This window comes from Bifidobacterium crudilactis (assembly GCF_000738005.1).
In the GTDB taxonomy this organism is placed as follows: domain Bacteria; phylum Actinomycetota; class Actinomycetes; order Actinomycetales; family Bifidobacteriaceae; genus Bombiscardovia; species Bombiscardovia crudilactis.
The window spans coordinates 692,059-922,744 of sequence record NZ_JHAL01000002.1 but is presented as its reverse complement, the minus strand read 5'-3'; the positions used below and the strand labels follow the sequence as shown (position 1 = coordinate 922,744).

The 230,686-nt window shown below is 57.0% G+C and carries 177 protein-coding genes, 7 tRNA genes, 3 pseudogenes and 1 riboswitch (2 of these 188 running past the window's edge); of the genes and pseudogenes, 131 read left to right on the top strand and 56 right to left on the bottom strand.

Going from position 1 to position 230,686, the window contains the following annotated elements:
• On the top strand, positions 1 to 767 hold the 3' portion of the coding sequence (gene glgX / locus DB51_RS06125) for a glycogen debranching protein GlgX (RefSeq protein WP_034252596.1). 1,348 nt of this gene lie to the left of the window's left edge; the window shows 767 of its 2,115 coding nt (coding positions 1,349-2,115); the start codon falls outside the window, past its left edge; the stop codon is at positions 765 to 767.
• Positions 768 to 838: 71 nt separating this feature from the next.
• Here the strand turns inward: glgX and DB51_RS06120 are convergent, their stop codons facing one another.
• The gene (locus tag DB51_RS06120; RefSeq protein WP_034252594.1) at positions 839 to 1,231 is read right to left on the bottom strand and encodes an iron chaperone; all 393 of its coding nucleotides are present in this window, start codon (positions 1,229 to 1,231) and stop codon (positions 839 to 841) included.
• Between the two features lie 282 nt (positions 1,232 to 1,513).
• On the opposite strand from DB51_RS06120, the gene DB51_RS06115 reads away from it, so the two are divergent.
• The 8 genes from DB51_RS06115 to DB51_RS06080 all read left to right on the top strand — a co-directional run bounded on the left by DB51_RS06115 (position 1,514) and on the right by DB51_RS06080 (position 14,221).
• Positions 1,514 to 2,143 (top strand): response regulator transcription factor, encoded by a 630-nt coding sequence (locus DB51_RS06115; protein ID WP_034252591.1) that lies wholly within the window; start codon positions 1,514 to 1,516, stop codon positions 2,141 to 2,143.
• A gap of 6 nt (positions 2,144 to 2,149) precedes the next feature.
• Positions 2,150 to 3,511 carry a hypothetical protein gene (locus DB51_RS06110; RefSeq protein WP_156958257.1) on the top strand — a complete coding sequence of 454 codons (1,362 nt, stop codon included), beginning with the start codon at positions 2,150 to 2,152 and terminating at the stop codon, positions 3,509 to 3,511.
• A gap of 375 nt (positions 3,512 to 3,886) precedes the next feature.
• The gene (locus DB51_RS06105) at positions 3,887 to 4,465 is read left to right on the top strand and encodes a DUF805 domain-containing protein (RefSeq protein ID WP_034252585.1); all 579 of its coding nucleotides are present in this window, start codon (positions 3,887 to 3,889) and stop codon (positions 4,463 to 4,465) included.
• A gap of 1,517 nt (positions 4,466 to 5,982) precedes the next feature.
• Positions 5,983 to 7,995 (top strand): isopeptide-forming domain-containing fimbrial protein, encoded by a 2,013-nt coding sequence (locus DB51_RS10200; protein ID WP_034252582.1) that lies wholly within the window; start codon positions 5,983 to 5,985, stop codon positions 7,993 to 7,995.
• A 125-nt stretch (positions 7,996 to 8,120) separates the two neighbouring features.
• A complete protein-coding gene (locus DB51_RS10195; protein WP_156958256.1) occupies positions 8,121 to 8,588 on the top strand; it encodes a COG3415 family protein in 468 nt (155 codons plus the stop codon).
• An 813-nt stretch (positions 8,589 to 9,401) separates the two neighbouring features.
• Positions 9,402 to 10,739: a DEAD/DEAH box helicase family protein gene (locus DB51_RS06090; protein WP_162174625.1), complete on the top strand. Its 1,338-nt coding sequence runs from the start codon at positions 9,402 to 9,404 to the stop codon at positions 10,737 to 10,739.
• A 16-nt stretch (positions 10,740 to 10,755) separates the two neighbouring features.
• Positions 10,756 to 11,928, top strand: coding sequence for a hypothetical protein (locus DB51_RS06085; protein ID WP_156958255.1), 1,173 nt, complete (start codon positions 10,756 to 10,758; stop codon positions 11,926 to 11,928).
• 64 nt (positions 11,929 to 11,992) lie between these two features.
• Positions 11,993 to 14,221 (top strand): AAA family ATPase, encoded by a 2,229-nt coding sequence (locus DB51_RS06080; RefSeq protein WP_034252569.1) that lies wholly within the window; start codon positions 11,993 to 11,995, stop codon positions 14,219 to 14,221.
• A 323-nt stretch (positions 14,222 to 14,544) separates the two neighbouring features.
• Here the strand turns inward: DB51_RS06080 and DB51_RS10615 are convergent.
• Positions 14,545 to 15,812, bottom strand: a pseudogene (locus tag DB51_RS10615) (IS3 family transposase).
• Positions 15,813 to 16,276: 464 nt separating this feature from the next.
• Between DB51_RS10615 and DB51_RS09810 the strand changes: the two are divergent.
• Complete coding sequence (locus DB51_RS09810; protein ID WP_084674586.1) at positions 16,277 to 16,531, top strand: recombinase family protein; 255 nt, start codon at positions 16,277 to 16,279, stop codon at positions 16,529 to 16,531.
• Positions 16,528 to 17,526: a recombinase family protein gene (locus DB51_RS06065; protein WP_051867328.1), complete on the top strand. Its 999-nt coding sequence runs from the start codon at positions 16,528 to 16,530 to the stop codon at positions 17,524 to 17,526. The genes DB51_RS09810 and DB51_RS06065 overlap by 4 nt, the downstream gene beginning before the upstream one ends.
• A gap of 318 nt (positions 17,527 to 17,844) precedes the next feature.
• On the opposite strand, the gene DB51_RS06060 is transcribed toward DB51_RS06065, so the two are convergent.
• Positions 17,845 to 17,921, bottom strand: a tRNA-Pro gene (locus DB51_RS06060).
• Between the two features lie 140 nt (positions 17,922 to 18,061).
• Between DB51_RS06060 and DB51_RS06055 the strand changes: the two genes are divergently transcribed.
• The 3 genes from DB51_RS06055 (at position 18,062) to hisN (ending at position 21,543) form a co-directional block, all read left to right on the top strand.
• Positions 18,062 to 19,243, top strand: coding sequence for a hypothetical protein (locus tag DB51_RS06055; protein WP_034252566.1), 1,182 nt, complete (start codon positions 18,062 to 18,064; stop codon positions 19,241 to 19,243).
• 108 nt (positions 19,244 to 19,351) lie between these two features.
• Positions 19,352 to 20,695: a 3-phosphoshikimate 1-carboxyvinyltransferase gene (gene aroA / locus DB51_RS06050; RefSeq protein WP_034253986.1), complete on the top strand. Its 1,344-nt coding sequence runs from the start codon at positions 19,352 to 19,354 to the stop codon at positions 20,693 to 20,695.
• Between the two features lie 14 nt (positions 20,696 to 20,709).
• Complete coding sequence (gene hisN / locus DB51_RS06045) at positions 20,710 to 21,543, top strand: histidinol-phosphatase (RefSeq protein WP_051867327.1); 834 nt, start codon at positions 20,710 to 20,712, stop codon at positions 21,541 to 21,543.
• Positions 21,544 to 21,747: 204 nt separating this feature from the next.
• Here hisN and DB51_RS06040 read toward each other — a convergent pair whose 3' ends face one another.
• The 3 genes from DB51_RS06040 to DB51_RS06030 form a co-directional block, all read right to left on the bottom strand.
• Positions 21,748 to 22,974 carry an acetate/propionate family kinase gene (locus DB51_RS06040; protein WP_034252564.1) on the bottom strand — a complete coding sequence of 409 codons (1,227 nt, stop codon included), beginning with the start codon at positions 22,972 to 22,974 and terminating at the stop codon, positions 21,748 to 21,750.
• A 98-nt stretch (positions 22,975 to 23,072) separates the two neighbouring features.
• Positions 23,073 to 24,761, bottom strand: coding sequence for a phosphate acetyltransferase (pta, locus tag DB51_RS06035; protein WP_034252561.1), 1,689 nt, complete (start codon positions 24,759 to 24,761; stop codon positions 23,073 to 23,075).
• Between the two features lie 240 nt (positions 24,762 to 25,001).
• On the bottom strand, positions 25,002 to 27,479 hold the full coding sequence (locus DB51_RS06030; protein ID WP_034252558.1) for a phosphoketolase: 2,478 nt from the start codon (positions 27,477 to 27,479) through the stop codon (positions 25,002 to 25,004).
• Positions 27,480 to 28,136: 657 nt separating this feature from the next.
• On the opposite strand from DB51_RS06030, the gene guaA reads away from it, so the two are divergent.
• The 3 genes from guaA (at position 28,137) to rpsD (ending at position 33,338) form a co-directional block, all read left to right on the top strand.
• Complete coding sequence (gene guaA, locus DB51_RS06025; protein WP_034252555.1) at positions 28,137 to 29,699, top strand: glutamine-hydrolyzing GMP synthase; 1,563 nt, start codon at positions 28,137 to 28,139, stop codon at positions 29,697 to 29,699.
• A gap of 77 nt (positions 29,700 to 29,776) precedes the next feature.
• Positions 29,777 to 32,389 carry a UvrD-helicase domain-containing protein gene (locus DB51_RS06020; protein ID WP_034252553.1) on the top strand — a complete coding sequence of 871 codons (2,613 nt, stop codon included), beginning with the start codon at positions 29,777 to 29,779 and terminating at the stop codon, positions 32,387 to 32,389.
• Positions 32,390 to 32,711: 322 nt separating this feature from the next.
• Entirely contained in the window at positions 32,712 to 33,338 is a 627-nt protein-coding gene (gene rpsD, locus DB51_RS06015) for a 30S ribosomal protein S4 (protein WP_034252550.1), read from the top strand.
• Positions 33,339 to 33,506: 168 nt separating this feature from the next.
• On the opposite strand, the gene DB51_RS06010 is transcribed toward rpsD, so the two are convergent.
• A complete protein-coding gene (locus DB51_RS06010) occupies positions 33,507 to 33,872 on the bottom strand; it encodes a phage holin family protein (protein WP_034252548.1) in 366 nt (121 codons plus the stop codon).
• Positions 33,873 to 33,920: 48 nt separating this feature from the next.
• On the opposite strand from DB51_RS06010, the gene DB51_RS06005 reads away from it, so the two are divergent.
• The 6 genes from DB51_RS06005 to mltG all read left to right on the top strand — a co-directional run bounded on the left by DB51_RS06005 (position 33,921) and on the right by mltG (position 39,859).
• Positions 33,921 to 34,604, top strand: coding sequence for a histidine phosphatase family protein (locus DB51_RS06005; RefSeq protein WP_034253981.1), 684 nt, complete (start codon positions 33,921 to 33,923; stop codon positions 34,602 to 34,604).
• 102 nt (positions 34,605 to 34,706) lie between these two features.
• Positions 34,707 to 35,141: a DUF948 domain-containing protein gene (locus DB51_RS06000; protein WP_051867326.1), complete on the top strand. Its 435-nt coding sequence runs from the start codon at positions 34,707 to 34,709 to the stop codon at positions 35,139 to 35,141.
• Entirely contained in the window at positions 35,141 to 35,377 is a 237-nt protein-coding gene (locus DB51_RS05995) for a hypothetical protein (protein WP_034252546.1), read from the top strand. Before DB51_RS06000 ends, DB51_RS05995 begins: the two co-directional genes overlap by 1 nt.
• Positions 35,378 to 35,492: 115 nt before the next feature.
• On the top strand, positions 35,493 to 38,183 hold the full coding sequence (alaS, locus tag DB51_RS05990) for an alanine--tRNA ligase (RefSeq protein WP_034252545.1): 2,691 nt from the start codon (positions 35,493 to 35,495) through the stop codon (positions 38,181 to 38,183).
• A gap of 8 nt (positions 38,184 to 38,191) precedes the next feature.
• Entirely contained in the window at positions 38,192 to 38,662 is a 471-nt protein-coding gene (ruvX, locus tag DB51_RS05985) for a Holliday junction resolvase RuvX (RefSeq protein ID WP_034252543.1), read from the top strand.
• A gap of 3 nt (positions 38,663 to 38,665) precedes the next feature.
• A complete protein-coding gene (gene mltG, locus DB51_RS05980; protein WP_034253975.1) occupies positions 38,666 to 39,859 on the top strand; it encodes an endolytic transglycosylase MltG in 1,194 nt (397 codons plus the stop codon).
• On the opposite strand, the gene DB51_RS05975 is transcribed toward mltG, so the two are convergent.
• Positions 39,842 to 40,330 (bottom strand): prepilin peptidase, encoded by a 489-nt coding sequence (locus DB51_RS05975; RefSeq protein WP_034253973.1) that lies wholly within the window; start codon positions 40,328 to 40,330, stop codon positions 39,842 to 39,844. The two genes, mltG and DB51_RS05975, sit on opposite strands and share 18 nt — an antisense overlap.
• 57 nt (positions 40,331 to 40,387) lie before the next feature.
• Here DB51_RS05975 and aroC point away from each other — a divergent pair, with 57 nt between their 5' ends.
• The 10 genes from aroC to DB51_RS05925 all read left to right on the top strand — a co-directional run bounded on the left by aroC (position 40,388) and on the right by DB51_RS05925 (position 52,038).
• On the top strand, positions 40,388 to 41,581 hold the full coding sequence (gene aroC, locus DB51_RS05970) for a chorismate synthase (RefSeq protein ID WP_034252542.1): 1,194 nt from the start codon (positions 40,388 to 40,390) through the stop codon (positions 41,579 to 41,581).
• Between the two features lie 166 nt (positions 41,582 to 41,747).
• Positions 41,748 to 43,331, top strand: a complete 1,584-nt coding sequence (locus DB51_RS05965) for a bifunctional shikimate kinase/3-dehydroquinate synthase (RefSeq protein WP_034253970.1) — start codon at positions 41,748 to 41,750, stop codon at positions 43,329 to 43,331.
• A gap of 64 nt (positions 43,332 to 43,395) precedes the next feature.
• Positions 43,396 to 43,842 carry a type II 3-dehydroquinate dehydratase gene (locus DB51_RS05960; protein ID WP_034252540.1) on the top strand — a complete coding sequence of 149 codons (447 nt, stop codon included), beginning with the start codon at positions 43,396 to 43,398 and terminating at the stop codon, positions 43,840 to 43,842.
• A 295-nt stretch (positions 43,843 to 44,137) separates the two neighbouring features.
• Positions 44,138 to 45,796 carry a CTP synthase gene (gene pyrG / locus DB51_RS05955; RefSeq protein WP_034252537.1) on the top strand — a complete coding sequence of 553 codons (1,659 nt, stop codon included), beginning with the start codon at positions 44,138 to 44,140 and terminating at the stop codon, positions 45,794 to 45,796.
• 279 nt (positions 45,797 to 46,075) lie between these two features.
• The gene (sufB, locus tag DB51_RS05950; RefSeq protein ID WP_193786476.1) at positions 46,076 to 47,530 is read left to right on the top strand and encodes a Fe-S cluster assembly protein SufB; all 1,455 of its coding nucleotides are present in this window, start codon (positions 46,076 to 46,078) and stop codon (positions 47,528 to 47,530) included.
• 17 nt (positions 47,531 to 47,547) lie between these two features.
• Positions 47,548 to 48,771 carry a Fe-S cluster assembly protein SufD gene (gene sufD, locus DB51_RS05945; protein ID WP_034252535.1) on the top strand — a complete coding sequence of 408 codons (1,224 nt, stop codon included), beginning with the start codon at positions 47,548 to 47,550 and terminating at the stop codon, positions 48,769 to 48,771.
• 1 nt (position 48,772) lies between these two features.
• A complete protein-coding gene (sufC, locus tag DB51_RS05940; protein WP_034252533.1) occupies positions 48,773 to 49,552 on the top strand; it encodes a Fe-S cluster assembly ATPase SufC in 780 nt (259 codons plus the stop codon).
• An 8-nt stretch (positions 49,553 to 49,560) separates the two neighbouring features.
• Positions 49,561 to 50,835, top strand: coding sequence for a cysteine desulfurase (locus DB51_RS05935; protein ID WP_034253965.1), 1,275 nt, complete (start codon positions 49,561 to 49,563; stop codon positions 50,833 to 50,835).
• Positions 50,836 to 50,879: 44 nt separating this feature from the next.
• Positions 50,880 to 51,464 (top strand): Fe-S cluster assembly sulfur transfer protein SufU, encoded by a 585-nt coding sequence (gene sufU, locus DB51_RS05930; RefSeq protein ID WP_034252531.1) that lies wholly within the window; start codon positions 50,880 to 50,882, stop codon positions 51,462 to 51,464.
• Position 51,465: 1 nt separating this feature from the next.
• Positions 51,466 to 52,038 (top strand): metal-sulfur cluster assembly factor, encoded by a 573-nt coding sequence (locus DB51_RS05925; RefSeq protein ID WP_034252529.1) that lies wholly within the window; start codon positions 51,466 to 51,468, stop codon positions 52,036 to 52,038.
• 105 nt (positions 52,039 to 52,143) lie between these two features.
• Here DB51_RS05925 and glgC read toward each other — a convergent pair whose 3' ends face one another.
• On the bottom strand, positions 52,144 to 53,388 hold the full coding sequence (gene glgC / locus DB51_RS05920) for a glucose-1-phosphate adenylyltransferase (RefSeq protein ID WP_034252527.1): 1,245 nt from the start codon (positions 53,386 to 53,388) through the stop codon (positions 52,144 to 52,146).
• Positions 53,389 to 53,590: 202 nt separating this feature from the next.
• Here glgC and DB51_RS05915 point away from each other — a divergent pair, with 202 nt between their 5' ends.
• Positions 53,591 to 54,919, top strand: coding sequence for a uracil-xanthine permease family protein (locus DB51_RS05915; RefSeq protein ID WP_051867323.1), 1,329 nt, complete (start codon positions 53,591 to 53,593; stop codon positions 54,917 to 54,919).
• 5 nt (positions 54,920 to 54,924) lie between these two features.
• Here DB51_RS05915 and DB51_RS05910 read toward each other — a convergent pair whose 3' ends face one another.
• Together DB51_RS05910 and DB51_RS05905 are read right to left on the bottom strand one after the other, a co-directional pair.
• Positions 54,925 to 55,800, bottom strand: a complete 876-nt coding sequence (locus DB51_RS05910) for a TrmH family RNA methyltransferase (RefSeq protein ID WP_034252525.1) — start codon at positions 55,798 to 55,800, stop codon at positions 54,925 to 54,927.
• Positions 55,801 to 55,878: 78 nt separating this feature from the next.
• A tRNA-Leu gene (locus tag DB51_RS05905) sits at positions 55,879 to 55,965 on the bottom strand.
• A 169-nt stretch (positions 55,966 to 56,134) separates the two neighbouring features.
• On the opposite strand from DB51_RS05905, the gene DB51_RS05900 reads away from it, so the two are divergent.
• From DB51_RS05900 to DB51_RS05870, 7 genes are all read left to right on the top strand, one after another.
• Complete coding sequence (locus DB51_RS05900; protein ID WP_034252524.1) at positions 56,135 to 56,932, top strand: 16S rRNA (uracil(1498)-N(3))-methyltransferase; 798 nt, start codon at positions 56,135 to 56,137, stop codon at positions 56,930 to 56,932.
• A gap of 103 nt (positions 56,933 to 57,035) precedes the next feature.
• A complete protein-coding gene (locus tag DB51_RS05895; protein ID WP_034252522.1) occupies positions 57,036 to 57,374 on the top strand; it encodes a histidine triad nucleotide-binding protein in 339 nt (112 codons plus the stop codon).
• 37 nt (positions 57,375 to 57,411) lie between these two features.
• Entirely contained in the window at positions 57,412 to 58,518 is a 1,107-nt protein-coding gene (locus DB51_RS05890; protein ID WP_034252520.1) for a PhoH family protein, read from the top strand.
• The gene (ybeY, locus tag DB51_RS05885; protein ID WP_084674583.1) at positions 58,515 to 59,090 is read left to right on the top strand and encodes an rRNA maturation RNase YbeY; all 576 of its coding nucleotides are present in this window, start codon (positions 58,515 to 58,517) and stop codon (positions 59,088 to 59,090) included. Before DB51_RS05890 ends, ybeY begins: the two co-directional genes overlap by 4 nt.
• A gap of 2 nt (positions 59,091 to 59,092) precedes the next feature.
• Entirely contained in the window at positions 59,093 to 60,487 is a 1,395-nt protein-coding gene (locus DB51_RS05880) for a hemolysin family protein (protein ID WP_034252517.1), read from the top strand.
• 3 nt (positions 60,488 to 60,490) lie between these two features.
• Positions 60,491 to 61,537, top strand: a complete 1,047-nt coding sequence (era, locus tag DB51_RS05875) for a GTPase Era (protein WP_051867322.1) — start codon at positions 60,491 to 60,493, stop codon at positions 61,535 to 61,537.
• Between the two features lie 286 nt (positions 61,538 to 61,823).
• The gene (locus DB51_RS05870) at positions 61,824 to 64,934 is read left to right on the top strand and encodes a SpaA isopeptide-forming pilin-related protein (RefSeq protein ID WP_034252515.1); all 3,111 of its coding nucleotides are present in this window, start codon (positions 61,824 to 61,826) and stop codon (positions 64,932 to 64,934) included.
• Between the two features lie 393 nt (positions 64,935 to 65,327).
• Here DB51_RS05870 and DB51_RS05865 read toward each other — a convergent pair whose 3' ends face one another.
• Positions 65,328 to 67,343 carry an AMP-dependent synthetase/ligase gene (locus tag DB51_RS05865; protein ID WP_034252514.1) on the bottom strand — a complete coding sequence of 672 codons (2,016 nt, stop codon included), beginning with the start codon at positions 67,341 to 67,343 and terminating at the stop codon, positions 65,328 to 65,330.
• A 151-nt stretch (positions 67,344 to 67,494) separates the two neighbouring features.
• Here DB51_RS05865 and DB51_RS05860 point away from each other — a divergent pair, with 151 nt between their 5' ends.
• From DB51_RS05860 to DB51_RS05830, 7 genes are all read left to right on the top strand, one after another.
• Complete coding sequence (locus DB51_RS05860; protein ID WP_034252513.1) at positions 67,495 to 68,631, top strand: NAD(P) transhydrogenase subunit alpha; 1,137 nt, start codon at positions 67,495 to 67,497, stop codon at positions 68,629 to 68,631.
• Between the two features lie 2 nt (positions 68,632 to 68,633).
• Positions 68,634 to 68,987 (top strand): NAD(P) transhydrogenase subunit alpha part 2, encoded by a 354-nt coding sequence (locus tag DB51_RS05855; protein ID WP_034252512.1) that lies wholly within the window; start codon positions 68,634 to 68,636, stop codon positions 68,985 to 68,987.
• Positions 68,984 to 70,390, top strand: a complete 1,407-nt coding sequence (locus DB51_RS05850) for an NAD(P)(+) transhydrogenase (Re/Si-specific) subunit beta (RefSeq protein ID WP_034252510.1) — start codon at positions 68,984 to 68,986, stop codon at positions 70,388 to 70,390. Before DB51_RS05855 ends, DB51_RS05850 begins: the two co-directional genes overlap by 4 nt.
• Before the next feature lie 230 nt (positions 70,391 to 70,620).
• Entirely contained in the window at positions 70,621 to 71,253 is a 633-nt protein-coding gene (locus tag DB51_RS05845) for a 50S ribosomal protein L25/general stress protein Ctc (protein ID WP_034253957.1), read from the top strand.
• Positions 71,254 to 71,440: 187 nt separating this feature from the next.
• On the top strand, positions 71,441 to 72,568 hold the full coding sequence (locus DB51_RS05840; protein WP_034252508.1) for a branched-chain amino acid aminotransferase: 1,128 nt from the start codon (positions 71,441 to 71,443) through the stop codon (positions 72,566 to 72,568).
• A gap of 214 nt (positions 72,569 to 72,782) precedes the next feature.
• On the top strand, positions 72,783 to 73,823 hold the full coding sequence (locus tag DB51_RS05835; protein WP_272866985.1) for an NAD(P)-dependent alcohol dehydrogenase: 1,041 nt from the start codon (positions 72,783 to 72,785) through the stop codon (positions 73,821 to 73,823).
• Between the two features lie 95 nt (positions 73,824 to 73,918).
• A complete protein-coding gene (locus DB51_RS05830) occupies positions 73,919 to 74,695 on the top strand; it encodes a trimeric intracellular cation channel family protein (protein ID WP_034253954.1) in 777 nt (258 codons plus the stop codon).
• Between the two features lie 209 nt (positions 74,696 to 74,904).
• On the opposite strand, the gene rpsT is transcribed toward DB51_RS05830, so the two are convergent.
• Complete coding sequence (gene rpsT / locus DB51_RS05825; protein WP_034252503.1) at positions 74,905 to 75,165, bottom strand: 30S ribosomal protein S20; 261 nt, start codon at positions 75,163 to 75,165, stop codon at positions 74,905 to 74,907.
• A 180-nt stretch (positions 75,166 to 75,345) separates the two neighbouring features.
• Between rpsT and DB51_RS05820 the strand changes: the two genes are divergently transcribed.
• The 23 genes and pseudogenes from DB51_RS05820 (at position 75,346) to pyrE (ending at position 115,102) form a co-directional block, all read left to right on the top strand.
• Positions 75,346 to 77,745 carry a hypothetical protein gene (locus DB51_RS05820; protein ID WP_156958251.1) on the top strand — a complete coding sequence of 800 codons (2,400 nt, stop codon included), beginning with the start codon at positions 75,346 to 75,348 and terminating at the stop codon, positions 77,743 to 77,745.
• The gene (locus tag DB51_RS05815) at positions 77,742 to 83,393 is read left to right on the top strand and encodes a SpaA isopeptide-forming pilin-related protein (protein WP_034252498.1); all 5,652 of its coding nucleotides are present in this window, start codon (positions 77,742 to 77,744) and stop codon (positions 83,391 to 83,393) included. The genes DB51_RS05820 and DB51_RS05815 overlap by 4 nt, the downstream gene beginning before the upstream one ends.
• Before the next feature lie 178 nt (positions 83,394 to 83,571).
• The gene (gene lepA / locus DB51_RS05810) at positions 83,572 to 85,449 is read left to right on the top strand and encodes a translation elongation factor 4 (protein WP_034252496.1); all 1,878 of its coding nucleotides are present in this window, start codon (positions 83,572 to 83,574) and stop codon (positions 85,447 to 85,449) included.
• A gap of 238 nt (positions 85,450 to 85,687) precedes the next feature.
• On the top strand, positions 85,688 to 86,911 hold the full coding sequence (gene hemW, locus DB51_RS05805) for a radical SAM family heme chaperone HemW (RefSeq protein ID WP_034252494.1): 1,224 nt from the start codon (positions 85,688 to 85,690) through the stop codon (positions 86,909 to 86,911).
• Between the two features lie 263 nt (positions 86,912 to 87,174).
• Positions 87,175 to 91,746 carry a glutamate synthase large subunit gene (gltB, locus tag DB51_RS05800; RefSeq protein WP_034253951.1) on the top strand — a complete coding sequence of 1,524 codons (4,572 nt, stop codon included), beginning with the start codon at positions 87,175 to 87,177 and terminating at the stop codon, positions 91,744 to 91,746.
• Between the two features lies 1 nt (position 91,747).
• Positions 91,748 to 93,280, top strand: coding sequence for a glutamate synthase subunit beta (locus DB51_RS05795; RefSeq protein WP_034252492.1), 1,533 nt, complete (start codon positions 91,748 to 91,750; stop codon positions 93,278 to 93,280).
• 93 nt (positions 93,281 to 93,373) lie between these two features.
• Positions 93,374 to 93,823 (top strand): DUF2975 domain-containing protein, encoded by a 450-nt coding sequence (locus tag DB51_RS05790; RefSeq protein WP_034252490.1) that lies wholly within the window; start codon positions 93,374 to 93,376, stop codon positions 93,821 to 93,823.
• A gap of 23 nt (positions 93,824 to 93,846) precedes the next feature.
• The gene (gene glgA, locus DB51_RS05785) at positions 93,847 to 95,082 is read left to right on the top strand and encodes a glycogen synthase (protein ID WP_034252487.1); all 1,236 of its coding nucleotides are present in this window, start codon (positions 93,847 to 93,849) and stop codon (positions 95,080 to 95,082) included.
• A gap of 61 nt (positions 95,083 to 95,143) precedes the next feature.
• A complete protein-coding gene (locus tag DB51_RS05780) occupies positions 95,144 to 96,028 on the top strand; it encodes an ABC transporter ATP-binding protein (RefSeq protein ID WP_051867321.1) in 885 nt (294 codons plus the stop codon).
• A gap of 366 nt (positions 96,029 to 96,394) precedes the next feature.
• Positions 96,395 to 98,155: an ABC transporter ATP-binding protein gene (locus tag DB51_RS05775; RefSeq protein WP_034252484.1), complete on the top strand. Its 1,761-nt coding sequence runs from the start codon at positions 96,395 to 96,397 to the stop codon at positions 98,153 to 98,155.
• A gap of 29 nt (positions 98,156 to 98,184) precedes the next feature.
• Complete coding sequence (locus DB51_RS05770) at positions 98,185 to 100,098, top strand: ABC transporter ATP-binding protein (RefSeq protein ID WP_034252481.1); 1,914 nt, start codon at positions 98,185 to 98,187, stop codon at positions 100,096 to 100,098.
• A 79-nt stretch (positions 100,099 to 100,177) separates the two neighbouring features.
• Entirely contained in the window at positions 100,178 to 101,221 is a 1,044-nt protein-coding gene (locus DB51_RS05765; protein ID WP_034252478.1) for a tRNA (adenine-N1)-methyltransferase, read from the top strand.
• Positions 101,222 to 101,320: 99 nt separating this feature from the next.
• On the top strand, positions 101,321 to 101,875 hold the full coding sequence (locus DB51_RS05760; protein WP_034252475.1) for a SixA phosphatase family protein: 555 nt from the start codon (positions 101,321 to 101,323) through the stop codon (positions 101,873 to 101,875).
• Positions 101,876 to 102,049: 174 nt separating this feature from the next.
• Positions 102,050 to 104,362 carry a 5-methyltetrahydropteroyltriglutamate--homocysteine S-methyltransferase gene (metE, locus tag DB51_RS05755; RefSeq protein WP_034252471.1) on the top strand — a complete coding sequence of 771 codons (2,313 nt, stop codon included), beginning with the start codon at positions 102,050 to 102,052 and terminating at the stop codon, positions 104,360 to 104,362.
• A gap of 1 nt (position 104,363) precedes the next feature.
• Complete coding sequence (gene metF, locus DB51_RS05750; protein ID WP_034252468.1) at positions 104,364 to 105,209, top strand: methylenetetrahydrofolate reductase [NAD(P)H]; 846 nt, start codon at positions 104,364 to 104,366, stop codon at positions 105,207 to 105,209.
• A gap of 135 nt (positions 105,210 to 105,344) precedes the next feature.
• Positions 105,345 to 108,437, top strand: a complete 3,093-nt coding sequence (locus tag DB51_RS05745; RefSeq protein WP_034253945.1) for a bifunctional [glutamine synthetase] adenylyltransferase/[glutamine synthetase]-adenylyl-L-tyrosine phosphorylase — start codon at positions 105,345 to 105,347, stop codon at positions 108,435 to 108,437.
• A gap of 199 nt (positions 108,438 to 108,636) precedes the next feature.
• On the top strand, positions 108,637 to 109,617 hold the full coding sequence (gene pyrB / locus DB51_RS05740; RefSeq protein WP_034253942.1) for an aspartate carbamoyltransferase: 981 nt from the start codon (positions 108,637 to 108,639) through the stop codon (positions 109,615 to 109,617).
• On the top strand, positions 109,617 to 110,036 hold the full coding sequence (locus DB51_RS05735) for an aspartate carbamoyltransferase regulatory subunit (RefSeq protein ID WP_034252466.1): 420 nt from the start codon (positions 109,617 to 109,619) through the stop codon (positions 110,034 to 110,036). Before pyrB ends, DB51_RS05735 begins: the two co-directional genes overlap by 1 nt.
• Positions 110,017 to 111,609, top strand: a complete 1,593-nt coding sequence (locus DB51_RS05730; protein ID WP_432762348.1) for a dihydroorotase — start codon at positions 110,017 to 110,019, stop codon at positions 111,607 to 111,609. The genes DB51_RS05735 and DB51_RS05730 overlap by 20 nt, the downstream gene beginning before the upstream one ends.
• A gap of 2 nt (positions 111,610 to 111,611) precedes the next feature.
• Positions 111,612 to 112,589 (top strand): orotidine-5'-phosphate decarboxylase, encoded by a 978-nt coding sequence (gene pyrF / locus DB51_RS05725; RefSeq protein WP_034253939.1) that lies wholly within the window; start codon positions 111,612 to 111,614, stop codon positions 112,587 to 112,589.
• Positions 112,586 to 113,395, top strand: coding sequence for a dihydroorotate dehydrogenase electron transfer subunit (locus DB51_RS05720; RefSeq protein WP_051867320.1), 810 nt, complete (start codon positions 112,586 to 112,588; stop codon positions 113,393 to 113,395). The genes pyrF and DB51_RS05720 overlap by 4 nt, the downstream gene beginning before the upstream one ends.
• Positions 113,383 to 114,389 (top strand): annotated as a pseudogene (locus tag DB51_RS10035) (dihydroorotate dehydrogenase). Before DB51_RS05720 ends, DB51_RS10035 begins: the two are co-directional and overlap by 13 nt.
• Positions 114,383 to 115,102 (top strand): orotate phosphoribosyltransferase, encoded by a 720-nt coding sequence (pyrE, locus tag DB51_RS05710; protein WP_034252460.1) that lies wholly within the window; start codon positions 114,383 to 114,385, stop codon positions 115,100 to 115,102. The pseudogene DB51_RS10035 and the gene pyrE overlap by 7 nt, the downstream one beginning before the upstream one ends.
• A 220-nt stretch (positions 115,103 to 115,322) precedes the next feature.
• Here pyrE and DB51_RS05705 read toward each other — a convergent pair whose 3' ends face one another.
• The 4 genes from DB51_RS05705 to DB51_RS05690 form a co-directional block, all read right to left on the bottom strand.
• Complete coding sequence (locus DB51_RS05705; protein ID WP_034252457.1) at positions 115,323 to 116,246, bottom strand: LysR family transcriptional regulator; 924 nt, start codon at positions 116,244 to 116,246, stop codon at positions 115,323 to 115,325.
• A 106-nt stretch (positions 116,247 to 116,352) separates the two neighbouring features.
• A complete protein-coding gene (locus DB51_RS05700) occupies positions 116,353 to 117,180 on the bottom strand; it encodes a 2,3-bisphosphoglycerate-dependent phosphoglycerate mutase (RefSeq protein ID WP_051867319.1) in 828 nt (275 codons plus the stop codon).
• 39 nt (positions 117,181 to 117,219) lie between these two features.
• A complete protein-coding gene (locus tag DB51_RS05695; RefSeq protein WP_051867318.1) occupies positions 117,220 to 119,136 on the bottom strand; it encodes a bifunctional ADP-dependent NAD(P)H-hydrate dehydratase/NAD(P)H-hydrate epimerase in 1,917 nt (638 codons plus the stop codon).
• A 273-nt stretch (positions 119,137 to 119,409) separates the two neighbouring features.
• Positions 119,410 to 121,011 (bottom strand): ABC-F family ATP-binding cassette domain-containing protein, encoded by a 1,602-nt coding sequence (locus DB51_RS05690; protein ID WP_034252454.1) that lies wholly within the window; start codon positions 121,009 to 121,011, stop codon positions 119,410 to 119,412.
• 176 nt (positions 121,012 to 121,187) lie between these two features.
• Here DB51_RS05690 and DB51_RS05685 point away from each other — a divergent pair, with 176 nt between their 5' ends.
• From DB51_RS05685 to DB51_RS05640, 10 genes are all read left to right on the top strand, one after another.
• A complete protein-coding gene (locus DB51_RS05685; RefSeq protein WP_034253928.1) occupies positions 121,188 to 121,559 on the top strand; it encodes a metallopeptidase family protein in 372 nt (123 codons plus the stop codon).
• Positions 121,560 to 121,868: 309 nt separating this feature from the next.
• Positions 121,869 to 124,763, top strand: coding sequence for an excinuclease ABC subunit UvrA (uvrA, locus tag DB51_RS05680; protein ID WP_084674580.1), 2,895 nt, complete (start codon positions 121,869 to 121,871; stop codon positions 124,761 to 124,763).
• A 150-nt stretch (positions 124,764 to 124,913) separates the two neighbouring features.
• Positions 124,914 to 127,331, top strand: coding sequence for an excinuclease ABC subunit UvrC (uvrC, locus tag DB51_RS05675; protein WP_423773408.1), 2,418 nt, complete (start codon positions 124,914 to 124,916; stop codon positions 127,329 to 127,331).
• A 77-nt stretch (positions 127,332 to 127,408) separates the two neighbouring features.
• A complete protein-coding gene (locus DB51_RS05670) occupies positions 127,409 to 128,338 on the top strand; it encodes a shikimate dehydrogenase family protein (RefSeq protein WP_034252448.1) in 930 nt (309 codons plus the stop codon).
• Positions 128,338 to 129,267, top strand: coding sequence for an RNase adapter RapZ (gene rapZ, locus DB51_RS05665; protein WP_034252446.1), 930 nt, complete (start codon positions 128,338 to 128,340; stop codon positions 129,265 to 129,267). The genes DB51_RS05670 and rapZ overlap by 1 nt, the downstream gene beginning before the upstream one ends.
• A gap of 223 nt (positions 129,268 to 129,490) precedes the next feature.
• On the top strand, positions 129,491 to 130,435 hold the full coding sequence (gene whiA / locus DB51_RS05660) for a DNA-binding protein WhiA (protein WP_034252444.1): 945 nt from the start codon (positions 129,491 to 129,493) through the stop codon (positions 130,433 to 130,435).
• A gap of 238 nt (positions 130,436 to 130,673) precedes the next feature.
• On the top strand, positions 130,674 to 131,870 hold the full coding sequence (locus tag DB51_RS05655; RefSeq protein ID WP_034252442.1) for a phosphoglycerate kinase: 1,197 nt from the start codon (positions 130,674 to 130,676) through the stop codon (positions 131,868 to 131,870).
• A 319-nt stretch (positions 131,871 to 132,189) separates the two neighbouring features.
• The gene (gene tpiA, locus DB51_RS05650) at positions 132,190 to 132,990 is read left to right on the top strand and encodes a triose-phosphate isomerase (protein WP_162174646.1); all 801 of its coding nucleotides are present in this window, start codon (positions 132,190 to 132,192) and stop codon (positions 132,988 to 132,990) included.
• A 61-nt stretch (positions 132,991 to 133,051) separates the two neighbouring features.
• On the top strand, positions 133,052 to 133,300 hold the full coding sequence (gene secG / locus DB51_RS05645; protein ID WP_034253925.1) for a preprotein translocase subunit SecG: 249 nt from the start codon (positions 133,052 to 133,054) through the stop codon (positions 133,298 to 133,300).
• Between the two features lie 137 nt (positions 133,301 to 133,437).
• A complete protein-coding gene (locus tag DB51_RS05640; RefSeq protein WP_034252439.1) occupies positions 133,438 to 134,283 on the top strand; it encodes an HAD family hydrolase in 846 nt (281 codons plus the stop codon).
• Positions 134,284 to 134,506: 223 nt separating this feature from the next.
• On the opposite strand, the gene tal is transcribed toward DB51_RS05640, so the two are convergent.
• The gene (gene tal, locus DB51_RS05635) at positions 134,507 to 135,616 is read right to left on the bottom strand and encodes a transaldolase (RefSeq protein ID WP_034252437.1); all 1,110 of its coding nucleotides are present in this window, start codon (positions 135,614 to 135,616) and stop codon (positions 134,507 to 134,509) included.
• Between the two features lie 104 nt (positions 135,617 to 135,720).
• Positions 135,721 to 137,823, bottom strand: a complete 2,103-nt coding sequence (tkt, locus tag DB51_RS05630) for a transketolase (RefSeq protein WP_034252436.1) — start codon at positions 137,821 to 137,823, stop codon at positions 135,721 to 135,723.
• A 433-nt stretch (positions 137,824 to 138,256) separates the two neighbouring features.
• Here tkt and hrcA point away from each other — a divergent pair, with 433 nt between their 5' ends.
• A complete protein-coding gene (hrcA, locus tag DB51_RS05625; protein ID WP_034252434.1) occupies positions 138,257 to 139,402 on the top strand; it encodes a heat-inducible transcriptional repressor HrcA in 1,146 nt (381 codons plus the stop codon).
• A 156-nt stretch (positions 139,403 to 139,558) separates the two neighbouring features.
• Positions 139,559 to 140,701 carry a molecular chaperone DnaJ gene (dnaJ, locus tag DB51_RS05620; RefSeq protein ID WP_034252433.1) on the top strand — a complete coding sequence of 381 codons (1,143 nt, stop codon included), beginning with the start codon at positions 139,559 to 139,561 and terminating at the stop codon, positions 140,699 to 140,701.
• Positions 140,702 to 140,945: 244 nt separating this feature from the next.
• On the opposite strand, the gene DB51_RS05615 is transcribed toward dnaJ, so the two are convergent.
• Complete coding sequence (locus DB51_RS05615; RefSeq protein ID WP_034253923.1) at positions 140,946 to 141,740, bottom strand: fructosamine kinase family protein; 795 nt, start codon at positions 141,738 to 141,740, stop codon at positions 140,946 to 140,948.
• A gap of 184 nt (positions 141,741 to 141,924) precedes the next feature.
• Here DB51_RS05615 and uppP point away from each other — a divergent pair, with 184 nt between their 5' ends.
• Positions 141,925 to 142,797, top strand: coding sequence for an undecaprenyl-diphosphatase UppP (gene uppP / locus DB51_RS05610; RefSeq protein WP_034252432.1), 873 nt, complete (start codon positions 141,925 to 141,927; stop codon positions 142,795 to 142,797).
• A gap of 232 nt (positions 142,798 to 143,029) precedes the next feature.
• Here the strand turns inward: uppP and DB51_RS05605 are convergent, their stop codons facing one another.
• Positions 143,030 to 143,884, bottom strand: coding sequence for a PAC2 family protein (locus tag DB51_RS05605; protein WP_034253921.1), 855 nt, complete (start codon positions 143,882 to 143,884; stop codon positions 143,030 to 143,032).
• Between the two features lie 204 nt (positions 143,885 to 144,088).
• Here DB51_RS05605 and DB51_RS05600 point away from each other — a divergent pair.
• The 4 genes from DB51_RS05600 (at position 144,089) to DB51_RS05585 (ending at position 144,451) form a co-directional block, all read left to right on the top strand.
• Positions 144,089 to 144,161: transfer RNA gene (locus DB51_RS05600), tRNA-Gly, on the top strand.
• Between the two features lie 27 nt (positions 144,162 to 144,188).
• Positions 144,189 to 144,259: transfer RNA gene (locus DB51_RS05595), tRNA-Cys, on the top strand.
• A gap of 19 nt (positions 144,260 to 144,278) precedes the next feature.
• Positions 144,279 to 144,350 (top strand) — tRNA-Val (locus tag DB51_RS05590).
• 28 nt (positions 144,351 to 144,378) lie between these two features.
• Positions 144,379 to 144,451: transfer RNA gene (locus DB51_RS05585), tRNA-Val, on the top strand.
• Positions 144,452 to 144,578: 127 nt separating this feature from the next.
• Here DB51_RS05585 and DB51_RS05580 read toward each other — a convergent pair.
• A complete protein-coding gene (locus DB51_RS05580) occupies positions 144,579 to 145,904 on the bottom strand; it encodes a metal-dependent hydrolase family protein (protein WP_034252431.1) in 1,326 nt (441 codons plus the stop codon).
• A 234-nt stretch (positions 145,905 to 146,138) separates the two neighbouring features.
• Positions 146,139 to 146,819 (bottom strand): TenA family protein, encoded by a 681-nt coding sequence (locus DB51_RS05575; protein WP_034252430.1) that lies wholly within the window; start codon positions 146,817 to 146,819, stop codon positions 146,139 to 146,141.
• A 106-nt stretch (positions 146,820 to 146,925) separates the two neighbouring features.
• Positions 146,926 to 147,016, bottom strand: a riboswitch (TPP riboswitch).
• 356 nt (positions 147,017 to 147,372) lie between these two features.
• On the opposite strand from DB51_RS05575, the gene DB51_RS05570 reads away from it, so the two are divergent.
• The 24 genes from DB51_RS05570 (at position 147,373) to DB51_RS10435 (ending at position 174,140) form a co-directional block, all read left to right on the top strand.
• Entirely contained in the window at positions 147,373 to 148,986 is a 1,614-nt protein-coding gene (locus tag DB51_RS05570; protein WP_034252428.1) for an extracellular solute-binding protein, read from the top strand.
• A gap of 180 nt (positions 148,987 to 149,166) precedes the next feature.
• The gene (locus DB51_RS05565) at positions 149,167 to 150,078 is read left to right on the top strand and encodes an ABC transporter permease (protein WP_238548354.1); all 912 of its coding nucleotides are present in this window, start codon (positions 149,167 to 149,169) and stop codon (positions 150,076 to 150,078) included.
• An 11-nt stretch (positions 150,079 to 150,089) separates the two neighbouring features.
• Positions 150,090 to 151,055, top strand: a complete 966-nt coding sequence (locus DB51_RS05560) for a carbohydrate ABC transporter permease (RefSeq protein WP_034252424.1) — start codon at positions 150,090 to 150,092, stop codon at positions 151,053 to 151,055.
• Positions 151,056 to 151,169: 114 nt separating this feature from the next.
• Positions 151,170 to 151,853 (top strand): YesL family protein, encoded by a 684-nt coding sequence (locus DB51_RS05555; protein ID WP_034252421.1) that lies wholly within the window; start codon positions 151,170 to 151,172, stop codon positions 151,851 to 151,853.
• A 2-nt stretch (positions 151,854 to 151,855) separates the two neighbouring features.
• A complete protein-coding gene (locus DB51_RS05550; protein WP_051867315.1) occupies positions 151,856 to 153,889 on the top strand; it encodes a glycoside hydrolase family protein in 2,034 nt (677 codons plus the stop codon).
• A gap of 596 nt (positions 153,890 to 154,485) precedes the next feature.
• The gene (locus DB51_RS05545; protein WP_156958249.1) at positions 154,486 to 155,220 is read left to right on the top strand and encodes a DUF6574 domain-containing protein; all 735 of its coding nucleotides are present in this window, start codon (positions 154,486 to 154,488) and stop codon (positions 155,218 to 155,220) included.
• Positions 155,221 to 155,431: 211 nt separating this feature from the next.
• Positions 155,432 to 156,733 carry a serine hydrolase gene (locus DB51_RS05540; RefSeq protein ID WP_034252415.1) on the top strand — a complete coding sequence of 434 codons (1,302 nt, stop codon included), beginning with the start codon at positions 155,432 to 155,434 and terminating at the stop codon, positions 156,731 to 156,733.
• Positions 156,734 to 156,736: 3 nt separating this feature from the next.
• The gene (locus DB51_RS05535; RefSeq protein WP_051867314.1) at positions 156,737 to 157,741 is read left to right on the top strand and encodes a serine hydrolase; all 1,005 of its coding nucleotides are present in this window, start codon (positions 156,737 to 156,739) and stop codon (positions 157,739 to 157,741) included.
• 186 nt (positions 157,742 to 157,927) lie between these two features.
• A complete protein-coding gene (thrS, locus tag DB51_RS05530; RefSeq protein WP_034252411.1) occupies positions 157,928 to 159,979 on the top strand; it encodes a threonine--tRNA ligase in 2,052 nt (683 codons plus the stop codon).
• Positions 159,980 to 159,984: 5 nt separating this feature from the next.
• Positions 159,985 to 160,704 carry an HIT family protein gene (locus DB51_RS05525; protein WP_084674578.1) on the top strand — a complete coding sequence of 240 codons (720 nt, stop codon included), beginning with the start codon at positions 159,985 to 159,987 and terminating at the stop codon, positions 160,702 to 160,704.
• Positions 160,704 to 161,366 (top strand): phosphatidylinositol phosphate synthase, encoded by a 663-nt coding sequence (gene pgsA, locus DB51_RS05520; protein ID WP_034252407.1) that lies wholly within the window; start codon positions 160,704 to 160,706, stop codon positions 161,364 to 161,366. Before DB51_RS05525 ends, pgsA begins: the two co-directional genes overlap by 1 nt.
• 9 nt (positions 161,367 to 161,375) lie before the next feature.
• On the top strand, positions 161,376 to 162,386 hold the full coding sequence (locus tag DB51_RS05515) for a phosphatidylinositol mannoside acyltransferase (protein ID WP_034252405.1): 1,011 nt from the start codon (positions 161,376 to 161,378) through the stop codon (positions 162,384 to 162,386).
• Between the two features lie 3 nt (positions 162,387 to 162,389).
• A complete protein-coding gene (locus DB51_RS05510; protein ID WP_051867313.1) occupies positions 162,390 to 163,586 on the top strand; it encodes a glycosyltransferase family 4 protein in 1,197 nt (398 codons plus the stop codon).
• Positions 163,587 to 163,689: 103 nt separating this feature from the next.
• Positions 163,690 to 164,445: a YebC/PmpR family DNA-binding transcriptional regulator gene (locus DB51_RS05505; protein ID WP_034252402.1), complete on the top strand. Its 756-nt coding sequence runs from the start codon at positions 163,690 to 163,692 to the stop codon at positions 164,443 to 164,445.
• A gap of 6 nt (positions 164,446 to 164,451) precedes the next feature.
• Positions 164,452 to 165,033: a crossover junction endodeoxyribonuclease RuvC gene (gene ruvC, locus DB51_RS05500; protein ID WP_034252400.1), complete on the top strand. Its 582-nt coding sequence runs from the start codon at positions 164,452 to 164,454 to the stop codon at positions 165,031 to 165,033.
• A 273-nt stretch (positions 165,034 to 165,306) separates the two neighbouring features.
• The gene (ruvA, locus tag DB51_RS05495) at positions 165,307 to 165,918 is read left to right on the top strand and encodes a Holliday junction branch migration protein RuvA (RefSeq protein ID WP_034252398.1); all 612 of its coding nucleotides are present in this window, start codon (positions 165,307 to 165,309) and stop codon (positions 165,916 to 165,918) included.
• A 1-nt stretch (position 165,919) separates the two neighbouring features.
• Positions 165,920 to 166,987 (top strand): Holliday junction branch migration DNA helicase RuvB, encoded by a 1,068-nt coding sequence (ruvB, locus tag DB51_RS05490; protein WP_034252396.1) that lies wholly within the window; start codon positions 165,920 to 165,922, stop codon positions 166,985 to 166,987.
• A gap of 75 nt (positions 166,988 to 167,062) precedes the next feature.
• A complete protein-coding gene (locus DB51_RS05485; protein WP_034252395.1) occupies positions 167,063 to 167,491 on the top strand; it encodes a preprotein translocase subunit YajC in 429 nt (142 codons plus the stop codon).
• A 46-nt stretch (positions 167,492 to 167,537) separates the two neighbouring features.
• On the top strand, positions 167,538 to 168,119 hold the full coding sequence (locus DB51_RS05480) for an adenine phosphoribosyltransferase (RefSeq protein ID WP_034252394.1): 582 nt from the start codon (positions 167,538 to 167,540) through the stop codon (positions 168,117 to 168,119).
• A gap of 99 nt (positions 168,120 to 168,218) precedes the next feature.
• The gene (gene sucC / locus DB51_RS05475) at positions 168,219 to 169,466 is read left to right on the top strand and encodes an ADP-forming succinate--CoA ligase subunit beta (protein ID WP_084674577.1); all 1,248 of its coding nucleotides are present in this window, start codon (positions 168,219 to 168,221) and stop codon (positions 169,464 to 169,466) included.
• Entirely contained in the window at positions 169,466 to 170,386 is a 921-nt protein-coding gene (gene sucD, locus DB51_RS05470; RefSeq protein ID WP_034252391.1) for a succinate--CoA ligase subunit alpha, read from the top strand. Before sucC ends, sucD begins: the two co-directional genes overlap by 1 nt.
• Positions 170,386 to 171,873, top strand: a complete 1,488-nt coding sequence (locus DB51_RS05465) for a cell division protein PerM (protein ID WP_034252388.1) — start codon at positions 170,386 to 170,388, stop codon at positions 171,871 to 171,873. Before sucD ends, DB51_RS05465 begins: the two co-directional genes overlap by 1 nt.
• A complete protein-coding gene (gene purH, locus DB51_RS05460; RefSeq protein WP_034252387.1) occupies positions 171,873 to 173,480 on the top strand; it encodes a bifunctional phosphoribosylaminoimidazolecarboxamide formyltransferase/IMP cyclohydrolase in 1,608 nt (535 codons plus the stop codon). Before DB51_RS05465 ends, purH begins: the two co-directional genes overlap by 1 nt.
• Positions 173,481 to 173,819: 339 nt before the next feature.
• Positions 173,820 to 174,140: a DUF3017 domain-containing protein gene (locus tag DB51_RS10435; protein ID WP_238548315.1), complete on the top strand. Its 321-nt coding sequence runs from the start codon at positions 173,820 to 173,822 to the stop codon at positions 174,138 to 174,140.
• Here DB51_RS10435 and DB51_RS05455 read toward each other — a convergent pair.
• Positions 174,057 to 175,073 carry an MIP/aquaporin family protein gene (locus DB51_RS05455; protein WP_084674576.1) on the bottom strand — a complete coding sequence of 339 codons (1,017 nt, stop codon included), beginning with the start codon at positions 175,071 to 175,073 and terminating at the stop codon, positions 174,057 to 174,059. The two genes, DB51_RS10435 and DB51_RS05455, sit on opposite strands and share 84 nt — an antisense overlap.
• Positions 175,074 to 175,219: 146 nt before the next feature.
• On the opposite strand from DB51_RS05455, the gene DB51_RS05450 reads away from it, so the two are divergent.
• The 10 genes from DB51_RS05450 to DB51_RS05405 all read left to right on the top strand — a co-directional run bounded on the left by DB51_RS05450 (position 175,220) and on the right by DB51_RS05405 (position 188,237).
• Positions 175,220 to 175,993: a pseudouridine synthase gene (locus tag DB51_RS05450; protein ID WP_034252385.1), complete on the top strand. Its 774-nt coding sequence runs from the start codon at positions 175,220 to 175,222 to the stop codon at positions 175,991 to 175,993.
• Positions 175,990 to 178,119 carry a bifunctional cytidylate kinase/GTPase Der gene (gene der / locus DB51_RS05445; protein WP_034252383.1) on the top strand — a complete coding sequence of 710 codons (2,130 nt, stop codon included), beginning with the start codon at positions 175,990 to 175,992 and terminating at the stop codon, positions 178,117 to 178,119. Before DB51_RS05450 ends, der begins: the two co-directional genes overlap by 4 nt.
• 256 nt (positions 178,120 to 178,375) lie before the next feature.
• Positions 178,376 to 179,602: a cobalamin-independent methionine synthase II family protein gene (locus tag DB51_RS05440; RefSeq protein WP_034253902.1), complete on the top strand. Its 1,227-nt coding sequence runs from the start codon at positions 178,376 to 178,378 to the stop codon at positions 179,600 to 179,602.
• A 245-nt stretch (positions 179,603 to 179,847) separates the two neighbouring features.
• Positions 179,848 to 179,921 (top strand) — tRNA-Pro (locus tag DB51_RS05435).
• A 411-nt stretch (positions 179,922 to 180,332) separates the two neighbouring features.
• Positions 180,333 to 181,763 carry a UTP--glucose-1-phosphate uridylyltransferase gene (locus DB51_RS05430; protein WP_034252381.1) on the top strand — a complete coding sequence of 477 codons (1,431 nt, stop codon included), beginning with the start codon at positions 180,333 to 180,335 and terminating at the stop codon, positions 181,761 to 181,763.
• Positions 181,764 to 181,913: 150 nt separating this feature from the next.
• Positions 181,914 to 183,851: a helix-turn-helix transcriptional regulator gene (locus DB51_RS05425; RefSeq protein WP_034252380.1), complete on the top strand. Its 1,938-nt coding sequence runs from the start codon at positions 181,914 to 181,916 to the stop codon at positions 183,849 to 183,851.
• A 12-nt stretch (positions 183,852 to 183,863) separates the two neighbouring features.
• A complete protein-coding gene (locus DB51_RS05420) occupies positions 183,864 to 184,181 on the top strand; it encodes a hypothetical protein (protein WP_034252378.1) in 318 nt (105 codons plus the stop codon).
• Positions 184,182 to 184,249: 68 nt separating this feature from the next.
• Positions 184,250 to 186,925 (top strand): DEAD/DEAH box helicase, encoded by a 2,676-nt coding sequence (locus DB51_RS05415; protein WP_034253899.1) that lies wholly within the window; start codon positions 184,250 to 184,252, stop codon positions 186,923 to 186,925.
• Between the two features lie 121 nt (positions 186,926 to 187,046).
• Positions 187,047 to 187,394 (top strand): RNA polymerase-binding protein RbpA, encoded by a 348-nt coding sequence (locus DB51_RS05410; protein ID WP_034252376.1) that lies wholly within the window; start codon positions 187,047 to 187,049, stop codon positions 187,392 to 187,394.
• Between the two features lie 120 nt (positions 187,395 to 187,514).
• The gene (locus DB51_RS05405) at positions 187,515 to 188,237 is read left to right on the top strand and encodes an HAD hydrolase-like protein (protein ID WP_034252375.1); all 723 of its coding nucleotides are present in this window, start codon (positions 187,515 to 187,517) and stop codon (positions 188,235 to 188,237) included.
• A 454-nt stretch (positions 188,238 to 188,691) separates the two neighbouring features.
• Here DB51_RS05405 and DB51_RS05400 read toward each other — a convergent pair whose 3' ends face one another.
• The 25 genes and pseudogenes from DB51_RS05400 to DB51_RS05280 form a co-directional block, all read right to left on the bottom strand.
• A complete protein-coding gene (locus DB51_RS05400) occupies positions 188,692 to 189,357 on the bottom strand; it encodes a MerR family transcriptional regulator (protein ID WP_034252373.1) in 666 nt (221 codons plus the stop codon).
• A 92-nt stretch (positions 189,358 to 189,449) separates the two neighbouring features.
• Entirely contained in the window at positions 189,450 to 189,893 is a 444-nt protein-coding gene (locus DB51_RS05395) for an FHA domain-containing protein (RefSeq protein ID WP_034252370.1), read from the bottom strand.
• Positions 189,894 to 189,898: 5 nt separating this feature from the next.
• The gene (locus DB51_RS05390; RefSeq protein ID WP_084674575.1) at positions 189,899 to 190,795 is read right to left on the bottom strand and encodes a DUF881 domain-containing protein; all 897 of its coding nucleotides are present in this window, start codon (positions 190,793 to 190,795) and stop codon (positions 189,899 to 189,901) included.
• Positions 190,796 to 190,804: 9 nt separating this feature from the next.
• Positions 190,805 to 191,137 (bottom strand): small basic family protein, encoded by a 333-nt coding sequence (locus tag DB51_RS05385; RefSeq protein ID WP_034252368.1) that lies wholly within the window; start codon positions 191,135 to 191,137, stop codon positions 190,805 to 190,807.
• A gap of 2 nt (positions 191,138 to 191,139) precedes the next feature.
• Positions 191,140 to 192,123 (bottom strand): DUF881 domain-containing protein, encoded by a 984-nt coding sequence (locus DB51_RS05380; RefSeq protein WP_034252366.1) that lies wholly within the window; start codon positions 192,121 to 192,123, stop codon positions 191,140 to 191,142.
• Positions 192,116 to 192,730 (bottom strand): CDP-alcohol phosphatidyltransferase family protein, encoded by a 615-nt coding sequence (locus tag DB51_RS05375; protein ID WP_034252363.1) that lies wholly within the window; start codon positions 192,728 to 192,730, stop codon positions 192,116 to 192,118. Before DB51_RS05375 ends, DB51_RS05380 begins: the two co-directional genes overlap by 8 nt.
• 4 nt (positions 192,731 to 192,734) lie before the next feature.
• The gene (hisG, locus tag DB51_RS05370) at positions 192,735 to 193,586 is read right to left on the bottom strand and encodes an ATP phosphoribosyltransferase (protein ID WP_034252361.1); all 852 of its coding nucleotides are present in this window, start codon (positions 193,584 to 193,586) and stop codon (positions 192,735 to 192,737) included.
• A gap of 29 nt (positions 193,587 to 193,615) precedes the next feature.
• Entirely contained in the window at positions 193,616 to 193,879 is a 264-nt protein-coding gene (locus DB51_RS05365) for a phosphoribosyl-ATP diphosphatase (protein WP_034252358.1), read from the bottom strand.
• Positions 193,880 to 193,898: 19 nt separating this feature from the next.
• Positions 193,899 to 194,564, bottom strand: coding sequence for a ribulose-phosphate 3-epimerase (gene rpe / locus DB51_RS05360; RefSeq protein WP_034252356.1), 666 nt, complete (start codon positions 194,562 to 194,564; stop codon positions 193,899 to 193,901).
• 40 nt (positions 194,565 to 194,604) lie between these two features.
• Positions 194,605 to 195,624 carry a prolipoprotein diacylglyceryl transferase gene (gene lgt, locus DB51_RS05355; RefSeq protein WP_034252354.1) on the bottom strand — a complete coding sequence of 340 codons (1,020 nt, stop codon included), beginning with the start codon at positions 195,622 to 195,624 and terminating at the stop codon, positions 194,605 to 194,607.
• Between the two features lie 87 nt (positions 195,625 to 195,711).
• Entirely contained in the window at positions 195,712 to 196,611 is a 900-nt protein-coding gene (gene trpA, locus DB51_RS05350) for a tryptophan synthase subunit alpha (RefSeq protein WP_051867312.1), read from the bottom strand.
• Between the two features lie 4 nt (positions 196,612 to 196,615).
• Positions 196,616 to 198,712, bottom strand: a complete 2,097-nt coding sequence (trpB, locus tag DB51_RS05345; protein WP_034252353.1) for a tryptophan synthase subunit beta — start codon at positions 198,710 to 198,712, stop codon at positions 196,616 to 196,618.
• 143 nt (positions 198,713 to 198,855) lie between these two features.
• On the bottom strand, positions 198,856 to 200,430 hold the full coding sequence (locus tag DB51_RS05340; protein WP_034252352.1) for a chorismate-binding protein: 1,575 nt from the start codon (positions 200,428 to 200,430) through the stop codon (positions 198,856 to 198,858).
• Complete coding sequence (gene hisI / locus DB51_RS05335) at positions 200,430 to 200,858, bottom strand: phosphoribosyl-AMP cyclohydrolase (RefSeq protein WP_051867458.1); 429 nt, start codon at positions 200,856 to 200,858, stop codon at positions 200,430 to 200,432. The genes DB51_RS05340 and hisI overlap by 1 nt, the downstream gene beginning before the upstream one ends.
• Before the next feature lie 122 nt (positions 200,859 to 200,980).
• Positions 200,981 to 201,751: an imidazole glycerol phosphate synthase subunit HisF gene (hisF, locus tag DB51_RS05330; RefSeq protein WP_034252351.1), complete on the bottom strand. Its 771-nt coding sequence runs from the start codon at positions 201,749 to 201,751 to the stop codon at positions 200,981 to 200,983.
• Between the two features lie 287 nt (positions 201,752 to 202,038).
• Entirely contained in the window at positions 202,039 to 203,259 is a 1,221-nt protein-coding gene (gene rlmN, locus DB51_RS05325) for a dual-specificity RNA methyltransferase RlmN (protein WP_034253888.1), read from the bottom strand.
• A 41-nt stretch (positions 203,260 to 203,300) separates the two neighbouring features.
• Complete coding sequence (locus DB51_RS05320) at positions 203,301 to 204,293, bottom strand: phosphatidate cytidylyltransferase (protein WP_034252350.1); 993 nt, start codon at positions 204,291 to 204,293, stop codon at positions 203,301 to 203,303.
• 41 nt (positions 204,294 to 204,334) lie between these two features.
• Entirely contained in the window at positions 204,335 to 204,889 is a 555-nt protein-coding gene (gene frr, locus DB51_RS05315; RefSeq protein WP_034252349.1) for a ribosome recycling factor, read from the bottom strand.
• Positions 204,890 to 205,165: 276 nt separating this feature from the next.
• Entirely contained in the window at positions 205,166 to 205,912 is a 747-nt protein-coding gene (gene pyrH / locus DB51_RS05310; RefSeq protein WP_034252346.1) for a UMP kinase, read from the bottom strand.
• A gap of 378 nt (positions 205,913 to 206,290) precedes the next feature.
• Positions 206,291 to 207,139 (bottom strand): translation elongation factor Ts, encoded by an 849-nt coding sequence (tsf, locus tag DB51_RS05305; protein WP_034252344.1) that lies wholly within the window; start codon positions 207,137 to 207,139, stop codon positions 206,291 to 206,293.
• Between the two features lie 55 nt (positions 207,140 to 207,194).
• Positions 207,195 to 208,073 carry a 30S ribosomal protein S2 gene (gene rpsB, locus DB51_RS05300; protein ID WP_034252343.1) on the bottom strand — a complete coding sequence of 293 codons (879 nt, stop codon included), beginning with the start codon at positions 208,071 to 208,073 and terminating at the stop codon, positions 207,195 to 207,197.
• A gap of 212 nt (positions 208,074 to 208,285) precedes the next feature.
• On the bottom strand, positions 208,286 to 208,771 hold the full coding sequence (gene def / locus DB51_RS05295) for a peptide deformylase (RefSeq protein ID WP_034252341.1): 486 nt from the start codon (positions 208,769 to 208,771) through the stop codon (positions 208,286 to 208,288).
• A gap of 2 nt (positions 208,772 to 208,773) precedes the next feature.
• Positions 208,774 to 210,882, bottom strand: a complete 2,109-nt coding sequence (locus tag DB51_RS05290; RefSeq protein WP_034252339.1) for an AMP-dependent synthetase/ligase — start codon at positions 210,880 to 210,882, stop codon at positions 208,774 to 208,776.
• A 41-nt stretch (positions 210,883 to 210,923) separates the two neighbouring features.
• Positions 210,924 to 211,406 (bottom strand): Rv3235 family protein, encoded by a 483-nt coding sequence (locus DB51_RS05285; RefSeq protein WP_034252338.1) that lies wholly within the window; start codon positions 211,404 to 211,406, stop codon positions 210,924 to 210,926.
• A 145-nt stretch (positions 211,407 to 211,551) separates the two neighbouring features.
• Positions 211,552 to 212,675: pseudogene (locus tag DB51_RS05280) on the bottom strand (GuaB3 family IMP dehydrogenase-related protein).
• A 105-nt stretch (positions 212,676 to 212,780) separates the two neighbouring features.
• Here DB51_RS05280 and DB51_RS05275 point away from each other — a divergent pair.
• Positions 212,781 to 213,998: an NADP-dependent isocitrate dehydrogenase gene (locus DB51_RS05275; protein WP_034252336.1), complete on the top strand. Its 1,218-nt coding sequence runs from the start codon at positions 212,781 to 212,783 to the stop codon at positions 213,996 to 213,998.
• A gap of 172 nt (positions 213,999 to 214,170) precedes the next feature.
• Positions 214,171 to 215,922 (top strand): type 1 periplasmic-binding domain-containing protein, encoded by a 1,752-nt coding sequence (locus DB51_RS05270; RefSeq protein ID WP_238548314.1) that lies wholly within the window; start codon positions 214,171 to 214,173, stop codon positions 215,920 to 215,922.
• Positions 215,923 to 216,025: 103 nt separating this feature from the next.
• On the opposite strand, the gene DB51_RS05265 is transcribed toward DB51_RS05270, so the two are convergent.
• Positions 216,026 to 217,843 (bottom strand): AMP-dependent synthetase/ligase, encoded by a 1,818-nt coding sequence (locus DB51_RS05265; protein WP_034252334.1) that lies wholly within the window; start codon positions 217,841 to 217,843, stop codon positions 216,026 to 216,028.
• A 243-nt stretch (positions 217,844 to 218,086) separates the two neighbouring features.
• Positions 218,087 to 218,773 (bottom strand): M23 family metallopeptidase, encoded by a 687-nt coding sequence (locus DB51_RS09805; protein ID WP_051867310.1) that lies wholly within the window; start codon positions 218,771 to 218,773, stop codon positions 218,087 to 218,089.
• Positions 218,774 to 219,421: 648 nt separating this feature from the next.
• On the opposite strand from DB51_RS09805, the gene DB51_RS05255 reads away from it, so the two are divergent.
• From DB51_RS05255 to DB51_RS05230, 6 genes are all read left to right on the top strand, one after another.
• Positions 219,422 to 220,072 (top strand): TetR/AcrR family transcriptional regulator, encoded by a 651-nt coding sequence (locus DB51_RS05255; protein WP_051867309.1) that lies wholly within the window; start codon positions 219,422 to 219,424, stop codon positions 220,070 to 220,072.
• A gap of 283 nt (positions 220,073 to 220,355) precedes the next feature.
• Positions 220,356 to 221,069 (top strand): SDR family NAD(P)-dependent oxidoreductase, encoded by a 714-nt coding sequence (locus DB51_RS05250; protein ID WP_034252332.1) that lies wholly within the window; start codon positions 220,356 to 220,358, stop codon positions 221,067 to 221,069.
• Positions 221,070 to 221,097: 28 nt separating this feature from the next.
• Positions 221,098 to 221,535 carry a hypothetical protein gene (locus DB51_RS05245; protein WP_156958248.1) on the top strand — a complete coding sequence of 146 codons (438 nt, stop codon included), beginning with the start codon at positions 221,098 to 221,100 and terminating at the stop codon, positions 221,533 to 221,535.
• 179 nt (positions 221,536 to 221,714) lie between these two features.
• Positions 221,715 to 221,942 (top strand): FeoA family protein, encoded by a 228-nt coding sequence (locus tag DB51_RS05240; RefSeq protein ID WP_084674709.1) that lies wholly within the window; start codon positions 221,715 to 221,717, stop codon positions 221,940 to 221,942.
• Positions 221,943 to 222,084: 142 nt separating this feature from the next.
• Positions 222,085 to 224,319 carry a ferrous iron transport protein B gene (feoB, locus tag DB51_RS05235; RefSeq protein WP_084674574.1) on the top strand — a complete coding sequence of 745 codons (2,235 nt, stop codon included), beginning with the start codon at positions 222,085 to 222,087 and terminating at the stop codon, positions 224,317 to 224,319.
• Positions 224,320 to 224,342: 23 nt separating this feature from the next.
• Positions 224,343 to 224,618 (top strand): hypothetical protein, encoded by a 276-nt coding sequence (locus DB51_RS05230; protein ID WP_156958247.1) that lies wholly within the window; start codon positions 224,343 to 224,345, stop codon positions 224,616 to 224,618.
• A gap of 87 nt (positions 224,619 to 224,705) precedes the next feature.
• On the opposite strand, the gene DB51_RS05225 is transcribed toward DB51_RS05230, so the two are convergent.
• From DB51_RS05225 to DB51_RS05210, 4 genes are read right to left on the bottom strand one after another with little or no spacing between them, the layout of a single operon-like run.
• Positions 224,706 to 225,371, bottom strand: coding sequence for a GNAT family N-acetyltransferase (locus tag DB51_RS05225; protein ID WP_034252325.1), 666 nt, complete (start codon positions 225,369 to 225,371; stop codon positions 224,706 to 224,708).
• Between the two features lie 9 nt (positions 225,372 to 225,380).
• Entirely contained in the window at positions 225,381 to 226,835 is a 1,455-nt protein-coding gene (locus tag DB51_RS05220) for a DUF92 domain-containing protein (protein WP_034252323.1), read from the bottom strand.
• A 25-nt stretch (positions 226,836 to 226,860) separates the two neighbouring features.
• The gene (locus DB51_RS05215; protein ID WP_156958246.1) at positions 226,861 to 227,838 is read right to left on the bottom strand and encodes a phytoene/squalene synthase family protein; all 978 of its coding nucleotides are present in this window, start codon (positions 227,836 to 227,838) and stop codon (positions 226,861 to 226,863) included.
• Positions 227,839 to 227,861: 23 nt separating this feature from the next.
• The gene (locus tag DB51_RS05210; protein ID WP_034253872.1) at positions 227,862 to 229,367 is read right to left on the bottom strand and encodes a phytoene desaturase family protein; all 1,506 of its coding nucleotides are present in this window, start codon (positions 229,365 to 229,367) and stop codon (positions 227,862 to 227,864) included.
• A 533-nt stretch (positions 229,368 to 229,900) separates the two neighbouring features.
• On the opposite strand from DB51_RS05210, the gene DB51_RS05205 reads away from it, so the two are divergent.
• Positions 229,901 to 230,311 carry a phytoene desaturase family protein gene (locus DB51_RS05205; RefSeq protein ID WP_034252318.1) on the top strand — a complete coding sequence of 137 codons (411 nt, stop codon included), beginning with the start codon at positions 229,901 to 229,903 and terminating at the stop codon, positions 230,309 to 230,311.
• On the opposite strand, the gene DB51_RS09800 is transcribed toward DB51_RS05205, so the two are convergent.
• A protein-coding gene (locus DB51_RS09800) for a polyprenyl synthetase family protein (protein WP_051867307.1) crosses the window boundary here: on the bottom strand, positions 230,270 to 230,686 show its 3' end. 687 nt of this gene lie beyond the right edge of the window; 417 of the gene's 1,104 nt are visible here — the last part of the coding sequence; its start codon lies beyond the right edge, outside the window; its stop codon occupies positions 230,270 to 230,272. The genes DB51_RS05205 and DB51_RS09800 overlap by 42 nt on opposite strands.

Below are 230,686 nucleotides of genomic sequence, written 5' to 3'. Positions count from 1 at the left end.
CGCTGCGCGATCTGGTGAGTTACAACGAGAAGCACAACGAGGCCAACCTTGAAGGCAATCGTGACGGTGAGAACAACAACCGCTCATGGAATTGCGGGGTCGAAGGCCCCACTTCGATACGAGACATCAACGAGCTCAGGGCACGACAATGCAGGAATTTCATGTCGACACTGCTCTTCAGCCAGGGGATTCCGATGATCTGCGGCGGTGACGAGGTCGGACGCACGCAGAACGGCAATAACAACGCCTACTGTCAGGACAACGAAATCTCCTGGACGAACTGGGACCTGAAGGATGACCAGCAGGATATGCTCGACTTCTCGACGAAGCTGATTCACCTGCGTCTCGAACATCCTGTGCTTCACCGTCGCCGATTCTTTACGGGCAGGGAAGCAGGGGATACCTCCGACAACATTCCCCAGGTGGAATGGTTCGACCACACCGGCTCGATTATGGATCGCACGGATTGGAACAATACCCATGCCTTTTCGGTGATGGTGTTCGTCAACGGCGCCGATATACCCGAAAAGGACTGGTTCGGCTCCAAGATGTCGGACAATGATTTCATCTGTCTGTTCAATGCCTTTTACGAGCCCATCGTGTTCACGTTGCCCGATGAGCGCTACGGCAATAAATGGCAATTGGTCGTGGACACCTTCAACCCGAAAGGGCCCGAGCTGGTCTACGAGGCGGGATTCACCATAACCGCCCAACCTCGAAGCTTCATCATGCTGATGAGCGCTACGAAGCCGGAATTCGTCAGATAGCTTTCGTCCGATGGCTGTTGCCATACGAGGGTTAACCGGAGACAGGGGCGGCTTCGTGCGCCCTTTCGAGGCTATTTTCCGTATGCCGAAAGACACCATACGGCCATCTCAGTCAGGAGTTCAAGAGGCAGGTCCTGTTCGTCGTCGATGACGATGCTTCCTTTGCCTGTTCTGAACTCCTGCAGCTGTGCTGCAAAATGCGTGACGGCCTTGTCTCCGGGATAGATGCCGATATGATGCTGGAATGACGCGAAATGAATGATGTTTCGTCCTTGCCAGTAGGTCGGCATCCTCCAGGATATCCGCTCCTGTGCGTCGGGCAGGGCTTGTGCGAATGCGCTGCGTATCAGTCGTAGTCGTTCCTGGGCGGGCGTCCTCTGCGCCGCAATGTATTCGTCAATCGAGGCTTCTCCCGTCGTGTGCGTGTTGGCGGGTGTGCCTTCCCTGCCTATTGCCTTGTTCATGTGCCGCTCCTGATGGTAAAGGATGTTGACCCTGGATATCCCTGGCATTCGAGTGAACACGAATATCTGGTACCACGAGGTACGGTATGGGTGATGTGAAGCTCGCAGTATTGCAATGTGCTTCGTATGATACCGGAAAACGCGGTCCTGACGCCGCCGAGCTCATGTATCGGCCGAGAGAGATATGACCTGCCGCTGTCCTCAGATGCAGGAAAACTGAATCCGGATAATTTTTCATCAGTTGGAATTGACACCAAGTTTCCTTGGGGAGGGAGTGCGCCGGTGGATGAAGCGTCGAATCAGGTCGCTGAGGAACTGAGCATTGGCATCGTTGACAACGACCCCTATGCCGTTGACTATCTGGAGATTCTGTTTCATCGTAGCAATGCTCCATTGCGGGTGCTGTGGACGACCACCGACCCGGAGAATGCCCTGCACCTGTGCGAAATCGACAGCGGTCTCCCGCAGGTCGTGCTGACGGATATGTCCATGCCGGGAATGATGGGAGTCGAGTTTTCCCGAAAACTCACCATGCTTCACCCCGAAATCCATGTGGTGGGTATCACGGCCCTGCCGACGGGGGAGGCGGATACCAGTCTGAGGCAGCATGGCATCAGCGCACTGCTGAATAAAGACGACAGTGTGACGGAAATCGTCAGGACTTTGGGGAAGGTCGCGGATTGCTGCGCTGCCATGTACTGGCAGGGACCGGGAAGCATCATCTCCTTGAACGACACCGAATGCGAGATTTTCCGCTTGTTCTCGCAAGGTCGAACTCTTGACTCCATTGCGGTGCGACTGAGCATGAGCCCAGCCACAGTGAAGGTCCACATGAAAAGAGCGTACGCCAAGCTGAATGCGCACAGCCGGACGGAAGCCATAGCCATATGTATCAGGGATGGGCTGATTTGAATGCTGGTGAACAAGCATCGAAACGCTTCCGAAAAGGTTTTCAAATTCGCGTTGGCGGATGTCATAGGCTCGATTATCTGCCTGATGTTTATGGTCGTGGAACTTGCTGTCGCACCGACGCTCTCCACGTACGGAATCGTATTCGCCGCACTGTATGTGTTGCTGCTGATAGCCTTGCCCGCCAAACCGACCCTGTGCTGTGTGGCGCTCACGGTGCTCAATGCGGTGCTCACCATCATCCCGGTTCTCGTGGTCGTGCCGACGACATTCTGGGGTACATGGTTCGCCATGGGTCTGCTGGCCAGGAAGGAACGGCCGTGGGTGGTGTCGGTATGCGTCGGATTGAACGTCTGCGCGACGCTGGCTTCGTCGTTGGTGACGGGCGGCGGTATTACCACAGGACTCGTCGTGCTGTCCTGCAGCTACGTGGTCTCCGGACTGGTGGGCTTCGCCGTGCAGAAGCAGGCGGAGGCACTTCAGGCTCAGAAAGAGCACGAGCTGAGTCGCCAGCGGGTTCTTTTCCAGGAAGAGAGATTGGAGAATCTTCATGTGCTGCACGACCAGGTTGCCGGAGACCTGACCCATATAGTTCAACGTTGCAGACTGTGGTTGAGCGATCCGAAGGTTGGCGAGCAGGAGAAGCCCGAAATTGCTGAGATTGAGGTCATGACCAGCGAGGTGCTGCATCATTTGAGGACCAATGTGATTGAACCGGCACGAAAGTCGCTGGAACGCCATCACCAGACGCTGGCAACAGGAATGTCGCAGAGTGGTGGCGAGGAGCTTCCTGAGGATATTCACGATGACGGCAATCACGGTGCCGGACAAGCCGACCGGAATGCAGAGGCAATGAACGGTGGACGTCTGGCTGTTGCAACCGCAGAAAGAGAAGGCCTGCACCCACACGTCAATCGGGAAGATGCCTCCGGGGAAACCTCGGAGCATGAGTTGCATCGGGCTACTGCAAGGAATTCGCATCACGACCTGACGGCCAAAGCCTGCAAAGCGCAGAGACGGCTTGCCTCACTGGGATTTTCGGGGCATATCGACATCGTGGGTGACAGAAATCAGCTGTCCCACAAGCAGGTCAAGGCGGTTTCGCGTCTTCTCGACGAGTTGAGCAACAACATAGCTCGACATGGCAAACCCGGAGAATATCTGTTCCGTGTCGGTCTGGGTAACGGCAGCTTCGGTATTCTGGCGTCCAACCTGTGCAAGGACGAGCAGAAGCTTTCAGGAGAATCCCGCGGAGTCGGACTCAGACTCATTACCAGAACGGTGGAGCAGCTCGGCGGGGATATACAGACCAATACGGATGACGGGGAATGGACGATAGCCATTAGGGTAAGTACCGACGAAGGTGCCTGACGAGGACGTGGTGTCGTAGGTCTGCACAGGTGATGTCTGCTGTCGAAAACGAGCTTGTAAGGTCCGAGGAACATCTCCTCGCAGATTGTGGAACTTGGCAGTACTGTTGCTTCAGTTAGCTTTCAAGAATAATTCAGCTGTTTGTGGTACAGAAACTGAGAGGTCTGCTAGAGCGTCATCCGCATTTCTTAATTACACTCTGGATTCGAGGGGGTGCGCACTGGGATGGCGCATTCGCGGGCCGCTTTGTTCGGGTTGAGGAGCAAGGCGGTCTCTCCCTCAAGGACCAGGGGGATTGCCTGGTTGAGTGGTCTGCCAGAGAACACGTAAGGTTCAGCAAATCGGGGGATTATGCGGAATCGAAGGAAGAGGAACGTGCGCCGCCAAACGACGTTGTATGTATACACACCACGCCGTGCGACGCGATGGGGCGAGGCGGTCGCGTTGTTCTTCAGGCAATACACCGTATTCTCTGGCAGGTCGACTCGAAGCGAATTCTGGTGGTGGAGTCTCACGAATCTGCTGATTGTATCCTTGCTGTCATTCGGCAACGGTCCTGTCGCCGGATACGCCGGTCTGGTCTGGACCATGGTCACGTTGGTGCCCACACTGTCGTTGGGTGCCAGAAGGCTGACGGACAGCGGCTTGAGTCGTGTCTGGTGCGTCCTCCCGTATGTCGGTGGGTTGCTGACGCTGATGGTTGGTGCAGGGAGCTTCCTGTATGGTCTGGACGTCGGTTATGCGCCCGCCGCGTTCCCGAATTTCGGACATATCAGGATCGAGGCACATGTTCCCTTTGCAGACTCTGTCGGCTTGGCGTCGCTGGCATGCATATTCGCCTATGTGGTGTTGATGCTGAGACAAAGTCGCTCCGCTCTTCCCAACGCCAAAGTCGTCGGCCCGACCCTGCGTATCTCACCTGACACCGATGCGGATGCCTGCCTGCAGATATGAGCGTGTCGGAACTATCTGACGTTCCAATTCTGCAGTATTCCTTACCTTGATGCTCCTTGCCTAGGCGTTGTGTTTCATAATCTCCGGTGTTCCATGACCTCCGCGCAATGAGAGGGCATCACAGTGCTTCCGGCATGGTGTTTCGATGCGGTGGTATGCGTAATTGCGCAGGTAGGTTCCTGATTTGCGGCATGTGCCCGATTCGCGTGATATCGCGAAGGGTGCGGTCCCGGTTCCGCAGTAGATAGCGCATATGTTCCCTGGGTGAAGAGAGCTAATGAGCATTGGCCTGCAGAGAACAAATTATACGTATTGTATGATTAACGGCATCATGAATTTTGGCTTGTCCCCCCCGCGGTGTTGTGCGGTGCCGTGCCGTCGAAGTCCAGACGCATCGCATCTGTTTGATGGCGTTCTGTTTGCCGGAATTCCGGTCGCGGGGGGGGGTGCTGTTTTTTGACATCCCTAAGGTGGTGCTGAGTATGCGGTCGTTACGTTCTCATAGGTTTGTTCGTTCGGTTTCTGGTGGGCGGGTGTACGGAGGGATTCCCGTGTTTATCGCGTTCGTGCTCTCCATGTTCATGTTGTTGACTGGTGCGTTGGCGGTGGTGTCGGTTGAGCCGGCTGAGGCTGACACTGTGGAGTTGGGGCCTGACGGATATTTCAGCACGTTGAGTGAGGGTGCAACTCCTGTGAAGACCGGTGGTTGGTCTTCGACGCGTCGTATCGTGTTTGGCAAGCAGGGAAATGTGACATACCCGGACGACATTCCGGCGTCGATTAAGGGATCCGCGGTAAGTGTATCTGGTGGATATAAGCCTTTGGCGAAGGGTAATATTGGCAGTGAGACGGGTAAGACGTTTTTAGAGAGTAATAGCTCTTTTCCAGGAGAGTCGTCATCGACTTCAGTTGCTGCGGATGAGACGCTGTTATGGGCTGATGATGTGGTGACTGCTAATATTCAGTTTGATACGAATTATCCGAATCAGCATTCTTTCGATAGCGAGGATGGTCCGTATAAGTCGAATTTGGCTCTGGTATCTGATGCGGTCGGTTCGTGGAATTATTCTTCGTTCGAGCAGGGGTTATTGCGTTCTGCTCGGGTAGAGGGCGTGTGTACTGCCGCTCATTCGTCTGCATGCGATTCAGGTAGCGAGCCGTTGACTAATCCCGTTGGTTCTTTTTCAGTGAACGCGTATAAGGTGTTTCCGTTGTCTATTGGTGATGTGGACAGGTATTTTGGCCACACTTCTATTGATACGTCTGGTGATAATTTGCGTTGCAAAACTCATGTTGATGCAGGCAATGTTGGGGGCTGTGCAAATAGTACTTCTGGCACGTGGTTGCGTAGTCCTTTCTGGTGGAGCGGATGGTATGCGCTGGCTGCGTGGGGCTACGGTAACCCGGAAGGTGCCGGTACAGAGCACAACGACCTTTTTGGGTTTCGACCTGCGCTTCGTCTAAAGCTTGACACTCTTCTCCTATCGGCAGACAGCGGCAATCAAGGTCAGAGTGCTGTGGGTGATTTGCGGTTGACGTTTGTTGATGCGGCTGCGGGATCGTTGACGGGTGCTTCTGCGACGGCGAGGAACACAGGCTTGGTGTTGCAGGGTACGCACGGCAGTCTGACGGATGGTCTGGGGTTTAAGATTGTTGACCCTGATAACTCGACTGAGGTGGTGGCTTCGGGGTTGACGCAGTCGGGTGTGGTGGATGCTGCGTCGTTGCAGGCGCAGGGTGTGGTGTCGGGTAAGGCGTATGACGTGTATTGGTGGGGTCAGGAGAATGGCAGTGCGACTGAGGGTTGGTCGAACAGGGCCACGGTACCGAGTACGACTCAGTTGACGTTTGATTTCCTTTCCTTTGGTATTTCGCTGACCGGTCAGACTCAGGGTGAGTTAAAGGCGTACAAGATTGGTGAGTACGGGGAGACGATGTTTGACCAGACTGGTGCGCTCAGAAGCGTGCGTTTGGATACTCCTGAGGGTTTGGGCACGGTGTTGAAGACTACTGCCGGGACTGCTGGTGGTAGTGATGTGGATACTGGTAATCCCATTGGCTGGGTGGCCTCGCAGTGGCTGGGTTATCCGACTGACCCATTGTCGGATGATGTGACTTCGGCGTGCAGTCCGTATGCGGGCAAGCTCCAGTTGCTTGCTCAGGAGTTGGCTAAGGATACGGGTGTGTTGGGTGCTGCTGCGGGGAGTTTGCCGAAGCTGGATGGTGGTCCTGAGACCTTGAAGGTGTCTGGTCCGGGCTTGTATCTGATTGTGGATTCATCTCAGGATTCGGGTGGTTCTTTGCCGATTATCGTGGGCACGAAGGTCTTCAACGATGCTCTCGGTGATGACGGCGGTTTCGTGGACTTCGCGGATGCGGGTGTCAAAGGCAAGCCGCGTCTTGGTCAGGCGTCGTTGAAGACCACGGTGACGGATATCGCCAAGCGGATTGTCAACGATGCGGGTATGGATGGTTTCGACGTGGGTACCGAGGTGGAGTATGAGGTTACGCTTCGGGTGCCTGATTTGAGTGGGTTCACGGTGGATTATGACTCGTATGAATTCAATGTGGCTGATGAGGCGGCGTCTGGGTTGACGTTGCCTGCCGATGGGTCGGGGGTTGAGGTGTTCGTGGATGCGCTCTCGCCCACGGAGCCTCAGACCCTGCCGTCCTCGTCGATTACGGTGGCTGGCGACACCTTGAGTGTGTCGGGGTTGAAAGCCCTGTTCGTGAATGATAATGATACTAACCCGGTGACGGGTAAGACTGGTGAGGTGCCTGTGGGTTCGTTGATTCGACTCCGCTATACGGCGGTGTTGAATACGTCGGCTGCGGTTTCGGCTCCTGTTGAGGGGGACTCGTTGAAGCCGAATGTGAATACCGTGACCCTGACCCGCTCCTATACGGGCAGCGCGACTGCTGGTTGGACGGATAACAGCGATGGCACGGAGTCCAGGAGTGCTGTGGCGAACGCCTACACTTTCAAGCTGGACGTGGTGAAGCTGGACAAGGACGACCCGTCCAAGAGGCTTGGCGGTGCGGAGTTCGAGGTGAGTCGTGCGAAGCATGAGGGTGGCAGTGAGACCCTCGAGTTCGTGGGCTCTGATGGTGTGTATCGTCTGGCGGTCGCTGGTGAGACGGGCAGTAGTGTCACGGTGGTCACCAAGGCTGATGGCACGCTGTCTCTGCTGGGTGTGGAGGCTCGTGAGCTCTCCTTCAAGGAGACGAATGCTCCGTCCGGTTATTTCAAGGTGTCCGATTTCGGGGTGGACATCCGTCCCGTGTGGAATGAGGATGCCACACAGGTCACGAAGGTCACCTATGCCACGTCGGGCACGAATCTCGCCTACGTGTCCCAGAGCGGCAAGCAGGTCATGGTCCTCGACCCGGCGTGGAGTCTGGCAAACCTGCCCTATACGGGTGGTATGGGTATTCTCATCCTGTTGGTCGTCGGCGGCCTGATGCTGGTGTTCGCCGTCCGCCCCTATGTCCTGTCGAGGCGGGCCGAGCGTGACGCGAACCTGGTCTAGCTGTTCCGTCCAGGGGCTTAAACGAGATAGCTGCATCATAAGTACGGCTTTTGCGATGAATTATCGCCAAATTGCTGTCCTTATGATGCAGTTATCATCAAAATGATGCGATATTGTGCGAAGCGATGCGATATAACCATGCGCTGTCACCAGTAGTGCACTGCGCCAATCTAGTCGGGCTGAGCATCAGCGATGCAAATAAATGGGAGGCAGCGTATCAGCATGTTCAAGAAGTTATGAACAACCCATTCGTTCCAACGGTTCAAGATTCTGCAACTTCCCCAATGCGAAGAAAACACATGCGCTTGGAGATATTGCCTGAGGATGTCGCCGAGATCGTCCAGATGTACCAATCTGGCATGACCACCACGCAGATCGGCAAAAAACTTGGCTGCTGCCGGCAAAAAATCGGGGACTGCCTGAAACGGCAAGGGATCAATATCAAATCTCCTTACCAAGGAGATCCAATATGGAGAAAACGAATCATCGACACCTACGCTGAGGAACATACTTTTAAGGGAACAGCTCGACGGGTTGGAGCCAGTGTACGGACCGTGAAACGAGTGCTGCATGTCAGTCAGTCATCTGACTGACTCACACTCTACTAAGCATGTGAACCTGCAGTGAGATGAGAAGGTTCTAGTCCCTTGAACCACTCATTGAGACCAGTAATGTCAAGCTTCCAAAGCGTTGCTGTTAATACGCGCATGGCCGTTGCTATCGTTGAAAACGACTTCCTGGTCAGTATGCGACAAACAACGCGTTGCTGGTTCGTTTATTAGCATCTGATAACGGGTGTTCTTCGACTGCCAATTACGCAGATTGACAGTATGTTCTAAAGTCTTTGTCTACTGACCTGCATTGTAATACTAGGAAAATGAAGAATTGTTGGTGTTGTTAAGAGTGCTTGTATGTCTGACTTCGACTCCGAAAGCGACTCCTCCTGATCTCGTTTCTAAACATTGTTACTGGTATTTGAACACCTAGAAAAATTGAGTTCTTTGGATCTCAATGTGAGGTCGGCGTAAAACCAAGGAGATTTTCTACCGGTGGGTAATGAGCTGCAGGGCGACCACGAAACGATGAGGCAGCTAAGGATTAATAGGAAGTTTCAGACATCATTGGGACTATAAAACATTGGGTTATATTTGAACATAAGTCGTTTTCCCTGTGTCTTTGTGAAGTGATAAATGTGAGTAAGGATTATCTTTCTATTAATCTGAATACGGTAAGACCTTTCTCACCGTGAAAATGATGCGTGATTTCTTGCTGGATTATTGAAAGCATAATGTAAGTATCGATATTTATAGAAAGAAGTCAGTCGTGCCCTTCGTTTCAAAAAAAGTAAATCCTTCGCTTATTTGACACCGCAGGAAATGTATAAAGATAATAAACGGAAAAAGATAATGGGCACGCTTGATTATCAGTCTTCAATGCTCGAAGAGTATCGACAGAATATCGATAAAAAGACTGTCGCACTCGAAATGCCTACGGGTAGCGGTAAAACTCTCGTTGGACTTCTGGTCGGAGAGTTTCGGAGAAGGAAGAATAATGAAACAGTTCTGTTCTTATGTCCTACGAACCAGCTTGTGCACCAGGTCGTCGAGCAAGCAAACTCGAAATATGGTATTGATGCGATAGCTTTTACGGGTCGACAACGAGACTATTCGGCAAAGGACAGGCAAAAATATGTCTCGGCAAGTGCTATAGGCGTGACAACTTATAGTTCTTTCTTCTCGAATGGTCAGCTATTTAAGGATCCCGAAGTACTAATCCTTGACGATGTTCATGCAGCTGAGAACTATATCGTATCCAATTGGTCAATTAGACTTGATCGATCCCAAGTTCAATATAGTCAGCTCTGTGAGTTGTTTAAAGAGATTATGCCGGAATGGTTTTATCAACAGCTCTCCCAAAGCGAAGATGACATGGAACCATATAGTTCTTGCGATATGCTTCCATTTCCGCTCTTAGAACAAGTGATGGATCGCTACTCAGGAATACTCGCGTCACTTCAATCTGATACCTCCAATTACTATGCTTACAATCGGATACGAGAAAATCTTGATGAGTGCAATATCTTTCTAAATCGAAACGAAATACTAATTCGACCGTGGATCGCACCCACTGAAACATTCGCACCATTTGTAAATTCAAAGCAACGAGTACTAATGTCTGCCACCCTCGGGCGTGGAGGAGAACTCGAACGGGTCACCGGAATCGAAGATATTACACGGCTCCCAATTGCTCCAGAGTGGGAAAAAACTGGAATCGGACGTCGCTTCTTTCTATATCCGGAATTGGCGAATAACATTAGTATAGGTGAAGCATTTTCCAGTTTGCAATCCATATTTCGAAGAAGCGTCGTGCTGGTACCAAATAATGGCATGGCAACAAAACTCATAAAAACATTCAATGAAAGTATGCCAGAAGTTAAGGTATTTCAATCCCAAAATATTGAAACATCGAAAAATGAATTCATCAACAGCTCCGACGCTACTGTAATATTGGCGAATCGCTATGACGGTATCGACTTCCCCGAAGAAGAAAGCCGGCTCCTTTTTATTTTTTGCCCTTCCCAAGGTCACAAACTTACAGGAGCGTTTTCTCATAGAGAGGAGCTCATCAAATATATTGTATGGAGAGCGTTTACGGACTCGCGTGATTCAATCGGTTGGACGGTGTACACGTCGCCCAGGAGATTACTCTCTGATCTGTGTTTTCGATGGCAGGAACGTAAGTGATTTATCAAACCCTAAGGTGTTTCCACAGTATCCTCCAGAGCTTCGTGCCGAAATGCAATATGGCATAGAAAATTCTCAGGTAATCAACAACTTGCAGGATCTCATTGAACAATCTACATACTTTAGAGACCAAACGAATGAATGGCAGAGTGCCGAAGATACGATTATCAGCTACAGAGACGACTATTCACTCGTCAACAGTTCCAGCAACAATCAAGATCTAGATACTCTTCAAAAGTGCGCGCGCATTGAAGTCCGTTTCCAATATGCACTTTGGGCAAAAGATTATAAACGTGGCTATGAAGAGGGGCAGCAAATCATCTCGACACTTTCCAACTCGTCATCGCTAAAAGGTTATTACTCTTTCTGGAACATCATCCAAGGATGCGTCGCATATAAGGCAATATCAATGGATGGAAATTATTTCGTATCAGGATCTAAATGTCTCGAGCAGGCAAAACTTAATAACAACAGTATTCGTTGGATTCCCTTCCTTGCGAAGCAACTCTTTTCGAATATCATTGAGGATCCGGAAGCCAGAACTGACTATTTTGAAGAAGCCCTTCCAAGATTTGAAAGGGTGCTTACCAACTATCGTTCACTCGGACAATTACAAAATGATATTCAACGAATCTTGGCAAATTTGCAATCTCAGGATGGAACAGAATTCGAACAAGGTCATCGTGACCTTGGTAAACTATTAGGATATATCTCGGTAAATCCCAGTGAACATGGGGCTCCGGATCCATATTGGGTCCTTTCCCCAGGCGTGGTTCTTGTTTCCGAGGATAAGATATATTCAGAAGGCAAAGGCTCGGTCAAGAGTGTTCCATTAAGACATGTTCGCGAAGCGCTCACACATGAAAAATGGATTCGTCAGAATGTTCATCAAATTATTGAACCGGAAATTTATACAGTATTCATTACTACAAGTTCAACTATAAATGCTGACGCTCACGATCCTGCAGAAGGACTCTTTTACCTTAAACGCAGTGATCTCTATCAATGGGCGATCAAAGCAACTACAACGGTGCAGCGAGTGTACAGTTCGTTTACCGAATCAGGCAACGCTGAATGGCAGAATTCTACCCACACTGAATTCTTGAAGGCGCAAGTTCTCCCTTCGGACGCATTGAGGCTTTTCACTGGGAGACATTTGACAGACTTAACTGTAACTAAGGAAAGTTAGTGTCCTGTCTAATCAGTTATGTGATACTTCAAATTTGATGATGAAGCCAGAAAGACTGTGTGATATGTCAGATGTTGCTGTGCTGGAACTGTCAGAGTTTGCAGACCGTTTCGAATTGCCTGCTCGTATCGAAGGACTGAGCAAAGTTAACTTCATATACGGCAAAAACGGTACCGGCAAATCCACGATCTGCGATGCAGTACGAAATGCGTTCGGTGTCGATTATGATGTACGAATTTTTCAAGGATTCGACAAACTTCTTGCCGGAAGCGTCACACTTGATGCATTCGCGTTGGGCGTTGAAAATGTCGAGATTCAGGAGAAAGTCGACAGTCTGAGACGTGATATAGAGACTCTAACAGGGCAAATTGATACTGAAGCGGTTGATGAAAATATTGGGAAACAACTCAGTCGCGCAACAGATGCAGTCAGCACGGCTCGAGCTGCAATATCCTCTTTCGTAACGAGCCAGGCTAAGCACATCAAAAATCTCACAGACCCGCAGGTTGCCAAAACCTCATATGACAAGAACGATTTCCTCCGAGACATCCAGACGGCTTCACCGTTGGAACCATCAGCATATTCGGAAGCGGTCGGAATTCTGACCACAGGTCTGTTGTCCTCGCCCTCGTCGGTCACCTTTCCACGAGTTGATCTTGAAAGTGAAACACAGGTTGTTAATGAATTGCTCCAGCGATCCATCGGACGTGAGGTTGTGCTGGCTGAAATCGGTGACAATGTCGATAAGCAGCATTTTGCCAAACGCGGTATGCAGATTCATTCCAGGAAGACGGGGGAGCGTTGCGCCTTCTGTGGAAGCGAAATATCCGAGAATCGGTGGGAGCTTCTGGACGGGTATATCAGCAAGGCCGAAACTGCTCTGGAGTCAGCGTTGAGTAACGAAATCGCACAACTTACAGGGTTGAAGGAACAGATCGAACAGCTCGATCATGTTCCTCTTGATGGATTCTATCCACCATTTACAAGCCGAGTTGATGAGTTGAACCGTCAGATTGACGATAATAAACAGAACCTGCTGCCAACCCTAAGACAGCTGATCAAGGCATTGGAATCAAGACAACACGATATCTACAAGGTTAAAGAGCAGGTTTCACTCAATGCCAGCTCGGATTTTAGCGACATCGAAGCAGATCTCGCTGATCTTCTTCAAGAGAACGAGGAGTTTTCGACTGATATTGAGCGGCGGCGGGCCCAGGCTAAACGGCAGCTTCTCCTCCATGAGGTATGGAAGAGCTTGCAAGAGGGAACGTATTCTAATCTGCAGCAACAATTGAATGAGGCCGAAGCCAGTCAACAATCTGCTCAAGAGTCCGTAGATGCAATTACACAAAAAATACGCGACAAGCGGGCTCAACAATCGGAATTGCTGGAGCAGACACGCGACGAAACAAAAGCAGTTAAATCAATAAACCATTACCTGACAGGCATTGGAAATTCATCATTCACGCTTGTTCTCGAACAAACACCGGAACATGGACAGGGTTACTATTCCATACAAAGTACAAGTGGAAGGCGACGGCCGATAACTGAGTTAAGCACAGGAGAGAAAAATATCATCGCATTCCTCTACTTCATGCAAAAACTCCAATCAGATGATGGGACGAATAGCCCCAAGATGGTGGTCTTGGATGATCCGATGAACAGTAATGACGATACGGTCCAATTTCTGATGATGGGTGTCATCAAACAGTATTACGACCCGTCCCAACAGACACCATCCTCAACAATGGGTGCTGACGACATGCTGATTGTGCTAACTCACAACACGTACTTCTATCTGAATGTAAGGCCATATCAGACACGATATCGTGACATAATCCGGGCTGGTGGTAAACAAATAAACAATCCTTATCGATATTTTCATTTACGGAAAAACGGTGAAAAAACAAGCATTCAGCGGATATTTAAGGAGGACCAAGACATTAAGACTGCCTATGACTCGTTGTGGAGTGATCTTCGTTTTGCGTACGACAACGATCGGCCAGGCTTCATGTGGAACTCCATGCGACGAATCATCAGCACCTTTGCTGAGTTCAATGGCATGACATTCAATTCGTTCCTTGAAAAAACAGACAGCGTCATAGACAATACGCTCGGATGCGCTCTCCACAAAGGTCTTAATACCAACTCCCATGAATTGCTTGACCTGGAATTTGATTCAAGCTCGTGCACCAGAGAGCAGATGATCCAATTCTTGCATGATGCATTCGAGAAACTTGACTATGAGGCACACTTCAACAAGTACTGGCCGAATTACAATGCCAGAAACTAGTTCGAGCATGACACGTCGAATTATTGAAGGATGATTTCGTGGAAGTGCTGCCGGGATGCTGTACGAAATTATCTTGGAGATTAGGTTCATGAACCCGGATTCTTTGGATAAAGACGAATCCGGGCAGTGCATCCCGGCCCGAACCTATTTATGCATTAACCGTTGTGAAAAACAACCGCCGGTATCGTCCGGTATTCGGTGATCGACGGTAAGGTGCGACCGGCGGCATCACTTGCCTTCTCTGTGCGAGGAGGCAAGAAGGCTTCGCCTGATTGTTATGAATGTAATTGCACAAAACGAGCCGCTATGCCGCCAGCCTAGCCTCATTTACTCACAGTTGTGATGTGGACTGATTGTTGTTCTCTGTTGTTTATTGGGTGACTGGTGTCGCCTTGGTTTGATGATACCGTGCTTCTATCTCGGCTGGTGTCTGGTAGTTGAGGTGTTGGTGCAGGCGTTGGTTGTTCCACCATAAGACCCATTGGAAGGTTGCTGTTTCCAGTTCTTGCACGCTCTGGAACGGTGCGACGCGTGTGATCAGTTCGTTTTTGTACGCACCGTTGACGCTTTCGGCCAGCGCGTTGTCGTATGAGTCGCCCACGCTGCCGGTGGAGGCCAGGATATCGGCTTCCTTGAGGCGTGTGCCGTACAGACCACTGATGTACTGGGTGCCGTGATCACTGTGATGCACTAATCCCTGGGCGTCGCCATGCCGGACGGTCCAGGCGATGGACTGGTCCAACGCGACCAACGGCAACGCCCGGGTGTGTTGGCTCGCCGAGACCGCCCATCCGACGATCCTTCTGGCGTACGCGTCGGTGACGAACGCCACGTACGCGAACGAGCCGGACGCCAAGCGCACGTAGGTGATATCCGCGACATGGAGCATGCCCGGCGCATCAGAGCGAAACCGGCGGCGTACCAGATCCCCACGCCCCCGGTACTTCTCGCGGGTCGCGTGGTTACCGGTATCCGACCCCGGCGAACACCCCGGATACCCAGGGAACGCATCACACGCAATACCTGGTCACGACCGATACCACACCAACCCTGACGGATCAGCTGGGCGTCCATCTTCCTGTACCCATATACCGCCATGAACCGGTGCACATGAACCATCGCGATATCACGCGCCAAAGCCTCATGACGCGCCCGCATGCGCGAAACAGCACGCCGCTTGGCCTGCCAGTACGCGCGTGGCGTGAGAAACCCGCAAACCAACGAAACCCTGAGCGTCCTGCAGATAGGCCCGACCCCGAAACGACAACGATACACGTCAATATACGCGCTCATCAGCGCCGTGTGGGTCGAGCCTGGCCGCGAAAAAAGCCGACGCGGAACTCAAAATCTCATTCGCGCGACGCAGCTGCGCAACCTCGCAACGCAGCTTCTTCAACTCCTCTGACTCTCCCGGACCCGCAGTATTCGCCGCATCAGCACGTTCCTGCCAACGACGCAACGACTCCGCAGCAATCCCAAGACTCTTCGCCACACCCTCCAAAGCCTTGGTCTCAGACGAGTAATTAACACGCGAATCAGCCAACAGTCTGACCGCCCGCTCCCTGAACTCCTGTGAATATCTCCTAGCCATAATTCCATCATCTCCTATCTAGGGAAAATCAGGAACAAAAACCAGTCCATATCAATGACCTGATCGAAGTCCTGGCAGTCACATTCGACACCAATACCATGTGTACAAGTCAATATCGACCGCCACCCGACCGAACTACTGCAACACAATCGAGCAGACAACGCAACCTTCCCTGCCGTATAAAGCCCACTGCCTGTGGGAAAACCAGCCGAAACAATGGATAATCCGCTGGACTAATTCGCCGAAAGGAGCGGTAATAGACACATGAATACGACACAACAACAAGGCAACAAACAAACCAACGCTGGCGACCCGTTGGTGGACATATTCACTCCAAAAGGTGCAGTCATGTACCTGCGCGTTTCCACTCGGCAATAAGCCGAACGAGGAGGACGAGACGAAGGATTCAGTCTGCCAGCACAGCGTGAAGCGAACCAGGAAAAGCACAATCACTTGGTGCTTTCATCGTCAAAGAATTCATCGACCCCGGGGAATCAGGCACCAGCATCAACCGACCAGTCCTCAAAGAAATGATCGCCTACCTCAAAGACGAGAACACCGACATCGACTACCTCATCGTGCACCAAATCGACAGACTAGCACGCAACCGCGCCGACGATGTGGCAATCAACCAAATCCTCGACCAGCTAGGCATACAATTTCCACCTCCGAAAACATCGACCAAACCCCCTCAGGAGTACTCGTACACGGCATCATGAGCAGCATCGCCGAGTTCTACTCCAAAAACCTCAGCAACAAAGTCAAGAAAGGCATGAGCGAGAAAGTCAAAAACGGCGGATCTGTCGGACGAGCACCCATCGGATACCTCAACGTGCGCGAAATCGTCAACGGACGAGAAAACCGCACCGTAAGAAAAGACCCAGAACGCGCTCCACTCATCACCTGGGCATTCGAACAATACGCCACCGGACAATGGACACTCAAAACCTTAAGCGAAGAACTCACCAACCGAGGGTTGACAACCGTGAAAACCACACGACAAAACAGCAAAAACCTCACCCAGTCCAAACTCCAAGTAATTCTCCATAACCCGTACTACACAGGCATCGTCACCTATCAAGGTGTTGAATATCCGGGCACCCACACAGCGATTGTCAGCACCGCAACATTTAACAATGTCCAAACAATACTGAATTCACACCTTATCGGTGAACGCACCCGCGTACACCCACACTATCTGAAAAGCACCGCATACTGCGGACAATGCGGACACAGACTCCTCTTCATTCAAACCAAGAACAGCCAAGGCAACCACTACGATTACTTCATCTGTCTGGGAAGACACACCCGTAAAAACCATTGCAAATTCAAGGCAACCATGATCTACCGAATCGAAGAAGAAATCCAGAAACTCTACGACCACATCCAACTCAGCCCCGCATACCGCAAACGATTGGAACAATCATTGCGAGATGAGCTACACAAGCAACAATCTGAAACGCGGATTGAACATTCACAACTATCCGAAACCAAACGCAAAATCGAAGCCAAACAACGAAAACTACCTCGAAGCACATTACGAGAACGCCATACCCATCGAAATCATGCGAGAAGAACAGGAAAAACCCTACCACCGAACTCAACCACATCAAACAGCGCCTTGACGCTCTCACAACAGATCTCGGCGATCAAGAACTCCTCATTACGCAAGCACTGGATTTCGCTCAATATTGCGGCAAGGCATATCGCCTAGCAGACGACATGATTAAACGAACGCTCAACCAAATATTTTTCAACAAGATCTATGTGAACCCGGAAACCCTGCAAAACCCAGTACTCACCATTGGCAGCTACAACACCCCATTTGACATCATCTACCACGCATCATCAACCACACCAATACCCAAGCATTCCAGTACGCAAACGAAAAACAGCTCACAAATCCTTAAACCACCTGAACAACCACAAGGTGTTCAAGGAATCACAGACATGTCAGATAGAGAGAACGCGGACAGTGACAACGCCCCCAGTACGGGGTTTAATAATGTCATAAGCTTGAATAAGACCTCAATGGTCGGGCCGACAGGATTTGAACCTGCGACATCCTGCTCCCAAAGCAGGCGCGCTACCAAGCTGCGCTACGGCCCGATGTCCGAAGACCTCGGTGTCTCGCTGCGAGCTCCACGAAGAAGCTGCGCTGCAAGCACAAGATAATATTGTAACCCATAAATACCCGTAGCGTGTTGCGGCTAGAATCGGGGGAGCGGTGAACAATCGGAGGAGGGCATATGGGGCGGCATCAACGTGCCGAGACGTCCGGTTTGATTTCCTTCATACTTTGTCTGATGGTCGCTGCGGTTTCAATGACGCTCTATATGGATAATGCTCCGGCGATATGGCTGGTTACCAGACGTGTGTTCATCGTAGGTTCGGCGGCAGTGGCCATATGCGGGGTTCTGTCCTTTATCGTGGGGTATTCAAGACGTTCCCGTTCCCTCAGCGGGGGCAATGGGTGGTGGGTTCCCATCAGGCGTGTGTTTGAGATTATCGCCTTGTCCGTGGTGTATGCGGCGACGATATTCCTCTCGATTTACGCCATCCTCGCCATCATGAACGACATGATGGGCGTACGGATTTTCAGTGGATACATCCCATGGGTGTGCGGCATTTTCGCCGGAATCGCCGGGTACATCACTTTCGTGCAGGCCGACCTGATGGACGCGAAAACCATCGCGTCCTTGCTGCCGCTATTCGTCATGGCCGGTGTCTCCACGGCAGGGCTGACCACGGACGACCCGTATTGGTGGCACAATAATTTCTCGCAGCTGGGGGACCGCACCACCTTTGCGGCGAGAATGTTCAACTCCACATTGATTCTCGCAGGCGTGTGCATCATCATCATCAGTTACTTCGCGATTTCCGAGTTGAGAGCGACCCATAGGATGCGCCTGGCATGGTCGGCCTCCCACAGGCCCGCCCCTAAAATCGATGATCTTCCTCAAGCCTCTGGTGAAGTACATCATTTCAGGCTTCGCACCACACTGCTATCGGTGCTGCTGGTCTGTTCGGGGATTGCCTTCATCGGCATAGGCAGCTTCAGATATTCGCCCCATCCGATACTGCACAATGTCTTCGCCAGGGGGCTCCCAGGGCTGATGTGCATACTGCTGATAGGGTTGCCGTGGCTTGCTCCGCAATTGTCGAAGGCGATGTATGTGATATCCGACCTGGCGATAGTGCTATGCGCGGCAGCAGGAGTCATATGGCTTGAAGGCGCGAATACCCTGACCAATGTGGAGGCTCTGGCCGGACTGATGTTCCTCGGTTGGTTCATCGTGTTTTCCAGGCAGATCGCGGCAATCGAAGCAGACCGTGTTCAGGCCCAGCTGGTCTTCATACAGAGCGCGTCCGGTCATGTCGACGGCGACGACCCGGTTATGGTCGAATCGAGACTTTCGGCGGACCAGTAGCACGGGGAATGCACGCCATTCACAGCTGGCGTCAGGACAATGTTTCCTGAAATCTGTTTCCTGAAATCCGGCGACCCAAAATCGTGGAGAACGGATACCATGTCAGGTATGACAACAGACTCAAGCAACAGCGCAGCATGGCAGGCTCCGGAGCCCGTCGGTCCGCTGAACGCCAACGTCCCCATACCGGGCAGCAAGTCCTTGTCGAACCGATACCTCGTGCTCGCGGCAGCAGGCCGCAAAAGCGTCGAGTTGCGGGGACTGTTGCGCTCGCGCGACACCGAGTTGATGATCAGCGCTTTGGAAACCCTTGGTGTTCGAATCACTGCGAATCACTCCGACCCGACCACGGTCAGAGTCGAAGCTCCCAGTGATGGTCGTTACCAGGGAAATGTCACCATAGATTGCGGTCTTGCAGGAACCGTGATGCGGTTCGTCCCCGGGCTCGCCATGAGCGCGGACGGTCCGGTGACCTTCGACGGGGACAGCCAGGCATATCAACGGCCGATGGCCCCGTTGCTCGACGGTTTGCGACAGCTTGGTGCAGACATCGTCTTTCACGGGCAGCAGGGGTATCTGCCGTTCACACTTACACCTCCACAACACTGGAATTCAGGAAAAATCAGCATTGACGCCTCAGCCTCGTCGCAATTCATATCAGGATTGCTGCTGACAGCATCGACCTTTCCTCACGGCATTATTCTCAAACACACCGGAAAGAGACTTCCGAGCCTTCCGCACATCCGCATGACCGTCGATGACGTGAAACACGCCGGCGTGCAGATAAAAGCCCATGAATATCAGCGTGAATGGCTTGTCGAACCGGGGCCTGTCCAGTTGCCCTTCATCGTCGGCATTGAACCCGACCTGTCGAATGCGGCTCCTTTCCTCGGTGCCGCGCTTCTTGCCGGCGGCAGCGTGGAGGTTCCTCATTGGCCTGAGCACACCACCCAGCCCGGAGGTCTCCTTCCCGGATACCTGCAGTCTCTGGGGGCGAAGGTGGAAATGATTCCGGACCAGGGGCAGTTGCTGTGCAAGGTCACTTCCGACGGCACCATTCACGGGCTGGGAGATTTCGATTTGTCCGCAGCAGGGGAGATAGCCCCTTCGCTTGCAGCCTTGCTGGTGTTTGCCGATGCTCCCACACGTATGCTCGGCATCGGGCATCTCAGAGGCCACGAGACGAATCGCCTTGCAGCGCTGGTTGAGGAAATCAACCGTATCGGCGGTCATGCCGAAGAGCTGCCAGAGGGTATTGCGATTACGCCCGTGCCTCAGGAGAGTCTGCATCCTGCCGAGCTTCGGAGCTATGCGGACCACCGCATGGCGACCTTTGCGGCGATGCTGGGTCTACGAGTCCATGGCATCACCGTGGACGATATCGGCACGACAAGCAAAACCCTTCCGGAGTTCGTGGATATGTGGCATTCCCTGCTGGATGTCAAGAATTGAAAGGCGGCGCCTCAATGGTGGCGAAAACGGTTTACGACGAGCAATCCTTCACGCAGGAATTGAAGGGCAACCCGCACTATGACGATCTGCTGCTCGCATTGGAGATGGCCGATGCAGCCGACCAGCTCACCTCCCATCGTTTCGGAGCCATGGACCTGCGGGTACAGGACAAGCCCGACCATACGCCGGTCACGGACGCTGACAGGGCGACGGAGGGCCTGATACGTACGATGCTGGGAGAGAGCAGGCCGGATGACAGTATCTATGGCGAAGAGCTCGGGAAGGCCGAATCAACGGGCAGGCGTTGGATAATTGACCCCATCGACGGCACCAAGAACTTTGTTCGCGGTGTACCGGTGTGGGCCACGCTGATTGGTCTTCAAGACGGTGACGACATCGTGGTCGGCGTGGTGTCGTCTCCGATGCTGCACAATCGCTGGTTCGCCGTCAAAGATGGCGGCGCATACATGGGGGAGAACCCGGAGCATGCGGTCCGTCTGCACGTCTCCGGTGTTGCGGATATCGCCGATGCCTCCATGTCGCTGTCATCGTTGACGGGGTGGAAAGAGCGAGGCGACAGGGATAGTCTGATAACTCTGACGGATGGTATGTGGCGGCTGCGTGGTTTCGGTGATTTCTGGCAGTATATGCTGGTCGCCCAAGGAGCTGTGGATGTCGCCGCAGAGCCTGAACTCGACTTGTACGATATGGCAGCCCTGGTGCCGGTGGTTGTCGAAGCAGGCGGCAGATTCACGGATTTGAACGGCAATCCCGGGCCCTGGGGTGGCAACGGCCTGGCCAGCAACGGCTTGATTCATCAGACCGTCCTTGATGCGCTGAACAGTTAAGCCCCGAATACGATACCTGCATCACAAGGCCAGCTCTTCCGAAGAATTACGTGGATTCTGTCCTTGTGATGCAGGTATCTTTTTCCTGAATGGCCACTGTTCGGAGTACCGCCAAGCAGAATACGTTTCGGCCTCCCGCTCATCTCATAAGAGCGGGAGGCCGAAACGATGACCGCTTATCTGCAGGTCATAGGCGTTGCGTCACTACTTGGCGAACACGTTGCCGTATGAGTCGCCTTCTCGGGCGATGACCTCTGATTGACGGGCGATGGAAAGCTCCTCGTTCGTCGGAATGATGCAGATGGCGATGCTGCTGTCAGGCGTCGAGATGATGCGCGGCTCCTTGGAGCGGATGTCGTTCTTCTCAAGGTCAATCTTCACACCGAATGGAGCAAGCTTCTTGGCGACCTCTCTGCGCACGACTTCGTCGTTCTCGCCAACACCTGCGGTGAAGGTGATAACGTCCACGCCGCCCATCTGAGCGACATAGTTGCCGATATAGCCGACAATGCGATGCACATAGATGTCCAGCGCGAGCTTGGCGTTCTCGTCGCCCTCCGCAATCATGCGGTGAATCTCGCGCATATCGCCGTGACCGGTCAGGCCGGTCAGACCGGAACGCTTGTTGAACAGCGTGTCCAGCTCGTCCACGTTCATGTGGGCGTTGCGAATCAGATGGAAGACGACGGCGGGATCGATGTCTCCGGTGCGTCCGCCCATGACCAGACCTTCGAGCGGCGTGAGGCCCATCGAGGTCTCCACCGGCTTGCCAGAGATCTGGGCGGAGGCCGATGCGCCGTTGCCGATGTGCAGAACGATTTGCTTGAGGCCTTCGGCCGGCTTGCCGATCAGTTCAGGAACCAATGAGCCGACGTACTGGTGGCTGGTGCCGTGGGCTCCGTAGCGTCGGATGTGGTATTCGTCCGCGATGTCCTTGTTCAGAGCATAGGTGCTGACTGCCTTGGGCAAATCGAAGAAGAAGGAGCTGTCGAATACGAAGACCTGTGGCGTGTCGGGCAGCAGCGAGCGCATGACTTCGGCGCCGACTGCCTCGGGGCCGTTGTGCAGAGGTGCGAGCACTGCAAGGTTCTTGACCTGTGCGATGGTTTTATCGGTTACCAGAGCTGGCTTGGGGAAGACCGAACCTCCCTGGACCACACGGTGGCCAACGGCGACGATGCCCGCCTCCTGGATGCTTGGCCCGTACTCTTCGAAGAATTCCAGAACTCGTTTGAGACCGACTTCATGGTCGGGAATCGGCTCCTCAAGCTCATGCTTTTCGCCGTTGTATTCATGCTTGTAATGGCCGTCTGACGGTTCGCCGATTTTTTCGACAAGACCGGAAGCGAGACCTTCGCCTGATTCAAGATCGACGAGTTGATACTTGATTGAGCTAGAGCCCGAATTGATGACTAGGACGGTTTTCGCCATTATGGCTTCCTCCTGTTGATATGACACTGGAGCGAACGCTCCCTACTGTTGCGAGATTACTCTCGGGGGCTTACAAAACAGTGCTGTGGAATGCGGTATCAGTCTGCCTGAGCGGCTGTGAGAGCAACGGTATTGATGATGTCCTGCACCATTGCGCCACGTGACAGATCGTTGACCGGTTTGTTCAGTCCTTGCAGCACGGGTCCGACCGCAAGCGCCCCTGATGAGCGTTGGACGGCCTTGTATGCGATGTTCCCGGCGGAGAGGTCGGGGAATACGAAGACATTGACTCTGCCGGCAACGGGGTCTCCCTGGGCCTTGCTTGCGGCGACCTGTGGCGACCATGCGGCATCGAATTGGATCGGACCAACCACCTGGAGTTCGGGTGCCTGCTCACGCAGCAGTTTGGTGGCTTCCTCGACGAGTTCCACATCCGGGCCCTTGCCCGAACCGAGCGTCGAATACGACAGCATTCCGATACGGGGTTCGATGTCGAATGATTGCGCCGTCTGCGCGGACTGGATGGCGATTTCGGCAAGGCACTGGGCGTTGGGATTCGGATTGATGGCGCAGTCGGCGAACAGTGCGACGTGGGTGTCGAAGCACATCAGGAAGGCCCCTGAAACCAATGACGAGCCGGGTTTGGTCTTGATTGCCTGCAAAGCCGGGCGAACGGTGTTTGCGGTGGAGTTTATCGAGCCAGAGACCAGGCCGTCCGCCTTGCCCAGCACCACCAGCATGGTGCCGAAATACGAGGCGTCCTGGAGCGTCTTGCGTGCCTGCTCTTCGGTCATGCCTTTCTTGCTGCGCAGTCTGCATAGTTCTGTAGTCATCTGGGCGAGCAGCTCCTCCTCGTGCGGTGATTGGAAGCTCGCCTTGTGCAGCTGCGTCAGACCGAGAGCGTCACCTCTTTCGAGTATCGACTCGCGTTCCCCGACGATGATGAGATCGACGATGTCGCGGGCAAGCAGGAAGTCCGCCGCCTGGATGATGCGGTCCTCCTCGCCTTCGGGCAGAACGATGGTCTTATGATGGGCCTTTGCCTGGTGCAATAGAGAATATTGGAACTGCAGAGGTGTGACCGGGATGTTCCAGTCCTCTTCGCTTGCCTGAATCAGTTCGTCTGCAGGCACCTGTTGCCTGAAACTTTCCAGTGACTGCCGAATCGTGTCTTCGCTCTGCGGGTCGACCGTTTGCGGAGGTACCGTCCATACCTGATAGGGGAGTTCGCGCAAACCGTTCAGTGTGTCTTCGCGCCGTTCAGGTGAGCATCCTGTCACGAACAGTCCCAGAACCTTCGAACCTGCTTCGTCAACGGCCTCCTCGCAGGCATGTACGGTTGCGAGCAGCTCGGCGGGATTGCGGTGAAGCGTGCATACGGCCAGAAAAACCGGGGATTGGAGGTCGGCGGCGATTTTGGCGTTGAGACTGAACTCCTCGGGGTCCGTGATGGGCGACTTGTCGGTGCCGACGATCACCGTGCTGTCAAGCGTTCTCGCATCGATGATGTGGTGATACCTCGCGACGATGTCCGCACGCATGGACATCTCGTGCGAGCGGAAGACTTCGGGGCTGACGCCTATGGAGTCGTCAAGTGGAATGGCTGAATCGGCGGTGTCCAGCAGAATCCGCGTGAAAGGATCCTTACTTGCTGCTGAAGGGCGGAATATCGTGGTCGAACCGTGACGCGCGAAGGCATCGGCGACTCCCAAGGCGACGACATTGCGACCATTGGCCGATTCTGGACTGAGTATGGATACACTGCGGAAACTCAATGATCTCTCCATTCGGACGACATGCTGCTACGACTGTGTAGCGGCAACGAATATCTGCAACCGCAAGGTATTGACCAGGCGTTACATCTGCACTGCGGTGAATTCATCGCTGCTTGGACAGCTCTGTGGTTAGCAACTCATATTGTAGTGCGCCTGTGTGATACGAATCACCATTCAGGCGAATATAACAAAGGGTTCCGAACGGAAATCCGTTCGGAACCCTCAATCAACTCGGAGAGTCAGCGATTCACATCACTCGTTGTCGCCCGCGGTTGCAGCAGTAGCCGTGACGGCTCCTGGGATTTCGGTCTTGACGCCAGGCCACACCCAATCGGTGTAATCCGGGTGATCGAAGCCCTTGTCCACTGCGTACTGGAACGCCTCGGTACGGAACTTCTCGAGTTCATCGATCTTCGAAGCGAACTTCTCCGCGTCGACTGCACGCAGTGCTTCGGCGGTGAGTTCGTAACGATCGATGTTGTTGACGCGAACCATGTCGTACGGAGTAGTGGTCGAGCCCTGCTCTTCGTAGCCATGGACGTTGAAGTTGTCGTGGTTCGGACGGTCCCAGATGAGTCCGCGAATCTCGCGTGCATAGGAGTGGTACGCGAAGAGGACGGGCTTGTCGGCGCTGAAGAGTTCGGTGAACTCGGCATCGCTGAGGGCCTGGTCGTTCTCGGAGGCGTTCTGGATCTTGAGCAGGTCAAGAACGTTCACGAACCTGAACTTCACACCAAGCTGGTTCAGCTTGTCAGCTGCAGCAAGGAGCTCCTGAGTAGGAACATCGCCTGCGGCTGCGAGCACGATATCGACGTCCTCGCCGTCCTTGACGTTGGAAGCCCACTTCCACTCGGCTGCCCCCTTCTCGAGCTCTGCGCGAGCTTCATCGAGGGAGACCCAAGTAGCTGCTGGCTGCTTGCCGGCGATGATGGCGTTGATCTTGTTCGTGGACTTGTATGCACGCTCGGAAACGGCGAGCAGCAAGTTCGAATCAGCTGGGAAGTAGATCTCCACAACGTGGTCGTTGTTGAAGTTCTTGTTCAGCAGGATGTCGATCACGCCTGGATCCTGATGGCTGAAGCCATTGTGATCCTGACGCCATACGTGCGAGCTGACCAGGAGGTTCACCGAGGAGATCGGCTTGCGCCAAGGAATCTCACGCACGGTGGCCTCAAGCCACTTCGCATGCTGGTTGAGCATGGAGTCGATGACGTGCACGAAGGACTCGTAGGAGCTCCAGATGCCGTGGCGGCCGGTGAGGAGGTAGCCCTCGAGGAAGCCTTCCATTTGGTGCTCGGAGAGCTGTTCGGTGACCTGACCGGTGACCTTCATGTTCTCGTCGACCTGCTCGGAGATATAACCTGCATCCCACTGCTTGCTGGTGACCTCGTATGCGGCGGAGAGACGGTTCGAAGCGGTTTCGTCAGGCCCGAAGATACGGAATGAATCCGGGTTGAGCTTGATGATGTCGCGGGTGTAGACGCCGAGACGACGAGTCGCCTCGAGCTGTCCCCAGCCGTGCCCGTACTCTTCGACCTCGCGTACTGCGTAGTCGTCAAGGTCGGGGAGCTTCAGGTCTTCGCGGATGCGACCGCCGTTGGCGTTCGGGTTCTCGCCGATACGCAGCTCGCCTTCAGGCATGAAGGACAGCACGTCGGAACGAACGGTGCCGTTCTCGTCGAAGAGCTCTTCAGGCTTGTAGGATTCCAGCCAGTTCTTGAGGACCTCGAAGTGAGCCTCGGTATCGCGGGCGGAAGCCAGCGGCACCTGATGGGCGCGCCATGAGCCTTCGGTCTTCTTGCCGTCGATGAACTTCGGGCAGGTCCAGCCCTTGGGAGTGCGGAAGATGATCATCGGGTAGAACGGACGAGTCATGTCGTCGGTCTGCGCGGTGGCCTTGATCTCGCAGATTTCGTCGAACACGGTCTCGAAGAGATCGGAGAAGCGACGGTGGATGGAGAGGCTGTCCTCGTCATCGAATCCTGCGACGAACTCATATGGTTCGTATCCCATGCCGTGGAAGAACTCGTGAAGCTCTTCGTCGGAGATGCGGGAAAGAATGGTCGGGTTGGCGATCTTGTAGCCGTTGAGATGCAGGATCGGCAGCACGATGCCGTCGGTACGCGGGTTGACCAGCTTGTTGGACTGCCAGCCGGTGGCCAGAGGGCCGGTTTCGGCTTCGCCGTCACCGACGATGGCAGGAACGAACAGGCTCGGGTTGTTCATCACGGCGCCGTAGGCGTGTGACAAGGCGTAACCCAGCTCTCCACCTTCGTGGATGGAGCCTGGTGTCTCGGGTGCGAAATGGGAAGGAATGCCGCCCGGGTAGGAGAACTGACGGAAGAACTTCTGAAGACCGGCTTCGTCTTTGGTGATCTTCGGGAAGTACTCGGTGTAGGTTCCATCCAGGTAGGACTGGGAGGTGCCGGCAGGACCGCCGTGGCCCGGGCCCATGATGATAACCGTGTTCTGCTGGTGGTCGGCGATAAGACGGTTGATATGGCCGATCAAGAAGTTCAGACCCGGGGTGGTTCCCCAGTGCCCGACCAGACGATGCTTAACGTCCTCGCGGGTGAACGGTTCCTTCATCAGTGGATTACTACGAAGGTAAATCTGGCCAATGGAGAGGTAATTGGCTGCACGCCAATACTTATCGACGGCTTCCAGGGTCTCGTCGGAGACTGGGGCATCCAGCTTCTTCCAAGGGGTGCCAATAACAGGACTCGTCATATATACTCCTGTACTCCTGCACTGTGTTGTGCGATTGATTATTTTCGTTCGGTTGTGAGTGTTCCGCCTAACGTTTCCGATTCTTGGAACCCTCATCACCAGTCGTTAAACATGCTACTTTGACTAGCAGACTTATGGAGTCTTTTTTGCGTGTCTGTTCGATGTTGTTAAGGAAACTGTAGATTCTGTTACCTTTTGCATCGGCTTGATTTGGCCCGAGATGCCCGATATTGCAGCTGCGACAGCGAATTTGCGAAATTCTGAGGATTTGACTCTGAATGAAATTGTCTAGGGGAATGACACTATAAAGTTCGAATGAACATTTTCGTTGTTCTGATGCGGTGTCAAAAGAAGGGCATCGAGCGTGTCGGATGAGGGAATACCGCACTGCACGGGTTGCATGAGCTCCTCAGTGCAGCGGCAGGGGGAAAGATGCGCAAGAGTCCCGGCATGGACCGATTCGGGGGAGCCGCTGACTCGCGGCATAGCGGAATGTCTAAAACAGCAGACATAATCGACGTATTCAGAAAAGCCTCGATCCGACCTTTCATTGCCGGCGGCCTTGCTGCCGGTTGCCGGGCCTCGCAGTGCGGTATCCGACGCATATGCGGCCGCTGTGGACGATTCGTCGTGACTCATAGGAAAGCGAGAGAATATATGGCACAAGGTCCCGTACTTGTGGTCGATTTCGGTGCGCAGTATGCGCAGTTGATTGCACGCCGGGTGCGTGAAGCTCATGTGTATTCGGAGTTGGTTCCGCACTCGATGCCTGTCGACGAGATACTCGCCAAGGACCCCAAGGCGATTATCCTGTCGGGAGGACCGGCTTCGGTGTTCGAGCCGGGAGCTCCCGGCATAGATGCCAAGATATTCGATGCAGGGATTCCCGTGCTGGGCATCTGCTACGGATTCCAGGTAATGGCGCATGAACTGGGCGGCACCGTGGACCGCGCCGCTCTGGGAGAATACGGAAAGACGCCCGCGGCCGTAGACCATGCTGAAGGCATTCTCGAAGGATCACCCGAGGAACAGAGCACCTGGATGAGCCATGGCGTCGCCGTTGAAAGCGCGCCTGAAGGCTTTGAGGTGCTCGCCCATACGCAGGGTGCGCCGGTAGCCGCCATGCAGGATACCGAGCGAGGTCTCTACGGAGTGCAGTGGCACCCGGAGGTCCGTCATACTCCGCTTGGCCAGAACCTCATCGAGACCTTCCTGCATGACTGTGCGGGTATTGAGGCCCATTGGGATGCTTCCAGCATCATCGAAGAGCAGGTTACGAAGATTCGCGCTCAGATAGGCAATCACCAGGTCATCTGCGGGTTGTCGGGGGGAGTCGACTCGGCTGTTGCTGCGGCGTTGGTGCACAAGGCGGTCGGAGACCAGCTGACATGTGTGTTCGTCGACCATGGTCTGTTGCGTAAGGGCGAGGTGGAACAGGTTCGCAAGGACTTCGTCGAAGCCACAGGGATTCGTCTTGTGGCGGTCGACGCCTCTGCGGATTTTCTTCAGGCTCTGGACGGCGTGAGCGAACCCGAGCGCAAACGGAAAATCATCGGCGAACGCTTTATTCGCACCTTTGAGAAGGCGGCGCGCGACATCGTCAGCAAGGCTGGTGAACAGGGCGAAGAGGTCAAATTCCTCGTGCAAGGTACCTTGTACCCGGATGTCGTGGAATCCGGTGGCGGTGATGGTGCGGCGAATATCAAATCGCACCACAATGTCGGAGGACTGCCCGATGATCTGAAATTCTCGCTGGTCGAGCCCTTGCGCACACTGTTCAAGGATGAGGTCCGCGCCATAGGCACAGAATTGGGTCTGCCCGACGACATCGTCTGGCGGCAGCCGTTCCCCGGTCCGGGACTGGGTATTCGCATCATCGGTGCGATCACTCAGGAGCGGCTCGATCTGCTGCGCGAAGCGGACGCCATCGCCCGCGAGGAGCTCAGCAAGGCCGGTCTTGATCGTGACATCTGGCAGTGCCCGGTGGTGCTGCTCGCCGACGTTCATTCAGTGGGCGTTCAAGGCGACGAGCGGACTTATGGCTCGCCTATCGTTCTGCGTCCTGTGAGTTCGGAGGACGCGATGACCGCCGACTGGTCCAGAGTCCCTTACGATGTGCTCTCGGTGATTTCGACCCGCATCACCAACGAGTGCCGCGGCATCAACCGCGTTGCCCTTGACGTGACATCCAAGCCGCCGGCAACAATCGAGTGGGAGTAAGTGGAGCACTGCCAAGTGGTATCGCCAAATGGGCGTCGCATGGGCAACAACAGCCAAATCGAGGAGAACAACATACTGTGACGGTCGATCCAGATCTCATACAACGTAGCGCAGAGGATTTGATTGGCGATCTCAATCACCAGCAGGCGCAGGCAGTTCAGCACCGGGGACCGGCCCTGCTGATAGGGGCAGGGGCGGGATCGGGCAAAACCCGTGTGCTTACCCGGAGAATAGCGTGGATACTGAGCCAGTTCGGGGCCTGGCCAAGTCAGATACTGGCCATCACCTTCACCAACAAGGCCGCGGCGGAAATGCGGGAGCGGCTGTCCACGCTTATAGGGCCCGTCGCGCAACGCATGTGGGTGTCCACATTCCATTCGGCCTGCGTGCGCATTCTCAGGCGCGACGGCAAATCCATCGGCTTGCGTTCCGGTTTCTCCATCTACGACTCGGCGGACTCGGAACGTCTGGTGAAGATCATCGGCAGCGATCTGAATATTGACCTCAAGCGCTACACGCCTCGGGCGATACTGTCGCGCATTTCCGATTACAAGAACAATCTCCAGGATTGGCAGGGGCAGCTGAAGCAGTATGCCCCCGATTACAAACCAGGGCAGCGGGGTCAGCAGGTCGGACGCTTCGGGAACGTAGAGGAGCTCTACGCGGTGATCTACGCCGAGTACCAGCACCGGCTCGCTCAGGCCAATGCCGTCGACTTCGACGATCTCATCGGCCGAACCGTCGAGTTGCTGCGTTCGGACCCATTGGTTGCCGAGTATTACCGCCACAAGTTCCGCTACATTCTTGTCGATGAGTATCAGGACACGAATCACGCTCAATATGAACTGATTCGCGAGCTCGCAGGAATCGACGCGGATTCTCGACGGTCGGCCACTGCGGTTGCTTCCGGCATGAACGGCCCGGCCTGGATAACCGTCGTCGGCGATTCCGACCAGTCCATCTACGCCTTCCGTGGTGCGGATATCAGCAATATCCAGGATTTTGAAAAGGATTTCCCCAGTGCGACCACGATCATGCTGGAGCAGAACTACCGCTCCACGCAGACCATTCTCGATGCCGCCAATGCAGTGATCGCCAAGAACGAGGGACGTAAACCGAAGAAGCTTTGGACGGCGTTGGGCAAGGGGAGCCCAATCACCGCATTCGCGGCGGACAATGCCCAGCAGGAAGCCTCGTGGATTACGAACGAAATCGCCAGGCTTGCCGCCGAAGACGAGATTCACTACTCGGATATGGCAATCATGTACAGGGCGAATGCGCAGTCTCGTTCCCTCGAAGAGGCGCTGATCAACGCGGGCATCCCGTACCAGCTCATCGGTGGAACGAAATTCTACGAGCGCCGGGAAATCAAGGACGCCCTGGCCTATATGCAGGCCTTGGCCAATCCCGATGACGACGTCAACATGCGCAGGATACTCAATGTGCCGAAGCGAGGTCTGGGCGCCAGGGCTGAAGCGTTGGTGACGCAGTACGCGCAGGTGCAGGGTGTGAGTTTCTGGAGCGGCGTCAGCCATCTGGAATCCATAGAAGGCATGCCCACCCGCACCACGACGATGCTCAAGGCCTTCCGGGACCTGATGAACAGCCTCGCATCGTTTGCACAGGAGCATGATGCCAAGCCCTCCCTGATCGTTGCGCAGGTTCTCGAACAGACCGGTCTGTTGGAAGAGCTGCGCAAGTCCGACGACCCGCAGGATGCCTCCAGAGTCGAGAATCTCTCGCAGCTGCAGTCGGTCGCGGCCGAATTCGAGCAGAACACGCCGGATGCGTCGCTGTCGGCGTTCATGGAGACCACGGCCTTGGTCGCGGATTCCGACCAGCTGCCTGACTCGGGCGCGGACTTCGGCAAGGTAACGTTGATGACGCTGCATACCGCCAAAGGCCTGGAATACCCCGTGGTGTTCCTTACCGGCATGGAGCAGGGAACCTTCCCGCACTCCCGCAGTCTCGAGGACACCACCGAGCTTGCCGAAGAGCGCAGGCTCGCCTATGTGGGCATCACACGTGCCAAGCAGCGGCTGTATCTGACGCGAGCCGCCGTGCGTGCGCAATGGGGGCAGGCGAGTGAGATGCTGCCGAGTCAGTTCCTGGATGATATCCCTGACGGTCTTATCGACTGGAAACGCCGCGAATCCAGTGTGGAGCGCATGCGCAGCAACTGGACCGATGATGCCAATGAATTCGGAGGCTTCGAAGACGACGGCTTCGGCACCTCATTCGGATCGTCGGCGAGTCTGGGCGGCAATGCGGCAGGCTCAACGTCACGTTGGGGTTCTTCGCGTTCCTCGCATGAGGGAGGCTCGTACCGTCGCTCATCGTCATCCTCGTATTCTTCGGGTCACGGTGGAACGTATTCGGGGAAGTATTCGGGTTATGGTTCCGGGTCGGGGTATCGCAGTTCCGGTGGCGCCGGTGGCAGGGCTTCCAAGCATGCCGCGGTGACTACGCGTAGGGTGCCAGCCAAAAAGGCGTCCGCTCAGGTCCCGCCACCGCAAGAGCATCAGATTGCGGATTTCTCCGTCGGGGACAAGGTGTCCCATGACCGCTATGGCTTGGGCACTGTGGTGGAACTGCAGGACAAGGGGCGAAACTCGGTCATCACAGTGGACTTTGGTTCGGATGGCGTCAAACGACTGATGTTGCGGGTCGCTCCAATCGAAAAACTCTGAACCACAGCGCTTGCTGTAGGGATGTTTGGCTCTCTCCGCGTATCTGTGAGTGATTTCGGGGCTCATGCTCGCGTGATGGCCGAAATCCCTGCGCAGACGACAGAATCAGGGAAAATGTTCTCCGTGTCGGAAAGATACGGACCTTAGTGTAGGATTGAACGCTGGTGCCTGCACAAGTGGGCATCTTTCTGGAGTCTTAGCCCGTCAATGGGTCGGCGGTGGCAACATCGCTCGTGCATCGCACGGTGAAGCATTGGAGAGGCTGACTCGGTGGGTTGTACCACCTGCGTTCAGATAACGACAGCAATAAAGGAATGAATTTATGACTAAGGTTCAGCGTTCGCGCCGTCAGGTGCGCCTGTCCCGAGCACTGGGAATCGCTCTGACTCCCAAGGCTCAGCGCATCTTCGAGAAGCGCCCCTATGCTCCTGGTGAGCATGGCCGCACTCGTCGTCGCACCGAATCCGATTACGCCGTACGTCTGCGTGAAAAGCAGCGTTTGAGGGCTCAGTTCGGTCTTTCCGAGAAGCAGCTTCGCGCCGCTTACGAGAAGGGCACCCACGAGGCAGGCCAGACCGGCAACGCCATGCTGAGGGATCTCGAGGTTCGTCTCGACAACCTCGTGCTGCGTGCAGGCATCGCCCGTACCACGGCTCAGGCTCGTCAGTATGTCGTGCACCGTCACATCCTGGTCGACGGCAACATCGTCGATCGCCCGAGCTACCGCGTCCGTCCCGGACAGACCATCCAGGTCAAGCCGAAGAGCCAGACCACGGTACCTTTCCAGATCGCAGCCGAAGGCGTCCACCGCGACGTGCTCCCCGCGGTTCCCGGATACCTTGATGTGGATCTCGCTTCCTTGAAGGCCACTCTGACACGTAAGCCGGAACCGGAAGAGATTCCGGTGCAGGTCAACATCCAGTACGTGGTCGAGTACTACGCCCGCTGATTCGGATACTTTCGAAAGCTTTTCGATGCGCCGCACGGATTCCCGTGCGGCGCATCGCTGTTATCGAGCTCGAAGGACATAACTGCACTAAAAGGACAGCAATGTGGTGATAATTCCTCCGAAAAGCTGTCCTTTTAGTGCAGTTATCTCTCAGACAGTCGTGAACAATCAGTCGTGGATGATGGAGCCCACGATGCCGTCGACGACCATCATGATGAAGCTGCCGATCACCGCCCACCAGAACCCGGCGATGTAGATGCCTTCGTTGAACACGGTGATGGAAAGCCATGAAGCAAGTTGCATGAACATCACATTCAAAATCAGCGCGGCCAGGCCGAAGGTGATGACGGTCAACGGCAAGGCTAGAAGCTGTACCACCGGCTTGACCGAAGCATTGATCAGGGCCATGAAGAGTGCGAAACTCGCTATGGAGAAAAAGGTGTTCGAGCCTTGGACGATCATGCCGGGCAGCAGCCAGGTCATCACGCCTACCGCGATTGTCAATGTGAACCATCGTCCGAAGAATCTACCCATGGCACCATTATGGGGCATCCAGACGACGATGGTGCCATAATCGACGGTATGCTACTTCATCTTCACTTGGTACGTCATGGGCAAACGATGTTCAACAGATACAACCGACTCCAAGGATGGTCGAATTCTCCGCTCACCTCTCAGGGAATGCAGGATGCCCGGAGAGCAGGCGAAAAACTTGCCGACGTATCCTTTGCCGCGGCGTACTGTTCCGATACCACACGTGCGGAAATCACCGCGCGAACGATTCTCTCAGTCAACCTTGCGGGTGCAGGTGCAGCCAATGGTCAGCCCGAGGTCCATGCGGATATGCATTTTCGTGAACAGTGCTACGGCTACTTCGAAGGACAGGACATGGCTGCGTCCTGGTGGGCGGCTGGTGCACCTCATGGTGTGGGGACGTACAACGCCATCGTCGAGCGCTACGGTCTGTCGGCGAGCAGGGACTTCCTGCATGAGGCCGATCCTTTTCACGATGCGGAGTCCGATGCCGAGTATTGGCGTCGCATAGAAGGTGGTTTCGCCGTCATCGCAGCCAACGGACGATTGACGGACGGTGACGATGTGCTGGTGATTTCGCACGGCAATACCTTGTTGAGCCTGATGCACCGCTATGCACCCGATGGTTACGACCTCAGCGAACGGCCGCGCAACGGCAGCGTGACCACCTTGGAATTCGACACCGCACAGCAGATAGGCCAAGCGCTGACAGTCGTGGGATACAACGAGTAGTCATCGGCATAAGAACGGGGGATTTCGCCAGAGCCGTGACCCGGGCTCAGCGTGGTAGCCTTGAGCGGGTAACATGACTGGGGTTAGAAAGAGGTGTTGAAGATGGATATAGGCCAGATCGCGGGTCTTATCGCAGCTATCGCCTTCGCGGTGCTCGCCGGGTTCCTGATTTATCCGTTGATTCGTCTTGGACGGTTGTTCGATCAGTTGGCAGATACCGTCAAGGAGACCGGAGAGCATGCGATGCCTGCTCTTGATGAATCGACCACCACGGTTCAGCAGGTGAACAAGACCTTGGAGGATGTGAACCGCATATCCGCCGCCGCATCCACGACCGCAGGGAATGTGGGTGCACTCACAGACCTGTACGGTTCCATGCTCGGCAAGCCGATAATCAAACTTGCGTCGGCGTTCTTCGCCATCCGTTCAACGGCCACCTCCTTTTTCAAAGGGCGTAAATCCTCCACGGCGAATGCGGGGGTGCCGGACCCGGCCAATTTCACCACTCCGGATTCACATAAGGGCAAGGGGGAGTGATGTTCAAACGTCTGTTTTGGGTAGGGGTAGGATTTTCCATCGGTGTGGTCGCGGCCAGCAAGGCACGTTCGTATGCCAAGGCTCACACCCCGGCCGGTGCCAGGGAATTCGTGTTCGGCCGTGAGACCAATAACGTCGCGGTATCGACGGTGCTCGGACTGTATGACGAGTTTCAGACCACACGCAAGGCACGCGAAGCTGAATTGAACCAGCAGTACGTTGCGGCCTCGCGCTAATCGCAGGCCTGCGGCCCAGCGCCAGATGAGGTAATTGTCAGCATGTGAGCGTCGTCGTTGCAATCGGCGCTTCACAGCAAGAATCGAATGCACGCCATAAGGAGTTACTAGAGGAATGCGCACTTCAGAGATCGCCAAGCGCTATCTTGATTTTTTTGCCAAACAGGGCCATATGGTCGTGCCTTCGGCATCGTTGATTTCGCCGAACCCGACAACGCTGTTCACTATCGCCGGTATGGTTCCGTTCATCCCGTATCTTCTGGGGGAACAGACACCGCCCAGCAAGCGCATGGCCAGCAATCAGAAATGCGTTCGTACCCTCGACATCGACGAGGTTGGGAAAACAACGCGTCATGGCACCTTCTTCCAGATGCTCGGCAACTTCTCTTTCGGTGACTATTTCAAAAAGGAAGCCATTCATTTCGCGTGGACGCTGCTGACCACCCCTCAGGATGAGGGAGGCTATGGATTTGACCCGGAAAGCCTCTGGGTGACTACCTACACCGATGATGAGGAAGCGCGTGCGCTGTGGCGCAACGAGGGCATGGACCCGGCGCATATGCAGATCATGGGCATGGAAGATAATTTCTGGACCACCGGAGGCCCCGGACCCGGAGGGCCTTGCTCGGAAATCTACGTGGACAGAGGACCTGAATATGGTCTGGAAGGTGGCCCCGCTGCCGACGAAAGTCGATACATCGAGATTTGGGATCTGGTCTTCGAGAATTACGAGGTCGACAACGTCAAATCCAAAACCGACCTGCATATCGTTGGTGAACTGGAGCACAAGAACATCGACACCGGTGCCGGTCTTGAGCGTCTGGCCTATCTGCTTCAGCACAAGAACAACATCTACGAGACCGATGAGGTCTACCCGGTTATCGAGGCCGCAGAAGAGCTTTCAGGCCGTCGTTACGGGGAGAACGAGGACGACGACGTCCGCTTCCGCGTTGTGGCGGACCACATTCGCAGCGCGCTGATGATTATGAGCGACGGTGTGCGCCCCAGCAACGAAGGACGAGGCTACGTGCTCAGGAGGCTGTTGCGTCGGTCCGTTCGTTCGATGCGCATGCTCGGTGTGCAGGAGGATGTGCTGCCGCATCTGTTCCCTGTCTCCAAAGAGGCGATGTGCCCGAGCTACCCTGAACTGAATGAGCTGTTCCCGGATATCTCTGCCGCCGCCTATGGCGAGGAGGCATCATTCCGCAGGACCCTCGACAAGGGCACGAGCATCCTGGATGTTGCGGTGAAGAAAGCCCAGAAATCCGGCGTTGATGGTGGCGAGGGGATTGTCAGCGGTGACGAGGCCTTCACCTTGCACGACACCTACGGTTTCCCCATAGAGCTGACTCTGGAAATGGCCGAGGAGCAAGGCGTCGAGGTCGATGAGGCGAAATTCCGCGAACTGATGGCGGAGCAGAAGTCGCGGGCAAGAGCGGATGCGCTCAGCAAGCGGCATAACGTGGATCTCAGTGTCTACGACGACTTCAAGAAGACGCTCGACAAGCCCCTGGAATTCCTCGGATACACCGATTTTTCAAGTCGTTCCCGGGTTCTGGGCATCATCGAATCAGGCAAGGGAGCGGTTCCTGCGGTCTCGGCACCGGCTTTTGTCGAGGTAATTCTTGACCGTTCCCCCTTCTACGCTCAGGCTGGCGGTCAGCTGGCCGATCAGGGTGAGATTCTGTCGGACGAAGGCGCCGTATTGGATGTGGACGATGTCCAGCATCCCATCAAGGGCCTTACCGTGCATCAGTGCCGGATAACCGAAGGCACTTTGGTCGTCGGCTCAGAAGTCACCGCGACCATAGATGCGCAACGTCGAGGTGCCATCGCACGGTCGCACACCGCCACACATATGGTCCACAAAGCCCTTCGTGAGGAGCTTGGGCCTCAGGCGACCCAGCGTGGTTCCGAAGACGCCCCGAACCGTCTACGCTTCGATTTCCAATGGTCCGGAGCTCCGAGCGCCGATGCGATGAACACGGTCGAAGCCCGTGTGAACGATCGACTTCGCGACAATCTGTCGGTCACCACCAAGGAAATGAAGTTTGACGATGCTATCGCACTTGGCGCCATGCATCTCTTCGGCGAAAAGTACGGAGACATCGTCAGAGTCGTCACCATCGGTCAGGATGGCTGGAGCCGTGAACTCTGCGGTGGCACTCATGTCGACCACGTCGGCAAAATCGGTCAGGTGTCGATTCTTTCGGAGGCATCCGTCGGAACCGGAGTGCGTCGTGTGGATGCCGTGGTGGGCCAGGGGGCATACGAATTCAATGCCCGTGAACATGCCCTGGTCTCACAGCTTTCGGATAAGCTCAATGCGCGTCCCGACGAACTCGAATCACGAATCTCCGCGCTGCTTGGCCGGCTCAAAGAGTCGGACAGGCGTATCGCGGCGATGTACGAACAGCAGTTGTCTCAGTCGATTCCTGCAATCATCGAGCAGGCACAGTCAGGCAATGGCCATGTGACCGTTGCAGTGAAGAATGTCGGGCACTTCGGTTCCGTCGAAGCCCTGCGCAAAACGGTGAGTGAGCTACGAGCTCGCCTCGGTGATGAACAGCCGGTCGTCGTGGCTTTGGCAGGTGTCAGCGAGGAAGGACGTCCCGTCGTGCTCGCTGCCACGAACGAATCCGCACGCAAACTCGGCATCAAGGCAGGTGACCTCGTCCGAGGCGCATCCAAGATGCTCGGCGGCGGTGGCGGCGGCAAGGCCGATTTCGCCCAGGGTGGCGGTCGTGACGCGGACAGCATCGATTCGGCTCTCGCATCCTTGCGTGCCGAGGCGCAGAAGGGCTGAATGCTCGTATGCCAGCTCCCTGGTTAGGCGTTGATCTTGGCGATGCCCGGGTCGGACTCGCGTTGTCCGACCCGGAGTTGACTTTCGCACATCCTGCAGGCAATGTGGTTGTTGAAGGAGACAGCTTCCTAGCGCTTGATTCCGTGATTGACGTCATAGAACAGGAATCGGTGGCAGTGGTCGTTGTAGGGCTGCCTCTGCTTTTGGACGGTACTCGCGGACGCAGCGGAAAAAAGGCGGTTCGCTGGGTCAATGCGCTGAGCAATCGAATCAGAGTGTTGATGGCCGATGGCTCTCTTGAACTGAACGATATCCCCCAGCTTCGGTTGCTAGATGAACGGCTCACCACCGTGAGCGCCCACAGACAGTTGCGTGACGCCAAGGTCGCAGGTCGGGACCATCGGCCTTTTGTCGATCAGCAGTCCGCTGTGGTGCTGTTGCAGTCCGCCCTGGACAGTCGCCAGACATTGAAGGAGTAAGTGGTGGAGCAGGATCTTGATGACTTTTTCACCGATGCCTCCCATTTGGAGGATGAGCAGGGACGGCCTATAGCCTCCTCGGCGCCTCCATTGCCACCCAAATCCAGGCGTGACATGCGCCGCAAGCGCGTTTCGGTCCACAGAAAAAGACTTATCGCGGGATTGATAATTCTGCTCGTGGTCGCCTTGATCGGCGGAGGCGGATGGTTCGTAGCGAACAAACTTTCCGGCATGGCCTCTATCGTCACCGCCACCAAATCCGTGGCCGAGGACTACACCGGTTCGGGGGAGGGCGAAGTGGACTTCACCGTCGAAACCGGTCAGAGCGCCGATAAGATAGCCGATAACCTGGTGAAGGCGGATATCGTCAAATCCGCCGCCGCATTCACACAGGCCGTTGCGGCATCGGGTGTGCAGGACCAGCTGTTCCCGGGAGTGTTCGAACTCAAGCTGCATATGAAGGCGGCTGACGTGGTGAAGATTCTCACCGATTCCAGCAAGGCGGGAGGCTTCCTCGAGGTGAGGTCGGGTGACAAACTCGAGGATGTCATCACCAAGGCGGCTACATTGTCGGGCATCAAGAAATCGGCATTCGACGATATCGTCAACGCCAAAGGCACCGGGATTCTGCCCAGCGAGGCCAACGGAAGCTTCGAGGGCTGGCTGGAGCCGGGATCGTACAACGTGAAGAAGCAGGGCTCAGCCAGCGACATCCTCAAGGATCTGGTCAACAAACGCATCGCAAAGCTCGACTCGATGAACGTGCCGACGGGTGCGGAGCGGGAACGCATCCTCAACGTGGCTTCCATCGCGGAAGCGGAAGTGAACCAGCAGCAGTATTACAGCAAGGTGACGAGAGTCATCGACAATCGCATCGCCAAAGGCATGACACTGGGTATGGACACCACGGTGGCATACGGTGCCAAGGTGTCGGCGTCAGACCTGACGAATGCCCAGCTCAGCGATACCTCGAACCCATACAACACCCGTGTGCATACCGGACTGCCGCCCACGCCGATCAGCAATCCGGGAGACAACGCCATCAAGGCGGCGCTCAACCCGGAAGACGGTGATTGGCTGTACTTCGTGACCGTGAATCTGGAGACGGGCGAGACCAAGTTCACTGCGGATGCCTCCGAATTCGACACCTTCGTCAAGGAATACAAGCAGTGGGAATCGTCACACGGCCAGGAGTGACATCGCGTCGATGACGCAGGAGAGCACGGCGGCCGAAGCGATTACGGGCGCGAAGGGAATCTGCGTCTCGCGAGTGGTCCCAGGCGTGTTGTACCTCATACGCAGCACCGCCACACCAATTGCCGTCAAGCCTAGTATTCCCATGAAGCACCACCACATCAACACCGGTAGGAGTCCCAGCCACCCGACAGCCAGTCCGGTGGCGGCAGTGCACGTCACATCCCCGAATCCCAGCATTCCAGGTCTGATGACCGCCATGAGGAATTGAACGGCGGCGCTGAGCAAGGCCAGGACCAGACATAACGCCAGACGCCGGCCATCGGCGTTGATAAGAGACCAGCAGACGAATACAATCAGTTGCACCATCGCTCCGCTGAACACCCACAACCTCGGGATGCGTCTGCTGCGTATGTCTTCGATGGACAACGCCAGCATGCATATGAGACTCGGCAACAGCAAGAGGTATGGCATTACGTAAGATATACCGAAGTTGCACTTTGACATCAAATCGGATTTGAAGGAGAACGTATGTTGCGCTGGCAGACGGCAGGGGAATCCCATGGTGAGGCTCTTGTGGCAATGATCGAAGGTCTGCCTTCGGGCATCGAAATCACCACCGACGATATCGCCGACGCACTGGCACGTCGACGCCTGGGGCACGGCAGGGGTGCCAGGATGAAGTTCGAAAAGGACAAGGTTCGCCTGCTGACCGGGGTCCGTCATGGCCGCACCTTGGGTTCGCCAGTATCCGTCGAGATTGGCAATACCGAATGGCCCAAATGGGTGGAAGTGATGAGCGCGGATCCTTTGCCTGAGGGAGTCGAACTTCCGCAAACGGGCCGCAACGCCCCTCTCAGCAGGCCGCGCCCAGGTCACGCCGACCTGACAGGGATGCGCAAATACGGTTTTCTTGATTCAAGGCCGGTACTCGAGCGCTCCAGCGCCCGCGAAACGGCTTCGAGGGTCGCTCTGGGAGAGATTGCGGCACGCTTCCTTGAACAGACCGTAGGTATACGAGTGGTCTCGCATGTGCTCTCCATAGGCGGCGTCGGATGCGGTGAGGATTACGTCCTGCCCACCCCGGAAGATGCCCGACGACTCGACGAATCGCCGGTACGGTCCTTGGACCCCGAAGCCGAACGCCGGATGATAGAACGCATCGATACAGCGCAGAAAGCGGGCGATACCCTCGGGGGAGTGATCGAGGTCATCGCCTACGGCGTCCCGGCAGGCTTGGGTACCTATGTCGAATCCGACCGTCGCCTGGATGCGGCGTTGGCGTCGGCATTCATGGGGATTCAGGCCATCAAGGGCGTTGAGATCGGTGACGGTTTCCTTGAGGCCCAAAGGCCCGGCTCACAGGCCCATGACGAGATCGTTACCGATGCCGAGGGGCATATCGCCCGACAGAGCAACAGGGCAGGGGGCATCGAGGGCGGAATGTCCAATGGTGAGGCGATTCGTGTGCGTGCCGCCATGAAGCCGATCTCCTCGGTGCCACGCGCCTTGAAAACAGTCGATGTCCTGACAGGCGAAGCTGCGACGGCCATTCACCAACGCTCCGACATCACTGCGGTCCCGGCGGCTGGGGTTGTCGCCGAGGCGATGATGCGTCTGACCTTAGCGTCATTCGTGCTGGAGAAGTTCGGCGGGGACAGCGTCGATGAGACTTCACGCAACGCGCAGGCATACCTTGCGTCGTGGCCTGAGCACCTGCGGTAGGAGCATGATGACACAAGGCCATAACAACAATCAACGTGGTGAGACGCAGCAGCGTCATGGGAACAGGCGGTCTGACATGGGTGAGACATCCTCCGAGTCCGAACGCACTGGAGCACCGAGCAGGAGACGGTCCGAAGGCACAGGTCCTCAGGCCGTTCTCATCGGCATGCCCGGGGCAGGGAAAACCCGAGTCGGCAAAGAGGCGTCTTCGATGCTGTCCATATCGTTCAGGGATTCGGATGTGGTACTTGAGCGGCGTGAAGGCAGACGAATTTCGGAGATTTTCGAAGAAGACGGCGAGGATGAGTTCCGTCGGCTCGAATGCGAGCTGATTCTCGACGAACTCGAGAACTTCACCGGTGTACTGGCATTGGGCGGCGGAGCGCCGATGACCCCACGCACACGTCAGGCCCTCGAACAATATGTCGATGAAGGTGGCATGGTGGTCTACCTGGATGCGGACCCCGAGGAGATGATGGAACGTGCCGGCAGAAGCGGCAACAGGCCACTGCTCGCAGGAGACGCCCATGCTCGATGGATGAGTTTGTATAAGGAGCGCAAGCCTGTTTTTGAAGCTCTCTCCACCAGAGTCATCCGAACGCATGGAGCACCACCGTCGGTCGCTGCACAGAAGCTGGTCAGTGCCTTGCGGGAGCGAAGGGTGTCCGTGGGAGGGGTTGACCCATACACGGTATTCATCGGCGAGGGATGCATGGAGGGGCTGCGCGAGGTGCTGGGAAACGACACCGTGCGTGTCGCTCTGATTCATACCAGCACAGTGCAACGCCATAGCGACCATGCCAGGGCTCTGATGCGCTCCGCAGGATATCAGGTGCTGGATCTGGTGATTCCGGACGCGGAGGCGGGTAAAACCATCACCGTGGCGAACGGACTTTGGGAACGACTCGCCAAGGAAGGGTTCACACGCTCGGATGCGGTCGTCGGTCTGGGCGGCGGTGCAGCCACGGATCTGGCCGGTTTCGTGGCGGCCACATGGATGCGCGGTATCGCGTACGTCAACTGCCCGACGTCCCTGCTTGCCATGGTCGATGCCTCGACAGGCGGCAAAACGGGAATCAACACGCCTCAGGGAAAGAACCTCGTCGGCAGTTTCCACACCCCCAGAGGAGTGCTCGCCGATCTGCACACCCTGTCGACCCTGCCCAATGACATTTTCGTCGAGGGCCTTGGCGAAGTGGCGAAATCGGGCTTCATCATGGATGACGGCATCCTCGATATCCTTGATGACCACGCCGACGAGCTCCGACACTTCAGCGGGGACGCAATCGACGCGGATTTGCATGAAATCATCGCAGAACTGCTCGAGCGCACGGTCACGGTCAAGGCACGGCACGTCTCCGTTGACCTCAAGGAATCGGGCATGCGAGAGTTCCTGAATTACGGTCACACACTTGGTCATGCCATCGAGCAGCTCGAACACTTCACGTGGAGACATGGCCAGGCGGTCGCCGTGGGCATGGTGTATGCCGCCGAACTGTCCCACCTGCTCGGATACATCGATGAGGATCTGGTCGCGTATCATCGCGAACTGCTCAGTGCCCTGGGGTTGAGGACATCATGGAACGGCGGAAGCTTCGAGCAGGTGCTGGCTCTGATGCATCGTGACAAGAAGGCCAGAGGTAACACCCTGCGCTTCATCATTCTCGATCGCATAGGCCACCCCATACATCTGGACAACCCGCCGGATGATGCGGTTCGTGAGGCATTCAACCGCATTCGCAGGCCTTAGTCGGGGCCGGCCGGCGGTCGGGTGACGAGAATCAGACAGCAGAAGAGCAGTAGGAGGAGTGCCGATGGGTGCTGAGCGCGTGGTGGTGGTAAACGGACCGAATCTGGGAAGACTCGGTGTGCGTGACCCCGAAGTCTATGGACACGACGATTTGGAGAAGCTTCGCAGCCTATGCGATCAATGGGGAAACGAGCTCGGGCTTGATGTGGAGGTTCGGCAGAGCGACGATGAGGCCGAGGTCATTCACTGGATGCATCGGGCCGTGGATGAATCGACGCCTGTGGTGTTGAATCCTGCGGCCTTCACTCATTACAGCTATGGTCTGGCCGATGCGGCGTCACAGGTGACCGACGCGGGATTGATGCTGGTGGAGGTGCACATCTCCAACCCTGCTGCCCGAGAGGCATTCAGGAGACGTTCGGTGATTTCTCCGATTGCCACCGGCACCATCGCCGGTTTCGGCTTCACAGGCTATCGTCTGGCACTTGAGGCCATAGCCGCAAAGCGTTAGTGGCGCCAGTGGCAGACGCTGATGAGGCTATTGTGGCGTGGAAGTACCCTTCGAATAGATAACTGCATCACAAGGCCAGTTTTTCGAGAAATTGTTGACTAAAGCTGTCCTTTCAATGTAGTTATCTCACGTAACGTCTGCAGCGAAGCGTCAATCACGACGCAACTGTGCATCGAAGCACGCAAGGCACGCTGATGTGCCGTGTTCTCGTGCCTCGTCGCACGCTTTCAGACAGTCGTCCAATATTCATCCATGAAACACGCTGAGTCATCCTCGGGTGATAGGCTGAAGTCCCATGGCTAGACAACATGGAAACTCTCAGGAACATATCACTAAACACATTTTTGTGACCGGCGGCGTTGTCTCTTCTCTCGGTAAAGGACTCACTGCTTCATCACTCGGAAGATTGCTGCGAAGCCGCGGCATTCACGTGCTTCAGCAGAAACTCGATCCTTATATCAACGTCGATCCCGGTACGATGAACCCATTCCAGCATGGCGAGGTCTACGTGACCGAGGACGGTGCTGAAACCGATCTGGATATCGGGCATTACGAGCGTTTTCTCGATGTATTTCTCTCGCAGAAAGCGAATGTGACGACCGGGCAGATCTACCAGAGCGTATTGCGCAAGGAACGCGCCGGCGAATATCTCGGCGAGTGCGTGCAGGTCATCCCGCACATCACCAACGAAATCAAAAGCCGCATGCGTGCCCAGGCATCGGATGACGTCGACGTCATCATCACCGAAATCGGCGGCACCGTGGGAGACATCGAGTCCCAGCCATTCCTCGAGGCCGCCCGCGAGGTCCGCCGGGATATCGGCCCGGAAAACTGCATGTTCGTGCATGTCTCGTTGGTGCCGTATATCGCGGCGGCTCATGAGCTGAAAACGAAACCCACCCAGCACTCGGTGATGATGCTTCGTCAGTTGGGCATCGCGCCCGACGCCTTGGTGCTCCGCTCCGACCGTGAGCTCAGCCAGAGCATCAAGGACAAGATCTCCCTGATGTGCGATGTGGATGAGGAAGGCGTGGTCAACTGCGTCGACGCACCGAGTATCTACGATGTCCCGAAGATTCTCTTCGCCGAAGGGCTCGACGCCTATGTCGTGCGTGAACTCGGACTGCCGTTCCATGATGTGGACTGGAACGAGTGGGAGGATTTGCTCGAACGCGTGCATCATCCCAAGCATGAGGTGAATATCGCCATCGTCGGCAAATACATCGATTTGCCGGATGCATACCTCTCGGTGACAGAGGCCATCAAGGCAGGCGGTTTCGCAAACTACGCCAAGGCCAACGTGAAGTGGGTCGCCGCCGACGTGTGCGAGACGATGGAGGGAGCAGAGGCCGCCCTGTCCCGGATGGACGGCATCGTCATTCCCGGAGGCTTCGGCATCCGTGGCATCGAAGGCAAGATCGGCGCTCTGCGCTGGGCCCGTGAACGCAAGATTCCCGCTCTGGGACTTTGCCTGGGTCTGCAATCAATGGTGATCGAGTATTCCAGGCACGTGCTCGGACTCGAAGATGCGAATTCCTCGGAATTCGAACCTGGTTGCGAGAATCCCGTCATCGCGACGATGGAAGAGCAGAAAGACATCGTCGAAGGCAAGGGCGATATGGGGCACACCATGCGTCTGGGCGCCTATCCAGCGGTTCTTGACCCGGACTCCGTGGTGTCAGGGCTGTACGGCCTTACAGAGGTCAGTGAGCGCCATCGCCACCGCTACGAAGTCAATGTCGCTTACAAGGACCAACTCAATGAAGGCGGATTGCATATTTCCGGCACCAGCCCGGACGGCGAGCTGACCGAATTCGTGGAGCTCCCGCAGGATGTGCATCCCTTCTACGTCGGCACGCAGGCACACCCGGAGTTCAAGTCGCGCCCGACCCGCCCGCATCCTCTCTTCGCCGGTTTGGTCAAGGCTGCGATAGCGCATAACGAAGGGGAGTGACCACCCGACTTCAGGACGAGTCCGAAACGGTGCATGGCATGCGTTCCGGACTCGCCCTGCATTGATGGCAGGAACGCCATCGGGTATGAATCCCCGAGGACAGGGCCTTTCGCTGTTCATGAAGCGTACTGTTCAGGGGTTCCTTTTTATGACATGCTTCACTAGACTGGCAAAGCTGTCTTGACACGGTGCAGATGACTCCGGTCGAGCAGCAGATGAATGGGAGGACGCGAATTGACCGATCCTGAACGGAACGTGGATGCGTCACAGGATGTGGAGATGAGTCAGTACGTCGCTGACCGCGCACACGTGAATGAAGACAAGATTAAGCAGGATGACCAGCTGATCGCCGAATTCGGTGACTACGGCTATGGCTGGCATGATACCGACAGCGCCGGAGAGGCCGCCAAAAAAGGCATCAGCGAGGATGTGGTTCGCGCCATATCCGCCGACAAGGGCGAGCCGGACTGGATGCTGGACATCAGACTTCAGGGGTACAAGTCCTTCCTTGAGAAGCCCATGCCCGACTGGGGTGTAGATCTCACCGGTTTCAACGCCAACGACTTCAAGTACTATGTGAAGCCTCTGGAGAAGCAGGCGCAATCCTGGGAGGAACTGCCGGACGACATCCGGAATACCTATGACCGCCTGGGGATTCCTGAGGCGGAGAAGAAACGTCTGGTCTCCGGCGTGGCCGCCCAGTATGAGTCCGAGGTCATCTACAACTCCATTCGCGAGGATCTCAAGGAACAGGGCGTAATCTTCCTCGACACGGACACCGCGGTCAAAGAGCATCCCGAACTCGTGAAGAAATACTTCGGCAAGGTCATTCCGCCCGACGACAACAAATTCGGTGCGTTGAACACCGCAGCCTGGTCCGGCGGTTCCTTCGTGTATGTGCCCAAGGGCGTTCACGTCGATATACCTTTGCAGGCGTACTTCCGTATCAACACCCCGAATATGGGGCAGTTCGAACGGACGCTGATCATCGCCGACGAAGGGTCCTACGTGCATTACGTGGAGGGGTGCACCGCTCCGATCTATTCAACGGATTCCCTGCATGCCGCAATCGTGGAGATCTTCGTCGAACCACATGCCCGCGTGCGATACACCACCGTGCAGAACTGGTCGAACAACGTCTACAATCTGGTGACGCAGCGCGCATACGTGCGTGAGGGCGGCACGATGGAATGGGTGGACGGCAACATCGGGTCCAAGGCCACGATGAAGTATCCGGCGTGCATCCTTGCCGAGCCGTATGCCAAGGGCGAGACGATGTCTCTCGGCTTCGCAGGCCAGGGTCAGTATCAGGATACCGGTGCCAAGATGATTCACCTGGCTCCTCATACCAGCTCCACCATCGTCGCCAAATCGATTTCACGCGGCGGCGGCAGATCCGCCTACAGGGGTCTGGTGAAGATTCTCAAGGGTGCGGAGGGATCAAGCTCCTCCGTGGTGTGCGATGCCCTGCTGGTCGATGATTATTCACGCTCCGACACCTATCCCCATGTGGATGTGCGTGAAGACGACGTTTCGATGGCCCATGAAGCCACGGTCTCCAAAGTCTCCGAAGACCAGCTCTTCTATCTGATGAGCAGAGGACTGGAAGAAAAAGAGGCCATGGGCATGATCGTGCGCGGCTTCGTCGAGCCCATTTCGCGTCAGCTGCCCATGGAATACGCGCTTGAGCTGAACCGCTTGGTGGAATTGCAGATGGAGGGGTCGGTAGGCTGATGAGTGAATCAGAACGTATGACGGAACACGAAGTAAGGATGCCGCAGGCTGATCCACACGATCCCTATGCGGTTCCTGCCCTGATGCCATCGAGTGCGGATCGTTCGCCTCGCTCCTTCTCGCCGGATACCTATGAGATTCCGACTCGAAGGGATAACGACTGGCGTTTCACCCCTGTCGATCGCATCCAGGAATTCTTCCAGGTGTTCGACGCTTCGGGCAAAACCGAGGTCACGGTGAAATCCATTGACGGCACCCCTCTGGATGAGGCCGCAGTGCAGATACGCAGGGTCCCGAAGGACACCGCTCCGAGCGGTACGGTCTCCATGCCCAACGACCGCGTCTCTTCGGTGGAATGGGCCAGCGCCAAGGACGCCGTCCTGGTGCAGATTCATCAGGACACCGAATCACCCGTGCTGATCAATGTGACCGGAGGCGGGCTCGAATTGGATGCCCTGCACCTGGTCATCGCGGTCGACGATGGGATTCATGCCGACGTGGTGGTGGAGCATCAGGGACAGGCGAAGCTCGCCGAAGGAGTGGAGATCACCACGGGCGAACAATCGCATGTCAGCACCACATTCGTCCAGGAATGGACCCATGACTCGAAGCATGTGGGCAACCACCGCATCCATGTCGGCAAGGAGGCTTCCCTGCGGCATTCCGTGGTCACGCTCAGCGGTGATGTGATTCGACTTCGTATGGATCAGGATTTCGGTGGACCTCAGTCCGATCTCAACATGCTCGGCATCTACTTTGTCGATCCGGGCGAGCATATGGAGCATCGCACGATGGTGGTGCACAACCATCCTGAGTGCAAGTCTCGCGTGGTGTACAAGGGTGCACTCGAAGGCCAGGGAGCGCATTCGACCTGGGTGGGCAATGCGCTGATTCTGCCGACCGCTCCGGGAACCGATTCCTATGAGTTGAACAGGAATCTGGTACTGACGCCCGGTGCCGTCGCTGATTCCGAGCCAAACCTCGAAATCGAGAACGGCAACATCATCGGTGCAGGGCATGCCAGCTCGGTGGGCCGTTTCGACGACGAGGAGTTGTTCTACCTGCAGTCACGCGGCATTCCCGAAGCGGAGGCGCGCAAACTGGTGGTCAGAGGCTTCTTCGGAGAGCTGATCGACGAGATCGGCATTCCATCGATTTCGGGGCATCTCATGGGCACCATCGATCGCAGACTCGCCAAAGGGGAGTCAGAGGATATGCAACACGTTTTGGAGGAGAACTGATATGGCAACGCTGGAAATCAAGGATCTGTACGCTTCCGTAGAGACCAAGGAAGGCAAGAAGCAGATTCTCAAAGGGGTGAACCTTACGGTGAACTCCAATGAGACGCATGCCATCATGGGACCCAACGGCTCGGGAAAGTCCACGCTGGCCTACACCCTTGCAGGTCACCCGAAGTATGAGGTCGATTCCGGTGTGGCGCTGCTCGATGGTGTGGATATTCTTACCATGACTCCCGACGAGCGGGCCAAGGCAGGCCTGTTCCTGGCCATGCAGTACCCGGTCGAGGTCCCCGGTGTGTCGATGACCAACTTCCTCAGGACCGCGAAGACGGAGATCGACGGCAAGGCCCCCGCCATCAGGCAGTGGACCAAAGACCTGTCGGGTGCCATGCAGAAGTTGAGAATGGATCCGAAGTTCGCGCAGCGTTCGGTGAATGAAGGCTTCTCCGGCGGTGAGAAGAAACGTGCCGAGGTTCTGCAGCTGGAACTGCTCAAGCCCAAGTTCGCCGTGCTCGACGAAACGGATTCAGGTCTTGACGTCGATGCCTTGCGCATCGTTTCCGAAGGCGTGAATCGCGCCAAGGAGAATTCCGGACTCGGGATTCTCATGGTCACCCATTACACCCGCATCCTCAAGTACATCAAGCCAGACATCGTGCATGTATTCGCGGACGGTCACTTCGTGAAGACGGGCGGCCCTGAACTGGCTGACGAGCTTGAGGAATCAGGCTACGATCGCTATCTTCCCGAAGGCTCGAACTCGGAATCGGCGTTGGCCTGATGAGCGAGCTGGACGATTTCGAGGCGATACGACAGCAGTTCCCGATACTGCAGCAGGAGATTCACGGGCATCCTTTGGTGTATCTGGATTCTGCTGCAACGTCGCAAAAACCCGAAGCTGTGATTGACGCCGAGTCGACGTTCTACCGCACAATCAATGCCGGTGTGCATCGCGGAGCCCATGAGCTCGCCGCACGCAGCACGATGGCATTCGAGGAGGCTCGCGGCAAAATCGCGCGCCTGGTCAATGCCGATGCCGATGAAGGCGAGGAGGAAATCGTCTTCACGGCCGGGGCCACCGCTTCGCTCAATCTCCTGGCCACCGCTTTCGGCAATGCCTCTCTGGGGCAGGGTGGTGAAGCCGCAAAGCGCTTCGCTCTGCATCCGGGGGATGAGATCGTGGTGAGCAAGGCCGAACACCATTCCGTGCTGTTGCCTTTCCAGGAACTGGCTCAGCGCACGGGCGCGACGCTGAAGTACTTCGACCTGGATGATGAAGGTCGGGTGCTTGCCGATTCCGCCTCCGAAGTCATCACCGAACGATGCAGAATCGTGGCCATCACCCATGTTGGCAACACCACAGGAGCCATCACGGACATTGCGCCGATTGTGCGGCGTGCCCACGAGGTGGGGGCGATCGTAGTGCTCGATGCCTGCCAATCGGTACCGCATCTTGCCGTGGACTTTCATGCTCTGGATGTTGATTTCGCGGCTTGGAGCGCACACAAGATGTATGGCCCAACGGGTGTGGGATTCCTGTATGGCAAGCGTGAGCTGCTCGAAGCGTTGCCACCTGCGAGCTTCGGAGGTTCGATGGTCGAACTGGCCTTCATGGACAAGCCAGCCCAATACATGGCTCCGCCGGCACGTTTTGAAGCAGGAACCCAGCCGGTCGCCCAGATCGTGGCAGCCGGGGTGGCTGCAGATTGGCTGATGGGCATCGGCATGAAGCGCATCGAAGCCCACGAGGCGACGATAACGCGTGAGCTGCTCAAGCTCGGTGATGTCGAGGGTGTGCGTATTCTGGGGCCGCGCAGCGAGGAAGGCCGTATCGGCACGGTGGCATTCGAGGTCGAGGGTGTGCACCCGCATGATGTCGGGCAGTTCATCGACGCTCAGGGAATCGCCATACGTGTCGGTCATCATTGCGCTCAGCCGGTGCATCGTCATTTCGGTGTCTATGCTTCGAACCGCGCGTCGAGCGCTGTATACAACAGCCCTCGGGAGGCGCAGGCTCTGGTTGAAGTCGTCGGCGGAGTCCGTGGCTTCTTCCGCGTCAAGTGAAAGCATCTTCGCCAACAACACAGGAAACGAGTAATTTAGACCACATGGCGTTATATGGCATGACAGATGAGGATCTTGAACAGATGTACCAGGAGGTTATTCTGGATGCTGCAAGAGATCCCCATGGCAAACTGGATCTCGAAACAGACGGCATCGGATCGGATGATTCGGTGACGCTTGCGCAGTCGCACGAATACTGCATTCCCGCCCAGTCTCATCAGTTCAACCCGACCTGCGGCGACGAGGTGACCGTTCACGTTGAGGTTTCCGACGGTTCGGATGGCAGACCTGCGCGCATCGAACGTCTGGTGTGGGATGGTCAGGGCTGTTCGATTTCTCAGGCCAGCCTGTCGGTTATGGTCGATCTGATCGGGCACTCATCGGTCGCCGAAGCCATGCAGATGGCGGAGGATTTCCACAAGTTGATGGATTCCAGGGGCAAAGGCCTGCCGGAGGATGTCGACGACGAGCGATTGGGTGATGCCGTGGTGTTCCAGGGAGTGTCACGCTACCCGATGCGCATCAAATGCGCTTTGCTCGGATGGGAAGGCATGAAGGCTGCGGTCGCTCAGGCCCTCTCCAAGGTTGAAGGCACGACGTCGGCGGCAGTACAGACAAAGGAGCGGTGACATGACACAGTCAAGTTTGGTGCCGGAACCAACGGGTTCGATACTGGATTCCATAGAATCCGTCGTAGGCAGTGAAGATGCCGCACGTAAGGTGATGGCCAATCCGGAACGGGCCGCGCTGTACAACCGTTCCAACGAATCGCATGCCCACGGAGAGCATGACGGCTGCGCCTGCGGGGGTAGTTGCGGCTGCGGGGGAGACGAGGACGAGGCGCAGATTCCTATCAAGGCGCTCGACGACATCGGCAGGGCCACGGCACAGGACGTGATGGAAGCCCTGCATCAGGTCATTGACCCCGAACTCGGTATCGACGTGATTGATCTGGGCCTGGTCTACGGTATTGAAATCGACGAACTCGGCAGGGCGATTATCACGATGACGCTCACCACGCCTGCCTGCCCGCTGACGGATATGCTGGAGGACCAGTGCGCCAGCGTCCTTGCTGGGCTGGTGGAAGAGTTCCGTATTGATTGGACGTGGACGCCTCGGTGGACGATGGATATGATATCGCCGGAAGGTCGTGAGCAGCTGGCGGCTTTGGGCTTCAATTTCAGCGCCATGCCGCATACCTGAGTTTCGGCAAGATAACTGCGCTAAAAGGACAGCTATTCGAGGAACTTTTCTCCGAATAGCTGTCCTTTTAGCGCAGTTATCTCATATGGTATGAGTTCGTCCGTTTCAATCCTTGACCACTGTGCCCTTGGGTACCACGGTGATGCCCTCGGCGGTGACGGTGAAGCCGCGTTCGATATCGTGCTGCGTATCGATGCCGACCGTGGCATTCTCTTCAAGCACCACGTTCTTGTCGATGATGGCCTTGTAGATGCGTGCACGACGGTTGACGATGACGTTGTTGAAGAGAATCGAATCGACCACCTGAGCCCAGGAATGGATATGGACGTTCGGTGACAGCACCGAATGATGAACCTCACCACCAGAGACGATGACGCCGGGGGAGACGATGGAATCCGTGGCGTGGCCGACCCTGTCCTGACCGGAGTGCACGAACTTCGCAGGCGGCAAGGAACCGATATTGGTGTAGATGGGCCATTGCGAGTTGTACAGATTGAACTCCGGCACATAGGCGATGAGATCCATATGAGCGTCGTAGAACTGTTTGATGGTTCCCACATCACGCCAGTAGGCGTGGTCCTTGGTGTTCGAACCAGGTACCTCGTTCTTGTTGAAATCATAGACGCCTGCCTCGCCGCGGCTGGCGAAGTACGGAGCGATGTCACCGCCCATATCGTGCTTGGTGTCCGAAGCCTTCTCATCCAGAGCCAGCGCTTCGAACAGGGATTTGGTGTTCGCGACGTAGTTGCCCATGGAGGCGAGTATCTGGGTCGGGTCGTCAGGCAGGACGGAAGGCTCGTCCGGCTTCTCCTGGAAGCTGCGAATCATGTTCGGATGATCTGGATCGACGTCGATGACTCCGAACTGCTTGGCGTCTACCGCCGGCTGTCGGATGCCCGCTACCGTAAACTCGGCTCCGGAGTCGATATGCTGTTGCACCATCTGCTCGAAATCCATGCGATAGACGTGATCGGCCCCGAGAATCAGTACGATGTCGGGTTGAACATCCTCGATGATGTTGATGGTCTGATAAATGGCGTCGGCGGAGCCGAGATACCAATGCTTGCCCAGACGTTGTTGCGCCGGGACTGGGGAGACGTAGCTCCCCAGCATCGGCGAGAATCGCCACATCTGCGAGATATGCCGGTCAAGCGAATGCGATTTGTATTGGGTCAGGACGACGATTTGCCTATACCCCGAATTCACGAGATTGCTCAAAGGAAAATCAATCAACCTGAAAACGCCGCCGAAAGGAACCGCTGGTTTGGCACGGTCTCTGGTAAGCGGCATGAGCCGGGTTCCTTCTCCTCCTGCCAGGACAATGGACAGAATCTTAGGATTCTTACTCATCTCGCTCTCCTTCCGTCAGCTTGATGGCGTACGACCCGGTGAAGCAGCCGATTCGCGACATTGCGAAACTTCATCGCCTCCATCATTGCATAAATTCTTGATTAGGTCCCGAAATTTGTGACTTCAGCGCGTCACACTACTGGATTACTCTATGTCAGGGCGTTATGAAGGGCATGACGCACATATACGAGAGAGAGCAGTTATGGCACAGTCAATCGGTTGGAAGTTGCACGGTGACGGCAAGACGCTGGCACCGGGTGAGGTCGTGGAGCCCGACGAACGTCTGACATGGCCGAGGACCATCGGCATCGGCGCTCAGCATGTTATCGCCATGTTCGGCGCGACCTTCCTCGTCCCGATTCTTACTCATTTCGACCCATCAACCACGCTGTTCTTCACCGCTGTGGCGACCGCGCTGTTCCTGCTGATCAACAAGAACAAGCTGCCAAGCTATCTTGGTAGCTCCTTCGGATTCATCGCTCCCATCGCGGCGGTGGCGAGTGCGAATAAAGGCCTGGCCGTGGCGAGCTTCGGCATCCTCATCACCGGAGCGCTGCTAGCGGTCGTCGGACTGATCGTCCACTTTGCGGGAGCGAAGTGGATTGATATGCTGATGCCTCCTGTGGTAAATGGAGCGGTGGTGGCCATCATCGGCTTCAACCTTGCGCCATCCGCCTGGACGAACTTCAAGGGCGCTCCGATAACGGCCTTGGTGACGCTGCTCGCCGTCATGCTCATCGGCGTGTTATCTAAGGGAATGATTGGCAGGCTGAACATCCTGCTTGGGGTTTTGGTCGGTTACGCCTTCGCGTATTTCAGAGGCGAAGTGAAGCTGTCCGCCATCGAACAGGCCGCGTGGATAGGCCTGCCGAAGTTCCATCTTCCACAAGCCGACATGAGCATTCTGCCGATGTTCATACCAGTGGTCCTGGTGCTTATTGCCGAGAACATCGGACATGTGAAGTCCGTGTCGCTGATGACCGGGCGCAATTATGACAAGCAGATGGGCACAGCGCTGTTCTCGGACGGCCTGGGTACGATGCTGGCTGGATTCGGTGGCGGTTCGGGAACCACCACATACGCCGAGAACATCGGTGTGATGGCGGCCACCAAAGTCTATTCGACGGCTGCGTATTGGTGCGCCGCGGCTTTCGCCTTCATACTCGCGCTCTGCCCGAAGTTCGGGGCGGTCATCAACTCCATTCCGCAAGGCGTGCTCGGCGGCGTGACCACGCTGCTGTACGGCATGATCGGCATGCTTGGTGTGCGTATCTGGGTTGAGAACAAGGTTGATTTCGGGCAGAACGTCAACATGATGGTCGGAGCCGTCACGATGATTGTCGGCATCGCCAACTTCACCTTCGCCATCGGCGGCGTGAGCTTCAACGGCATCGCCATCGGTTCGGTCGCGGTCCTGGTGCTGTACCACGGATTGACAGCCATCGGGCGAGCCACAGGTGCAATCGCCAAAGACGAGACCACGGTTGCGACCACGGCGTCAGCCGAAGGCTCGAAAACCGTTCATGAGTGAGGGCCTTATTCGGTTTCCATTCCTGAGGTAGCCCAGAAGGCCACGGCGCTGGAGGCGGCGACATTCAAGCTGTCCACGCCGTGGCTCATTGCTATCTTGACGGTCAAATCGGCATGGGCGATGGTCCTGTGGGACAGTCCATCGCCTTCCGTGCCAAAGATCAGTGCCAGTTTCCCTATGTGCCGAGGGTCCTGTGGGTCGGCGTGCAGGCGGGAGACCAGTGCGCTCATTGAAATCGAATCGTGTTCCAAAGCCATGGCCGCGGTGGTGAATCCCAGGTCGTGCAGCTCTTCGACACCGTGTTCGGGCCATGCGGATTTGTCGTCGTCGCATATACGCGTCCAGGGAACCTGGAAAACGGTGCCCATCGACACGCGTGCCGCCCTGCGGTACAGCGGGTCCGCACACGAGGGCGTCAGAAGCACCGCATCGATGTTCAGAGCCGCTGCGGAACGCATGATGGCGCCGACATTGGTGTGGTCCACGATGTTCTCCATCACGGCGATGCGAGTGGCATCACGGCATAGTTCCCGTACCGATGGAAGCGTCCATCGTTTCATCGCGCTGAGCGCACCGCGGTGAAGCCTGTAGCCGGTGATGCGCTTGAGCTGTTCGGGTGTAGCGACATATACGGGTATATCCGGCCCCCAGTGTGCATCCACGAAGGCGAAGGTGTCGCTCATGCCGTCAAGCCAAGGTTCCTCGACGAGGAAGGATTTCACCTCGACGCCTGCATCGAGAGCGCGGGTGATGACTTTCGGGGATTCGGCGATGAATACACCCTTCTCGGGTTCGAGTCGGTTACGGAGTTGAAGCTCGGTGAGATGCGTGTATTCGGCGATCTGCATGTCCTCGATGCTGTCGATATGTACCAGATGCATGACATCCCACCATCCTGAGCCGTGAAGGCGAATACGTGAAAACAAAAAATCGGGAGTCATAAAGACTCCCGATATCTGTGTCCGGAGCGGGACTTGAACCCGCACGCCTGTATAAATAGGCACTAGCACCTCAAGCTAGCGCGTCTACCATTCCGCCACCCGGACATATGCTGTTTAGGCAACGGATGAAACTATAACACAAATTCTTTCCTGTGGTGACCCGTGTCGTGTCGGTGATGAAAGATGCTGCGATATCGACGTTGTTCGAAGCTGCTTGGAGCAACGATGTGCTCCTTCGCTATGCACTTTCGCCGGTCACGGTACTCTGGTGTCCATGACTGAAGCGCTGTTCCTGTTCGACCCCACAAGTGACGATGCCCATATCCAGAGCGATGAGCTGCATTCCGGGTGGAATATCACACTGCCGCAGAGTGTGAGAAGGCATGCCATCCAGGTGATGAGACTCGGCCGGGGTGACGAATTGGAACTGTCAGACGGCAAAGGTCTGCGCATCCAGGCTCGCATCGAGAACGAGCAGTCCGGCGTGGTGAAAATTATCTCCGTGGGCAAAGAGGACCGGCCGGTATTGCGATTGGCCCTGATACAGGCTCTGGCCAAGGGTGGCCATGACGAGCAGGCCATCGATATGGCCACGCAGATCGGAGCAGATGCGATTGTTCCCTGGCAAAGCGGTCGCTCCATCGCGCGATGGAAGGAAGGCCGTACCGACCGCAAGTGGGCGCAGACCCTGCAATCCGCAACCGAACAGTCGCGACGCTCATGGCTTCCCGAGCTCGCCGATCATGTGAGCAGCAAGCAGATTGTGGCGATATGCCAACGCGCCAACGTTCACGGGGATGTGGTGATTGTGCTTCATCAGGATGCAACAGAGACCTGGTCTCAGATTGAAGACGCCGTCAATGACATGGCGGCAAGGAGTCTTGCCGATGCACGGCCCCGAACGGTTTCCGTCGTGGTCGGACCGGAAGGCGGTATCAGCGACGAGGAAATCGGCATGTTTCGAGATGCGGGCGCGAAGTGCTGCGTGTTGGGCAGCAATATCCTCCGGGCCTCATGCGCCGGAGCCGTCGCCTTGTCGCTCCTATCCAGGACGCTCGGGCGGTGGTCGTAGCCCGCCCAGTTGGCGTGTGGATGAACAGGAGAACGTGATATAGGCGAATATCCCTCTCGGGCAATAGCATGGTACCGGAAGTGACGTTATCGAAGGAGTCAGCATGAGCGATAGTGAAGGCTGCCTGTTCTGCAGCATTGTCAAAGGGGAAGTTCCCAGCACGAAGGTCTACGAGGACGAGCAGGTGTTCGCATTCGAAGACATCGCACCGAAAGCCAAGGTGCATGTGCTGATTGTGCCGAAAAAACATGTCGCCTCCGTAGCGGAATTGGCAGACAGCGATTCGCGAACCCTGGCGCATATCGTCGATGTCGCGCGGGACATTGCAAGGGAACGGTACAACGGTTCCTTCAGACTGGTGTTCAACACCGGCGCGGATGCCGGTCAGACGGTGTTTCACGCACACGCCCATGTGCTTACGGGCGAGGTTCTGGACGAGTAGCGTATTACCATTGAAACAGAAATAGAGAAAGGCTTCCGTGGCCACAACTACACGCACCATCACGATTCCATCGGAACTCGATCCGGTGGCCGTACTCGGGCCGGTCGACGAGGTAATCAGGGAAGTGGAACGTGCCTTCCCCGAACTCACCATCATCGTTCGTGGCAATCGCGTGGCTATCATGTCGCGAAGCCGGCAGACAGAGGCGCAGGCCGCCAAGGCGCAGGATGTGGTGAGCGCCATCATAGATGCCGCGTACTCCGCGCCGATGGACGCGGATACGGTCCGACGCATGATCGAGACGCAGCAGATTCATACGCACCGCAACGTCGAACGAGAAGCCTCGTCACTGTTGCGCAAAGACAGGCGGCCGGGGAAAACCATGAATGTGCCTGGTGTGATCACCTACGCGGCGGGTGTGCCGGTTCGTCCCAAAACGGCAGGGCAGGTCTCCTATGTCAATGCCATTGAGACGCATACCATCACCTTCGCCATCGGCCCCGCGGGAACAGGCAAGACCTATCTGGCTGTGGCCAAGGCCGTCCGTGCGTTCCAGAACAAGGAAGTCAGCAGAATCATCCTGACCAGGCCAGCGGTCGAAGCCGGAGAAAACCTGGGATTCCTTCCGGGTACCTTGAACGAGAAGGTAGACCCGTATCTGAGACCGCTGTACGACGCGCTTTCCGATATGTTGGGCGGCGACCAGATGCGCAGATACATGGATGACGGCACCATTGAGGTGGCACCCCTGGCGTACATGCGCGGCAGAACGCTGAACGATGCCTTCGTGATTCTCGACGAGGCGCAGAACACCACCGAACAGCAGATGAAAATGTTTCTGACGCGATTGGGATTCAACACCCGCATGGTGGTCACCGGCGATATTACCCAAATCGACCTGGCCGTACCTAAGTCCGGACTGGCCACCATCGAAAGCATTCTTCACGGCATAGACGACATCGCATTCGCGCATCTGGATGCGAGCGACGTCGTCCGTCACGAGCTTGTCGGCAAAATCGTGCAGGCGTACGACCGCCGGGCGCAGCGTGGTCTCGAACGTGAAGCGAAACGACAGTCGGCGCAAGGCTCACCGGAAAAGCCTTCGCAAGCGAAAGACACGGCACCGGCAGACAGGGAATCATGAGCGTCGAAGTCACCAATGAAACGCAGTGGAATATTGAGCCCAAGATTTTCTCCGACCTGGGCATCTGGGTATTGGACCAGATGAGGGTCAGCACGCAGTCGGATCTCACCGTGCTGTTCTATGAGCCGGAGGCCATCGCGGAACTCCACGAACGCTGGATGAACCTTTCCGGCCCAACAGATGTCATGAGTTTTCCGATGGACGAACTGCGCCCCGGCGACGGTAAAACCGTTGTCGAAGGCATTCTGGGCGATATCGTCATATGCCCCGAGGTTGCGCGCCAGCAGGCGCTCGCAGCTGGGCATACGACCATGGAGGAGATGCTGCTGCTGGCCATCCATGGCATGCTGCATCTGCTGGGCTACGACCACACCACCAGCGAGCAGGAACGGCAGATGTTCGGTTTGCAGAGGCAACTGCTGCTGACCTTCCTTGCTCAACTTCCGGTAGGTACCACCCAGGCGTGGCTTGAGGACGGGGACAGCAGTGCGACGGCAAGCCCCGCCGGCCAAGGAGCGACAAGGATTTCCGGGGCAGACGGCGACGTGCCGAAGAAGGATGTTGAGGAGTGAGCATGGAGGCTGAACTACTTGTGCTTGTGGTGCTGATGGTGATTCTTGCCTCGGCGTTGGTGTGGCTGTCGCTTATCATGGCTGCCACCGAGGGAGCGGTATCCAGGGTTACCAGAGCAAGCCTGAACAATCTGATTCTTGAGGTTCAGACCGATTTGGATTTGGGCCAGTTCTCAAGGATGAAGAGAATCGAGAAGATTCACCGTGTGCAGCGTCTGATATCAGACCGATACGCCACGGCAGGGTCCTGCGCGTTCTTCCGTATCGTCTGCAATGTCCTCGACGGCGCGTTGGTGGTCGCGATTGTCTCGCTCTTCCACTTGCCGCTATGGATAGGTGTGCTCTGCGGACTGGTCTTCGCCCTCATCGTGGCTTTCGTTTCCATCCTGGTCAGGCCCAGAGTGGCTGGGGCCTCCAAACCCCTCGACATCATGCTGGCCTATGCCAGAATCACCGCTGTGGCCACCCGACTGACGCCTTTTGCGAAAGCCCGCAATCCCAATAAGGGCAGGAAACACGGCAAGGATGTCAGTCTCTCCGATGACGAGGAGTTGGAGAAGATCCAGCTCGAACAGGGTCGCGCCATGGTCGATAGGCTTGTGGAAACGAACGGTTTCGACCCCGAGGTTTCGGAGATGCTGCGCAATGTGCTGACACTGTCCGATACCTTGACCAGGGAAATCATGGTGCCTCGCACGGATATGATTTGCGTGGACCAACAGGTTTCCCTTCGCTCGGCCCTGAAGCTGTTCTCACGTTCGGGCTTCTCCCGAATCCCGGTTATCGGGGAGGATGTCGACGATCTGGTCGGTGTCGCGTATTTGAAGGATGCCGTCAAGACCGTGGCGTTCAATCCTGCGGCTGATGTGCGCACCATCGCCTCCGTGTGCAGGGAGCCCATGCTCGTCCCGGAGTCGAAGCCCGTGGATGATTTGTTCCATCACATGCAGCAGACACGACAGCACGTGGCGATTGTGGTCGACGAGTACGGCGGCATCGCCGGCATGGTCACCATCGAGGATGCCATCGAGCAGATTGTCGGTGAGCTTGAGGATGAGCACGACCGTACCCAGCATCAGGAGCCGGAGCAGGTCGGCGCTTCGACGTGGAAGCTCCCTGCCAGAACGTCAATCGCGGATTTGGAAGAGTTGTTCGAGATTGACATTGACGAGGACGATGTCGACACCGTGTACGGCCTGTTGACGAAGGTGCTGGGAAGAGTTCCCATCGTCGGCTCTTCGGCAGTGGTCAGAGGTCTGCGATTGACTGCGGTGGACTCGGCCGGAAGGCGCAAGAAGGTGTCGACGATTCTGGTGGAACCGGCAGCAACGCAACGTGATGACCAGGATGAAGCAGTGGCACAGGATGACGAAACAACAGCGGATGAACAGGAGTAATCAATGACTTTGAGCGCAACACCACTGGCCGATGGCAGGGAGAGCGCCGAGGATGCGGATGGTTCCGCGTACCGTTCAGGTTTCGTAGCGGTGGTCGGCAGGCCGAACGTCGGTAAATCGACTCTGACCAACGCGCTGATTGGCACGCAGATTGCCATAGCGTCTTCACGACCTGAAACCACTCGAAAGGCGATTCGTGGCATTCTGACACTGGACCATGCGCAGTTGGTGTTGGTGGATACTCCCGGCATTCATCGTCCGCGCACTCTGCTGGGACAGCGGCTCAACGATATGGTGGATGAGTCGCTCAGCGAAGTTGATGCCATCGCCTTCCTGCTGCCGGCCGACCAGGAAATCGGTCCCGGAGATACCAGGATTCTGGCGCGTCTGCGTTCACAGTATGGCAAGGGAGATGAGGGCAAGGCAGGATGGAAGATTCCTGTTATCGCTGTCATCACCAAAATCGACACTCTCGACAGGGAAGCTCTGATCAGCAAACTCATCGAGGTTGAGCAGTTCGGCGCTTTTACCGAAATCGTTCCAGTGAGCGCCCTCGAGCATGACAACCTTGATGAGGTGCGCTCATTGCTGGTCAATGCGATGCCCGAAGGCCCGAAGATGTATCCGGATGAACAGATAAGCGAAGAACGCCCGGAGGACACCATAGCCGAGCTGGTTCGCGGTGCATTCCTTGAAGAACTCGATGACGAATTGCCTCATTCACTGGCTGTTGTCGTGGACTCGGTCATTTACCCCGATAACGACGATGACGACGATGACGACAGCGCTGCCTTCGGTGATGCCAACAATGCGGTGGGAGCCGCCAATCCCACGGACAAGGTCCGCGTGCTGGTGTCCATCTATGTTGAGCGCGACTCGCAGAAACCCATCATCATAGGCAAAGGTGCCCAGCATCTCGTCCAAGTGAAGAAGCGTCTGCGCACACCCGTCAACCGCATCATCGGCAGAAAAGCCAAGCTCGAGCTGCATGTCAAAGTCGCCAAAGGTTGGCAGTCCGACCCGAAGAAGCTCGCCAGGTTGGGCTTTTAGTACGCAGAACTTGGCACGGCTTGTCTCTGATATATAAAATGCTTTAAGCTGCTGAGGTAAATACGAACATGCTGTACTATATTGTTCATCATGTTCGTCGCATGTTCCTTTCGCTGATTCCAGGTGTTTCGCTGGGTTAAGAACGGTCGCGGGGGGGGGGTGCTGTTTTCGCTTCGGTGGTGGTGCTCTCATGGGTCGGATTCGTGCGTTTGTTGCTCTTTTCCCAGTATCCCGAGGGAGCGAGGTGCATCGAAGGGCTCTTGCTGTTTCCGCATTCGTACTTTCTATGTTCATGCTGCTTACCGGAGTGCTGGTGGCGTTGCCGGTCGAGCATGCTGAGGCTGATTCATTTGACTTGGGGCCGGATGGGTATTTCAGCACTATGAGCGATGGTGAGATGCCCATGCGGTCTGAGGGTGCGACTGCGGATGGTGCTCGTAAGGTGTTGTTCGGCAAGTCGGGGAGCGCTATACCGAATGCGGCGAAGATGGTTGAGTCGGGTGATGCTGATACTGCTCAGGTTGATGGCAAGTACCTGGTTTTGGGTAAAGGGCCTAACGACAACACGGAAAATCGTTCTCCGAGGGCAAATAATACGCATTATTCGTGGGTGTGGTCGAAGACGACGCAGTTGGCTCCGAACGAGGTGTTGTTGTGGGCGGATGACGTGATAACCACCCCGTTCACGTTTGCTGCTGGTTCGCTGTGCAGCGGGTATCCGTGTAACACGTTCGATGCTGGTATTGCTGACACTGAGACCAAGCGGGCGTCGGTTGAGTCGTATGTGGCTAAGGTGTCTCAGCAGTTGGGTTCTGACACGTATTATTCTGATGTCGAGTTGAACCAGATGGGTGCTACGACGCAGTTGCCCGGGGTTTGTACCAAGGGCGCGGCTGCGGGCTGTAGTTCTGGGTTTAATTCTTCTGATCAGACCGATTCTGTGGGTTCGTATCGCGTGTTTCCGTTATCGACGGGTGATATGGCAGAGTATTTCAATGCCGATGATGGCATTAGTAATACTGCTGAAAACAACAAACGTCAGTGCCCTGAAACTGCTTGTAATAGTGCCAACGGTGCTTCTGGCTCTTGGTTGCGTTCTGCTTACTGGATCAGCGCATACGTTGCGCTCGGTGTGAGGTACGACGGTTACCCGGACTATTACTATACGGACGTCACCGGTCTCGGGTTGCGGCCTGCTGTTCGTTTGGAGCTTGATAATCTGTTGTTGTCTGCGCATAGTGGGAATCAGTCTCAGGTGTTGAATGCTCCGGACAGTGCTTCTCCTGATTCGTTGCGGTTAACGTTTGTGGATGCTGAGACGAGTGTGGTGTTGTCGAAGACCCCGTATATCGAGCAGGATGCTGGTGTCGGTGGCAAGTGGGTGTTGAGGGATTTGGAGGGTTCTTCGAATCTGGAGTCTCAGTCTGGGTTGGGTTGGAAGCTGGTTGACCCTGAGGATGTTTCGGGTGGGGTGGTGGCTTCGGGGCGGACGAATTATGATGCGGCGGCGAAGTCGGATGGCAATATGGTGGTGCCGTGCGAGACGCTGACGCCTGGTAAGGATTACATCTTGTCGATGTGGGGTCAGCAGGATGGTTCGGATACTGTTGGCTGGTCGAATCGTGCGACGGTGCCGGTGACGGGTACGGTCACGGCGGATGGTGATGGTGTGTGTGCGTTGAATATTAAGTCTCCTCCTTCCTATGGCATTGAGTTGACGGGGCGGTCTGATGGCGCGTTGACGGCGTACAAAATCGGTGATTACAGCGGTGAGGTGTTTGATCAGACTGGTGCGTTGAAGAGCGTGCGGTTGGATACGCCTACCGTTCCCAGTGGGTTGAAGACGGTGTTGAAGAATGCTGCCGAGACTGCTGGTGGTAGTGATGTGGATGCGGGTAATCCGATGGGTTGGGTGGCGTCGCAGTGGCTTGGCTATCCGACTGACCCGTTGTCGGATGATGTGACGAGTGCGTTTAGTCCGTATGCGGGGAGTTTGCAGGTGTTCGCCCAGGAGTTGGCGAAGCATACGGATGCTTTGGGTGCTTCTGCTGGGAGTTTGCCCGCTGGTACGTTCCCTCAGCCTGAGTCGACGGAGACGCTGCCGGTGTCTGGTCCTGGTTTGTATCTGATTGTGGATTCGACGCAGTCGTCTGGTGGTTCTCTGCCGATTATCGTGGGCACGAAGGTGTTCAACGAGGCGTTGGAGGATGTGGTCGAGGACGGGATGGTGGATTTCGCTGACGCGGGGGTGAAGGGCAAGCCGCGTTTGGGCCGGGCCGCGTTGAAGACGAGCGTCACGGATGTGGCGAAGCGTGTGGTAAACGATGATGGGTTGGATGGTTTCGATGTGGGTAGTGTGGTGGAGTTTGAGGTAGCGTTGCGGGTGCCTGAGTTGTCGACCGCGTTCGCGTCGTCGTCGGTGTCGTATGGCTCGTATGTGTTCGGGGTTGAGGATGCGGTGAAGGATGGATTGGTGTTGCAGTCGGGCACGGTTGAGGTGTTCGTGGATGCGCTCTCGCCCACCGAGCCGGTTGATATTGCTTCAACTGGGGTGTCTGTCGTGGTGGCTGGTGATGGGAAGACTCTGCGTGTGGATGGGTTGAAGGCCTTGTTCGCGACGGATGGTGCTTCTCCGGTGGCGAACAAGACCAGTGTGCCTGTGGGGTCGTTGATTCGTGTCCGGTATGCGGCGGTGTTGGCTGCTGGGGATGGTACCAGGTATGCGGCTCCTGGTGGTGGTAATACTGTGGCGAATGTGAATGAGGTGAAGCTGACTCGTTCCCATGCGGGTACGGCGACTACCGGTTGGGCGGATAACGAGGATGGCACGGAGTGGAAGACTGCTGCGTCGAATGTGTATTCGTTCAAGGTGGATGTGGTGAAGGTGGATAAGGATGATGCATCGAAGAAGCTTGGTGGCGCGACGTTCAAGGTGAGCCGTGACGGGAATCCGTTGAAGTTCAAGGAGCTGTCGGACGGGGTGTATCGCTTGGATGCTACGGGCGGAGCAGAGGTGGAGACCGCATCGGATGGTACGGGCAAGCTCACGTTGCTGGGTGTTGAGGCTCGTGAACTCTCGTTCAAGGAGACGAAGGCTCCTGACGAGTATTTCAAGGTGTCTGATTTCGGTGTGGAGGTGGTTCCCGTGTGGTACCCGAATGCCACCGAGGTGGAGTTGGCGTCGTATCGTACCAGTGGCACGAACCTCGCGTATGTGAGTCAGGACGGGCATTCGGTGACGGTGGCCGACCCGTCGAAGAGTCTGGCGAACCTGCCGTACACGGGTGGTGTCGGCATCCTGCTCCTGCTGATTATCGGCGGCGCGTTCCTCATGTTCGCGGTACGCCCGTACTACCTGTCGCACTGTGCGGAGGCCACCGCCAACATCCTCATCTGATGAGTGTCACGGAACTGTGCGTAATGGCACGCGCAGCACCCTCATATGGCTCCCAGGCGTGCCGATAGGCACAGTTCCGCAGATGGTGGGCGCATCCCGAGCCGAAACTGTGCAAACCAGCACGCGCAGCACCCTCATACGGCTCCCACGCGTGCTCATACGCACAGTTCCGCAGCAGCCTGAGTTGAAACTGTGCAAACCAGCACGTTAGGCCAGCAAATCGGCGTGCTTCACATGCTCATATGTACAGTTCCCATCCGCTCTGAGAGCTGTCCTAAACGAAACTGTGCATGAGTGCACGCGAAGCACAGGAATTACCAAGCCTCGCGTGCCATCATGCACAGTTTCGATTCTAGGGATGAGATGTGAGCTACAGTGGAGCAGCTCGCCCGGTTACTTGCGCGGTGTATACATCTGGGTGTTGAGCAGCTCGGTGTATCGCGAAATCACCTTCGGACGGATGACCTTCATCGAGGCGGTCAGCAGACCGTTCTCCTGAGTAAAATCTTCCGGCAGAATGATGAATTTACGGACAGACTCGGCACGGGAGACGCCTTCATTGGCTTCGTCCACGAACTTCTGAACCTCCGCCCGTACCGCGGCATTCTGTGCTGCCTGGGATACGGGCATATCCTTGTTCAGGCCCTTCGAAGCAAGCCAAGGACGCAGTGTCTCCTCGTCCAAAGTGACCAACGCGGAAATGAACGGGCGTTTATCTCCGAGAACAACCGCGCGGGAAACCACCTCAGAACGTTGAATGACTTCCTCGATGGGACCGGGGGAGACGTTCTTTCCACCGGCGGTGATGATAAGGTCCTTCTTACGGCCGGTGATGTACAGGAAACCGTCACCATCCAAACGACCCAAATCACCGGTGGCATACCAGCCGTCCTCGGTGAAGGAGCTTGCGGTTGCCTCGTCGTTCTTGTGATACCTGTGGAACACACTCGTTCCGGATATCTGAATCTCGCCATCCTTGGCGATACGCAGCGAGAAATCAGGGAAGGCAATGCCGACCGACCCTTCATGGAACGGCGTGCCCAAGGGGCTGAAGGCGCAGGGAGCCGTGGTCTCGGTAAGACCATAACCTTCGTATACCGGCACATCGGCTCCTCGGAAGAAGCTGAGCAATGCCGGGTCCAGAGGGGCTCCGCCGGAGACAATCCACTTCGCGCGTCCGCCAAGAGCCTGCCTGAGCGAGCTGTAGACCACCGGGTCGAAGAGTGCACGACGTATGCCGGTTCTCGTATTCGCCTTGCCTGATTCGGAGACCTGCCTCATGTAGTCCTGAGCCGCGACGGCAGCGGCGGCGAACACCATGCCTTTGGCTCCGTGACCGGCCTTTTGCGATGCCGCGTTGTATACCTTTTCGAATACGCGAGGCACGCCGATCATCACGGTTGGTTTGGCAACCTGCAGGTCGGATATCAAGGATTTGATGCCTTGGGCGATGAAAATCTGAATCGAACTGAATGCGCAGGCGTAGTTTATCGCTCGTGCGAATGAGTGGGCCTGGGGGAGGAACAGCAGCACCGAACCGTCGGTGTCTCCCAGAAGGTCGGGAATATACGCATTGAGGTTCACGGCGAGATTACAGTAATGCGCGTGGGTCATTTCCACGCCCTTGAGTGCCGCGGTCGAACCGGAAGTATATACGATCGAGCACAAATCGCTCGCTTTGATGGAGGCTAGACGGGCGTCGAGCTCCTCGTCGCTGACGGATGCACCGTAAGCCTGCAACTCTTCCAGAGCGCCGTTTTCCAAGCAGGCTATGCGTTGTAGGCTTTCGCATTCCTGTATGGCTCCATCGGCCTTTTCGCGCATCTCCCGAGTTTCCACAATCAGCAGGCTCGCATCGGAATTGTTCACGATGTAGCGAATCTGCTCTGCGGAATCCGTGTCGTATATTGTGGCGATGACGCCACCGACCGCCAGCACCGCGGCATCGACGATATTCCACTCGTAACTGGTGTGGCACATGAACGCCACCGAGTCACCTTTGCGCATACCTGCGTGCAACAGCCCTTTGGCGGTCGAGCGAATGTCGTTCAGGGTTTCGGTGGTGCTTCTGCTGACCCACTTGCCGTTGCGCTGGAAGTGATACATCGGCTCGTCGGGCATTGTTTGTGCTCGGGAAGCGTACAGGTCGTACACCGTCATGTCGTCGGGGATGCCGCCCGCACCCGCGGTCGAGGTGGTGAGCAGACCCGATTTCGAGTCGATTTCGGTGATGGTGGGATATCCTGTAGACCAATCGTGCACCACGGTCTCTGTGACCGCAGGCATGTTCACCGAAGAAGAGGATGCTTCGTTGCCATCAAATTCCTCGGTTTCGCGGTATCTTCCCAGGGTCGCTGCACGTTGTGCCATCGCAACAAGGTGGGATTTCGCAGATGTGATTAAAGACACGCTCTCTCCTCTATCTATACGACCTAACAACACTATCCTGTGGAATGGAGAAAGCAGCGCAGACACACGAATATGCCGCTGTACGAATAATGTATACACTGTGCATAGTGAAATCATGCAATCCCTGCATGCACGATAAGAAGGACATCGGATGGGTCTAGAAAACCGATTGATGGTGATGTACGGAATCCTATGCGAACAGGCCCCGGAGGAATCGCGGGTCGCTCTTACTCCGGATGTGGCGAGCAGACTGAAGCGTCTGAACGTGTCATGCTGCATCGAGTCCGGTGCCGGATTGGCGGCGGGTTTCAGTGACGATGACTATCGTCAGGCGAATGTCGATGTGCAGGACAGAGCATTTGTGATGTCGCGGGCGGACGCCATCGGCTTCGTCGGCAGACCGGAAGGCGATGTCATCTCCGGTCTTGCCCCCGGAACTTGGATTCTCGGTATGCTGTCTTCCTTCACGGATGAGCAGTATCTGCAAAAGCTGCAATCTGCCGGACTCGTATCCGTCGCGCTGGAACGTCTGCCAAGGCAGCTCAGCTCGGCCCAGTCGATGGACGAGATGACCTCGCAAAACTCAGTGATGGGGTATAAGGCCGCTCTTGTGGCCGCCAACGCCTATGGCTCGTTTCTGCCGATGATGACAACCGCGGCAGGGACGATACGTCCCGCGAAGGTGTTGGTTCTGGGCGCTGGAATCGCGGGACTTCAGGCGATTGGTACGGCCAAACGTCTCGGAGCCGTGGTCGCCGCCTATGACGTCAGGCCCGCGGCACGTGAGGAAATCGAATCGTTGGGCGCCAAATTCCTCGATTTGGGCATTGACCTGTCTTCAGGCCAGGGAGAAGGTGGCTATGCGCGCCAACTCACCGATAAAGAACAGGCCGAACAGCAGCGGGCGGTTGACGAGAGCGCTGCACAATTCGACATCGTCATCACCACCGCCAAGGTTCCTGGCCGAAAGCCACCGGTGCTGCTGACTTCGAACGGCGTAAACGGCCTGCACAGGGGAGCGGTCATCGTAGACTGCGCGGCCAGCGGGTTGGGCGGCAACGTCGAAGGCTCAGTTCCGGGAACCACGCTTACCGAGGGTGGAGTCACGATTCTGGGATGTCCGAATCTCGCCAGTGAGGTCGCTTCGACGGCATCTAAGCTGCTGTCGCGCAACCTCGCCGATACCTTGGCGCACTTCCTTGGCGAGAACGGCGGTCTGCACATGGACATGAGTCGAGAACTTGACAGGGCGCTCATCGTTGCCGGTCAGGCCGAGGAGGATAAGTAATCATGGAAGAACTCGTAGTTCCCATCACCATGTTCATACTGGCGTTGCTGCTGGGCGTGGAGGTCATCGGCAAGGTGCCAGCCACTCTGCACACGCCGCTGATGAGCGGTGCCAACTCCATACACGGCATCGTCATCGTCGGCGTGGTCATCGTCGCTGCGCACGCGGATTCCCCGCTGTCGTATGTGTTCATATTCCTGGCTGCGGTGCTCGGCACGATGAATGTGGTCGGAGGGTATGTGGTCACCGACCGCATGCTGGAGATGTTCAAATCATCGACACCGAAGAAGAAGGAAGACGCCGAAGGCTCTGACTCAGACAAGAAAAACGCCGCAAAGAAGGACAAAGCACTATGAGCACCATCGATATCGTCGCATGGTTCGTATATCTTCTGGCGGCTGTGATGTTCGTAATCGGACTGCACTTCATGAACTCGCCTAAATCCGCGCGCAAAGGCAATCAGATATCCGCGGCGGGTATGGTGATTGCCGTGATTATGGCCTTTGCCCATCTTTTCGCAGCAGGCTTCATCTCCTCCACGGCTGTCATCGTCCTGGTGGCTGGTGTGGCAGTCGGTGGTGTGGCAGGTGTCTACTCCGCCAAGAAGGTCAAGATGACGGATATGCCGCAATTGGTGTCCGTCTTCAATACCGTTGGCGGAGGCGCTGCGGCGCTCGTTGCCTTGAACGACATCCTTGCCTCGGCAAAGACCCCCGATACTGTCGTGTTGGTGACGGCAGGGCTCGGTGTGCTTATCGGCTCCGTGACCTTCACCGGCTCGTTGGTTGCGGCGGGCAAACTTCAGGGAATCATTCCAGGCAGGCCGTTGGCGCTGCCGGCCAAGAATCTGTGGAACCTTGCATGTGCCGTCCTTGCTGTGGCGAGCGTGGTCATGCTGGTCCTTCGACCCGAACAGAGGCTGCTCTGGTCCGTTCTGACGGCATTGTTCGCATTGCTGTACGGCCTGCTCTTCGTGTTCCCGATTGGCGGAGCGGACATGCCAGTGGTCATTTCCGTGCTCAACGCCTGCACGGGTACAGCGGTGGCCATGAGTGGTCTGGCCATCGACAATGTGGCGTTGATTATCGCGGGCGCCTTGGTGGGAGCCGCGGGCGTGACGCTGTCGGTACTGATGGCCAAGGCCATGAATCGTCCGCTTTCGAGCGTTCTGCTCGGTGGTTTCGGAGATTCGACCAGTCACGACGATGCGGACGGCCCGGAAGGAAGCATGCGCGAGACCACTGCTGATGATGTGGCCGTTCAGCTTGCCTATGCGCAAAAGGTCATTTTCACACCTGGGTTCGGACTTGCTCAGGCGCAGGCGCAACGTGAACTCGCGGATTTGGGGGAGTTGCTCAAAGCACGAGGCATTGAAGTGCTGTACGCGATTCACCCTGTCGCAGGTCGCATGCCCGGCCACATGAACGTGCTGCTTGCCGAAGCGAATGTGCCGTACGAGGAGCTCGTCGATTTGGATGACATCAATCCGCAGTTTCCCGGGGCTTCGATTTCCCTGGTCGTCGGAGCGAATGATGTCACCAATCCAGCGGCCAGGAAGCCCGGAACCGCGGTTTCGGGAATGCCGATACTCGATGTCGACAAAGCACAGAACGTTGTGGTCATCAAGCGTGGCAGAGGAAAGGGCTATGCGGGTATCGAGAACGAGCTCTACTTCACCCCGAACACGCAGATGCTCTTCGGTGACGCCAAAGCGGAGTTGCAGGCCATCATCGCGGCTGTGAAGGAACTCGACGCTTAGGATTGGTCTGATTTCGAGCACCTGGCTGAACGCCGTGTTTTCTCAGCCATGAGGTGCTCGATGGTGTTGTCGCACCCGGCGTGGTACCATACTTAGCAGAGCTTTGGCGAGGGAATGCAGTATGGATTCCGTAATCGACTCGGCGACCAGACCACTTCTTGTTGGGATGTCTCGGCGCGTTGATGCGTCGAAGATGCATCGAGTACACGATATTCAACAAGGAGATCATTATGGCAAACACCATTCGCATCGAAGGTTCCAACCGTACCGAGTTCGGTAAAGGCGCAGCTCGCCGTATGCGCGTTGCTCAGCAGATTCCTGCGACGATTTATGCAGGCGGCACCGAGCCTACGTTCATCGCACTGCCGATGAAGGAAACCACCAATGCGCTGCGTCGCACCAACGCGCTGTTCGAGCTGAAGTACGATGACGGCTCCAAGATGGCCGTGGTCAAGGATGTGCAGCGCAACCCTGTCAAGCGTCAGATCGAGCACATCGACTTCCTCGAGGTCCGCGCAGGCGAGAAGGTCGTCGTCGAGGTCCCTGTCTTCGTGGAAGGCGAGACCAAGGGTGCGGCAGTGGCATTCGTCGATATGCAGAACCTTGAGGTCCGTGCTGACGTCACCAACCTGCCTGAGCGCATCGTCGTCAACGTCGAGGGTCTCGCGGACGGCGAGAAGGTCCTTGCCAAGGACGTGGAGCTGCCGGAAGGTTCCGAGCTCGTCATCGACGATCCCGAGGATTCCGTCGTCACGGTCGAGGTTCCTAAGGAAGAGTCCCTTGAGCCGGAGATTCCGACCGAAACCCCTGCAGCAGCCGATGCTCCTGCAGACGGCGATGCCGCAGCAGCAGACGCAGAGTAGTTCGCGTTTTCGTCAATACCGCGCACGGCCGTTCGACACGGCCGTGCGTTTTCAATATATGGGCCGTAACATATGGCTATACCTCAGCTGTGTGATAGTACAGGTACAAGGGTGCCAAGCCAGAAGCCATAGGACCCGAATGGACAAGCCGCATCTGCGGCAAGAGCACGAAGAAGCAAGATAGAGCATGACAGAGCAATCACATCACGATCCCGAGGCCTTGGAAGCACAAGCCAAGGCATTCACCATTCTGGCAAACACTGAGCCCGCCTCAGAAGCGAAGCGAAAAGAACTTATCGACAAGCCCGCATTCGGCCAGGTATTCTCCGACCATATGAGCCACATCAGCTGGACGAAGGGCGAAGGCTGGTCCGACCGCCGCGTCGAGCCCTATGCGCCGTTGAAGCTCGATCCCGGTGCCTCGGTTCTCCACTATGCGCAGGAAGTATTCGAAGGACTGAAGGCCTATCGTCACGCCGACGGTTCCACATGGCTGTTCAGGCCGGATGCCAATGCCCGACGTTTTCAGAACTCCGCCAAGCGCCTGTACCTTCCCGAGTTGGGAATCGACGATTTCCTCGGCTCCGTGGCCGCGCTGGTCAAGCAGGATGTCGACTGGGTGCCCACCCGTCGTGAATACACCCTGTACATGCGTCCCTTCATGTTCGCATCCGAACCCTTCCTCGGTGTTCGAGCACCGGAGGAAGTGGATTTCTGCGTCATCGCATCACCTTCGGGACCATACTTCCCGGGCGGCGTGAAGCCCGTCAGCATCTGGGTCGAAGACAAGTGGTTCCGTACCGGGCCGGGGGGCACAGGATTCGCGAAGTGCGGAGGCAACTATGCCGCCTCCCTTCTCGGTGAATACCGTGGTCTCGAAAACGGCTGCGAGCAGGTCTGCTTCGTGGACGCTGCGACCAAGACTTATCTTGAGGAACTGGGCGGTATGAACATGTTCGCCGTCCACAAGGACGGACATCTCGAAACGCCTAGCCTCACCGGCAGCATCCTGCCGGGCATCACTCGTGATTCGCTGATCCAGCTGCTCAAGGATCAGGGGCGCGATGTGGTGGAGACGATGATCAAGCTGGAGGATTTGCTGGCCGACATCAAGTCCGGAGAGGTGACCGAGGTCTTCGCTTGTGGAACCGCGGCCATCATCACGCCTATCGGCCGCTTCAAGTCGGACACCTTCGATGTGACCGTGGCCGACGGTGAATCGGGCGACTTGACCGTCAAGCTCCGTGATGAGCTGCTTGGCATTCAGCTGGGTGAGCGCGAAGACCCCCATAATTGGATGTGGAAGGTCTGCTGAGCTCGGCAGAGTTGCGATTATGCGATGAGATGGGCGTCACCCGATGGGTGACGCCCATCTCATCATTTAGCAATGATTGCCGCGGTATCAAATATGCACCCATTGTATACTTTGCTATCATGAAGTCTTGATGTCATAACTGAACATCATCACCAAGCGTTATCTGGTCAACGAGGACCACGTACGAAAGGACAACGCCATGAAGGCGTATGCGATGCTCGGGCTACACACTGCCGGGTGGATTGAGAAAGATGATCCCGTTTGCGGCCCGCTCGATGCCATCTGCCGACCCGTGGCTTTGGCTCCCTGCACTTCGGATGTGCACACGGTGTGGGAAGGAGCCCTTGGCGAACGGCATAATCTGGTGTTGGGGCACGAGGGTGTGGGAGAGGTGATCGAGGTAGGCGAATTGGTGAGAGATTTTTCACCGGGGGATGTTGTCATCATGCCTGCCATTACCCCGGATTGGGGTTCGCGTGAAGCTCAGCGCGGGTATCCGGTGCACTCCGGAGGAATGCTTGGAGGCTGGAAGTTCTCCAATGGCAAGGACGGTGTTTTCGCCGAAAAAATTCACATCAACGAGGCTGACGCCAATCTGGCTTTGTTGCCCAAGGAAATCAGCTATGAGGCTGGTTGCATGCTTTCCGACATGATGCCGACAGGGTTCCACGCATCCGAGATGGCTAAAGTCGCCTATGGAGAGTCCGTATGTGTGATCGGTATAGGTCCGGTCGGCTTGATGTGCGTGCGGGGTGCGGTTCTTCGGGGTGCGTCACGGGTGATCGGCGTCGGGTCAAGACCCATATGCGTCGAGGTCGCCAAAAAATACGGGGCGACGGACACCATCAGTTACAAAGACGGCCCCATAGACGACCAGATTCTTGAACTGACCGGTGGCGAAGGTGTTGACCGCGTGCTTATTGCGGGCGGTGATGTCGATACCTTCGAACCGGCAATTCGCATGCTCAAGCCAGGGGGAGCCATCGGCAACGTGAATTATCTGGGCAGCGGTGACTACGTAAAGATCCCCAGACTGGACTGGGGTGTGGGAATGGGGCATAAAACCATCCATGGGGGCTTGATGCCAGGTGGAAGATTGAGGATGGAGCGGCTGGCGAGTCTTGTGGTCTACGGCCGGGTAGACCCTTCCATGATGATTACTCATCGCTTCGAAGGATTCGAACATATCGAGGACGCGGTTGCGCTGATGAAGGAGAAACCTCGCGATCTGATCAAACCGGTGGTCCTGATCTGAGGTGTTACGTAAATCACCGACACCTCATCGCGAGTCGCGGTTGATTCCGGGTGCTGTTGGCAAAGCTGATATCGCTGATGTTGTGGGAGAGAACTATGTCGGTTGCGTTGGAGAGCAATGCGGTGTTTGTTGCCATCGAATACATGGCGATCTTTTGTTCAGGGCTATCCGGAGGGTTGGCGGCCACTCGTAAGCGCTATGACATATTTACCATTCTCATGATTTCCTGGGTTACCGCCCTGGGCGGTGGAATCGTCAGGGACGTGCTTCTCGGCAGTCTTCCGCCAGTCGGTATTACCGACAAGGGCTACGTCTTGTCAGCTCTGCTCTCGGGAATAGTGATTGCCTTCGCCCATCCTGAAATCGGTAATCTTACAAGATCCATGATCGTGGTCGACGCGATGGCGCTTGGCCTGTTTGCAGTCAACGGCACTGCGAAGGCCATGGCCTTCCACACCTCCGGTATGACAGCGGTGTTCATGGGCATGTTCACCGCGTTGGCAGGAGGTGTGATCAGGGACACCTTGCTGAATGAAGTGCCTTCCGTCATCCGCGACAAACACTGGTATGCCGTGCCGTCCTTCATTGGTTGCGTCCTGACCGTCATCGTCGGGAAATTCGTCGAGGCGGGGAAAATCAATCTTCGAGGCGAGATGGTACTCGACCTCGCAATCGTGGCGTTGATCGTGGCCCTGCGACTGCTGTCGGTGAAGTTCAACATCATGCTTCCCGGTGCCATGGAACGCGAACGGGCACATCTGAGGATGCGGTCGCGGTATCTGCGGAGACCTGTGGTGCACCCGCAGATACACGAGCCCTCTGACCATGAAGCAGATGTTTCGATCACCCATAATCCGGATGAGACCGCGTGATTTTTTACGCCAGCCGTCGTTCGTGTAGGGATTGGCGGTAGTTTTAGGAGATCGCAGCGTCGAAAACGGCGGAACGCAGGGATTTCAGTAAGCGGAATGTACTGCCCTTCATGGCAAAACCCTACACAAACGACAATGAAGTCCAAAAACAAGAATCCCCGCACCTGTTGGTGCGGGGATTCACTCGTACAACCGTGAGGCTGTGCGAATCAGAGCGCGTTGATCGCCGATGCCAGACCTGACTTACGGTTTGCGGCCTGGTTCTTGTGAATCACGCCCTTGCCGGCTGCCTTGTCGAGGCGCTGGGCCGCGAGCTGATATGCGGACTGGGCAGCTGCCTTGTCGCCACTCTCAACGGCTTCATGTACTGAGCGCACAGCCGTCTTGATTGAGCTCTTGACGGCGATGTTGCGCTCGTGCGCCTTATCGTTAGTGATGACGCGCTTCTTCTGCGACTTAATGTTTGCCACTGTTACTCCAAACGACGTGTGTGCTAATTCTTGACAGACAAAGACACAGTCTAACACGCATGGGCGGATAAGGCATCAACGGTCTACGTCCCGTCGACCATTCCAAAGTCGGTGCCTTCTTGTGGACGAACGAAACATTCGACATACGCTATTCTATATGTATCAAAACATACAATATGTATGATTCGTGTATGGCTTGGCTTCGGTTACGGCAAGTCACAGAGCTTTGCGACTTGCAAGGGCAGGGGAGTCACTATGACGGACATCACCGATACCTCATTGTCGGTCAGGTTCAACAGAGGCAACAGGGTGATGGTGTCCGCACTGATGGTGGTGGCGATGCTGATTGCCCTGATGGTCGCACCTCCTGATTCGGCATATGCCGCAGAACTGAACACCATTGACACAGTGAGCATGCCTTCGACGTCCATGCAACTTTTCGACTACTGGACGACAGCCGAAGATGTCCCGGACAATACGCCGCCGACCACCTGCAATGCCTGGAAGAGCGCTCTGACATCGGGTATCAACGGGCCAGCCTCGTTGAACAGCGGGGGTGTTCAAGGCGAGGCGTTGAAATTCGCAAAGGATTTGAAATGGCCGCCTTCGGGTTGCAATCTGACGAACTGGGGGTCGAATGCCACCAATCTTTCCGCAGGCAATTCCGTCAAGCAGGGAATAGTTCAACCGGCGCTGCAGGACGATTTTCCCGTTCTCAACGGTTACGGCAACGGTTCATTGGCGTATCTGTTCAATCCGGCAGTCCCGCACGAAGGGCGTGCGAACTACGAAGTCACCGGTGCGAACCTCTTCAAAATGGACGGCAACTACCTGAAATACAATTCCCAGGAGAATTTCGCGTCCTACAACAAGGAAACCAGCCAATTCGACGTGTACAACAAGCCTGCGGTACAGACCGGTTCGAATGTCGGACAGTTCTTCCCCTTCAACACTGCGGAGCAGGTGTTTAGCAATGGCGAAGCAAATGACATCAGTGCAACGGATGCCAAAATCAATCATTTCTTCGGACTCGGGATGCTTTCCACCTTCACACAGCCGCTGGGGGGAGTCGTCGGCAGCGATGACATGGTGTTCGATTTCTCGGGCGACGACGATATGTGGATTTTCATCGACGGCGCATTGATACTCGATCTTGGTGGGTCTCACGCGCCTGCGAGCGGGTCCATAAATTTTCGTACGGGTCAGGTCACCGTCAAAGGCAACAGCGGTCAGGTCATCACCTCCACCACGCTGCAGCAGCAGTACAGCGCAGCGGGACTGACGCCTCCATCTGGCTGGCAGGGCTCGACCTTCGTCGACGGCACGCGACACCGCTTTTCACTGTTCTACCTGGAACGTGGCAATTACCAGTCCAATCTGGAGATTACGACGAATCTGAATTACATGCCGGCAGCCCATATTCAAAAAACGGACATCGCCGGGAACAATGTCCAGACGCCGGCTGGGCAGTCCGCTGAGTTTGATTTGTACAATACCGCCGCCGACTACGACATTGCCGGGGACGAAGCTACGAAAGTCGGGAGTTTCAGTACGGACGAGGACGGTGCCATCACTTTCGTGGATGAGCAGACCGGAGCCCAGATGAACTTCGGCAGATTCCCCACACCATACTTCGTGCTGAAAGAGACGAAATCCCCACCCGGCTATGCGCTGCTGCTTAATGCCATCAAACTCGAATTCATTCCTGTGAGCCAGGCGGACGGCACGGTAATACCAGGAACCGGCACTCTGAATGTGGTGAATTATTACGAGACCGGTGTGGAAACCAGTTTCGACTCGTGGGCCACTCCGGTGAACTCATCGATATACCGTTGGTGCCCGGGCGAAAGCGACAGCCCGGGATACAACGAGAACACCTCCGGGCAATGTCCCGAGGGAACGAAAACGGTATTCGACCTGAACGACGTGAGGCAGGCCGTCACCGATGGGGGCGGATTGAAAGCCGTCGTGGTGCACGCTCCGGGCGATCATGATGTGGATTTTCCCGACGCCGATACGCAGGTGACGAATCCGGATGCCTCTGGCTCGTGGCAGCATACCGGCTACCATCTGATGAACGGTTCCAGCACCACCGGATGGCGAAAAATCATGCCGGAAACCGATATCGCCGCGGGACAATATATGGCCGTCACTACGGACAGCGCAGGGGTGTTGAAAAACTCCGACATCAGCAGTGCGAAGGTGTACGATTTCGACCCCTACGGCTCGACGTTCAGAGTCGGAGCCACCGACCTCCCCGGCATGATCACGGATTACAACATTCCGAACCGTACCGAGCTGAACTTCGACGTGCTGTACTATCTCGACACCGGCAACGGTGGGGAGAAGATTTTGCTGGATTACAACTCATTCTCACGACAGCGCGTGTCGGATATCATCATTCCCAACACCCCGGAGCTCATCAGAGTGCGTAAAGTCGATGTCGACGGCAATCCGCTGCGCAATGTTGGGTTCACCATATTCACCGACAAACAGTGCGCCGAGGCGACGCAGGCGGGTACATGCAGTGAAGCGCAGACCCTGACATCAGAAAATTCACTGATGAGAACGGATACGTGACCTTCACCGCGGCGGATGTGCTGAACCCGTATTCGTACGGGCAGTATTATCTCAAGGAAAGCACTCCGCCAGTCGAAGGTTTCCAGAGCAATCCGAATGCGGTTACGCTGACATACTCGACTGGAGGGTACTTCGCCGATGCAGGCACCAGTGACCTCAGTGCCAATAATCCTTCGGCAGGTGAAGCGTACACGGCTCGGAGCTACGACCCGGATAACGTGGTCTCCGTCGAACTGGAGCTCAATCGCATCAAAGCTCCCATCGTCGGTCGAGGGCAGAACGATCCGGTCACCGGCATCGACAGACTGGCGAATCTGAGCAGTGTTACCGGGAAGCTCTTCACGCTTGGGCTCGGACAGACAGCGCCAAGCGCATCGTCGTTCGACAGGTCACAATGGGCGGACAGCGGCACAGCGTTGGCGTTGACCTACGACTATGGCCAAGATACATGCGCCCGCGCTGAAAGCGGGGTCACCACAAATCTTCCCTGCACTGGACCACAGGACCATACCGCCACCTGGGTGACCCAGGCAGAGGGCAAGTACCGGAACGTGCAGGCCGGTGAATCCACCCATGTGACGGTTGACTCGGGTTATGCCAGTTTCGCCATGTTCCCCACCGACAACTCTTCAGCTCCTGAAGCATGGGATTCGGCATCGCAAGGCGCATGGCAGGACAACGAAATCACCTTCGGCTTTTCCATTCAGAAAACCATCGTGATGAAGAACCTGCCTGAACGAAGCACGCTCACCGTCGAAAAGTGGGCGAAACAACTGTTGGAGACCTCGTACCACAAGGCGGGGGGCTACACCTTCGCCTTGTATCGCAAGGCAGACCCAACAACGGCTTTAGGGGATGTTCATGACGTCTCGGACATCCTCATCGGTAGTTGCACCAGCGCCGATATCACCGGCGTGTGCTCCCTCGACATCACCGATTTCGGGGATTTCTTCTGGGAGGAGACCGGGGTTCCGGCAGGAGAGCAACTGCCTGAGCGTCGAACCTCCGCGATAATGCACATCAATGCCTCAAACGCAGGCACGTCGCCAAGTCCCATGCAGTTCTATAACCCACGCAATCCAGGTCAGATACGTTTCCTGAAATATGCGCAGGACCCTGATGACAGCCAGAACACTTCTCTGGTGCTGGCGGGAGCGGTATTCGAAGTATGGAGCGATGCGGGCGGGGTGAGCAAAGGCCAGTTGAAGGGCAGCTGCACGACCGGCGCCGACGGTAGCTGCAGTGTCGAGGATTTGGCACCAGGAGACTATGTATACCGCGAGTGCAAAGCACCGAGTGGGTTTGGCTATGTCGTGGTTGAGAACGGCTGTTCGGCACTCTCCGGCATCACCGTGCACACGCCCAGCGAACCGGATGCGATTGCTATAAGCGACGCCGAAGTGTCGAATACGGCGTTGCCGACGCCATTGACGGTCGCCAAAGTGAGCCTTGACGATCTGCAGATAGTCGACGGTGCCACCTATGGCTTATACCGCATGGCAGGCAATAATCCCGGCGCGTCAGACGACGAGGTGTGGCGATGCACCACGGGCGGCGCACTCAAGAACTGTACCGTCAATGCACCCACACTTGGCCGGTACTACTGGAAGGAAATCACCGCTCCAAGCGGTTACGATCTCAACCCATGTCCATTTCCGAATAGCACAGGCTTCTATGTTGATTGCCTCAGTGGTTTCAGTCCGATAGTAGTAACCACAGGAAATGTGGGGCAGGCTACTCAGTTCGCCGTCACGACCGCGAATGATTGGCAGACATGGACCACCCTGAGCATCCGCAAAACTGCACTCGTAGGCGGTGCCCCGCTGGAAGGTGCGAAATTCGCCCTGTACCGCATGGATTCCGATCCCTCCGGCAGCGTTGCCCCTGAAACGCCTGACCCTGCGGACGCCAGAATTGACGATTGCACGACTGATGCCAGTGGTACGTGTGATGTCGGTCAATTGCCCTGGGGAAAGTATTACTGGGTGGAAGAGATAGCGCCTGAAGGCTACGAACTGCCTCATAGGGTGACCTCGGAACTGATTGTGATAGACAGCGGCAATGCCGGGACGACAGCTTGGACGAACCAGGAGTACACCTTCAACAATCCCAGGAATCCTGGGAAAATCGTCATCAGCAAATTCCGCAGCACCAGTGAAGGCGTGCTGACCTCCACAGCGCTCGCAGATGCGACGTTCATGGTCTACGAAGACACGGATTCCTCCGGGGACTTTGACATCGCCCATGACAAACAGGTCGGCGGCTGCACGACATCGGATGTGCACACACCGGACCCTGACGGCTTCGGCAGCTGTTCCGTGCAGGACCTCAACACCTCGACCGCCAACAATCGTGTGAACAGCTACTTCGTGGTCGAAACCGATGCCCCGCAGGAATACCAGTTGCCGGCGAATCCGGTCAGCAATGCCATCACCGTGTCCGGTGAACCGGGTGACGACGCGGCAACTTATGAATACCATGTCGGCAATGTTCCGCAGAAGAGTTCGGTATTGGTCAGGAAAATCGATGAGAGCGAGGGCACGGCGCTCGCGGGCGCCGTATTCGAACTCTATAAGGCGAGTGGCGTGAGTGACAACACACCGGTGGGCGGTCCGGTGGATTCCTGCACAACGCGTGGCGATCAACCAGGTACTGAACTCTACGGTTCGTGTGCCGTGGAGCTTGAGGACTTCGGAAATTATGTATGGAAGGAGATTGCCGCACCACAAGGGTACGCGCTACCTGACAATCCTCTGAGCGAGGTGGTGTCAATCACTCAGGGAGGCAGTGTCTCTTCCGCAGTGACTATGTCCGACGAGCAGAAACTCACCGACCTCAAGCTGAAAAAATATGCGAGTGACAGTTCGACGGCTCTTGAAGGTGCTTCATTTGCCTTGTACCGTGCGGCGAATACCGGGCAGCAGCCAGGAGATCAGCATGCTGCGGAGGACCTGAAAGTCGGGCAATGCAGCAGTGACGCCACAGGGATATGTGAGGTCTCGCAACTGCCCTTCGGCACGTATTTCTGGGAGGAAGTCGGCGCTCCGAGCGGATATGCCTTGCCGAAGGACCGTACAACGGCATTGATTACGGTGGATGCGAGCAATGCCGGAACCCAGTTGCCGACCGTGGCGTTCCACGATCCTGTGGCCTCCGGGAGCATCAAGGTTCGGAAATTCGCCCGAGGTGACGATGGTGGTTCCGACACTTCAAAACCCTTGGGAGGCGCCGTATTCGTATTGCATGCAGACAGCAATAGCAACGGTCAATATGAGGCGGCTGTCGATATGGAACTGAACGACTGTCGGACGGCATCCTCATCGGGTGAATGCTCATTCGAACGATTGGCGCCCGGCGCATATTTCGTTGAGGAACGAACGGCACCCCTCGGGTACGAGTTGCCCGCCAGGAGCGTGAGTCCGGTTATCGTCCTGAGTGATGAGGGTTACGATGCGCAGGGCAATCCGGAAGTGACCGAATTCGTGTACACCGTTGCGGATAGAGCGAAACCGAGTTCATTGACTGTGCGCAAAATCGACGCGGAGACGACTGCACCGCTGTATGGAGCGAAGTTCGAACTCTATCGGGACACTTCGGGCACTGGTGTGTACGACCCAAGCACGATGAGCCTGGTGAATGCGTGCGTGACGACGGCTGCGGAAACCGGCAGTTGCACGGTCACTGGATTGGACCTTGGCATCTATTTCTGGAAGGAAGTTCAGGCTCCTGTCGGATATGAGCTGCCCTCGCAGGTGGTTGGCGACCCGAATCGCATAACGGTGCCGGACACGCATAACGAGAGTGCACCCACCATCTTCGAGGACGAGGCAAAACAGACGGCACTGCGATTGCTGAAAGTTGATATATCCCAAGCGCCGTTGGCCGGAGCGCAATTCGATTTGTATCGTGCTGCCGACCCCACGGTCACTCCGGGAGACACCCATCACAGCGGGGACGACAAGGTCGCTTCGTGCACCAGTGACGGCAGCGGAATCTGCGAGGTCACCGGTCTGGCATTCGGCTCGTATTACTGGGAGGAAACGGTTGCTCCTCCTGCGCATACCCTGCCCGCGGATCGAACATCGGCTTTGGTGCACATTACCCCGGAGAACGCCGGTACTGCAATCCCCGCCTTGCGATTCACCAATCCCAGAAATCCCGGCAGCATCACCGTGGTGAAGACCGCCACGGACGATGTCGGCCGTAGACTGGGCGGAGCACGGTACGTCCTGTTCATCGACGACCACACCCCTGGTGCGCTTACACCGGAAGACAGTCGCATGGGTGAGTGCACCACATCCTATGCCGATGGCAGCTGCACCTTCGAAGACCTCGCAGTCAATACCGTTGGGCAACGCTATTATCTGCGGGAGCTCTCCGCTCCTCTGGGGTATACGCTTTCGGACGAGGTGTATGAACTCACGCTGAGTGACACCATCACATCTCTGACCCGGACGGTAAGCGATGCGCCGAAGCGTTCACGGCTGTCGGTACTCAAGGTCGATGCCGATGATTACACGCCGTTATCCGGGGCACGGTTCACGTTGTTCCGGGATATCAACGGCAACGGAGTGGTCGACGATGCCGATGCAGCGGTCAACAGCTGCACCACCGAAGTTATCCCAGCCAATCCTGACGGCAGATGCTCTGTGGAAGTGGACGGTTTCGGCAGCTTCCTGTGGGTCGAAAGCGTTGCGCCACCAGGATATGAGCTGCGGCAAGGCGTGGTGGGAACGGTGCATGTCGAGCCCTTCAACGCCGGTGACGGACTTGATCTGCTGATTCCGACCGTGGTGAGCGATAGGAAGTCCACAACCAGTCTGCAGGTGCGCAAAAGCGATGCACAGACCGGCGAAGCTTTGGCAGGAGCCGTATTCGACCTCACACTGGACAGCAACGGCGATGGTGAGGTCGACGATGGCGATGCGTATATCAATAGCTGCACTTCGGGACTTGACGGCATGTGCACCGTATTCGTCGATGACTTTGCACGCTACCTGTTTACCGAGCGCAGCGCTCCGAAGGGGTATCAGCATGATGCGCAGTGGGTGGGAGCGGTGAACGTCACCGCCGAGAATGCGGGCACGGCAGTCGCGTCCTTGGCGCTCGCAGACCAACAGATACGCTCGACGCTGACCGTTCATAAAGCCGATGCGGATAATCCGGAACGTGCTCTTTCCGGCGCAGGCTTCGCGTTGTTCCGCTATGACGGCGACGCCTCGTCATTGCCGGTCGATAGCGCACTCGAGGCAGCTTCCGTACCTATAGGTCGCTGCGACAGCGATGCCAGTGGCAGATGCTCCATCGGTGATGTGGTTTTCGGCACATATTTCTGGAAGGAAACTGAGGCACCTCAGGGCTATCTACTGCCCGAAAACCTATACTCCCAGGTTATCGTCATAGACAGCAGCAACGCTGGAAGCACGAATCTGCATCGTGCTCTATTCCTCGATGTGCCGATACCCGAAACGCCATCACCGGACAACCCCACGCCGAATGACCCGGATAACCCGCCGGGAACACGGGCGAATCCGCCGCATGGCGGGCGTATCGCGTCGACAGGTGCGCCGATTCGGCCATTCCTCTTCGCTCTTGCGCTGTTCTGCGTTCTCGCACTGGTATCCAGGAGTTTCGCCGGACGCTCCTGATTCTCCAAACAACATCGTTGACGTCGAAACTGTGCAATCCGGCATGGGGGTGCGTGGGCTCGGTAGCGTGTCGCGTGCCTGATTGCACAGTTTCGGTACCCGGGACGTAGGCGAAGCAGGGTAGAGTTGAACATCGGGCTGCGTAGGCGGCCCGAGAACTGTTAAGGAGTCAACTCTGGTGTCTGAGCCGAATAACCAAGCTGGTTTCACCGACCAGTCGCTTATCCGCAATTTTTGCATTATCGCGCATATCGACCATGGCAAATCAACTGTGGCCGACCGCATATTGCAGTTGAGCAATATCGTCTCCGACCGTGAGATGCGCGATCGTTTCCTTGATCGCATGGACATCGAGCAGGAACGCGGCATCACCATCAAATCACAGGCTGTCCGTGTCCCTTGGACCGTTGATGGTCAGGAATATACGCTCGGTATGATCGACACCCCCGGTCACGTCGACTTCACCTACGAGGTGTCACGAGCACTTGCCGCATGCGAAGGTGCCGTGCTGCTGGTGGATGCCACCCAAGGTATCGAAGCACAGACGCTGTCGAATCTGTACATGGCCATAGAGCATGATTTGACCATCATCCCGGTGCTCAACAAGATTGACTTGCCCAGTGCCGAAACTGAGAAGCATGCCGAAGAGATCGCCGGTCTCATCGGTTGCGACACCAGTGACGTACTTCGAGTCTCGGGAAAAACGGGCGAAGGTGTCGAGCAGCTGCTGAACCGTATCGTGCAGGAGGTCCCGGCACCCTCGGGAGATGCTTCGGCTCCGGCCCGTGCGCTGATTTTCGACTCGGTGTATGACTCGTACCGAGGTATCGTGACCTATATCCGTATGGTCGACGGCGAGCTGAAATCCCGTGAGAAGATACGCATGATGGGTCTGGGCACCGTGCATGACCCAATCGAACTGGGTGTCATCAGTCCGGATATGATGCCGACGAAAGCCCTTGGCGCAGGCGAGGTCGGATATGTCATCACCGGCGTGAAGGATGTCGGTCAGTCAAAGGTCGGCGACACCATCACCGCGGAAAGCCGCCGTGCGGATGCTCCATTACCCGGGTATCGTGATCCGAAACCGATGGTGTACGCGGGTCTGTTTCCTATCGACAACGCTCAATTCCCCGACTTGAGGGACGCTCTCGATAAGCTGAAGCTGAACGACGCCGCGTTGATTTACGAACCCGAGACCTCGGTGGCCTTGGGGTTCGGCTTCCGATGTGGGTTCCTCGGATTGCTGCATATGGAGATTGTCGCCGAACGGCTGAGCCGCGAGTTCGATCTCGACCTGATTTCGACCGCCCCCAATGTCACGTACGACGTGACGATGGAGGACGGCACATTGCACCATGTCAACAATCCCAGCGAATTCCCTGAGGGGAAGGTCAAAAGGATCGTCGAACCCGTAGTCGCCGCGGACATCATCACGCCCAAGGAGTTCATCGGTGCGGTGATGGAGCTCTGTCAGGACCATCGCGGCCAGATGGGTACGATGGAGTACATCAGTACGGAACGCGTGGAAATGCACTACACGATGCCGCTGGCGGAAATCGTGTTCGATTTCTTTGACCAACTGAAAAGCCGTACGAAGGGATACGCCAGTCTCGATTATCACGAGTCGGGTGAACAGAGCGCCGATCTGGTCAAGGTGGACATCCTCATCCAAGGAGAGAAAGTCGATGCCTTCAGCGCAGTGGTGCATCGCGACAAGGCGTACGCATACGGCGTGATGATGACGAAGAAGCTACGTGAGCTCATTCCTCGCCAACAGTTCGAAATTCCTATTCAGGCGGCGATTGGCTCGCGCATCATCGCGCGTGAAACCATTCGGGCGCTACGCAAGGATGTGCTGGCCAAATGCTACGGCGGCGACATCACCAGAAAACGCAAGCTTCTGGAAAAGCAGAAGGCCGGAAAGAAACGCATGAAGATGCTTGGCAGGGTGGAAGTCCCGCAAGAGGCTTTCATCGCCGCATTGAGTACGGATGATTCCACTGACCGCGACACCAAGGACAAAATCCGCGCCGCAGCCAAGAAGGAAGGCTGAGCAGCAGGGAAGAAAAAGATAACTGCAATAAAAGGACAGCTTTTCGTTGGATTTCCTGGCACAAAGCTGTCCTTTTAGTGCAGTTATGTCCTACACTTTGCCGAGCCGTGAAGTGCGAAGTGCTGTGCACTTTGCATAGGCTTGGTGAGCGCCTGCTAAAGGCGCGAAGGCAAAGATTTTGGTATCACGCGGACTTTGAATCCGCGCCGGTGTAGGAAGAAATAGGTGAGGGAAAACCGTGACCTTTGAATTGTACGTGCATGTACCGTTTTGCCTCCGACGCTGCGGATACTGCGATTTCAACACCTATACGGCGGTAGACCTTGGCGAGGGTGCCAGTAGGTCGAATTTCGCGAATATGGCCATCAAGGAAATGGGTATTCTCAGGCACTGGCAGCTTGAACACGGCATCAGCGAACCGCCGATTTCGACGATTTTCTTCGGCGGTGGCACTCCCACCACTCTGCCCGCTGATGATCTGGTCAGGATGGTGAGGGCTGTGAAGGATACCTGGGGAATAGAAGCCGATGCGGAAATCACCACTGAAGCCAATCCCGATACCGTTGATGAATCGTATCTGGCGGCGTTGAAAGACGGCGGATTCACCAGAGTCTCCTTCGGCATGCAGTCGGCCGTCCCGCATGTGCTGAAGACTTTGGATCGTACGCATACTCCGGAGAACGTGAGTGCGAATGTGGCGGCCGCGAAGCGCGTGGGTCTTGAGGTCAGCGTCGACCTGATTTACGGCACACCGGGGGAGAGCGTCGAAGATTGGCGTGTAAGCGTCGAGACAGCACTGGAACTCGAGGTCAACCATATTTCGGCATATGCGTTGTCATTGGAGCCTACGACCAAAATGGGACGTCAGGTACGTCGTGGTGAGTTGCCCTCGCCCGATGACGACGATGAGGCGAGCAAGTACGAGATTGCGGACCGGTTGTTCGGCGATGCCGGTCTGCGGTGGTACGAGATTTCCAACTGGTCGGTACCTGGTTTCGAGTCAAGGCACAACCTGGGATATTGGCGCAATGTTGACTGGGCCGCCATCGGACCAGGGGCCCACTCGCATTATGCTCGAAGCACAGGTCGTCATCTGACTGACGAATCCTTGCCCGAGCACAACATGGATGAATGTTTCGGCATCAGAGCTTGGGATATCGCTTTCCCACGTGTCTGGGCGCATCAACTCAATCAAGCTGCTCTGCCGTGGAAGGATACCGAGATTATCCACCGTACCGCGAATATCGAAGAGACCGTCATGCTGGGTCTGCGACTTCGCGAAGGTTTGCCCTTGTCCCGCATCGAGGAAGTCTCCGCCTCTAAGCCAGCTGCATCAGTCTTAAGGCAGCTGCATGATGAGGGTCTTATCGAGGAGCCTTCAACCGTCATCGTCCCGACCCTCAGGGGTCGTTTGCTCAACGATGCCTTGATTGCCCGTGTGCTGGAAGCGGTCGACTGCTGACATTCATAGAAGAGGAATGTTCATCCACGGACAGGATGGTTCGATGTTATCCGCGCGTAGGCAAGGGATTGAGCTCGTGCGTATGAGCAGTGCCAATTCCTTGGAATCACTGGTGTTTCAGGCCGGTGAAGTTGTGCTTGCGCGACTCGCTCCGCCGTAATTTGGACGTCAAAACCGGGTTTGGAGTGTGGAGGCTGTAATCTGTGAAGGAATGTCAATGAGACCCTTGTGGTTCTCCCCTGCCCATAGAAGAGGTGATTTCGGTGACCTTAAAAGCCCCGCTAGATCTCACGATCCACGCTCCACACGGGATGTACGACCCGAATGCGGAGCATGACGCATGCGGTGTTGGTATGGTCGCCACGCTCAACAAGGCGGATGAACGCCAAATCGTTGAGAACGCCATTGAGGTTTTGATGAATCTCGATCACCGCGGTGCCGTGGGTGCCGAGGAGAACACCGGTGACGGCGCGGGCATTCTGGTGAGCATGCCCGATGAATTCATGCGTGCCACCATAGACGTTGAATTGCCGGCATTGGGAGCCTATGCGGCAGGTGTGGCCTTTTTGGACCGCGACATTGCCACCAGCAGCCAGCAGGAACAGCGCATCGCCGACATCGCGGGAGATGAGGGGCTGACCGTCCTCGCCTGGCGTGTGGTCCCCACTAATCCCGATGGTCTTGGATTGCAGGCCTTGGCGACGATGCCGTCGTTCAAGACACTGGTCCTTGCCTCCGCTGAAGGGGATATTTCCGGATTCGATCTTGAACGGCGCGTATTCCGCGTCCGCAAGCGTGCCGAGCATGAGGTGGGTGTGTATTTCGCCTCGCTGTCGACGCGAACCTTGACGTACAAAGGCATGCTGACGACCAAACAGTTGCGTCCCTTCTTCCCCGATCTTTCCGATGAGCGCATGAAGGCACGAATCGCCATCGTGCATTCTCGGTTCTCGACGAACACCTTCCCGAGCTGGCCGCTGGCTCAGCCCTTCCGTCTGTTGGCGCATAACGGGGAAATCAACACGATTCAAGGCAATCGCAACTGGGTCTCGGCACGTGAGGGTCGCCTACGTTCCGAGGCTCTCGGCGAGATGGCGCCGTTGCTCCCTATCAACACGCCCGGCTATTCCGATTCCGGAACCTTTGACGAGACATTGGAACTTCTGCATCTTGCGGGCAGGTCGTTGCCTCATGCGGTGCTGATGATGCTGCCGCCTGCGTGGGAAAAGGACCAGACGCTCAATCCCGATGTCAGGGCCTTTTACGAGTACAACAACACGCTGATCGAGCCGTGGGACGGCCCGGCGAACATCGTGTTCACCGACGGCACGTTGGTGGGAGCCCAGCTCGACCGTAACGGTTTGCGTCCTGGTCGCTGGCAGCTCACCAAGGACGGCCATGTGGTGCTGGCTTCAGAGGCCGGTGTGCTCAACGAGATTCCGCAACAGGACATCGTGGCCAAAGGACGTCTTGAACCGGGAAGCATGTTCCTGGTCGACACCGCGTCCGGGCGTATCGTTCCCGATGAGGAAATCAAGAGCAATCTGGCGGCGCAGCATCCATACCGTCAGTGGGTCGAGGGCAACAGCGTCGAAATGAACGAATTGCCGACCCGCGAACATGTCAGCCATTCTGGAATGTCCGTGCAGCGCAGACAGCGTGCCTTCGGTTACACCGAAGAGGATTTGAAGCTGCTGTTGGCTCCGATGGCCAATACCGGCAAGGAGCCTCTCGGCTCGATGGGCAATGACGCGCCGATGGCGGTGCTGTCTTCACGGTCGAGGATGCTCTTCGATTACTTCACGCAAAAGTTCGCCCAGGTGACCAATCCTCCCTTGGACTGGGAACGCGAGGAGATCGTGACTTCGCTCGAATCGGCGATTGGGCCGGAGCCGAATCTGCTGGAGGATTCCGAGCTGCACGCGAAGAAGATTCTGATTCCTCTGCCTGTGGTCGATTCCGACCAGATGGCCCAGTTGAAGCGTCTGGACAAGGCGAAGATTCTCGGTGGATATTACAAGCCCTACACCGTACGTGGCCTGTATCAGGTTGCGGGCGGCGGCGAGGCGATGCACCGCCGTCTTGAGGAGATTTTCTCCGAGGTCGACGCGGCGATAGCCGATGGCAAGAACTTCATCGTGCTTTCGGACCGCGATTCAAACCACACCTGGGGTCCGATCCCGTCCCTGTTGCTCACGAGCGCCGTGCAGCATCATCTTCTGCGACGTCACACCCGCACCCAGGTCTCCTTGGCCGTGGAGGCCGGCGATGTGAGGGAGGTTCACCATGTGGCTCTGCTTATCGCCTACGGCGCCGCCTGTGTCAACCCGTACCTCGCCTTGGAATCCGTCGAGAACCTTGCGGCCAAGGGGTATGTGAAGGTCAGTGCTGCACGAGCTTCCGAAAACCTCATCAAGGCCCTGAGCACTGGTGTGCTCAAAATCATGAGCAAGATGGGCGTGAGCACCATCATGTCCTACCGTGGCTCACAATTGTTCGAAGCCGTCGGATTGAGTGAACAGACCGTCGATGAGTACTTCACCGGTACCACCTCACGCGTCGGTGGCGTCGGTCTGACCGAACTGGCCGAAGAGGTCGCGATCAGGCATCGCGTCGCCTATCCGACTCAGTGGACGGCACGTCCTCATAGGAATCTGCGGACCGGCGGAGACTACAAATGGCGCCGAACCGGGGAAGACCATCTCAATGACCCTGATGCCATCTTCCTCCTGCAGCAGTCCACGCAACGTGGCAACTACGATATGTTCAAGCAGTATTCCGCGCATATCAACGACACCTCCAATCGTCTGATGACCTTGCGTGGACTGATGAAGTTCGATTCAGGGCGCAAACCCATCGATATCAGCGAAGTGGAACCTGCGACCGAAATCGTCAAGCGCTTCTCGACAGGTGCCATGAGCTACGGCTCCATCTCGCAGGAAGCCCATGAGACCCTCGCCATCGCGATGAACCAGCTGGGTGCACGCTCGAATTCCGGAGAGGGCGGTGAATCCGACGACCGCATCAACGATCCGGCGAGAACAAGCCGTATCAAGCAGTTAGCCTCAGCGAGATTCGGCGTGACCAGCGATTATCTGGTTTCCGCCACGGATTTGCAGATCAAACTCGCACAGGGCGCCAAGCCCGGAGAGGGCGGGCATCTTCCAGGTGCCAAAGTGCCACCGTGGATTGCCAAGGTGCGTCATGCCACACCAGGTGTCGAGCTGATTTCACCTCCACCGCATCACGACATCTACTCCATCGAGGATTTGAAGCAGCTGATCAACGATGCGAAGATGGCGAATCCCAAGGCTCGCATCCATGTGAAGCTGGTGTCGGAGTTCGGTGTGGGCACCATCGCCGCAGGCGTGGCCAAATGCCATGCCGATGTGGTGCTGATTTCAGGCTATGACGGTGGCACCGGAGCGGCGCCTCTGAATGCCATCAAACATGCAGGTACACCTTGGGAGATCGGGCTGTCGGAAACGCAGCAGACCCTTATCCTCAACGGTTTGCGAAGCAGAATCGTCGTGCAGTGCGATGGTGAGTTGAAAACCGGAAGGGATGTCGTCGTCGCCGCTCTGCTCGGCGCCGAGGAATTCGGTTTCGCCACCGCGGCCTTGATGGTCGAAGGCTGTGTGATGATGCGAGCCTGCCAGAAGAACACCTGCCCTCAGGGCATCGCCACACAGGACCCGGAGTTGAGGGCACGCTTCACCGGCAAACCCGAACATGTGGTGAACTTCTTCATGTTCATCGCCGAGGAAGTGCGTGAGATTCTGGCGCAACTCGGCTTCCGGACGCTTGAAGAAGCGGTGGGACACGTCGAATGCCTGGACCAGAACGAGGCGATCAAGCGTTGGAAGTCAGGCGGAATAGACCTCAGTAAGGTGCTGACGCCCGCAGGTCCCACACCGGGTACCGTGCTGCATCACACCATCGACCAGAAGCATGACTTGGAGAAGGCCATCGACAACCGCTTCATCGAACTTGCTCAGGCGGCGCTGGAACGCAAGGAACCCGTCAGAATCGAAATGCCCATCCGCAACGTCAACCGAACCGTCGGAACGATGCTGGGCTATGAGATCACCAGGCGATACAAGGCCGAGGGGCTTCCGGACGATACCATCGACCTCACCCTGCACGGTTCCGGAGGACAATCGCTCGGAGCCTTCATTCCGCGTGGAGAGACACTCAGGGTGTATGGGGAAGTCAATGATTACGCAGGCAAGGGACTCTCGGGCGGACGCATCATTGTTCGACCTCCGGAGGACATCACCTTCGATCCGCACAGCAATGTGATCTGCGGCAACGTCACAGGTTTTGGAGCCACATCCGGACAGATGTTCGTCGCTGGATTGGCGGGGGAGCGTTTCGCGGTCCGCAACGGCGGGGCCACCTTCGTGGTCGAAGGTGTCGGTGACCACGGTTGCGAGTACATGACCGGAGGAACCGTCGTCGTACTCGGCAGGACGGGCCGAAACTTCGGAGCCGGATTCTCGGGAGGCAACGCCTATGTGCTTGATCTGGACATGGCGCATGTCAACCCGAGCGCTGCGGTGAACGGTTCGCTGCAGTTCCTCCCTCTTGACGAGAACCATGCATCGCTTGTTCACGAGTTGGTCAAACGCCATGCCGAGGAATGCGACTCAGCCATCGCCAAGGAGTTGCTCGCGAACTGGCCTGCTGCGATCGCACGCTTCACCCATGTGGTCCCCACGCAGTATCTGGCCATGACCAAGGTCATGGACCAGGCGCAACGCGATAATGTCGATTTCAATGAACCTGGCGCTTGGGAGAACGTGTACGAGCGCGTCATGGAAGGAGCTCACTGATATGGGAGATCCCAGAGGATTTTTGAAGGTCCGCACCCGCCGCGAGCTCGCCGAGCGTCCGGTCAACGAGAGGGTTCAGGACTGGTTCGACGTCCACGCCGAGAAAGGTCTGCAGCCCTGGACGACCATCCAGGCCGCCCGCTGCATGGATTGCGGCACGCCTTTCTGCATGACCGGTTGCCCGCTGGGCAATATCATTCCCGAATTCAATGATTTGGTTCGTCAGGAGCAATGGGAGGACGCTTACAACCGTCTTTCCGTGACGAACAACTTCCCCGAGGTCACCGGTCGCATCTGCCCTGCGCCATGCGAGCAGGCTTGCGTGCTCGGCATTCATCAGCCGCCGACGATGATCAAGCTCGACGAGCAGACCATCATCGACCAGGCATGGGAGCTGGATTACGTCAAACCGCAGCCACCGCAGAGACTGACGGATATGACCGTTGCCGTTGTCGGTTCAGGTCCCGCAGGACTTGCCTGCGCACAGCAGCTCACCAGAGCGGGGCACACGGTGGTGGTGTACGAGCGTGCCGATGCCATCGGTGGCCTGATGAGGTACGGCATTCCGAACTTCAAGCTTGACAAGGGTCTGCTCGACAAGCGCGTGGAGCAGATGGAGGCCGAAGGAACCCGCTTCCGAACCAGCACCGAAATCGGCAAGGACATCACCTGGGATGATCTGCGCAGCCGTTACGATGCGGTCGTAGTGGCCATCGGCTCAACCGTTCCGCGAAACATCTCCATCACAGGCCGCGAGCTCAAGGGCATTCATTACGCCATGGACTTCCTTCCAGACGCGACGCGCAGGGTCTGGGGCAAGAAGCCGATCAACGACATCATTGCCAAGGACAAGCACGTCATCGTCATCGGTGGAGGCGACACCGGTTCGGACTGTCTCGGCACATCATTGCGTCAAGGCGCGAAGTCGGTGACGGTACTGCAGATCATGCCGCAGGAGCCAAACGAGCGTCCAGATGCCAATCCGTGGCCCACGTATGCACGTACCTACCAGAAGACCTCTTCGATGGAGGAGGGCGGCACATACCTGTACAGCACGGATTCCGTCGAATTCGTCGACGAGGATGCCAATGGCGCCGAGGTCAACATCACCGAAAACACCGCTGCCGATAGTTTCATCGCCGACGAGAACGGTCATGTGACAGGTCTGCGTGTGGTTGACGTGGCCCCGGGGGACAACGGCCCCTTCACTCGTCAGGAAGGAACCGAACGGGTGCTTCCAGCGGATCTCGTGCTCTTGTCCGTAGGTTTTCTGCATCCAGACACCACGACCTTGGTCGACCAGGTTCCCGTCGAACTCGACCCCCGTGGCAACGTCGCCAGAAACGACCAGTTCGCCACAAGTCAGGACGGTGTGTTCGTCTGTGGAGATGCCGGACGCGGTCAGTCTCTGGTAGTCTGGGCGATTTCCGAAGGCCGCAGTTGCGCTGCCGCAGTGGATGATTTCCTCACCGGTGCGACCGAGCTGCCTGCGCCGGTATTCGCCTCGCAGCGCCCAATGATGCTTCCGCGATAAACTGATACTGTTTGCTGTCGCAGGATTCTGCGCCATGACTTCGGTCAGGGTTCTGCGACAGGTTCAGGTCAGAGGAAACAGGGAGGATCCCGGATGGCTAACCGTGCACAGCGACGAGCACAGTCCCGAGGCAATCGTCGAGGCATACCCGAACAGTACGACCAGACCAAAGGTCGCGGACGCTCGGGAATGATTGACGAGTACGCATTGCAAGAGCGCTCAAGACGTCTGCAGGAACATGAAGACGGCGAGTGGAAACCATCAGGCGGACCGATTGCCGAAACAGCCGCAGCTGCGGTCACGACCTCATCGAGCCCTATTCACATGCCCACGAGCGCGCGCCAGTGGCTTCGTCTGCTCAGTTGGGTGCTCATCGTGATTTCATGCCTCTCGTTCCTGGTAATCATGTGGCTATCCAACGTACCGATGTGGTTGGTGATCGCCATTTCCTCAGTTTTCGCCGTAGGCGTGCTGAGTCTGTTCTTCGTCGGGGGCTCTTCTGAGGAGAATCCGAATCTCGATGATTTTGGTACTGCTGTATAACTCAGGCATAGGAGGCTTCAACGATGAAGGTTGACATATTAAGCCGTGAATATCCGCCGCATGTCTATGGTGGCGCTGGCGTGCATGTCGAGGAACTGTCCAAGGTGCTGGCGGAACGCATCGATGTGACCGTGCGCGCTTTCGATGGCCCGCGTGGCGGCGTCTACGACAGTCATGGATCAGGTCATGGACTCGAGGTGGTCGGGTACGATGTCCCTGCCGAGTTGTCCGAGGCCAATGCCGTGCTGAAGACTTTCGGCGTGGATTTGCTGATGGCACAGGATGTGGAGGCCGACCTTGTTCATGCCCACACATGGTATGCCTGCCTCGCGGGGCGTCTGGCCTCGCAGATGCACGATGTCCCGTTGGTGATAACCGCTCATAGCCTTGAACCGTTCCGCCCATGGAAGGCCGAGCAGCTCGGTGGCGGTTACAGGCTGAGTTCATGGGCGGAACGTGACGCCTACGAGTCCGCGGACCGCATCATCGCCGTGTCGGCGGGGATGAAGCAGGATATTCTCAGCGCCTACCCCAACGTCAATCCCGACAATGTGGATGTGGTTCATAACGGCATCACCATGAGTGATTTCGAGCGTCCTGATGACGATTCGCCCGCATGGGGTGTGTTTGAACGCTATGGCATCGACCGTTCAAAGCCGACGCTGCTCTTCGTCGGCCGCATCACCAGGCAGAAAGGCCTGCCGTATCTGCTTCAAGCTCTGCACCTTATAGACCCGGGCATTCAGGTGGTGCTGTGCGCCGGTGCTCCTGATACGCCAGAGATAGCCGAGGAAGTGAAATCGGGCTTTGCCGGGTTGCAGGAGGAGCGAGGCAATATCATCTGGATCGAAGAGATGCTGCCGAGGCCCGAGCTGTGCGCCTTGGAACACGGTTCAGATGCTTTCATCTGCCCGAGCATCTACGAACCTCTGGGCATCGTGAATCTGGAGGCGATGGCCTGCAATCTTCCTGTCGTGGCCAGCACCACGGGGGGCATTCCCGAAGTGGTGGAGGATGGCGTGACAGGAACCCTGGTTCCGCTGGATCAGCTTCACGATGGGACGGGAACGCCCACCGACCCCGAAAGATTCGTGCATGACATGGCTTCCGCCATAGATGCCATGTTCGAGGATTCGGCCAGGGCCGAGGCCATGGGCAAAGCCGGGTATGCGCGAGCACGCGACCTGTTCTCTTGGGAGCGCATCGCGGAGGAGACCCTCGAGGTCTACAACAGGGCTTTGCAGGGGCATCGACAATAGTTTCGATTGTGGTGCGGTGGTTTTCGGTGTTGTTGAAGAGTTGACGAAGGCGGAATGGCACATGGGTGATGCGATGGACACGACGCTTGGAAATGGGCGGTGGTCCGACGCCGCGGTGGACCTGCGGGACGTGGAATTCCGCAGGCAACGCCGTGTGATTCTGCGTGATGTCGATCTGCGCATCGAGCCCGGTGAGAAATGGGTGCTGTTCGGGCCGAACGGCATCGGCAAGTCCAGTCTCGTCGCGATGATGAGCACCAGGGGATACCCGAGTTCGGGCACGGTTGATATTCTCGGCAACCGCCTCGGCAAGGTGGATGTTTTCTCCTACAGGAATCGTATTGGTCTGAGTTCGGCGGAACTGTCACGAGCCTTCCCTCCCGACGAGGACCCCCTGGATGCGGTGGTCACCGCGCTCACCGCCACGACCGGACGGTGGAGGGACAGATACACGGATGAGGAATTCGGTCGCGCGCGTGCGCTGATGTCACGTTTCGGTATCGAATACCTCTGTGGCAAACGGATGTTCAAACTCTCCGAAGGCGAACGTACACGCGTCCTCATCTGTCGTGCGCTGATGGCGGAGCCGGAACTGCTGATTCTGGACGAACCCACCACTGGTCTCGATCTTGGCGGTAGGGAGTTGGTGATTCGTGCGCTCAGCGATATCGGTACGCAGAACCGCCGCATGAGTGTGGTGCTGGTGACGCATAGGCTCGAGGAAATACCACGGGGATTCAATCAGGTGGCCATCATGGGCAGGGAGCAAGGCGACGAATCCCGTGCACATGAGGATGCAGTGTCCGGCGCCGATCCTCAACCGGGAACCATCGTGTACCGGGGCGACCTTGAGCATGGTTTTACCGATGAGCGTTTGAGCACTATTTTCGGTATGAAGCTGCACGCCACACAGCAGCAGGGTCGTTGGTCCGCATTCCTGGTTTGACATGACGCCTTCGCTGTCTTTTGTGTAGGGAATTGACAGTAACACTGGTTGAAGGTGTCGAAAAACGGCGGAATACCTCGTCCACAATGGTGTGCAAGAGCATATGCTTCTCGAAATCCCTACACAAATTGGTTATACAAGTTCCTGCAACGGTGCCAAAGCACCTACGGTCGGCTTGCGGATGTCACAGTTCAGAGGTCAGGGCTTAAAAGTCAGAGTTCATCCAAGTGTGCAAGTCTTTCACGGTGAGCGCAGAATCATGGATAATTCATGCATATGTCACGGCGGGAAAGTATCCGGTAGTAGTCTTGGCAAGGTTTGCGTTGGACTGTGTCCAACGCGTTTTCGGCGTTATGTGGAGGATGAATGTTAAGACTTTGGGGCAAATACCTCAAGCCATACTGGTTTCAGGTCACCATACTGGTGGTATTCCAGATTGCACAGTCAGTGCTCAATCTATATCTGCCGAATCTGCAGGCAGACATCATCGACAACGGGGTTGCCGCAGGAGACAAGGATGCCATCTACCGCTACGGCTTCCAGATGATCGGCATTTCCGTGGTGCAGATTCTGGCCAACCTGGTCGCGGTCTATTACTCGACCAGACTGGCCATGCGTCTCGGCTATGAGACGCGCAGGGATATCTTCAGCGCGGTAGAGGATATGAGTCTGCAGGAGGTCGAGCGTTTCTCGGCCGGCTCGCTGATCACGAGGACGACGAACGATGTGCAGCAGGTGCAGATGACCACCATGCAGATGCTGCTGATCGTGCTTCAGGCACCTGTGCAGTTCGTCGGCGGAGTGATCCTGGCCTTCCGCCAGGACAGGCCGTTGACATGGTCGCTTGCCGTCATTCTGCCGGTGGTGCTGGTGATAGCGGGCATACTGATGTCGAAGATGGGTCCGCTGTTCGGCAAGATGCAGCGCAGGCTGGATGCGGTGAACAGGCTTGTCCGCGAGCAGATCAGCGGTGTTCGGGTCATCAGGGCATTCGTGCGTGAGCGCAGTGAAGCCCAGCGTTTCCATGTCGCCAATCGCAAGGTGTATGACACGCTGATGTCGACCGGACGTCTGATGAGCATGATGATCCCTCTGCTGTTCTTTATCATCAACCTGTCGAATGTGGGCATCATGTGGTTCGGTGGCAAGCGCATCGAATCCGGCGGCATGCAGATCGGTTCTCTGCAGGCCTTCATCCAGTATCTGATGATTATCCTCATCGGTCTGATGATGGCGGCGATGATGATGGTTATGGTGCCGCGTGCATCCGTCGCCAGCAAGCGCATCACTGAGGTGATGGAGGCCAAAAGCAGCATCACCGCGCCAGAGCATCCCTACGTCGCCGACGCTCCTCTGGGCAAGGTGGAATTCCGTCATGTCGGCTTCTCCTATCCCGGTGCGGACGATCCGGTGCTCGACGATCTGTCATTCACTGCGGAACCCGGAACAACCACTGCCATCATCGGCTCCACAGGTTCGGGCAAGTCCACCGTCCTTCGACTGATGAACAGAATGTTCGATGTGAATTCCGGCGAGGTGCTTATCGACGGCCATGATGTGCGTGAGTACGATCCGGCCCAACTGAATCTGATGTTCGGACAGGTGCCGCAGAAGGCCATGCTCTTTTCCGGAACCATCCGCTCGAACATGCAGTACGGAGCGGAGCATGCCACGGACGACGACATCTGGCAGGCACTGCGCATCGCCCAGGCCGAGGAATTCGTGCGCGAGAACCCACAGGGGCTCGATGCTCCCGTTTCCGAAGGAGGGACCAATTTCTCGGGTGGACAGAAGCAGCGCCTGTGCATCGCCAGAGCGATACTCAGGCAGCCGCTGATCTACACCTTCGATGACGCCTTCTCAGCCCTAGATGTGGCGACCGACAGGAAACTGCGTGAAGCCCTGGCCCCGGTCACACGGCATGCGACGCAGATTCTCGTGGCACAACGGGCTACATCCATAAGAGACGCCGATCAGATACTGGTGTTCGAATCAGGCAGGATCGTAGGTAGGGGCACGCATGACGAGCTGATGAACTCATGCCCGACCTACCAGGAAATCGTTGAGTCGCAAGGTGGTCTGGGCCCTGACGTGGAGGCCTTGAGCTTGGATGGGAGGGGAGAATAATGACAGAGGGAATGACAGCTGCAATCCCAATGCAGAAAAAGGGACAGACCGGCAAGATCATCAAGCGCCTGCTGAAGTATCTGCTGGCCAGCAAGATCCGAGTGATCATTATGGTCATTTCGGGCATGATATCGGTTGGATTGGTTGCTTTGGGCCCGAAGATACTGGGCAAGGCCACCAATGTGCTCTTCTCGGGTATCCTCGGCACAATGCTTCAGAAGCAGGGTGTCCCGGCAGGAACGCCGACCGAACAGGTCGTCGCGGCCCTGCGTGCGCAGGGCAAGGGTTCCTTCGCGGACATGATCGCCTCGATGAACGTCAAAGCAGGCCAAGGCATCGACTGGTCGACCTTCGGCACGATTCTGCTGATCGTCATCGCCATCTATCTGGTCTCCATTCTGCTGCGACTGGTGCAGAACTTCCTGATGACACGTGTGGTCTCGGACGCCGTGTTTCGGATGCGTGCGCAGATCGAGGACAAGATGTCCCGTCTGCCCCTGCAGTATTTCGACAGGACGCCGCGCGGGGAGGTCATGAGCCGTACGACCAACGATGTGGACAACATCTCCCAGACCTTGCAGCAGATTCTCGGAGAGCTGTTCTTCTCGGTATTCATGGTGGTTGCGACCTTCATCATGATGCTCTCGATTTCGCCCATGCTCACGCTGGTGGCTTTCGTCATCATTCCGGTGATGGGCTTGTGCGCCGCATTCATCATGAAGAAGACCCAGCCGAACTTCATCGCACAGTGGGCCAAGACCGGAGAGGTCAACAGCCATGTCGAGGAGATGTTCTCCGGGCATATGATCGTGCGTTCATACGGCAGACAGGACGCCGCGAAAGAAGAGTTCGACAAGCGCAATCGTCAACTGTACGACGCCTCGTTCAAGGCGTCGTTCCTCTCGTCTCTGGTCACGCCGGTAACGACCTTCTTCGGAAACCTCAGTTTCGTGCTGGTCGTTATCTTCGGTGGTGTCAAAGTGCTTTCCGGCACCTTGAGCCTGGGTGATCTGCAGGCGTTCACGCAGTACTCCCGACAGTCCTCCCAGCCACTCGGCGAATTGGCTTCCATGGGCACCATGCTCCAGAGCTCCTTGGCCAGTTGCCAGCGCATCTTCGAATTCCTGGATGAGGAGGAGCAGCAGCCCGACCCGGTGGATGCACACGAAATCGGCGAGCTCACGGGCGGCAACATCGAAGGTCATGTCCGTTTCGATGATGTGTCCTTCTCCTATCGTTCCGATGAACCCCTGATTCAGCATCTCTCCCTGGAAGCAAAACCTGGGCAGACGGTCGCAATCGTAGGCCCCACCGGAGCAGGGAAAACAACCTTGGTGAACCTGCTGATGCGCTTCTATGAAATTCAGGGAGGCGCCATCACCATCGACGGCGTGGATACCGCGACGGTCACCAGGGACAGTCTTCGCAGACATTTCGGCATGGTTCTGCAGGATACCTGGCTGTTCGACGGCACCGTGCGCGACAACCTGCTGTATGGTGTCCAGGAAGGCAGGCAACTGAGCGAAGAGCAGATGCTTGCAGGAGCGAGGGCGACCCATGTCGACGAGTTCATCCGCAGACTCCCCAATGGCTACGACACCGTGCTCAACGAGGACAGTTCCGAGCTGAGTCAGGGGGAGCGTCAGCTGATGACGATATGCAGGGCCTTCCTTTCCGACCCTGACATCCTGATACTCGACGAGGCGACGAGCTCCGTGGACACCAGAACGGAACTGCTGGTGCAGCAGGCCATGAACGCTCTACGCGAGAACCGCACCAGCTTCGTCATCGCCCACCGTCTGTCCACCATTCGCGATGCCGATCTCATTCTGGTGGTGAACCACGGATCAATCGTCGAACAGGGCTCCCATGACGAACTGATAGCACAGGACGGCGCATACGCCACCCTGTATAATTCACAGTTCACGCAGTCTCAGGAGTAGTGTCCTACGGTGCAGGTCCCTCTCTTGTGACCTGCACCGGTGCCTGCATCACACACAGGCCTTTACGGAAGGGTGTTACATGGCGTTGCGCGGACCTTTGGAACTTGGGGAAAAAGTTCAGCTGACCGACCGCAAAGGCAATATGATCACCATCCAGATCGAATCAGGTGCTATGGTGCAGACCCCACACGGGCACATCCTGCACGACGATCTGATAGGCATGAGCGAAGGAAGCGTGGTAACCACCCAGACCACACCCAGGCGTGCAGAGGATGTCGACAAGAAAAAGCCATGGAAGGCCGCTCGTTCGATAGGCGGCTGGCAGTATGCCGTCATGCGCCCGCGACTGGCTGATTACGTGCTGTCGATGCCGCGGGGTGCTCAGATCATGTATCCGAAGGACATCGCTCAGGTGCTGAGCCTTGGAGACATCCGCAAAGGAATGCGCGTGCTGGAGTCAGGCGCAGGCTCAGGTGCCTTGAGCATCCACCTTCTGGATGCGGTCGGTGAACTTGGAGAGCTGACCACCATCGAGTTGAGACCGGAATTCGCGCACATAGCCCGGGCCAATGCGACGGTGTACTTCGGGGGAGACCCCGGTTGGTGGTCCTTGCTGCAGGGTGATTTCGACTCGGTCGCCGCAACACTGCCCGCTGACGGTTACGACCGTGTTGTTCTCGATATGCTGGACCCGTGGAACAGGCTTTCGGAGATCGAACGGGTGCTGGCTCCCGGAGGGGTGTTTCTGAGTTATATCACCACAACCACGCAGATGAGCCGACTGGCCGAAGCCTTACGAAACTCCGAGAGATGGACAGAGCCTCAAATCGACGAAACGCTGGAACGCAGTTGGAAAGCTCAGGGTCTGTCTGTGAGGCCGGACCATCAGATGATAGGGCATACGGGGTTTCTGGTGTTGTCGAGGCTGATGGCGGAAGGTGCGCCCGCATTGCGTAGGCGCGAACGAGGCGCAAAAGACACGTATACTGATATTGATCGTGAACAGGGTCCGGAGGCTCTTGAATCACTTGGGCTCAGGGACATCTCCGACCGCAAGCTGCGCAAGGTCATTCGGGATCTGGATCATCAGCGTTCCGTGCTCGAATCGAAGCAGGGGAACTGACTGCGCTGGCGTCATAGGGGATACGCCGGAATCCGAGGACTGAAGGCTCGTGCGGTGTTGCGCCTGCGGTAGGGGCGTGGTTATTGAAAGGTACGCTGTATGGGTGTCAAAATGAGCAAGGTCGCGAAACGTGCGCACGCATACCAGTATGTGCTGATAGTCATGCGTCACGCCAAGGCCGAGGCCTTCGGCAACGGAGATGACAGACAGCGGCAATTGACCGACAAGGGCGTGAAGCAGGCGAAGGTGGTTGCCAAAGGCCTGTCGGATCTGGATCTGGTCCCGGACAGAATCGCCTGTTCAGGAGCGGACAGAACGCGGCAGACACTCGATCGCATGCTCAAGGTGTTCGGTGACAAACCCAAGGTGGATATGCGGCAAAGTCTTTACGAAGGCGGCGTGCAGTCCGTTCTGGATGAACTGAAGTCCACGAAGACCAAACGCAAAGTACTGATGGTGCTTGGACATGAGCCGACGGTTTCCATCAGTTGCCAGTGGCTTGCAACCTCGGATTCCGACCCGGAACGGCTCGACCTGCTGAACCTGGGCATGTCTCCTGCCAATCTGGCCATCTTCGGTTCGAACGAGCCCTTCAAGGATTGGCAAATCCACAGCGCCACCCTGCTGGCCGTCCTGGGACCCCATGATTTCTGAACGTTACCTTCTTCGGTCGGCCGCCAGGTGGGGCTGATTGCGGTGCATCCGTCGCCGTCGTAATCAGCAACGTTATAAATGCAGCTTATGGCGACACCTTAATCGTCTTGATTACTTCCCTGCCGCTCACCTTTGCTAGTCTGCAACAGTCGTCTAAGTCCTTTTGGAGGTTTCATGTCTGTGCCCACATCAGTTGTCGGTTTCCCGCGCATTGGTTCCGATAGGGAGCTGAAGAAAAGCATCGAGGGGTATTGGAGAGGCAAACACGGCATCGAGGATGTGAAGGCCACGGCGAAGTTGCTGCGCGAACGACACTGGAAGATTCAGCAGCAGGCGGGGATTTCGCTTATCCCCAGCAACGACTTCAGCTATTACGACCAGATGCTGGACACCGCGATTCTGCTCGGAGTGGTTCCCCAACGGTACAAGCGGCTGTCTTTGGATGCCGAGGACACCTTGTTCGCCATGGGGCGTGGATATCAGGGCGACAAGGGGGACGTCACCGCACTGCCCATGAAAAAGTGGTTCACCACGAACTACCATTATCTCGTCCCCGAAATTGATGATTCGGTCAGCATCTCCCTCAGCAGCGATAAACCCTTCGAGGAATTCACGGAAGCCAAGGCTCTGGGCATCACCACGAAACCCGTGCTGATAGGCCCGTACACCTTCCTCAAACTTGCCCGACGTCCTGAAGGCGCCCCTCTGGCCATCGATCGGGGTCTTATAGAGCAGACCGCCAAGGCGTACGCTGACGTGCTGGAACGTTTCGCAGGTCTAGGCGTCGACTGGGTGCAATTCGACGAGCCCTATCTGGTCCTCGACAAGGAACGTGGGGACCTGGAGCTCTTCAAGAGCCTCTATACCAAGATTCTTCCGCACCGAAAGTCTACGAACGGTACCGTACGTCTGCTGCTGCAGACCTACTTCGGGCATGTGAGGGATTCATACGAAACCCTGGGACTGCTTGGATTCGACGGACTTGGCCTGGACTTCGTGGAAGGCAGGAACGAGAATCTCGCTGCACTCGAGGAATTCGGGGTGTCCGAGAACACCACGATTTTCGCCGGTGTGGTCAATGGCCGTAACATCTGGCGCAACGATTATGCCGTGAGTCTCGGCGTGCTGGATGCGGTGCGAAAGGTGACCGACCGCGTTGCCGTTTCCACGGCGAGCTCCCTGCTTCATGTGCCCTTCAGCGTGGCGCGGGAGGACGGGCTCGATGCCGAGGTGCGACGTCATTTCGCCTTCGCAGTGGAGAAGCTCGATGAGATCGGCGAGCTGGCCGAACTGGTGCAGGACAATGACGAGGAGCGCAAATCCTCGAAGGCACTGGCAGACAACCAGGCCTTGTTCGATGGACACCGGGTGAAGGCCGATGCCGCCGTCAGCAAACGCATAGCCGGATTGTCGGAAGGCGAATTCAACCGTAAACCGGCCCGTAGCGAGCGCCAGCGTCTGCAGCGTGAGGAATTGCACCTGCCGTTGCTGCCCACGACCACCATCGGCTCCTTCCCGCAGACCAAGGAGGTGCGTGCAGAGCGTGCCAGGCTTCGCCACGGGGAAATCAGCCAGGATGATTACGACGCCTTCATCAGATCGCAGATTGATGATGTCCTTTCCAAGCAGGAGGCCATCGGCCTTGATGTGCTGGTACACGGTGAATTCGAACGCAACGATATGGTCGAATACTTCGGTCAGAACCTCAACGGCTTCCTCTTCACCAAGAACGCCTGGGTGCAGTCCTACGGCACTCGCTGCGTGAAGCCTCCAATCGTATGGTCCGACGTATCCCGCGCACAGCCGATCACCGTGGCGTGGAGCGCCTATGCGCAGTCGCGCACCGACCGCGTCGTCAAGGGAATGCTCACTGGACCTGTCACGATTCTCAACTGGTCGTGGCCACGTGAGGACATCACGCATGAACAGCAGACCACTCAGCTGGCGCTGGCCATACGAGACGAGGTGCTGGACCTGGAAGCGGCAGGCATCAAGGTCATTCAGATCGATGAAGCGGCCTTGCGCGAAAAGCTGCCCCTGCGCAGAAGCGATTGGCACAAAGAGTATCTTGACTGGGCCATCCCGGCCTTCAGACTGGTGCATTCAGGTGTGAAAGCCGGCACGCAGATTCATACGCATATGTGCTATTCGGAGTTCAACGACATCATCCGCGATATCGACGCCATGGATGCCGATGTAATCTCCTTCGAGGCGTCCCGTTCCGATCTGACGGTGCTCGATGCCATACAGGAGGCGCATTTCGAAACCGAAGCGGGTCCGGGAGTCTACGACATCCATTCGCCGCGAATTCCATCCCAGCAGGAGATCGAAGACCGCATAGGGGATATCCTCGCCAAGATGGACAAGGCGTCGGTGTGGATCAATCCCGACTGCGGCCTGAAGACGCGTGGCAATGCCGAGACATGGCCGAGCCTCGAACACATGGTTGCCGCCGCCAAGGCCGTCCGTGAGCGTCTGGAGCGGTAGCTTGCATTCGACAACTTTTTCCCTGGAGGTGTTCCCGCCCAAACGGGACACTCCGGTGGGAACCATCTATGACACCTTGGACGGATTGCAGGGGGTAAACCCCGATTTCATTTCGGTTACCTTCGGAACCGGCAAGGAGACCGACAGGACGATCACCGCCAGAATCGCCCATACGATCAAAGAGGAATACTCCATTCCCGCCGTCGCACATCTGACGGCTCTGTATGCCGATCAGGCAGACATCGACGAAGAGCTCGAACTTTTCGAAAAAGCCGGGGTTTCCGCGGTTCTGGCGCTTGGCGGCAATGTGCTGCCCGACAGGGAACCGGCGCGGGTGTTTCACTATGCGAGCGACCTGGTCAGATACATACGCCAGCATAAACCGGATATGGAGGTGTTCGCGGCCTGCTATCCGGAGTGCCACCCTGCGGCCAAAAATATGGACGAGGACATCGAACATCTGAAAATCAAGGTCGATGCCGGGGCCGACCGCCTCATTTCGCAGCTGTTCTTCGACAATGCGGATTTCCTGCGTTTCATCGACAAGGCGAGGTGCGCGGGTGTCTCCGTGCCGATTGAGGCCGGCATCATGCCGGTGACCAGCGCAGCGCAGATCAAAAGAATGGTGTCGATGTGCGGTTCCAGAATCCCACCCAGGTTGGAGAAGATTCTCGACAAGTGGGGCGGTGACCGTGATGCCCTGCGCGAGGCCGGCATCATCTACGCCTCGGAACAGATCAGCGACCTGATTGCGGACGGTGTTGACGGCATTCACCTGTACACCATGAACCACGCGGGAACAACTCGCAGAATCTGGCAGAATACGCAGTTCCTGCTGGAACATTAATACATCTCGATGATCTCGGCCCTGCACTCGGCTCGCCTCGAGCACCGCTCGCAGAGTGGGTAAGTGGCGGGTTATGACGGTCGTCCATCCGAGCGACTCGTGGATGTCCGTCGGCTCGTGGTCTACATTGGTACCATGACCGATGATTCACTCCCACTGAGCGCCCATGCTCTGATACAGGCCGGATTCCAGAATATCGACGAGGCTCGTCGGCGTTGCGAACTGCTCCGCAAAGCAGGACTGAACGAGACATGTCTTCAGGCCTTGCTGCGGTCCCTGGCCAGTGTATGCGATCCTGATGTGGCGCTGCAGAATCTGCTGCTCATCACCGATGCCGTTCATCATCAGGGTATCCGCATGCACGAACTCCTTCCGGATGCCTCGGCATGGGCGACGCTGGTATCCGTTCTGGGTGCTTCGGAGGCCGTAGGCGTCCTGATGCGCACCAGACCGGAGCTGGTCAGGCAGGCCGCCCGACCCGTGAGTCTGCCGAGCAGCGAGCAGTTGCATAGGAAGCTGATGCAGGCGGTCGAGGCGACCGACGCTGAACCCATGCCCGTTTCAGCATTGTCCTTGAGTGAAGGAACCTCGAATCTGCGCGCAGAATATCTTCGTCAGCTGATGTCCATCATGGCCTTCGATACCTGTTCGCCCGACCCCATAGCAGTGCAGCCAAGAGTCAGCAAGGCCCTGTCCGATCTGGCGTCCGCATCCCTGGATGCGGCGCTGGCGGTGGCTCGTCAGGAACTTCCGGAGGCTCGGGAGTGCCGATTCGCCGTTATCGGGATGGGCAAGCTCGGCGCCCGTGAATTGAATTACGTGTCCGACGTGGATCTCATCTACGTTGTGGAATGCCGGCAACCCTCCGGTGACCATCAGCGGCTGATTCGCTTGGGAAGCAAACTGGCCACACTGATGCAGAAAATCTGCCAATCGGTGATAGCGGGCGTGAACGAGCCCGCATTATGGCAGATTGACACCGCCCTGCGCCCCGAAGGCAAGGACGGACCGTTGGTCCGGACCCTTGAATCTCATAAGGATTATTACGAGCACTGGGCGCAGAACTGGGAGTTCCAGGCATTGCTCAAGGCGAGGCCCGTGGCAGGTGATGCGGCATTGGGCAGTGAGTACAGGGCCATGGCCCAGGAGTTCGTGTGGAAGGCCTCACAGCGCGATAATTTCGTGTATGACTGCCAGCAGATGCGCAAAAGGGTGGAGCAACTCATACCGGCCCAGCTGAAGGACAGGGAGATCAAACTCGGCAAAGGAGGACTCAGAGATGTGGAGTTCACCGTCCAGATGCTGCAGCTGGTCCACGGGCGCACCGACGAATCACTTCGGACTTCCTCCACATTGGAGTCCCTGCAGGCGTTGGCCGACGGCGGGTATGTGTCAAGAACGCAGGCAAGCCGTCTGAGCAGGGATTACAGCTTCGAACGAGTTCTTGAACACCGGCAGCAGATGTGGTCGCTCAAACGCACGCACCTGTTCCCTGATCTGGCGGAAGGCAATATCGGCGGCATCGAACGCAAACGAGAACTGAACCGCGAGTCGCTGGACGCCAATCCTGAATTGCGCAGATTGGCCAGAAGCTTCGGTTACCACGCCGATGAGCTGGTCGAAGCTTTCGACGCCACCCGTCGGGAAGTCAGGAATCTTCATCAGGACATCTATTACCGGCCGATGCTGCCCATCAACGCCCAACTCGAAGAGGACGAGATCAGTCTGAGCCCTGAAGCTGCGATGGTCCGCTTTGCCTCAATCGGCTTCCAGGACCCGCAAAGTGCGATGAGACACGTTCAGGTGTTGACCTCGGGATTGTCCCGAGCTGCGAAAATCAACAAGATTCTGCTTCCGGCCGTGCTCCAATGGCTCGGTGAAGGGCAGAATCCCGACATGGGACTGCTTGGGTGGAGGACTCTCGAGGAGCGTTTCGGCTCCGGCAACAACTACCTCGGATTCCTTCGAGACTCGCCTTCGGCGGCCCAGCGGCTGTGTCACATCCTGGCCAATTCGCGCTTTCTGATGGATGCGTTGAGCAAATCCGCGGAATCGGTCACCTGGCTTGGCGACGATGCGAAACTCGGTACGAGAAGTCTTGAGAGTCTGCGCACGCAGACCCATTCCGCGCAGATGCGTTTCGCCGACCGCAAACAGGACTTCGCCACTTCGATACGGGCCATGCGCAGACATGAGATCGAACGCATCGGTCTTGGGTGGATGAGCGGAACATTGAACGAACACGAATGCCTTGAAGGCATGACCAATGTGGTCGACGCCATTCTCGATTCGGTGTTGTCCTGGTCGATACAGCATGTCATGAAGGCTCTCGGCGCGAATGAACCGTCAGCGGACATCTGCCTGATCGCCATGGGGCGCTATGGAGGTTCCGAAGTGAACTTCAGCTCCGATGCCGACGTCATCGCCATATACAGGCCACGGTCGGGGTGCGACGATACCAGCGCGAACGCCTTCGCCAGAGCGGTCATCGAAATCACGAGGGCCGTGACCGGGGGGCCGCTGACCGTGGAACCCAAAATCGACTTGGATATGGATCTTCGGCCGGAAGGCAAGAACGGACCGCTGGTCAGGTCCTTCGACTCCTACCGTGAGTATTACTCCGGCTGGTCCAGCGTTTGGGAGCATCAGGCGCTGCTTCGGGCCAGATATGCCGCCGGCGATAAGTCGCTGGCCGAGGATTTCCTCAGAGACATCGCCGACCCGGTACGCTATCCGCGTTCGGAAATCAGCCAATCCGAGCTGAGTGAAATTCGCAGGCTGAAGGCGCGTATGGAGGCGGAACGTCTGCCGAGAGGAGTCCGAAGGGACCGTCACCTGAAACTCGGCAAGGGAGGGCTTTCCGATGTGGAGTGGACGGTCCAGCTGCTGCAACTCCAGCATGCCGGCATGGTTGAGGAACTGCACACCACGCAAACTCTGCCCGCCCTGCATGCGCTCACCGATCTGGGCTTCATCGCCGAAGACGATGCCGCCACGCTGGAGGAGGGCTGGAAGGTGTGCACCAACGCCCGCAACGGCAATTATCTGTGGTCGGGACGGGCGAAGCAGGCAGACATCCTTCCCGATGATTCCTATTCGCTTGGGGGCATAGCCATATACCTAGGGCGAGAGGCCCACCGTGGGCAATTGTTCGAAAACGACATCCTGTCGTCCATGCGCCGCTGCCGTGAGGTGATGGAGCGCCTGTTCTACGGTACCGGACAGTGACACACCGTAATCCCAAGCATCACGGGTCTCGAATCATGCCATTCCCGTTCGGTCCGACAACGCTGTCTTGCCTCCAGCGTAAATTCGACTAGGTCACGTGAAGGTGGCCACCTTGACACAAGCGAAAGGTGAGCCTTTGTCCGAACAGCAACAGCAAGAACGCATTTCGGAGTCCGACGGAGACAAGGTTTCCGGCGGTATTTCCGAGACTTCCTCACTAGTGGGTCGCAGCGTCGTCACGCTGGATGACATCACCACTGCACAAATACAAGATCTACTGCTGAAAGCACGATATATCGACACCCACCGTGCTCAGGTGTCTCATACCTGCGACGGCAGAATACTCGCTACGCTTTTCTACGAACCGAGCACACGGACCCGGCTGAGCTTCGAAACCGCGATGCTTCGGCTCGGAGGGAACGTCATCGGCTTCGCAGGAGCGCAGCTTTCCAGCGTTTCAAAGGGCGAGTCCATAGGGGACACATTGAAGACCGTCTCCAACTATGTCGACGTGGTGGCCATCAGGCATCCGAAGGAGGGCGCCGCATTGGTCGCCTCACAGGCTGCATCGGTTCCGGTCATCAACGCCGGTGACGGCGGCCACATGCATCCGACGCAGACCCTGGCCGATCTGGCAACGCTGAAGTCACGTTTCGGGCGAGTCACTGACCTCACCGTCGGACTATGCGGCGACCTGACCTTCGGTCGCACCGTGCACTCGCTCATCGAGACCCTGTGCAGATTCGGCAACGTGCATTTCGTGCTGGTCAGCCCCGAAGAACTCAAAACGCCGCAATATGTGCTGGACCGCATCGACGAGACGGCAAGCTGCTCGTATACCGAAGTCAAGGACCTCGTGTCCGTCATCGGCGATCTTGACGTGCTGTACATGACCAGGGTGCAGAAGGAGCGCTTCTTCAACGAGGACGACTACCTGCGACTGCGGGATACCTACATCCTTGATGCTGAAAAGCTCAAGCTCTCCAAGCCGAGCATGGCTGTACTGCATCCCCTGCCACGCGTCAACGAAATAGCCGTGGATGTCGACAAGGACCCGAGGGCGGCATATTTCGAGCAGGTTCGCAACGGCATGCTGATGCGCATGGCTTTGGAAAGCACCCTGGTGGGTGATGAACTCCCAGGCTATGCGGCTTGGGCGAACAAGGAGGAGCTGGTCTGATGGAAGTCACTAGCATCAACAACGGCATCATCATCGACCACGTACCGGCCGGAACCGCCCTGACCGTCCTGCAATATCTGCACATCGACCCGGCCACGGCAAAGCTTGCGCTGATCATGAACGCCGATAGCCGCCGCTATGGCTGCAAGGACATCATCAAAATCGAGGACGAGCAGGACGTCGACCTCGATGTGCTTGGTTTTGTGGCGCGTCAGGCAACGGTTGACATCGTCAGAGGCGGCAGCATCGTCGCCAAGCATCAGCCGAATCTGCCGGAACATCTTGTCGATGTGATTTCCTGCGTGAACCCGCGCTGTGTGACCACCACTGAGCCCGGCATCAGCCAGCGATTCCATCTTGCCCATAGTGAGCGCCACGAATATCGTTGCGATTACTGCGATGAGGAAGCGAAACTCTGATATGGCCGGCAAGGCGAGCATCATCCTGCAACACCTCACACTTTGGGATACCGGCGAGCATATCAGTGTGAGGCTGCCACTTGCCTCACTCGCTACGGATACGCGGAAAGCCGCCACTGAAGATGCCTCTGGACCGGCGCTGCTGGATGACGATGGTGCGCTCCGCGCCGCAATCCAGTCGGCAACACGGTCCATGGCGGCAGGCAAAGCAGTCGACGTGGTGGTGGATTGCTCCGCATACACCCTGGCTCCGGGCTTATGCGACCCGCACGTGCACTTCCGCGACCCCGGGCAGACACAGAAGGAGAGCATGACCTCCGGCTGTGCCGCAGCGGCGAGCGGGGGATATACCAACGTGCTGATTATGCCGAATACCGTACCCGCGTTGGACGGCAGGAGACTTCACCCGGGTATGGACGGGGCACAGGATGTGCTCGATGCCGGATTCGACTCCGTCGTCGACTATCTGCAGCATTATGCGGAATTCAGCGGCGAGTCACTGCCCGTGCGCTACGAATTGTGCGTGGCTGCCTCAACGGGTCGTGAAGGACAGGTGGCCAGCCGTCTGCAGGATTGGGAGCCGTATCTGCGTAATGGCGGTTCCGATGGCAATCAATCCACGGAAACACATCCGATTGTGGCCATCAGCGATGACGGTGCGGCCATCACGGACGGCATTCTGGATGAGGTCGCCGCCAATGCGCGGCAGGCGGGCATTCCCGTCGTCGACCACTGCGAGCATCACGACAGCGGTGTTATCAATGACGGCAGGATTTCCCGCAAACTTGGCGTACCTGGAATTCCTGCCTCCACCGAACTCACCATCGTCCAGAGGGATATCGCTCTGGCGCGCAGGACAGGGCAGCATGTGCATTTGCAGCATGTCAGCACCGCCGCTGCATTCGAGGCGATTCGGCAGGCCAAACGTGACGGGCTGCAGGTAAGTTGCGAAACGGCACCCCATTACCTGGCCTTGTGCGACGAGGATGTGCTCGAGCATGGCACCTTGGCGAAGATGAACCCACCGTTGCGAAGCGCCGCCGACCGGGAGGCGACCATCGAGGCGGTGCGTGACCGTACGGTGGATATGCTCGCCACCGACCACGCTCCCCACACGGTCTGTGAGAAGGCGCAGTCCTTGTTGGACGCGCCGAACGGGATTATCGGACTGGAAACCGCTTACGGCGTGTGCCACCACGTGTTGGTCGACGGCGGATATATCGACGACCGTAGGTTGATAGAGCTGATGTCCGTCGCTCCCGCACGGCTGATGGGCGAAGACACGGCAGATGTCGACTCGCTGTTGACGGTCGGGGAGTCCACGGACTCCTCGCGAGTTCTGGATCTGCGCCAGGGCAACGCGCGGCTCGCCTCTGAACTCAGTATTCTCGCACCCGGGGAACGTTGGACAATCGACCCTGAGCAATTCCATTCGCGTGCACGCAACACACCCTTCGCGTCGTGGACGGTTACCGGGCGTCCTATGGCGACGCTGATAGCGTCGTCCTTCGCGTTCTCACGTATCCCGGCTTCACGTATCAGCACCAGAAACAGCATCGAAAGCGAGTCATGAGTTTGGACGGATTGATTGAAGCGATCTCCGCAACGGGGAATCCCAGCGTGGTCGGCCTGGACCCGACGCCGGCCTTGCTGCCATCACAATTCCTGGGGAACGAAGCATATCAAGTGGGTGACGGTCAGCCGGAATCCGCAGATTCCGCAGCGAGGCTGGCGGAGGCCTATCTCAGATTCAACGAAGCCGTAATGCAGGGCATACAGGGCATCGTTCCGGCGGTGAAACCCCAGATCGCCATGTACGAGGCCTTGGGCGCGGCGGGTATCCAAGCGTATATCGCGACCTGCTCACTGGCTCAGGGCATGGGGTTCTACGTACTCGGCGATATCAAGCGGGGTGACATCGGTTCGACAGCGGCGGCGTATGCGGGTCATCTCAGCGGAATCGCAGGAGTGTCCGAGTCGTCCCCCTGGCATGAGGATGGCATCACGGTGAACCCCTATCTTGGCTCGGACGGCATCCTTCCTTTCGTCGATGCCGCCAACAAACGCGACAAAGACGTGTTCGTGCTGGTTCGCACATCCAATCCCTCGAGCGATGAAATCCAGGAGCTTGCCTTGACCGACGGACGCAAGGTCTACGAGTGCGTTGCAGATCTGGTGAGCTCCTGGGGTGATGACAGCATCGCCGCACACGGATACTCGCGAGTCGGAGCAGTGGTGGGGGCGACTCACCCGAAGGCGGGGCAGGCCCTGCGCCGACGAATGCCGCACACCTTCTTCCTGATACCCGGATTCGGCGCACAAGGCGGCTCCGCAGATGATGTGGCCGCGATGTTCGATGTTCACGGCTCCGGTGCCGTCGTGAATTCCTCGCGAGGCATCATCGGATCGTGGCGGAAGAGCCCTGAATACGACACGACGCTGACAGCCGAGGATGCCTTCACGCTTGTGTCCAGGTCCTCACGCGAGGCCGCCCTTTCCATGAAAGAGGCCTTGCGCCATGCCTTGTCCGCACAAGGAAAGGACAGAACATGACGAAGGTCGATGAGCCTGATGGCGGCTTGCGCACCGCATTCCTCAAACCCAGACATAGCGCCGCGATACTCCGTGTGGAGCATCTGACGCCTACAATCACCCGTTTGGTGATTCAGGATTCATACGTCGCGACTCACGCCGCAGCGGGGCAGTTCGTCAATCTCTACACCCAGGACAGCGCCCGTATGATGCCGCGTCCCTTCGGTGTGGCCGGAATCGAGGACGATACCTTCAGTGTGATATTTGCCACCGTCGGCTCCGGCACCAGAGATTTCTCTCTGCTTGAGGCGGGCGATCGCATAGACGTGCTTGGGCCCTTGGGACATGGCTTCGATCTGTCAGGAGAGCGCACTGTTCTGTTGGTGGGCGGCGGTCTGGGCATACCTCCGCTGCTGTACGCGGCACAGCAGATACACGATTCCCCGGCGGCACAGGGAGCTGTGGCGCTGTTCGGCTATAGAGACACGCGTTTTGCCGATGCCTTCGCCGCCGAACTGTGCGACAAGGTGCTCAGCATCGACGAAAGGGAAGGGAATGTCATCACCTTGCTGAACAGGGTGATTGACTCCGACCCGCAGAACGCCGAAGCATTCAGCATCCTCTCCTGTGGTCCGCATCCGATGATGAAGGCGGTGGCCCAGTGGGCATCGACCCGTGGCATACCCGCTCAGCTGAGTCTCGAAGCGCGTATGGGATGCGGATTCGGTACCTGCGTGGTGTGCGTGCAGGATACCGTGGACGGACGAAAGAAGGTCTGTCTGGACGGGCCGGTCTTCACGGCGGAGAATCTGGGATGGGCGGTATGAACACCATGACGACGACGCAGCAACAGGAGCATCGCACAGCCCGGACCGGCCTCACGTGTGAGGATTGCCTGGACGCGACTACGCAACGCCGCTGGCGGCATTCCACCGTCGTGGCGGGCGTCCCCTGGAAGAATCCGGTGGGAACCGCTTCGGGCACCTTCAATCTGGCGGCCTGCGGCCCCTACTACGACGTATCGCAGATGGGTGCGATCAGCACCAAGGGAGTCTCTCCGGTGCCTTGGGAGGGCAATCCCACACCGCGTACCGCCGAAACACCTTGTGGCACGGTGAATGCGGTAGGTCTGCAGAATCCCGGCGTGGACCACTACCTGCACGACGAGTTACCCAAGCTCAAGGCCTTGGGCGCTACCGTCGTCACCAACGTGGCTGGTCACAGTGATGACGATTACGCCGAAGTCGTGGCGAAGCTGGCAGACAGCCCGGCGGATATGCTTGAAATCAATGTCAGCTGTCCCAACGTCTCGCACGGGGGCATGTCGGTCGGCACCGACCCTCTGGCCCTCTTCCGGCTGATAAGCAGACTGCGCGAATTAAGCGACAAGCCGATGGTCGTGAAGCTTTCTCCCAATGTCACGGATATCGTGGCCATCGCGAGAGCCTGCGTCGATGCCGGTGCTGATGCTCTGAGCCTCATCAACACGCTGGTCGGGATGCGTTTGGACATCACGACCGGCAAGCCGATTCTGGCGAATGCCACCGGCGGGGTGTCCGGACCGTGCATACTGCCCATCGCCTTGTCGTTCGTATGGCGAGTCCGTCAGGCCCTGCCTGATATCCCCATCATCGGCATCGGCGGCATCAGTCGGGGCGAGGATGCGTTGGAATTTCTGTATGCAGGGGCGAATGCCGTTGAGGTGGGAGCGGCGGCGTTGTTCGACCCGTTGCGCCGCTGCGCATCGCTACGGAACTCGAGTCATTGCTGGACAGCAGACCGCAGCTCGCGGCGAAGCTCATGGAAGGAAAAACATGGTAGAGGTGGCATCACCACAGGACACATCGTTGCAACATCGCTTCACGCAGTTTCTGCTGCAGTCAGGTGCCTTGCGCTTCGGCGATTTCACGTTGAAATCCGGGAGGCAATCGCCGTACTTCATCAATGCCGGTGCCTTCGACAACGGTGCGAAGATAGCGCTGCTGGGGGAGTTCTACGCCACCGTCGTCCAGAACGCCATCGCCGATGGCCTGTTCCCGAAACGCATCGACACCGTGTTCGGACCGGCATACAAAGGTATTCCTCTTGCCGTGTCCACGGCGATAGCCTTGACGAGCGCTCACGACTTTCCCATCGGATACACCTTCGACCGCAAGGAGAAGAAGGACCATGGCGACGGCGGTTCCTTCGTCGGAACGGCCCTGCGCGACGGTATGAACGTGGTGATGGTCGACGACGTGATGACGGCGGGAACCGCAGTGCGTGAATCCATCCCCAAGCTCAAGGCCGAAGCGAATATCAACGTGGTGGGTCTGGTGCTGTCGGTCGACCGCATGGAACGTTCCGGTGACGGCGACATCTCGGCAGTGCAGGCGGTTGAGGACGAATTCGGATTCCCCGTACTGAGCATCGCCAACATACGTGAGATTTTCGATGCGGCATCACATATCACCGCTTCGGATGGCAAGACAATCCTCACCAGTGAGGTGCAGGCGCAAGCCGAACGCTATCTGGATACCTACGGTTCGCGCTGAAGCACGCGTGATGCGTATGGCGCCCTGGAATTTTCTCGGATGAACGATTGTGTAGGGATTCCTGAGTATCTCGGGGTAGAAACATCTCATAATTGGCGGAACAGCGGTAATCAGAACTCGCGCGAAAGAACGGCTGCAAAATACTCCCTACACAAACGGCATCGCCGTATCTCCGTAACGTCATCCAAGTGACGCGATGGTGGTACGGCGATGGTCGACGCTATTCGATGATGTTGTATCCGTGGTCGGCGACGACGCTTTTGAGCTTGTCGAGATACAGTCCTGCAGCTGCCGAAATCTTCGCGCGTTCGTTGGTAATCCATCCGAGCAGCATCGACTCGTCGGAGTCCAAGGGTACGGTCACGATTTTCTCGGTGTTGAGGTCCTCGTTGTCTATCCCCGTGCACACCGTGTACCCGTTGAGTCCGACGATGAAGTTGAGGATGGTCGCTCTGTCCGTCACATTGATTTGCTTGGGGGAGTACTCCGGCCACACGGCTTCCTCCGCGAAGTAGAAACTGCCCTCGTCGCCCTGCTCGTATTGGATGAAGGGATATGGTTCCAGGTCCTTCATGGTGATTTTCTTCTTCATCGCCAAAGGGTTGTTGCGTGAGAGGAACACATGCAGTCCTGCGCGGAAGAGCGGGTGGAACTCGAGATGTTTCTCGCGAAGTAGTTTGCCGATGACATCCTTGTTGAAATCGGACAGGTAGATGATGCCGACCTCCGATTGCATGTTCGCGACCTGATTGATGATGTCTCTGGTGCGCGTCTCCCGTATAGTGAATTCGTATTCGTCGGATTTGGTCGAATTAATCATTTCCACGAAGGCTTCGACGGCGAACATGTAATGCTGTGTCGAAACGCGGCAGAGCTGCTTGCGCGGTTTGGCGTTCTTGTAGCGCTCTTCGAGCAGAGCCGACTGGTCGAGCACCTGACGCGCATAGGTGAGGAATTCAGCGCCGTCAACGGTCAGTGCGATACCCTGAGACGAGCGGGTGAAAATCTCGATACCCAATTCGTTCTCCAGCTCTTTGACGGAGGAGCTCAGAGCAGGCTGTGAAACATAGAGTTCGTGGGATGCCTCGTTCATCGAACCGCATTCCACGATTTTGACGATGTATTTCAATTGCAGCAGTGTCATACATTGAATTTATACCAGAGGATATACACACGAAACTCGCTTATACCCCTGTGCGCACGGATTCGGGTGTCGGCATGCCATGACCGTCAGTGCGATGGTCGGGGTGTCACGGTCTTGTCTCGGGTGAAGGCAGTGGTGCGGTCGCCGCTCCCAGGGCGCTGGTTTCAGCGATGCCCTGTTGCGCCGCTTCCGGGTCCAGGTATCGTCCGGCCCCGTCCGCACGGATTGTTCCATCCGAGGCAATAGAGAAGTCGAACAGCATGGGGACTCCGGTGGGGATATTGACCGAAGCGATATCGGCATCGCTGATTCCCTCCAGATGTTTGACCAGCGAGCGCACCACGGAGCCGTGGGTCACCACCAGAACGGTGTTGCCATGCGACAGTTGAGCAACGATGCGTGCGCGCCACAGCGGTTCAAGACGCTGCCAGACGTCCTGCAGGCATTCACTGCGGATCTCCGCGGGATTCAAGGCGTCAAGGCCGTCCGCGAATCGAGCGGAATACCGATCGTCGCTTCCCTGGAAGTACGGTGATGCGGAGTCGATGTCAGGTGGTCTGACATCGTATGAGCGACGATACATGTTGAATCGCTCTTCCCCGTAGCGTTCCCTCATTGCGGGCCTGGTTTGGCCCTGAAACGCTCCGTAATGACGTTCGTTCAAGCGCCAGCTGCGTTCCACCGGAATCCAGAGCCTATCTATGCCGTCCAGCACGATATCGGCGGTGTGTATCGAACGGCGCAGCACCGAGGTAAACAGGACATCGGGTTTCAGCCCGGCGTCGGACAGCAGCGCCGACGCATGGCGTGCCTGTTCCTCGCCCCTGGGAGTGAGGGGAACATCGGCCCAACCGGCAAAACGGTTGATGCGTTTATCGGTCCATGTGCTTTCGCCATGCCGCATGACGATTAATGTGGCTGTGGTCGGTGTCATCTTCGGCTTCTCTCCTTGTCATGTGGCGGAACCGCTGGGCTATAGCGTCGCTTCTTCCGGTACGGGGTCGTCGTAGAGGCTGAGCAGCAAGGCGTAGGCCTCGGGTATGGCCGTAATCAAATCGCCGGCGGTAATCGGATGCCCGAGCGACGGACCATCGCCGGCGCTGACTGCCTGAACACGCTTGTCGAAATCATCGGTGAAGGCCTGCAGATCCTCCGCGTCGGCCATCACCGGCAAAGACCAGCCCGACTGCGCGGAAGCGCTTGCCACGGCCGCGGTCAAAGCATGGACATAGGCTCCTGCAGCTACATAGTCGGTCAGCAGTTCGGGATGTTTCTCGATGGTATCGGCATTCTGCGCCAGCATCGCACCGAGCACACCAGCCAGAACATCCCCTGCTCCGGCGGTCGACAGCCATGCGGGAGCACGCCCGACGGTCATCAGCCTTGGCTCTGCCGAACCGTCATCGCCGACAATCACCGTGACGGCGCCTTTGAGCAGTACGGTCGCTCCGGTGAGCCGGCACGCCTTCGTGGCCCAGCGCACGGCCTCGTCGCTTACGCCCGAAGCGTCCACATCCTCGCCCAAGGATTGCAGGAGGCGGGCCAGTTCACCGGCGTGAGGCGTGATCACCACGGAGGGGAGCACATGGCGGGGGAGGTAGGGCAACGCTCCTGCATCAACAACGATAGGAGGCAAGGACGGGGTATCCGTGTTACCTGTGCCCTCGACGCCGGTATCATCGTTTTCCTCGCGGGGATGGCCAAGTGTGACGGCATCGGCGGCATAGCACTGCAACAGTTCCTTGATGTGGCGAATCTGCTCGGCATCCTCGTCCCCGAGTGTTCCGTGGGCGCCGGGTTTCGCTTCCGCCGGGACTCCGGAACCAACAACCCAGGACTGGACCCTGCCCTGTTCGAACACCACTTCCGGAGCCGACTGCAGTATATGTTCCTGAACACGCTCGGGACCGATGTATCTGACCATGCCTACGTTCCCACGCGATGCGGCAAGCGTGGAGAGCATACCGGCTCCCGGATAGCTTCCGGACCCAGTGACGAGTCCTACCACGCGACGGGTGTATTTCGAATCCCCAAGTTGCGGAAGTCTCAGGGATTGAGCGCATTTCCTCGCGGACATGACTTCCGCGACGGGTGTTTCCTGCTCGGTGTCGAAGTCGAAATCCGCGAGAACCAGCTGCCCACAGGCATATGCCGCAGGTGGCAGCACCTGACAGGCTTTCAAGGCGCCGAAGGTCACCGTGACATCGGCAGGAATATAGGGTCCCGGCAAGGTGCCGTCATCGACACCGATACCTGACGGGGCGTCGACGGCGAGAACCATATGGGATTGCGCGATATGTGCCCCTGGAGGGAAGGCCGGACGGGAAGGAACCCTACCGGATTCTCCGAGAGCCGCGGCGATGCGAGCTGCAATGCCGCGCAGGCTTCCCTGCACTCCGATGCCGGTCATCGCGTCGATGATGAGATCCGCCTGCTGAAGGGTCTCGTATGCTTCGCTCATATGCGCGAGCTGCTCCTCGGTGCTTTCAGGAAGCGTGCATCCGGGAATCTGCGCGTCCCCGTCCAGGACCAGAATCGTCGCATCACTGTGCAGCACCTGGTCCAGAGCGCCCGAGTGCAGGGATTTTCCAACGGCGATGACATCGACATGGGCACCGGACCGGGCGAGTGCGGCGGCCGCGTACACGCCGTCTCCTCCGTTGTTTCCCGCACCAGCCAGCACGGCGATGCGGCTGTCCGAGAACGCGATGCCCGACTGGGCAATCATCCGTTCGGCTGTGCAGGCGACCAGCGAAGCCGCATGACGCATCAACGGAACCCCGGCTTCGAGCATGGGCTCTTCAAAAGCCCGAATCGATGCAGTCGAGAAGGCCTCCGTCAGAAACCCCTCGATGTCCTGAGCATCATCATCAACAAGCGAGGACAGCATATGGCGACCCCCTTCATCGGCATCGTATCTGCGTTCTTCATGAGCGCACGGTACTTATCTACTGTACCCGTGAAGTCTTGGGCGAGGCATCTGTCGTTTGTGTAGGGATTTCCGCGGACAAGGCTGGTATGCGCTATGCGACATGCCGGAAAACCGCCATTCTGCTGGCGTCATAGACTTTAGTTACTCGCCAATCCCTACACAAACGGGTAACAGCGGTGCAAATGGGCCAGTTTGGCGCAGATGTCCGCGTGCAACCGCCGAAAAAACGCCTTACTCCTCAGCCACCAACTCAAGATAGCCGTCGTTCCAGAGATCCTCGTCTCCGTCAGGCATCAGCAATACGCGTTCAGGATTCAATGCAAGCACCGCGCCCTCATCGTGGGTGACCAGCACTATCGCTCCTTCGTATTTGGAGATGGCTTTGAGAATCTCGTCACGGCTGGCGGGGTCGAGGTTGTTGGTGGGCTCGTCCAGCAGCAGGACGTTCGCCCTGCTCGTGACCAGAGTCGCCAGGGCCAGTCTGGTCTTTTCGCCACCGGAGAGTACCGAGGTCGGTTTCATCGCGTCGTCTCCGGAGAACAGGAAGGAACCGAGTATCGAACGTGCCTGAGTGTCTTCGAGGTTGGGGGCAACCTGTTGGAGATTCTCCAGAACGCTGACATTGTTGTCCAAGGTGTCGTGCTCCTGGGCGAAGTAACCGATTTTCGCGCCGTGACCGAATTCGACCTCGCCGGTGTCAGGCTTGTCAATGCCTGCCAGCAGACGCAGCGTAGTGGTTTTTCCGGCACCGTTATATCCGAGTATCACCACACGAGAACCTTTGTCGATGGCCAGGTTGATGCCTGCAAAGACGATATTGGAGCCGAATGCCTTGGATATGTCCTTGGCCATAATGGGCGTGCGCCCGCAAGGTGCGGGTTCCGGGAAGCGCAGATCGGCGACCTTCTCGGCTCTCTGTGCATCTTCGGTGTTCTCCAGCAGACGTTCGGCGCGTCGCATCATGTTCTGGGCCGCGACGGCCTTCGTGGCTTTGGCATGGAGCCGAATACCCTGCTTCATCAGACGGTCGGCCTTCTTCTCGGCCACCTCGCGTTCGCGCCGACGGCGTTCCTCGTCGACGACTCGCTGACGCAGATATGCCTTCCACCCCAAGGCATACATGTCGATGGCTCCGCGTTGCGCGTCCAGATGCCATACTTTGTTGACGGTTTCGTCAAGCAGTTCCGTCGAGTGGGAGATGACCAGGAATCCGCCTTCGAAGCGCTTGAGGTACTGTTTCAGCCATTCGATGGAATCCGCATCCAAATGGTTGGTGGGCTCGTCGAGAATCATCGTGTCGGCATCCGAGAAGAGGATTCGCGCCAACTCGATGCGTCGCCGCTGACCGCCCGAGAGGGTGCCGAGCTCACGATTGAGCACTTCCTGGTCCAGACCGAGGCTTTCACCCATCTTGATGGCTTCGGACTGGGCGGAATACCCTCCGGCATTCTCGAAATCCTGTTGCGCCTTGTCATAGCGACGCATGGCCTTTTCCATGATGTCAGGGTCCGGGTTGGTCATATCCTGTTCCGACTTGCGAATCCTGGTGATAATCGATGCGATATCCCGTGCGCTCATCACACGGTCGATGGCGGTCTGGTGAGGGTCTGCCACATGCGTGGATTGCGGGAGATACCCCAGTTTCCCCGATACCCTGACCTTGCCGTCGGAGGGGAGCATATCTCCGGTGATGACCCTGGTCAACGTGGTTTTGCCGGCTCCGTTGCGGCCGACCAGACCTATGCGGTCGCCTTTGGAAACATGAAAATCGGTGGGGGACAGCAGCACGCGGGCTCCTATACGAATTTCCAGCCCCTGCGCTTCAATAGCCATGCCTCTACCGTCTTCCTGTTCTTGCTTGTTGTGGAATGAAAAAATACCCAATCGCTCATCATAGCGAATGGGTGGATATAAGCGGCGACTCCCGCGGCACCGATATTCGCGTATCCTTGCATGAACAGGCCACGTGGGATATCACTGTCCTCGTGCACGCTCAGGGGGTGTTGGCGATGGAGATGACCGACGAGGCATTCGAATCAGCGGTTCATGACGCGCTGGCCAGCCTTCCCGAACGTTTTCTCAAGGTGCTCGACAACATCGTCATCACGGTCGCCGAAGAGGCCGACGACCGGCAGCTTCGTGAGCATCCTGTCAATGGTTCCGAGGAGCTCCTGGGATTGTATGAGGGCATTCCCTTGCCAAGGCGCAGTTGGGGATATGCGGGAGCGTTACCCGATGTGATCACGATTTTCAAAGGTCCGCATCTGCGCATATGCAGTACGCAGCTTCAACTGGTCAAGCAGATTCGCAGTACGGTGCTGCACGAGATAGGTCATTATTTCGGTTTCGATGACGCCTATCTCCATGCTCATGGGTACTGAGTACCTGGTCGCAGCGCTTGCGGCTGTGGGTTTGCGATGCGCCATCCGTATGTCCGACAGCTCGGTCTGCCCGTAATGTTGAGGCGTAGGAGCGAACTGTTGAGTTCACTTTTCTGAGAGCGCATATTTCGAACACCTGTTCGAATGCACACGCGAATTGCGTTATGATATTCGGAGTTCGTTTGACTGTGCGACCGTAATGGCCGCGCGTCGTGGGAAAACGCCATTCAGTGTCGCGAGAATCGGAAGATAGTGGATCAGACAGCAACAGTGCAGAAATTTTCAGAGCCGTCCCTACAGCACCCGCATATGGTGTCCGGCAAGGAATCGCTTATCGCCGATCTCGGGGATGTGGCGAATGACCGGAAGATAGTCGTGCAGGGGGCCAGAGAGCACAATCTCAAGAATGTGGATCTTGCCTTTCCTCGTAACGAGATGGTGGTGTTCACCGGCCTGTCCGGATCGGGAAAATCCTCGCTGGCATTCGACACGCTCTTCGCCGAGGGTCAACGGCGCTATGTCGAATCTCTTTCGGCATATGCCAGGCAGTTCCTTGGTCAGATGGACAAGCCAGATGTGGATTTCATCGAGGGTCTGAGCCCCGCCGTGTCCATCGACCAGAAAACGACGAACCGCAATCCCCGCTCGACGGTGGGGACCATCACCGAAATCTACGACTATCTCAGGTTGCTGTTCGCCAGAACCGGTGTGCCTCATTGCCCGGTGTGCGGAGAACTGGTCACCGCCCAGACGCCCCAGCAGATCGTCGATGCCTTGCTTGGCAGCAAGGAGGGCACCAGATTCCAGCTTCTTGCCCCGGTGGTGACTGGTCGCAAAGGGGAATTCGTCGAACTCATCGAAACCTTGCGCTCGGATGGCTATTCCAGAGCGGTGATCGACGGGAAGATGCTTCAGCTTTCCGATGACATCAAGCTGGGCAAGCAGAAAAAACACACGATAGAAGTGGTCATCGATCGCCTGGTGATCAAAGAGGGTATTCGACAGCGTCTTACGGATTCCGTGGAAACCGCATTGAAACTGGCACACGGAACGGTAATCGCCGATTTCGTCGACCTCGACGCAAAGGACGCGAACCGCCGTCAACCCTTTTCCGAGCACCGAAGCTGCCCGAACGGGCATGCGCTGGAACTGGACGAGGTCGAACCCCGCACCTTCTCCTTCAACGCCCCCTATGGTGCATGCCCGGCGTGCACCGGACTCGGCTTCAGCCTCGAGATAGATCCCGAACTGGTAGTGCCCGACCCCGATAAATCCCTGTCCGAAGGGGCCATCGAACCCTGGGGCGGAACCAAAAGCACCTCGGAGTATTACGAGCATCTGCTCGATGCCCTGGCAGATGAACTTGGATTCTCGATGAAGACACCGTGGAAGAAGCTCCCTGAGAATGTGCGCCACGCCGTGCTCTACGGTCACAATTTCAAGGTGAACGTCTCGTATCGGAACCGATGGGGAAGGCTGCGAGAGTACTCCACGGGCTTTGAAGGCGTCATTCACACCTTGATGCGGCGACATGACGAAACCGATTCGGACCAGATGCGGCAATATTACGAGTCGTACATGCGTGAGATTCCTTGCCAGACCTGCAAGGGGAAACGTCTGAAACCCGAAGTGCTGGCAGTCACCGTAGCCGACGATTCCATAGCGGATGTCTGCGATATGCCCATTGCGAAGAGCTTGGATTGGGTGGGTCAGCTGCATCTTGACGGTGCGGCGGCCAAAATCGCCGGAGAGGTGCTCAAAGAGATTCGCGCGAGACTTGGTTTTCTCAATGACGTAGGGCTCGACTATCTGACACTGTCGCGTGCCGCGGCCACCTTGTCCGGTGGGGAAGCCCAACGCATCCGCTTGGCCACGCAGATAGGTTCGGGCCTGGTGGGCGTGATGTATGTCCTCGATGAACCCTCCATAGGTCTTCACCAGCGTGACAACGAGCGCCTGATTCAGACCCTTCATCATCTGCGCGATCTCGGCAACACCCTCATCGTCGTCGAACACGACGAGGAGACCATTATGGAGGCCGATTGGGTGGTGGATATCGGTCCGGGTGCCGGCGAACATGGCGGCAAGGTGATGTTCTCGGGACTTGCCAAGGACCTCGTCAACGCGCCAGGCTCCATAACCGGCGACTACATTGCCGGAAGGCGAAGCATCGAGACACCGAAACGGCGTCGAAAAGTGCGCAAGACGAAGCAGCTGACCGTTGTGGGTGCGCGAGAGAACAATCTCAAGAATCTCACCGTGCATATTCCCCTGAACGTACTCACGGTTGTTTCAGGCGTGTCCGGTTCGGGCAAATCCACCTTAATCAACGCGATTCTGTACCCTGTTCTTGCCGACCGGCTTAACGGCGCACGAATAGTGCCCGGAAAGCACACGAGGGTCGACGGGGTGCAGCAGCTGCGCAAGGTGATTCACGTCGATCAGAACCCCATCGGTCGTACACCAAGGTCGAATCCCGCCACCTATACCGGAGTGTGGGACAAGATTCGCCAGTTGTTCGCCAAAACACCTGAGGCGCAGGTGCGTGGATACGGACCGGGTAGGTTCTCCTTCAACGTCAAAGGCGGCAGATGCGAGGCATGCCACGGTGACGGCACACTCAAGATCGAGATGAACTTCCTGCCGGACGTGTACGTCGACTGCGAGGTATGTCACGGCAAACGCTACAACCGCGAGACCCTGGAGATCACTTACAACGGCAAGACCGTCGCCGACGTTCTGGATATGCCCATCGAGGAGGCGGCTGATTTCTTCTCCGCGTACCCGTCGATAGCACGATATCTGCGAACCCTGGTTGATGTGGGTCTTGGATATATCCGTTTGGGTCAGCCCGCGCCTACCTTGTCCGGAGGCGAGTCGCAGCGTGTGAAGCTGGCCACCGAGCTGCAGAAACGTTCCGACGGCACGACCGCTTATATCCTCGACGAACCGACCACGGGACTGCACTTCGAGGATGTCTGCAAACTGCTGAAGGTCCTGCAGGGGCTGGTGGACAAAGGCAATACCGTAATCGTCATCGAGCACAATCTGGATGTCATCAAAAGCGCAGATTGGATAATCGACCTAGGACCTGAAGGCGGCGACAAGGGAGGCACCATCGTGGCCGAGGGAACGCCGGAGGTGATTGCACGCGAAAAATCCAGTTGGACCGGACGCTTCCTCGCACAGACCTTGAAGGGTTGAGCGTATAGGGTTCCGTGCACATAGGATGGACCACATCCTGCGGGCAGCGCCAACAGACCGGGGTGCTGCCCGACCATAGAGCTTCGGCACTGCAATGCCCGAGCATGCTGTGGTCAGCTATCGGCGGTCGACATACTGTTTCGGCGTTCAATGAGCGAAAGGCCAAGTCATATGGGTTCGGGCATCTTCGAGCGGCATTCCAGCGATGTGTGGCGGAAAACAGCCTCCGCGCTCGTTGAGTCCGAAACTGGCGGGAGCGCCGCAGATCAAGGCGAGGCAAAGGGTCTTAACGCCAACGGAGCTCCGCTGTTGGGTGATTCGCGCGATACCTTCAGACCGAAGACATCGGATATTCCCGCGCAACCAGGTGTATACAAGTGGCGCGATGCAGAGTCGCGTGTGATATACGTCGGCAAGGCGAAAAATCTCCGCAACCGTCTCAGCAACTACTTCCAACCCCTGTACCAGCTTCATCCACGTACTCAGACGATGGTGCTCACCGCCCGAAGCCTTGAATGGACCGTCGTCGGCACGGAGCTCGAGGCTCTGACGCTTGAATACACGTGGATCAAGGAATTCGATCCCCGCTTCAATGTGGTGTTCAGAGATGACAAGACCTATCCGTACCTCGCTATTTCCGTAGGCGAGGATGTGCCGAGGATTTGGATCACGAGAAGCAGAAAACGTCGTGATACGCGATATTTTGGCCCCTATGCCAAGGTCTGGGATGTTCGTCAGACTTTGGATGCCCTGCTCAAGAGCTTTCCGGTGCGCACATGTTCGCCAGGCGTGTTCAGGCGCGCCCAGCTCAGCAACAGGCCATGCCTTCTGGCCTCGATAGGGAAATGCTCGGCGCCATGCGTTCAGCGCATCGATCTCAAGGAACATCGGAAGATGTGCGAGCAGCTCATAGGGGTGATGACCGGTCGTCTTGGCAGGAGTTTCCAGGCGAATCTCACCGCAGAGATGAAAGCCGCCAGCTCACGCCTTGACTTCGAACTTGCCGCCCGGCTTCGTGACCAGATTGCCATGCTGAACACGGTGATCGAGCAGAATGCGGTGGTGTTCGATTCAGATGTCGACGCGGATGTGTTCGGACTTGCCAGCGATGAGTTGGAGGCCTCCGTACACGCATTCTTCGTAAGAGCCGGTTCGATACGTGGAGAACGCAGTTGGAGTGTCGAACGGGTGGAGGACGTATCGGATGAGGAGCTCGTGGGGGATCTCATCACCCAGGTCTATTCCACGCTGGTCGAGGAGGTGAATGGCGAGCGAAACCTCGGGAATACCATGCCGGATGCCGATGATGCGCATACCTCACGTGCCCAGCAGTCTCACGATATGCCATCGGAGGAATCGGCATCCGACTCATTGTCGGAAGGACGGCACTCTTCGGGAATTTCCATATCCACCGAACGCGAGGCCTTCGGCGCCACCCAGCAGGCGACGGCGACCGACAGCCTGGCGAGGTCCAAGGCCACGAAGTCGCGCAGGGCGCATAAGCACACCACCGGACGTGATGACCTTCTTGAACCTATTGCTCCGATACCAAGAGAAGTGATTCTGCCCATCGAGCCGAACAAGGCCGGGCAGCTCGAGGATTGGCTCAGTAAGCAACGCGGTGCTGCGGTGAACATCAGGGTGCCGTTGCGGGGGGAAAAGCGCGCCTTGATGGATCGAGCCACGGCCAACGCCAAGCAATCACTGCTGCGCAGCAAGATGAGCCGTATCAGTGACATGGGTGCACGCACCAAGGCCATGAACGACCTGGCAGCGGCATTGGGTCTGGATAAGGCGCCCTTGCGCATCGAATGCTACGACATCTCGAACACCATCGCAGGTGCCTTCCAGGTCGCGTCAATGGTGGTGTTCGAGGACGCGGTCGCGAAAAAGTCGGAGTATAGACGCTTCTCCATCAAAGGGCGCAACGGAGAAGGCGCCGTTGACGATACCACAGCCATCTACGAGACCCTGAGCAGACGGTTCAGCCATGGCAACGTCGCCGGAGACTCAGGTGACAGCATAGACAACGAACGACAGGTACGGCAGGCCGGATTGGATGCGGGGGAGCTGTCAGCCGACGACGGGATCGTCCAGCAGCAGGTTCAGGCGCACCGTTTTGCCTACAAGCCGAATCTGGTGGTGGTCGATGGCGGCAAACCGCAGGTCGCCGCCGCAGCCAGAGCGATGGCCGATCAGGGCGTGACCGATGTGGCCGTCTGCGGTCTGGCCAAACGGCTTGAGGAGGTGTGGCTGCCAGACGAGGATTATCCGCTGATTCTCAAGCGTCAGTCCGAAAGCATGTATTTGCTGCAACGGGTAAGGGATGAGTCGCACCGTTTCGCCATCACCTATCATCGTCAAAAACGCAGAAAAGGTGCGCTACGCTCCGCGCTGGATGGAATCCCAGGTGTTGGCGAAGCATTCCAGAAAAAACTGCTCAATCATTTCGGGTCTGTCAGGGCCATGCGGGAAGCGAGTGTTGAGGATCTGCAGGCGGTGAATGGAATAGGGGAGAACAAGGCGAAGGCGATATTCGATGCGTTGCATGCGGATGACCATGATTGAAGCCTGATTCACCGTCACATAGACACGGGCGGCAACAAGGGTTCGCTACTATGTAGTTGAAACTCAGGAGGTTATCCGTGCAACAATACAGGCATCGTTGTGCCGTGCTGGGCAAACCCATCGCGCATTCCCTGTCACCGGTGCTCCATATGGCAGCTTACCGTCGCCTAGCGTTGTCTGACTGGCAGTATCTGCGCCATGAAGTTGATGCGGCAGGGCTTGAAGAGCTGCTGTTGTCGCTTGACCCCAGCTGGGCCGGACTCAGCCTGACGATGCCGTTGAAACGTACCGTCATGCCATTCGGCACTCCGTCGGACACATGGTCCTCGACGCTGCAGGTTGCCAATACCGCCGTGCTCGATTGGACGGGAGCTGCCGAAGCCCCAACAATCTCCCTGTACAACACCGATGTTCAAGGCATATCCAAGGCCTTGGGTACGGAGCTTGTCAGGCTCGACACTGATGCAGCCGGGTCATCTACGCCGACCCTCAGTTGGAGCGATGGACATGTACAAGTCCATACAGCGATGATTCTGGGCAGCGGCAACACCGCTTCCTCCGCACTGGCGGCGTGCTCTGAACTCGGTGCGGAACAGGTCGTGGTCTGCGCACGACATCCCGAACGGGCGGCGCAACTGTCGATGTTGGCCGAGAGGCTGGGAATCGGGATGCAGGTCCGTACCTTGTCGCAAGCACTATCCGCTGTCGATGGCCAGGACGTGACTATCAGCACGCTGCCTGCACATGCGGCCGATGGCATAGCTGACGAACTCTCGAACCAGGCGCGGCACGGAGACCTGGGGCTGTTGCTGGATGTGGTCTACGATCCGCGTCCAAGCCGACTGATGACCGCATGGCGCGACAAGGGGGCTCGGGCCATAGGCGGTGAGATGATGCTGTTGTATCAGGCGATACCCCAGGTGGCGTTGATGACGGGTATCGATGAGCACAGCATGCCGTCGGATATCGATATGGCCATGCTCCAGGCACTTCAGGAGGTGTTGTGATGACTCAAGAACATGGGTTGATTCCAGACCATTCGGAAGGCAAGGGGAGACCTGAGCCGGCGGACGACTTCGAGGTTCTGCTCGTCACCGGGATGTCCGGGGCAGGGCGTTCTCGCGCCGCTGACAGCGTCGAGGACATGGGCTGGTATGTGGTAGACAATCTTCCCCCGAAACTGTTGATTCCCTTGGTCGATATGATGACGTCTTCGGGGTCGAAGGTTCATAAACTCGCCGCGGTCATCGACGTTCGCTCCAGATCGTATTTCGACGATTTGGCTGCGGTGCTGAGCCATCTTGACGATCTCGGGGTCAAGTACCGCATACTCTTCCTGGATGCCGACGATGAGGTCCTGATAACCCGCTTCGAATCGGTGCGCAGACCTCATCCTTTGCAGCATGGACGAAGGCTGGTGGACGGCATTCATGAGGAACGGGAGCTGTTGGCACATCTCAAGGAGCGCGCCGATGTGGTGATCGACACCACCAGGCTGAGCATCCATCAGCTCTCCACAAAGCTCTATGACGCCTTGCTCGGTACGGGGCCCACAACGGTTTCGGTGCACATCTTCAGTTTCGGATTCAAGTACGGTGTTCCGCTCGATGCTGATTTCGTCGCGGACATGCGGTTCCTGCCCAATCCCTTCTGGGTGCCGGAGCTGCGTGACCTGACGGGAATGAATGCTGCCGTGAGCGATTATGTGCTCAACAGTCCCGGAGCCCAGGAGTTCCTTGAATCGTACACACCTGCCATTTTGACGGCCATACGAGGATATTCGCGGGAAGACAAGCATTTTGTGACCATCGCCATCGGTTGCACAGGCGGGCAGCACCGTTCGGTCGCCATGAGCGAGGAACTCGCCAAAAGGCTGAGGAATCATGGCCTGAGCGTTACGGTGTCTGCCAGAGAGCTGCACAGGCATCGCAGCTGATCGACGTTGACCTGCCCGTCCAGGCAATTGTTATCGGCCATGCAGATGCGGGAGACGGGTGGACGGAGTAAACATCCACATAGCGAAATATGCGTGTCCACTTCGCAGCAGATGCCCCAAAGTTGTCCAAGATGTTCTGTATCACAGATAGCCGGTGGCTTTTCAGATAGGATGCTGGGAGCCGGTTATTTTTTGTATCGCAACAACTGTAGGAGGTTGGCTATTGGCTCTATTGGACGACGTCAAGAGCGAACTCGCCGCAATCGACAACGAACTTCCCGCAGCGAAGAAGGCTCAGGCAGCCACGATGATTCGTTTCGGAGGCGGCCTGCATCTGCTGCAGCGTCACATCGTCGTTGAAGCGCAATTCGATTCTCTTGATTCCGCACAGTGGTTGCAGAACACCATCAAGGAGATCTACGGCCATAGTTCCGATCTCATCGAGGTAGCTCGACAGACACCGACAGGCAACAACGTGCGTTACTCGGTTCGAGTGTTGCGAGCCGGAGGTGCGCTGGCCTTGCAGACGGGGCTTCTGGACCGGCGGAAGCGTCCGGTCAGAGGTCTGCCCGCGGATATCATCAGCGGGAACATCGCACAGGTCAAGGCCGCTTGGCGAGGAGCGTTCTTGGCTCACGGCGAGCTCTCCGACCCCGGCAAGGCCAGCTATCTGGAGATTGTCTGCCCAGGTTCCGAAGCGGCACTGGCGCTGGTCGGCGCTGCACGCCGTCTGGGAATCAATGCGAAGGCACGTCAGGTGCGCAGCTCGGAACGGGTGACGCTTCGAGACCCCGATGCGATAGAACGCATGCTGAATCTCATCGGTGCCCCCAAATCCGCAAGGGAATGGACAGGGAAGCGCAACGACGGAGAATCGAGAGGCAAAGCCAACCGCTTGGCGAACTTCGATGACGCCAACATGCGCCGGAGTGCCAAGGCTGCGGTCGAAGCCAGTGAAAAGGTCATGGAAGCGTTCAAATTGCTCGGGGACAGCATTCCTGACAATCTGCGTGCGGCAGGCCAGCTGAGGATTGACCACCGTGACGCCAGTTTGGAAGAGCTCGGCAGGCTTGCCGACCCGCCGGTCACCAAGGATGCAATCGCCGGCCGCATCAGGCGCTTGCTGCAATTGGCCGCGAAGATAAAAAAACAACAGTCGCAGCAATGATTCCGACAAAGGACGCCTCCGCACGAATACCGTGTGGGGGCGTCCGTGCTGTCCATGCACTGTCATCTCCGGCGTGCTGACGTCGGCTCTGATGCATCACAGGAATCTGCGAGCTCTCTGGCTGATTGTTTGTTGCTCAGTATAGAATCCCTTATGGCGTCATCATGCGCCTTGATACTTTCTGTGGCGGGTACGACCACCAGAGGCTACCTTAGGCACAGCTAGGAAAGGATAGTTCATGAAAACACTGAAGGATCTTGGAAACCTGCAAGGCAAGCGAGTTCTTGTGCGTGCTGATTTCAATGTTCCGCTGGATGGCACAACCATCACCGATGATGGCCGCATCAAGGCAGCCTTGCCGACCATCAATGCTTTGCGTGAGCAAGGCGCCAAGGTTATTCTTATGGCTCATCTCGGGCGTCCGAAGGGCAAAGTTGTACCTGAGTTGAGCTTGGCTCCAGTCGCGAAGCGTCTGGGCGAGTTGCTGGGTACCGACGTAGAGCTGGCATCCGACACCTACGGCGAGGACGCACAGTCCAAGGTCGCCGCGCTCCAGGACGGACAGGTTCTGCTGCTTGAGAACGTTCGTTTCAACCCTGAAGAGACCAGCAAGGACGAATCTGAACGTGCCGCGTATGCGAAGAAGATCGCTGCACTTGGCGACGTGTTCGTCTCGGACGGGTTCGGCGTCGTTCATCGTGCGCAGGGTTCCAACTACGATGTGGCCGCTGACCTGCCTTCGGCCGCAGGCCTGCTGGTGGAGAAGGAAGTCACCGCGCTCTCCAAGGCGACCGTCAACCCCGAGCGTCCTTTCACGGTCGTTCTCGGTGGGTCAAAGGTTTCGGACAAGTTGGGCGTGATCGAGAATCTGCTCAGCAAGGCCAACCGACTGATCATCGGTGGGGGAATGGTCTACACCTTCCTGAAGGCGCAAGGCTTCGAGGTCGGCAAGTCCCTTCTTGAAGAGGATCAGGTCGATGTGGTCAAGGGGTACATCGCCAAGGCCGAAGAGAACGGCGTCGAGCTCGTGCTGCCGACCGATATCGTCGCAGCCGACACCTTTGCCGCTGATTCACCGTATGAGACCGTCTCGGCCGAAGCAATTCCCGCCGACAAGATGGGTCTTGACATCGGTCCCGATTCCCAGAAGCTGTTCCACGACAAGATCGTGGAATCCAAAACCGTGGTGTGGAACGGCCCCATGGGCGTGTTCGAGTTCCCGGCCTTCGCCGCTGGAACCAAGGCCGTTGCTCAGGGACTCATCGATGCGACCAAGGCAGGGGCATTCACCATCGTCGGTGGCGGCGACTCGGCCTCCGCGGTTCGCAACCTCGGCTTCCCAGAGGACGGCTTCTCGCACATCTCCACAGGTGGCGGTGCGTCCCTGGAACTGCTTGAAGGCAAGGAACTTCCCGGACTCAAGGTAATCGAGTAGGGATTACATCCTATAGGCAGTGATGTGCAGCAATGTCGGGTCGCGGTGTACTGCCGTGGCCCGACATCTGTGTGAGCCCGTGTTCGTCCTGACATAATCGGGCGCAATTGAGATAACTGCACTAAAAGGATAGCTTTTCCAAGAATTTCCATCGATTTGCTGTCCTTTTATTGCAGTTATCTCCTGGATGGCCGGCGGGGTGCCGATGTGACAGAATGATGGCTTCACGTCACGTATGATGAAGAAGGTATGAGGGCAGATGCGCTTGCGGATTTCGAGAGCTCTTCGCCCGTGGTCTAGGAGCAGGTTGGGAAAGGCGATACCGATGGCACGAGTTCCGCTAATCGCGGGTAACTGGAAGATGAATCTGGACCATTTGGAGGCCACGTACTTCGTACAGAAACTGGCCTGGTTGCTTCGTGACGCTCGTTTCGATTACGGCCATTGCGAAATCGTGTTGTTCCCGGCATTTACCTCGCTCCGGAGCGTGCAAGTGCTGGTGGAAGCCGACAACCTTCATATTCGCTATGGGGCGCAGTCTGTATCCGTAACTTCGCAAGGTGCGTTCACCGGTGATGTCTCCGCAGATATGCTGTCTCAACTCCACTGCTCCTATGTGATTGTGGGACATTCCGAACGCCGTAAGTATCACCCCGAGGACGATGCCAATATCGTGGACCAGGTCCGTGCAGTATTGGCCGCCGGAATGCAGCCGATTCTTTGTGTGGGCGAAAGTTTCGAGGAACGCCGTCAGGGCATCGAGCTGGAATTCGCGGTCGGGCAGGTTCACGACGTCACTCGTGATCTGAACGAGGAGGAAGCCGCATCTCTGGTAATCGCATACGAGCCTGTTTGGGCGATTGGCACCGGCATGGTGGCTACTCCCCAATCCGCACAAGACGCGGCCAAGGCGATTCGAGAGCATATGCGCAAGGCCTTCAACGATAAGGTCGCCGACAGAGTGCGTATCCTATATGGTGGGTCGGTGAGCTCGCGTAATGCCGCGCAGCTCATCCAGGAGCGCGATGTCGACGGCTTCCTGGTGGGAGGTGCCTCCCTGGAGGTTGATGAATTTTCCAAAATAGCGCGTATCGCCCAAAAACATTCTTTTTCGCGTTGAACCCGCGATAATCCCCGATGTGCTGTATCCTTGCAAGAGTTAGAAAAACGTGGAGGTTCCTGTGGCTATTCTCAAGATCGTTCTTGAAGTCATCGTCGTCATCGCCAGTGTCCTGTTGACACTGCTCATCCTGATGCATAAGGGCAAAGGCGGAGGCCTTTCGGACATGTTCGGCGGTGGTATCAACTCCAATGCCGGAACATCCGGTGTGGCCGAGAAGAACCTTAATCGCATTACCGTGATAGTCGCCCTGATCTGGGTCGCCATCATCATTGCCCTGGGCTTGATGGTCAAATACAATCTGGGCTGAGCACCGTTGCCTTGAGTACCTACGCGGCACCCAAGGTCTATATGCGAGTACATACGACAACACCGTAGTTCGATGACTGCGGTGTTGTTCCATATGTAATGGCTTTTTGGCACAGCAACGTCAACAGGAAAGACAGCATGCACGTTCACAGCTCTTTGAAACTTCTCGTCGCAGACCTCGACGGTACTCTGCTTCATGACGGCCCGAGCTTCGAAGACAGGGCTTTGACCGCACGGACCATCGAAACGGTAAGCAGAGCCCACGAGCAAGGTATGCTCATCGCGGTGGCTACCGCTCGTCCGGTGCGTACCAGTTGGGACATCGTTCACCAGATTCCCGTGGACGCATGCGTGTATCTCAACGGTGCGCTGATTGATTTGTCGCCGCAACGGTCAAGTTACGAACTCCTTACAGGGCAGAGGTCTTCATCGACGAGACGGCAGGACGCGCATCTGCTTCGGCATGGTTTCTCCGCGCAACGAGCCGCCGAGGTGTGTCTGTCCCTGCTGTCGGCGATTCCCACACTCAGACTCGGCGTGGTCATGAACGACAAGAGATACACGAACTTCGACATCCGTATGCTCTGGCCCATGGAAGAATGCCATCTGACGGATTTCTCCGACCTGCCGCAAGGCGATGCCGATAAAATCATCATATTTCCCAGGGACCATGAAGTGACGCCTCTTAATGAGGTGCTTCCGGAGGACTTCGAGGTTCACGTGAGCGAAGGCAGCATGTGGATGCTGATGAATCCCGAGGCGAACAAGGAGTCCGCGCTACGGACTCTGTGCACATCGATGGGCTTGTCGCCAGACGAGGTCGCGGCGTTCGGCGACGATGCCATCGATATCGCGATGATGGCCACTGCAGGGGTCGGTGTAGCGGTTTCCAATGCCATTCAACCGGTTCTGGATATAGCCGACCAGATATGCCCGTCCAACAATGACGATGGCGTGGCCCAGTGGATAGATGGAATACTGTGAGCGTTCAGCAGTCCGAGAGCCTCCATACGCTTTGTCGGTTGCTGTTTCTGCTCAGATAAGCACATACCTGCATCAGTAGGGCAGCAATGTGGCAATACTCTCCAGGAAAAGCTGTCCTTTTGATGCAGTTATCGTATTGGACGGATATACTTCGGCCCCCTGCACCTCAACGAGTAAGGGCAGGGGGCCGAAGTATAATCTGCTAGCGTCTAGGCGCTATATCTCAGGCGTTCACGCGATCGATGCCGGCCTGCACATCGGAAAGCACTGAATCCCAGGAGGCGATGAAGGAAGCGACACCATCGGACTCGAGCTTGTCGGTGACATCCTTGATGCTGATGCCGAGCTCCTCGAGCTTCTCCATAACGGCGTGGCTCTCCTCGTAGGTGCCTTCGATCGAAGGTGCACCGTTGCCATGTGCTGCGAGGGCGTCAAGCGTCTTCTCAGGCATGGTGTTGACGATGTCCTTGGCAACGAGCTCGTCGACATACTTGCAATCGGAGTATGCGGCGTTCTTGGTGCCGGTCGAGGCCCACAGAGGACGCTGACGACGTGCGCCCTTGGCTTCGAGGTCGGCCCAACGGGAATCCTCGTTGAACTTCTTCTCGAAGAGTTCGTATGCCAGACGTGCGTTGGCGACAGCTGCCTTGCCTTCGAGTTCCTTGGCTTCCACGGAACCGTTGGCTTCGAGAAGCTTGTCAACGGCGGTGTCCACGCGGGAGACGAAGAAGGAAGCGACCGAACCCATGTGCTTCAGATCGTGGCCGTTGGCGTCAGCCTGTGCGATGCCCTCGATGAAGGCGTCGATGACCTGCTCGTAACGCTCGAGCGAGAAGATCAGGGTGACGTTCACGGAGATGCCCTTGGCCAGAGTGGCCGTAATCGCAGGAAGACCTTCGAGGGTTGCGGGGATCTTGATCATCGCGTTCGGACGGTCGACCTTTGCCCAGAGCTCTTCGGCCTGCTTGGCGGTGTTCTCGGTGTCGTGCGCCAGACGAGGATCAACCTCGATGGAAACGCGTCCATCGACGAAATCGGTGCTCTCGGCTACGTCGCGGAAGATGTCCGTGGCATTACGCACATCGGTGGTGGTCAGCTCGCGGACGGCGGTCTCGACGTCGACCTTGCCGAGTTCCTTGAGCTGTGCATCGTATGGTCCGACCTGGCTCAGAGCCTTCTGGAAGATTGAAGGGTTGGTGGTGACGCCAACGACGTTCTTCTCCGCAATGAGCTTCTGCAGGCTGCCTGATTCGATGCGGGTACGGCTCAGATCATCGAGCCAGATGGACACACCGGAATCGCTGGTGCGCTGCGTGTTTTCATTCTGTGCCATTATTTCTCCTTGTTTTCCAACCAAAACAACATAATCACCGGGCTGTCTGCCCGGGAACGGGGGAGAGCCGTACACCTGTTGCGCAGGCTCTCCCCGATGGTGGACTAGCGAGCTGCCTTGACCTCTTCGATGGAGGCCTTCGCCGCTTCGACCACATGCTCGGCGGTGATGCCCAGGTCGCGCATGTTCTCGTCGCCGTCACCCTGCAGACCGAACTGCTCGATGGAGACCGGCTTGCCGTAGGAACCGAGGTACTTGTACCAAGGCATCGCAATACCGGCTTCGACGGAAACGCGGGCCTTGACGGTTGAAGGAAGAATCTCTTCCTTGTACTCGTCATCCTGCTCTTCGAACCACTCAAGTGAAGGAACGGAGATGACGCGGGCCTTGACGCCTTCGCCTGCGAGGGTCTTCGCAGCCTCGACGGCATGCTGGACTTCGGAACCGGTGGCGAGCAGCAGCACATCAGGCTCACCGTCGGTGTCGATAAGCACGTAAGCGCCCTTGCGCACGCCTTCCTTGGCCTTGGCCTTGGTCTCCTCCAGGGAGGGGACACCCTGACGGGTCAGGATGAATGCGGCAGGATGCGTGTTGTTCTTCTCGAAGAAGTAGCGGTACGCTTCAGCGGTTTCGAACTCGTCGGCAGGGCGGACGACCTCAAGCTGAGGAATGCCACGCACCGCGGCGAGATGCTCGATGGGCTGATGGGTGGGGCCATCCTCACCCAGAGCCACGGAATCGTGGGTCCAGACGAAGAGGTTGGGGATGTCCATCAATGCGGCGAGACGCACTGCAGGACGCTCGTAATCGGCGAACTGGAAGAAGGTGCCGCCGAAAGGACGGGTGTTCGAACCCAGGAGAATGCCGTTGGTGATGGCACCCATCGCGAATTCGCGCACACCGAAGTGGAGCTGACGTCCGTACTTGCTGACGGTCGGCCACTGAACGGTGGCATACTCGTCGGGAGCGAAGGAGGCAGCACCCTTGATATTGGTGTTGTTCGAACCACCGAGGTCGGCCGAGCCGCCCCAGAGCTCGGGCATGACGGCTGCAATAGCGTTGAGCACTGCACCGGATGCCTTACGGGTGGCGACCTTCGAACCGGCGGTGAAGCCCGCGACGAGTTCGTCGATGGCCTTGTCGAAGTCCTCGGGAAGCTTGCCTGCGGCGATGCGGTCGTACAGGGCGGCCTTGTCCGGGTTGGCGGCCTTCCATGTGGCGAACTTCTCGTCCCATGCCTTGTGAGCTTCGAGACCGCGCTCCGCGACCTTGCGTGCGTGTGCGAGAGCATCCTCATCGACCTGGAAGGACTGCTCCGGATCGTATCCGAGTTCCTTCTTGAGCCCTGCAACGGCTTCGGCGCCCAGCTTCGAGCCGTGCGAGGAAGGATCGTTGGTCTTGCCTGGCGTCGGCCATGCAATGAGTGAATCGACCTTGATGAGCTTAGGACGGTCGGTGACCTGCTCGGCCTTTTCGAGAACCTTGGCGAAGCCTTCGGCGTCTTCCTTGTATGAGCCGTCCGGCTGGATGAAGCTGAACTCATCCGTGTACCAGCCGTAGGCCTCGTAACGCTTGAGGATGTCTTCGGAGAAGGCGATCTTGGTGTCGCCCTCGATCTGGATGTGATTGGCATCGAAGATTACGGTGAGGTTGCCGAGCTGCTGGTTTCCGGCGAGGGAGCTCGCCTCGGATGAAACGCCTTCCTCGACGTCGCCTTCACCGCAGATGACCCACACCTTGTGGTCGAACGGTGATTCGCCTGCAGGGGCTTCGGGATCGAGCAGACCACGCTGATAACGCTGGCCGTAGGCGAAACCGACAGCTGAGGCAAGACCCTGGCCCAGAGGACCGGTGGTCATTTCGATGCCTGGTGTCAGACCATACTCAGGGTGGCCTGGAGTGCGCGTACCTGCGGTACGGAAACGCTTGAGGTCGTCGAGCGTCAAGCCATAACCCGAGAAGTAGAGCTGCACGTACTCAGTCAGTGAGGCGTGCCCTCCGGAAAGGATGAAACGGTCGCGTCCCGCCCAGTTCGGATCATTCGGATCATGCTTGATGAAATGCTGATACAAGGTGTAAGCGACGGGTGCCAGTGAGATAGGGGAACCGGGATGTCCGCTTCCTGCCTTCTCGACCGCGTCAGCTGAGAGGACCTTCGCCAGTTTTACTGCGCGTTCGTCCAGTTCAGACCACGTGAAATCGGTCATAGATGATCAACTTTCCTTCCAATTGGTTGGGCTGCATGCCCGGCTTGTGTCGAACAGTGCTTTGTAGCCCTCACATTGCACTTCAATGCTAGCTTTCAGAGCAGACACCACAACGGTATTTCCTGCGTTTCGTGCGTGTGTTCCCTGACGGAGGCATCAAGGTGAGGCGGTACATATACGCTCATCGACGGTTCTGTTGCAATCACGACATGTTCGCAATATGCTCAAAAGTTTTCAAAAGTGTACATGATGCGCTCATAAAGAAGAAACTAGCACTCACCGCATACGAGTGCTAATACAATCAGTAAGTGCATGCCTTGCGTGCTTCGGTACAGGACACCGACCGGGTGGTCCATACCGGTCGCAAGGCAAACACAGCGAAACAGGCATTAACACGAAACAGGTAGGACGTACACGTCCCAAGGAGGCGCGCATGACGAACAGCAGACGCATGCTCGTACTGAGGGCTGTGATAGAAGATTACATTCGCTCGCAGGAGCCTGTTGGCTCAGGAACGCTGACCAAAGACCACGACCTGGGGGTCAGTTCCGCGACTGTACGCAACGACATGGCGACACTCGAGGATGAAGGTTTTCTCATCCAGCCGCATACGTCGGCCGGTCGCATACCCACCGAAAAAGGCTACAGATACTTCGTGGACAAGCTCGCCAACGTCGTACCACTGTCTTTGGCTCAACGGCGGGGCATCGAGTCCTTCCTCTCGGGGTCGGTGAATCTTGAGGACACGCTACAGCGCTCCGCCCGTCTTCTGGCGCAGATTACCGGACAGGTCGCCGTCGTGGCATCTCCATCCCTCGCAAAATCGACGCTTCGCAGATTGGAAATCATTCCCCTAGGGCCGCTGGCTCTGATGATTGTCGTAATCACCGATACGGGCAGGGTTGCACAGAGAAGCATCCGCTGCAGCACATCCATCAAGCAGGAGATGGTCGAGGACCTCTCGCGCGTCATCAATGCCAGGAACCAAGGAGTCAACCTGTCGACGGCAGGCGAGGACATCAGGCAACTCGGCACGAGCGTCAAATTCAGACCCATCAATGAACTCTGCGACAGGCTCGCAGAGGAGATGGAAGGTATGGCCTCACAGGAGCAGGCGAGCAGTCTGTATATGGCCGGAACATCTCAGCTGACACATCAGCAGGCGGTGAATCTCAGTGATCTGGCTCCGCTGTTCGATGCGCTCGAGGAACAGGTCGTGCTGATGAAACTTATGAGCACGCTGAGCGAGGTGTCCCAGACCTCCGGCGTGAGTGTGGCAATCGGCTCGGAAACGCATAATCCCGGTTTGATACACGCATCGGTTGTCGCCAGCGGTTATGGTTCCACGGCATCGCCGTCAGACTCAGAAGGGCATGAGCGTGTCGATACGGAGCGTGCCAGGGCGCTGGGGACGGGCGCGAGCTCCACGGAGATGCCGGAAGCTAATGAACCGGTGGCTTTCGTAGGCTCCATAGGCCCCACGCATATGAACTATGCGACGACCATGGCCGCAGTCCACGCCGTTGCCCATTATCTGACCGCTTTACTGGCAAACCAAGGTGGCGAGGATGGGCTGTAACATATACGCCTATGGTTAGGGACCACAGCTAAAGCCCGGCGAAAGGCCCGTTCCTTCGGTGTCGGGCAAAGGCAGCCAGGGCAGGGCGGTACCGAGTGATTCGGCTGCTGCCGTCAATGAACGTTTAACACACTCAACACACAGAAAGAGTCATCAGTGGCAGACTATTACGAGGTTCTGGGCATCAGCAAGGACGCAAGCGAGGACGACATCAAACGTGCCTATCGCAAGATGAGCCGAAAATATCACCCTGACATCGCCGGTGCTGAGTTCGAAGAGAAGTTCAAGGAAGTCAACAGCGCCTACGAGGTGCTCTCGGATTCCCAGAAACGACAGATGTACGACCAAGGCGTCGATCCGAATAATCCCGGAGCTTCCGGCTTTGCAGGAGCATCGGGATTCGATGGTTTCTCCGATGTGTTCGGGCAGTTCTTTGGCGGAGGATTCGGCGGTGGTGCTTCGCAGGGGCCTATTCCACGCACGCAGCCCGGTCGCGACGCGCTGACCAGAATGACCATAGACCTGAAGACGGCCGTATTCGGCGGCACGGTTCAGACGACCATCAACACCTACGGACTCTGCCAGGAATGCGGCGGCACCGGTGCGGAGAAAGACACCAAGCCAGTGACTTGCCCGGATTGCCACGGACAGGGCTTCGTGCAGAAGGTGGTTCGCACCATACTCGGTCAGATGATGACCACCGCCCCATGCGAACGTTGCGAAGGTCATGGAACCATCATCGAACACCCTTGCCCTTCATGCTTCGGCAAGGGACGCGTGCGCAGCAAACGCACCGTAGGCGTGGCCGTACCAGCCGGCATCGCGGACGATTCCCGACTCCGTCTGGCATCACAGGGAGAGGTCGGTGAGGGCGGAGGGGCCGCCGGCGACCTGTACGTGGATATCCGCATCTCCAAGGACCACGACTTCTCCAGAGAGGGAGACGACCTGCATTGCTGGATAAAGGTCCCCATGAGTTGGGCGGTTCTCGGACACGATCTGACAATCGACACTTTCGACGGACCCCAGTCGATTTCCATCCCGGCAGGCTGCCAACCAGACGACACCATTACTCTCAAGGGGCTGGGAGTGACCAAGATGCGTACGCAGGAGCGCGGGGAACTCATCGCTCACGTGGCGGTGGAAATCCCCACGAAGCTGAAGGACTCCGAGGAGAAGCTCATCATCTCCTTCAGCAAATCACATGACAGTGATGCCACACATACCGCCCAGGCATCCAAACCTGCACCGCAGAACCGCAAGGGATTCTTCAACCGTATCAAGGATGCACTCAGCTAGGGGTACGAGGTAGACGACGCAGTAGGGGCTCTTTGTGTCTTGGCGAGTATGGGGTCACCAAATACGATAACTGCACTAAAAGGACAGCTTTTCCAAGAAATTCTTACCACATTGCTGTCCTTTTAGTGCAGTTATCTATCTCCAAGTCTGCAACGAACTACCACACACGACGCAACTGTGCATTTGAGCACGCGAAGCTTGCTGATTTGCTGTCTTCGCGTGCTGCTTTGCACGCTTTCATGGTTCAGTAACTTAGAAGAGAGCGGCACATGGAGCGGTACTCGCTGACATACCCGCCACCGAAGAACACGCAATGGCCTGCGATGGGGTACAGCTGCCACAAGGTGTAGCGGTCTGCAAAGCCCCTCGCCAAAGGATGAACCGTTTGATACCCGTCGATGATGTCCGAAAGATACGACATGCCGAAGAGATGCAGCATCGAAATATCCTCTTCACGGTGGCCGCCATGCGCGGCCGGGTCGATCAGCACGGCTTCGCTCTGGCCGCCATCGGAGGTCCACATCACATTGCCGCTCCACAAATCCCCATGGACACGGGCGGGCTTATCCTCTGCCGCCGGCCCCAGCAAATCGGGCAATGCGTCGACAATCTCCTCCGTCATGCGCATATCCGCCGAGGTCAATGCACCGCGGTCGATTCCCATCTGCACCATCGGCAGCAGCCGCCCCTGTGCATAGTATTCGGCTACGTCATCCCATGAGCCCGTATCCATCGGAACGGGGTCCTGCAACGGCCCGAAATAGCAGGTGCCTGTATATCCGGCAGGCGGTTCGCCGAAATACTCTGCACCGAAATCATGCAGACGGGCGAGTGCCGCCCCGAAATCATGTGCCGCCTTCGGTGTGGGGGAGGAAGCATTGACTCGTTCGATATCGAGATAGTCCCTGCCCCAACCGAACACCTCTACAACTCGCGGTCCGCCGTGCCCATAGGCTTCGCGCAACCATTTCAGTCCACGTCCCTCGCACTCGAAAAAACCTTGAGGGGAGTGAGCTCTGGATTTCCTGTACTGTTGCATATTCATCTCCCGATTCGACCACGAATCCGGAAAGATCCCATCGGATTCGTACCGTCTGATTGCCGTTCCCATTGTGGGCATTCTGCGCGACAAGCCACGCTATACGGCATAGCGGTGCAATTTTCGCTACTCTAAGTGAGGTCATGTATCGACATGTAGCAACTATTGAGCAATACGAGGGTTTATGAATTTCTTTGAAGCGATACTTATGGGAGTCATCCAGGGGTTGACTGAATTTCTTCCCGTTTCCTCAAGCGCGCATATACGCATAGCAGGTGCCTTGCTCGGCCAAGATCCGGGAGCCGCCTTCACCGCAATCATCCAACTGGGTACCGAAAGCGCCGTGCTGCTGTATTTCCGACATGACATCGCCAGAATACTCAGCCACTGGTTCATGTGCCTTCGCGGCAAAGACGGCAAGGAGATGTCGAAACGCCTCGGTGAGGACGACAGGGACGCCTCGCTCGGCTGGTTCATCATCGTGGGAACCCTGCCAATCGTCATCGCCGGCGTGCTCTTTCAGAAGACCATCGAAAGCACCCTCCGCAATTTGTGGATAACGGTGGTGATGCTGATAGTCTTCGGCCTTCTGCTGTGGTATTTCGATGCCAAAAGCAAACAGACCAAGACCATCAAGGAAATGACTCTGAAGGATGCGGCATTGTTCGGCGTGGGACAGATGCTTGCCCTTATCCCAGGCGTTTCACGCTCCGGAGGCACGATTACCTTCGGGCGCGCACTTGGATACACTAGGGAGGATGCCGCACGCATCAGCTTCCTGATGGCCATACCGGCAGTATTCGGCGCCGGGATTCTTGAAACCGTGAAATCCCTCGGCGATGTCGGCAGCGCATCAGGTTTCCCGGGATGGGGAGCGACCATCTGCGCCACATTGGTGAGCTTCGTGGTCGGATATCTGGTAATCATCGCGTTCCTGAAAATCGTCTCCACCTTCTCATACAAAGGTTTCGCCGTCTACCGCATTGCCATCGCCATCGTGGTGGCTCTGCTGCTGATTACCGGAGCTCTTGCGCCCCTCGCCGGTTCGGCCGCATAAGCGCAGACAAAGCCCTGCACGACGGAACCGCTTCGCGACCATGCGAAGCTCCGATGTCATGTGAGCGCTGCCTTCTTGTCGAAGGACAGCGCTCACATGACATTAATCCGTCTATTGCGGTTCTTGGCATTGTGGCTTGCAAGGCCGGAGTACGATACCTGCACTACAAGGACAGCAATTGGCTACTAATTGCTGTGAAAAGCCGTCCGTATAGTGCGGGTATCGCGGTCGCTTACGACTGTTCCTGAGAATTCCCGAAACCGGGGTCATCGAGGTACGATTCCGCCTCAGCGATGATGTCGCCGACGTTCAAGGTCGACAACTTCGCCTGCTCGCGTACCTTATGCTCGAAGTCATATTCGCGTTCAAGCCTGCGGACATAATCAGACAGGTCATCGTTGCAACGCAGCAACACTTCGGCCTGCGCCTTCCACCTGTCTGCACGCTCCTGCAGATCACCCTCCTTAAGAGGGACTCCAAGGAGGTCGGAGAGCGTGCGCAGGAGCTGCAAGGTACCCTGGGCACACTCGTCGCTGCCGAGATACTGGGGGACTGAAACCCAGATGGGCTCGGTGGAGAAACCGTTCTCTTCCGCCATCGTATCCAGCACCGTCGGGATGCCTATCGGGCCACAGTGCTCGTCATCGTCGTCACACCCGTAATCGTCATTGAAGGATTCCACGGGCAAAGGTCTGGTGTGAGGGCAGTCGGCATACATGGAACCCAGGGTCACTATCGTCGACACGTCGCATTCCTCGGCGATGTGCATGCTGCGAATGCAATATTCTTTCCAACGGTAGTTGGGTTCCGGAGCCATCTGCGCGTAGATGCGATGCGTGGCGTCCACGGTGATTTCATAGAATACGGTTTCAGGCCATACAAGACGACGTTGCCCCTGAACATGGCACATCATCGGTCGAGCAATCTGGTAGTCGTAGAATCCGTCGCATTTGATGCGTGCCACCTCGCGCGAATCGTATGCGTCTATAAGATGGCGCAACACATTCGTCGCTGCCTGGCATGCGTCATTCCAGCCCTCGAACGCCGCGATTAACACGTTCTGGGATTGCAGTGCTTCTTCACTCACATCTCTCACAGTAGCGGGTAATCGACCGTTCAAGAAGTTTTTTCCAAGCGAGAACAATCACCCCGATTATCTCCACAACCGTGAATACCTTTGGAAACAGCCAAGACTCGCTGACGCGACACGCAATTTGCATAATCCCATACATGTAGTTATAGTAGTGACTCGTGCTTGGAGGTAAGCATTCAGGCATGAAAACGCAGTAATGCGGGCATAGCTTAGTTGGTAAAGCGCGACCTTGCCAAGGTCGAGACCGCGGGTTCGAGTCCCGTTGCCCGCTCGAGGTCCGAGACATAAGACCAGTCACGGTGGGTTAGCCAAGCGGTTAGGCAGCGGCCTGCAAAGCCGTTTAGACGAGTTCGACTCTCGTACCCACCTCGAAGTCGAGAGACTGACCGGGCGGTTGGCGCAGCGGTAGCGCACTTCCCTGACACGGAAGGGGTCACTGGTTCGATCCCAGTATCGCCCACAAGGACACCGAGTCCTTTCACAAACTCGGGCGATTGGCGCAGCGGCTAGCGCACTTCGTTCACACCGAAGGGGTCGCAGGTTCGATTCCTGCATCGCCCACAGTAATACTTCTTATAGCGGGCGTTTGTGCTCGCTGTTTTTGGATTTGGCAGCACTCAGGATAGATTCCGAAATCTTTGACCGGCGCCGGACCCTTTCAGGTCAGTGAGGTGTGTTTTCCCCGCTGTCAAGCCAGCATTGCGTCTAGCTCAGTGTCAATATCGTCGAAGCGTTGTACTCGTGGGTTTTTCAGGACTGTTCCGCGCGTGACAACGAGTTCCGGATGCACGAAGCTTCCCCAATCGAGTAATGGGTTTTCTGCGAGTAGGAGCATGTCTGCGGAGAAACCCTTGCCGATCTGCCCGGTGATGCCATCGAGTCCCAGGATTCTGGCATTCTCCCGAGTGGCGGCATGGATGGCTTGGATGGGTGTCAATCCACCGAAACGCTGTAACAGCGCCAATTCGCGCCAGGAATTGTATTGGGTCACCAAGGTCATGCCCGTATCGGTGCCCATGCCGATGGCAATGCCGTGTGCTTTCGCATCATGGATGCCCTGGATCATCTCGTCTACTGCTATATGGGCATTCGCAACCACGATGTCGCTGACCCCGGTAATGTCCTGGTCGAGCTTCACCAGCGGCAGCGCTGCGGACAGCGTGGGAATCAGGGCTGACCAGCCCCGCAGCGACAAAGGATTGTCGTGAAAGAGGTCAACGATCTCATCATTCATCGCACAACCGTGTTCAATGGTATCCACGCCTGCACGTAATGCCATGGTTACGCCTCGTGCGCTCTGTGCATGCGCCGCAACCAGCAGACCGGCTTGGTGGGCTTCCACGCATACGGCGGCCATCTCTTCTTCGCTCATTTGAGGACGTCCCGCATCGCCGATTTTTCTGGCATCGGTGACGCCACCTGTCGCGGCGATTTTTATTGCGCTGACGCCATTCATGATATTGATACGCGTGTTCTTCCTCGCCTGCCAGGGTGAATCGCCAATCATGGCTATCTGCGGGCTGCCATGACCTCCGGTGATCGCCAGGAGCGGTCCGGATGCTAGCATCCGTGCACCAAGCTCCTTGCCGCTGTCGAATCTGCGTTGCAAGGCAACGGCCTCATATCCCACGTCTCCGACTGTGCGGAACGTCGTCACGCCAGACAGCAGCAAAGTTCTGGCGTTGACCTGCGCACGTCGTCTTGACAGCACAGTTCCGATGGGGCTGTGGAGCACTGAGCTGACGGCGTGTTGGAAGGTCGCACCTGTCAGAAGCTCGGGCAGCGGCTTTCCATCTGAGAAAAGATGCACATGAGCGTTGATCAGCCCGGGAAGTAGATATTTGCCTCTGCCATCGACCCGGTGGCAACCCTCCGGGATTGTCGTCGTGTCTCGAGGTCCGACAGCGGTGATGGTACCCTTACCGTCCACGACGACGTTGTACCCTCGCAGCAGACCGTCTCCGGCGCGCTCGTTGACGATATTGACATTACCGATGGCGAAAGAAGCATTCATCGTATTCGTCCCCTTGCTTGGTCATGTAGCTCAGGGGCGTCCGGATTGGGTTGCAAACCATTCATACGGCACCTAGGAGCCAGGCGTGGACATCCGCCACATATCAGCATCATAGCGCTCGGTTATGGCGATTAAAGTGTAGTGGCCCCGGTATCCGTACCGGATTACTGTCGTGGACACGACAGCGGCTCACGCACACGATGCCCGCAGCATGCGTGAGCTCGGCTGAGGTGCTCAGCCCCGTACGACCTTATCCCTGCCGTCTTCCCACGCATACGCGTCATCGAAGAACCCTAGTTCATAATGCACGGCATTGGCGAAGCAGTCGGCGACGTCGTCATTCTCGGGGTCGGCAACCCTGTTGAATTCTTCGATGAGGAAATCCACCCATTCGGTGAAGTCCTCGCCGCGATGCACCTCTACCCATCCCACGTTCTGAGCTTTTTCGGGCATGCTTGTCCCGTGGGCGGTACGTTCTTCGGCCCAGTCCAGATACATGGATTCCGCCACGACCAGAACGGCCAGGGCCTGGGCGTATGAGTGCGCATCCACGGTCTGTCGGTACAGCTTTCTGAAACCTGTGGAGGCAGGCGTCAGCTCAGGGGAGAGCAGCTCCTCCTCGCTGACGTTGAACTGGCTGAATCGTTCATGAAAATAGGAATTCTCATCGTTCGCGATGAATCCCAGTTGCTGTCCTAGCCTGACCTTCGCGGACATGGTGTCGGCAGTGGCTATAGCCTCTCCCATCAGCGAATAGAAATCGTATGAAAACTGCCAGTCCTGAATCAGATAGCCACGGAGCGTCTTGTCGTCGAGACGGTCATTCACCAGTTCGTTCACAAAACGATGGTTGACGGCCCGCCCCCAATCCTTTGCATAACGGGTTTTCAATGTGTCGTAGGCAGTGGCGTTCATCGTGCGACCCTCCAAGACAGATGCTGAGTATGGTCGGCCGCATGCAGTCCAAGGCATGTCTGGCCGCTCCATGAGGGTCTAGCAGGAATTTGTGGTGATGTTCTCAGAGTCATAGAAATGACATCCCTTCGTCAGTATTAGCTGTATCAGGTTCGACGGGTTTTTCTCAGCCTGGTAGGGCACCCCGTGTCGGGAGAAACACTACATCGCGGCAAGGATGACCGTCGCGGACATGGGCATGTCGCTTCATACAGTGGGTACAGCGGTTATGGGCGCCTGCAGGAGGGAAGCATCACCGCTTTCCACTGATTGCAGGGCCTTGCGCGCGGCGTGCACAAGGCAATCTACACTGTGTCGAGGCAGATGAACGGTGAAGTGGCACGAAACGCTGTCAATCGTTTGACGTAAAACGATTGACGTGTTATTTTGAATTCAGCATTCCAGCAGAGCAGCAACGGATACGCATTACTGCGGTTCGTACGGAATGCACAGCAACTTCTGGTTTCGTCGAAGACGAGGCAGTTGGGGAAGAACAGAATGAAAGGAAGAAATCATGGCACGACGAGGTGCTAAACAGCGCTTGTTCTCATTGGCAGCAGCGGCGCTTGCATCAACGATGGTTCTTGCCGGATGCGGAGGTTCCGGAAGCGACGAGGCCACCGTTGACGCCAATGGAAAGCCGATTGTAAAAATTCTGATTACACGCTATTCCACGGATGTGGCGATGAAATCGATGAAGTGGACGAAGGATATCGAAAGCGCCTGCGACTGCACCATCAAGTGGGACGATGTCGCTGATTCCTCATGGAGTCAGCAGAAGTCTGCGGTTCTGGCTTCCGGAGATGTGCCCGATGTCTCTATCTTCACCTTCGATCCCACGGACGGCGAGCAGTATCCCTACTTCGAGGATTTGTCGAAGCATATGGACCAGATGCCGAATGTGAAGAAATTCTTCGACACCCAGACCAGCGCCAAGAAGATGGTTGCGGACAAGGAAGGGCACGTCTACGTCCTGCCCTCGGACAGGGGCGAGAACTACCGTGTGTCCTCGAACCATATGTTCATCAACAAGACATGGCTCGACAAGCTCGGTCTGCAGATGCCGACCACCTGGGATGAATTGACCAAGGTGCTTACCGCATTCAAGACGCAGGACCCGAACGGCAACGGCAAGGCCGACGAGGTACCCTTCAACATGCGACGTATCGACACCACCGGATTCTCCCTGTGGAACCCCTTCGTGCTGTTGAATTCGATGGGCATCACCACCAGCTTTGCAGGCACCTCACCGTCATTCCAAGGTATTTACGTCAAGGACGGCAAAGTAGGCAACTTCCTGGAAAGCGATGCTTACAAGAGTGTGGTCAAGTATCTGCACTCCCTGATGGAGCAGGGTCTGATTCCTGCCGACGCCTTGACTCGAGAGGATTCCGCCATCACCGCCGATACGGTGAGCGACGGGCAGACCGCCAAGAGCGGCATGATCGTCGGCTGGGCGACCACGGACTTCGAGAAGCTGCAGGACCAGTACGTCGCACTGCCTTCACTCAAGGCCACGGCCTCGACTCCAGACTCGGACGTTACCTGGGACGCATCCCAGGACCTGACGGAACTCTCCAACCACGCCATCGCCGTATCCAAGGACGCTCCGAACAAGGAAGCCATCTACAAGGTCGTCAATGCGCTCTACGGCGAGAAGGTCTCGGTCCAGCAGTACTACGGCGACATCCCCGAGGACGTCACGAGTTCCGACAACAGCACCTACACGGTAAACGACCGCTGCTTCGACTCGAGCACGAAGGACCCGTGCAAGGCCACCGCGGATCGTTTCGCAGGCTGGATTCCGGATAATGCGACCATCAAGAACGACAAGGCCAGCGAAGCCCTGCGAGAGGCCGACTCCGCCTACACCAAGGCCTTCGCGAACGTGGATGAGACCAAGGATGTGATGCCGATCTACGTGCGTCCGGATGTGGACGACCAGACCACCATCACCAACAACAACACCGCGGTCCTGAACTACGCGTTGACCAAAACGGCAACCTGGATTCAGAAGGGTGGCGTGGACGCCGATTGGGACGCCTATGTCAAGAAGCTCGACAGCGTGGGTCTGACACAGAACGTCAAACTGTGGCAGAAGTACTACGACGAGTACACCAAGAACTGATCACAGGCTAGCTAACGCAATCGGAAGGGAAGCGCAATGACCCAGAGCGCAACAGTCGCAAGCGTAGCGGCCGGGCAGACACAGGTAACCCCTGGTATGCAGGATTCTACGCAAATGGTTCCAGTCGCAGCGGCAGCGACAACAGGCAAGACGCGCAAACGTCGTGAAAAGCACCCGGCCATGCCGAAGAACGGTTCATTCGTCTCACGGCTACGGGAACATTTCAGGCGCTACTGGCAATTATGGCTGATGGTGACACCGGCCATGTGCTTCATCGGGCTGTTCGCCTACGTCCCCATGTACGGTGTTCAGCTCGCCTTCCGAGATTTCATTCCCAGCAAGGGCCTCACCGGAGGCCCTTGGGTCGGACTCAAGTATTTCAAGCAGTTCCTGGAATCTCCGATGTTCGGCAATATCATGAAGAACACCATCTCCATAAGTCTGTGGACCATGGTGATGGGTTTCATCGCCCCGATTATCCTGGCCCTGCTGATCAACCAGATCGGCAGCACCAAGGTCAAGGGATTCGTGCAGACGATCACCTACATGCCGCACTTCATCTCGACCGTGGTCATCGTGGCCATGATCAATATCTTCCTCACTCCGGGCACGGGTCTTCTGGGCCGTTTCCTCGGTGACACCAGCCTTCTGGGCAATCCGAACATGTTTACGCCGATCTACTGGATCACCGAGGTCTGGCAGCATGTCGGCTGGAACTCGATTATCTATCTCGCCGCGCTGTCAAGCGTCGACACGGCACTGTACGAAGCCGCGAAGGTAGATGGAGCACGCCGCTTCCAACTCATTCGCTACGTGGACTTCCCGACCATTCTGCCGACCTGCGGAATTCTGCTCATCCTCAACATGGGCAGCGTGCTCAATGTCGGTTTCGAGAAGGTGTTCCTGATGCAGAACGCATTGAACCTCTCATCGTCCGAGGTCATATCGACCTACACCTACAAGATAGGTATCGTGTCGAATCAGTTCTCGTATTCGACGGCAATAGGCCTGTTCAACACCTTAATCAACTTCGTGTTCCTCGTCATCGCCAATGCGATCTCGAAGAGAGTTTCCGAAACAAGTATCTTCTGAGGGGAATCACCATGACATCAGTAAGTTTGCAAGGCAATTCCGAACATCCGGAAAGCTCGAAAATCAGTGGAAGCGGCATTCCCTGGAACAAGAAAACCAAGCAGTCCAAAACCATCAGCGACCATATCGCCGATGCCGTCGTCGCCATTCTGGTGGTCGCGATTATCGCCGTGGTGCTGTATCCACTGTGGTTCATCGTGATAGCCTCCTTCTCCGACCCGACCAAGGTGGCGGTAGGGCAGGTGCTGACACTGCCGAAAGGCACGAACTTCACCGGATACACCAAGATATTCGCTGATTCCAGAATCTGGAACGGCTATAAGAACACCTTGATCTACGCCTTTGCAGGAACGGCGCTGAACATGGTGGTCACACTGCCGGCGGCCTTCGCTCTTTCTCGCTCGGAGTTCAAGCCTCGACGCATCATCATGTTCCTGTTCACCTTCACGATGTTCTTCGGCGGCGGTCTTATCCCCAGCTACCTGCTGTACAAGCAGATAGGCATCCTGAACTCGATGTGGGTGTTCATCCTCCCGGGTGCGGTGAGCGTGTACAACCTCATCATCGCCAGGTCCTTCTTCGAGACCTCCATTCCCGAGGAACTCCATGACGCCGCGCAGATAGACGGCATGTCCTATATCGGGTATTTCGTCAGAATAGTGCTGCCCTTGTCAAGCGCGATCATCGCGGTAATCGCCCTGTACTATTTCGTCGGTCACTGGAATGATTACTTTACCGGCCTGATCTACATCCGCGACGCCAGCAAGCAGCCCTTGCAGAACGTGCTGCAATCGATTCTGCTGGCCAACCAGACCAACTCGAACAGTGCGGGCATGACGGCCGTGGCGGCGCAACGATTCGCTGAACAGATCAAGTACGGCGTGATTATCGTCTCCACCCTCCCGTTGCTGGTCATGTACCCGTTCCTGCAGAAGTATTTCAACAAGGGTGTGATGATCGGCGCCATCAAGGGCTGATTCGAAACGCACGGTCCCGCCGGATGAACCATCCGCAACAATCCGGCGGGACCATACGGCCGCAAGGCCATACGACGGCAATACGTGATGTTATGAAGAATTAGAGGTGTTCTCATGCTTTCCAGGTTCGCAATGAGCTATGAGCGTCTGTGCAGAACGGTGGTGATGATTTTCGTCGTGAATGCGGCGATGTTCTTCCACACCCTGCTCGGCGCGGTGCTGGTAGGGTTTTTCCCTTCGATAGCCGCAGCACACACCTGTTACAGGTCGTGGTTGCTTGACGAGGACAGGTCCTGGACGGTCAAACACACGTGGAAGACCTTCCACCTTGCATGGAAGCAGGAACTGGCATCGGCGAATGCCTTCGGATGGCCCCTGGGGTTGTGCTGGGCACTCTTGATATTCGACTACTGGGTCGTCAACTGGCATGACGTCGGAGGGCACATCGGCATCGCGGTCTCGGGGGCGTTGGTGGTGCTGATCGCCGTATTCGGCGTGTTTACGTTGTTGGCGTGGGTGCTGCGCTCCAATTTCGAGGAGTCGGGTCTTTGGGTAGCCAAGACGACGATGCAGATGGTCATCGCCAGGCCGCTGTCCAGCCTGATGATCACTCTGCTGTTCCTGTTGAATGTCTGGGTGTGGTACACATGGCCGGGCGTCCTGGTCGTGTTCGGATTGTCGATTCCCGCATTTCTCTCAAGCATAGTGGTGTATTCATACGCCAGACTTCCGGGAATGGATATTCACAGCACGGTTTCAGGCGTGAAAGCGCCACGGTACACAACGGAGGGCAAATAGCCATGACATCCACAACGACGCCGCAAAGCATTCTGGAACTTGACGCGAAGACCTTCGACGCACGCGGCTACACGAAAGCGGAATTCTTCGTCGAAACGGACTTCGTCCCGTCGGAGGACAAAGCCGAAGCACAGGCAGGCGTGGCGCTTCTGGAGAGCGGAAGCGAAGAACGACATGAGGCTTTGCTCAGTCGTCCATTGCGCAGAGGTCATATCACCCTCTCCATCAATCCGGGTTCTTCATACCGCTTGGAGGTCTCCCATGCTCGCATCACCTATGCATATCTGTCTGGCGCAGACGACGACCTTGATAGGGGCATTGCCTTCCTGGTCACGCAGGACGGAGGACCAGCCATCGGAGCATGGCGGGAACTCCATGTGCGTGAAATCGACGACCTGGGCGGATGGTACCGTTCCCTGTCGCGGCCACAGGCACATTTCGAACCCTTCGACCATTGGATGAACGACCCCAATGGTCTGTGTCGTTTCCAAGGCAGATACCATATGTTCTTCCAGTTCAACCCCTACGGGTGGAACTGGGACAACATGCATTGGGGCCATGCGGTCAGCACCGATCTCGTGCATTGGACGCACCTGCCGATAGTGCTGTACCCGCAACCGGCTTTGCATGAGGACGACACGCATTCGGGAGGAGCCTTTTCAGGAAGTGCCGTTCCTGTGGATGCGCACGGCAGACCCTGTGCCGGGGACGAGGCACAGGCGATTCGCCTCTTCCTGACCCGGCATATGGAGCGGCACGGCGACCCATCGAGTCTGATCGAATATCAGACGAGCTGTGAATGCAGGGACGGGCTTAGCTTCGGTCCGGAAACCATCGTGGTGGAGAGACCTGATTCCTCGGAGGAATCCACGTCATTGGGGCTCGACTTCAGGGACCCGAAGGTCGAATGGCGATTCCCGGGAGACGACACGCATATGGTTGTGGCCACGAATGTGCCCAAGGACTCGGTTGCACAACAGGAATATCAACTCCAATGGTCGCCTTCATCGGATTTGCGGGACGGTTGGCATGCCGATGGGCCGAACGACGCCAGGGGAGACCGCAAAGGCGATGTCCAGCGCGTGCCGGCCATCGCCGCGTTCGATAGCACCGGCAAGATGATGGCATCCCGCGAGGGATGGCGATACCGTGGAATCGCCTTTGCCGATACGCAGCATACCGAGGCATTTACCTTTGAATGCCCCGATTATTTCCCTCTTGACGGCAATGATGTGGTTGTGGCCGCATTGATGAAATACCGTGACGGCGGAGGACGCTTCCAGCCGGTGATGTGGTACACGGGAGAGAGCCACGACCAGGCTTCAGCCACACGTTCAGGGCGGGACGTGGTCTTCCAGGCTTCCCAGGCGGGCCTGTGCGATTTTGGCAGCGGGTACTACGCGGTGCAATCCTTCGAGGACGACCTCGGCAGGCGCATTGCCATTGCCTGGCTTGCCGATTGGTTCGGAACCAGGACCGAAGGCGCTCATCTCGCCAACGGCGCCATGACGCTGCCCAGGGAGCTGCACGTACGTGACGGCAGACTGTACAGCCATCCGGTTTCCGAAGTGTACGAGCAACTGCTCGGTGCCACGGTGCTCCATCAGGAACTAGGGCCATGCGGCAGTGCGAAGCTCTGCGATGCGAAGGCTCTTAGTGTGCCTATACCGGGGAATGCCTATTACGCGGATATCGTTCTGCAGGACGATGCCGATTTCGACATCACCATCGCCGGCGATGCGCATGGGCATGCAGTGAATCTTGTTCGGGTCTCGGGTGTTACCATGCTGCGAACACTGGGTTCTCAAACCGATGCTTTGGAACTGCACGCGGGCATCACCGACGTGCGACGCATCGAAATCTTCTACGATCGCGGAATCGCGGAGGTATTCCTCAACAACGGAGAAGCGGCTGCGGCTCTGCTCAGTCCCTGCAATGACGAAGAAGGAGCTTTCCGTATGTCACAGGCGTCGCAGGACTCATCGGTTACGGTGGATTTGCGTCGTTTGCATGGCATATGGGAGCATCGCAGGTGATATGACCTCATCACAGGGTATGAGGCAAAACGATGTGCCTGTTCTGCCATAGGAGGTAGAGCAGGCACATGCGGTCAAGAGTTTTCCAACGGTTACGAGTGTTGAAAACACACTTGGACAGCTATCGGATGCCTTTGCGGTGACTCATCGAGTGCAGGCCGGGCATTCACCCATTTTCGTGCTGTATGCATGCAAGTAAGGCCGCAAAAAACTATACAGCCTTTGGTTTGTCCTGACATACTGTTTAGCATTGGCCTGCAATGAGTATCTAAATATCTGGCCCGGAGCATGCCCTATCGCAGATGCCTGCTACGAGCGGAACGAGGGATTCGACTCCTATGAAATCATGCGACTTTTGCAAGGCGGAAAACCCGGAAGAGGCAAAGTTCTGCAGAAACTGCGGCAAAGCTTTCGTTCCCACTGACCTATCCGAGGACACGGAGCAGCGTGATGCACGCCTTGCCGGGACTTCCGCGGAAGAAAGCAAACAGGCGACATCCTCGCAACCCGAATTGCGCCGGGATTCAGCATCCGCCACAACGCGACCCCTTCAAACACCTGCTCCGACATATAGCCCCTCAAATCCTGGGCCTGTCGTGGCACCTGCGGACGCCTCCTCCCTGCCGCCATACGGCCAACAGCGAGCACAGCCACCGGTGCAGATGCCGGTGGCAGTCCCAGTCCGACCGAATGCCTTCACACTCCTGATTCGTTGGCTGTGGGACTCCTTCAAACACCCATCCAGGCTTCAGCGCATCCCCTCGTGGTGGCCCATCGTGCCCATCGCGCTCAATGCCCTGGTGATTGCTTCGACCACCTATGCGATGCTGTCACATCAATATCGTTCGATGTCCAATCTCACGCAGGGCATCAATTCCTTCTTCTCGGATATCGACAGCTCGTACTCCGTTGCGACCAGCATCCCTGTCACGCAACTGTTCAAAACAGCCGTGCTCATGCTGGTCCTTGAATATGCGGTGATTCTCATGACTTATGCCGGCATCAGGATTATGGGCGATACAAGTGTGACCTTCAGTGCGCTTCACCAGGAAATCGGTCAGAAGCTCACCACATTGCTTGCTCCGAATCTGATGGCGCTGGTCTCCGTTCTAATCGGGCTGAACGCATTCGCCATATTCCTGCTGACCGTGGCGATGCTCTTCATCCTCGTGCTTCCCGCAGCCCGACTTGCCGTGGCATCAAATCATCGGAAACTCGACCGGACCTGGATGTGGGGTCTGACCACGCTTCTGGCGGGAGTTGCCATTGCGGTCATCATCCTGATACTGATAATCGGCGGTGTGGCGGAGACCATCGGTTCGCTGTTCTGAGTAAGGCGACGGCGTTCATTTGCGGGACTATCTGCAGGCTTGGGATAACTACACCGGCGAACGCAAGCATCAGCTGAGGATTCACCACATCCCATCTCCCATATCGGAGGGAATGGCTACAGTGAAATTCAGCAGGCGGTAACGACCACTCATACCGAGCATCTGGGGAGATGTCGAGTGGTCGACGGTGAGTTGAGAAGGGGAGCAGCGGATGATTTGTGCGAAGTGCGGAAAGCCTAATGACAAGGACACCAGATTCTGCATAGAATGCGGCGCCAATCTCGTTGAGCAGCAGGAGTCGGTGGCGGCCCCGGCGCAACTACCGGACACGGACACCAGACAAGCCCGTCTGGAGGATTTTGAAATCACCCAGGATGCGTCGAACACTGCGCCTCTTTCCCCGATTTCAGGCCCGGACGGCCCAGCTGTGCCGACGGCACCATCCTTCAAGCCGACGTCGCGAGAGGGCCAGAGCAATCAGCGGACGGCAGATGCCGGTGGCTCCGTTCCGGCGAGCGCATATTATGCAGGCAGGCAAGTCCCAGGGCAGAACAACCCATTGCATGCACAACCCGCCATAACGAACAACTATCCCGGCACACAGATACCTCCGGTCTCCCGCACTCCGAACAGCACGACGAAGGACGGGAAAACACCGTACATCATCATCGCGGCGATTGCCGGAGCTGCGTTCCTGCTGTGTCTGGCGGCCTTCATCACCTACAGCATGGGACTATGGGGAGCACGTTCGCCTTCGTCGTCCAATGCTCCATCAGCTTCCAGCTCCGTAACGCCGTCAAGCACCTCACCAAGCTCGTCGGCCTCGCATACAGCCATCGGATTCGACACCAATGGCCTGAACGCCATCGTCAACGGTGTGTCGACCACGGATGTCGCGGTCGCCGCCACGGTGGATGGCAACACCGCAGCATCAGCCGGAGAGAATACATACAGCTCTCAACAGGCCGATAAGCAGTTCGTCGCCGCAGGTCTGTACCTGCCTATCTATCTGCAGGCCCGCGCACAGAACAACGCCTCGGCACTGACTTCGGCGACAGCGATGGTGCAGAACATGGATAACTCCGCAGGAAATGATGCTATCGCCGCACTTGGCGGACTGGACGCAGTCAGCCAATGGTCCGCGCAACAGGGCTATGCGCAGACATCCTTCGCCAGAGACCTTGGCGATGTTCAGGCCTCGGCCGCAGGCTACGAGAACAGAAGCTCGGCCGCGGACGCCTCTCGAATGCTGGCGACGGCTCAAAACGAGGGGGCCACGGAACTCATGAATTACGATCTCGCCTCGGACGGGGTGAGCATACCGGCCGGAGTGAGCGTAAACGCGCATCGAGGAATGGGCATTCAGAACACCTATAACTATTTCATCACCATGAGCAAAGGGTCGACAAGCATCTCCTTGGCCGTGATGACGCAATCTCAGGGAAAAGAGCGAACAGCGCTGATGACTTCGGCGCTGTTGTCCTCGATGGCGAACTCTTTCGACATGAAGTAATCGATGAGCAGACACACTCCGGCTCATGGTCGCAGACAGCATGAGAATCGCAATCACCGACGAGCCGCCATATGGCTTTCGGCCGCCCTTATCGTGCTCATCGCAGCCGCCTTCACAGCTGGATGGTCCGGATTCGGTCAGCGAGCACAGTCAGACCGGCAATCCCACGGGGGAGCGTCCTCCGAAGCGGTGTCCGAAGGCTACGGTGCCTCACCAGGCACTCTCGAGCGCAGCGAAGCACCCGCAATAGAGGGGAAGAACGTCGCGAGAATGGCGGAGCAACGCAAACTCGACGCTCTGCGCACGCAACTTGAAGAGCAGCTTCAAGGCTATCGGGGAAACTGGCAGGTGTATGTGGCCGATGCCGACAGCGGCGCATCCATCGCCATCAACAACCACCAGCAGCACGCGGCAAGCCTGATCAAGCTGTACATCATGCTTGCCGTATTCCAGGAGATGCATGACGGGCATCTGAACGAAGCCCAGAGCATTGACGAGCTGTTGACCCAGATGATTACCGTCAGCTCCAACCAGGCGGCGAACGACTTGATATCGCAATTGGGTAACGGCGACGATCAGCGTGGGTTCAAGCTCGTCAACGACATCGCCCTGAAGTACGGTTTCACACAGACCTCGTTGAACGATCTGCTGTATGACAGCGGCACACACGATGCGAACAGAAAAACAACCTCCTCGCAGGATTGCGGCCGTTTCATGACTGCAGTGTATGACGGGTCACTGGTCAGCGACGATGCCAGTCAGCGTATGCTGTCGTTGCTTCTGGCACAGACCAGAAGGAGCAAAATACCCGCAGGCCTTCCCGATGGCACCCATGTCGCGAATAAAACGGGGGAGATTCCAGGAACCGAGAACGATGCCGCTCTGGTGTACACCACATCCGGAGCCTACGTCATCACCGTGCTCACGCAAGATATACCGGACTCATCCAACGCCCAGTCGGGCATCAGGGAGATTTCCAGGATGACATGGGAGAGCATGATTGGCTGACCTCTGCGCACCCTCTCCGCAAGGCTTGGCGACCCTTGTGCCTTCCCGACGGGGAAGCCTTGGACTTGTCGCCGTCACCTCATATGGTGGCGTTGTCAAATATCGCGCGTGTGACTTGCATCATGCGCGACCACACACAGTCCAGACCTGCACCTTGTAACGCGGGTCGAGAGTAAGGACGGCACCATGGCAGCCTCGCAGACCATCTCCATCAATCTCAACGGTGATCGCAAGGAGGTGAATGCCACGCAGACCGGCGTCGAACTCTTCGAAGACGACAAGAACATCATTGCGGTGAAGATTGACGGCGAGCCAAGGGATTTGTCCACTCGGCTCCACGACGGGGACAGTGTGGAACCCATCACGCTGGACAGTCCCGAAGGTGTGGCAATCATGCGCCACTCCTGCACCCATGTGATGGCCCAGGCCGTGCAGGAGATTCGTCCGGATGCCAAACTCGGCATCGGTCCGGTGATTGACGACGGTTTCTACTATGACTTCGATGTCGACAAGCCCTTCACTCCGGAGGACCTCAAGGATATCGAGAAGCGCATGCAGCGGATCATCAAATCATCGCAGCGCTTCGAACGACGTGTCGTCACCGAGGAGCAGGCCCGTGAAGAAGAGGCCGGACAGCCATACAAGCTCGAGCTTATAGGTGTCAAGGAAGCTGAGATCGATCAGGAAGCCGCCACCGAGGTATCGACCGGCGAACTGAGCATGTACGACAACATCGACCGCGAAGGCAACGTCGTCTGGAAGGATTTGTGCAGGGGGCCGCATCTGCCCAATACCAGATATATCAAGGCTTTCAAACTGCAACGCACCGCCGCCGCATACTGGCTTGGCAGCGAGAAGAACCCGATGCTGCAACGCATCTACGGCACCGCCTGGCCAAGCAAGGACGAGCTCAAGGCCTACCTCAACCGCATGGAGGAGGCCGCCAAACGCGACCACCGCAAACTGGGCGCGGAGATGGACCTCTTCTCCTTCCCTGACGAGATCGGGCCGGGACTTGCCGTGTTCCACCCCAAGGGCGCCGCAATCATCAATGCGATGGAGGACTATTCGCGCGAGCAGCATCGCAAGCACCATTACAGCTTCGTGCAGACCCCGCATATCACCAAAGGTCATCTCTATGAAATCTCGGGTCATTTGCAGTGGTACAAGGACGGCATGTACCCTCCGATGCACCTGGACGAGGAAACGGATGCCGACGGTCAGGTGACCAAGCAGGGCTTCGACTACTACCTGAAGCCGATGAACTGCCCGATGCACAATCTCATCTTCCGTTCCCGTCAACGCTCATACAAAGAGCTGCCGCTGCGTCTGTTCGAATTCGGCACCGTGTACCGCTATGAGAAGTCGGGCGTCGTCCACGGCCTGACCCGTGTACGAGGGTTGACACAGGATGATTCGCATATCTATTGCACGCGAGAGCAGATGAAGGACGAGCTGAAAAGTCTGCTCAACTTCGTGCTCGGACTGCTCAAGGACTTCGGTCTCAATGACTTCTATCTGGAGCTCTCCACGAAGGACCCACACAAATTCGTCGGCTCCGATGAAGTGTGGGAGGAAGCCACGAACACCTTGGCCGATGTGGCCAAGGATTCGGGTCTCGAGCTGGTAGATGACCCGGGTGGTGCAGCATTCTACGGCCCCAAGATATCCGTTCAGGCACGCGACGCGATCGGCCGCACATGGCAGGTCTCCACAATCCAGCTGGACTTCAATCTGCCGGAGCGTTTCCAACTGGAATACGTTGCCGCGGATGGCTCTCATCAGCGTCCGGTGATGATTCACCGTGCGCTGTTCGGTTCCATCGAACGGTTCTTCGCCATTCTGCTCGAACACTATGCCGGCGCGTTCCCCGCCTGGCTGGCTCCCGTTCAGGTAGAAGCCATACCAGTGGCGGAGGAATACACCGCTCATCTCGAAGGCATCCTGAAACGCCTCGACGACGCCCTGGTGCGCTGTGAAATCGATCGTTCCGACGACCGTTTCGGCAAGAAAATCCGTAATGCCTCGAAGTCCAAGGTGCCCTTCACGCTCATAGCCGGTGAAGATGACCGCAGCAACGATGCGGTGAGCTTCCGATTCCGTGACGGAAGCCAGATCAACGGGGTTCCTGTCGAGCAGGCCATCAACGGCATCACTTCGGCAATCGCCAAGCGTGTGCAGGTCAGCACGGCGCAGGACTTCACCGCGGCAACGGGCATCGCGCAACAGCAGGCTTGAGCAGCATGAAGAGCTTGCATGATGCCGATCCTTCGTCGGACGGGATACCTCGGAATCAGGAGGGCGGGGCAGTGCGCTCCTGCAAGAGCGCATCCTCGGAATCCGACGAATCCTCGGCATGCAGGGCGGTCGATGGTGCCGTCAGATGTGATTTGCCTTCGGATTTTCCTCCTCGGGAGGATCACATCGAGCGACTGTGGACCCCGCAGCGGATGGCATACGTTCTGGCCCCGAAAGGTAATGACGGCACTAAGGAACAAGCATGCCCCTTCTGCGAAGCTCCGAGGAAAACGGATGAGGACGGTCTGATCGTGTGGAGAGGCGCACGGGTGTTCGTCATCATGAATCTCTATCCATACAACGTCGGTCATGTCATGGTATGCCCGTATCGACATGTCGGCATGCTGACGGACCTGAACGACGATGAGCTGTTCGAATTCGAAAAGGTCAGCACACAGGCCATGCGCGTGATGGCGGAGGTCTCGCACCCGGACGGATGGAATCTTGGCATCAACCAAGGCGATGTCGCCGGAGCAGGGGTTGCGTCGCATCTGCATCAGCACATCGTTCCGCGTTGGAACGGTGATGCGAACTTCATGCCCATCGTGGCGCAGACGCGAACCATGCCCATATTGCTGTCAGACCAGCGTAAAGCCTATGCCGATATGTTCTTGAAGCTATTCGGGGGAGAAACCGAACAACGGCCCGAGGAGAAGGAAATCTGATGTTTGAGCATCTGCGTAAACCGTGGAAGCGGCTGATCGCCCCGATTGCACGAGGCCTCGTCTCGATGGGTGTGACTGCCAACGTCGTGACGGTGGTCGGCGCCGCCGGAACCGTGGTGGTGTCCATCGCCACTGGTTTGACCGGATGGCTGCTTCCAGGAGCCGTTCTTCTGACGATTCTGGTGATATTCGACTCGCTTGACGGCTCGGTGGCGGCACTCACCGGTGGCGGCACACAGTTCGGTGCGTTCCTCGACTCGACCTTGGATCGGATTGCGGATTGGGCGGTGCTGACCGGGGTGATTATCTACTTCCATCGCACAATCGCCTCTTCTGACAGTTCAACCTTGCAGAACTGGTCCGAAATAGGCATGTATGCCGCTCTGTTCTCGGTTATGACATCCTTCGTGACGTCCTATGCCCGCGCTCGTGCAGAAGCCGAAGGGCATGAGGCCAAAAACGGCATCGCCACACGCTCGGACAGACTGGTGATCATTTTGGTAGGCATGGCATTGACGGGAATCGGCCTTCCTTCCGCGGTACTCGCATGCTGCATGATTCTTCTGGCCGTACTCGGCGTGGTCACCGTATGGCAGAGAATCTGGCATGTCTCGCGGAGCATGAGCACTTCGCCCAGGCCCGCGGATCCGAACCATCAGTAAGAGAGAGATATGAACGCCGTACTCAGTGCCCTGGCACGTCATGCCTCATGGTTCCCTGAGGGCCTTATCAGACTGCTGTTCATGGGAGTCGCCGATATCGCCTGGCTGTTCAGACTCGGTGGTGTGCGCCAGTTGGAGCGCAACCTTTGCCGCGTGCTGACGCATCGAGACGATGTACCCGGCCGTCGCCAACTGAGACGGGTCTCGCGACAGGCGATGAAGTCGTATTTCCTGTACTTCGCCGAGGCACTGACGGTCGGAGCCAGAAGCTCCGAGCAGCTCAAAGCCCGCGTCAGAGGTGAAGGGGAAGGGCTGTCCTCGATTCGCAGGCAATGCGTGGAATCCTCGGCACCTATCGCCATGGGTCATCAAGGCAACTGGGACTATGCGGGCTTCTGGGCAAACGACGCCATAGCTCCGGTCACGACGGTGGCCGAACGTCTGAGCGATGAAAGAATGCTGCACACCTTCGTGAACATCAGGGAACAGCTGGGCATGACCATTCTTCTGACAGGTCATCAGGGTCTGACCGGGCGACTTGAACAGGCTCTGCAGCAGCCGCATGTGGTGGTGCCTCTTCTGGCCGATCGAGATCTCAGCAGACACGGCGTTTTCGTGCAGGCATTCGGATCGACCATTCGTGTGGCGCGCGGACCAGCCACCATCGCCCTGAAGAGCGGAAGACCCTTGTACGTGGTCAACATGCATACCGAGGCGCTGCATGGAAAACGCAAACACGCGGCGGGTGTGGGCTCGGGACAGGTATGCACGGTCAGCGGACCGATTCTTCCCGAGGACTACGCCGGCATGGCCGCTGAGGACGCCGTACAGGCGGTGTCACAGGCCTGGGTGAACGTTTGGGCAGCCGGAATCGAGGACCATCCGGAGGACTGGCACATGCTGCAGCCCATCTTCATCGAAGATCTCGATATGCAGCGGCTTCATGGGGTTCCGGAGGATATCCGCACGGATATTGACACCGTGTCTGAACGCGCACGGGCGCGAAGTGAAAGAATATGACATATGCCTTCTGAATCTGAACGACCTCGGGTGAGCGAACTCGAAGACCCTCTAGCCGGGCGCAAACTCAAAGTAGGCATCATCAGCCCGTATTCCTTTGAGACACCCGGCGGAGTGCAACTGCACATCCGGGATTTCGCCAAGCAACTCATATCCCGAGGACACGATGTGGAAGTCCTCGCGCCAGGTAGACGCACCCACGACATGCCGCTGTGGGTGCAGACCACGGGCAGCTCCTTCGCGATACCCTACAACGGTTCCGTCGCCAACCTCAGTTACTTCGGCTGGGTCGGGTCCACCACGAGGCGATGGGTGAAACAGGGGCACTTCGACATCGTGCACCTGCACGAACCCGAAGTCCCGAGCATCAGCCACAAACCACTGATACCCGGTTTCGACCCATGTCCCTACGTGGCGACCTTCCACGCTTCCTTCGACACCTATCCGCTGGCTTTGAAATGCACACAGCTGTATCTACGTTCGTATCTGTCGAATATCCGTTCCGCGATCTGCGTGAGTGATTCGGCACTGGAGACGGCGAGCCATTACCTCGATCCCGCCACGGATATTTCCGTCATTCCGAACGGCATCAACACCGCGTCCTTCATCGCAGCGTCCAAGAAACGCGAATGGCAGGGCACTCCAGAATCCCCGACCATCGGATTCCTCGGACGTATGGGCGAGGACCGCAAGGGATTCGCCGTATTCGCGAGGGCGGCCTCGTACATTCTCGAGCGTTATCCAAAAGCCCGTTTCCTCTGCGTCGGCGACGGGGAATCCGACGGTCGAAAGATTCTTTCGTCCTTCCCTGAACGTCTGCTTGAAGCCACGGAGTTTCTCGGTCGCATCAGCGACGAGGACAAAGCCTCCTTCTACAAGAGTCTGACGGTGTATGTCGCTCCTCAAATCGGAGGAGAAAGCTTCGGCATCGTCCTTGCCGAGGCCATGGCGGCCGGATGTCCTACCGTCGCATCGGATCTCAAAGCCTTCAAAGCGGTTTCGCAGGAGGGGACGGCCGCACGCCTGTTCACCAATGGCGACGCCCATGACTGTGCCCGAGTCGTCATGGAGCTCATCGATGACGACGAGGCGCGTCAGGAGCTTTCCGCACGTGGTTCGGCCCGTGCCTGTGACTATGACTGGTCCGAGGTCACCAGAAGCGTTCTGTCCATCTATGCCAAAGCACTCCAAAACCGTTAGTGCATACGGCGTGAATGCTTGCTGTGCGAGGAATCGGCGCACCATTGTCTGAGAGACACCCTAAACTCGTTCTCGTTTAATGTATCGATTTGTCAGGAGCGAAATGTCAGGGCATTCCAAGTGGGCCACCACCAAGCATAAGAAGGCTGCCATCGACGCCAAGCGCGGCAAGCTCTTCGCTAAGCTGATTAAGAATATCGAGATCGCGGCACGTACCGGTGGCGGCGACCCCGACGGAAACCCGACCTTGTACGATGCCATCGTCAAAGCCAAGAAGTCCTCAGTCCCGGCGGACAACATCACTCGTGCAGTCAAGCGCGGCTCGGGCGAAGAGGCGGGTGCGGCGAATTACGAGGACATCGTCTATGAAGGCTATGCCCCTGCCGGAGTCGGGCTCATCATCGAATGCCTCACCGACAACCGCAACAGAGCGGCTGCTGAGGTGCGCTCGACCTTGACGAAGTTCGGCGGCTCACTGGCACAGAACGGTTCCGTCAGCTTCAATTTCGAGCGCAAAGGTCAGATTGTCGTTCCCGCCGAAGGCAACGACTACGATAAGGTCTTTGAAATCGCCGCAGAAGCCGGTGCCGAAGATGTCACGGACGGCGAGGAGAGCTATGCGGTAATCACTGACCCAAGCGATATGGTCACAGTGCGCAAGGCTCTTCAGGATGCCGGAATCGATTACGATTCAGCCGATTTGGTGCTTAATCCCAAGAGTGAGGTCGAACTCGACATCGACTCCGCTCGCAAGGTCGTCAAGCTCATCGACAATCTCGACGATCTCGACGATGTGCAGAACCTCTACTACAACTGGACCGCGTCTGACGAAGTCATGGCCCAATTGGACGAGGAGTAATCCGCAGTGATTATTCTCGGCGTCGACCCCGGGCTCACGCGCTGCGGGGTCGGCGTTATCGAAGCCGGCGCATCACGCCGGCTTTCCTTTATTCATGTGGATGTCGTGCGTTCTGCGCCGGCCCAGAGTCAGGATATTCGTCTGCTCACGATTTTCAATGGACTGTCTGCAAAGATGGATGCCTTCGCTCCCGATGCGGTGTCGATAGAGCGGGTGTTCGCGCAATCCAACAGGAATACGGTGCTCGGCACCGCCCAGGCAGCGGGACTGGCTATGCTTGCAGCGGCGCAGCGTGGCATCCCCGTGGCACTGCACACGCCTACTGAGGCGAAACTCGCGATAACCGGTAATGGCAAGGCAGAGAAAATTCAGATGGAGCGTATGGTAACCACCATACTGAAACTCGACCGCCTGCCCACACCGGCTGATGCGGCGGATGCCTTGGCACTGGCGATATGCCACGCGCTGCGACCGGGAGGCGCCCTTCAGGGCGGAGAACGCGAAGAGCATCTGACACAGGCGCAACGGCAATGGGCCGCCGCCAGTCAGCGAGCGACAAAGAGACGCGGAGTCGGCCGGGGCATGTAGTCTATCGAACATGTGTTCTAATCAAGGTCGTGTACCATGTGCTCATGCCAGGGCGAACAGAAGGTGGCACTGGCCCTCTGACGGTTGCCAAGATGTGGGTCGTTCTTCCTTGAGGCCGCAGAGCACTCCGTGGCACAGTCCGACGCTATGGCACTACCCTGTGTCGCGATACCTTCAGGTGCGACGTGACCGAGTATTGTGCGAGGGTAATCCGGACAGCAGAGCGGTACGCACGCCGAAAGCGATAAGCAGCAGAGGAAGCAGGATGCACGCATGATTGGGTTACTATCCGGAACCGTGATAGGCGTAGAAAGCGACACCGTACTGCTCGACGTTTCCGGCGTCGGCTTCGAGGTGCGCATGCCTTCTGCTGATCTTGCATCATTGCATGCGGGGAGTCCCGCACAGATTTTCACCACCATGAACGTGTCGCAGGACGCCATCACCCTTTTCGGTTTTCTTTCTCGCTCATCCAAACAACTGTTCATCCGCTTGCAGAAGGTCAGCGGCATCGGCCCCAAGGTCGCTCTGTCACTGCTTTCGACATTGCGGCCCGAACAGCTCATCGCTTCCATCGAGGCAGGAGACTCCGGAGCCTTGGCCAAGGCTCCCGGGCTGGGACGCAAGGGCGCACAGAAAATCATCCTCGAATTGGCGGGAAGACTGGAAGTGCCCGAGCGATCCACAGGGGATTCCGAGGAGAACCTGGATTCGGGCAGCCAGCAGGTGGTGCAGGGATTGGTATCGTTGGGGTGGCAGATGAGAGATGCCGAACAGGCCGTGCAGAACGTCTGCCGCGACGGGGAATATGCCCTGCCGCTCTCGACGCAGGACATTCCGAAGGTGCTGAAACTCGCACTGACCTCATTGGACAGGGGCCGCTGAAATGAACGACGATACACGCACAGGCATCACCAAGAACGCAGGGGCGAATGAAGACTCCCTGCGAATGGTGTCGGCCGATCCGATCAGCGGCGAAGTGCTCAGCGACGAGGAACTCAGGCCCGACACACTTGACGGTTTCATCGGACAGCCGCGTCTCAAGGCTCAGCTCGGTCTTTTCCTCGACGCCGCACGCAAGAGGGATGTGGCGCCCGACCACATCCTGCTCGCCGGTCCTCCAGGACTCGGCAAGACCACCCTCGCCATGATTGTGGCCAAGGAAATGAACGTGCCGATACGGATTACTTCAGGTCCGGCGATTCAGCATGCCGGAGACCTCGCCTCGATGCTCAGCTCGCTGGAGAGCGGGGAGATTCTCTTCATCGACGAGATACACCGGCTTCCCCGAGCCGCCGAGGAATTGCTGTATATTGCGATGGAGGATTTTCGTGTCGATGTCATGGTCGGCAAAGGTCCCGGTGCATCTTCCATACCGCTGACGCTGCCTCGCTTCACCGTGGTTGGTGCCACCACTCGTGAAGGCATGCTGCCTTCACCGTTGCGTGCGCGTTTCGGATTCACCGCGCATCTGGACTTCTATCCGCATGAGGAACTCGAACGATTGATCGAGCGCTCCGCCTCCGTGCTCCAGGTCGCGCTCGTCGGCGATGCGGCGACCGAGCTCTCCCTACGTTCACGAGGTACACCGCGCATAGCCAACCGTCTTCTGCGACGTGTGCGTGACTGGGCCGTTGTGCACGATCTCATCGAGGTGAGCTCCGACGACGTGCGGCAGGCTTTGAGTCTGTACCAGATAGACACCGAAGGATTGGACAGGCTCGACATCGCCGTACTCTCCGCAGTGGTCAAGCAGTTCAACGGCGGTCCCGTCGGTTTGAACAACCTGTCGGCCATGGTCGGGGAGGAGGCAGAAACCGTTGAAACCGTGTGTGAACCATACTTGGTTCGCGAGGGTTTCCTGATGCGGACACCCAAAGGACGGGTCGCCACGGACAAGGCCTGGAGGCATCTTGGGCTTGAAGCTCACACCGATGTCAGTAAGCTGTTCTAAAATCTAGGTTTTGGATGTGTTGAATTCTTCACGCTTCTGCGCCTCCGATACCCCCCGATACTAAGGAGTTAGCCAATGGAATATGGTTTTATGATCATTGTCATCGTGTTCATGGTCGGACTGATGTGGTGGCAATCACGCAAATCCAAGCAGCAACAGAGCAAAGTTCAGGACTTCCGTCAGTCTCTGCAGCCAGGAACCGCGGTAGCCACGTTTTCAGGCCTGATCGGCACCGTGGTTTCCGTCGAGCTCGACAAGGATCAGATCGTCATTGATTCGGAAGGCTCGCAGTCACGTTGGCGCATTCAGGCCATCACCGAGCCCCCTGTCGTACCGGCCTATGTGTCGGATGATGAAGTCGACGAAGAGGGCAACCCTCTGGTTACGGCGGAAAATTCGGATCAGGCTCAGGTTCCTGTGGAAGGTCCGTCCGCTCAGCAGGTAATCGACGTGGAAAGCGTACCCGAGACGCCGGCAAGCGAACAGCAGCAGACAAACAAGTAGTCACAGCCACCACACCGTCATAACGACGACAACAAGGAAGTACCCTATGCCCAAGTCCGACATCAAGGCCGGCGACATTCCAACCCTGCAGACCGAAGAGATCGAATACATCATCTCCTTGTTCAGGAGTACCCCCGATTTTCCCAAGGAGGGGATACTCTTCCGGGATTTCATGCCGGTGCTCGCGGATGCTCGCGGATTATCGCTGTTGGTCAAGGCGATGATTGCAGCGTTGCCAGTGCCAGTCGAAGAAATCGACGCCATCGCCGGACTTGAGGCCAGAGGATTCCTGCTCGGCCCCGTTATCGCGAATGCCTTGGGGAAAGGGTTCATCGCGGTGCGCAAGGCAGGGAAACTTCCACCCAAGACCTTACGAGAGACGTACTCCCTCGAATACGGAACGGCATGTGTGGAAATCGAGGAAGATGCCTGCGCCAAGGGTGAACGGCTTTTGATCATGGACGATCTCATCGCCACCGGAGGCTCGGCGCATGCGGCCGCACGACTTATCGAGGCAACCGGAGCTACAGTTGTTGGGTACAGTTTTGTTATGGAGCTCGATGGGTTGCATGGTCGTGATGCTTTGGAGCATAGACCTGTGAGTTCGTTGTTCTCCATGCCGGCCTAGTTTCGTCTGGCAATGCAGGATGTACGGCGGTTCAGGTCGTAGACATAGGGGTTATAACGACCTAGGGCTAGTTGGAGCCTAGGGTTTTAAGGACACACCATGGATTTGTATGAGTACCAGGCTCGCGAGTTGCTTGAAGAGCAGGGGATCGCAACGCCGCGCGCTATATTTGCGCAGAATTCCCACGTGGTCGCTGCTGCGGCGGATGACATCGGGTATCCCTGCGTCATCAAGGCTCAGGTAAAAACCGGGCACCGTGGACAGGCCGGCGGAATCAAGCTCGCAACGTCGAGGGACGACGCGATTCTCACGTCTGAGCAGATACTGCCAATGAGCATCCACGGACACAAATGCAGTGGCGTTCTTGTTGCCGAAGCGAAGAACATCCTGCACGAATACTACGTCTCCATCTCAGTGGACCGTACCTCCCGAGATTTCGATGTTCTCGCCACTGCCAACGGGGGAACCGAGGTAGAGGCCATTGCCAAAGAGCATCCCGAAGCCGTGAAACGCCTTCATATAGGAGCTCTCGAGGATTTCGACATGCAAGCCGCCACGCAGATGGCCCAGAGCATAGGCTTCTACCATGCGGATGTCCATCAGGCGGCCGATATTCTTCTCAAGATGTGGCGAGCATTCAAGGATAACGACGCCACTCTGGTGGAAATCAATCCATTGGCGAAGATCGGTGATCCCGAGGACGAGAACTCCAAGACTCTGTGCGCGCTGGATGCCAAGATTTCGCTCGATGACAACGCCGCCTTCCGTCATGACGGATGGGAGAGGTTCAAGGACCCGATTCAGAGCGACCCTTATGAACAGCAGGCGCACGAACACGGCCTGCATTATGTGCATCTCAACGGTCAGGTAGGTGTCATCGGCAATGGTGCCGGCCTGGTCATGAGCTCGCTGGACGCCGTTTCCGGAGCCGGAGAGGAGCAGGGGACAGGCATCAAACCCGCCAACTTCTTGGACATAGGAGGTGGCGCCTCCGCTGAAGTCATGAGCCGAAGCCTCTCCATCGTACTTTCCGACCCTCAGGTGGCCTCGGTGCTCATCAACATCTATGGTGGCATCACTCGTTGCGATGTGGTCGCCGAAGGCATCCTTGCAGCCTTGCAAACACTCAATTCGGCGAAGGCCATCGTTATTCGCTTCGATGGCAACGGAGCCAAGGACGGTTTGGAGACGATTGCCGCGGCCCAGAACCCTCGCCTGCATGTTGCTCCGACGATGGAGGAGGCTGCCCAGCTCGCAGCTTCTTTGGCTTCGCAATTGAGCGGCGTCTCTCTGGGGAGTCTTCCCGAAGACGCGGCATCCATAGAGAACTCACAGGAGGGTCGCTGATGACCTTGTTCATCAATCCATCATCGAAGGTCATCGTCCAGGGGATGACGGGGCATCAGGGCATGACTCACACCGCACGAATGCTTGCCGCAGGAACGAATATCGTGGGTGGCGTCAATCCTCGTAAAGCCGGCACGTCCGTCTCGTTCCCGAAAACGGACGGTGATGTTCTGGACATACCCGTATACGCCAATTGTCAGGAAGCCAAAGACGCCACAGGGGCCGAAGCAAGCGTCATCTTCGTGCCTCCGCGCTTTGCCAAAGCTGCGATGGTCGAAGCGATAGAGGCACATATCGCGCTCATCGTGGTCATTACCGAAGGCATCCCCGTCTCCGACACCGCGTATTGCGTGGCCCTCGCCCAACGTGAGGGATGCAGAATCATCGGCCCCAATTGCCCGGGACTGGTCACCTTGCCGAATGCCGATGAAGAACGCGGCACGAATCTGGGTATTATCCCTGACGGCATCGTCACCTCTGGCCCTCTGGGGCTGGTATCGAAATCCGGCACGCTGACCTATCAGCTTATGGGCGAACTCTCGGATATCGGTTTCACTGCATGCCTGGGCGTCGGCGGAGACCCGATTGTGGGCACCACCCTACTTGAAGCGCTTCAGGCCTTCGAAGAGGACGACAACACCAAGGCATGCATTCTCATCGGAGAAATCGGAGGCGATGCCGAGCAAGAGGCCGCCACGTGGGCACACGAACATATGAGCAAGCCCATAGTCGCATACATCGCGGGTTTCACGGCTCCTGAAGGACGTCAGATGGGGCACGCCGGGGCCATCGTTTCCGGTGGCAAAGGAACCGCACAGGCCAAGCAGGACGCACTTGAGGCGGTAGGCATCCGCGTGGGCAAGACTCCCGGGCAGACTGCGGACATCATGCGCGAGGTATTGGCGGGTGCCGCTCAGTGATGAATGAACGCATCCAATCCTGCCTCAAAGGCGTATATGTAGCTCTCCTCGCAGTGCTGATATACGCCGTCGCACTCGGATGCTTCATCTCGTTGATGTTGTTGGTCATCTCGATGGAGGAGGGAGGGTCACTCTCCTCCATGTCAATCGCCCTGACCAGTGCAGTGGTGGTGCTTTCCCAGGGAATCGGATTCTCATCGGGTTCCTTCCTCATCAGTCTGATACCGTTGTCGCTCAGTGTGATGCTGGTGCTGCTCATTCGTGCTCTGGCTGTGAGAATCGGAGCGAGCTGGCCAGGTTTTTTCGCAGGAACATGCGTCTGGCTCGGGATATTCGCCGTCGTATTGCACGCATCCAGCTATAGATTGCTGCTTCCTCTCGGCATTGGTCTGCTTTGCGTATCAGGCGTGTTCGCCTTTGCTTACCTCTGGGCCTTGCTACCCAGGGATGAGTTCACGCGCCTGCAGTTTTACAAACTGCAGGCCCAGCTCCCGAAGGAGCTTGGGCACAGCATCTGGCTGGCTGTGCGCGTGTGGATCAGTCTTATGGTCGCGCTGCTGATTTGCGGCATCGCCACGGTTATCGTCTGGATATCGCTGAACGCCAGCACCATGGGAACCGTATTCCAATTGAATTCGATGGGCACCGGTTCGAGAATTGTCACGACCCTGGCCTCTTTGGCCTGGTTGCCGAATCTGTGTCTCTGGGCGATCTCCTGGCTTTCGGGTTCGGGCTTCTCGATAGGGAGCTCCTCGCACTTTTCTCTCTGGATAGGTCAGTCGACCGAGCTGCCTCCCGTTCCTGCCTTCGGTCTGCTTCCGTCGGCACTCGAAGGCGATACGCTCAGGCTTCTGTGCATGTCTGTTCCCGTGGTCATCGCATTCATGCTGGGGATGCTCGTGCTGCTCCATTCCAAAGCCTTCGACGTATGGCGAAACGCCAAGAAACATGAATCCTCGTTGCTCAGTGTCCATAACCTGAGAGTGTTCGGATACCCTCTGCTGTCTTTCTGCCTGGTATCCATTCTCATCGCACTCAGTTCGTCGGTGATTTTCTCACTCTCGAACGGGGCTTTGGGCTCGCATAATCTGGCACATGTCGGAGTGGACGTCCGGCAGACGAGCAGCACCCTGGTTCATGCGATTACGCTGGGCCTGGCCCTGTCCTGGGGCGTGATGGCGCTGCTCTACTGCGTGCGATTCGGATTCAGATGGCTGTTGAGGGAAATCAGCAATCGGGCCGACGTTTCCGATTCACTTACCACCTCAGACGAGGAATCGTCCGGAAACGACTCACAGCCGGAATCCGGCTACAAACCGACACCGGTTGATGACAACGACGTCATGAAACACCAGACTTCCGAGACCAGGGCCATGGCAAGGCGGGTTTCCGCCCGTGTGGTCAGCGGCACCTCGGAACCCCATAACGGGACTGAAGCGATCAATCCCTCCAACGACTCCCAACCACATCCCAAGGAGGACCAGTAATGCCAAACAGCACACGGCCTATCAACAGAGCACTCGTCTCCGTGTTCCACAAGGAAGGTATCGAAGCCCTGGCAGCGGCTTTCGTCAAGGCTGGCACACAGGTGGTTTCCACCGGTTCGACCGCCAAGGTGCTCAGCGCTCTGGGCGTTCAGGTCACTCCGGTCGAAGAGGTCACCGGTTTCCCTGAAAGCCTTGAAGGTCGGGTGAAGACCCTGGACCCCCATATTCATGCGGGGATTCTCGCAGACATGACGAATCCTGAACATGTCTCCCAATTGGAAACTCTAGGCATAGCGCCATTCGACCTGGTTGTGGTCAACCTCTATCCCTTTGCCGATACCGTCCGCTCAGGCGCCGCAGACGCCGACGTCATCGAGAAAATCGACATCGGCGGGCCATCCATGGTCAGGGGAGCGGCCAAGAACCATGCCTCCGTTGCGGTCATCACGGACCCGGAGGATTACGGCCTTGTGGCGCAACGTGTGGAAAACGGTGAGGGCTTCGACCTGGAGGAGCGACGCTGGCTTGCTGCGAAGGCATTCGCGCACACCGCGGCATACGATGCCACAATCGCACAGTGGACATCCTCTCACTGGTCCAGGCCTGATTCCCTGCTGTCCAAAGACTTGCCGGCACCGGCCTTCCCGACCGAATTGACACGCACATGGGACCTTTCCCACACACTGCGCTATGGTGAAAATCCTCATCAGCAGGCTGCACTGTATCTTGACCCTCTGAATCGCAGCGGCTTCGCCCATGCCGAACAGCTCGGCGGCAAGGCGATGAGCTACAACAATTTCGTTGACGCCGATGCGGCATGGCGCAGTGTCTGGGATTTCACCGGCACACCCGCAGTCGCGGTGGTCAAACATTCGAATCCATGCGGTCTGGCCATCGGTGCCGATGCGGCCGAGGCCCATCGCAAGGCCCATGCCTGCGATCCGATGAGCGCATACGGTGGCGTCATTGCGTCGAACAGCGAAGTCTCGTTGCAGATGGCTCAGCAGGTCAAGCCCATCTTCACCGAAGTCATCGTGGCCCCTTCCTACGAGGACGAGGCTTTGGCCTTGCTGCAGACAAAGAAGAACCTGCGCATTCTCCGTGTCGCCCATGCTCCGATCGCTCGCCCGCAGATGAGGCAAATCGACGGAGGCCTGTTGATACAGAGCCAGGACTCCATTGACGCGGATGGCGACAACCCCCAGAACTGGAAGCTTGTCGCAGGGGATGCCGCGGATGAAGGACAGCTGCAGGACCTGGTATTCGCATGGAAGGCCGTGCGCTCCGTGAAGTCGAACGCCATCCTCATCGCTCACGACGGCGCCACGGTGGGTATCGGCATGGGACAGGTGAACCGTGTGGATTCGAGTCATCTCGCCGTAACCAGGGCCAATACCCTCGCCGACGGCGCCAACAGGACTCAAGGTGCCGTGGCGGCATCCGATGCGTTCTTCCCCTTCCCCGACGGCATGGAGATTCTTGCTGATGCGGGTGTCAAGGCGGTTGTGCAGCCGGGTGGATCCATCAGGGACGAAGCCGTTTTCGCGGCTGCCGAACAAGCCGGGGTGACCATGTATGTGACCGGCGCTCGGCACTTCTTCCACTGAGGTCTCGAAGACCTTCCGGACGCCTTCAACCGGTTGGATTCGGTGTATATAGGGCCGAGGACGCAAAGAACAGCCGTTTGTGTAGGGATTATCAAGTAACAACGCCGTCGTGCAGTTTGGTATTGGCTGCATTCAGCCAATACCAAACTGCACGGAGTACCGGATACCGGAATAATCCCTACACAAACGGGGAGCGAGCTCTTTTCAACATCCGAGAACGTGTAAATGCACGAGTAAATGCATGATTACGATGTAAGCACCGCCGAAACACTGTCGGCTGAATGACTGTTGGGAACCAGGACGGTTCAATATCATCATTGACACAAAGGAGTCGTGGACATGGGCAGTCATGAATCCCGGAATTTGAGCGAGCACAAGAACTCACACCCTTTCGTATCCGAGAGTCACGAAGGCAATCCGGTATTTGAGTGGGCTGTCGGCGTCATTGTCGTTATCAGCGGTGTTGTAGCCTGGCTCGGATATCACATGGCTGCGACGGTTATCATCTCCGTCGCAGCCATGTTCTGTGCTGTGTTGCGCCTGATACTGCGCGAACGCAGCCCTTGGAAAGTGCGATCAGTCGCTTTCGATACCTTTATCGGAATCGCTCTTGGACTTGGACTTCTCATCACTTACTTCAGCATCCGCTTGCTCTTGTGACGTAAGAGGCTGCTCGGCTTCTTCGGAGTCTTTTTCCGATGAGTATTCCGGACTTTCGGAGCTGTACACCACCTCGTCGCTTTCCACGAAGTCAAGGTCCTCTTCCTGTGAATCTGATGCCGTGAGCTTCGAAGCGTATGACGCTCTGATCATATTCGTGATGATGATGACCAAGGCGACGATGGCGGCGGCCAGAATCGGGCATATCCAGAACACCCAGAGCTGCTGAAGAGGTTCCTGAGTCAGGCCCTTGTTCTGAGCGAAGATGGCGATACCCGTCGAACGCGCCGGGTTCAGTCCGGCTCCCGTGACTGGGAAGGTGATTGCAGCGCCGATGCCATAGGCGATGCCCGAATACAGGACGTGCTGCTTGTCCGCTTCCCCGTTTTGACGAAGGGTGCTGACGGCCGCACCGACGACGATAAGTCCTGCGATGATCTCCAGGATAATCGCCATCGTCACGCTGAAGGTGATGCTTGCTTGGGACAGCATGCTATTGGAAACCGAACCGGCCTCGAAACCATTCACCGCCGAGGTCAGCCACATCGAAGATGTCACGGTTTTGGAAACCGGCAGAAAATTGACGACGATGGCCGCCGAGGCCACCGCACCGAGAACCTGGGCGATGACATAGAAGATACCTTCAAGCCATGCGGTTTTGCCGGTGAACACGGCGGCGACCGTCACCGCAGGATTGAAATGCCCGCCGGAGACACGGCCGAAAAGCGCGCTTCCCGCGGCATAGGCGAGACCAGTCGCCACGGCAACAAAGAACACGTTGGCTCCGTAGAGTACCTGTCCCAGGGTGCCGACGACGAACAGCGCGAATGTCACCAGAAAAGTCCCGGCGAACTCCGCACCGACTCGTATCGGAGTTTCTGAGTTGAGCTGTGGTTTCTCCACGAGATTGCCGGAGTATTGATTACCTGTCATGTAAACGTTCCTTAATATACCTTTGTTCGGTTTAACCCGTAAACGATTGTCATAGTACCAGTCGAAGTTCATGCTGTACTATGAACGAGTCTATTGTTACCAGACAACATTTCATACAAGCTGTATACGGCCACGTTGGGAGAACGATGCCTCATTCATATTCCCGCGCCAATAAGGCGCATGAAGATTCAGCGAACGCCATCCGATTGCAGAAGGTCCTGGCCCAGGCGGGCTTCGGTTCTCGTCGAAAATGCGAACAGATCATCACCGAGGGTCGAGTGGAGGTCGATGGCGAGCTGGTCACCGAACTCGGTTCGCGTGTCGACCCGAGCAGCCAGAAGATTCGTGTCGACGGATCGAGAATCCATATCAACAACCGCCACATCACCTTGGCGCTGAACAAGCCGAAGAAGGTGCTTTCGACGATGGACGATCCCAAGGGTCGTTTCACTCTTCGGGACATCATCGGCGACAAGTATGAGCGCGTGTTTCATATGGGACGACTGGACTACGATTCCGAAGGTCTCATTCTCATGACCGACGACGGCGAACTGTCGCAGCACGTCATGCATCCTCGCTACGAGGTCTCCAAGACCTACATCGCCACCCTTGAGGGCAAGATCGGGGGAAACGTCTGTCGCCGCCTGGTCACTCAGGGAGTGCGTCTGGATGACGGTCAGATCACTCTGGACCATTGTGCGATCATCGATCAAAGCCGTGAACACACCATCGTCAAGGTCGTGCTGCATTCCGGCAAGAACCGCATTGTCCGCAGAATCTTCGGCGCGATCGGATTCCCCGTCACCCGTCTCGTCCGCACGCAGATCGGCCCCATCAAGCTTGGCGACGTGAAACCCGGTTCATTCAGGGTATTGTCGGCCACCGAGGTGAAATCACTCGAAAAGGAGGTCGGTCTATGATCACCGTTGCCATAGATGGCCCGGCAGGAGTGGGAAAATCAACGGTTTCCAAGGCCTTGGCGAAACACTTCGGTCTTGCTTATCTGGATACCGGCGCAATGTACCGTGCCTGCACCTGGTGGTGCCTCGACCAGGGCATAGACCTTGATTCAGTGTCGGTCGACGAGCAGCACATCACCGAGACCGTCGGTGACTTTTTCACTGAAGGGCACGCAGACTTCGGCGTGAACCCCGACAACCCAACGGTTCTTGCGGATGGCAAGGACATCACCGAGCAGATTCGCAGTCATGAGGTCTCCGCTCACGTATCGGCGGTTTCCGGCATCATTCCCGTACGCAATGTGCTGATTGCCGCTCAACAGGCGTACATCGCTGCCGAGTCCTCAAAGGATTCGTACTCCGGGGGAGAGGGCATCGTGGCCGAAGGTCGCGACATCACCACCGTCGTGGCTCCACAGGCCGACGTACGAGTGCTGCTGACAGCGCGAGAGGAGGTGCGCGCCGCCAGAAGAGCAGGGCAGTCCGCCCAAGGTGTGGGCCAGGATGACGTTCGTGCCCGAGACAAAGCGGATTCCAAAGTCACCAGCTTCTTGAGCGCGGCGGATGGCGTCACCACCGTCGACAACTCCGACATGAATGCCGAGCAGACGCTCGATGCCTTGATATCTCTGGTCGAAGATGCGATCGAGAAGAAGTCGTACGAGGAATATGCCGCGAACCTCAACGGGTACGAACTTGAGGACGACGACCGTGATTTGCTCGAGTCAGACGGCTCGGCCTCGGATGAAGACACCAGACGTTCGCGTCAGGTCGGCGTACTCGCCATAGTGGGCCGACCCAATGTCGGCAAATCGACATTGGTGAATCGCATCCTGGGCCGTCGAGCAGCCGTTGTCGAAGACACTCCCGGAGTCACCAGGGATCGTGTCGGATACGATGCGGAATGGGCGGGGCACGATTTCCGGCTCGTCGATACCGGCGGTTGGGAATCCGATGTCGAAGGCATCGAATCGGCGATTGCATCCCAAGCACAGGTCGCCGTCACGCTCGCTGATGCAGTGGTGCTGGTGGTCGACGGGCAGGTCGGTCTGACGGCAAGCGACGAACGCATCGTCAAGATGCTGAGGGCGTCAGGAAAGCCCATACTTCTCGCAGTGAACAAGGTCGACGACAGCAGTGGCGAATACATGGCCGCCGAATTCTGGAAGCTTGGGATGGGGGAGCCATACGCCATTTCTGCTATGCACGGTCGGGGCATCGGCGAGCTTCTGGATGCCGCCATCGCCGGTCTCGCCTCTGCGGAGGCGACTTCCGGGTATCTGACCCCAACTGGTTTGCGGCGAGTCGCTCTGGTGGGCAGACCCAATGTCGGCAAGTCGTCCTTGCTCAATCAACTGGCCCACGAGGAACGGGCGGTGGTCAACGAGTTGGCGGGAACCACGCGCGACCCTGTCGACGAGGTAATCGACATCGCCGGTGAGGACTGGCTTTTTGTGGATACAGCCGGTATCAAACGCCGCATGCACAAAGTTTCGGGCGCCGACTACTATTCGAGTCTCCGCACCCAGGCCGCCATCGAACGCTCCGAACTGGCCCTGGTGCTCTTCGACTCCTCTCAACCAATCTCCGACCAGGATCTGAAGGTTATGAGCCAGGCGGTAGACGCCGGTCGTGCAATCGTGCTCATCTTCAACAAATGGGATCTGCTCGATGATTTCGGACGTCAGCGTCTGGAACGTCTTTGGGAAACCGAATTCGAGCGAGTGACCTGGGCGCAGAGAGTGAACCTGTCGGCACTGACCGGATGGCATACCAACCGTCTGCTCTCCGCGATGGAAACCGCACTGGTGTCCTGGGACAAGAGAATACCGACCGGACGCCTCAACGCCTTCCTCGGGCAGATACAGGCTGCCCATCCGCATCCGCTCAGAGGCGGCAAGCAGCCACGCATTCTATTCGCCACCCAGGCTTCGAACAGGCCGCCGCGATTCGTCATCTTCGCCACCGGCTTCCTTGAGCATGGGTACCGGCGATTCATCGAACGGTCATTGCGCGAGGAATTCGGTTTCGAAGGCACTCCGATACAGATTTCCGTGAATATCCGCGAAAAGCGCAGGAAAAAGTAAACGTTTCGCGGACTCGTCAATCCCTCTCCTCGCACTCTCCAAGGTATTCGGAAGTCGCGAAGGGAGGGATACTCATAAGCTCAGTGCACGGTTCCGCATGCTGCAATACACAGGTCATGTGTCTGTCAGGATGTTTTCTGAGACAGGCTCGGTACTTCATTGCGGACACGGCGAAGAGCACGTCGAGTTCAATTCGCTGGGAGCACATCGTGGGCAACTCGACCTGCATACGGGCGAAAAGCCCTATCGTGGGAATATGCTACATAACGACAGTCACATTCTGGTATCTCACGCTGGCAGTCTTCCACGCAGCGAACAACTCATTGAGGCCAATGCCGCACGGCAATTCGCCAAAGACGGGTACACGCTGCAACGCAACGAAGCATTCGAGTCTTTGGAAAGCGCCGCAGTCGACGAGGTCGTGCGGCATCAGCGCGAAGTCGGCGTCGATATTCCCAACGACGGGGAATACGGCAAGGCGATGAGCTCGCCGGTCGACTACGGAGCCTGGTGGAATTACATCGCGCAACGTGTCGGAGGTCTGCGCATTGCCGATTCCGACCCCTTCGATGCGGCTCCTGTCAGGAGCACGCCCGGGCATCTGCGGTACACCACCTTCCTCGACAGGCGTGATTGGACTCGTTTCAGGGATGTCTACACAGATCCCAACGGCGCCATTCTGGTGGGGAAGACCGCAACCGCGTATCCCAGCGTTGTCGGGCCGATTACCTACATCGGGCAGGAGGCCGTTGCCGAAGATATTCGCAACCTCAAGGCAGCCTTGACCAGCGAAGGTGCCGGTACGGGTTTCATCACGGCCGTGTCCCCGGGCTCGGCGGCTCGTATGGGCAATGAATACTATGGCAGCGACGAGGAGCTCCTGTTCGCCTGGGCCGATGCGCTCCACGAAGAGTACAAGGCGATTACCGACGCCGGCTTGGAATTGCAGATTGATGACCCTTCGATAGCCGAAGGCTTCGATCAGATCAACCCGGAGCCGTCCATCGACGATTATCTCAACTTCATCCAACCGAGAATCGACGCGATGAATTATGCACTCAAAGACATTCCGGAGGAACAGGTGAGATTCCATGTCTGCTGGGGGAGCTGGCATGGTCCTCATACGACCGACATCCCCTTCGAAGCCATCATCGACAAGGTACTGCAGATCAATGCCGGTGGATACACCTTCGAAGCCGCCAACGTGCGCCACGAGCACGAGTGGCGTGTGTGGGAGGATCATAAGCTGCCGGAGGGCAAGGTCATCATCCCCGGCGTAGTGACCCATTCGACCAATGTCATCGAACACCCCCGACTGGTCGCCGACCGGATCGAACGATTTGCCAGCCTGGTCGGCAAGGAGAACGTCATCGCATCGACGGATTGCGGGCTCGGTGGGCGTGTTCATCCTCATATCGCCTGGGCCAAGCTCGACACGCTCGCCAAAGGCGCGGCATTGGCCTCCGAAGAGCTATGGGGCTGATTGCGGCTGTAGCTGAGATTCATCAAAGTGCCAACACGGCATATTCGAACTCGCGTCAGACGTTTGCATGCTTTCAGCGTCACTTCTTCCGAGCAGTGACCGAAGCCATGCATTCGCATCAGCGTGCGGTTGAATCACCAGGTCAAAGGACATCGCCTGTGTCTTGGTGATTCGACTGCACTGATGTGTTTTGGCAAAATCCAACCTTTGTGGTAGTTTATCTCCTTGGTGCTTCTCAGCACCGTCGGGCCATAGCGCAGCTTGGTAGCGCACTTGACTGGGGGTCAAGGGGTCGCGAGTTCAAATCTCGCTGGCCCGACAAACAGTGCGGTGCACTGTTTGTGGCAGTGCGAGATAATCGAGCGCACTCCGCAAAATACAGCACCGCAAAACGGTTCAACTTCTCAAACAATGCAGTGCATTATTTGTAGCAGTGCGCAATTTATCGAGCGCACTTCGCTAATCACAGCGCCGCGAAGCGGTTCAACTTCCCCGATCGGCGCAGACTATTTGCGCCAGTGCGCCATCCAGCGAACCTGAACGAGATAACTGCATCACAAGAACAGCAATATGCTTCTAATTCTTAGCGAGAACTATCCTCATGATGCAGATATCTGCGCACAATGAGTGAAATCGGCAGCCGATAGGGCGAATTCTCCAAAGGGATGAAATCTTCACCGGACCGGGAGCGGTTAGACTGGTGGATATTGTGTCTGGAAGGAGACCGACCATGAGCGATGCAGGTTTTGAGCAATCGGCAGCCAAGATGCGCGACAAAGGGCTCAGCGAAGTAGCCATATCGCAGTTCGAACGACTCTACAGCGCTTGGCGACAGGACGAATCCGGAGACGCGATCAGCGAGAAGAACATCAAAGCGCTCACGGACATTCCCTCCGTCAGAGACGTACACGAGAGCATAGATGCCGACAAGGCCCTCGAGGCTTTTTCCAAAACGGCATTTCTGAAGCTCAACGGAGGTCTCGGCACATCCATGGGTCTTGAAGGGGCCAAGTCCATGCTTCCCGTCCGCCGTCACAAGGCACGTCAGATGCGTTTCCTGGATATTATCCTCGGCCAGGTCCTTACCGCACGCAAACGGCTGGAAGTCCCGCTGCCCTTGACCTTCATGAATTCCTTCCGCACCTCAGCGGACACCAAGCGCGTGCTGAACAGAACCAAGGCCTTCGAACAGCACGACATCCCGGTCGAAATCATTCAGCACATCGAGCCCAAGATACTGGCCGACACCGGAGAACCCGTCGATTTCCCCGATAATCGTGACCTCGAATGGTGCCCGCCAGGACACGGCGATGTGTTCTCCACAATCCACGAATCCGGGTTGCTGGAAGCACTTGAGGAACAAGGCATCGAATACCTCTTCATCTCCAACTCCGACAATCTCGGTGCCCGCCCCTCCAGAACGATAGCCGGCCATTTCGCCGAATCGGGTTCCTCCTTCATGGTCGAAGTCGCAAAACGCACGAACGCCGACCGCAAGGGCGGGCATATCGTCGTGGACAAGCACAGCGGACAGCTGCTGCTTCGCGAGATGAGTCAGGTTCGTCCTGGAGACAAACGAGCGGCGACCAACATCAAGAAGCATCCGTACTTCAATACGAACAGCATCTGGGTGCGCGTCGACGCTCTGCAGGAGAAACTCGACGAATACGACGGAGTGCTGCCGCTTCCCGTCATCTGCAACGACAAGACCGTCGACCCGAGCGACCCTGATTCACCGGCGGTGATTCAGTTGGAAACGGCGATGGGTTCGGCTATCAACCTCTTCGATGACGCCACCTGCATCGAAGTGGACAGAATGCGCTTCCTTCCCGTTAAGACCACCGACGACCTGCTCATCATGCGTTCGGACAGATTCCATCTCACCGATTCTTTTGAAATGGAGGATGGCAATTACATCTTCCCCAATGTGGAGCTTGATGAACGCTATTACAAGAACATCAACGATTTCAATGAGCGCTTCCCGTACTCAGTACCGTCGCTCGCGGCCGCGAACTCGGTAACCATCAAGGGCGACTGGACTTTTGGACAGAATGTGTCCATGTTCGGGGATGCCGTGCTTGAAGACCTCGGTTATCCGTCATACGTTCCGAATGGCGAGTACGTAGGTCCGCAGGGGATTGAACCCGACGAGTGGCTGTGAACGTCATCCGTGATGATGGTTCCGCCACACAAGAAAATGGCTCATATATTAGAGGAATATGCAGTCAGAATGACAAAAAGCATCTATCATGGATAGAGTGCGTGGCTTCATGCATGGTCAATTCAGGATTTTAGTGATACGCGAGGACTAATGGCAGAGGGAACGAATGGTAGGCGACGGTTCTCCGACAAGTGGGGGAAACATGAATTGGATGTTCTTGCAGTGTTGTCCTCCGCTTTCCCCCAATGGCTTACCTCTCGTCAGATAGCTCAACGAGTCAAGGCATATGCCGACTCATATGGTGAGCTGGCGGATCAAGCCGCCAAGGCAGCTTTTGCGAAACAGTTCCAGCGCGACAGAGCGAAACTGGCCGCGATGGGCATTGCCATCGAATCGAGACAACCTGAGTACTCCTCCAAATCGGAGGGTCAGGATTTCGCATCCTACCGTCTGCAGCTCGGTGATGAACCACGGGTACGACTGCGCTTCGATCTCGATGACCTCCCCGTACTCGCCGCAGCGAACTACCTGGCACGTTCGATTTCCATGTCCCAGACGGCGGAACAACAGGTGCATCAGAGTTCACGGACCACACCGCGCGTCCCTCAGATACCGATTCCAGGATTAGGCCTGGATTCCATCGCCCCCGGACTGGGTACGCAAACCATTCCGGATGCCTTGCAACGCGTCATCGACTCACGACGTTTCGCAGCGACCGTGGATGTGGACGGCGAACACATCAACGTCGCCTATACGGATTCCGACGATTTGGCGATGTTCGTGCTCGAACACCCGGGTTCGACCATCATCAGTCCTCGCGAAGCGGCTGACGCCTTCCACCGAAGGCTTGTGGCGGCTACCGAATTCGCCGAGGCCTCCAATACGGAACTGAACGATGAGCCTCATGAGGTGTCGCTGTCCGAACGCGACCGCACCCCGGACCACGACGTTGCGGAGCTGGATGACAACCTCGCTCAGCGGGCCAATGCATCCTTCCAGACCGGCTCCGAGGTCGACAGAAGACTGCGCCTGATGCTGTTCCTTTCGGCGCACCTCGGGGAGGAATTCTCCCTGGCCGAACTCGCGGAACGCTTCGTCGGCAAAACCCGCAACGACGACGAGCTCAAACGCGCCGTCAACGTCATTCACAAGGACATCAACACCCTGACCACCGTGTCCGATGACGGCGAAATGGCCGGGAGTCAGTTCTTCGACATCGACTGGTCGCTGCTGGACACGGAGAACATCGTCTCGGCAACCAACTCACTCGGCTTGGAACGACTTGCCGGCGTGTCCCCGCAATACCTGAGTCTGATAACCGCTTCGGTCAGCTATCTGGCGCATTCGCCCCTGCTGCCCGACGAATCCCGTGCCCAGGCCGACTCGCTGTACAAACGCCTCAGGCAGCATGTGGAGCCGGGGGAGACCCCTTGGCTAAGCCTTACAGGCTACGAGTTGGAACCGACGAGTTTCACCGTGGTGAAGCGTGCCATCGACACTGCTTCGCTGTTGGATATGGAGTACACCGACGGCGCCGGAAGAACCCGCCGGAAGATCGTCGCCCCTGCGAAGATATACGTTGACGAAGGCGTGTACTATACCGCAGTCTGGACCGATGTCGGCGACGCAATCAGCGAAAGTCAGAGAACGGAACCCGACGTCAACGGCGTCAGGCCTCTTAATGGCAACGGAAAAAGCGACACGTCCTCGAATGCGTGGCAGATGCTCCGACTGGCCCGTATCGAGCATGCGGAGCTGCTCACGCCTTTGCACAAGGTGGAATTCCCCGATGCTCCGATTAGTGAATTGAGAAAATGGAGTTTTGACAACGGTACAGCTGCGATGTTCATCACCGACAAGCCCGATCTGCCCTTCACGAAATCGCTTCCCGATGCCAGAACCGAAGCACACGGAGAGGGAGAGAAGGTCCACCTGACCGTATCCTCGGATTCATGGTTCGTGGCATTCTGCATCTCGCACGCTCGTCATATCGTGGCTGTTGCACCGGGTACTCTCAGGACAATGATTCTCGCGCGAGCACGTCGGGAGCTGAGTCTTGAACAGGAAGTCACTCTAGTAGACGACTGAAAAGGAGACGTCATGCCTTGGTGGATATGGCTGGTCATCACGATCGGCATGTTCGTCGTGTTGGGCGTAGGTGCCTGGTACGTGGTCACCCATGCACTGCGGGCCATGGGAAAGGTCTCGCAACTCGGTTCGACGGTCAATGAGAAATTCGCTGCGTTGAATCAACCTTCCGCCGATGCCGAGAGCACTGAGCCCCCGTTGTTCACACGCGATCTGAGAGTGGCTTCTGAACGCTATGCCACCGCACACGCCAGAGTCGTGGAGCGCAAAGCCGACAGACGTCTGAAGCATATGCAACGTTGGGAGCAGTGGAAACATTTCAATGAGTAATCGCGATGTCAATTCCCCGAGACCACTACACGGCGGCCTCATCACATATTCAGGGAAGTCCGAACATCATGACTAAGCGACAGCGCAAATCCTCTCGAATCGGTGACGGCTCTGAGGTCAGCAAGGGGAACGAAACACCGGGCGAAGCGCACAATGAGACACTGAGCCCGGCCAGGCGCTTTGCCGAGGCTCGCAGAAGGCAGGAGCACAGCACCAGCGCAGCAGCACGGTTCATGCGAACTCTGCCCTTCGACCTCGATGATTTCCAACTGCAGGCGATGGACGCCCTTGAATCGGGAAGCAATGTCCTTGTGGCGGCTCCTACAGGTGCCGGCAAGACGGTTATCGCCGATTTCGCGGTGTTCCTAGCGCAGGAGCGCAACGTCAAGGCCTTCTACACCACTCCAATCAAGGCCCTGAGCAATCAGAAGTACCACGATCTCGTCTCTGTCTTCGGCGAGAGCAGGGTCGGGCTGCTCACCGGAGACACCTCCATCAATTCGGAGGCCGACATCGTCGTGATGACCACCGAGGTGTTGCGCAACATGCTCTACGAGCAGTCCTCGACGCTTCACGCCCTGCGGTACGTGGTGCTGGACGAGGTGCATTTCCTCGCTGACCGGTACCGCGGACCCGTATGGGAGGAAGTCATCATCCACCTTCCTCAGTCGGTGAGAATCATAGGGCTGTCGGCAACCGTGTCGAATGTCGAGGATTTCTCCTCGTGGATCGAATCCGTGCGTGGTGACACGACGCTGGTCGTTTCCGAACGTCGACCGGTGCCACTCGAACAGCACATCATGGTGCAGGCCAGCGACTCCGACGAACCTGAACTCTATGATCTTTACAGGCGCAAGGCTTCGAAGCAGCAGACGCTTAAGCTCAATCCCGAACTGGTCAATCGCTTGGAACAGCTCGACCACAGAGCACGCAGAAGTCACGAACGCGCGGACCACGGCAGAAGACAGTCACGGCATCCTCGTGTCGCGGGTCGGAATGAAGGGACGGACAGACATGTCCCGCGTCGCTGGGCAGTCGTCGATGAGCTTGATTATCTCGGTATGTTGCCAGGCATCTACTTCATCTTTTCACGCAATGGTTGCGACCAGGCTGTCGAACAGTGTTTGAGAGCAGGTCTGGAATTGACGACGGACGAGGAATCCAGAAGGATCAGAAGCATCGTCGACGACATGGTCGAAGGGCAGCTCAGCAGAGATGACTTGAAGACCTTGCATTTCAGCAACTTCAGATTCGCTCTGGAAGAAGGTTTCGCATCCCATCATGCCGGCATGGTAGCGTTGTTCCGTCATATTGTCGAACGCCTGTTCGAGGAAGGACTCATCAAGGTGGTCTTTGCCACTGAGACCCTTGCCCTGGGAATCAACATGCCCGCCAGATCCGTCGTCGTCGAAAAACTGGAAAAGTTCGATGGCACAGGGCATGTGGCTCTGACACCGGGGGAGTTCACCCAGCTGACCGGCCGCGCGGGCAGACGAGGCATCGACACCCTCGGTCATGCCATCGTCGTCGACCATCGTGGTTTCGTACCGTCAACGGCCGCATCCCTTTCCAGCAAACGTGTCTATCCGCTGCACTCAAGCTTCAAGCCGACCTTCAATATGGCCGTGAACCTGCTGAACACCAGCGACTACGAAAGTTCACGCATCACCTTGGACCACTCCTTCGCACAGTGGGAGGCCAACGAGTCCGCCTGGCAGCTCGAATCCCAGATGGACACGCTCAAACACGCCTTGCAAGGGTATGAGGAGGCATTCACCTGCGAGTACGGCGATTTCAAGGAATTCATGACCATTCGCATGCAGTTGGCCGACGCGCAGAAAGGGGAGAGGCGCGAACTCAAGCACCGCCCCTTCTCCTCCGAACAGGAACGCAGCCGAGCATTCAGCCGACTGGACCGCAGAATCGCCATGTTGAAAGAGCGGGAACGCGAACACCCATGCCGATCCTGCCCGGATTTGCAAGCTCATCTCAGGTGGGGGCATCGCTGGGCGAGAGAGGAACGCGAATACGAACGCATCTCCAATCGCTTCGAATCACGTACAGGTTCCGTCGCCCGCAGATTCGACCGTATCTGCGGAATCCTGGAGGAACTCGGCTATCTGACCCGAACAGTCGCCAATGCTCCGGATAGGAACGGCCCGACGGCAGGAGAAGCGACATCTCCTGCGAAAGCACCGACATCGGATTATGTGCTGACATCAAGAGGGCAATTGCTCAGACGAATCTACAGTGATCAGGACCTCGTGCTGTCACAGATACTGCTGAGCGGCATCCTTGATGAGCTGGACCCACAGGAACTGGCGTCCGTACTGTCATCCATGGTGTACGAGTCACGCCGTGGTGAAGGCGGTGCCCCACGAAGCTATCCAGGCGGTCCCGACGGCATCGTGATGCGCAGTGCCGAATCAATGAACCGTGTCTGGGGTCAGATCAACACCCTGTGTGAGGACAACGGCCTGGATGCCTCACAAGAACTGGATTTTGGAATGTGCGACATGATGTATGCATGGGCGGGGGGAGAGGAACTCTCCACAATCCTCAAGGACAGCGAGATGACCGGCGGCGATTTCGTGCGTAACGCGAAGCGTCTTGCCGACATACTCAGTCAGATCGCGCAGATCGGTTCATACCTTCCGGAATCCGGTGATGAGCTCGCCCATACGGCCGTCATCGCCTCCGATCTGGTCAACCGCGGCATCGTCGCATATTCAGGTGTGGACTGATTTGGCATCGACTGTCAGGAATATCGCGGAATTCTCCCATGAAGGAACATCGTCGGGAGCGGAATAATCCTGACGTCCCCGCTGTTTTGTAGTTTGGATAAGGACAATTTGAGGAGGCAGTATGGCCGAACGCAGTTTGCGCGGTATGAGCATTGGTGCAAAATCATTGGAATCCGACGATAACGTCGATTTCGCGGCACGTATGGACGTCGCATATGTATGTCCGAAGGGTCATCGCACCATCCTGCCATTCGCAGAAGGAGCCGAGATTCCCGATGAGTGGGAGTGCCGCTGCGGTTCGATCGCCAAACGCGAGGGGGAGCACGACTCACAGGCGGACGAAATCACCAAGCCGACAAGAACCCACTGGGACATGCTTCTCGAACGACGCAGCGAAGACGAGTTGAAGACCCTGCTGGAGAAACGCCTCCACATGCACCACGACGGATGGATACCCGACTACGAGTAACCTCGAATCATTAACTGTTAGCACCGTGCCAATTGCAGTATCACAGCATAGGTGACGGGTGCATGCATCGGTGACGAAACGAGCGTCGCTACAAGGCACCGCTAGGGGAAAGATACGGATATGGCAACAACAGCGAAACGCATAGTATTGCTGGACTTGGACGGCACCTTGACGGAATCCGCACCCGGCATCATCGCATCCGTCACACAGACGCTGACCGACCTGCACCAGCCGATTCCCGACCAGGAAGAACTCCATCGCTTCATAGGTCCAGCAATCATCGAATCCCTGCAGCGCAATGGCCTCAGTGGCACGACCCTGACCGAAGCCGTCGCACTCTACCGCAAGTACTACTCGGAAATCGACCACTTCACGGATCCGATGAATCCTCAGCATAAGGTGCCAGGGTGCCTGGTGAATTCCGTCTACGACGGTATACCGGAGCAACTCGAACAGCTACGCAAGGACGGATACCTTCTGGCCGTCGCCACATGCAAACCCGAATACCAGGCCATTCCCGTATGCAAACATTTCGGCATCGACAATATGGTCGACGGAATCTATGGTGCCAGCAAAGACAACAGCCGCATCAACAAAGATCAGGTCATCCGATACGCTTTCGACCACATCGGATTCCACAGTGACGCTGGAGACCGTGCCGTGATGGTCGGCGACCGCTGGACCGATGTCGACGGCGCCATCGCCGTTGGACTGGACGCCATAGGATGCGCCTGGGGTTACGCCGAAGAAGGCGAACTCAAACAGCACGGCGCATGCCGTATCATCCAGCACGTAGAAGAACTTGACGGTGCTGTTGAGGAATACTTCAAGGTTAGCCGATAATGTACGTTATGTCAGATTCCATCTGACATAACGTCGTGTGGTTATATCGCAAGCAACACCACACTTGCTGACATAACCACACGCATGCAGCACTATTCCTCGTAACGTCGTGTGGTTATATCGCAAGCAACACCACACTTGCTGACATAACCACACGCACACGGCACTGTTACCCTTATAGGTGCCGTATGTCTATATGACTGGATTTCTTATCACAATCCAATACCTGGTTTGTGGCGAAACTCCAGTACAACCGTTGTAGTGACTGCATTGCTTGCTGAGCATATGAGTACCGTGCACGGAGTAACATGCGTACTGTGAATCAGACAATGACTGGGACCAAATAGAAATCAACGGCGTTGTTGATATGGTTTTCCAATCCCTATGTGTAGTCTTTTTGGGTGGTCCCGTGGGTACCAGAATTGACTGCAGAAACCAACGGGACCCTAGTGAGTTAGGCTCTTTCGCGTTCGGTTCGTTGTGCTTCCAGACGGCGACGCATGCGCATTTCAGTCAGCTCGTCGATAGGACGTCCTGCTGGCTTGCGATTTGACGAACGACGAATTTCCACGAAGTCCTCGTGCTCGAGCTGCTGTTCCATCTGATGCCATAACGAGCTCACCGACACTGCGAAGACGGCCTTGCCGGAATTCATCATCTCGGAAAGCTGTTCGACATCGGTGCACTCTCGAACATCCGAGCCGTCGCACATGATGGTTACGTCTTCGAGATGTTGCGCATCGCGCTGGAGCAAGTACCCGATGGCCGTCGTGACATTCTGCAGATTCACACCGGCATCCAGGAGCTTCTTGGACACTGCGAGAATCACGATGTCCTTGAAGGAATACAGTCGGCGTGATCCCGAACCGTGTGAAGGGTTGATAGAAGGCTCGACAATCTGCTTACGCGCCCAATAATCCAGTTGACGGTAGGTGATTCCGGCCACCTTGGACGCTACGGTGCCACGGTAACCACGGATGTCACTGTCATCCTCGGGGAAACCGAACAACTCCCCCTGTATCGCATCATCGGCTCTGAGATCGTCACGCTGCTCCAAAGGAACATGAAGTCTGAGAGTAGTCTCGCCGTCTTTGTGCCCGTCACGCCCGTCTGCTGTCATCTCTGCGCCTCTCGCTTCTGAAATCCCCACATGCCTGAAATTCCAAGCATGCAATTCTGACTAATGATTTCAGTCTAACGCCGCAGCAGGAATCAGAGTGACTGCATAACAGCGGATTTCGTGAAGAATACCAGGCGGAACTTCCCCACCATGATTTCGTCCCCGTTGTGCAATTCGGCGTCGTCAACACGTTCACGGTTGACGTAGGTCCCATTGAGACTTCCTGCATCCACGACGTGGAAGGCATTCCCGACTCTCCGGAACAGGGCATGAGCTCTCGAAACGGTGGAATCGTCCAGAAGAATATCGGCATTCGGGTCCCTACCGACTGTCACCTTGTCCTCATCGAGAAGGTAACGCGAACCGGAAACGGCTCCCCTGGTGGAAATCAACAATGCGGTACCCTCGGAAAGCTTTGCGATCGTTTCAAGGTCGTCCTTCGACAAAGGTCGATCAGCGCTGGTTACCACGGGCATATGAAGTGCTGGCATACCAATGATGGTCGTTTCGCCAGCTGTTGGAATCGGATCAGTCATATTCGCTATTCTACCGTTCTTGCATACTGATATTGCTGAGGTTGGCGAACCTCGTCAATTCTGACACTATCGTTCTGGGTGACGCTGACCGTCGCGTTGAAGGACACCTTCAATCTGGAACCCACTCCCCCTGCGATCTGAATGGCGTTCTGGAGGTCTGAGGGATTACCTATGGCCTTGATGGTGTAAGGACTTGAGAGCTGGCTCCCGTCAACGACAAGGCCGCTCTTCGCGTCTTTCACATAACTCGACGTGACAATACGCACCGAATTGAAGGAAATGACCTCGGCGCCTGCATTCCTCAGTTCCTCGATAAGGGTGAACATCGTGGCTGCATCGACACGCGTGTCATGCTGGGTGACCACAATGGTCACACCCTTGCCCTCCGCAGGCAGCCTTCCGGAGAGGATACCGCTCGTCTGCGCATTTTGCTCGGCAATCTTCTCGGCCTCCTTCTGCTTGTCCGCCGCAGACTGAATGGAGGTGAGCTGCCGGTTCAATTCATTGCGGCGCTGCTCCAATTTATCCACCTGGGTACTGGTCTCGTCCAAGACGCGAACCAGCTCATCCTCACTCAAGGACTCATACGAAGAGGATGTGTTCCGCACCTGGACCACATATCCGAAACCCAGCAAGGCGCAGAGCAGAGCCACCAACACACTGGTGACCATACGAGCGCGTTTGGCATTGACGTTCACCGAGCGCGAAGGACGTCGCCTGACCATAGGAAACGAACCGGTGTCCGTGTTGTCATTGCTGCGATGGCGGTGACGCCTGTCCGTACGAGGACGCGTCTCCCCCTCCGCGCTCCTATGAGCGAATCTGTACTCGTCCGAGCGTTCCTCAGGCGTGCCCTCGCCTGTCCGCGTCGAATCCTTATGTGAATCATGCTGCTCTGTCATACGCAAGCCTCACCCTCTGAAGATGAAACGACGGATGGAGGAGACATTGGAGAATATCCGTATGCCGAGAACCACGATAACCGCAGTCTGAAGCTGTGAACCCACGCCGAGCTGATTGCCCAGCAGCACCAGCAAGGCCGCGGTAATCACATTCGACAAAAAGGATATGACGAAAACCTTGTCGGAAAAGCTGCGCTCGAAAAAGGACCGTGCGGCTCCCAGCAAGGCATCGAGTGCAGCCACCACCATAATCGGCAGATAGGGCTGAAGCACAATCGGAATATCAGGCTGAAGGAAGATTCCCCCCACTACCCCGACCACCAAACCAAGTACAGCCGCCATACCTATTCCTCTCTTTTCGCATACGACAGATCCGGAGAACCTGCAGCCTCCATGGTAATCGAATCCTTGCTCGACACCTGAGGATAGATACCCGCCTGTTTCAACGAGGAGAACAGGTTCCCCTCGGAATCAGCGCTCATAGCCTTCTTCAGGGAGTCCTTGCTGCCGATCGCCTCGATAGTGTATGGGCTTTGAACAGACTCTACACCCACGAGAATCGTCGAACCTGCAGTACGAACAGAGGTCTGCACACCTATCCTATTGCCGTTGATGGCAATGGCTTCCGCTCCGGCAGCCCAGAGTTTTGAGACGAAGGACTGCAGGTCCGCGTCAGAGACTACGCGGATATGGGATGAATCAGCCGAATTACCGCTACTGCTATCGCCATTGTCTGACGATGCCGCAAGCGGATCCGTCAAGGTTACGGTTATTCCGGGCCCTTCGACCGAAGTACCGCCATTGAGAATATTCTCTTTGTCGGCCAAAGCGCTGTTGCTGCCTCCGCCGACCTCCGCCGACAGCTTGTCTATCTGGCTACGCAGATCGTCGACATTGTTGGACAACTCATCCGAACGGGAGGATGCCGACTGAATCTGTGCAGCCAGCTCCTGCCGAACCTTCTGCCTGGTGTCCTGATGCAAATCCCGGATAATCAGGCAACCGGAGAAGCCTACTGCCAGACATATGAGGAATACGACCGCTCGACCGAACCATATGGCGAACTTCGACCTATGCCCATTGGGAATCAGCAAGGCGTCCTCGAACATCGGATCCATGGGACGATTGGTCAGGTCGTCGATGAGTCTCAAGGATTCGTCGGCAAGTTTGCGCCTTCGGATGCTACCGGTGAGCGGGTCATGAGCTTCCAGAGCAATAGTGGTCTGTGTGATTGCATGGACCGAATTCGAAAACACCGCACGACGATGGATGGGCACCCTGTCAGGGGTCACCTCAAATGAAAGCGGCATGTGGAATTCATCAGTCATGAAGCGTGTCATCCCGTATCAGACCTACACCCTGAAAGATATACAGCACCCCGGCGAACCAATACAATACCACGCCCCAAAGCACGGCGGCCAGCGCGACGAGGTGCAGAATGCCAAAGAAATGGGTCTCCTGAAAATCCGCGAGAATCAAGGCAGGAATGGCCAGCATCAGCATCGCTGTGCCCGTCTTCCCCGCATAATGCACCGGCAGAGGACCGTAGCCGTGCTGCGCCAGTATAAGTATGAGCACCCCCATCACCAGATCGCGCAAACCCACGACGACCAACAGCCACCATGGAAGAATCTGCGCAAAACCCAAGGCCACGATGGTGCAGAGGATCAGCATCCTGTCGGCGATGGGATCAAGAATCTGCCCGACCCTGCTCACCTGATTGAAGCGTCTCGCTATGAAGCCGTCGACACCATCTGAAGCCGCGGAGACCGCAATCAGTACCAGTGAAATCATCAGATGCCTTTGGGACACCAACACGGCGATAACCGGGATGGTGAGGATACGCAACACGCTTATCGCATTGGGTATCGTCCACAGAACGTTTTTCGGTTCAGGACTGAATTTGGTGTCTGAGCTTGTCTCCGGCGTCTGCATGTTCTCACATTCTCGATGCCTGCAACGCGGTTACGATAATCGCTCGGGCACCTATGTCGTAAAGCCGGTCCATGAGATTGTTGACCTCTTGCTTGGGGACCATGGCGCGTACCGCAGCCCACTGCTTGTCGTGCAGCGATGAAACCGTCGGCGATTCGAAGCCGGGGGTGACGCCTACAGCCAAAGCCACCTTCTCGACGGGAATGTCATAGTCCATCAACACATACCGCTGCGCGGTCAATACGCCCTGCAGTCTCCTGCTGAGCACGGTGAGCCTCTCATCCTCCGTGGAGATTCTCGGAGACCGTATCAGGATGGCCTCGGAGTGCAGAATCGGGTCACCGAAAATCCTCAACCCGGCATTCCTCAGTGTCGTTCCGGTCGATACCACGTCGGCTATCAAATCCGCGACACCCAGGTGCACGGAGGACTCGACAGCTCCGTCCAAGTGGATGATATCAGCGGTAATGCCATTGGACTTCAGGTAATCATCCACCAGTTTGTCGAAGGAACTCGCCACACGCTTGCCGTCGATGTCTTCAAGACGGGAAATATCCGAGTCATTCGGCGCGGCGAAACGGAAGGTGGATGCACCGAAACCGAGCTGCAGATGCTCCACCGCCTTCGTGCCAGAGTTCAGCAGCAGATCACGCCCGGTTACGCCGACGTCCACGGTTCCACGGCCGACATACACCGCTATGTCTATTGGTCGAAGATAAAACAGCTCGATATCGTTGTCGGGGTCTTCGACCACCAGCTGCCTTGGATTGCTGCGAAGTCGGTATCCCGCCTCGGACAGCATATTCCAGGCAGGCTCTGAAAGCATGCCTTTGTTAGGCACTGCAATTCTTAACATCTCTTCTCCTCAACTTGCCGGTCAAGCGCTCACAGATAGCGGTACACATCCTCGAGATCGATGCCCCTGTCGATCATCATGACCTGAAGATGGTATAGCAACTGGCTCATTTCCTCAGCCGTGCGGTCAGCGCCTTCATATTCCGCAGCGATCCAGGTCTCCCCGGCCTCTTCCACGATTTTCTTGCCGATGAAATGGGTGCCCTTGGCGAGTTCGTCAACCGTCAGAGACCCCGCTGCATTGCTGGCTGCTTTTTCCGAAAGTTCCTTGAACAGCGAATCGAATGTCTTCATGCTCTATCCTTGCTTCCTCTTACGCGCGAAAGTGCTCTTGTGCCTGTGCCCTGATGGCATCGATGGCCTGTGCGGGATTCTCTGCACCATAGACGGCCGAACCGGCCACCAGAACATCGGCACCGGCCTCTGCAACGGTCGGAGCGGTGCTGGGGCTGACTCCCCCGTCAACCTGAATATGCGTGTTCAGGCCTCGTCTGGTGATTTCGTCACGCAGCCTGCGTGTTTTGGCCATCTGATTCGCCAGGAACTTCTGCCCGCCGAAGCCGGGCTCGACGGTCATGATCAGAATCATGTCGAATTCATCGAGAATGTCGAAGATGGGTTCCACCGATTCGGCCGGGCGAACGGCAAAACAGGCTTTTACACCCATCTCCCTGAGCTGACGGGCCAGACGAACGGGAGCATGTGTGGCTCCCATATGGAAGGTCACCGATGATGCTCCGAGTTTGGCGAACTCAGGGGCCCACCTGTCGGGGTCCTCGATCATCAGATGCACATCTACCGGAAGGTCAGTGACCTCGCAGATACGTTTGACGATAGGTTCGCCCAAGGTGAGATTGGGTACGAAATGATGATCCATGACATCGACGTGAACCATATCCGCATTTGAGATTGCCTTGAGATCTCTTTCCAGATTGGCGAAGTCAGCGGACAAAATACTCGGAGCTATGTGAATCTGCATGTTTTCCATTCTAGGGAGGGTGAGAGACGAAGACACTGCCTTACTGCTCTTGAGATAGCTTCTCGGACTCGACATCCCTTCCGGACGCTTCCGGGGAATGCGACGTAACGCCGGATACCGCGGCGTCGGCGCTATCACTGCTCGCCGAATCCTGCCCTTCGGATTCTCTGAGTCGTCGCTCTTCCATCTCGGTGACCGTACGCAGCTTTTCAGCCAGGAGCGCCGTGGACTTCCCGCGATTTATGACCAGGACGAATGCCATCACGCCCAGCACGAACACCGCCATCGACACCCAGACGTTGACGCGAACACCGAGGAACTCGTGCGCGAAATCGATGCGCAAGGACTCGATCCATGTTCTTCCGGCCGTATACCAGATGATGTACAAGGTGAACAATGCTCCGGCCTTAAGAACGCGGACCGCTTTGCGCCCGATCCAGATCAGCAGGGCCGCGCCGATGAGATTCCATATCATCTCATACAGGAAGGTGGGCTGGAACAGCGTGCCGGTCGGGCATGTGCTGCCGTCGTAGCACTGTTCCGTCGAACCTATTGAGGTACCACTGGTGTTGAGCTTCAGGCCCCATGGCAGAGTGGTAGGCGCACCATACAACTCCTGATTGAACCAGTTGCCCAGGCGTCCTATGGCCTGAGCGACCAGCAGTGCCGGCGCGATGGCGTCACAGAGCAGAGCCGCCGGGTAATGACGATGTCGGCACCATGCCCACGCCGCCAGAGCACCCAAGAGGACAGCGCCCCAGATGCCAAGGCCTCCCTGCCAGATCTTGAACATGTCGACCCAGTGCCCGTCAGGCCCGAAGAAACGCTCCGGAGTGGTCACCACATGATACAGACGCGCCCCGATGATACCCGCGGGCACGGCGCAGATGGCGATGTCGAAAATCTGGTCGGTGGTGCCGCCGAGACGCTTCCATCTGACCGAGGCCATCCAGATCGCGACTGCGATGGCTACGAGCATGGTGATCGCATAGAAATGAATGGTGATCGGACCAATCGAAAACTGTGAGATCGAAGGTGAGGGGATATATGCAAGTGTCATGATTCCTCGATAACTGACATCGGCTTTGAACCGGCGTCCAAAGGTGTGCCGTGCGTGGATTCCACGGGTATGAAGGCAGCCACGAAGCTACTGCCTGGCCTGATGAATGCCCTGTGCCAGTTGCTCGGTGGTCTTCGCCAAAGCAGCCAGCCCCAAAGCGGGCTCCACTGCGGCTCCGGACTCGTCGAGCATCGTATGCACCAATGCGGAGCCCACTATCACGCCATCGGCATAGGTGGCGACTTTCGCCCCCTGTTCAGGCGTGGACACCCCAATGCCCACGCAGACGTGGGCGGCCCCGGCCTGACGAGTGCGTTGAACCAGCAGTTCCGGAGATGAGGTGATGCTGCTGCGTTCACCCGTCACACCCATTCTTGAGGCCGCATAGACGAAGCCGCGCGAATGCTCTGCGACAATTTTCAGTCGCTCGCTTGAGGAATCGGGAGAAGCCAGGAAAATTCGGTCCAGACCGTAACGGTCAGAAGCCTCGATCCAGTCCCCCGCCTCATCGGGTATCAGATCAGGGGTTATCAGACCGGCACCGCCAGCATTGGAGAAGTCCCTGGCAAAACGCTCGACCCCGTAATGGAAGATAAGGTTCCAATAACTCATGATCAGTGGCGTGCCACCGGCATTCGCAACGGTCTCGACCGCATCGAACACCCCTGCAATCCTCTCGCCATGCTGCAGGGCGATCTGTGACGCGGACTGGATGACCGGGCCGTCCATAACAGGGTCGGAATAGGGCAATCCAATTTCGACCACATCCACACCGTGCTCCACGATGGTTCTGAAAGCATCAAGGGATACCGTCGGATCGGGAAAACCATAGGGCAGATACCCTATGAAGGCCGCCTGGTTACGCTTGTCGAAATCGTCGAGCAAGGTACCTACAGGGCTTGCCGCATGCTTGAAGCCCAGAGGCTGCTCCTTGCTCACAGAGCTTCCGGATTGCCCGTCGTTCGGAAATGACGTGTTGTCGCTCATCGCTTTACTCTCCATCCACGCTGTTGCCGTGGGCGCCGTTGGCGTCCAGGGCCTTGCTCTGCTCATCGGTCAGATATCCGAACCACTTGCCCGCAGTGGCCACATCCTTGTCTCCTCTGCCGGAAACGTTGACCAGAATCACCGGCTTGCTCACGCCCTTGGCGATCAGATCTCGGGCCGCCTTGTACGCACCCGCAAGCCCGTGAGAGGACTCCAGAGCCGGAATGATGCCTTCCGTCCGGCACAGATCCGCGAAGGCGGACATCGCTTCGTCGTCGGTCGCGTAGTCGTAGTGGACACGGCCGATGTCCTTCAGCCAGGCGTGCTCCGGCCCCACGGAGGCGTAATCCAGTCCGGCCGAAATGGAATAGGTATCCAGAGTCTGCCCTTCGCTGGTCTCGAGCAGATAGGATTTCGCCCCTTGGAAGACTCCGAGCTGCCCGGTGCCTTCGGTGAGGCGTATGGCGTGGTCGGGAGTCTGCGGACCGTGCCCGCCAGCCTCGTACGCATACAGACCCACGCGTTCATCGTCGAGGAAGGCGTTCATCACACCGATGGCATTGGAGCCTCCGCCCACGCAGGCCACCACGGCATCGGGGTGATCGATGCCGAACTGCGACTGCAGCTGTTCCTTGGCCTCCTCTCCGATAATCTTCTGGAAATCCCTGACCATCGTGGGGAAAGGATGCGGGCCCGCCACTGTGCCCAGCAGGTAATGGGTGTTCTCGACATTGGTGACCCAGTCGCGCAAGGCCTCGTTGATGGCGTCCTTGAGGATTTTGGTACCCTGAGTCACCTCGACGACTTCAGCTCCGAGAAGACGCATTCGTGCCACGTTCAAGGCCTGACGTCTGGCATCTATCTGCCCCATATAGATGCGACACTTGAGGCCCAACAGAGCGCACACCGTCGCTGTGGCCACACCATGCTGTCCGGCACCCGTTTCTGCTATCACGCGGGTCTTGCCCATGCGTTTGACCAGGAGTGCCTGGCCGAGAGCGTTGTTGATTTTGTGGGCACCGGTATGGTTGAGATCCTCACGCTTGAGGAACACCCGCACTTCTGAACCGACCTCGTCGCTGACCCGCTTGGCAAAACGGGGCGCTTCGGTCAGACAGGACGGCCTGCCCACATAATCCCTGTTCAGGCGCTTCAGTTCAGCCTGGAATTCAGGATCGTTCTTGGCTTCGTCATAGACCCTTTCGAGTTCATCAAGTGCACCGATAAGTGCCTCGGGGACGAATCGGCCTCCGTAGCGTCCGAAATAGGGGCCCTGATGCGTTTCCAACGGACGTTGCTCTGACATGATTACCCTTTCACCGCATTCCACCAATCGACGCACTGCGGCCGTGTGATCCTCCGCAGTCGCTACGCCTTCGCCAACCAGGACAGCATCCGCTCCAGCACGGGCATAATCTTCGAGCTCGACGCAGCCGAACACTCCGGATTCAGCCACTCGTACCACATCGTCGGGCAAGTCTGCGGCGAGCTCGCTGTATTTGCTCACATCGACGTGAAGGTCCTTGAGATTTCTCGCATTGATGCCGATGACCTTGGCTCCGGCGTCGACAGCCCTACGGATTTCCTCTGCGGTATGGGTCTCAACCAGCACGGTCAGCTCGAGTTCATGCGCAAGGTCGAGGAGATGACGCAATTGCTCGTCGTCAAGGGCGGCGACGATCAGCAGCACCAAATCTGCGCCGTGGGCCTTGGCCTCCCATATCTGATAGTCGGTGACGATGAAATCCTTGTTCAGCACCGGGATATCCACGGCGGCTCGGACGGCGTCCAAATCCGCAAAAGACCCGAGAAAACGTCTGCCTTCCGTCAACACGGATATGACACTGGCGCCACCACGCTCGTATTCCTTCGCGAGAGCGGCCGGGTCGGGTATGTCGCTAAGGTGGCCCTTCGACGGCGATGCTCGTTTGATTTCCGCGATAACAGGTATGGACGTCGAGGACTTCAGGATGTCGAGAACAGGCCTTGGACTATGCCACTGCTCACGAACCCGGTGCTTCAATGAATCCAGCGACACGCGCTCCTCGCGCTGACGCTGATCCTCCACTGCCCCTGACACCAAGTCGTCGAGTACTGACATATTGCTCCTTGTTGTTGATACATCTTCACGGATGGCGAGTGGTTCGGAGCGGAGCAGAGATTCCGTCCGCCGTCTTTCACACGCCCTCACAGATTCACAGGCACGATTTCTGCCTGAATGCGCCTATTCTAAGGCACACAGCCTCATGCTCTGGCGAGTTGTGCCGCAATCTGAATCGCTTCCACCGACGCCTCGGCCTTGTTCCTCGTCTCCTGCCATTCCGTTTCAGGAACTGAGTCCAACACGATTCCGGCACCAGCCTGTACGCTGGCCTGGTGATCGCGCAGGAATGCGGTGCGTATCGCTATCGCCATATCCATATTGCCGGAAAAATCGAAATATCCCACAGTGCCGCCGTATATGCCGCGGTCAGCGAGCTCGATCTCGTCGATGATCTCCACAGCACGCGGTTTAGGTGCGCCGCTCAATGTTCCTGCAGGGAAGGCCGAAGTGAACACATCGAAGGTGCTCAGCTCAGGATTGACCTGACCGGTAACCGTGGAAGCAATGTGCATGATATGGCTGAAGCGTTTGATGTCCATCAGCGATACGACCTCCACCGAACTCGGCAGGCACACCCGGGAAAGGTCGTTTCTGGACAGGTCGACGAGCATGATGTGCTCGCTGCGCTCCTTGGGATCGGCCAGCAGTTCCTTGGCCAGACGCTCATCCTCTTCGGGAGTGACGCCGCGTGGACGCGACCCCGCAATCGGGAAGGTCATGGCATGCCCTCGCTCAACCTTGATCAGTGTCTCCGGGCTTGAACCGATGACATTGAAATCCCTGCCCTGAGCATCGGTCAGAGCGAAGAAATACATGTATGGACTGGGATTGAGCGTTCTCAGCACGCGGTAGACGTCAAAGGGACGGGACGGAGAATCGAGGTCCAGACGTTGGGAGATCACCACCTGGAACACATCACCGTCAACAATATGGCGTTTCGCCGCCTCGACGGATTGCTCATACACGGATTTTTCGGTTCTGAATCTCAATTCAGGCTTGCGAACCGCGTTATCGAGGACATTCACGCCAACCTGATCCGCTGCATTGTTCGAGGCATCGCGCTGCATCACGTCGAGCCTGCCCAGCGCGGCATCATATGCCTCGTCGACTTTCGTGGGCTTGTCATCCGCGTTCACGGCATTCGCGATCAACCAAAGGGACCCATCCATATGATCGACCACCGCGATGTCCGTGGCGAGGGCCAAAGCCAGTTCAGGTTGTCCTGTCTCGTCCGGAGCCTGCGCCCGCAGCGTCGGCTCCCAATGCCGAATCGCATCCCAACCGACCGTACCGACCAGACCGCTGGTCAGACTCGGCAGCCCCTTGACATCAGGCGCTTTGAGAATATTCAGCGTCTGATGCGCGACATCCATCACATCCCCCTCCTCGGGGATGCCCACCGGGACCTGACCAAGCCAGCTCGCCTGCCCATGATTCGAACGCAGCTGGGCTATGGAATTGACGCCGATGAAGGAATACCTGTTCCATGAACCGCCATGCTCGGCCGTTTCCAGAATGAAGGTACCGCTGCGTCCTGCGGCAAGACGCGCATAGAAACCTACCGGTGTCAAGGCATCGCCGAGCAGTCTTCTGACCACCGGCAGGACCCGGTATCCCTGCTCCGCGAGGGAGCGAAACTCCTGCTTGGACGGCCAGGTCTCGCCCCAGCGCAGCTGTCTGACGTCGCAGTCGACCGCAGTCTTCTCAGTCTCCATCAGATGACCTCCTCTTCGGCGCTTCGGAAACCTTCCTTGCTCGGCAGCACTCCGCCCGCATCGAAGCATGACCTCGCTCCGGTATGGCAGGCGGCACCCACCTGGTCCACGGAAATGAGCAAAGCGTCACCATCGCAATCGATATGCACTCCTTTGACGTATTGGACGTGCCCGGAGGTATCACCCTTGCGCCAGTATTCCTGCCGTGACCTGGACCAGAAGGTCACACGACCTGAAGTCAGGGTGCGCCTCAGGGCCTCCTCATTCATGTATCCGACCATCAGGGCCTCTTTGGTGTCATACTGCTGAACGACCGCGGCGACCAATCCCTTGGCATCGAGTTTCAGCCGCTTCGCTATTGCCGGGTCCAAGGTCTGCCCGGAGTCGCAGACCGCATCTTCGCAAGTCTCATCGTGTTTCGCCGTCATACCATCCGCACTCATGTCGTCGAGTTCCTTCTGTTGGTTATTCGAACACCGTATCCCGCTGCCCGGGTCTCTGCAGCACCATTGTGTCATCCGACTGACTGCCCTGACCGGGCCCGCCGCCTTCAGCGAACGGTATATCCTGCCGCCTTCAAGGATTTCTTGACCTCGCCGATGGTCACCTTGCCGTAGTGGAACACCGATGCGGCCAATACGGCATCGGCACCAGCCGCTATCGCAGGAGGGAAGTCTTCGACCTTTCCGGCACCGCCGCTGGCAATGATGGGAATCGAGACAGCTGCCCTGACCGCCGAAATCATCTCCAGATCGAAACCGTTCTCGGTGCCATCGGCATCCATGGAATTCAGCAGGATCTCCCCCGCACCGAGTTCCTCGGCACGTTTCGCCCACCAAATCGCATCGATACCGGTGGCTTTTCTGCCACCCATCGTGGTGACTTCGAAACCCGACTGCGTGTGCCGCTCACCGCGTTCTCTGCGCGCATCGACAGACAGCACGAGCACCTGACACCCGAACCTGTCGGCGATGCTCTCAATCAACGAGGGATCGTTGATCGCAGCGGTATTGACGCCTATTTTGTCCGCGCCGCAACGCAGCAGCGAATCCACATCCTCGACACTTCGGACGCCTCCGCCTACGGTAAGCGGGATGAACAGCGTGTCCGCCGTCCTGCCGACGACATCCACCATGGTTCCTCTATGGGATGTCGATGCCGTCACATCGAGGAAGGTCACCTCATCGGCGCCCTGCCGATAGTATTCGGTCGCCAGCTCCACCGGGTCACCGGCATCACGAAGGTTTTCAAAATGTACGCCCTTCACTACGCGGCCTGAATCGACATCCAAACAAGGGATCACTCTGACCGCAAGCGACATCTCATGCCTCCAAAATCTTGTATCATGACCATTCCCGAACCGCATGGGCCGCCTTCAGACAGGCGGATGCCGACCACGTCCAGAATTCCTGGATTGTCGCGGCACGACGGCTTGTTCTTCCGGTGGACTACTCAACAGGATAACCGCATCAGCAGACGCGCACCTTACTTCGCGAAAGTGTGTGGCACCAAGCGCCGCGCGACATCCCGTACCGGCGATGACGGGACGGCCTTCCATAATGATGAGACCGGCGCAGGGCCGGTATCAGACAGCGAAAAACAGAGGCATCAGGCAGCCGGGTGATGGGATTGCATCTTCGCCGCCAACTGACCGCAGGCTCCGTCAATTTCGGAGCCACGGGTGTCACGTAGGGTCGCCGCGATGCCTGCCTGGTGCAGTATCTCCAAAAAGCGTCGCTCGTCCTCGGGCTTTGACGCCGTCCACTTCGACCCTTCAATGGGATTCAGCGGGATCGGGTTCACATGCACCCAGTCGTCCCCGTAGTGGTTGAGTCTTCTGGCCAGCTGCCTCGCATGAATCTCCTGGTCGTTGATGCCGCGCATCAGGGCGTACTCGATACTGACACGGCGTTTTGAGGCGATGAAATAGTCGTGGGCCGCATCCAGTACCGCTGTCGTGTTGAAGCGCTTGTTCATCGGTACCAGTTCGTCGCGCAGCTCGTCGCTTGGCGCATGCAAAGACACGGCCAGACGTATGGGCAATCCCTCAAGGGCGAGTTTTCTGATTCCCGGCACCACACCCACCGTGGAGATGGTGATGTTGCGAGCCGAAATACCGAAGCCTCCGGGAGCAAGAGTGCATATCTGACGGACGGCGGCCACCACGGCCCTGTAATTGCCCATCGGTTCCCCCATGCCCATGAACACGACATTGCTCAGCCTTCCGGGACCTCCGGCGATGTCGCCGTTGCGCATGGCCGCGGCGGCGATTCTCACCTGTTCCAAGATCTCCCCGGTCGACATGTTGCGGGTCAGTCCCAGCTGCCCTGTGGCGCAGAACGGGCATCCCATACCGCATCCGACCTGGCTCGAGATGCACAATGTGGCCCTGTTCGGATAGCGCATCAGCACCGATTCAATTTCGGCTCCGTCGAACAGTTTCCATAGGGTTTTGACGGTTGTGCCCTCATCAGCCTGCTGTTGGGCGATGGGTTCGATAAGCGTCGGGAAGAAGCTTTCGGCGACGCTGGCTCGTATGACCGCGGGCAAATCGGTGAAACCCTCGGCATCGGTGGACAGGTGCTCGAAGTAGTGGTTTGCGAGCTGCTTCACTCGAAACTTCGGCAATTTCAGTGCTTTTGCTGCCTCCAGACGCATTTCCGGCGTCATGTCGGCGAAATGCACTGGAGGTTTGCCTCTTCTTACGTGGTTGCTGGCCAGCACATCGCGAAAGGCTCCGCTGTCGCCGCCAGGCGTGATGCCGCTTTCCACAGTACTTTCGACACCGTTTTCCGCAGTGCCTTCCGCACTATCGTCGGTATTCTCCATCGTCGTGCTTTCCTGCATCGTCACTCTCCCCTGAATGCTCCCTATATTCCCGTAATGAACAGCACCGTCGCGATGAAGGGCGCAGCCAACAGAATCGAATCGACACGGTCCAGGACACCGCCGTGACCTCGCAGCAGATGGCCCATGCCCTTGATGCCGATATCGCGCTTGAGCATCGACGCACAGAGGTCTCCGAACGTTCCGACCACCCCGGTCATCATGCCGAGCAGAACGGGAACCCACCAGCGCGAAGCCCATTGCGATGCGTCGTAAGTGGTCGCCACAATCGACAGAGCCCCCACGGTGCTGAACAGCATGGAGCCTATCAGACCCTCGACAGACTTCTTCGGGGATATGCGTGGAGAGAGCTTGTGTTTGCCGAACCATGCACCGAAGAACAATCCACCGATGTCGCTGAGCGCCGGGAGAAAGATGCTCATGAAGGCATGTGCGACCGGATGTCCCCCGAATGTCAGAGGCAATACCAGAAAGCATGCGAGCAGAGGGATATATAGAACGGTGAAGAGGGATGCGCCCACGTTGCTCATTCGACTCTGGTGCTCGCCCTCATCGACTGCGGCCTTGTTGTAGGAGGATTCCACGCGAGCATTGGAATCCGAACTCGAGAGCTTCCTGGCCACTGCGACCGAAACCCTGGTACCCATGTTGATTCTCGTGGATGCACTCAGACACACCAGCAGCACCGTCGCCATAACGCACAGCATCATGGCGAGCAGATGGTCGGAAGCATAGTAGGTGAGCAGAAGGGAAGCACTGGAACACAGACATAGCGTCAGCAGGGGTATGTGCAGACCGGCTGTGGCGAAATCCACACGCAGCTCCCATAGCCCCAGAATCATGAATATCATGATCAGCACGACGAAAGCATCCACCCTGATCAGCAGACTCGCGAGTATGACCACAACCAGGACCGCGCCCGTGGCGACGGCCTGGGGCATGTTCCTGCCGGTGCGTTTGTTGATGGATTGCAGCGCGTCCTCGGCTTCGCCGTGCCTATCTCCCGAATTCGTCATCGTCGCCTTCCGCTCCTGCGCTATCCTTCTGTCCTTACAGCTCAGACCTCGAGAATTTCCTTCTGCTTGCCGTCAAGCAGCTCGTCGATCTGATCACTGACCTTCTTGGTCAATGCATCAAGGTCTTTTTGCAGACGGTCGCCCTCATCTTCACCAAGGTCTCCATCCTTCACGGAGGATTCGATGCCTTCCTTGGTCTTGCGGCGGATATTGCGAACGGCCACCTTGCCTTCCTCGGCTTTGGTCTTGGCCAGCTTCACATACTCCTTGCGGCGCTCTTCGGTCAATTCCGGCAGAGCGACGCGAATCACATTGCCGTCCCTGTTCGGGTTGACGCCCAGGTCCGAATCACGAATGGCCTTCTCCACCGCAGCCGCCTGCGAAGCGTCGAACGGTGTCACCGAGAGCGTGCGAGGCTCGGGTACGCCGATGGATGCGAGAGCCTTCAACGGCGTCGGCGCTCCGTAATAATCGACGACGATGCCGTTGAACAGCGCCGGATTCGCTCTTCCTGTGCGAATCCCGGAAAAATTCTCCTTGGTCGCCTCCACGGACTTGTTCATCTGTTCCTTGGCTTGTTCTATGACCTTCGCCATTATTGACTCCTTCGTGTTGTGACTGCGTGTATCTGACGATGTGTATGTGACTGGGTAAATGCGACTGGGCCATCGCAGCAACGCTGCTTTAAGTATGCACTCTTGTTCGCTCTGACGCCGAACGGAGACTATCCGTTGACGGCAGATGTTGTTTCGGACCGAAGCTTCATGCCTGCCGCATGCAGAATCGGTGCTGCAATTTTCTTGGATACCGAGGCATAACGGGCTTCGTTATCTGTTGGAGGCGACGAAACTCGTCCCCGTCCGGACGAAACGCTATCTGGTCAAGGAATCCCCGCCGCACACCAGGGTGCCTATCTGGTCCCCCTCAAGCGCTTTGGTCACGTTTCCGGGTTCTTCAAGACCAAACACTCTGATTCTCATGTTGTTGTCCCGAGCCATGGACAGTGCCGAGGCATCCATCACGGCCAGGTTGTCGACCAGTGCACGTTTGTAGCTCAGCTGAGTGAACATCCTGGCTTCGCTGTCCTTGCGTGGATCGGCTGTGTATACGCCATCGACTCCGTTCTTGCCCATCAGAACTTCGGCGCAGTGAATCTCCAGCGCCCGCTGAATGGACACGGTATCCGTGGAGAAATACGGCATTCCCGCACCTGCACCGAAAATGACCACACGCCCCTTCTCGAGATGACGAATCGCCTTTTGTGGTATATAGGGCTCTGCGACCTGCCCCATGGTGATGGCCGTCTGCACTCGCGTCGCCTGTCCCTCCTGCTCAAGGAAGTCCTGAAGCGCCAGGCAGTTCATAACCGTGCCGAGCATGCCCATATAATCGCCTCTGGACCGGTCTATGCCTGCCTGGCTCAACTGGGCACCCCTGAAGAAGTTGCCACCTCCGACAACGATGGCGACCTGCACACCATGACGTGCGGCTAGTTCGATTTCGCTCGCGACTCTGCGAACCACGGTGGTGTCCACCCCAACGGCACCCCCGCCGAATGCCTCCCCAGAAAGTTTTAGCAGTACTCTGCGTGTGTGAACGGTCGGGTCGGTGTCAGTCATATGAAACCTTTCTGATAACTGTAAGTCCTTAGCAGACCGTCTAACAGGATATACACGAACGGAGACATAGTCTAACCAAAACACGACCCGGAGAAGACCGCAGTGTTGCGGACTTTCCGTTATGCAGCGATTCCCGAAGCAGATGTCATCTTCGACATCACCATCTCGCTGGAATGCCGACAATCCGGTCGCTAGCCGCCGCAAACCCCAGGGAGAATCCCTACGCAACAACCGTCGACTGGAACGAGGTGCCGATTGCCTGCCCGACACACAGCAATGCGGGGGCGACCATATCGGTTACCCCCGCACATGCGGACTACTTAGCGAGATTCATCAGCGATGCAGGGTTCTCGATGGTGGAGTTCCTGCATCTCGGCGTCACTCTTCGCCTTTGCCAACCTCAAGACGGGCGAAAGCCACGGCCTGGCCGTTGACTTCCTTGAACAGGTCGGCGATGGTTCGCGAGGAATCCTTGACGTACTGCTGCTCGAGCAGCACGGTTTCCTTGAAGAAGGAGTTGAGACGACCTTCGACGATCTTCGGAACGATCTTCTCCGGTTTGCCTTCGGCCAGGGACTTCTCGGTTGCGACGCGACGCTCCGATTCGACAATCTCGGCAGGCACATCCTCACGGCTGAGCCACTTGGGGCTCATCGCGGAAATCTGCAATGCAACCTCGTGGGCGACCTTTGAACCAGCCTCGTCAGTGGCGATGATCGCCACGATCGACGGAGGCAGCTCGACGGACTTGTGATGAGCGTAGATCTCGACCTTCGGTCCTGAAACCTTGGCGAACTGGCCCATCTTGACATGTTCGTGGAACAAGGCTCCAGCCTCCTCCACGGTGTCGTTCACGGTTCCGGCCTTCGATGCTGCCTTGAGCGCCTCATCGGCGGTCGCGGCTCCGGCCTCGGCGACATCCGCCACGACCTCGTCACCGAACTCCACGAACTGCGGCGTCTTGGCCACGAAGTCGGTTTCGGAATTGAGCTCCACGGCGTATGCCGTCTGCCCCTCGGCATCGTCCTTCACGGTTGAGGCGATAAGCCCTTCCTGGGCTTTACGACCCTCACGCGCACCGGCTGCCTGAATGCCCTTGGCCCTGATGATCTCCTTGGCACGAGCAACATCGCCTTCGGCCTCCGTCAGTGCCTTCTTCACATCCATCATTCCAGCGCCCGTGGCGTCACGAAGCTCTTTGATAAGTGCGGCTGTGATCTTTGCCATTGATGTTCTCCTCTGATGATAAAGGCCGCCCCGTAATCCGGGACGGCCAGCAAACTTACTCGGCTTCGGCCGTTTCGGTCTTGACCTCGGCGGGAGCTTCGGCAGCGGCCTCGGCAGGAGCCGCAGCCTCCTTCTTCTCGCCCTGCGCTTCGGCTGGAGCTTCGGAATCCTGCTTCTTCAGCAGTTCCTGTTCCCACTCGGCCAGAGGCTGCTCTGCGGTGGTCTCCGTCTTGCTTGCCTTGTTGGAGCGATCGAGCGTACCTTCCGCAACCGCATCGGCCATAAGGCTGGTAAGCAGTTCGATGCCACGAATGGCGTCGTCGTTGGCGGGAATGGGGTATTCGACCTGTTCCGGATCGGTGTTCGTATCGACCAGGGCCACCACGGGAATCCCGAGCTTATGAGCCTCCTGCACGGCGAGGGCTTCCTTGTTGATGTCCACGATGAACAGTGCGGAAGGCGTGCGGTTCATGTTGCGGATACCGCCGAGCTGCCTGTCCAGCTTGTCCTTTTCGCGCTCGAGCAGCAGCAGTTCCTTCTTGGTCAGACCGGAGGCGTGGACGTCGGTGAAGTCCATCTCCTCCAGTTCCTTCAGACGCGAAACGCGCTTGGAGACGGTCTGGAAGTTGGTGAGCATGCCACCGAGCCAACGCTCGGACACATACGGCATGTTCACTCGTGTTGCCTGGCTCTTAACCGCTTCCTGAGCCTGCTTCTTGGTGCCGACGAACAGAACGGTGCCGTTGTGGGCCACGGTCTGACGAATGAAGTCATAGGCCTTGTCGATGAGCTCGAGGGACTTGAAAAGATTGATGATATGAATGCCGTTGCGCTCCACCAAGATGTACTGCTTCATCTTCGGGTTCCAACGACGGGTCTGGTGACCGAAATGGACGCCTGCCTTGAGCATTTCGCTCATGGTGATCTGTGCCATATTGAATTGTGCCTTTCATTGCCGGTTATTGCCTGGTCATGCGATCCTGAGTGCAACCCGAAGGCCGACCGACACAGGTCATCGCTGGCATGACGCGAATTCGTGTGTCTGATAGTGGTTACAAAAGCGAATCCGATGTTTGCGACTGCATCGGATTCAAGGCGACACACGAATAATTACGATACCACAACATTCCCTGCCCGTGGCACGCTTCAGAGACCTTGAGTTCTGAGCTGTTTCAACGCCTGGCGCCGAACATCCTTCTCAAGCCGATCAATGTAGACGTGCCCGTCCAGATGGTCGCATTCATGTTGCAGCATGCGTCCCATCAGACCACTGCCTTCAAGTACGATTTCCTCGCCTTCGAGGTCGATGCCACGAACACGTGCGTAATCAGCCCTCCGTGTCTGATACCACAACCCCGGCAAGGAGAGACATCCCTCGTCGCCATACTGCTCCCCCGATGTCTCCTCTATCACCGGATTGAGCACATACCCCAGCTTGCCTTCGATGTTGAACGAGAACGCCCTGAGACTGACGCCTATCTGATTCGCCGACAAGCCAGCCCGGCCGGGGTCATCGACCGTTTCCAGAAGGTCAGTCACCAGTCTGCGCACCGCCGGGGTGATATTGGTGATGGTCTCGCAGGGTGTGCGAAGCACGGGATCAGGAACCACCCGTATGTCACGAATTGCCACAATTACTCCTCGTTGGCGTCACTGTTCTTGTTGTCCGATGTATCCGACCCGGTCTGGACGTCATGTTCCGCACCTTGTTCGTCGGCATCATGACCGTCGTTTTCCTGGGTCGAGCGGATTCTTTCGGAAACGCTAGCAAAGGAATCAGACACATTGCTTCTTGCACGGTCCAGTGCCTCACGCATCTCATTGATCTTCGGCATGGCGTTTTCCTGAGCCATACTGACCAGTGGAGTAACCGATTCGCTGGCTTTTTCAATGAATTTCGATGTTGCGGGAACGGCTCTGGCATTAGGATTCTTCGGCGCATAGAGTACCTTGTCGATCACCTGCGCATAGATTTTGAGAACCTGCGGCCGTACCACCTTCATGCTTGGAGTCAAGGTTCCCTGGTCCTGCGTGAAGTCCTCGTTGAGGATGATGAATTTCCGCACCGACTCCGCTCTGGAAACCGTGCTGTTCGCCTGATCCACGAACTGTTGCACGAAAGCCCTGACCGCGTCGTTGCCTGCCGCCTCTTCCACCGACATCGCCGTATCAAGCCCCTGTGATTTGAGCCATGATGCGAGCATATCGGGGTCAAGGGTCACCAGAGCGCCGATGAAGGGCTTGCCATCGCCGACCACGACGGATTGCGAAACGATCGGGCAGCTGGAGATGGTGTCCTCCAACGGAGCCGGGCTGATGTTCTTGCCGCCCGCGGTGATGATGATGTCCTTCTTGCGCCCGGTGATGAATACGAAACCGTTGTCGTCGATAGAGGCCAGGTCACCGGTGTGGAGCCAACCGTCCGCGTCGACAACCGACTTGTCCATGCGCTTGCTGCCGTAATAGCCGACGAAGACGTTCGGACCTTTGACCAGCAGCTCGTCATCGTCTCCGAGGGCGACGGCGATGCCGGGACCGGGCCGTCCCACCGAACCGACCTCGTTCTCGATCTCGCCGTTGACGCAGCAAGGCGCTGCGGTTTCGGTCATGCCATACCCCTGAATGAAGGTGATGTCTTCGATGCCGTTGAAGAAATGCGCCAAATCGGCGTTCATCGGGGCACCTCCGCACGCGAGGAAGCGCAGATTGGGCCCCAGCGCCGAACGTATGGAGCTGCCGACGGTGCTCATGAAGAACTGATGCTGCATCCGTTGTACAAGGGAATGCCTCTCACCCTGCTGGGCCGTCTTTGACCATTGGACGAAGTGAGCGAAGGCGTTCGCGAACAGGCGGCCGCGTATTCCCGCTCCCGCTTTCTGTGACGCGGCGTTGTAGACCTTCTCGAATACACGGGGAACGCCGAGCAGATACGAAGGTTTGAAACTGCGCAGATCGGCGAGCAGGTGCCTGGTGTTCGGTACATAACCGACCACGCCTTGGGAACCGATCGCCACATACTGAATGTATCGGGCGAAGCAGTGGGCCAGAGGCAGGAACAACAGCAGCCGACTGGGAGCAGCCAGCATATTCGGCAAGGCCTCGTACCCGGCATATACGATATGCGTGAAATTACGATTCGTGAGCATGACGCCCTTGGGCTTGCCCGTGGAACCCGATGTGTACACGATGGTGTTGAGGTCATCCGCCTTGACCTTGGCAATCAGCGCGTTCAGGTCCTCGTCGGAAACCGACTCGCCAAAATCGCTCACCGCATTCAGACCACCGGATTCGAAGTTGAATACGTAGGTCATCGCCTGCGAGGTACCCCGCAACGCCTCCAGTACCTGAGCATGATCGCTGTCACCGGCAAACGCCACAACAGGCTTGACATCCTTGACAATCGCCGATGCCTGTTTGCTGGAGTCGGTCTCATAGATGGGCACGGAGACGGCACCTATGGAGGCGCACGCGAAGTCGACGACGCCCCAGTCGTAGCATGTGGCCGAATAGATGAGAACGGTGCTGCCCTTCTCTACGCCCAGGGCAACCAGACCCTTGGCGACTTCACGGACGCGCTCGAGCATCTGTTCGGCCCTGACATCGTGCCACTCTTTCGTGAATTGGTCTTGCCACTGTGCAATGACGTCTTCAGGATGTTGTTGCGCCCGGTTGCTGAGCAGGGAAAACACGGTATCGTCATCGTTCGTCGGACGAGAGGTCTCTATGGAAAATTCTCTAAGCATGACTTCAACTATAAGACGATGCACGGTCCGAGGTACGCTATTCAGCCAACATCAAGCATGGTGCATATCCATCGGCCGTTTCGATGGCGCATGATGACATTCGCCCAATACTGGGTCCGCCCGATATTCATATGCACCACGACCTCCAGAAGCTGCGGACTCACCAGCACCGTCTCCAGGTCGCGTGCAACCACGGGAAGCCGCAGAATCTCGTGGTTGCCGACATCATCCCCGGAAAGATGCTCGCTGAGCAGAGTCCCCAGGATCTCAAGCTTATGGATAATGGGTGCATCGACCGCTCGCTGCAGCAGCCGTGGGTTGAGGCGACCGCGTGTCACGTCGAGCGCCATGCATGCGAGTCGACATGCAGAGACCGAAAGGCCCTGGCACTGCTCGTTGCTCAGGGTGCTGGGAGCACACCGGGCGATATGCATCGACACCGGCAGCATCCCCCTCCCCAAAGCCACGATGCTTTCGGCGGTCGCTATGCCGTACTCGTTCCGAAATCCTGTTATCCCTCCCATAGCCACTCCTTACAACTAGTGATGCTCGTGAAATAGTTACATTCCACGAGCATCTCAAGGTTGTCGACCACGGGTCAATCGCATACCGCCAATTTGTGGACAAGTGCCGGACTGCCGAGTGTCATCCGACCTTGACCGGGCCGGGTCAGGCTTTGGCGAAAGGCGTCACCACCACACCGCAGCGCTGGAAGTTCTTGATGTCAACATATCCTGTCGAGGCCATTGCACGGCGCAGTGCACCGACGAAATTGGTTCTGCCATCAGGCTGATGGCTCGGCCCGTTGAGAATCTCCTGCAGCGGGGCGACAGTACCGACATCGGCTCTGAAACCACGTGGCAACTCCGCGTGGCGGGCTTCCGCCCCCAGTGCTTGCCATGTCCGGGAGCCTCGTCGGCTCTGGCGAGTGGTGTTCCCAGCATCACGGCATCCGCGCCCAGGGCCAAGGCCTTGACAAAGCTGCCGGACCTGCCCATCCCGCTGTCCGCTATGACCTGAACGTAACGCCCACCGGACTCATCCATATAGTCGCGGCGCGCCTCGGATACGTCTGCGATGGCCGTCGCCATGGGCGCATGCACGCCGATCGTGCCACGCGTGGCGGATACCGCTCCGCCGCCGAAGCCGACGAGCACACCTGCGGCACCGGTGCGCATGAGATGCAGGGCTGCCTGATAGGTCGCCGCGCCTCCCACGATGACGGGGACGTCAAGGTCGTAGATGAACTGCTTGAGATTCAGCGGTTCATGCGTGGTCGAAACGTGTTCCGCCGAGACGGCCGTGCCGCGGATCACAAAGAGGTCCACACCAGCATCGATAACCGTGGAAGAGAACTGCTGGGTACGTTGCGGAGACAGTGCCCCTGCGACCGTGACGCCGGCATCGCGAATCTCATGCAGACGCTGGGTGATGAGCTCGGGTTTGACGGGTTCGGCATAGATCTCCTGAATGCGTCGTGTCGCCGATTCTGCGGGAAGCTCCGCTATCTCCTGCAGCAGCGCTTCGGGATTCTCGTAGCGTGTCCACAGCCCCTCCAGGTCCAGGACACCAAGACCGCCGAGCTTGCCCATCGCTATTGCGGTTTTGGGGCTCGTCACCGAGTCCATCGGGGCTCCGAGCACCGGGATATCGAATTCATAGGCATCGACCTGCCAGGTTGTGGACACGTCCTGAGGGTCGCGAGTCCTGCGTGAGGGAACAATGGCTACGTCATCAAGCGAGTACGCAAGACGACCTTTTTTACCGAGACCTATTTCGATTTCCTGAGACATACCAAACAGATTAATGCGCATGCCCGACCGCTCGGCTAATGTCAGTAACACACGTCGGGTAAAACTTGACCCGTATTCCTAACATATTCATATAGGAGGCTGTGCATGTCCAAAATCAAAGTCGAAGGTACCGTCGTCGAACTCGACGGCGATGAGATGACCCGTGTCATCTGGAAGGACATCAAGGACCGACTGATTCTGCCTTATCTTGACATCAATCTCGACTATTACGACCTAGGCATCGAATACCGTGATGCCACCGACGACCAGGTGACCATAGATGCAGCCAACGCCATCAAGCGCGAGCATGTCGGAGTCAAGTGCGCCACCATCACGCCCGACGAGGCACGGGTCGAGGAATTCGGGCTGAAACGGATGTGGAAGTCTCCGAACGGCACGATTCGCAATATTCTCGGCGGCACGATTTTCCGCGAGCCCATCGTCATCTCCAATATTCCCCGTCTGGTACCTGGCTGGGAAAAACCCATCATCGTCGCCAGACACGCATTCGGAGACCAGTACAAAGCCACCGACTTCCAGGTTCCGGGCAAGGGCAGATTGACGGTGACCTTCACTCCCGAGGATGGCGGAGAAGCCATCGAGCATGTGGTCTTCGACTATCCAGGGTCCGGAGTGGCGCAGGTCCAGTACAATCTGGACGAATCAATCACCGGATTCGCACGGGCATGCTTCAATTACGGGCTGCTGAGGAACTACCCCGTATACCTCAGCACGAAGAACACCATCCTCAAGGCGTACGACGGACGCTTCAAGGACATCTTCGCCCAGATTTTCGAAGAAGAGTACCGACAGCGTTATGAGGAGGCCGGTCTGACCTACGAGCATCGTCTGATAGACGATATGGTCGCAAGCTCACTGAAATGGCCCGGAGGGTACGTCTGGGCCTGCAAGAACTACGACGGCGACGTCCAATCCGATACGGTCGCCCAAGGATTCGGCTCACTCGGCCTGATGACTTCCGTGCTGATGACTCCGGACGGGCAGACCGTCGAAGCCGAGGCCGCGCACGGTACCGTCACAAGACATTATCGTCGTTGGCAGAAGGGCGAAAAGACCTCGACGAACCCCATCGCCTCCATCTATGCATGGACCGGCGGCCTCAAGCACCGCGCGAAACTCGACGGCACACCGGATGTCGCTCATTTCGCCCAGACGCTTGAACAAGTGATAATTTCGACCGTCGAATCCGGAAGCATGACCAAGGATCTCGCGACACTGGTCGGACACGAGCAGGCCTGGCTGGATACCGAAGGGTTCATGGATGCTCTGGACGACAATCTGCGGAAAGCCTTGAGCAGATAGTCGCGCATCGTCTCCAGCTCGCTGCACCATACATGCCGGTACACAAGGTTCCGCATCTGCATGTATGGTGCAGTTTTTGCCATGACCTGGGAGAAACGCACACCCGCGAATATCCTTTCCAGTGAGCGTTGCTACAGTTGCAACAGATTGCATTTCGACAATAAGGGGCATCGTGACACTTCATGGCGGCAGGAACAGGTCAGGTTTGCGCAGGCGTACAGGTGAAGCACTCACTGCGGTGCTTACCGTGGCGTTGGTGTTCTCCTTCTCCGGATGTAGTTTGGCCCCAGATACAGGCGAGACCAGCTCAAGTCCCACGACCTCATCCGCCGACTCCGGAAACGCGGCGATTTTCACGCCATCGGACGGAATTACGCTTTCCCAGCACACTCCTCTCAACAAGTGGACGGCCTTCGTTTCCGAACTGATGGCATCCCTGCAGAATCAGCATATGAAGAAGAGCTCAATCACCGCGAAGAGTTTCGACAACCTGGATGACCAGAGCCAGGCGGTACAGGACTATGTGGTCAGCCACATAGCTTCCTCGACTTCATCGTCCGGCGGCTCGACCACCAGTGCAGGCTCCTCGCAGACGACGGCTGCGGCCTCGGCGAAAAACCATACGATTATTGTGGCGCCCGTAACTGACACCACCGATTCACAGCGTCAGTACGGTGATTATTTCGGCAGCCACATCACAGAGAAGACCTCTGCGTCAGTGTCGAGCAGTTCGCCTTCGACAACCGAGTCCCCCTCCGGAGCGTCCTTGGATACAGACTCCTCAAACTCGTCGGCATCACCTTCGACAACCTCGAACGATGCTTCGACAACACGGCATGAAGCGATCGTCCGTCTGCGTTCTGCGCTGAATCTGGCCCGAAATTCGGGCATGCACGTCGTCCTGCTGTCCTCAACCTTCGAAGGGTTCACACCCGACCTTTTCGTTCCTATGGCCTCAGTCGCGCAGATGGCGCAGGTGCAGGCAAAGCAGCTGGTCAGTAAACTCGAGCTGGACAAGACCAGCAAGGAAAACCCCAAGCAGATCGAGGTCCTGCTCCCCTCAGGCTCCTCGACCACGGACACCGCCGATGTCGACACCTTCAACAAGACCGCCTTCTCGGCGATTTGGGAGGTGCTTGGCCCCTATTTCCGCAGCGGTGCAGTGGAAAGCCCCTCAGGGCTGCTTGATAAGAACAGCTCTGCGGATAGCTGGAAGCTTCTGAAATTCAACGCTTCGAACGAGGACTCCGTAAAAAAGGAACTCACTGCAAGGCTCGGGAAGCAGAACAAGTCGGCTTCAACACGAACACGCATCGACGGCATCCTGTCCATGAACGACTATGTGGCCTCCGAGGTGACCGAAACACTCACTTCCATGGGATATACGGGTTCCTCGGCAGATATCAATCCTGAAATATCGATTGCCGGAATCGTGGACAACATCACAGGCAAAAAGGACCTTAAAAAGAGCAAGGCTCCGGACCCCAGCGTCGCGCCATCGACAAACGGCGATGCCGATTCCTCCGGCGGCTCATCCTCCCAGGATTCCTCGTCGTCAGATTCCTCGTCGTCAGATTCCTCGTCATCTCAGCAGTCAGACGATACCGGTGGTTTGAACAGCAGCGCCTGGCCGATCGTCACAGGTTACGGCGCCTACCTCGACAATATTCCCAACATCGTCGACGGGCAGCAGTGGATGACCTCGTTGGAGGACCGTAAAGGCATCGGCAGTACGTTGGCGAAAGCGGTGGTCCAGCTGAATACCTCGCAGCAGGTGAATGCCGACGACTCAATCAGGACGGAGACCAGCAACGGCATCAGCGCGCCGACCTTGCAGAAGGAACTGCTGACCGTTTCCGCATCGAATCTCAAAAGCGTACTGATAGACACCAACTACGTCACGGCCGCAGACGCCGGATTGTAGAGAGCAGGACGATGCGGTCACTCTCGTGACCACTCTCCTGCCTCGGTCAGGCTCATCATCATCACTGGCTCCTCAGCCAGAACTGACGACGAGCCCGTGATGTTCAGGCCTTGTTGCGTGGTCGATAGATGACGGTGTCGATAAGCTCACGGTATCTGGCGATGATGGCATCACGCCTGGTTTTGAGACTCGGCGTGATCATCCCGTTCTCCTCGGTGAAATCATCAGCCAGGATTTCGAACTTTCGAATGGACTCGGCCCTTGACACCAGATCGTTGGCCGTATCCACCGCTCGCTCGACCTCCGTCTTCACGATAGGATTCTGCCTGGCCTCTTCCAGACTGGCGACCGTTTCTGCACCCTGTGCCTTCAACCAGGTATTCGTTTCGGCAAGGTCAAGTGCCACCAAGGCAGCGATGAAGGGCTTGCGGTCGCCGATAACCAGGCACTGTCCGATTACCGGAGAAGTCATGACCGACGCTTCAAGCACGCTTGGTGAGACGTTCTTGCCTCCTGCGGTGATAATCAAATCCTTTTTCCTGCCAGTGATGGCAACGAAGCCGTCGTCGTCAACAGTTCCCAGATCACCGGTGTGAAGCCAACCGTCCGTGATCTGACTCGTGGTGATCTCAGGATGGTTGTGGTAGCCCACGCAGACGCTCGCGCCTTTGATGCACAACTCCCCGTCATCGTCGATGCCCACGCTGATGCCTTCGAGCGGCTTTCCGATGGTGCCTATCCTGTAGCCCTCGGTGGGATTGACCGTAGCCGGAGCACTGGTTTCGGTCATACCGTAGCCTTCAAGCAAGGGCAGTCCGACGCCGTTGAAGAAGTGCGCGATGGAGGTGTCCAGCGGAGCGCCGCCTGAAATGGCATACTCCACAGAGCCTCCGAAGACCTCCATGATGTTGCTGTAAATCAGCTTGTCGAAGAAGGCATGCTTGGCTTTGAACACGATGGGCATCCGCTCTCCGGATTGCTGATATGCGGACCACTGTCGTGCAACCTCCACCGAGTTGAGGAATAGCCTCCCTTTGAAACCCTTCCCGGCCCGCTGGGAGGAAGCGTTGAAAATCTTCTCGAAAATCCTGGGTACTGCAAGAATGAAGGTTGGTTTGAAGGCATGGAAATCCGCAAGAATGGTTTTGAGATTGCTCGACAGACCCAAGGTGATGTTCCCTGCGAAACAGAAATACTGCATGTATCGTGCAAACACGTGTGCCAGCGGTAGGAACAGCAGCAGTCGCCTGTTCGGCTTCAAACTGATGTCTGGCATGGTCTGCACTCCCGAATGAGTCACAAACACAAAGTTGCTATGGGACAGTTCGATGCCTTTCGGAGTTCCCGTCGAGCCCGATGTATAGACGATGGTAGCCAGGTCAGAGCCCTTGACCCCCTGCTCTCTTTCGAGGAATTCCTCGTCGCTCACACCACGCCCATACGCCGTCAGGGCATCCAGAGCGCCGAGATCTATCACATACACGTCATTCAGATACGCGCATTGGTCACGTACCGACTCGATTTTGTCTCGTTGGTCATCGGTTTCGGCAAAGGCCATCTTGACCTTGGCGTCGTTGAATATCATACGGACCTGTGCCGAGGAGTTCGTCTCATACACCGGAACGGTCAGGGCTCCAATAGACATGATGGCCATATCAAGGGCGGTCCATTCCCAGCGCGTGTGAGAGATAATCGACACGGAGTCTCCGGGCATGATGCCCCTGGCTATCAGGCCCTTGGCCAATGCAACGACGATATTCCTGAATTCGGAGGCGCTGAACGACATCCACGCGTTCCTGGAGTCCTTGTACTCTATAAGAGCGTCGTCGGGTGCGCGGTCAGCTCGCTCCTGCAATACGGAAAAGATGTTGCGGTCATCGTCGATCGCTTCGGTAATCGGACGAGAATATTCCTTGAACATGGCGCTCCCTGTCTCATGCGGACTCTATTGAATTCTACAATGCCTGCAGCTCAAGTCGCGCAGACGACATACTTCCCTGTGTCGAGACGACTATCTCACCATATGTGCGTAGATAACTGCACTACAAGGACAGCAATGTGGTAATCATTTCTCCTCATAGCTGTCCTTGTAGTGCAGCTATCGTATTGGGACCTTACACGCCAAAACGAGGAGCCGCGTTGCCGTCCACCGCCCTTGGCTCGTTCACCACGCTTTGAGCGCGATGCGTCTGGCTCGAAGCAGAGTTTCAGGATTCCTGTACTCATTGGCCGCATCACGTACACCCCAATGCAGACACTGTGTTTCGCAGTGATCGGAATTGCCGCCAACGACGGCGAAGGGTAGTGATTGCTCAACCAGCTCACCGGGCGCTTTGTCCGTCGTGGCGGGTTCAAAGCTATGGAGCCAATTCCCGCTGCGCAGACTGACAACATCCTTGCCTGCTACCTTCCCTGCAAAGGATATGACGGCGGTTTGCGGGGCCAGCACCGCATCCCCCTCGGAAGCACGAAGGTCAAGGCCTCGGTGTCCTGAAAGCCACGGTTGTGCAGGAGCAGCGAAGGGATTCGTCACTTCCCAGTACTCCAGAGGCCTTGACATTTCGGATTCACACGGGTCGGGAGCATCGGACAATGCAAGGTGCGTCATCCTCGTGGCGCTGTTCCACGGAGAAGCTGGCTGCGCACATATTACTTCACGACGCTGCAATCGACCCACAGACTGTGCTGCAGAGGGCTTTGCGGTGGCAGCCGTCGAAACCGCCTCCGCAGTCGAGCCGAAGAACGCCATGGCAGCCACCACGAAGAGCCAGGAGACGACAATCAGCGTGACGCACCTCGGATGAATTGCCGCATGACGAAATTGCGTATGCGCCGCATGCCGAAACCTCATCGTTCTACTCCTTACCGATGGTCACCTCTCAGATTGGTCATATCCGAGCGTCGTCAAACACGGCCATCATGCCAACATCCCTTACTGACCTCATCATCGACAATTCATCGAATTCGCACCATTCGCAGACGCCTTGTGGTCGAATGAACCATTCTTAGGCTCATTGTGGACTGATGCATCCTTTGGCCGGAGCAAGGTCGAAATCGGGCGTTCATGTATGTTTTGCCTCACGCCTGCGCTCATTTCGTGACCATAAGCTCTTAGCTCTTGCCTGAAGCCCTTGCGCTGTACCCGCACCACAGGGACACTTGAAGGAACAGCACGCTTGCATATAGACGAATCGGTGCTCCGGCGAGGGCTGTCGATGCTACCTGCGGTACTCAGAAACGGGTGGCTATCCATACTCCGAATCATTTCGACACACCGGAGGCCTGTATCTCGTACAGTCAGGGAAGGAGTAGAACTACTGCAACTTCAGCAATTAGTAAACGCGAAGAACTTCTCGCATATATGAAATATTTCATAGTATTCATGATTATGGCCATTATTTAACAAAAGTCACTTTTCAGGGATTACTATTTGATAGCTCAACCAACACTCACAATCCGAGTGTTCCCTACGGTAATTCTGTTGCAAGAAAGGAGCGAAATGGCAAAAGGCAGTCGTGGTTCCTATCCAAAGGGCATCGCGAAGCGCAAGGAAATTCTTGACGCTGCGTTGCACATCATCTCAGTGGATGGTTTCAATCACACGACTCTGGCGAAAATATCCCAGGCAGTAAATATCTCTGAAGCAGGGGTGCTTCACTATTTCCACTCTTTGGATGATCTCCTTGTCGAGGTTCTCAAGGAACGAGACATCCAGGATATGGTCAATTTCGGTAAAACCGAAGTTCCAAGCGTCGATATGTTCGATGAGGAGATAGACAAGGACTGGAATCCGGTTAGGGTCATCAGCGCTATCACGAAAAAGAATACGCTGACACCAGGCCTTGTGGAACTTTACGCGCATATGTCGGTGAAAGCCTCCGATCATGGCAGTCCCGCTTACGCTTACTTCAATGAACGCGGAAGCTTTGAACGCCAACTGGTCGGGCATCTGGTCGATCGATACGCAGAGGTACATGAGTCTCGCCCGACAGTGAGTTCCGAACACGTCGCAAGAATCACGCAGGCAATCCTGGATGGTCTGCAGATACAGTGGCTCATCGATAACTCGCTGGACATGGAGAAACTCGCCTCGGAAGCATTCGATATGCTGAGTGATTCATTGAAGAGCGGAAAGATCACAGAAGGTTGATGTCCCCCGCATCAATCCATTGAATCGATAATCAACGGCTTCCACGATACAACACATCGAGGTGACCTCGGTCAGGCTGGTAATGTGACCGAACAAGTCGCAGGACGCCGTTGGTTATCGTGTTCACTAATTCATCACCCTGCATCCGGAATCAGCAGCATCCGGACACATACGTCGGATGGACAGGCAATGCAGCCCCTTCGTACAATGCTGATAACGACTCGCTTCGTTTGAAAATCTTGAACAATCTTGAATATCTTGAAAACGGTCAATGGAGAAGCTCATGGAACATCACGGTAGAACAGTAGCGATAGTCACCGGCGGAGCGGCAGGATTGGGTCTTGAGCTCGTACACCAGCTGATGGAGCGAGGCTTCATCGTCGCCAATATCGATATCGATGCCCAAGCCATGAGCCAGCTTGACGTTTCACTGGGTTCCAGGAATCCCGGGACCTACCATGGTTTCATCGGCGATGTGGCCGATGAGGATTTCGCACGCCGAAGCCTCGACGCGATCTCGAATCTCGGCACGATCTCTCTGCTAATCAACAATGCAGGCAGACCATCCTTCAAGGCGCCCATTGACTACACCTCAACCGATATCGAACTGTGCCTGACAGGTCTTCGAGGAATGATCGTCTGGACCACCGGGGTACTGCGCGCAACAGCCGAGCGGGATGTGCATATCGTGAATGTCATGTCTTCTGCAGCGTTGAGGGGCAACGCCCACGAATCTGTATACTGTGCGGCGAAGTGGGGAGAACGAGGATATACGGAAAGTCTCAAGACCGCGTATAAGGGCAGCTCCGTGAAAATCGTAGGCTTCTACCCCGGTGGAATAGACACGAACTTCTACACCGACAGCCGGGACTACGTCGACGAACAGAAGCAACACAGCTTCATGAAGGCGAATGAGCTCGCGACGGTGCTCCTCGACAACATCCTCAGCAAGGCTAATCTCACCGTCGCCGATCTCGTCGTAGAACGCAATTCCTGATATGGTCCCATCCGATACAGTGATGCACATGAGCCTATTCTCTCGATTCCGCAAACCTTCCTCCGACGTTGTGAACCAACGCTCCTGGGAATCATCGACTTCGGACGACCAAGGGCTTTTCGTCATCACCGACGTCTTCGTCATCACTGGCAGAGGTCCCGTATTCACCGGCATCATGGAAAGCGGTTCACTAGGCGTCGGTGATGCCGTAATCGTGGATATCACCCACGATTCGCCGGATGCTTCGCCGAAACCGTCGCCAGTCGAACTGCACGGCACCATCAGTGCCATCGAATCCCGGCACCGCAGAACTCAGTCCATCCAGAAAGGCGACGAGGCAGGACTGATTATCAGAGGTGTGAATGTGGATGATCTGCCATACACCAGAAACGGTTCAGGCTTTGCACTGGACACGAAGGCATTGAACAACCGTATGATTCGCAAAGCGAACACCCCTGCAAGATAACATCCCGGCATCAACCGGATACCGTCGAAGGCCACGCACCGGATACCATGATGTCACGGCATACCGTGATGTCACTGCCTTCCATGCCGTCCGTGATTCAAGAATCTTCACGACCCATTCTCGCCAAAGTCGAGCAACACTCTTTACAATCCGCGGTGAACTCCACTACTGTCGGTTGCATGACTCAATCGTTGCGCACCTGCCCTCTTGGCATGGAGATAGAGATTTGCGCAATAGAACTTTCGGAACGATACCGTTTTCGTCTCAACGAACTCGGCTTCCGCGAACACGAACGGCTGACCGTGATTCAGAAGGCCAATTTCGGTGGGTGCGTGGTTTCCCATGGCTCTGAGCGCATTGCAGTCGACGGGGCGACCGCCAGGCGCATTCTCGTCAAGCCCAGCTAATCGCAGAAATCGCGCATCCTCATATTCGTAATCTATGGGTGCGCGTGCACATCTATCGAAGCCCGGCTTTCGCATGCCTTCAGCGCCCATACCGCATCATAGGCACGACAAGGCTTTCCGGCACTCAACACTTGGGGAACACATGGCATCACAGCAACAACAGCACCACGGCACTGGAACGACTGCTGCCTTGGAGCACCCTATCCCCGAGGAATGCGGATGCGCCGCCCATCCTGTATCGTCCGCATCCTCACTCCCCACGCCTGCGGGGTGCCCGAAATGCCAGCCTGCGAAGCACCGCCACCACCGGCGAGGCCTGGCAGCAATCATTCCCGCCTCGTCTGACGAGACACCATCGACGCCGTCATCAACACGGCCGCGCATCGTGTGCATGGGCAATCCGAATGTCGGTAAGTCCACACTCTTCAACAATCTGCTGGGCGGCAGCGCAAAAGTCATGAATGCGCCTGGTACCACCGTACTCATTGAGTCCGGTGATTTGAACTATCACGGCAGGCATTGGGAATTCATAGACACCCCCGGTACCGCATCGCTTGATGCCATCAGCCCTGACGAACAGGTATCATGCGAGGCTGCCATGGGCACCGACACCATGGCTCCCCCTGATGTGATCGTGGCGGTGTTCAATGCGACCTCACCTTCCAAATCCCTGTATCTGCTGAGTCAGCTCATTGATCTGGGACATCCTCTGGTCGTGGCCGTCACCATGTTGGATTTGGCCGGCAAACAGGACTCTCCTGTGACCGTCACCGAACTGTCCAAGGCGATACCGGATATTCCCTTCATCCCGATTGACGGAAGAAACGGCAACGGACAAGAGCAACTGCTTCAAGCCATAGACTCGACGATTGCACGCACCCGGAGCACCACGCATCACGAGGAAAGCCAGGAGACGGCCGACTATTCGGTCATCGATACCGATGCGGGAATCACCCGGATTCCCGCCCCAAGGAACGCCTCGTCTCCGGAGCAAGTCTCGGATTGGGTCAGGCGCACCGCCGACGAACGCTTCTCGTGGGTCGCGGCAACGGTACGAAGTTTCGGCGGGGGCACAGCCTTCAGCCACCACACCACGCTGTCGGATCGCATCGACCGTGTGTTGCTGCACCCCGTATTCGGCATCCTCGCTTTCCTGATGGTCATGTATGCCGTATTCGAATCCATCACCACTATGGCGAGTCCCCTGATTGATTTCTTCGACGTCAACGTCAGAGCCTGGTTCACCACCGGCATCGACTGGGTGTTCACCCTTATCGGCGGTTCGGGAGCAACGGATGGATGGTTCCATTCACTGGTCATCGACGGCGTGCTCAACGGCACCATAACAGTGCTGACCTTCGTACCTCCTATGGGCATCATGTTCATCATCCTCTCAATGCTGGAGGATTCCGGATACCTGGCACGTGCGGCATTCGTGATGGACAAGGCGATGCGCGCTATCGGCCTTGACGGCAGAGCCTTCCTGCCGCTGGTGGTCGGCTTCGGTTGCAACCTTCCGGCGCTCGCATCCACCAGAACCCTGCCCGATTCCAGACAGCGTCTGCTCACCGGGCTGCTGATTCCCTTCACCTCATGCTCTGCCCGGTTAAGCGTATACATTGTGCTGGCCTACGCCTTTTTCGGCAATTTCGCTGGCCTGGCGATATTCCTGATGTATGTCTCGTCGATTGTCATCATCCTCTTAGTGGGCCTGGCGCTGCGGAAAACGCAGTTCTCGGATCTGCGCACCCAACCCTTCGCGATGGAACTCCCACCCTACCAACTGCCTCAGGTATTCCGCCTGATGAAGTCGGTCGCACTACGGTTGTGGGCCTTCATCACCGGAGCAAGCTCGATTATCATCTCGATGACCATCATCATGTGGCTGCTCGCAGCTGTCCCTGTGAGCGCCGGACTCGCAGGAAACAACAGTTTCGGTCATGTCGACACGGTTGAGCACTCGCTGTACGGGGCAATCGCCTCCAAAAGCGCAGTGGTGTTCGAACCTGCCGGATTCAACGACTGGCACGCTTCGGCGGCCTTGATCACAGGCTTCGTAGCCAAAGAGGTCGTCGTCGGGTCCATGACCCAGAGCTATGCGATAGAGGAATCAGATGATGCCTCCGGAGCTTCGGAAGGCCAGGGACGCCTTGGCGATGCGGTTCGCGCCAGTTTCGAGCAATCAAGCGGAGGTCATGGTGCAGCAGCTGCCGCGGCGTTCATGATATTCGTGCTCGCATACACGCCTTGCCTCGCGACCGTGGCTGAAATGAAACGGCAGTTCGGCGGCAGGACGGCACTGCAATCGGTGCTGATGGGACTGGCCATCGCCTATGCTCTGGCAGTGCTTATCTTCCAGGTAGGCAGCCTGTTATGAGGGCGTTCAGGCACACCGAACACATGGTCTTCCAAGCGCCCGTGTCGGAGCAGATCATTCACGCTCTCGGCTTGGGAATGACTGCAGGAATGGTTTCGCGGCAGTTGAACATGCCGCTTGACTTCGTGGAATTGGTGATGGAGCAGGCCAAGGCGGCAGGAAGGCTCGATGTTCTGGACATGTCCTCCGCCAAATGCGGTGGCAGCAGCTGCCAGCCAGACCCGGAGTCCTTCGTCTGTGCGGGATGCCCGGTACTAACGGTGTCGAAACGGCGCCGACATCTCAGGAAGTCGGCGTAGCCGCGCATTGCATCGACCTTGCAGCAGGAACCATGCCGATGACGCGTACCGCAATCCGGTCGGAAAGCAGTGGCACGTCCGTGCCTCTCAGATTTCAAGCTGCTTGAAGAAACTCCAGTTGCCTATGGTCTGTCCGCGGCATGACAAGGTCGATTCCGAGAATTCGGTGAAGCCTTTGGACATATAGAAGCGGCGGTTCTGTTCCGTATTCGTAATCAGACTCAGACTGCGACCATCATGCCCACGCACATAGGGTTCCACGCAATCGTGAATCATCTTGCCGCCCAGCCCTCTCCCCTTGAGCTGCGTATCCACAGCCAGCAACTCGACATACCAGGCATCCGGATGCTTTGCCGTGCACGCCGACTGCGCCGCTTCACTGATATCGAAGAACGCCAGCAGACGGCGCAACCCTACGCCGCGTACCAGACCCAGACCACCGGCAAGAATGTAATCGGTGACACCTATGTCCCGTGAACGAGGGTCATGGAGCAAAGCCACCGATACCACGGCGCCGTCGCTGACACCGACCAGGCATACCTGCTTCTTGATGTATGCCTTGATGAGCATCCGATGGAGACGAGTCATATAGTCCAGATACTTCTGGTACGAGTCAAACGGCTCTCTCAACGCAAAGGAGAAAAAAGGGTAGTCGCCGAAGGATTCCGCGGACAGACGACCAAGACCCTCCTCTTCGCCCGGCCGTGCAAGCCGATATCGTATTGCCGAGGATGCTGGTGCTGAAACGGTCATGATGTCCTTTCATGGAATGATGACGCCGCTGGCGGCATACGCCAGGATACAGACGGCACACAATGACAGCAGATTGACCGCACTGTTGCCGATATGGGCGATGCCCGCGGAAACCTGCTGCCTCGCATAGGCAGGAACATCCATCAACTGGCCCTTCCTGTCTTTGAAACGCTGCTGGATGGAGGAACCGAGAATGCTGTCGATCAGCGTCCCGCATACGCCCAGCAGACACACGAAAACAAATCCCTTGAATCCGAACTGCACGATGCTGGGCACGGCCAGCAAGGCGCTGCCCAACAGTCCTGCCGCGAGGCCGAGCAAGGATACACCGCCCGAGGTGCCGTGCGGAGTCGGACGCAGCGTCGTCAGACTGAGCACCCTGCCACCTCCGAGCATGCCGATCTCCGATGAGAAGGTATCGGCGCATGCGGCGGCGAACACGCAGAAGCATATCAGCATGGCCACGTTCTTCTCCGTGGAGAACTGGGCAATCCACAAGGCCGCGCTTGCGGGCAGGGAGTTGCAGATCACCTGTTTCCAGTTGCGGGCGCTGCCGCTGATCTGCCGTCGTTCACCTGCTCGTTTGGCGTCGTTGCTGATGGCGGAAACCACCGAACCCGCCACGAAGAACAGCAGCAGGCTGATACCTATCCAGACATTGGCGAAAGTGTAGAGGGTGGCTGCGGTCAGTATCGCCGCCACGATGCCGTCCTCGGTTATCGCCTTGCGTCCGTAGGCGATGAGCAGTATCGACAGGGCGAGCAGCAGATATACATAGAGACCGACGCTGCTGTAGCGCAATAACAGCGAAGCGCCTATACCGGTCGAGATGGGAAGCGACAGATTATCGCAGCCACGGCCTGCTGTGAGTTCCACAAATGCCGCAAGCACTGCTATAAGAGCTGGAATCACCCCCATCGTCAGCCAGGGCTCGTATTGCGCTCTGAGTTCGGGGAACGCCATCACACAAGCAAGCGTGACGATGAATGCGCTGGCAGCCACGGTGATGCTGCCTTCGAGTGTTTTATCCGGAGCGAATGAGAAGGGGTGGTGTCTGCCCCAACGTTTGCCGACCAGGGCGGCGAAGCCGTCACCATACGCCATGGTGAGCAGACCGATGAAGGACAGTTCACGCCATCCGAGAGCAAAGGCGGCCGAACTGAGCAGCAGCATGCTCAATGCGTAATATACCGTCCCGTAGTCCTCGTGCTCTCTGGCCATTGATGTGAAGAAGGCAAAGCGAATGCTCAGAGCGTTGATGATCACAAAGGCTGCCGGCACGAGCGCCACAGCCCACAGCGATGTGAACCACGGTGTGATGAACACCCAATTCCCGACCATGATATGCACGAATTTTCTTGAGAATTCGCTGCGATTCCCCTGATGACGAGCGATCAAGGCGGAGCACCCGAGCACCAGAAGTATATACGCCACAGAGACGATCAGACTCAGGATATTGGACATATGGCATTACTCCCCTGCGGGTATATCAGTCCTGTACCGGGCGTTGTGCGGACAGAATATCTCGGACGATGGTCTCACGCGTCGTCGCATCGGTATAGCAACGTCGCGTAAAGCAGTTGTAGTCGTGGTCACGCACCGCCTGCTCTATCGCCTGGTACAGCTTCGCGGCGCACAGCAATGGAAAACGTGCGGACTCGTCAAAGGCCGATATCCAACGCTCGTATGGGAGATAGCAGTCATCGGCGAGAGCGGCGAGATGCTCCCACAGCCTGACGAAATTCTGAGGCACATCAAGAGCGGTCGCAGTGTTTTCGGCATCCGTGCGAAGCTCTTCCTGCCGAGGTTTCGAGAGCGCTTCGAGGTCAGCTCGTGATATGCCGAATTCGAGCATCACGCTGCGTGGGATGTACACGCGGTCACGTTCCCGGATATCCTCTCCCACATCTCGTAGGATGTTGGTGATTTGCATGGCCACGCCCAGGGATTCACATGCCTTCATGAATTCGTCGTTCCCGATGACCGTACTGTCCTTGACCAGAATCGGCACCAGTACCCTTCCTACCGATCCTGCGACCAGACGCGCGTATTCCACGAGTTCCTGAGTATTTTCCAGATCATGGAAGTGCGCGTCCATGCGCTGCCCGGTGATCTGCATCATCAGGTCCGCTTCCCGGACATGGTATGCCGCCGTGCTGAATGCGAATGCATCCCACCAGGGCTTGCCCGAAGCTACGTCTGGCGTCGAATCTCCGCCATCTTCCGCGTCGGCGACACCGTGATACAGGTGATGGACGCCCCTTTCGAGATCATCCAGCAGCGGCAGCGAGGATGAACCTCCCTCGTCGACCACATCATCGGCGTAACGGCAGAACGCGTACACAGCCGTCACCGCGCGAAAACGTTCCGGCGGAAGACTGCGGAACGCCTGGTAAAAACTCACCGCCTGCTCTCGCATGATTGCCTCTGCGGCCTCAAACGATTCGGCAATCTTCGAATCGGACAACGCTGGACCTCCTTCGGCGAATGTCACAGTGTTCCTTCCTCGTCACGCATCAGTTCCTCCGCACAGATCTTCCCGCTCTGCATCACGATCGGCACTCCGGCACCGGGATGGGTGCTGCTGCCGGTGAAATATAAGCCTTGGCAATGCTTGGCCTTGGCCTGCGGTCTCCAATGGTTGCTTTGTCGCAAGGTCGGCTGCAAGCCGAAAGTGGCGCCGCGATAGGCGTGGAACTCTCGCTCGAAATCCTCAGGCGTGAACATACGCTCCATGATGATGTTCTCGCGCAGGTGCTCGAGTCCGGGAAGTGCGCTCAACGCATCCAGAACCTTGTCGCGATACAGCTTCACTGTCTGCTCGTTCCATTCGTACTGTGCCGTTCCGAGCTCCGATATGGGCAGCAGCGCATAGAAGGCGGACTGTCCTTCAGGAGCCATGTCGGGCTCGGTCTGAGATGGGATGTGGAGGTATATGGAAGGTTGCTTGATCTCGCTGCCGTCGAATATGCTCCGAAGATTCGCGTCGTAGTCCGAGGAGATCACGAAATTGTGTGTGGACAGACTCTCGTAGGTGCCCGTCACTCCCCAGTAGAACACCAGACAGGAACATGAATACTTCATGGAGTCAATGCGTTCGGGCGTATACCGTCCGCGTACCTTTGCCTCGTTGACGAGTTCCTTCATCGCGTAGGGGAAATCGGCGTTGCACACCACGTCGTCCGCTTCGATCATCTCCCCGTCGACCTGGATGCCAAGCACACGCGAATCCTTGGTGACGATGCGTTGAACGTCGGCACCGTAATGGATGACGCCCCCCAGTTCGGTGAACAGCCGTGCCATCTGCTCGGCCACCGTGTGCATGCCGCCTTTGACGTACCACACCCCGTACAACAGTTCGATCATCGGAATGATGTTGTACAGCGAAGGGCCGTTCTTCGGTGAGACGCCGATGTACAGCGTTTGGAAACTCAGCATATGCTGCAGATCCTCGTCAGGCATGAACTTCGCCATCATATGGTCGGCACTGTCAAAGGTCTTGAGCTTCAACGCCTGACGGAGCATAAAGGGGTTGTAGATGTCGCTCGGCTTACGGAAGGGCCGTGTGATGAAGTGCTGGAAGGCGACCTGGTATCTGGTGTACATGGAGGAGAGATAGTCGAGGAAACCTTTGGCGTTCCTGGGACCTTTGCCTTCGACCATCTTCATGAGATGCACCAGGTCGTTATCCACCGTGTACTCCCTCATCGGATCGCCCTGGAAGAAGACCTGATACATCGGGTCGACTCTGGTCATGGGAATATAGTCGTCCGGGTCCTTGCCTGCCAGTCGGAAGATGTCCTGATACACCGAAGGCATCATCACGATGGTGGGACCCACGTCGAAGGTGAAACCCTTCTCGCGGATCTGATGCATTTTCCCGCCCGGCATATTCAGCCGTTCATAGATTTCGACGGCATATCCGGCATGTTGCAATCGAATGGCGGCGGACAAGCCACCGATACCTGCACCGACAACGACGACGCGCTTGGTCAAGTTATCCTTCTTCTCTGGTCGTGCAGGGAATGTTTCCATCACCGTACACGCCTCGTTTACGACGAAGCCTGCGAATTCTCGACAACGTCTCGACACTTTCTGTTCCTGACGTGCTGAAACTTCAACGGCAGCGACGACGCCTGTAAAGCGCGCGGACACTGCACCTCGCACGTCGAATCCCTCATCTATCGGACTGCTGCATGTTCGCGGTATGTCGCTCCTATTCATCCAGTCCTAACTCACATGTCCTAGTTCACATGTCATAACTCACCATAGATGAAAGTCCTAGTTGCACCGGTTATCCCAACCCATCCCGTTACGAAGCTTATCCCGAGCACCTGTCGAAAACAATTATTGACACAGCAGTGACACTGTCCGGACAGGCATCAACCAGTGAAACGAGCTTCCTGTCTCCGCTCACGACTTACTGTGAAGGCAGCTCTCAGACACCACTTCGAGCAGCTCCGGCCACCACTGCACGGACATGACAGGCGAATCGCCGTACCACGCAGATACAAGCCCGATGGGGCTACATGACACGAACTGCGAAAAGCGCAGGAAGGGGTTCGCGTGTGCTTGGCATCCAGGTCGACGGTGAGCTGATCGAAGCGGACGACGTGGTGTGCAACGCCGATTTCCCCTACGCGATGAAGGAACTCGTCAACGAGGCAAAGGTACGCGGACGGTATACGCCCGAACGCATTGACTCCATGAAGTATTCATGTTCCTGTCTGGTGTTCTACTGGGGAGTGACGGGCACCTACGAGAGTCTGTCCACACACAATTTCGTGATCTCCTCGGACTACGACGCGAATCTTCGGAGCATATTCGACGGCAGCGAGATCAAGCAACCTTCCATATACCTCCACATCCCGAAAAGTCGAATGCGTGCAGGTGGCGTTTCACTTTACGCGGTATGCAATCTGTTTCGCGATCTCAGCTAAGCCTTCCACACCCACCGGGGTCAATACTCCTCTAGCCGGCTGTAGCATCGCGAGGGACTCCTCATATTCATGGTTGATTAGGGTCTGGATATCCTGATCGATTTGAGCTTGCTGAAGTCGGTCTGTGACATATCGAATTTCGGACTCTGACACAGTGCCTTGGGATTTCATTTTAGCTATGCGTTCGAAATCCTGTGAACTGAGCTTGTTTTTCGCCAACCGGAGTATCGAAGTAGATTTTCCTTCGGCCAAATCAAGCCCAGCTGGTTTTCCCATCACGTCTGGATCCCCCCAAACGCCGAGATAATCATCACGCAACGAGAATGCCCGCGATACATGCAAGGCATATCGCCGCAACAACGATACTTGCATTTC

What these genes read in the sequence shown, in the direction of transcription:
- DB51_RS06120 (WP_034252594.1), bottom strand. Translation starts at nt 1,231, where the DNA reads ATGAACAAGGCAATAGGCAGGGAAGGCACACCCGCCAACACGCACACG.
- DB51_RS10195 (WP_156958256.1), top strand. Translation starts at nt 8,121, where the DNA reads ATGCGATATAACCATGCGCTGTCACCAGTAGTGCACTGCGCCAATCTA.
- DB51_RS06090 (WP_162174625.1), top strand. Translation starts at nt 9,402, where the DNA reads ATGGGCACGCTTGATTATCAGTCTTCAATGCTCGAAGAGTATCGACAG.
- DB51_RS06080 (WP_034252569.1), top strand. Translation starts at nt 11,993, where the DNA reads ATGTCAGATGTTGCTGTGCTGGAACTGTCAGAGTTTGCAGACCGTTTC.
- DB51_RS06065 (WP_051867328.1), top strand. Translation starts at nt 16,528, where the DNA reads ATGAGCAGCATCGCCGAGTTCTACTCCAAAAACCTCAGCAACAAAGTC.
- DB51_RS06055 (WP_034252566.1), top strand. Translation starts at nt 18,062, where the DNA reads ATGGGGCGGCATCAACGTGCCGAGACGTCCGGTTTGATTTCCTTCATA.
- aroA (WP_034253986.1), top strand. Translation starts at nt 19,352, where the DNA reads ATGACAACAGACTCAAGCAACAGCGCAGCATGGCAGGCTCCGGAGCCC.
- hisN (WP_051867327.1), top strand. Translation starts at nt 20,710, where the DNA reads ATGGTGGCGAAAACGGTTTACGACGAGCAATCCTTCACGCAGGAATTG.
- DB51_RS06040 (WP_034252564.1), bottom strand. Translation starts at nt 22,974, where the DNA reads ATGGCGAAAACCGTCCTAGTCATCAATTCGGGCTCTAGCTCAATCAAG.
- pta (WP_034252561.1), bottom strand. Translation starts at nt 24,761, where the DNA reads ATGGAGAGATCATTGAGTTTCCGCAGTGTATCCATACTCAGTCCAGAA.
- DB51_RS06030 (WP_034252558.1), bottom strand. Translation starts at nt 27,479, where the DNA reads ATGACGAGTCCTGTTATTGGCACCCCTTGGAAGAAGCTGGATGCCCCA.
- guaA (WP_034252555.1), top strand. Translation starts at nt 28,137, where the DNA reads ATGGCACAAGGTCCCGTACTTGTGGTCGATTTCGGTGCGCAGTATGCG.
- rpsD (WP_034252550.1), top strand. Translation starts at nt 32,712, where the DNA reads ATGACTAAGGTTCAGCGTTCGCGCCGTCAGGTGCGCCTGTCCCGAGCA.
- DB51_RS06010 (WP_034252548.1), bottom strand. Translation starts at nt 33,872, where the DNA reads ATGGGTAGATTCTTCGGACGATGGTTCACATTGACAATCGCGGTAGGC.
- DB51_RS06005 (WP_034253981.1), top strand. Translation starts at nt 33,921, where the DNA reads ATGCTACTTCATCTTCACTTGGTACGTCATGGGCAAACGATGTTCAAC.
- DB51_RS06000 (WP_051867326.1), top strand. Translation starts at nt 34,707, where the DNA reads ATGGATATAGGCCAGATCGCGGGTCTTATCGCAGCTATCGCCTTCGCG.
- DB51_RS05995 (WP_034252546.1), top strand. Translation starts at nt 35,141, where the DNA reads ATGTTCAAACGTCTGTTTTGGGTAGGGGTAGGATTTTCCATCGGTGTG.
- alaS (WP_034252545.1), top strand. Translation starts at nt 35,493, where the DNA reads ATGCGCACTTCAGAGATCGCCAAGCGCTATCTTGATTTTTTTGCCAAA.
- ruvX (WP_034252543.1), top strand. Translation starts at nt 38,192, where the DNA reads ATGCCAGCTCCCTGGTTAGGCGTTGATCTTGGCGATGCCCGGGTCGGA.
- DB51_RS05975 (WP_034253973.1), bottom strand. Translation starts at nt 40,330, where the DNA reads ATGCCATACCTCTTGCTGTTGCCGAGTCTCATATGCATGCTGGCGTTG.
- aroC (WP_034252542.1), top strand. Translation starts at nt 40,388, where the DNA reads ATGTTGCGCTGGCAGACGGCAGGGGAATCCCATGGTGAGGCTCTTGTG.
- DB51_RS05965 (WP_034253970.1), top strand. Translation starts at nt 41,748, where the DNA reads ATGCCCGGGGCAGGGAAAACCCGAGTCGGCAAAGAGGCGTCTTCGATG.
- DB51_RS05960 (WP_034252540.1), top strand. Translation starts at nt 43,396, where the DNA reads ATGGGTGCTGAGCGCGTGGTGGTGGTAAACGGACCGAATCTGGGAAGA.
- pyrG (WP_034252537.1), top strand. Translation starts at nt 44,138, where the DNA reads ATGGCTAGACAACATGGAAACTCTCAGGAACATATCACTAAACACATT.
- sufB (WP_193786476.1), top strand. Translation starts at nt 46,076, where the DNA reads ATGAGTCAGTACGTCGCTGACCGCGCACACGTGAATGAAGACAAGATT.
- sufD (WP_034252535.1), top strand. Translation starts at nt 47,548, where the DNA reads ATGACGGAACACGAAGTAAGGATGCCGCAGGCTGATCCACACGATCCC.
- sufC (WP_034252533.1), top strand. Translation starts at nt 48,773, where the DNA reads ATGGCAACGCTGGAAATCAAGGATCTGTACGCTTCCGTAGAGACCAAG.
- sufU (WP_034252531.1), top strand. Translation starts at nt 50,880, where the DNA reads ATGGCGTTATATGGCATGACAGATGAGGATCTTGAACAGATGTACCAG.
- DB51_RS05925 (WP_034252529.1), top strand. Translation starts at nt 51,466, where the DNA reads ATGACACAGTCAAGTTTGGTGCCGGAACCAACGGGTTCGATACTGGAT.
- glgC (WP_034252527.1), bottom strand. Translation starts at nt 53,388, where the DNA reads ATGAGTAAGAATCCTAAGATTCTGTCCATTGTCCTGGCAGGAGGAGAA.
- DB51_RS05915 (WP_051867323.1), top strand. Translation starts at nt 53,591, where the DNA reads ATGGCACAGTCAATCGGTTGGAAGTTGCACGGTGACGGCAAGACGCTG.
- DB51_RS05910 (WP_034252525.1), bottom strand. Translation starts at nt 55,800, where the DNA reads ATGCATCTGGTACATATCGACAGCATCGAGGACATGCAGATCGCCGAA.
- DB51_RS05900 (WP_034252524.1), top strand. Translation starts at nt 56,135, where the DNA reads ATGACTGAAGCGCTGTTCCTGTTCGACCCCACAAGTGACGATGCCCAT.
- DB51_RS05895 (WP_034252522.1), top strand. Translation starts at nt 57,036, where the DNA reads ATGAGCGATAGTGAAGGCTGCCTGTTCTGCAGCATTGTCAAAGGGGAA.
- ybeY (WP_084674583.1), top strand. Translation starts at nt 58,515, where the DNA reads ATGAGCGTCGAAGTCACCAATGAAACGCAGTGGAATATTGAGCCCAAG.
- DB51_RS05880 (WP_034252517.1), top strand. Translation starts at nt 59,093, where the DNA reads ATGGAGGCTGAACTACTTGTGCTTGTGGTGCTGATGGTGATTCTTGCC.
- era (WP_051867322.1), top strand. Translation starts at nt 60,491, where the DNA reads ATGACTTTGAGCGCAACACCACTGGCCGATGGCAGGGAGAGCGCCGAG.
- DB51_RS05870 (WP_034252515.1), top strand. Translation starts at nt 61,824, where the DNA reads ATGTTCATGCTGCTTACCGGAGTGCTGGTGGCGTTGCCGGTCGAGCAT.
- DB51_RS05860 (WP_034252513.1), top strand. Translation starts at nt 67,495, where the DNA reads ATGGGTCTAGAAAACCGATTGATGGTGATGTACGGAATCCTATGCGAA.
- DB51_RS05855 (WP_034252512.1), top strand. Translation starts at nt 68,634, where the DNA reads ATGGAAGAACTCGTAGTTCCCATCACCATGTTCATACTGGCGTTGCTG.
- DB51_RS05850 (WP_034252510.1), top strand. Translation starts at nt 68,984, where the DNA reads ATGAGCACCATCGATATCGTCGCATGGTTCGTATATCTTCTGGCGGCT.
- DB51_RS05845 (WP_034253957.1), top strand. Translation starts at nt 70,621, where the DNA reads ATGGCAAACACCATTCGCATCGAAGGTTCCAACCGTACCGAGTTCGGT.
- DB51_RS05840 (WP_034252508.1), top strand. Translation starts at nt 71,441, where the DNA reads ATGACAGAGCAATCACATCACGATCCCGAGGCCTTGGAAGCACAAGCC.
- DB51_RS05835 (WP_272866985.1), top strand. Translation starts at nt 72,783, where the DNA reads ATGCTCGGGCTACACACTGCCGGGTGGATTGAGAAAGATGATCCCGTT.
- DB51_RS05830 (WP_034253954.1), top strand. Translation starts at nt 73,919, where the DNA reads ATGTCGGTTGCGTTGGAGAGCAATGCGGTGTTTGTTGCCATCGAATAC.
- DB51_RS05820 (WP_156958251.1), top strand. Translation starts at nt 75,346, where the DNA reads ATGATTCGTGTATGGCTTGGCTTCGGTTACGGCAAGTCACAGAGCTTT.
- DB51_RS05795 (WP_034252492.1), top strand. Translation starts at nt 91,748, where the DNA reads ATGGGAGATCCCAGAGGATTTTTGAAGGTCCGCACCCGCCGCGAGCTC.
- DB51_RS05790 (WP_034252490.1), top strand. Translation starts at nt 93,374, where the DNA reads ATGGCTAACCGTGCACAGCGACGAGCACAGTCCCGAGGCAATCGTCGA.
- glgA (WP_034252487.1), top strand. Translation starts at nt 93,847, where the DNA reads ATGAAGGTTGACATATTAAGCCGTGAATATCCGCCGCATGTCTATGGT.
- DB51_RS05780 (WP_051867321.1), top strand. Translation starts at nt 95,144, where the DNA reads ATGGGTGATGCGATGGACACGACGCTTGGAAATGGGCGGTGGTCCGAC.
- DB51_RS05775 (WP_034252484.1), top strand. Translation starts at nt 96,395, where the DNA reads ATGTTAAGACTTTGGGGCAAATACCTCAAGCCATACTGGTTTCAGGTC.
- DB51_RS05770 (WP_034252481.1), top strand. Translation starts at nt 98,185, where the DNA reads ATGCAGAAAAAGGGACAGACCGGCAAGATCATCAAGCGCCTGCTGAAG.
- DB51_RS05765 (WP_034252478.1), top strand. Translation starts at nt 100,178, where the DNA reads ATGGCGTTGCGCGGACCTTTGGAACTTGGGGAAAAAGTTCAGCTGACC.
- DB51_RS05760 (WP_034252475.1), top strand. Translation starts at nt 101,321, where the DNA reads ATGGGTGTCAAAATGAGCAAGGTCGCGAAACGTGCGCACGCATACCAG.
- metE (WP_034252471.1), top strand. Translation starts at nt 102,050, where the DNA reads ATGTCTGTGCCCACATCAGTTGTCGGTTTCCCGCGCATTGGTTCCGAT.
- DB51_RS05745 (WP_034253945.1), top strand. Translation starts at nt 105,345, where the DNA reads ATGACCGATGATTCACTCCCACTGAGCGCCCATGCTCTGATACAGGCC.
- DB51_RS05735 (WP_034252466.1), top strand. Translation starts at nt 109,617, where the DNA reads ATGGAAGTCACTAGCATCAACAACGGCATCATCATCGACCACGTACCG.
- DB51_RS05730 (WP_432762348.1), top strand. Translation starts at nt 110,017, where the DNA reads ATGAGGAAGCGAAACTCTGATATGGCCGGCAAGGCGAGCATCATCCTG.
- DB51_RS05720 (WP_051867320.1), top strand. Translation starts at nt 112,586, where the DNA reads ATGACGAAGGTCGATGAGCCTGATGGCGGCTTGCGCACCGCATTCCTC.
- pyrE (WP_034252460.1), top strand. Translation starts at nt 114,383, where the DNA reads ATGGTAGAGGTGGCATCACCACAGGACACATCGTTGCAACATCGCTTC.
- DB51_RS05705 (WP_034252457.1), bottom strand. Translation starts at nt 116,246, where the DNA reads ATGACACTGCTGCAATTGAAATACATCGTCAAAATCGTGGAATGCGGT.
- DB51_RS05700 (WP_051867319.1), bottom strand. Translation starts at nt 117,180, where the DNA reads ATGACACCGACCACAGCCACATTAATCGTCATGCGGCATGGCGAAAGC.
- DB51_RS05695 (WP_051867318.1), bottom strand. Translation starts at nt 119,136, where the DNA reads ATGCTGTCCTCGCTTGTTGATGATGATGCTCAGGACATCGAGGGGTTT.
- DB51_RS05690 (WP_034252454.1), bottom strand. Translation starts at nt 121,011, where the DNA reads ATGGCTATTGAAGCGCAGGGGCTGGAAATTCGTATAGGAGCCCGCGTG.
- DB51_RS05685 (WP_034253928.1), top strand. Translation starts at nt 121,188, where the DNA reads ATGGAGATGACCGACGAGGCATTCGAATCAGCGGTTCATGACGCGCTG.
- uvrA (WP_084674580.1), top strand. Translation starts at nt 121,869, where the DNA reads ATGGTGTCCGGCAAGGAATCGCTTATCGCCGATCTCGGGGATGTGGCG.
- uvrC (WP_423773408.1), top strand. Translation starts at nt 124,914, where the DNA reads ATGAGCGAAAGGCCAAGTCATATGGGTTCGGGCATCTTCGAGCGGCAT.
- rapZ (WP_034252446.1), top strand. Translation starts at nt 128,338, where the DNA reads ATGACTCAAGAACATGGGTTGATTCCAGACCATTCGGAAGGCAAGGGG.
- DB51_RS05655 (WP_034252442.1), top strand. Translation starts at nt 130,674, where the DNA reads ATGAAAACACTGAAGGATCTTGGAAACCTGCAAGGCAAGCGAGTTCTT.
- DB51_RS05640 (WP_034252439.1), top strand. Translation starts at nt 133,438, where the DNA reads ATGCACGTTCACAGCTCTTTGAAACTTCTCGTCGCAGACCTCGACGGT.
- tal (WP_034252437.1), bottom strand. Translation starts at nt 135,616, where the DNA reads ATGGCACAGAATGAAAACACGCAGCGCACCAGCGATTCCGGTGTGTCC.
- tkt (WP_034252436.1), bottom strand. Translation starts at nt 137,823, where the DNA reads ATGACCGATTTCACGTGGTCTGAACTGGACGAACGCGCAGTAAAACTG.
- hrcA (WP_034252434.1), top strand. Translation starts at nt 138,257, where the DNA reads ATGACGAACAGCAGACGCATGCTCGTACTGAGGGCTGTGATAGAAGAT.
- DB51_RS05615 (WP_034253923.1), bottom strand. Translation starts at nt 141,740, where the DNA reads ATGCAACAGTACAGGAAATCCAGAGCTCACTCCCCTCAAGGTTTTTTC.
- uppP (WP_034252432.1), top strand. Translation starts at nt 141,925, where the DNA reads ATGAATTTCTTTGAAGCGATACTTATGGGAGTCATCCAGGGGTTGACT.
- DB51_RS05580 (WP_034252431.1), bottom strand. Translation starts at nt 145,904, where the DNA reads ATGAATGCTTCTTTCGCCATCGGTAATGTCAATATCGTCAACGAGCGC.
- DB51_RS05575 (WP_034252430.1), bottom strand. Translation starts at nt 146,819, where the DNA reads ATGAACGCCACTGCCTACGACACATTGAAAACCCGTTATGCAAAGGAT.
- DB51_RS05570 (WP_034252428.1), top strand. Translation starts at nt 147,373, where the DNA reads ATGGCACGACGAGGTGCTAAACAGCGCTTGTTCTCATTGGCAGCAGCG.
- DB51_RS05565 (WP_238548354.1), top strand. Translation starts at nt 149,167, where the DNA reads ATGCCGAAGAACGGTTCATTCGTCTCACGGCTACGGGAACATTTCAGG.
- DB51_RS05560 (WP_034252424.1), top strand. Translation starts at nt 150,090, where the DNA reads ATGACATCAGTAAGTTTGCAAGGCAATTCCGAACATCCGGAAAGCTCG.
- DB51_RS05555 (WP_034252421.1), top strand. Translation starts at nt 151,170, where the DNA reads ATGCTTTCCAGGTTCGCAATGAGCTATGAGCGTCTGTGCAGAACGGTG.
- DB51_RS05550 (WP_051867315.1), top strand. Translation starts at nt 151,856, where the DNA reads ATGACATCCACAACGACGCCGCAAAGCATTCTGGAACTTGACGCGAAG.
- DB51_RS05540 (WP_034252415.1), top strand. Translation starts at nt 155,432, where the DNA reads ATGATTTGTGCGAAGTGCGGAAAGCCTAATGACAAGGACACCAGATTC.
- DB51_RS05535 (WP_051867314.1), top strand. Translation starts at nt 156,737, where the DNA reads ATGAGCAGACACACTCCGGCTCATGGTCGCAGACAGCATGAGAATCGC.
- thrS (WP_034252411.1), top strand. Translation starts at nt 157,928, where the DNA reads ATGGCAGCCTCGCAGACCATCTCCATCAATCTCAACGGTGATCGCAAG.
- DB51_RS05525 (WP_084674578.1), top strand. Translation starts at nt 159,985, where the DNA reads ATGAAGAGCTTGCATGATGCCGATCCTTCGTCGGACGGGATACCTCGG.
- pgsA (WP_034252407.1), top strand. Translation starts at nt 160,704, where the DNA reads ATGTTTGAGCATCTGCGTAAACCGTGGAAGCGGCTGATCGCCCCGATT.
- DB51_RS05515 (WP_034252405.1), top strand. Translation starts at nt 161,376, where the DNA reads ATGAACGCCGTACTCAGTGCCCTGGCACGTCATGCCTCATGGTTCCCT.
- DB51_RS05510 (WP_051867313.1), top strand. Translation starts at nt 162,390, where the DNA reads ATGCCTTCTGAATCTGAACGACCTCGGGTGAGCGAACTCGAAGACCCT.
- DB51_RS05505 (WP_034252402.1), top strand. Translation starts at nt 163,690, where the DNA reads ATGTCAGGGCATTCCAAGTGGGCCACCACCAAGCATAAGAAGGCTGCC.
- ruvA (WP_034252398.1), top strand. Translation starts at nt 165,307, where the DNA reads ATGATTGGGTTACTATCCGGAACCGTGATAGGCGTAGAAAGCGACACC.
- ruvB (WP_034252396.1), top strand. Translation starts at nt 165,920, where the DNA reads ATGAACGACGATACACGCACAGGCATCACCAAGAACGCAGGGGCGAAT.
- DB51_RS05485 (WP_034252395.1), top strand. Translation starts at nt 167,063, where the DNA reads ATGGAATATGGTTTTATGATCATTGTCATCGTGTTCATGGTCGGACTG.
- DB51_RS05480 (WP_034252394.1), top strand. Translation starts at nt 167,538, where the DNA reads ATGCCCAAGTCCGACATCAAGGCCGGCGACATTCCAACCCTGCAGACC.
- sucC (WP_084674577.1), top strand. Translation starts at nt 168,219, where the DNA reads ATGGATTTGTATGAGTACCAGGCTCGCGAGTTGCTTGAAGAGCAGGGG.
- sucD (WP_034252391.1), top strand. Translation starts at nt 169,466, where the DNA reads ATGACCTTGTTCATCAATCCATCATCGAAGGTCATCGTCCAGGGGATG.
- DB51_RS05465 (WP_034252388.1), top strand. Translation starts at nt 170,386, where the DNA reads ATGAATGAACGCATCCAATCCTGCCTCAAAGGCGTATATGTAGCTCTC.
- purH (WP_034252387.1), top strand. Translation starts at nt 171,873, where the DNA reads ATGCCAAACAGCACACGGCCTATCAACAGAGCACTCGTCTCCGTGTTC.
- DB51_RS10435 (WP_238548315.1), top strand. Translation starts at nt 173,820, where the DNA reads ATGGGCAGTCATGAATCCCGGAATTTGAGCGAGCACAAGAACTCACAC.
- DB51_RS05455 (WP_084674576.1), bottom strand. Translation starts at nt 175,073, where the DNA reads ATGACAGGTAATCAATACTCCGGCAATCTCGTGGAGAAACCACAGCTC.
- DB51_RS05450 (WP_034252385.1), top strand. Translation starts at nt 175,220, where the DNA reads ATGCCTCATTCATATTCCCGCGCCAATAAGGCGCATGAAGATTCAGCG.
- der (WP_034252383.1), top strand. Translation starts at nt 175,990, where the DNA reads ATGATCACCGTTGCCATAGATGGCCCGGCAGGAGTGGGAAAATCAACG.
- DB51_RS05440 (WP_034253902.1), top strand. Translation starts at nt 178,376, where the DNA reads ATGCTACATAACGACAGTCACATTCTGGTATCTCACGCTGGCAGTCTT.
- DB51_RS05430 (WP_034252381.1), top strand. Translation starts at nt 180,333, where the DNA reads ATGAGCGATGCAGGTTTTGAGCAATCGGCAGCCAAGATGCGCGACAAA.
- DB51_RS05425 (WP_034252380.1), top strand. Translation starts at nt 181,914, where the DNA reads ATGGCAGAGGGAACGAATGGTAGGCGACGGTTCTCCGACAAGTGGGGG.
- DB51_RS05420 (WP_034252378.1), top strand. Translation starts at nt 183,864, where the DNA reads ATGCCTTGGTGGATATGGCTGGTCATCACGATCGGCATGTTCGTCGTG.
- DB51_RS05415 (WP_034253899.1), top strand. Translation starts at nt 184,250, where the DNA reads ATGACTAAGCGACAGCGCAAATCCTCTCGAATCGGTGACGGCTCTGAG.
- DB51_RS05410 (WP_034252376.1), top strand. Translation starts at nt 187,047, where the DNA reads ATGGCCGAACGCAGTTTGCGCGGTATGAGCATTGGTGCAAAATCATTG.
- DB51_RS05405 (WP_034252375.1), top strand. Translation starts at nt 187,515, where the DNA reads ATGGCAACAACAGCGAAACGCATAGTATTGCTGGACTTGGACGGCACC.
- DB51_RS05400 (WP_034252373.1), bottom strand. Translation starts at nt 189,357, where the DNA reads ATGACAGCAGACGGGCGTGACGGGCACAAAGACGGCGAGACTACTCTC.
- DB51_RS05395 (WP_034252370.1), bottom strand. Translation starts at nt 189,893, where the DNA reads ATGACTGATCCGATTCCAACAGCTGGCGAAACGACCATCATTGGTATG.
- DB51_RS05390 (WP_084674575.1), bottom strand. Translation starts at nt 190,795, where the DNA reads ATGACAGAGCAGCATGATTCACATAAGGATTCGACGCGGACAGGCGAG.
- DB51_RS05385 (WP_034252368.1), bottom strand. Translation starts at nt 191,137, where the DNA reads ATGGCGGCTGTACTTGGTTTGGTGGTCGGGGTAGTGGGGGGAATCTTC.
- DB51_RS05380 (WP_034252366.1), bottom strand. Translation starts at nt 192,123, where the DNA reads ATGACTGATGAATTCCACATGCCGCTTTCATTTGAGGTGACCCCTGAC.
- DB51_RS05375 (WP_034252363.1), bottom strand. Translation starts at nt 192,730, where the DNA reads ATGCAGACGCCGGAGACAAGCTCAGACACCAAATTCAGTCCTGAACCG.
- hisG (WP_034252361.1), bottom strand. Translation starts at nt 193,586, where the DNA reads ATGTTAAGAATTGCAGTGCCTAACAAAGGCATGCTTTCAGAGCCTGCC.
- DB51_RS05365 (WP_034252358.1), bottom strand. Translation starts at nt 193,879, where the DNA reads ATGAAGACATTCGATTCGCTGTTCAAGGAACTTTCGGAAAAAGCAGCC.
- rpe (WP_034252356.1), bottom strand. Translation starts at nt 194,564, where the DNA reads ATGCAGATTCACATAGCTCCGAGTATTTTGTCCGCTGACTTCGCCAAT.
- lgt (WP_034252354.1), bottom strand. Translation starts at nt 195,624, where the DNA reads ATGACACTTGCATATATCCCCTCACCTTCGATCTCACAGTTTTCGATT.
- trpA (WP_051867312.1), bottom strand. Translation starts at nt 196,611, where the DNA reads ATGAGCGACAACACGTCATTTCCGAACGACGGGCAATCCGGAAGCTCT.
- trpB (WP_034252353.1), bottom strand. Translation starts at nt 198,712, where the DNA reads ATGTCAGTACTCGACGACTTGGTGTCAGGGGCAGTGGAGGATCAGCGT.
- DB51_RS05340 (WP_034252352.1), bottom strand. Translation starts at nt 200,430, where the DNA reads ATGGAGACTGAGAAGACTGCGGTCGACTGCGACGTCAGACAGCTGCGC.
- hisI (WP_051867458.1), bottom strand. Translation starts at nt 200,858, where the DNA reads ATGACGGCGAAACACGATGAGACTTGCGAAGATGCGGTCTGCGACTCC.
- hisF (WP_034252351.1), bottom strand. Translation starts at nt 201,751, where the DNA reads ATGTCGCTTGCGGTCAGAGTGATCCCTTGTTTGGATGTCGATTCAGGC.
- rlmN (WP_034253888.1), bottom strand. Translation starts at nt 203,259, where the DNA reads ATGGAGAATACCGACGATAGTGCGGAAGGCACTGCGGAAAACGGTGTC.
- DB51_RS05320 (WP_034252350.1), bottom strand. Translation starts at nt 204,293, where the DNA reads ATGACGAATTCGGGAGATAGGCACGGCGAAGCCGAGGACGCGCTGCAA.
- frr (WP_034252349.1), bottom strand. Translation starts at nt 204,889, where the DNA reads ATGGCGAAGGTCATAGAACAAGCCAAGGAACAGATGAACAAGTCCGTG.
- pyrH (WP_034252346.1), bottom strand. Translation starts at nt 205,912, where the DNA reads ATGACTGACACCGACCCGACCGTTCACACACGCAGAGTACTGCTAAAA.
- tsf (WP_034252344.1), bottom strand. Translation starts at nt 207,139, where the DNA reads ATGGCAAAGATCACAGCCGCACTTATCAAAGAGCTTCGTGACGCCACG.
- rpsB (WP_034252343.1), bottom strand. Translation starts at nt 208,073, where the DNA reads ATGGCACAGATCACCATGAGCGAAATGCTCAAGGCAGGCGTCCATTTC.
- DB51_RS05290 (WP_034252339.1), bottom strand. Translation starts at nt 210,882, where the DNA reads ATGCTTAGAGAATTTTCCATAGAGACCTCTCGTCCGACGAACGATGAC.
- DB51_RS05285 (WP_034252338.1), bottom strand. Translation starts at nt 211,406, where the DNA reads ATGGGAGGGATAACAGGATTTCGGAACGAGTACGGCATAGCGACCGCC.
- DB51_RS05275 (WP_034252336.1), top strand. Translation starts at nt 212,781, where the DNA reads ATGTCCAAAATCAAAGTCGAAGGTACCGTCGTCGAACTCGACGGCGAT.
- DB51_RS05265 (WP_034252334.1), bottom strand. Translation starts at nt 217,843, where the DNA reads ATGTTCAAGGAATATTCTCGTCCGATTACCGAAGCGATCGACGATGAC.
- DB51_RS09805 (WP_051867310.1), bottom strand. Translation starts at nt 218,773, where the DNA reads ATGAGGTTTCGGCATGCGGCGCATACGCAATTTCGTCATGCGGCAATT.
- DB51_RS05255 (WP_051867309.1), top strand. Translation starts at nt 219,422, where the DNA reads ATGGCAAAAGGCAGTCGTGGTTCCTATCCAAAGGGCATCGCGAAGCGC.
- DB51_RS05250 (WP_034252332.1), top strand. Translation starts at nt 220,356, where the DNA reads ATGGAACATCACGGTAGAACAGTAGCGATAGTCACCGGCGGAGCGGCA.
- DB51_RS05245 (WP_156958248.1), top strand. Translation starts at nt 221,098, where the DNA reads ATGAGCCTATTCTCTCGATTCCGCAAACCTTCCTCCGACGTTGTGAAC.
- DB51_RS05240 (WP_084674709.1), top strand. Translation starts at nt 221,715, where the DNA reads ATGACTCAATCGTTGCGCACCTGCCCTCTTGGCATGGAGATAGAGATT.
- feoB (WP_084674574.1), top strand. Translation starts at nt 222,085, where the DNA reads ATGGCATCACAGCAACAACAGCACCACGGCACTGGAACGACTGCTGCC.
- DB51_RS05230 (WP_156958247.1), top strand. Translation starts at nt 224,343, where the DNA reads ATGGTCTTCCAAGCGCCCGTGTCGGAGCAGATCATTCACGCTCTCGGC.
- DB51_RS05225 (WP_034252325.1), bottom strand. Translation starts at nt 225,371, where the DNA reads ATGACCGTTTCAGCACCAGCATCCTCGGCAATACGATATCGGCTTGCA.
- DB51_RS05220 (WP_034252323.1), bottom strand. Translation starts at nt 226,835, where the DNA reads ATGTCCAATATCCTGAGTCTGATCGTCTCTGTGGCGTATATACTTCTG.
- DB51_RS05205 (WP_034252318.1), top strand. Translation starts at nt 229,901, where the DNA reads ATGACACGAACTGCGAAAAGCGCAGGAAGGGGTTCGCGTGTGCTTGGC.